The 222,924-nt window shown below is 65.4% G+C and carries 217 protein-coding genes and 2 pseudogenes (2 of these 219 running past the window's edge); 110 read left to right on the top strand and 109 right to left on the bottom strand.

The window, feature by feature from the left end; all coding sequences use genetic code 11:
* The 3 genes in view from phhA to FHT02_RS07320 are tightly spaced (at most 54 nt apart) and all read right to left on the bottom strand, a layout consistent with a single transcriptional unit that may run on beyond the window.
* A protein-coding gene (phhA, locus tag FHT02_RS07330; protein ID WP_184086024.1) for a phenylalanine 4-monooxygenase crosses the window boundary here: on the bottom strand, positions 1 to 402 show its 5' end (the start). 471 nt of this gene lie to the left of the window's left edge; the window shows 402 of its 873 coding nt (coding positions 1-402); it begins with the start codon at positions 400 to 402; its stop codon lies off the left edge, out of view.
* A gap of 54 nt (positions 403 to 456) precedes the next feature.
* On the bottom strand, positions 457 to 738 hold the full coding sequence (locus tag FHT02_RS07325; protein ID WP_184086022.1) for a hypothetical protein: 282 nt from the start codon (positions 736 to 738) through the stop codon (positions 457 to 459).
* 11 nt (positions 739 to 749) lie between these two features.
* Positions 750 to 1,784, bottom strand: a complete 1,035-nt coding sequence (locus FHT02_RS07320; protein ID WP_246352258.1) for a glycerophosphodiester phosphodiesterase — start codon at positions 1,782 to 1,784, stop codon at positions 750 to 752.
* An 83-nt stretch (positions 1,785 to 1,867) separates the two neighbouring features.
* Here FHT02_RS07320 and FHT02_RS07315 point away from each other — a divergent pair, with 83 nt between their 5' ends.
* Both FHT02_RS07315 and FHT02_RS07310 read left to right on the top strand, forming a co-directional pair.
* Positions 1,868 to 2,782, top strand: a complete 915-nt coding sequence (locus FHT02_RS07315) for an XdhC family protein (protein WP_184086020.1) — start codon at positions 1,868 to 1,870, stop codon at positions 2,780 to 2,782.
* Positions 2,769 to 3,356, top strand: coding sequence for a nucleotidyltransferase family protein (locus tag FHT02_RS07310; RefSeq protein ID WP_184086018.1), 588 nt, complete (start codon positions 2,769 to 2,771; stop codon positions 3,354 to 3,356). The genes FHT02_RS07315 and FHT02_RS07310 overlap by 14 nt, the downstream gene beginning before the upstream one ends.
* Positions 3,357 to 3,542: 186 nt before the next feature.
* Here FHT02_RS07310 and FHT02_RS07305 read toward each other — a convergent pair whose 3' ends face one another.
* The 4 genes from FHT02_RS07305 to FHT02_RS07290 all read right to left on the bottom strand — a co-directional run bounded on the left by FHT02_RS07305 (position 3,543) and on the right by FHT02_RS07290 (position 8,518).
* Positions 3,543 to 4,748 (bottom strand): ABC transporter permease, encoded by a 1,206-nt coding sequence (locus tag FHT02_RS07305; protein ID WP_184086016.1) that lies wholly within the window; start codon positions 4,746 to 4,748, stop codon positions 3,543 to 3,545.
* Between the two features lie 174 nt (positions 4,749 to 4,922).
* Complete coding sequence (locus FHT02_RS07300; RefSeq protein ID WP_184086014.1) at positions 4,923 to 5,639, bottom strand: ATP-binding cassette domain-containing protein; 717 nt, start codon at positions 5,637 to 5,639, stop codon at positions 4,923 to 4,925.
* A complete protein-coding gene (locus FHT02_RS07295) occupies positions 5,629 to 7,053 on the bottom strand; it encodes an efflux RND transporter periplasmic adaptor subunit (RefSeq protein WP_184086012.1) in 1,425 nt (474 codons plus the stop codon). Before FHT02_RS07295 ends, FHT02_RS07300 begins: the two co-directional genes overlap by 11 nt.
* Positions 7,043 to 8,518: an efflux transporter outer membrane subunit gene (locus FHT02_RS07290; protein WP_184086010.1), complete on the bottom strand. Its 1,476-nt coding sequence runs from the start codon at positions 8,516 to 8,518 to the stop codon at positions 7,043 to 7,045. The genes FHT02_RS07295 and FHT02_RS07290 overlap by 11 nt, the downstream gene beginning before the upstream one ends.
* A 124-nt stretch (positions 8,519 to 8,642) precedes the next feature.
* Between FHT02_RS07290 and FHT02_RS07285 the strand changes: the two genes are divergently transcribed.
* From FHT02_RS07285 to FHT02_RS07270, 4 genes are all read left to right on the top strand, one after another.
* Positions 8,643 to 9,044 (top strand): hypothetical protein, encoded by a 402-nt coding sequence (locus tag FHT02_RS07285; RefSeq protein WP_184086009.1) that lies wholly within the window; start codon positions 8,643 to 8,645, stop codon positions 9,042 to 9,044.
* Positions 9,045 to 9,106: 62 nt separating this feature from the next.
* Positions 9,107 to 11,047 (top strand): acetate--CoA ligase, encoded by a 1,941-nt coding sequence (acs, locus tag FHT02_RS07280; RefSeq protein ID WP_184086007.1) that lies wholly within the window; start codon positions 9,107 to 9,109, stop codon positions 11,045 to 11,047.
* A gap of 111 nt (positions 11,048 to 11,158) precedes the next feature.
* Positions 11,159 to 13,201, top strand: a complete 2,043-nt coding sequence (locus FHT02_RS07275; protein WP_184086005.1) for a M13-type metalloendopeptidase — start codon at positions 11,159 to 11,161, stop codon at positions 13,199 to 13,201.
* Positions 13,202 to 13,429: 228 nt separating this feature from the next.
* Positions 13,430 to 15,271, top strand: coding sequence for a HAMP domain-containing methyl-accepting chemotaxis protein (locus FHT02_RS07270; protein WP_343056857.1), 1,842 nt, complete (start codon positions 13,430 to 13,432; stop codon positions 15,269 to 15,271).
* 62 nt (positions 15,272 to 15,333) lie between these two features.
* On the opposite strand, the gene FHT02_RS07265 is transcribed toward FHT02_RS07270, so the two are convergent.
* Entirely contained in the window at positions 15,334 to 16,953 is a 1,620-nt protein-coding gene (locus tag FHT02_RS07265; protein WP_184086001.1) for a cation acetate symporter, read from the bottom strand.
* Positions 16,950 to 17,264 carry a DUF485 domain-containing protein gene (locus FHT02_RS07260; RefSeq protein WP_184085999.1) on the bottom strand — a complete coding sequence of 105 codons (315 nt, stop codon included), beginning with the start codon at positions 17,262 to 17,264 and terminating at the stop codon, positions 16,950 to 16,952. Before FHT02_RS07260 ends, FHT02_RS07265 begins: the two co-directional genes overlap by 4 nt.
* A 253-nt stretch (positions 17,265 to 17,517) precedes the next feature.
* Here FHT02_RS07260 and FHT02_RS07255 point away from each other — a divergent pair, with 253 nt between their 5' ends.
* The gene (locus FHT02_RS07255) at positions 17,518 to 20,421 is read left to right on the top strand and encodes a TonB-dependent receptor domain-containing protein (protein ID WP_184085997.1); all 2,904 of its coding nucleotides are present in this window, start codon (positions 17,518 to 17,520) and stop codon (positions 20,419 to 20,421) included.
* A 306-nt stretch (positions 20,422 to 20,727) separates the two neighbouring features.
* On the top strand, positions 20,728 to 20,862 hold the full coding sequence (locus FHT02_RS21875; RefSeq protein ID WP_281393060.1) for a hypothetical protein: 135 nt from the start codon (positions 20,728 to 20,730) through the stop codon (positions 20,860 to 20,862).
* An 87-nt stretch (positions 20,863 to 20,949) separates the two neighbouring features.
* Here the strand turns inward: FHT02_RS21875 and FHT02_RS07250 are convergent, their stop codons facing one another.
* Positions 20,950 to 22,740 carry a peptide MFS transporter gene (locus FHT02_RS07250; protein ID WP_184085995.1) on the bottom strand — a complete coding sequence of 597 codons (1,791 nt, stop codon included), beginning with the start codon at positions 22,738 to 22,740 and terminating at the stop codon, positions 20,950 to 20,952.
* A 195-nt stretch (positions 22,741 to 22,935) separates the two neighbouring features.
* Here FHT02_RS07250 and FHT02_RS07245 point away from each other — a divergent pair, with 195 nt between their 5' ends.
* From FHT02_RS07245 to FHT02_RS07230, 4 genes are all read left to right on the top strand, one after another.
* Positions 22,936 to 23,313, top strand: coding sequence for a MerC domain-containing protein (locus tag FHT02_RS07245; RefSeq protein ID WP_184085993.1), 378 nt, complete (start codon positions 22,936 to 22,938; stop codon positions 23,311 to 23,313).
* 39 nt (positions 23,314 to 23,352) lie between these two features.
* Entirely contained in the window at positions 23,353 to 23,949 is a 597-nt protein-coding gene (locus FHT02_RS07240) for a nitroreductase family protein (protein ID WP_184085991.1), read from the top strand.
* 18 nt (positions 23,950 to 23,967) lie between these two features.
* Positions 23,968 to 24,324 carry a GntR family transcriptional regulator gene (locus FHT02_RS07235; RefSeq protein ID WP_184085989.1) on the top strand — a complete coding sequence of 119 codons (357 nt, stop codon included), beginning with the start codon at positions 23,968 to 23,970 and terminating at the stop codon, positions 24,322 to 24,324.
* 242 nt (positions 24,325 to 24,566) lie between these two features.
* On the top strand, positions 24,567 to 25,217 hold the full coding sequence (locus FHT02_RS07230; RefSeq protein ID WP_184085987.1) for a hypothetical protein: 651 nt from the start codon (positions 24,567 to 24,569) through the stop codon (positions 25,215 to 25,217).
* Positions 25,218 to 25,431: 214 nt separating this feature from the next.
* Here FHT02_RS07230 and FHT02_RS07225 read toward each other — a convergent pair whose 3' ends face one another.
* Complete coding sequence (locus tag FHT02_RS07225) at positions 25,432 to 27,117, bottom strand: acyl-CoA dehydrogenase family protein (RefSeq protein ID WP_184085985.1); 1,686 nt, start codon at positions 27,115 to 27,117, stop codon at positions 25,432 to 25,434.
* 54 nt (positions 27,118 to 27,171) lie between these two features.
* Here FHT02_RS07225 and FHT02_RS07220 point away from each other — a divergent pair, with 54 nt between their 5' ends.
* Entirely contained in the window at positions 27,172 to 28,101 is a 930-nt protein-coding gene (locus FHT02_RS07220; protein ID WP_184085984.1) for an L-threonylcarbamoyladenylate synthase, read from the top strand.
* A gap of 155 nt (positions 28,102 to 28,256) precedes the next feature.
* On the opposite strand, the gene msrA is transcribed toward FHT02_RS07220, so the two are convergent.
* Positions 28,257 to 28,802, bottom strand: coding sequence for a peptide-methionine (S)-S-oxide reductase MsrA (gene msrA, locus FHT02_RS07215; RefSeq protein WP_184085983.1), 546 nt, complete (start codon positions 28,800 to 28,802; stop codon positions 28,257 to 28,259).
* A gap of 69 nt (positions 28,803 to 28,871) precedes the next feature.
* On the opposite strand from msrA, the gene galE reads away from it, so the two are divergent.
* Positions 28,872 to 29,867 (top strand): UDP-glucose 4-epimerase GalE, encoded by a 996-nt coding sequence (gene galE / locus FHT02_RS07210; protein WP_184085980.1) that lies wholly within the window; start codon positions 28,872 to 28,874, stop codon positions 29,865 to 29,867.
* 3 nt (positions 29,868 to 29,870) lie between these two features.
* On the opposite strand, the gene FHT02_RS07205 is transcribed toward galE, so the two are convergent.
* Together FHT02_RS07205 and FHT02_RS07200 are read right to left on the bottom strand one after the other, a co-directional pair.
* Positions 29,871 to 30,602 carry a phosphatase PAP2 family protein gene (locus FHT02_RS07205; RefSeq protein WP_184085979.1) on the bottom strand — a complete coding sequence of 244 codons (732 nt, stop codon included), beginning with the start codon at positions 30,600 to 30,602 and terminating at the stop codon, positions 29,871 to 29,873.
* A 105-nt stretch (positions 30,603 to 30,707) separates the two neighbouring features.
* Positions 30,708 to 32,819 carry a TonB-dependent receptor gene (locus FHT02_RS07200; RefSeq protein WP_184085977.1) on the bottom strand — a complete coding sequence of 704 codons (2,112 nt, stop codon included), beginning with the start codon at positions 32,817 to 32,819 and terminating at the stop codon, positions 30,708 to 30,710.
* A gap of 284 nt (positions 32,820 to 33,103) precedes the next feature.
* Here FHT02_RS07200 and FHT02_RS07195 point away from each other — a divergent pair, with 284 nt between their 5' ends.
* The 3 genes from FHT02_RS07195 (at position 33,104) to FHT02_RS07185 (ending at position 38,407) form a co-directional block, all read left to right on the top strand.
* Positions 33,104 to 33,775 carry a DUF6445 family protein gene (locus tag FHT02_RS07195; protein ID WP_184085975.1) on the top strand — a complete coding sequence of 224 codons (672 nt, stop codon included), beginning with the start codon at positions 33,104 to 33,106 and terminating at the stop codon, positions 33,773 to 33,775.
* 165 nt (positions 33,776 to 33,940) lie between these two features.
* Entirely contained in the window at positions 33,941 to 36,856 is a 2,916-nt protein-coding gene (locus FHT02_RS07190; RefSeq protein WP_184085973.1) for a TonB-dependent receptor, read from the top strand.
* Between the two features lie 51 nt (positions 36,857 to 36,907).
* Complete coding sequence (locus FHT02_RS07185) at positions 36,908 to 38,407, top strand: tryptophan halogenase family protein (RefSeq protein ID WP_184085972.1); 1,500 nt, start codon at positions 36,908 to 36,910, stop codon at positions 38,405 to 38,407.
* Here FHT02_RS07185 and FHT02_RS07180 read toward each other — a convergent pair.
* The gene (locus FHT02_RS07180; RefSeq protein ID WP_184085970.1) at positions 38,404 to 39,456 is read right to left on the bottom strand and encodes a LacI family DNA-binding transcriptional regulator; all 1,053 of its coding nucleotides are present in this window, start codon (positions 39,454 to 39,456) and stop codon (positions 38,404 to 38,406) included. The genes FHT02_RS07185 and FHT02_RS07180 overlap by 4 nt on opposite strands.
* 144 nt (positions 39,457 to 39,600) lie before the next feature.
* Between FHT02_RS07180 and FHT02_RS07175 the strand changes: the two genes are divergently transcribed.
* The 6 genes and pseudogenes from FHT02_RS07175 (at position 39,601) to FHT02_RS07155 (ending at position 45,752) form a co-directional block, all read left to right on the top strand.
* Entirely contained in the window at positions 39,601 to 41,406 is a 1,806-nt protein-coding gene (locus FHT02_RS07175; RefSeq protein ID WP_184085968.1) for an alpha-amylase family glycosyl hydrolase, read from the top strand.
* Positions 41,403 to 43,022: an alpha-glucosidase gene (locus FHT02_RS07170; RefSeq protein WP_184085966.1), complete on the top strand. Its 1,620-nt coding sequence runs from the start codon at positions 41,403 to 41,405 to the stop codon at positions 43,020 to 43,022. Before FHT02_RS07175 ends, FHT02_RS07170 begins: the two co-directional genes overlap by 4 nt.
* Positions 43,019 to 43,237 (top strand): annotated as a pseudogene (locus tag FHT02_RS21505) (glycoside hydrolase family 97 N-terminal domain-containing protein); the annotation flags it as partial. The gene FHT02_RS07170 and the pseudogene FHT02_RS21505, both read left to right, overlap by 4 nt.
* A gap of 9 nt (positions 43,238 to 43,246) precedes the next feature.
* Positions 43,247 to 43,642, top strand: a pseudogene (locus tag FHT02_RS21500) (glycoside hydrolase family 97 catalytic domain-containing protein); the annotation flags it as partial.
* Positions 43,639 to 45,144, top strand: coding sequence for an MFS transporter (locus FHT02_RS07160; RefSeq protein ID WP_184085962.1), 1,506 nt, complete (start codon positions 43,639 to 43,641; stop codon positions 45,142 to 45,144). The pseudogene FHT02_RS21500 and the gene FHT02_RS07160, both read left to right, overlap by 4 nt.
* Positions 45,145 to 45,332: 188 nt before the next feature.
* Positions 45,333 to 45,752 (top strand): GNAT family N-acetyltransferase, encoded by a 420-nt coding sequence (locus FHT02_RS07155; RefSeq protein WP_184085960.1) that lies wholly within the window; start codon positions 45,333 to 45,335, stop codon positions 45,750 to 45,752.
* A gap of 29 nt (positions 45,753 to 45,781) precedes the next feature.
* Here FHT02_RS07155 and FHT02_RS07150 read toward each other — a convergent pair whose 3' ends face one another.
* From FHT02_RS07150 to FHT02_RS07140, 3 genes are all read right to left on the bottom strand, one after another.
* Positions 45,782 to 48,103 carry a glycoside hydrolase family 127 protein gene (locus FHT02_RS07150; protein ID WP_184085958.1) on the bottom strand — a complete coding sequence of 774 codons (2,322 nt, stop codon included), beginning with the start codon at positions 48,101 to 48,103 and terminating at the stop codon, positions 45,782 to 45,784.
* 199 nt (positions 48,104 to 48,302) lie between these two features.
* A complete protein-coding gene (locus FHT02_RS07145; RefSeq protein ID WP_184085956.1) occupies positions 48,303 to 50,099 on the bottom strand; it encodes an IlvD/Edd family dehydratase in 1,797 nt (598 codons plus the stop codon).
* A 10-nt stretch (positions 50,100 to 50,109) separates the two neighbouring features.
* On the bottom strand, positions 50,110 to 51,249 hold the full coding sequence (locus FHT02_RS07140) for an aldose epimerase family protein (protein ID WP_425506417.1): 1,140 nt from the start codon (positions 51,247 to 51,249) through the stop codon (positions 50,110 to 50,112).
* A gap of 142 nt (positions 51,250 to 51,391) precedes the next feature.
* On the opposite strand from FHT02_RS07140, the gene FHT02_RS07135 reads away from it, so the two are divergent.
* Positions 51,392 to 52,696: a sugar MFS transporter gene (locus tag FHT02_RS07135; protein WP_184085954.1), complete on the top strand. Its 1,305-nt coding sequence runs from the start codon at positions 51,392 to 51,394 to the stop codon at positions 52,694 to 52,696.
* A gap of 97 nt (positions 52,697 to 52,793) precedes the next feature.
* Here FHT02_RS07135 and FHT02_RS07130 read toward each other — a convergent pair whose 3' ends face one another.
* Positions 52,794 to 53,534, bottom strand: a complete 741-nt coding sequence (locus FHT02_RS07130) for a FadR/GntR family transcriptional regulator (protein WP_184086291.1) — start codon at positions 53,532 to 53,534, stop codon at positions 52,794 to 52,796.
* A 288-nt stretch (positions 53,535 to 53,822) separates the two neighbouring features.
* Here FHT02_RS07130 and araD1 point away from each other — a divergent pair, with 288 nt between their 5' ends.
* The 6 genes from araD1 (at position 53,823) to FHT02_RS07100 (ending at position 60,436) form a co-directional block, all read left to right on the top strand.
* Entirely contained in the window at positions 53,823 to 54,815 is a 993-nt protein-coding gene (gene araD1 / locus FHT02_RS07125) for an AraD1 family protein (RefSeq protein ID WP_184085952.1), read from the top strand.
* Positions 54,815 to 55,741 carry a Gfo/Idh/MocA family protein gene (locus FHT02_RS07120; RefSeq protein WP_184085950.1) on the top strand — a complete coding sequence of 309 codons (927 nt, stop codon included), beginning with the start codon at positions 54,815 to 54,817 and terminating at the stop codon, positions 55,739 to 55,741. Before araD1 ends, FHT02_RS07120 begins: the two co-directional genes overlap by 1 nt.
* Before the next feature lie 82 nt (positions 55,742 to 55,823).
* Positions 55,824 to 57,407 (top strand): alpha-N-arabinofuranosidase, encoded by a 1,584-nt coding sequence (locus tag FHT02_RS07115; RefSeq protein ID WP_184085948.1) that lies wholly within the window; start codon positions 55,824 to 55,826, stop codon positions 57,405 to 57,407.
* 67 nt (positions 57,408 to 57,474) lie between these two features.
* On the top strand, positions 57,475 to 58,503 hold the full coding sequence (locus FHT02_RS07110) for an arabinan endo-1,5-alpha-L-arabinosidase (protein WP_184085946.1): 1,029 nt from the start codon (positions 57,475 to 57,477) through the stop codon (positions 58,501 to 58,503).
* Positions 58,504 to 58,511: 8 nt separating this feature from the next.
* Positions 58,512 to 59,951, top strand: a complete 1,440-nt coding sequence (locus tag FHT02_RS07105) for a glycoside hydrolase family 43 protein (protein WP_184085945.1) — start codon at positions 58,512 to 58,514, stop codon at positions 59,949 to 59,951.
* Between the two features lie 80 nt (positions 59,952 to 60,031).
* Positions 60,032 to 60,436 carry a hypothetical protein gene (locus tag FHT02_RS07100; RefSeq protein WP_184085943.1) on the top strand — a complete coding sequence of 135 codons (405 nt, stop codon included), beginning with the start codon at positions 60,032 to 60,034 and terminating at the stop codon, positions 60,434 to 60,436.
* Positions 60,437 to 60,452: 16 nt separating this feature from the next.
* Here FHT02_RS07100 and FHT02_RS07095 read toward each other — a convergent pair whose 3' ends face one another.
* Both FHT02_RS07095 and FHT02_RS07090 read right to left on the bottom strand, forming a co-directional pair.
* Positions 60,453 to 61,817, bottom strand: a complete 1,365-nt coding sequence (locus tag FHT02_RS07095; protein ID WP_184085942.1) for a cation:proton antiporter — start codon at positions 61,815 to 61,817, stop codon at positions 60,453 to 60,455.
* A 111-nt stretch (positions 61,818 to 61,928) separates the two neighbouring features.
* Positions 61,929 to 64,043, bottom strand: a complete 2,115-nt coding sequence (locus tag FHT02_RS07090) for a TonB-dependent siderophore receptor (RefSeq protein ID WP_184085940.1) — start codon at positions 64,041 to 64,043, stop codon at positions 61,929 to 61,931.
* Positions 64,044 to 64,152: 109 nt separating this feature from the next.
* Between FHT02_RS07090 and FHT02_RS07085 the strand changes: the two genes are divergently transcribed.
* The 4 genes from FHT02_RS07085 to FHT02_RS07070 are packed head-to-tail and all read left to right on the top strand — an operon-like array spanning position 64,153 to position 69,465.
* Positions 64,153 to 64,899, top strand: coding sequence for an ABC transporter ATP-binding protein (locus FHT02_RS07085; RefSeq protein ID WP_343056856.1), 747 nt, complete (start codon positions 64,153 to 64,155; stop codon positions 64,897 to 64,899).
* Between the two features lie 2 nt (positions 64,900 to 64,901).
* Positions 64,902 to 66,317, top strand: a complete 1,416-nt coding sequence (locus FHT02_RS07080; RefSeq protein ID WP_184086287.1) for an ABC transporter permease — start codon at positions 64,902 to 64,904, stop codon at positions 66,315 to 66,317.
* Positions 66,314 to 67,678, top strand: a complete 1,365-nt coding sequence (locus FHT02_RS07075; protein WP_184085938.1) for a DUF3526 domain-containing protein — start codon at positions 66,314 to 66,316, stop codon at positions 67,676 to 67,678. The genes FHT02_RS07080 and FHT02_RS07075 overlap by 4 nt, the downstream gene beginning before the upstream one ends.
* 14 nt (positions 67,679 to 67,692) lie before the next feature.
* A complete protein-coding gene (locus FHT02_RS07070) occupies positions 67,693 to 69,465 on the top strand; it encodes a M14 family metallopeptidase (RefSeq protein WP_343056855.1) in 1,773 nt (590 codons plus the stop codon).
* On the opposite strand, the gene FHT02_RS07065 is transcribed toward FHT02_RS07070, so the two are convergent.
* The 3 genes from FHT02_RS07065 to radA form a co-directional block, all read right to left on the bottom strand.
* Positions 69,439 to 70,173, bottom strand: a complete 735-nt coding sequence (locus FHT02_RS07065; RefSeq protein ID WP_184085936.1) for a glutathione S-transferase — start codon at positions 70,171 to 70,173, stop codon at positions 69,439 to 69,441. The genes FHT02_RS07070 and FHT02_RS07065 overlap by 27 nt on opposite strands.
* Positions 70,157 to 71,134, bottom strand: a complete 978-nt coding sequence (trhO, locus tag FHT02_RS07060; RefSeq protein ID WP_184086283.1) for an oxygen-dependent tRNA uridine(34) hydroxylase TrhO — start codon at positions 71,132 to 71,134, stop codon at positions 70,157 to 70,159. The genes FHT02_RS07065 and trhO overlap by 17 nt, the downstream gene beginning before the upstream one ends.
* Positions 71,135 to 71,264: 130 nt before the next feature.
* Complete coding sequence (radA, locus tag FHT02_RS07055) at positions 71,265 to 72,632, bottom strand: DNA repair protein RadA (RefSeq protein WP_184085934.1); 1,368 nt, start codon at positions 72,630 to 72,632, stop codon at positions 71,265 to 71,267.
* Between the two features lie 285 nt (positions 72,633 to 72,917).
* Between radA and FHT02_RS07050 the strand changes: the two genes are divergently transcribed.
* Together FHT02_RS07050 and FHT02_RS07045 are read left to right on the top strand one after the other, a co-directional pair.
* A complete protein-coding gene (locus tag FHT02_RS07050) occupies positions 72,918 to 74,087 on the top strand; it encodes a glycosyltransferase family 4 protein (protein ID WP_184085932.1) in 1,170 nt (389 codons plus the stop codon).
* A 191-nt stretch (positions 74,088 to 74,278) separates the two neighbouring features.
* Positions 74,279 to 75,538, top strand: a complete 1,260-nt coding sequence (locus tag FHT02_RS07045) for an MFS transporter (RefSeq protein ID WP_425506416.1) — start codon at positions 74,279 to 74,281, stop codon at positions 75,536 to 75,538.
* Positions 75,539 to 75,547: 9 nt separating this feature from the next.
* On the opposite strand, the gene FHT02_RS07040 is transcribed toward FHT02_RS07045, so the two are convergent.
* A complete protein-coding gene (locus FHT02_RS07040; protein WP_184085930.1) occupies positions 75,548 to 77,014 on the bottom strand; it encodes a ShlB/FhaC/HecB family hemolysin secretion/activation protein in 1,467 nt (488 codons plus the stop codon).
* A 306-nt stretch (positions 77,015 to 77,320) separates the two neighbouring features.
* On the opposite strand from FHT02_RS07040, the gene FHT02_RS07035 reads away from it, so the two are divergent.
* Positions 77,321 to 79,297, top strand: coding sequence for a FecR domain-containing protein (locus FHT02_RS07035; protein WP_184085928.1), 1,977 nt, complete (start codon positions 77,321 to 77,323; stop codon positions 79,295 to 79,297).
* A gap of 111 nt (positions 79,298 to 79,408) precedes the next feature.
* Entirely contained in the window at positions 79,409 to 81,661 is a 2,253-nt protein-coding gene (locus FHT02_RS07030; RefSeq protein WP_184085926.1) for a GGDEF domain-containing phosphodiesterase, read from the top strand.
* A gap of 205 nt (positions 81,662 to 81,866) precedes the next feature.
* On the opposite strand, the gene FHT02_RS07025 is transcribed toward FHT02_RS07030, so the two are convergent.
* Both FHT02_RS07025 and FHT02_RS07020 read right to left on the bottom strand, forming a co-directional pair.
* Positions 81,867 to 82,100 carry a KTSC domain-containing protein gene (locus FHT02_RS07025; RefSeq protein WP_221239340.1) on the bottom strand — a complete coding sequence of 78 codons (234 nt, stop codon included), beginning with the start codon at positions 82,098 to 82,100 and terminating at the stop codon, positions 81,867 to 81,869.
* A 116-nt stretch (positions 82,101 to 82,216) separates the two neighbouring features.
* A complete protein-coding gene (locus FHT02_RS07020) occupies positions 82,217 to 83,443 on the bottom strand; it encodes a threonine synthase (RefSeq protein WP_184085924.1) in 1,227 nt (408 codons plus the stop codon).
* A gap of 146 nt (positions 83,444 to 83,589) precedes the next feature.
* Here FHT02_RS07020 and hslV point away from each other — a divergent pair, with 146 nt between their 5' ends.
* Together hslV and hslU are read left to right on the top strand one after the other, a co-directional pair.
* On the top strand, positions 83,590 to 84,144 hold the full coding sequence (hslV, locus tag FHT02_RS07015; protein WP_184085922.1) for an ATP-dependent protease subunit HslV: 555 nt from the start codon (positions 83,590 to 83,592) through the stop codon (positions 84,142 to 84,144).
* Positions 84,145 to 84,213: 69 nt separating this feature from the next.
* Positions 84,214 to 85,506 (top strand): ATP-dependent protease ATPase subunit HslU, encoded by a 1,293-nt coding sequence (gene hslU / locus FHT02_RS07010; RefSeq protein ID WP_184085920.1) that lies wholly within the window; start codon positions 84,214 to 84,216, stop codon positions 85,504 to 85,506.
* Positions 85,507 to 85,548: 42 nt separating this feature from the next.
* Here the strand turns inward: hslU and FHT02_RS07005 are convergent, their stop codons facing one another.
* The 5 genes from FHT02_RS07005 to FHT02_RS06985 all read right to left on the bottom strand — a co-directional run bounded on the left by FHT02_RS07005 (position 85,549) and on the right by FHT02_RS06985 (position 88,194).
* Complete coding sequence (locus FHT02_RS07005; protein WP_184085918.1) at positions 85,549 to 85,731, bottom strand: hypothetical protein; 183 nt, start codon at positions 85,729 to 85,731, stop codon at positions 85,549 to 85,551.
* On the bottom strand, positions 85,724 to 86,275 hold the full coding sequence (locus FHT02_RS07000; RefSeq protein ID WP_184085916.1) for a hypothetical protein: 552 nt from the start codon (positions 86,273 to 86,275) through the stop codon (positions 85,724 to 85,726). The genes FHT02_RS07005 and FHT02_RS07000 overlap by 8 nt, the downstream gene beginning before the upstream one ends.
* Positions 86,276 to 86,364: 89 nt before the next feature.
* Complete coding sequence (locus tag FHT02_RS06995; protein ID WP_184085914.1) at positions 86,365 to 86,556, bottom strand: hypothetical protein; 192 nt, start codon at positions 86,554 to 86,556, stop codon at positions 86,365 to 86,367.
* Positions 86,557 to 86,567: 11 nt separating this feature from the next.
* Entirely contained in the window at positions 86,568 to 87,794 is a 1,227-nt protein-coding gene (locus FHT02_RS06990; protein WP_184085912.1) for a glycosyltransferase, read from the bottom strand.
* 58 nt (positions 87,795 to 87,852) lie between these two features.
* Positions 87,853 to 88,194, bottom strand: coding sequence for a glycine zipper 2TM domain-containing protein (locus FHT02_RS06985; protein ID WP_184085910.1), 342 nt, complete (start codon positions 88,192 to 88,194; stop codon positions 87,853 to 87,855).
* A gap of 107 nt (positions 88,195 to 88,301) precedes the next feature.
* Here FHT02_RS06985 and FHT02_RS06980 point away from each other — a divergent pair, with 107 nt between their 5' ends.
* A complete protein-coding gene (locus FHT02_RS06980; RefSeq protein ID WP_184085908.1) occupies positions 88,302 to 88,751 on the top strand; it encodes a cupin domain-containing protein in 450 nt (149 codons plus the stop codon).
* Here FHT02_RS06980 and FHT02_RS06975 read toward each other — a convergent pair.
* From FHT02_RS06975 to FHT02_RS06935, 9 genes are all read right to left on the bottom strand, one after another.
* The gene (locus FHT02_RS06975) at positions 88,736 to 89,164 is read right to left on the bottom strand and encodes an OsmC family protein (RefSeq protein ID WP_184085906.1); all 429 of its coding nucleotides are present in this window, start codon (positions 89,162 to 89,164) and stop codon (positions 88,736 to 88,738) included. The genes FHT02_RS06980 and FHT02_RS06975 overlap by 16 nt on opposite strands.
* 20 nt (positions 89,165 to 89,184) lie before the next feature.
* On the bottom strand, positions 89,185 to 89,655 hold the full coding sequence (locus FHT02_RS06970) for a hypothetical protein (RefSeq protein WP_184085904.1): 471 nt from the start codon (positions 89,653 to 89,655) through the stop codon (positions 89,185 to 89,187).
* 3 nt (positions 89,656 to 89,658) lie between these two features.
* Positions 89,659 to 90,123, bottom strand: a complete 465-nt coding sequence (locus tag FHT02_RS06965) for a DUF3597 domain-containing protein (RefSeq protein WP_184085902.1) — start codon at positions 90,121 to 90,123, stop codon at positions 89,659 to 89,661.
* Between the two features lie 17 nt (positions 90,124 to 90,140).
* The gene (locus tag FHT02_RS06960; protein ID WP_184085900.1) at positions 90,141 to 90,641 is read right to left on the bottom strand and encodes a hypothetical protein; all 501 of its coding nucleotides are present in this window, start codon (positions 90,639 to 90,641) and stop codon (positions 90,141 to 90,143) included.
* Positions 90,642 to 90,775: 134 nt separating this feature from the next.
* Positions 90,776 to 91,003, bottom strand: coding sequence for a hypothetical protein (locus FHT02_RS06955; protein WP_184085898.1), 228 nt, complete (start codon positions 91,001 to 91,003; stop codon positions 90,776 to 90,778).
* Between the two features lie 221 nt (positions 91,004 to 91,224).
* The gene (locus FHT02_RS06950) at positions 91,225 to 91,413 is read right to left on the bottom strand and encodes a hypothetical protein (protein WP_184085896.1); all 189 of its coding nucleotides are present in this window, start codon (positions 91,411 to 91,413) and stop codon (positions 91,225 to 91,227) included.
* Between the two features lie 71 nt (positions 91,414 to 91,484).
* Positions 91,485 to 91,700, bottom strand: a complete 216-nt coding sequence (locus tag FHT02_RS06945; RefSeq protein WP_184085895.1) for a cold-shock protein — start codon at positions 91,698 to 91,700, stop codon at positions 91,485 to 91,487.
* Positions 91,701 to 92,086: 386 nt separating this feature from the next.
* Positions 92,087 to 93,232 (bottom strand): hypothetical protein, encoded by a 1,146-nt coding sequence (locus tag FHT02_RS06940; RefSeq protein WP_184085893.1) that lies wholly within the window; start codon positions 93,230 to 93,232, stop codon positions 92,087 to 92,089.
* A gap of 388 nt (positions 93,233 to 93,620) precedes the next feature.
* Entirely contained in the window at positions 93,621 to 94,016 is a 396-nt protein-coding gene (locus FHT02_RS06935; protein ID WP_184085891.1) for a cupin, read from the bottom strand.
* A 130-nt stretch (positions 94,017 to 94,146) separates the two neighbouring features.
* On the opposite strand from FHT02_RS06935, the gene FHT02_RS06930 reads away from it, so the two are divergent.
* Positions 94,147 to 95,085 (top strand): toll/interleukin-1 receptor domain-containing protein, encoded by a 939-nt coding sequence (locus FHT02_RS06930; RefSeq protein WP_184085889.1) that lies wholly within the window; start codon positions 94,147 to 94,149, stop codon positions 95,083 to 95,085.
* 477 nt (positions 95,086 to 95,562) lie between these two features.
* Positions 95,563 to 95,844, top strand: a complete 282-nt coding sequence (locus FHT02_RS06925; protein WP_184085887.1) for a hypothetical protein — start codon at positions 95,563 to 95,565, stop codon at positions 95,842 to 95,844.
* Between the two features lie 91 nt (positions 95,845 to 95,935).
* On the opposite strand, the gene FHT02_RS06920 is transcribed toward FHT02_RS06925, so the two are convergent.
* Together FHT02_RS06920 and uvrA are read right to left on the bottom strand one after the other, a co-directional pair.
* Positions 95,936 to 96,271 carry a hypothetical protein gene (locus FHT02_RS06920; protein WP_184085885.1) on the bottom strand — a complete coding sequence of 112 codons (336 nt, stop codon included), beginning with the start codon at positions 96,269 to 96,271 and terminating at the stop codon, positions 95,936 to 95,938.
* Between the two features lie 64 nt (positions 96,272 to 96,335).
* A complete protein-coding gene (gene uvrA, locus FHT02_RS06915) occupies positions 96,336 to 99,266 on the bottom strand; it encodes an excinuclease ABC subunit UvrA (RefSeq protein WP_184085883.1) in 2,931 nt (976 codons plus the stop codon).
* Between the two features lie 81 nt (positions 99,267 to 99,347).
* Between uvrA and FHT02_RS06910 the strand changes: the two genes are divergently transcribed.
* The 3 genes from FHT02_RS06910 to FHT02_RS06900 all read left to right on the top strand — a co-directional run bounded on the left by FHT02_RS06910 (position 99,348) and on the right by FHT02_RS06900 (position 102,105).
* Positions 99,348 to 99,905, top strand: coding sequence for a hypothetical protein (locus tag FHT02_RS06910; protein WP_184085881.1), 558 nt, complete (start codon positions 99,348 to 99,350; stop codon positions 99,903 to 99,905).
* A gap of 71 nt (positions 99,906 to 99,976) precedes the next feature.
* Entirely contained in the window at positions 99,977 to 100,675 is a 699-nt protein-coding gene (locus FHT02_RS06905) for an SDR family NAD(P)-dependent oxidoreductase (RefSeq protein WP_184085879.1), read from the top strand.
* Between the two features lie 773 nt (positions 100,676 to 101,448).
* Positions 101,449 to 102,105 (top strand): hypothetical protein, encoded by a 657-nt coding sequence (locus tag FHT02_RS06900; RefSeq protein WP_184085877.1) that lies wholly within the window; start codon positions 101,449 to 101,451, stop codon positions 102,103 to 102,105.
* Between the two features lie 138 nt (positions 102,106 to 102,243).
* Here the strand turns inward: FHT02_RS06900 and FHT02_RS06895 are convergent, their stop codons facing one another.
* From FHT02_RS06895 to FHT02_RS06880, 4 genes are all read right to left on the bottom strand, one after another.
* Positions 102,244 to 102,948, bottom strand: coding sequence for an NTP transferase domain-containing protein (locus FHT02_RS06895; protein WP_184085875.1), 705 nt, complete (start codon positions 102,946 to 102,948; stop codon positions 102,244 to 102,246).
* Position 102,949: 1 nt separating this feature from the next.
* The gene (locus FHT02_RS06890; protein ID WP_184085873.1) at positions 102,950 to 104,041 is read right to left on the bottom strand and encodes an inositol-3-phosphate synthase; all 1,092 of its coding nucleotides are present in this window, start codon (positions 104,039 to 104,041) and stop codon (positions 102,950 to 102,952) included.
* Positions 104,042 to 104,048: 7 nt separating this feature from the next.
* On the bottom strand, positions 104,049 to 104,915 hold the full coding sequence (locus tag FHT02_RS06885; RefSeq protein WP_184085871.1) for a CDP-alcohol phosphatidyltransferase family protein: 867 nt from the start codon (positions 104,913 to 104,915) through the stop codon (positions 104,049 to 104,051).
* Positions 104,916 to 105,113: 198 nt separating this feature from the next.
* Positions 105,114 to 106,661 (bottom strand): alginate export family protein, encoded by a 1,548-nt coding sequence (locus FHT02_RS06880; protein ID WP_246352233.1) that lies wholly within the window; start codon positions 106,659 to 106,661, stop codon positions 105,114 to 105,116.
* A 264-nt stretch (positions 106,662 to 106,925) separates the two neighbouring features.
* On the opposite strand from FHT02_RS06880, the gene FHT02_RS06875 reads away from it, so the two are divergent.
* Both FHT02_RS06875 and FHT02_RS21870 read left to right on the top strand, forming a co-directional pair.
* Positions 106,926 to 107,345, top strand: a complete 420-nt coding sequence (locus FHT02_RS06875; protein WP_184085869.1) for a cupin domain-containing protein — start codon at positions 106,926 to 106,928, stop codon at positions 107,343 to 107,345.
* Positions 107,346 to 107,414: 69 nt separating this feature from the next.
* Entirely contained in the window at positions 107,415 to 107,549 is a 135-nt protein-coding gene (locus FHT02_RS21870) for a hypothetical protein (RefSeq protein ID WP_281393057.1), read from the top strand.
* A 64-nt stretch (positions 107,550 to 107,613) separates the two neighbouring features.
* Here FHT02_RS21870 and FHT02_RS06865 read toward each other — a convergent pair whose 3' ends face one another.
* Both FHT02_RS06865 and FHT02_RS06860 read right to left on the bottom strand, forming a co-directional pair.
* Entirely contained in the window at positions 107,614 to 108,075 is a 462-nt protein-coding gene (locus tag FHT02_RS06865) for a vgr related protein (protein WP_184085865.1), read from the bottom strand.
* 53 nt (positions 108,076 to 108,128) lie between these two features.
* Positions 108,129 to 109,190, bottom strand: a complete 1,062-nt coding sequence (locus FHT02_RS06860; RefSeq protein ID WP_184085863.1) for an SDR family oxidoreductase — start codon at positions 109,188 to 109,190, stop codon at positions 108,129 to 108,131.
* Between the two features lie 102 nt (positions 109,191 to 109,292).
* Here FHT02_RS06860 and FHT02_RS06855 point away from each other — a divergent pair, with 102 nt between their 5' ends.
* From FHT02_RS06855 to FHT02_RS21495, 3 genes are all read left to right on the top strand, one after another.
* A complete protein-coding gene (locus FHT02_RS06855; RefSeq protein WP_184085861.1) occupies positions 109,293 to 109,673 on the top strand; it encodes a winged helix-turn-helix transcriptional regulator in 381 nt (126 codons plus the stop codon).
* A 74-nt stretch (positions 109,674 to 109,747) separates the two neighbouring features.
* Positions 109,748 to 109,903, top strand: a complete 156-nt coding sequence (locus FHT02_RS06850) for a hypothetical protein (protein ID WP_184085859.1) — start codon at positions 109,748 to 109,750, stop codon at positions 109,901 to 109,903.
* Positions 109,904 to 110,046: 143 nt separating this feature from the next.
* Entirely contained in the window at positions 110,047 to 110,295 is a 249-nt protein-coding gene (locus FHT02_RS21495) for a hypothetical protein (RefSeq protein WP_184085857.1), read from the top strand.
* Between the two features lie 6 nt (positions 110,296 to 110,301).
* Here the strand turns inward: FHT02_RS21495 and FHT02_RS06840 are convergent, their stop codons facing one another.
* Positions 110,302 to 110,739 carry a copper chaperone PCu(A)C gene (locus FHT02_RS06840; protein WP_184085855.1) on the bottom strand — a complete coding sequence of 146 codons (438 nt, stop codon included), beginning with the start codon at positions 110,737 to 110,739 and terminating at the stop codon, positions 110,302 to 110,304.
* Positions 110,740 to 110,904: 165 nt separating this feature from the next.
* On the opposite strand from FHT02_RS06840, the gene dnaK reads away from it, so the two are divergent.
* From dnaK to FHT02_RS06825, 3 genes are all read left to right on the top strand, one after another.
* Positions 110,905 to 112,815: a molecular chaperone DnaK gene (gene dnaK / locus FHT02_RS06835; protein WP_184085853.1), complete on the top strand. Its 1,911-nt coding sequence runs from the start codon at positions 110,905 to 110,907 to the stop codon at positions 112,813 to 112,815.
* A 133-nt stretch (positions 112,816 to 112,948) separates the two neighbouring features.
* Positions 112,949 to 114,070: a molecular chaperone DnaJ gene (gene dnaJ, locus FHT02_RS06830; protein WP_184085851.1), complete on the top strand. Its 1,122-nt coding sequence runs from the start codon at positions 112,949 to 112,951 to the stop codon at positions 114,068 to 114,070.
* A gap of 148 nt (positions 114,071 to 114,218) precedes the next feature.
* Positions 114,219 to 114,740 (top strand): hypothetical protein, encoded by a 522-nt coding sequence (locus tag FHT02_RS06825; protein ID WP_184085849.1) that lies wholly within the window; start codon positions 114,219 to 114,221, stop codon positions 114,738 to 114,740.
* Between the two features lie 55 nt (positions 114,741 to 114,795).
* Here the strand turns inward: FHT02_RS06825 and FHT02_RS06820 are convergent, their stop codons facing one another.
* From FHT02_RS06820 to purB, 5 genes are all read right to left on the bottom strand, one after another.
* Positions 114,796 to 115,251, bottom strand: coding sequence for a hypothetical protein (locus FHT02_RS06820; RefSeq protein WP_184085847.1), 456 nt, complete (start codon positions 115,249 to 115,251; stop codon positions 114,796 to 114,798).
* The gene (locus FHT02_RS06815; protein ID WP_184085845.1) at positions 115,164 to 115,598 is read right to left on the bottom strand and encodes a peptidoglycan-binding domain-containing protein; all 435 of its coding nucleotides are present in this window, start codon (positions 115,596 to 115,598) and stop codon (positions 115,164 to 115,166) included. Before FHT02_RS06815 ends, FHT02_RS06820 begins: the two co-directional genes overlap by 88 nt.
* A gap of 63 nt (positions 115,599 to 115,661) precedes the next feature.
* Positions 115,662 to 118,241 (bottom strand): HWE histidine kinase domain-containing protein, encoded by a 2,580-nt coding sequence (locus tag FHT02_RS06810; RefSeq protein ID WP_184085843.1) that lies wholly within the window; start codon positions 118,239 to 118,241, stop codon positions 115,662 to 115,664.
* Positions 118,242 to 118,243: 2 nt separating this feature from the next.
* Entirely contained in the window at positions 118,244 to 118,801 is a 558-nt protein-coding gene (locus tag FHT02_RS06805) for a biliverdin-producing heme oxygenase (protein ID WP_184085841.1), read from the bottom strand.
* The gene (purB, locus tag FHT02_RS06800) at positions 118,798 to 120,108 is read right to left on the bottom strand and encodes an adenylosuccinate lyase (protein ID WP_184085839.1); all 1,311 of its coding nucleotides are present in this window, start codon (positions 120,106 to 120,108) and stop codon (positions 118,798 to 118,800) included. The genes FHT02_RS06805 and purB overlap by 4 nt, the downstream gene beginning before the upstream one ends.
* Positions 120,109 to 120,294: 186 nt before the next feature.
* Here purB and FHT02_RS06795 point away from each other — a divergent pair, with 186 nt between their 5' ends.
* Positions 120,295 to 120,615, top strand: a complete 321-nt coding sequence (locus tag FHT02_RS06795) for a hypothetical protein (RefSeq protein WP_184085837.1) — start codon at positions 120,295 to 120,297, stop codon at positions 120,613 to 120,615.
* 174 nt (positions 120,616 to 120,789) lie between these two features.
* Here the strand turns inward: FHT02_RS06795 and radC are convergent, their stop codons facing one another.
* Positions 120,790 to 121,515 (bottom strand): RadC family protein, encoded by a 726-nt coding sequence (gene radC / locus FHT02_RS06790; RefSeq protein ID WP_343056853.1) that lies wholly within the window; start codon positions 121,513 to 121,515, stop codon positions 120,790 to 120,792.
* Between the two features lie 28 nt (positions 121,516 to 121,543).
* On the bottom strand, positions 121,544 to 122,308 hold the full coding sequence (locus FHT02_RS06785; protein ID WP_184085834.1) for a hypothetical protein: 765 nt from the start codon (positions 122,306 to 122,308) through the stop codon (positions 121,544 to 121,546).
* Positions 122,309 to 122,608: 300 nt separating this feature from the next.
* Between FHT02_RS06785 and FHT02_RS06780 the strand changes: the two genes are divergently transcribed.
* The 13 genes from FHT02_RS06780 to FHT02_RS06720 all read left to right on the top strand — a co-directional run bounded on the left by FHT02_RS06780 (position 122,609) and on the right by FHT02_RS06720 (position 133,120).
* Positions 122,609 to 122,926, top strand: a complete 318-nt coding sequence (locus FHT02_RS06780; RefSeq protein WP_184085832.1) for an AtpZ/AtpI family protein — start codon at positions 122,609 to 122,611, stop codon at positions 122,924 to 122,926.
* 45 nt (positions 122,927 to 122,971) lie between these two features.
* On the top strand, positions 122,972 to 123,763 hold the full coding sequence (locus FHT02_RS06775; RefSeq protein WP_484592914.1) for a F0F1 ATP synthase subunit A: 792 nt from the start codon (positions 122,972 to 122,974) through the stop codon (positions 123,761 to 123,763).
* 45 nt (positions 123,764 to 123,808) lie between these two features.
* Positions 123,809 to 124,036: a F0F1 ATP synthase subunit C gene (locus tag FHT02_RS06770; RefSeq protein WP_033922931.1), complete on the top strand. Its 228-nt coding sequence runs from the start codon at positions 123,809 to 123,811 to the stop codon at positions 124,034 to 124,036.
* A gap of 50 nt (positions 124,037 to 124,086) precedes the next feature.
* Positions 124,087 to 124,578 carry a F0F1 ATP synthase subunit B family protein gene (locus tag FHT02_RS06765; RefSeq protein WP_184085828.1) on the top strand — a complete coding sequence of 164 codons (492 nt, stop codon included), beginning with the start codon at positions 124,087 to 124,089 and terminating at the stop codon, positions 124,576 to 124,578.
* Complete coding sequence (locus FHT02_RS06760) at positions 124,571 to 125,212, top strand: F0F1 ATP synthase subunit B family protein (protein WP_246352232.1); 642 nt, start codon at positions 124,571 to 124,573, stop codon at positions 125,210 to 125,212. Before FHT02_RS06765 ends, FHT02_RS06760 begins: the two co-directional genes overlap by 8 nt.
* A gap of 96 nt (positions 125,213 to 125,308) precedes the next feature.
* Positions 125,309 to 125,512, top strand: coding sequence for a hypothetical protein (locus tag FHT02_RS06755; RefSeq protein ID WP_184085826.1), 204 nt, complete (start codon positions 125,309 to 125,311; stop codon positions 125,510 to 125,512).
* Positions 125,513 to 125,546: 34 nt separating this feature from the next.
* A complete protein-coding gene (gene uvrC, locus FHT02_RS06750) occupies positions 125,547 to 127,469 on the top strand; it encodes an excinuclease ABC subunit UvrC (protein ID WP_184085824.1) in 1,923 nt (640 codons plus the stop codon).
* A 161-nt stretch (positions 127,470 to 127,630) separates the two neighbouring features.
* On the top strand, positions 127,631 to 128,212 hold the full coding sequence (locus tag FHT02_RS06745) for a DUF4760 domain-containing protein (protein WP_184085822.1): 582 nt from the start codon (positions 127,631 to 127,633) through the stop codon (positions 128,210 to 128,212).
* A 67-nt stretch (positions 128,213 to 128,279) separates the two neighbouring features.
* Complete coding sequence (locus tag FHT02_RS06740) at positions 128,280 to 129,236, top strand: polysaccharide deacetylase family protein (RefSeq protein WP_184085820.1); 957 nt, start codon at positions 128,280 to 128,282, stop codon at positions 129,234 to 129,236.
* 5 nt (positions 129,237 to 129,241) lie between these two features.
* Positions 129,242 to 130,180 carry a GNAT family N-acetyltransferase gene (locus tag FHT02_RS06735; RefSeq protein WP_184086273.1) on the top strand — a complete coding sequence of 313 codons (939 nt, stop codon included), beginning with the start codon at positions 129,242 to 129,244 and terminating at the stop codon, positions 130,178 to 130,180.
* Between the two features lie 9 nt (positions 130,181 to 130,189).
* Complete coding sequence (gene recO / locus FHT02_RS06730; protein WP_184085818.1) at positions 130,190 to 130,921, top strand: DNA repair protein RecO; 732 nt, start codon at positions 130,190 to 130,192, stop codon at positions 130,919 to 130,921.
* Between the two features lie 46 nt (positions 130,922 to 130,967).
* Complete coding sequence (leuB, locus tag FHT02_RS06725; RefSeq protein ID WP_184085816.1) at positions 130,968 to 132,020, top strand: 3-isopropylmalate dehydrogenase; 1,053 nt, start codon at positions 130,968 to 130,970, stop codon at positions 132,018 to 132,020.
* On the top strand, positions 132,017 to 133,120 hold the full coding sequence (locus tag FHT02_RS06720; protein WP_184085814.1) for a glycosyltransferase: 1,104 nt from the start codon (positions 132,017 to 132,019) through the stop codon (positions 133,118 to 133,120). Before leuB ends, FHT02_RS06720 begins: the two co-directional genes overlap by 4 nt.
* Before the next feature lie 3 nt (positions 133,121 to 133,123).
* Here FHT02_RS06720 and FHT02_RS06715 read toward each other — a convergent pair whose 3' ends face one another.
* Positions 133,124 to 134,422 (bottom strand): phospholipid carrier-dependent glycosyltransferase, encoded by a 1,299-nt coding sequence (locus FHT02_RS06715; protein WP_184085812.1) that lies wholly within the window; start codon positions 134,420 to 134,422, stop codon positions 133,124 to 133,126.
* Positions 134,423 to 134,504: 82 nt separating this feature from the next.
* Between FHT02_RS06715 and FHT02_RS06710 the strand changes: the two genes are divergently transcribed.
* Genes FHT02_RS06710 through FHT02_RS06700 form a run of 3 tightly spaced genes read left to right on the top strand, consistent with a single transcriptional unit; the run spans position 134,505 to position 136,899 of the window.
* Entirely contained in the window at positions 134,505 to 135,713 is a 1,209-nt protein-coding gene (locus FHT02_RS06710) for a trans-sulfuration enzyme family protein (RefSeq protein WP_184085810.1), read from the top strand.
* Positions 135,713 to 136,111 (top strand): Co2+/Mg2+ efflux protein ApaG, encoded by a 399-nt coding sequence (gene apaG / locus FHT02_RS06705; RefSeq protein WP_184086271.1) that lies wholly within the window; start codon positions 135,713 to 135,715, stop codon positions 136,109 to 136,111. The genes FHT02_RS06710 and apaG overlap by 1 nt, the downstream gene beginning before the upstream one ends.
* Positions 136,108 to 136,899, top strand: coding sequence for a LysR family transcriptional regulator (locus tag FHT02_RS06700; protein ID WP_184085808.1), 792 nt, complete (start codon positions 136,108 to 136,110; stop codon positions 136,897 to 136,899). Before apaG ends, FHT02_RS06700 begins: the two co-directional genes overlap by 4 nt.
* Positions 136,900 to 137,207: 308 nt before the next feature.
* Here the strand turns inward: FHT02_RS06700 and FHT02_RS06695 are convergent, their stop codons facing one another.
* Complete coding sequence (locus FHT02_RS06695; protein WP_184085806.1) at positions 137,208 to 138,188, bottom strand: hypothetical protein; 981 nt, start codon at positions 138,186 to 138,188, stop codon at positions 137,208 to 137,210.
* Between the two features lie 64 nt (positions 138,189 to 138,252).
* Positions 138,253 to 140,232, bottom strand: a complete 1,980-nt coding sequence (gene parE, locus FHT02_RS06690) for a DNA topoisomerase IV subunit B (RefSeq protein ID WP_184085805.1) — start codon at positions 140,230 to 140,232, stop codon at positions 138,253 to 138,255.
* 220 nt (positions 140,233 to 140,452) lie between these two features.
* Between parE and FHT02_RS06685 the strand changes: the two genes are divergently transcribed.
* Positions 140,453 to 141,280, top strand: coding sequence for an outer membrane protein (locus tag FHT02_RS06685; RefSeq protein ID WP_184085803.1), 828 nt, complete (start codon positions 140,453 to 140,455; stop codon positions 141,278 to 141,280).
* A 67-nt stretch (positions 141,281 to 141,347) separates the two neighbouring features.
* On the opposite strand, the gene FHT02_RS06680 is transcribed toward FHT02_RS06685, so the two are convergent.
* Positions 141,348 to 142,070, bottom strand: coding sequence for a GcrA family cell cycle regulator (locus FHT02_RS06680; RefSeq protein ID WP_184085801.1), 723 nt, complete (start codon positions 142,068 to 142,070; stop codon positions 141,348 to 141,350).
* Positions 142,071 to 142,134: 64 nt separating this feature from the next.
* Here FHT02_RS06680 and FHT02_RS06675 point away from each other — a divergent pair, with 64 nt between their 5' ends.
* The 7 genes from FHT02_RS06675 (at position 142,135) to queE (ending at position 148,281) form a co-directional block, all read left to right on the top strand.
* Positions 142,135 to 142,977 carry an ABC transporter permease gene (locus FHT02_RS06675; RefSeq protein ID WP_184085799.1) on the top strand — a complete coding sequence of 281 codons (843 nt, stop codon included), beginning with the start codon at positions 142,135 to 142,137 and terminating at the stop codon, positions 142,975 to 142,977.
* Positions 142,978 to 143,130: 153 nt separating this feature from the next.
* On the top strand, positions 143,131 to 144,327 hold the full coding sequence (locus FHT02_RS06670; RefSeq protein ID WP_184085797.1) for an aspartate aminotransferase family protein: 1,197 nt from the start codon (positions 143,131 to 143,133) through the stop codon (positions 144,325 to 144,327).
* A gap of 150 nt (positions 144,328 to 144,477) precedes the next feature.
* Complete coding sequence (gene argF, locus FHT02_RS06665; protein WP_184085795.1) at positions 144,478 to 145,395, top strand: ornithine carbamoyltransferase; 918 nt, start codon at positions 144,478 to 144,480, stop codon at positions 145,393 to 145,395.
* Between the two features lie 118 nt (positions 145,396 to 145,513).
* Entirely contained in the window at positions 145,514 to 146,434 is a 921-nt protein-coding gene (gene hslO, locus FHT02_RS06660) for an Hsp33 family molecular chaperone HslO (protein ID WP_184085793.1), read from the top strand.
* 63 nt (positions 146,435 to 146,497) lie between these two features.
* Positions 146,498 to 146,902, top strand: a complete 405-nt coding sequence (locus FHT02_RS06655) for a hypothetical protein (protein WP_184085791.1) — start codon at positions 146,498 to 146,500, stop codon at positions 146,900 to 146,902.
* A 52-nt stretch (positions 146,903 to 146,954) separates the two neighbouring features.
* On the top strand, positions 146,955 to 147,638 hold the full coding sequence (gene queC, locus FHT02_RS06650) for a 7-cyano-7-deazaguanine synthase QueC (RefSeq protein WP_184085789.1): 684 nt from the start codon (positions 146,955 to 146,957) through the stop codon (positions 147,636 to 147,638).
* Positions 147,639 to 147,648: 10 nt separating this feature from the next.
* Entirely contained in the window at positions 147,649 to 148,281 is a 633-nt protein-coding gene (gene queE / locus FHT02_RS06645; protein ID WP_184085787.1) for a 7-carboxy-7-deazaguanine synthase, read from the top strand.
* A 183-nt stretch (positions 148,282 to 148,464) separates the two neighbouring features.
* Here the strand turns inward: queE and FHT02_RS06640 are convergent, their stop codons facing one another.
* From FHT02_RS06640 to lipB, 3 genes are all read right to left on the bottom strand, one after another.
* Positions 148,465 to 149,151 carry a hypothetical protein gene (locus FHT02_RS06640; protein WP_184085785.1) on the bottom strand — a complete coding sequence of 229 codons (687 nt, stop codon included), beginning with the start codon at positions 149,149 to 149,151 and terminating at the stop codon, positions 148,465 to 148,467.
* 172 nt (positions 149,152 to 149,323) lie between these two features.
* The gene (locus FHT02_RS06635) at positions 149,324 to 149,599 is read right to left on the bottom strand and encodes a hypothetical protein (protein ID WP_184085783.1); all 276 of its coding nucleotides are present in this window, start codon (positions 149,597 to 149,599) and stop codon (positions 149,324 to 149,326) included.
* A 110-nt stretch (positions 149,600 to 149,709) separates the two neighbouring features.
* The gene (gene lipB, locus FHT02_RS06630) at positions 149,710 to 150,348 is read right to left on the bottom strand and encodes a lipoyl(octanoyl) transferase LipB (protein WP_184085781.1); all 639 of its coding nucleotides are present in this window, start codon (positions 150,346 to 150,348) and stop codon (positions 149,710 to 149,712) included.
* Between the two features lie 104 nt (positions 150,349 to 150,452).
* Between lipB and FHT02_RS06625 the strand changes: the two genes are divergently transcribed.
* Positions 150,453 to 151,283 (top strand): hypothetical protein, encoded by an 831-nt coding sequence (locus tag FHT02_RS06625; protein WP_184085779.1) that lies wholly within the window; start codon positions 150,453 to 150,455, stop codon positions 151,281 to 151,283.
* Positions 151,280 to 152,011 carry a hypothetical protein gene (locus FHT02_RS06620; protein WP_184085777.1) on the top strand — a complete coding sequence of 244 codons (732 nt, stop codon included), beginning with the start codon at positions 151,280 to 151,282 and terminating at the stop codon, positions 152,009 to 152,011. Before FHT02_RS06625 ends, FHT02_RS06620 begins: the two co-directional genes overlap by 4 nt.
* Here FHT02_RS06620 and FHT02_RS06615 read toward each other — a convergent pair.
* From FHT02_RS06615 to FHT02_RS06605, 3 genes are read right to left on the bottom strand one after another with little or no spacing between them, the layout of a single operon-like run.
* On the bottom strand, positions 151,975 to 152,574 hold the full coding sequence (locus FHT02_RS06615; protein ID WP_184085775.1) for a GNAT family N-acetyltransferase: 600 nt from the start codon (positions 152,572 to 152,574) through the stop codon (positions 151,975 to 151,977). The genes FHT02_RS06620 and FHT02_RS06615 overlap by 37 nt on opposite strands.
* Positions 152,565 to 153,407, bottom strand: a complete 843-nt coding sequence (gene hemF / locus FHT02_RS06610) for an oxygen-dependent coproporphyrinogen oxidase (protein WP_184085773.1) — start codon at positions 153,405 to 153,407, stop codon at positions 152,565 to 152,567. The genes FHT02_RS06615 and hemF overlap by 10 nt, the downstream gene beginning before the upstream one ends.
* On the bottom strand, positions 153,404 to 153,853 hold the full coding sequence (locus FHT02_RS06605; RefSeq protein WP_184085771.1) for a tRNA (cytidine(34)-2'-O)-methyltransferase: 450 nt from the start codon (positions 153,851 to 153,853) through the stop codon (positions 153,404 to 153,406). Before FHT02_RS06605 ends, hemF begins: the two co-directional genes overlap by 4 nt.
* Positions 153,854 to 154,115: 262 nt before the next feature.
* Between FHT02_RS06605 and petA the strand changes: the two genes are divergently transcribed.
* The 5 genes from petA to FHT02_RS06580 all read left to right on the top strand — a co-directional run bounded on the left by petA (position 154,116) and on the right by FHT02_RS06580 (position 158,395).
* A complete protein-coding gene (petA, locus tag FHT02_RS06600) occupies positions 154,116 to 154,700 on the top strand; it encodes a ubiquinol-cytochrome c reductase iron-sulfur subunit (RefSeq protein WP_184085769.1) in 585 nt (194 codons plus the stop codon).
* A gap of 12 nt (positions 154,701 to 154,712) precedes the next feature.
* The gene (locus FHT02_RS06595; RefSeq protein WP_184085767.1) at positions 154,713 to 156,002 is read left to right on the top strand and encodes a cytochrome b; all 1,290 of its coding nucleotides are present in this window, start codon (positions 154,713 to 154,715) and stop codon (positions 156,000 to 156,002) included.
* A 14-nt stretch (positions 156,003 to 156,016) separates the two neighbouring features.
* Positions 156,017 to 156,847 (top strand): cytochrome c1, encoded by an 831-nt coding sequence (locus FHT02_RS06590; protein ID WP_184085765.1) that lies wholly within the window; start codon positions 156,017 to 156,019, stop codon positions 156,845 to 156,847.
* An 80-nt stretch (positions 156,848 to 156,927) separates the two neighbouring features.
* Positions 156,928 to 157,467: an adenine phosphoribosyltransferase gene (locus FHT02_RS06585; RefSeq protein ID WP_184085763.1), complete on the top strand. Its 540-nt coding sequence runs from the start codon at positions 156,928 to 156,930 to the stop codon at positions 157,465 to 157,467.
* A gap of 124 nt (positions 157,468 to 157,591) precedes the next feature.
* On the top strand, positions 157,592 to 158,395 hold the full coding sequence (locus tag FHT02_RS06580) for a hypothetical protein (protein WP_184085761.1): 804 nt from the start codon (positions 157,592 to 157,594) through the stop codon (positions 158,393 to 158,395).
* Positions 158,396 to 158,476: 81 nt separating this feature from the next.
* On the opposite strand, the gene FHT02_RS06575 is transcribed toward FHT02_RS06580, so the two are convergent.
* The 4 genes from FHT02_RS06575 to FHT02_RS06560 are packed head-to-tail and all read right to left on the bottom strand — an operon-like array spanning position 158,477 to position 162,409.
* Entirely contained in the window at positions 158,477 to 158,926 is a 450-nt protein-coding gene (locus FHT02_RS06575) for a MaoC family dehydratase (RefSeq protein WP_184085759.1), read from the bottom strand.
* A 41-nt stretch (positions 158,927 to 158,967) separates the two neighbouring features.
* Positions 158,968 to 160,233 (bottom strand): alkaline phosphatase family protein, encoded by a 1,266-nt coding sequence (locus tag FHT02_RS06570; RefSeq protein WP_184085757.1) that lies wholly within the window; start codon positions 160,231 to 160,233, stop codon positions 158,968 to 158,970.
* Between the two features lie 38 nt (positions 160,234 to 160,271).
* The gene (locus tag FHT02_RS06565) at positions 160,272 to 161,654 is read right to left on the bottom strand and encodes a hypothetical protein (RefSeq protein WP_246352231.1); all 1,383 of its coding nucleotides are present in this window, start codon (positions 161,652 to 161,654) and stop codon (positions 160,272 to 160,274) included.
* The gene (locus tag FHT02_RS06560) at positions 161,654 to 162,409 is read right to left on the bottom strand and encodes a MauE/DoxX family redox-associated membrane protein (protein WP_184085755.1); all 756 of its coding nucleotides are present in this window, start codon (positions 162,407 to 162,409) and stop codon (positions 161,654 to 161,656) included. Before FHT02_RS06560 ends, FHT02_RS06565 begins: the two co-directional genes overlap by 1 nt.
* Before the next feature lie 44 nt (positions 162,410 to 162,453).
* On the opposite strand from FHT02_RS06560, the gene FHT02_RS06555 reads away from it, so the two are divergent.
* Entirely contained in the window at positions 162,454 to 162,846 is a 393-nt protein-coding gene (locus FHT02_RS06555) for a MerR family transcriptional regulator (RefSeq protein ID WP_184085753.1), read from the top strand.
* Positions 162,847 to 162,929: 83 nt separating this feature from the next.
* Positions 162,930 to 163,406 (top strand): GAF domain-containing protein, encoded by a 477-nt coding sequence (locus FHT02_RS06550; protein ID WP_343056852.1) that lies wholly within the window; start codon positions 162,930 to 162,932, stop codon positions 163,404 to 163,406.
* Between the two features lie 217 nt (positions 163,407 to 163,623).
* On the opposite strand, the gene ychF is transcribed toward FHT02_RS06550, so the two are convergent.
* Positions 163,624 to 164,721 carry a redox-regulated ATPase YchF gene (gene ychF / locus FHT02_RS06545; RefSeq protein WP_184085751.1) on the bottom strand — a complete coding sequence of 366 codons (1,098 nt, stop codon included), beginning with the start codon at positions 164,719 to 164,721 and terminating at the stop codon, positions 163,624 to 163,626.
* Between ychF and FHT02_RS21315 the strand changes: the two genes are divergently transcribed.
* From FHT02_RS21315 to FHT02_RS06535, 3 genes are read left to right on the top strand one after another with little or no spacing between them, the layout of a single operon-like run.
* Positions 164,720 to 164,992: a hypothetical protein gene (locus tag FHT02_RS21315; protein ID WP_221239339.1), complete on the top strand. Its 273-nt coding sequence runs from the start codon at positions 164,720 to 164,722 to the stop codon at positions 164,990 to 164,992. The two genes, ychF and FHT02_RS21315, sit on opposite strands and share 2 nt — an antisense overlap.
* Positions 164,989 to 165,384 carry an oxygenase MpaB family protein gene (locus tag FHT02_RS22210; protein WP_221239338.1) on the top strand — a complete coding sequence of 132 codons (396 nt, stop codon included), beginning with the start codon at positions 164,989 to 164,991 and terminating at the stop codon, positions 165,382 to 165,384. Before FHT02_RS21315 ends, FHT02_RS22210 begins: the two co-directional genes overlap by 4 nt.
* Complete coding sequence (locus FHT02_RS06535) at positions 165,311 to 166,324, top strand: transferrin-binding protein-like solute binding protein (protein ID WP_184085749.1); 1,014 nt, start codon at positions 165,311 to 165,313, stop codon at positions 166,322 to 166,324. The genes FHT02_RS22210 and FHT02_RS06535 overlap by 74 nt, the downstream gene beginning before the upstream one ends.
* Positions 166,325 to 166,384: 60 nt before the next feature.
* Here FHT02_RS06535 and pth read toward each other — a convergent pair whose 3' ends face one another.
* The 3 genes from pth to FHT02_RS06520 all read right to left on the bottom strand — a co-directional run bounded on the left by pth (position 166,385) and on the right by FHT02_RS06520 (position 168,637).
* Positions 166,385 to 166,954: an aminoacyl-tRNA hydrolase gene (gene pth, locus FHT02_RS06530; RefSeq protein ID WP_184085747.1), complete on the bottom strand. Its 570-nt coding sequence runs from the start codon at positions 166,952 to 166,954 to the stop codon at positions 166,385 to 166,387.
* Between the two features lie 77 nt (positions 166,955 to 167,031).
* Positions 167,032 to 167,634 (bottom strand): 50S ribosomal protein L25/general stress protein Ctc, encoded by a 603-nt coding sequence (locus tag FHT02_RS06525; RefSeq protein ID WP_184085745.1) that lies wholly within the window; start codon positions 167,632 to 167,634, stop codon positions 167,032 to 167,034.
* A 124-nt stretch (positions 167,635 to 167,758) separates the two neighbouring features.
* Entirely contained in the window at positions 167,759 to 168,637 is an 879-nt protein-coding gene (locus tag FHT02_RS06520; RefSeq protein WP_184085743.1) for a TraB/GumN family protein, read from the bottom strand.
* Between the two features lie 67 nt (positions 168,638 to 168,704).
* Between FHT02_RS06520 and FHT02_RS06515 the strand changes: the two genes are divergently transcribed.
* From FHT02_RS06515 to ppdK, 3 genes are all read left to right on the top strand, one after another.
* A complete protein-coding gene (locus tag FHT02_RS06515; RefSeq protein WP_184085741.1) occupies positions 168,705 to 169,598 on the top strand; it encodes a glycine--tRNA ligase subunit alpha in 894 nt (297 codons plus the stop codon).
* A gap of 235 nt (positions 169,599 to 169,833) precedes the next feature.
* Complete coding sequence (glyS, locus tag FHT02_RS06510) at positions 169,834 to 172,068, top strand: glycine--tRNA ligase subunit beta (protein WP_184085739.1); 2,235 nt, start codon at positions 169,834 to 169,836, stop codon at positions 172,066 to 172,068.
* 159 nt (positions 172,069 to 172,227) lie between these two features.
* On the top strand, positions 172,228 to 174,876 hold the full coding sequence (ppdK, locus tag FHT02_RS06505) for a pyruvate, phosphate dikinase (protein ID WP_184085737.1): 2,649 nt from the start codon (positions 172,228 to 172,230) through the stop codon (positions 174,874 to 174,876).
* Positions 174,877 to 174,909: 33 nt separating this feature from the next.
* On the opposite strand, the gene FHT02_RS06500 is transcribed toward ppdK, so the two are convergent.
* The 8 genes from FHT02_RS06500 to FHT02_RS06465 form a co-directional block, all read right to left on the bottom strand.
* Positions 174,910 to 175,455 (bottom strand): hypothetical protein, encoded by a 546-nt coding sequence (locus tag FHT02_RS06500; RefSeq protein ID WP_184085735.1) that lies wholly within the window; start codon positions 175,453 to 175,455, stop codon positions 174,910 to 174,912.
* Between the two features lie 79 nt (positions 175,456 to 175,534).
* Entirely contained in the window at positions 175,535 to 176,527 is a 993-nt protein-coding gene (locus tag FHT02_RS06495) for a type II secretion system F family protein (protein WP_184085733.1), read from the bottom strand.
* Between the two features lie 4 nt (positions 176,528 to 176,531).
* Positions 176,532 to 177,506, bottom strand: coding sequence for a type II secretion system F family protein (locus FHT02_RS06490; protein ID WP_184085731.1), 975 nt, complete (start codon positions 177,504 to 177,506; stop codon positions 176,532 to 176,534).
* Positions 177,507 to 177,558: 52 nt separating this feature from the next.
* The gene (locus FHT02_RS06485; RefSeq protein WP_184085729.1) at positions 177,559 to 178,833 is read right to left on the bottom strand and encodes a CpaE/TadZ family protein; all 1,275 of its coding nucleotides are present in this window, start codon (positions 178,831 to 178,833) and stop codon (positions 177,559 to 177,561) included.
* Complete coding sequence (locus FHT02_RS06480; protein ID WP_184085727.1) at positions 178,830 to 179,462, bottom strand: CpaD family pilus assembly lipoprotein; 633 nt, start codon at positions 179,460 to 179,462, stop codon at positions 178,830 to 178,832. The genes FHT02_RS06485 and FHT02_RS06480 overlap by 4 nt, the downstream gene beginning before the upstream one ends.
* Positions 179,463 to 179,480: 18 nt before the next feature.
* A complete protein-coding gene (locus tag FHT02_RS06475) occupies positions 179,481 to 181,076 on the bottom strand; it encodes a type II and III secretion system protein family protein (RefSeq protein ID WP_246352230.1) in 1,596 nt (531 codons plus the stop codon).
* A 44-nt stretch (positions 181,077 to 181,120) separates the two neighbouring features.
* Complete coding sequence (gene cpaB / locus FHT02_RS06470; protein WP_184085723.1) at positions 181,121 to 182,179, bottom strand: Flp pilus assembly protein CpaB; 1,059 nt, start codon at positions 182,177 to 182,179, stop codon at positions 181,121 to 181,123.
* Between the two features lie 53 nt (positions 182,180 to 182,232).
* Complete coding sequence (locus FHT02_RS06465; RefSeq protein ID WP_184085721.1) at positions 182,233 to 182,706, bottom strand: A24 family peptidase; 474 nt, start codon at positions 182,704 to 182,706, stop codon at positions 182,233 to 182,235.
* A gap of 49 nt (positions 182,707 to 182,755) precedes the next feature.
* Between FHT02_RS06465 and FHT02_RS06460 the strand changes: the two genes are divergently transcribed.
* The 5 genes from FHT02_RS06460 (at position 182,756) to FHT02_RS06440 (ending at position 189,372) form a co-directional block, all read left to right on the top strand.
* Positions 182,756 to 183,703: an alpha/beta fold hydrolase gene (locus tag FHT02_RS06460; protein ID WP_184085719.1), complete on the top strand. Its 948-nt coding sequence runs from the start codon at positions 182,756 to 182,758 to the stop codon at positions 183,701 to 183,703.
* Positions 183,700 to 184,785: an FAD-dependent oxidoreductase gene (locus FHT02_RS06455; RefSeq protein ID WP_184085717.1), complete on the top strand. Its 1,086-nt coding sequence runs from the start codon at positions 183,700 to 183,702 to the stop codon at positions 184,783 to 184,785. The genes FHT02_RS06460 and FHT02_RS06455 overlap by 4 nt, the downstream gene beginning before the upstream one ends.
* 87 nt (positions 184,786 to 184,872) lie before the next feature.
* Entirely contained in the window at positions 184,873 to 185,280 is a 408-nt protein-coding gene (locus tag FHT02_RS06450; protein ID WP_184085715.1) for an acyl-CoA thioesterase, read from the top strand.
* A 175-nt stretch (positions 185,281 to 185,455) separates the two neighbouring features.
* Positions 185,456 to 187,915 (top strand): PAS domain-containing methyl-accepting chemotaxis protein, encoded by a 2,460-nt coding sequence (locus FHT02_RS06445; protein WP_221239336.1) that lies wholly within the window; start codon positions 185,456 to 185,458, stop codon positions 187,913 to 187,915.
* Positions 187,912 to 189,372, top strand: coding sequence for a chemotaxis protein CheW (locus tag FHT02_RS06440; protein ID WP_184085713.1), 1,461 nt, complete (start codon positions 187,912 to 187,914; stop codon positions 189,370 to 189,372). The genes FHT02_RS06445 and FHT02_RS06440 overlap by 4 nt, the downstream gene beginning before the upstream one ends.
* Positions 189,373 to 189,463: 91 nt before the next feature.
* Here the strand turns inward: FHT02_RS06440 and FHT02_RS06435 are convergent, their stop codons facing one another.
* A complete protein-coding gene (locus tag FHT02_RS06435) occupies positions 189,464 to 190,432 on the bottom strand; it encodes a bile acid:sodium symporter family protein (protein ID WP_184085711.1) in 969 nt (322 codons plus the stop codon).
* A 66-nt stretch (positions 190,433 to 190,498) separates the two neighbouring features.
* Positions 190,499 to 192,400 (bottom strand): ribonucleoside-diphosphate reductase subunit alpha, encoded by a 1,902-nt coding sequence (locus FHT02_RS06430; protein ID WP_184085709.1) that lies wholly within the window; start codon positions 192,398 to 192,400, stop codon positions 190,499 to 190,501.
* Between the two features lie 468 nt (positions 192,401 to 192,868).
* Between FHT02_RS06430 and FHT02_RS06425 the strand changes: the two genes are divergently transcribed.
* The 3 genes from FHT02_RS06425 to FHT02_RS06415 are packed head-to-tail and all read left to right on the top strand — an operon-like array spanning position 192,869 to position 197,034.
* Entirely contained in the window at positions 192,869 to 194,530 is a 1,662-nt protein-coding gene (locus FHT02_RS06425; protein ID WP_184085707.1) for an MFS transporter, read from the top strand.
* Entirely contained in the window at positions 194,531 to 195,673 is a 1,143-nt protein-coding gene (locus FHT02_RS06420) for an HlyD family secretion protein (protein WP_184085705.1), read from the top strand.
* Complete coding sequence (locus tag FHT02_RS06415; protein ID WP_246352229.1) at positions 195,670 to 197,034, top strand: efflux transporter outer membrane subunit; 1,365 nt, start codon at positions 195,670 to 195,672, stop codon at positions 197,032 to 197,034. The genes FHT02_RS06420 and FHT02_RS06415 overlap by 4 nt, the downstream gene beginning before the upstream one ends.
* Here the strand turns inward: FHT02_RS06415 and FHT02_RS06410 are convergent, their stop codons facing one another.
* A complete protein-coding gene (locus FHT02_RS06410; RefSeq protein WP_184085703.1) occupies positions 197,035 to 197,397 on the bottom strand; it encodes a DUF4345 domain-containing protein in 363 nt (120 codons plus the stop codon).
* 35 nt (positions 197,398 to 197,432) lie between these two features.
* Positions 197,433 to 197,891, bottom strand: coding sequence for a DUF2721 domain-containing protein (locus FHT02_RS06405; RefSeq protein WP_184085701.1), 459 nt, complete (start codon positions 197,889 to 197,891; stop codon positions 197,433 to 197,435).
* A 64-nt stretch (positions 197,892 to 197,955) separates the two neighbouring features.
* Here FHT02_RS06405 and FHT02_RS06400 point away from each other — a divergent pair, with 64 nt between their 5' ends.
* From FHT02_RS06400 to FHT02_RS06390, 3 genes are all read left to right on the top strand, one after another.
* Positions 197,956 to 199,065 (top strand): GNAT family N-acetyltransferase, encoded by a 1,110-nt coding sequence (locus FHT02_RS06400; RefSeq protein WP_246352228.1) that lies wholly within the window; start codon positions 197,956 to 197,958, stop codon positions 199,063 to 199,065.
* 135 nt (positions 199,066 to 199,200) lie between these two features.
* Positions 199,201 to 199,971 carry an exodeoxyribonuclease III gene (xth, locus tag FHT02_RS06395; protein ID WP_184085699.1) on the top strand — a complete coding sequence of 257 codons (771 nt, stop codon included), beginning with the start codon at positions 199,201 to 199,203 and terminating at the stop codon, positions 199,969 to 199,971.
* Positions 199,972 to 200,127: 156 nt separating this feature from the next.
* Positions 200,128 to 201,585 carry a M48 family metalloprotease gene (locus tag FHT02_RS06390; RefSeq protein ID WP_184085697.1) on the top strand — a complete coding sequence of 486 codons (1,458 nt, stop codon included), beginning with the start codon at positions 200,128 to 200,130 and terminating at the stop codon, positions 201,583 to 201,585.
* A 15-nt stretch (positions 201,586 to 201,600) separates the two neighbouring features.
* On the opposite strand, the gene trmB is transcribed toward FHT02_RS06390, so the two are convergent.
* Both trmB and FHT02_RS06380 read right to left on the bottom strand, forming a co-directional pair.
* A complete protein-coding gene (gene trmB / locus FHT02_RS06385) occupies positions 201,601 to 202,281 on the bottom strand; it encodes a class I SAM-dependent methyltransferase (RefSeq protein ID WP_184085695.1) in 681 nt (226 codons plus the stop codon).
* Between the two features lie 35 nt (positions 202,282 to 202,316).
* A complete protein-coding gene (locus FHT02_RS06380) occupies positions 202,317 to 203,144 on the bottom strand; it encodes an EAL domain-containing protein (RefSeq protein ID WP_184085693.1) in 828 nt (275 codons plus the stop codon).
* 186 nt (positions 203,145 to 203,330) lie between these two features.
* On the opposite strand from FHT02_RS06380, the gene FHT02_RS06375 reads away from it, so the two are divergent.
* Positions 203,331 to 203,954 (top strand): phosphatase PAP2 family protein, encoded by a 624-nt coding sequence (locus tag FHT02_RS06375; RefSeq protein ID WP_184085691.1) that lies wholly within the window; start codon positions 203,331 to 203,333, stop codon positions 203,952 to 203,954.
* A 10-nt stretch (positions 203,955 to 203,964) separates the two neighbouring features.
* Here the strand turns inward: FHT02_RS06375 and FHT02_RS06370 are convergent, their stop codons facing one another.
* The 4 genes from FHT02_RS06370 to lnt form a co-directional block, all read right to left on the bottom strand.
* Entirely contained in the window at positions 203,965 to 204,681 is a 717-nt protein-coding gene (locus tag FHT02_RS06370) for an EAL domain-containing protein (RefSeq protein ID WP_184085689.1), read from the bottom strand.
* A 50-nt stretch (positions 204,682 to 204,731) separates the two neighbouring features.
* Positions 204,732 to 204,968: a hypothetical protein gene (locus FHT02_RS06365; protein WP_184085687.1), complete on the bottom strand. Its 237-nt coding sequence runs from the start codon at positions 204,966 to 204,968 to the stop codon at positions 204,732 to 204,734.
* An 89-nt stretch (positions 204,969 to 205,057) separates the two neighbouring features.
* Complete coding sequence (gene metK / locus FHT02_RS06360; protein ID WP_184085685.1) at positions 205,058 to 206,263, bottom strand: methionine adenosyltransferase; 1,206 nt, start codon at positions 206,261 to 206,263, stop codon at positions 205,058 to 205,060.
* A 72-nt stretch (positions 206,264 to 206,335) separates the two neighbouring features.
* Positions 206,336 to 207,877, bottom strand: a complete 1,542-nt coding sequence (gene lnt, locus FHT02_RS06355) for an apolipoprotein N-acyltransferase (protein WP_184085683.1) — start codon at positions 207,875 to 207,877, stop codon at positions 206,336 to 206,338.
* A 74-nt stretch (positions 207,878 to 207,951) separates the two neighbouring features.
* Between lnt and FHT02_RS06350 the strand changes: the two genes are divergently transcribed.
* From FHT02_RS06350 to FHT02_RS06340, 3 genes are read left to right on the top strand one after another with little or no spacing between them, the layout of a single operon-like run.
* Positions 207,952 to 208,428 carry a hypothetical protein gene (locus FHT02_RS06350; RefSeq protein WP_184085681.1) on the top strand — a complete coding sequence of 159 codons (477 nt, stop codon included), beginning with the start codon at positions 207,952 to 207,954 and terminating at the stop codon, positions 208,426 to 208,428.
* 47 nt (positions 208,429 to 208,475) lie between these two features.
* Positions 208,476 to 208,895 (top strand): VOC family protein, encoded by a 420-nt coding sequence (locus FHT02_RS06345; RefSeq protein WP_184085678.1) that lies wholly within the window; start codon positions 208,476 to 208,478, stop codon positions 208,893 to 208,895.
* 8 nt (positions 208,896 to 208,903) lie between these two features.
* The gene (locus tag FHT02_RS06340) at positions 208,904 to 209,206 is read left to right on the top strand and encodes a polyhydroxyalkanoic acid system family protein (RefSeq protein ID WP_184085676.1); all 303 of its coding nucleotides are present in this window, start codon (positions 208,904 to 208,906) and stop codon (positions 209,204 to 209,206) included.
* A 41-nt stretch (positions 209,207 to 209,247) separates the two neighbouring features.
* On the opposite strand, the gene FHT02_RS06335 is transcribed toward FHT02_RS06340, so the two are convergent.
* The 16 genes from FHT02_RS06335 to FHT02_RS06260 form a co-directional block, all read right to left on the bottom strand.
* Complete coding sequence (locus FHT02_RS06335; protein WP_221239335.1) at positions 209,248 to 209,568, bottom strand: DUF1801 domain-containing protein; 321 nt, start codon at positions 209,566 to 209,568, stop codon at positions 209,248 to 209,250.
* A gap of 77 nt (positions 209,569 to 209,645) precedes the next feature.
* Positions 209,646 to 211,037 carry a PQQ-dependent sugar dehydrogenase gene (locus tag FHT02_RS06330; RefSeq protein ID WP_184085674.1) on the bottom strand — a complete coding sequence of 464 codons (1,392 nt, stop codon included), beginning with the start codon at positions 211,035 to 211,037 and terminating at the stop codon, positions 209,646 to 209,648.
* A complete protein-coding gene (locus tag FHT02_RS06325) occupies positions 211,034 to 211,966 on the bottom strand; it encodes a hemolysin family protein (RefSeq protein WP_184085672.1) in 933 nt (310 codons plus the stop codon). The genes FHT02_RS06330 and FHT02_RS06325 overlap by 4 nt, the downstream gene beginning before the upstream one ends.
* An 8-nt stretch (positions 211,967 to 211,974) precedes the next feature.
* On the bottom strand, positions 211,975 to 212,484 hold the full coding sequence (gene ybeY / locus FHT02_RS06320; RefSeq protein ID WP_184085670.1) for an rRNA maturation RNase YbeY: 510 nt from the start codon (positions 212,482 to 212,484) through the stop codon (positions 211,975 to 211,977).
* The gene (locus tag FHT02_RS06315; RefSeq protein WP_184085668.1) at positions 212,477 to 213,484 is read right to left on the bottom strand and encodes a PhoH family protein; all 1,008 of its coding nucleotides are present in this window, start codon (positions 213,482 to 213,484) and stop codon (positions 212,477 to 212,479) included. Before FHT02_RS06315 ends, ybeY begins: the two co-directional genes overlap by 8 nt.
* Positions 213,481 to 213,627, bottom strand: a complete 147-nt coding sequence (locus FHT02_RS06310; protein ID WP_184085666.1) for a hypothetical protein — start codon at positions 213,625 to 213,627, stop codon at positions 213,481 to 213,483. The genes FHT02_RS06315 and FHT02_RS06310 overlap by 4 nt, the downstream gene beginning before the upstream one ends.
* An 81-nt stretch (positions 213,628 to 213,708) precedes the next feature.
* Positions 213,709 to 214,773 carry an NAD(P)-dependent alcohol dehydrogenase gene (locus FHT02_RS06305; protein WP_184085664.1) on the bottom strand — a complete coding sequence of 355 codons (1,065 nt, stop codon included), beginning with the start codon at positions 214,771 to 214,773 and terminating at the stop codon, positions 213,709 to 213,711.
* 194 nt (positions 214,774 to 214,967) lie between these two features.
* On the bottom strand, positions 214,968 to 215,177 hold the full coding sequence (locus tag FHT02_RS06300) for a hypothetical protein (protein ID WP_246352227.1): 210 nt from the start codon (positions 215,175 to 215,177) through the stop codon (positions 214,968 to 214,970).
* A 121-nt stretch (positions 215,178 to 215,298) separates the two neighbouring features.
* Complete coding sequence (gene miaB, locus FHT02_RS06295) at positions 215,299 to 216,609, bottom strand: tRNA (N6-isopentenyl adenosine(37)-C2)-methylthiotransferase MiaB (protein ID WP_184085662.1); 1,311 nt, start codon at positions 216,607 to 216,609, stop codon at positions 215,299 to 215,301.
* 7 nt (positions 216,610 to 216,616) lie between these two features.
* Positions 216,617 to 217,504, bottom strand: coding sequence for a lysophospholipid acyltransferase family protein (locus FHT02_RS06290; RefSeq protein ID WP_184085660.1), 888 nt, complete (start codon positions 217,502 to 217,504; stop codon positions 216,617 to 216,619).
* Complete coding sequence (locus FHT02_RS06285; protein ID WP_184085658.1) at positions 217,476 to 217,898, bottom strand: Fur family transcriptional regulator; 423 nt, start codon at positions 217,896 to 217,898, stop codon at positions 217,476 to 217,478. Before FHT02_RS06285 ends, FHT02_RS06290 begins: the two co-directional genes overlap by 29 nt.
* 103 nt (positions 217,899 to 218,001) lie before the next feature.
* Positions 218,002 to 218,418, bottom strand: coding sequence for a Ros/MucR family transcriptional regulator (locus tag FHT02_RS06280; RefSeq protein WP_184085656.1), 417 nt, complete (start codon positions 218,416 to 218,418; stop codon positions 218,002 to 218,004).
* A gap of 106 nt (positions 218,419 to 218,524) precedes the next feature.
* Complete coding sequence (locus FHT02_RS06275; protein WP_184085654.1) at positions 218,525 to 218,995, bottom strand: GNAT family N-acetyltransferase; 471 nt, start codon at positions 218,993 to 218,995, stop codon at positions 218,525 to 218,527.
* Complete coding sequence (gene tsaB, locus FHT02_RS06270) at positions 218,992 to 219,624, bottom strand: tRNA (adenosine(37)-N6)-threonylcarbamoyltransferase complex dimerization subunit type 1 TsaB (protein WP_343056847.1); 633 nt, start codon at positions 219,622 to 219,624, stop codon at positions 218,992 to 218,994. Before tsaB ends, FHT02_RS06275 begins: the two co-directional genes overlap by 4 nt.
* Positions 219,625 to 219,628: 4 nt before the next feature.
* Positions 219,629 to 220,219, bottom strand: coding sequence for a malonic semialdehyde reductase (locus FHT02_RS06265; protein ID WP_184085650.1), 591 nt, complete (start codon positions 220,217 to 220,219; stop codon positions 219,629 to 219,631).
* A gap of 35 nt (positions 220,220 to 220,254) precedes the next feature.
* Complete coding sequence (locus FHT02_RS06260; protein ID WP_184085648.1) at positions 220,255 to 220,833, bottom strand: NifU family protein; 579 nt, start codon at positions 220,831 to 220,833, stop codon at positions 220,255 to 220,257.
* A 156-nt stretch (positions 220,834 to 220,989) separates the two neighbouring features.
* Here FHT02_RS06260 and FHT02_RS06255 point away from each other — a divergent pair, with 156 nt between their 5' ends.
* A protein-coding gene (locus tag FHT02_RS06255) for a M16 family metallopeptidase (RefSeq protein WP_184085646.1) crosses the window boundary here: on the top strand, positions 220,990 to 222,924 show its 5' portion. The gene runs 927 nt beyond the window's last position; the window shows 1,935 of its 2,862 coding nt (coding positions 1-1,935); its start codon is at positions 220,990 to 220,992; the stop codon falls past the right edge of the window.

Genomic DNA, 222,924 nt, shown 5'->3' with positions numbered 1-222,924 from the left:
GCCGAACACGTCATGGAAGACGTCGGGTTCCTGAATATAGTCGAGCTGATCCGGTCGCCGGATGAAGTTGCCCGCGACGAAGCGGCGATTCGCCATGTGGTCGAAAAACACGTCATCTGGGACCAGACCGGGCACCGCGACGACCTGCCAGCCGGTCAGCTTCATCAGCCGTTCGGACAGCTCCTCAAAATTGGGAATGCCCGACTCGGAAAGCTTCAGCGCTTCCAGCCCTTTCAGATACGCCTTGGACGCGCGGCCGGGCAGCAGCTTGACCTGACGCTCGAACAGCGTGTCCCAAGTGGCATGTTCCTCAGGCGTGTAGGCGCCCCAGTTCTGCGGAATTGTCCAGTCGTGTGACGCGCCCTCGGGAGGGCGGTCCAGCACATGCGTTTCTTCTGCCATTGCCGCAGCATAGCATGAGGTGCGGCGGCGGTGGAAGCGCGCCGCGCTGGTCGCTCAGTCCGGCGTGGCGGCGCGATAGCCGTCATAATCCTCGCAACGATCCGGATTCTTGCGACATTCCTTTTCGTGCTTGCGGCGCTCCTTGCCTTCGCGTGCTTCCTTCTCGCGCATCTTGCGGCCGTAGTTTCGATCCGACTCTTCCTGGCTGGTGGTGCTCCAATCGACCACCTGGCTGCCCGCCTTCACCGGCAGGGTGGCGACGTCCCATGCAGTCTTGGCGATGCAGCCCGACAGCAGCGGCAATGCGACGAGGGCGGGCAGGATCATCTTACGCATGGGACACACCTTCAGGATGGGCGTGCAGCTTTTGCCGAACTGCGCGCGGAAACGCCTAGTGCCGGATAATCGGTGAAAAAGCCGTCGACGCCAAGCCCGATGAAGTACTGGATCATCGCGTCGAGATTGCCATGCGCCGCAGGCGTGCCTTGGGAACGATAGGGAGGGGGGAGGAAATAGTTTTCGGCGCGGAAGGTCCAGGGGTGGATTTTGAGGCCTGCGGCATGGGCGTCGGCGATCAATGTCGAGTATCTGGTCGACGCGGAAACGACCATGGTGAGTTCGGGGCCGATGCCATGGGCATAGGCGGCGATCGCGCTCAGCCCCTGCGCGGTGGACATGCTGGCATAGCTTGGGCCGCCATCGGCGGGGGTGCCGGCGGGGGCCATCAGCTGGATCAGGCGAACCGGGGTCATTCCCTTGAGTTGTTGGAGGTTTTTGACTTCGAATGATTGGATGAAGACCGGCGCGTCGGCGCGGTTCCAGCCGGCCTGCTCCAGCCCGGCCACCAGCCGCGCTTCCAACGGGAGACCGATCGACGCGAAGTAGCTGGGGTGCTTGGTCTCGGGATAGATGCCGATGGTGCGCCCGGTGCGGCGCGTGCCTTGCTTGGCAATGGCGATCACTTCGGCGAGCGTCAGGATCTGCGCCTGGCCGTCATAGCGCTGGTTGCCGGGCCGCAGCTGGGGCAGCCGCTCCTTGGCGCGCAGCGTCTTCAACTCGGCGAGCGTGAAATCCTCGGTGAACCAGCCGGTGACCTGCTGTCCGTCGATGGTCTTGGTCGTCTTGCGGGCGGCGAATTCGGGATGCGCGGCGACATCGGTGGTGTCGGCGATGTTGTTCTCATGCCGGGCGACCAGCACGCCATCCTTGGTCGGAACCAGATCGGGCTCGATGAAGTCGGCACCCTGATCGATCGCCAGTTCGTAGGACAGGCTGGTATGTTCGGGCCGTTCACCGCTGGCGCCGCGATGAGCGATGACGATGGGCTGCGTGGTCGCGGTCATGGGCCGATCCTGCGCGGCCGCGGGGGATTGCGCCAGCATCGATACGACCATCAGGAACAATCTCGCCACGGAACTCCCCTTTCGGTAGGGCGCTATGCCGCGGATGTTACGGGAGCGAGGCAGTGGCGGATAACGACAGTGTGTTGGCGGCCGCGCATGCCTGGAGCGGCGCCAAGATGGCGCTGGCGACCGTGGTATCCACCTGGGGATCGGCGCCCCGGCCGCGCGGCAGCCACATGCTGATCCACGAAGACGGACGGTTCGAAGGATCGGTGTCGGGCGGTTGCGTGGAGACCGACATCCTGGCCACGGCCGCGGACGTAATCGCGGGCGCGCCGGCGGTGGTGAAGCGCTATGGTGTCGCCGACGACGCCGCATGGGAAGTGGGACTGCCCTGTGGCGGCGAGATCGCGGTGCTGGTGCAGCCGGTGTCCGAAAGCGGTTTCCCGCCCGCGCTGTTCGACACCGTCGAGGCCGCGCGCGCCGGCGGAGCGCCCATCGACGTGGCGACCGACTATGCCAGCGGGCACAGCGCGCCCGGGGCCGTGGGCGACTTCGTCAACCGGTACGATCCGCCGCGCCGGCTGATCATCGTGGGAGCGGTGCAGATCGCGCAGACCCTGGTCGGATTGGCGCGCGAACTGGGCATCGCGACCACGGTGATCGATCCGCGCGCCCGCTTTCTGACCGAGGAACGCTTTGGCGGCGTCGCCCGCGACGACCGCTGGCCCGATGAGGCGATCGCGGCGCTGAAGCCTGACGCGGCAAGCGCAGTGGTGACGCTGAGCCACGATCCCAAGATCGACGATGCCGCGCTGACCGCCGCGCTTCGGCATCCGACGGGATATGTCGCAGCGCTCGGTTCACGCCGCAGCCATGCCGCGCGGCTGGAGCGGCTGTCGGCTGCCGGGTTCGGGCCGGCCGATCTCGACCGGATCGAGGGTCCCGCGGGACTCGCCATCGGCGCGGTCGGCCCTGCCGAGATTGCGCTGTCAATCGCCGCGGCGATGGTGCAGCGCTTCCATGCCAAGGCCTGAGCGCACGGCGCTGGTCCTGCTGGCCGCCGGGCGTTCGCAACGCTTCGGGGCGGCGGACAAGCTGGCTGCGCCGCTAGCGGGCAAGCCGCTCGCCCTGCATGCGGTTGCCGCGCTGGAGAGCATCCCGTTCCTGATCCGGGTGGCGGTGGTGTCGGGCACGAGCCTGGACTTCGCCAGTGTCGGGTATCGAACCGTCCGCAATCCCGATCCGGCGCGTGGCCAGTCGCGCTCGCTGGCGCAGGGCGTCGCGGCAGCCCAGGATGCGGGCGCCGAGGCGGTGCTGGTCGCGCTGGCCGACATGCCCGGCGTCACCGCGGCGCATGTGCTGCGGCTGTTCGATGCGGTTGAGGGGGGCGACGCGATCGTCGCGTCGAGCGACGGCGACAAGCCATCTCCGCCGGCATTGTTCGGGCAGGCGTGGTTCCCCGCGCTCATGGCGTCGGAAGGCGATCAGGGTGCGCGTGCGCTGATCCGGCGCGGGGGGCAGATCGTCGCGCCCGTGTCTGAGCTGGTGGATGTTGATACGCCGGAGGATCTGGAGCGGTTGCGGGCCGCGTTGGATCCTCGCCTCTAAGGAAGGGCACGCGCCGTCGCTGCAATGAACCTGTTCCCCGGCGAGGCAGGGGCCCGTCGCGATGTTGCCCGCGAGGTGTGTCTCCGCTCGCCGATTGTGTGGCAGCTGGGCCCCGGCCTTCGCCGGGGAACAGAGTGTTTGCACCTCGACGCACCAGCTAGGAGCAGTGACCCCGCTCCGTCAGCCCTACTCGTGGCGGAGCGCGTCGATGGGGTTGAGGCTGGCGGCGCGGCGGGCGGGAAAATAGCCGAACACGATGCCGATCAGCGCCGAGATCAGGAAGGCGATGACGTTAATCTGCGGCACGAACAGGAACGGGACCTGCATCAGCGGGGCGAGGCCCAGCACCACAAGTTGCGCGACGGCCAGTCCGACCAGCCCGCCGAGGCAGGAGAGCACCACCGCCTCCATCAGGAACTGCATCAGCACTTCGCTGGCCACCGCGCCGATCGCCAGGCGGATGCCGATTTCGCGGGTGCGCTCGGTGACCGACACCAGCATGATGTTCATGATGCCGATGCCGCCGACCACCAGGCTGATCGCCGCGACCGCCGTGACGATCTGGGTAAGCAGGGTGGTGATGCCGGTCAGCGTCGCGCTGATCTGGGCGGTGTCGAAGATGTTGAAATCATCCTCCTTGCCGCCAGTGATGCTGCGGCGTTCGCGCAGCACCTGGCTGATCGAGGCCTGGACCTGCTGCCCGTCATAGGCGGGATCGACGCCGACCAGCATCAGGCGGATGTCGCGATTGCCGGTGAAACGGCGCTGGACCTGCTTGATCGGCATGATGACGACATCGTCCTGGTCGCCGAAGCCGCCCTGGCCGCGCGTGGAGAGTACGCCGATGATGTCGCAGGAGATGCCGTTGACGCGCATCCGTTCGCCCACGGCCTCACCGCCGCGGAAGAGGTTGGTGCGGATGGTGTTGCCGATGATGCACACGGCCTTGCCGGCCTGTTCCTCCTGCCGGTTGAAGACGCGGCCCGAGACCAGTGGCCAGGGCTGGACCTGGAAGAAGGCGTTGGTGGTGCCGTTGATCGTCGTCGACCAATTGGCGCCCTGATAGATCACGGTGCCGGTGGATTGCGCCTGGGGCGCGACGGCGGTGACGCCGGCGACCTGCTCCGCGATCGCGTCGACATCCTCCTGCTTGAAGTCGGGCGGGCGCGGGCCGCCGCCGCCGCGGCCGAAACCCTGGCCCGGGCGGATCTGGAGGATGTTGGTGCCCAGGCTGGCGACCTGTGCCTGCGCGGCCTTGGTGGTGGCCTGGCCCAGCGTGACCATCGCGACCACCGCGGCAACGCCGATGATGATGCCGAGCGTGGTCAGGAACGAGCGCAGCTTGTGGCGGAAGATCGAGCGGACCGCGAGGAGGAAGGTGGTGCCGAACATCTTACCGCTCCCCTCCTTGTAAGGGAGCGGCCGGGAGTGAGTACAGGGTCAGGCAGGGCTCGATGCCCCGGCTGACGCTCTGATGCGGGCCGGTTGAGTCCTTTGGGCGCGCAGACGCGCGCACCCACCCCCGGCCCCTCCCTTGCGGGGAGGGGAGCATAGTGCATCGGAAGGTCACGCGACCGCCTCCCCTTGATGGTGCGCGCGTTCGATGCGTTCGACCAGGCCGTCCTTGAAGTGGATCACGGTGCGCGCGAAGGCCGCCATGTCGGGTTCGTGGGTGACCATCAGCACGGTGATGCCGCTGTCGCGGTTGAGGCTGGTGAGCAGCTGCATGATCTCCACCGAGCGTTCGGAGTCGAGGTTGCCGGTGGGTTCGTCGGCGAGCAGCACGTCGGGGCTGGTGACGATGGCGCGGGCGATCGCGACGCGCTGCTGCTGGCCGCCCGACAGCTCGGCGGGGGTGTGATCCCACCATTGCTTGAGCCCGACCTTGTCGAGCGCGGCGAGCGCGGCTTCGCGGCGTTCCTTTTTCGGGTCGCCGCGATAGAGCAGGGGCAGCTCGACATTCTCAAGCGCGGTGGTGCGCGCGAGCAGATTGAAGCCCTGAAACACGAAGCCGAGATATTTGCGGCGAAGCAGCGCGCGCTGGTCGCGGCCCAGCGTTTCGACATGCACGCCGCGGAAGCGGAATTCCCCGCCCGAGGGCACGTCGAGGCAGCCCAGGATGTTCATCGTCGTCGACTTGCCCGAGCCCGAGGGCCCCATCACCGCGACGAAGTCCCCCGCGGCGATGTCGAGGTCGACGCCTTTCAGCGCCTGGAACGCCGTAGGGCCGTCGCCATAGACTTTGGTGACGCGGCGCAGCTGGATGATCGGATCACCCGCCACGCTGTGCGCCTCCGCCGGCGCCGGCTCCCTGGCGGCGCTGGCCGCTACCGCCCTGGCTGCGCGCACCGGTGCTGCCGCTGGCGAGTTGGCCGGTGATGACCTTCATGCCCGGCTTGAGGCCGCCGCCGGTGATCTCGGTCACCGAACCATTGGTGTCGCCGATCGTGACCTGCACCGGCTGAGGCTGGTTCTCGGCACCCAGGATATACACGGTCTGTCCCGAGCTGCGCGTGACCGGTCCGGCCTTGGACGCGTCGTTGCCGCGGCGGGGGCGGCGCGGCGTGAGCGCGCCGGCGATGCCCCCTTGGCCCCCGCTCGCGGCCTGCCCCTGGGCGGCGGCGGCGGGCGTGAAGCGCAGCGCGGCGTTCGGCACGAGCAGCACATTGGGCTTGGCGCGCGTGACGATCTCCGCCGTCGCGGTCATGCCCGGGCGCAGCTGCTGGTCGGCATTAGCGACGCTGAGGGTGGCGGCATAGGACACCACCTGACCCGTGGTGGTGCTGGTGCTCGACGTCGTGCTGGAGCTCGATGCCGCCTGGGCCGACAGGTTGGAGCCGAGATCGACGCGCGTGATCGTCGCCGGGAAGGTCTTGCCCGGGAACGCGTCGACGGTGAAGCTGGCGATCTGGCCTTGCTTGACCGAGCCGACATCGGCTTCGTCGATCGCGACCTGCAATTCCATGGCCGACAGGTCCTCGGCGATCACGAACAGCGTCGGCGTGTTGAACGAGGCCGCCACCGTCTGCCCGGCATCGATCTGGCGCGCGAGCACGACGCCGTTCACGGGGGAGCGAATGACAGCCTTGTAGCGGCGAGTCTCGGTCGAGGAGAGCGCTGCCCTGGCGGAGACGACCTGGGCTTGCGCCGCCTTCAACGTCGCGACGGCGCGCTGCACGGCGGCGCGTGCCTGTTCCATCTCGACCTTGGCGGGGACGCGGCCGCCCGACAGGCGGCTGACTTCCTGGAGGCGCGACAACTGGGCCTGGCTCTCGGCCACGGTGGCCTGGGCCTGCTCGACCTGTGCCTGATTGGCGCCGAGCTGGGCGCGGCCCTGCGTGATCTCATCATCAAGCTGCGAGGTGTCGAGCACCGCCAGCGGCTGGCCCTTCACCACGCGGTCGTTGACGTCGACGCTGACCGTTTCGATCAGGCCGGAGAGTTCGGAGCCGACCTGGACCTGGTTGGTCGGGGCGAGCTTGCCCGTGGCGGAGACCGTGACCGTCAGATTGCCGCGTTCGGCCTCTTCGGTCGAATATTGGGTTTCGGCCGTCCCGCCGAACACGCAGCGCGTGAGCAGCAGGCCAAGGCCGACCACCACCAGCGCGATGACGATCCACTTCAGCCAGCGCCGCCACCACGGACGGGCCGGGGTGCCCAGGAAATCGTCGAGGTTCGGGTTGGGATCAGTTGCCATTGGCGGTGCTGCCTGTGGTGGGTGCCTGGGGCGTGGTGGTGCTGTCCCAGCCGCCGCCGAGCGACAGGTAGAGCTGGATCAGGGCGGTGGACTGGTCGGACCGGGCCTGAGTGAGCCCGTTCTGGGCGGACAGCAGCTGGTTCTCGGCCTGGTTAAGGGTCGTGAAGTCGGTAAGACCCGCGCGGTACTGAGTGCGCGCGAGGATCGCCTGGTTGTTGGATGCGTCGAGCGCTTCGCGGAAGTCGGCCACGCGCCGCTGTGCCGATTGGAGCGCGACGGCCGCATTCTCGATATCCTCGAGCGAGGTGAGCACGGTCTGCTTGTAGGTGAGGAACGCGCTGTCGGCAGCAGCCTGCGCGCTGCGGACCTGGCTGCGGGTGCGGCCCGCATCGAAGATGGTCTGGGCGACATTGGCGAACAGCCGCCCGGTCAGTACGTCGAACAGCGAGCTGAGCGCGGACGAGCCGGCATCGATGCTGCCGCCGATGGCGAATGAGGGGTAAAGCTGGGCCTGGGTGACGCCGATCTGAGCGGTGGCCGAGGCGAGGTTGCGCTCCGCCGCGCGGATGTCGGGGCGCTGGCGCAGGGCGTCGGCGGGAATGCCGGTGGCGACGGAGACCGGGCCGGTGGGGATCGGCTTCACGGCCTCCAGCTCGGCCTTGAGCGCACCGGGTGCCTGCCCGGTGAGCACGCCCAGGCGCGAGACGAAGCCGTTGTAATTGGCCTCCAGCGTGGGGATGGTCGCGGCGGTCTGCGCGCGCTGGGCACGCGCCTGTTCCTGGTCCAGCGTGGAGACGAGGCCGGCCTGTACCCGCCACTGCGCGATCTGGAGATTGTCCTCCTGAAGCGCGAGCGTCGCGCGGGCATTGGCGAGCTGCGCCTGGGCCGCGCGGGCGAGGACATAGTTGCGTGCGGTTTCGGCCTCGACCGAGATCAGCACCGAGGCATAGTCATAGCCCGCCGCTTCATAGCCGGCGCGCGAGGATTCCACCCCGCGCCGGACGCCGCCGAACAAGTCGAGCTGGTAGTTGGCGTCCAGGCCGAGCGAAAAGCTGTTGCTCGCGCCCTGCGAAAAGGACGTGACGGTGCCGTCGGGCAGCGTGACGGTGGTGCTGGCGCCGCGCAGCGGCTGGCTGCGCGAATAGCCGCCCGAGGTGCTGAGGCTGGGAAGCAGCGCGGCACGGGACTGGACCAGCGACTCGCGCGCCTGGCGAAGGCGCGTGACGGCCTGGGCGATGTCGAGATTGGCGGCCTGGGCACGCTCCACCAGCGCGGCGAGCTGGGGATCGTCGAACTTGCGCCACCATTGCGTCAGGTCTTCGCGCGCGCGCTGGTCTGCCGGCACTGAATAACGCTGCGGCACGCCGAGCTCGGCCGCGCTGCTGGGGCGATAATCGGGGCCGACCGAACAGGCGGCGAGCGGAAGCGCGGCGGCCAGAAACAGGAGGGAGGGGCGATGAGCCATAGCGCCGTACATGGTTTCGCCAGCGATTCAGTTCCACCGAATTAATGTCGCAGAATGTCGCAACGCCGCCGATTGATCGGGCGCGCGAAGTGCGGCAGCCTTGCCGGCGGAGGGGAGAGCGGGCATGTGGGTGGAGTTGGCATTGCTGATGGGCGCGGCGTTGCAGGCAGCGGCGCCGCCGCCGATCGAACCGCCGCCTGCCGGCAAGGCGCGGCTGGTGTTCTACCGCTCGGGATCCTTCTTCTTCGGCGCGCGCGGCTGTTCGGCCTATCTGGAGCAGGATAATCGCGCAGTGCGGATGGCGAAGCTGGGGCGCAGCGAGTTCGCGGTGCAGGATGTCGATCCGGGCGAGCGGGTTCTGTCGGGATCGAAGAGCCTGAAGCGGCCGCTGGTCATCGAGGCGAAGGCGGGCGACACCCGATACTTCCGGTGTGAGATCACCGGGATGAGCGGCGGTTCCCGGCTGGTGCAGGCGCACCGCGTGGAATTCGCGCGGTATCGGCCCCGGCTCGACGCGGCGCGTTGAACCCCGGGTTGCGAAGATCGCGTTCCTCGACCTAGAACCCGCGCCCGCAAGGAGAGTGAACGATGGCCGAGCTGTATCCCGTATCCGAAGAATGGGCGCGCCGCGCCCGCGTCGATTCGGCGGGGTATGACCGGCTTTATGGCCGCAGCATCGCCGATCCGGGCAGCTTCTGGCTGGAGCAGGCGAAGCGGCTGGACTGGATCAAGCGGCCCGAGATCGCCGGCGACTGGTCGTTCGACGAAGAGGACTTCCACATCCGCTGGTTCGGCGACGGCAAGCTGAACGTCGCGGCCAATTGCATCGACCGCCACCTGACCAAGCGCGGCAACGAGACCGCGATCATCTGGGAGCCCGACGAACCCTCGGAAGAAGCGCGGCGCTACACCTATCGGGAGTTGCACGCCGAAGTATGCCGCTTCGCCAATGTGCTGAAGGCGCAGGGCGTGGCGAAGGGCGACCGCGTCACGATCTATCTGCCGATGATCCCAGAAGCGGCGTTCGCGCTGCTGGCATGCGCGCGGATCGGTGCGGTGCATTCGGTGGTGTTCGGCGGCTTTTCACCCGAAGCGCTATCCGGCCGCATCACCGATTGCGACAGCAAGGTCGTCATCACCGCCGACGAAGGGCGGCGCGGGGGCAAGCGCGTGCCGCTAAAGGCCAATGTCGACGCCGCGGCCGCGCATGCGCCGGCGATGGAAACCGTGATCGTCGTCAAGGCGACCGGCGGCGACGTGACCATGCAGGCCGGGCGCGACGTCTGGTACCATGAGGCGGCGGCCCAGGTGCCCGCCGAGTGCCCGCCCGAGCCGATGGGCGCGGAAGACCCGCTGTTCATCCTCTACACTTCGGGTTCGACCGGAAAGCCCAAGGGCGTGCTGCACACCAGCGGGGGTTATCTGCTCTGGGCGAGCCTGACCCACGAGCTGGTGTTCGATTACCGGCCAGGACAGGTCTATTGGTGTGCCGCCGATATCGGCTGGGTCACCGGGCACAGCTACATCGTTTATGGTCCGCTGGCGAACGGGGCGACGACGGTGATGTTCGAAGGCGTGCCGACCTGGCCCGACGCCTCGCGCATCTGGCAGGTGGTCGACCGGCACCAGGTCGAGATTCTCTACACCGCGCCGACGGCGCTGCGCGCGCTGATGCGCGAAGGCGACCAGTATGTCACCGCCACGTCGCGCACGTCGCTGAAGCTGCTGGGCACGGTAGGCGAGCCGATCAATCCGGAGGCGTGGCGCTGGTACCATGACGTGGTGGGCGGCGGGCGGTGCCCGATCGTCGACACCTGGTGGCAGACCGAGACCGGCGGCCATCTGATCACGCCGCTGCCGGGCGCCACGGCGCTGAAGCCCGGATCGGCGACACTGCCGTTCCCGGGCGTCGATCCGCAGATCGTCGACGCCGAAGGACAGGTGCTGCACGGCGCGGCCGAGGGAAACCTGGTCATCGCGCGCAGCTGGCCCGGGCAGATGCGCAGCGTGTGGGGCGACCATGAGCGGTTCTTCCAGACCTATTTCACCACCTATCGCGGCAAATATTTCACCGGCGATGGCTGCCGCCGCGACGAGGATGGCTATTACTGGATCACCGGGCGCGTGGACGATGTGATCAACGTGTCGGGTCACCGCATGGGCACCGCCGAGGTGGAGTCCGCGCTGGTGCTGCATCCCAAGGTCGCCGAGGCGGCGGTGGTGGGCATGCCGCACGACGTGAAGGGGCAGGGCATCTATGCCTATGTGACGCTGAACGCGGGGGTGGAGCCTTCCGACGACCTGCGCAACGCGCTGCGCGACTGGGTGCGGCGCGAGATCGGGCCGATCGCGACGCCCGACGCGTTGCAGTTCGCGCCCGGGCTGCCCAAGACGCGGTCGGGCAAGATCATGCGGCGCATCCTGCGCAAGATCGCCGAGGGCGATGTGAGCAATCTGGGCGACATCAGCACGCTGGCGGATCCAGGGGTGGTCCAGCATCTGGTCGACACCCGCGAGGGGCGTGGCTGAAGCGCGCGTGAAGCCTGCAAGCCGTTGAAAGACGCAAGGACGTTTGCGATTGCGGAGCGCATTCCCCGCTGTTAGCCTTTGCTAATACACTTTGGTGGGGGATGCTGTACCGTGACTGTTAAGCGCTTGATTCTGCTGGCCGGAAGCGGCCTGTTCGCACTGGCCGCACCTGCCCTGGCACAGACCGCGGACGCCCCCAAGGCGCCGCGATACGGCAGCTTCGGCGTCGACCTGTCGGCGCAGAAGGCGCAAGTGAAGCCGGGTGACGATTTCTGGACGTTCGCCAACGGTGGCTGGGCCGAGCGCGTCCAGATCGCGCCCGACCGCGCTTCGGCCGGTTTCGGCACGCAGCTGTCGATCGAAGCCGAGCAGAATGTTCGCGGCATCCTGGACGACATGGCCAAGAACCCCGGCACCTATGGCGCGACCGGGCGCCAGGTCGGCGACTTCTATGCCAGCTGGATGGACGAGGCCGGGATCGAGGCCAAGGGCACCGCGCCGCTCAAGCCCTATCTCGCCCGCATCAATGGCGTGAAGAATCTTCAGGACCTTCAGGTGCTGTTCGCGAGCGTCGGCTATGCCTCGCCGGTCGAGCTCGGCATCCTGCCCGACCTTGCCGACCCGACCCGCTATACGGCGATGACCGGTCAGGGCAGCCTGGGCATGCCCCGCGATTATTATCTGGAAACGGCCAAGAAGTTCGCCGACTTCCGCACCGCCTATCGCGCCTATGTCCAGCGCGTCCAGGAACTCGCGGGTATCCCCAACGCCAGCGCCAAGGCCGACGCGATCGTCGCGCTGGAGACCACGCTGGCCAAGTCGCAATGGTCACCGGCGGAAAGCCGCGACATTGCCAAGCTGAACGATCCGCAGTCGGTTGCGGGGCTTGAAACCAAGGCGCCCCAATTCGATTGGGCGCTGATGCTCAAGACCGCCGGCATCGAAAAGGCGCCGACGATCATCATGGGCCAGAACACCGCCGTGGCCGCGGCGGGCAAGATCCTGACCGCGACGCCGCTCGCGACGTGGAAGGACTATCTGGCGTACCGGTTCGTCAGCGACCATGCGCAATATCTGCCCAAGGCGTTCGACGACACGCGGTTCGACTTTTATTCCAAGACGCTGGGCGGCGTGCAGGTGAAGCGCGATCGTTGGAAGCGCGGCGTGCAGATGGTCAATGGATCGCTGGGCGAGGCGGTCGGCCAGATCTATGTCGCCAAATATTTCCCGCCCGCCTCCGAACAGCAGATGGGCGAACTGATCGAGAATCTTCGTGCCGCCTATCAGGAGCGCATCCAGGGTTCGAGCTGGATGGACCCGGCGACCAAGACCGCGGCGCTGGCCAAGCTGGCGGCGTTCGAGCCGCGCATCGGCCACCCGGTGAAGTATATCGATTATTCGCCGATGAAGGTCGTGCGCGGCGACGCGCTGGGCAATGCAGTGCGCGCAAGCGAGTTCGAGCATCAGCTCCAGCTTCAGCGGTTCCCCAAGCCCGTCGACCGTACGCTGTGGGAGATGAACCCGCAGGAAGTGAACGCCTATTACAACCCGCTGTCGAACCAGATCACGTTCCCGGCGGCGATCCTGCAAGCGCCGTTCTTCGACCCCAATGCCGATGCCGCAGTGAATTACGGTGCGATCGGCGCGGTGATTGGCCACGAAATGGGTCATGGCTTTGACGACCAGGGCAGCCAGTTCGGCCCCACGGGCAAGTTCGAGAATTGGTGGACCGACGCGGCGAAGAAGGCGTTCGCCGAGCGCACGGCGGCACTGTCGACGCAATATGACGCTTATGAGCCGATCCCGGGCACGCGCATCCAGGGCAAGCTGACCCTGGGCGAGAATATCGGCGACCTGGGCGGCGTGGAAGCGGCGTATGGCGCGTACCAGAAGTACCAGGCCGAACACGGCAAGGCGCCGGTGATCGGCGGGCTTACCGGCGACCAGCGCTTCTTCCTGGCTTATGCCCAGGCGTGGCAGACCAAGCTGCGCGAGAACAGCCTGCTCCAGGCGCTGCGCACCGACCCGCATTCCCCGGCGATGTTCCGCGTGAACGGCATCGTCCGCAACGTCGACGCGTGGTACACGGCGTTCAACGTGAAGCCGGGCGACGCGCTGTACCTGGCGCCCGAGAAGCGCGTGCATATCTGGTAAGCGCTCGCGCGCCAGCCTGACCGAATGCGCCCCGGCAGCGATGCCGGGGCGTTTTCGTTGGGGCGTGCCTTTGTCGAACGACGGCGGTGCGGGCCCCCGTTCGCCCGCAGACGCCCAGCCCGGATTCGCAGGGAGTGCAGCATATTGGCGTCCGGTCCCCGCCCTTGTGCACCGGTCATTCTATAATGCGCCTGATGCCGCATGCGCGCGGATCGACTGGAGCATCGCGTGAATTTTTCCGACCTGCGTATCCCCACCAAGCTCAAACTGGGCTTTGGTATCGTTATTCTGATCTCGTTGATCGTCAGCACGATGGTGTTCCTGAACGCGCGCAGCATCGATGATGCGAGCTTCAAGAACGTGCGCGCCAACCGGCTGAACGCGACCGGCCAGAAGGCGATGGGCGATCTTGCCACCGCGCGCGCCGAGCTGGCGACCTTTGTGGTCAACCGCGACCCGGGTTCGCGCTCGCGCTTCGAAACCGCGACAAGCTCGTTCCAGGCCAAGATGGCCGAATATGAGAAGACCACCAGCGTGGAAGCGCAGCGCGAGCGGACCAAGAAGCTCCAGACGCTGGGCCGCGACTATACCAGCCGGGCCGAGGCGCTGTTCGCCATTGCCGCGAACCCCGCGCGCCAAAGCGAGGCGATCTCCACGCTGAAGACCGCCAATGACACGGGCGATATCGAATCGCTGGGCACCGAGCTGCTGCAAGTGGCGCAGGAGCGGATCGACGTTCGCACGGGGGAGCAGAACGCCGCTTATGACTGGACGGTGCAGCTGTTGATCTTTGGCGGTATCGCGGGACTGATCAGCTCGATGGGCATGGCCTGGCTGATGTCGAACCAGATCGGTGCGCCGGTGGCGGGCATCACCGCGGCAATGCGCCGCCTGGCCGAGGGCGACAACGAAGTGCCGGTCGAGGGTGCCGCGCGCAAGGACGAGATCGGGGCGATGGCTTCCGCGCTGCTGGTGTTCCGCGACCAGGCCGTGGCCAAGGTGAAAGCCGAGCGCCTGAAGGCCGATGCCGATGCCGAGCAGAACAGGCTGGTCACGTCGCTGTCCGACGGGCTGGACCGCCTGTCCAAGGGCGACCTGACCGCGCAGATCGAAGGCAATTTTTCGGCCGGGTACGACACCGTCCGCGCGAACTTCAACGAAGCGCTGACGAGCCTGCGCGCGCTGATCGGCGCCGTGAGCGAGAGCGCCGCCGCGATCCGCACCGGATCGGGCGAGATCGCCCAGGCGTCCGAAGATCTGGCGCGCCGTACCGAGGCGAATGCCGCTAGCCTGGAAGAAACCTCCGCCGCGATCACCCAGATGGATGGCAGGCTGAAGGCGACCGCACAGGCCGCCAACCGTACCGCGGTGCGCGCCGATGACGCCATCTCGACCGTGCGCGGCGGGCGCGAGATTGCGGACGAAGCCTTGCAGGCGATGACGCGCGTGAACGACAGCGCCAAGGGCATCGACAGCGTCATCGAGGGGCTGGACAAGATTGCGTTCCAGACTCGCGTTCTGGCGATGAACGCGGCGGTGGAAGCCGGACGCGCCGGGGAAGCCGGCCGGGGCTTTGCCGTCGTGGCCGACCTGGTGTCGGCGCTGGCGATGCGCGCCGAAGAGGAAGCGGGCCGGGCACGCGACCAGCTGACCGCGACGCAGACCGACATCGTCTCGGCGGTGGAAATGGTGCGGAAGGTGGACGGCGCGTTGGCCGACATCACCGGCGGCGTCGGCGAGGTGCACAGCCTGGTCAGCCAGATCGCGACCGACAACCAGTCGCAGTCGACCGCGGTCAGCCAGATCAGCGTCGCGATCGGAACGATGGACCAGTCCACGCAGCAGAATGCCGCGATGGTCGAGCAGACATCCGCCGCCGCGCGCAACCTGTCGAGCGAAGTGTCGGCGCTGGCCGAGCAGGCCGCCAAGTTCGATGTCGGCGCACAGCCCGCGCGCAAGCCGGCGCGGTCCGCGCCTGCCAAGGCGGCGTCGAGCTATGTCTCGCCGGTGAGGTCGCTGCCCGCGTCGATTTCCGCCCATGCCGGCGGGGATGACTGGGCGAGCTTCTGATCCAGCCGACGCGACGAGTCACGAAAGGCGGTGCCGGGAAGCCGGCGCCGCCTTTCGCCGTTTCAGTGCGCGCTGGCGCCGGCCGCGCCGATGCCGGTTTCAGAGCGGATGCGCTGCGCCGGATAGCCAGCCCGGTCGACTGCGGCGCGGCCGCTTGTGTCGAGGCGCGACACCAGCCAGATCGTGAAGAAGGCCGCGGGCATCGAGAAGATCGCCGGAGAGCCATAGGGGAAGATGGCCTGGGCGTTGCCCAGCACCGACACCCATACCGCCGGCGACAGGATGGTCAGGCCGAGCGCCAGCGACAGGCCGACCGCCCCGCCGGCTACGACACCGCGGGTGGTGCAGCCGGGCCATAGCAGCGACAGGATCAGCACCGGGAAGTTGGCCGAGGCGGCGAGCGCGAAGGCAAGCGAGACCATGAACGCGACATTTTGTTGTTCGAACAGGATGCCCAGGGCGATGGCGACGAGCGCGAGGACGAGCACGGTGACGCGCGACACGCGGAGTTCCGCCGCCTGATCGGCGCGGCCGCGGCGCAGGACGCTGGCGTAGAGATCGTGGCTGACGGCGGAGGCGCCTGACAAGGTGAGGCCCGCCACCACCGCAAGGATCGTCGCAAAGGCGACCGCCGAGACGAAGCCGAGGAACAGGTCGCCGCCGACCGCATGGCTGAGATGCATCGCCGCCATGTTGCCGCCGCCGCGCAACGCGCCTCCTGGCGTGAGGTAGGACGGGTCGGTCGCGACCAGCACGATTGCGCCGAAGCCGATCACGAAGGTCAGAATGTAGAAATAGCCGATCCATCCGGTGGCCCACAGCACCGAGCTGCGTGCCGCCTTGGCGTTGGGCACGGTGAAGAAGCGCATCAGGATGTGCGGCAGCCCGGCGGTGCCGAACATGAGCGCGAGGCCGAGCGAGAGCGCCGATACCGGATCCTTGATGAAGCCGCCTGGACCCATGATGGCGCGGCCGGCGGCCTGTGCCTCAATGGGCGTGGCGCCGGCGGCACTCGCGGCGGCAGTCTTCACTTCGATTGCGCGGGCGAACAGCGCCTCGGGCGAGAAGCCGAAGCGCCACAGCACAGCGGCGGCGATGAAGCTGGCAGCGCCGAGCAGCAGCACCGCCTTGACGATCTGCACCCAGGTGGTGGCGATCATGCCGCCGAACAGGACGTAGAGCGTCATCATCACGCCAACAATCGCGACGGCGTACGGATAAGGGAGGCCGAACAGCAGCCGAATGAGCTGCCCCGCGCCGACCATTTGGGCGATGAGGTAGAACAGCACCACGAGCAGCGTCGACACCGCGGCGAAGCAGCGCACTGGCGTCTGTGCGAAGCGGAACGACGCCACGTCGGCAAAGGTGTAGCGGCCAAGGTTGCGCAGGCGCTCGGCAATCAGGAACAGAACGATCGGCCAGCCGACCAGGAAGCCGATCGAATAGATCAGGCCGTCATAGCCATCCGCATAGATCTGCGCCGAGATGCCGAGAAAGGACGCCGCCGACATGAAGTCGCCGGCGATCGCCAGCCCGTTCTGGAAGCCGGTGATGCCGCCGCCGGCGGCGTAGAAGTCGGCAGCCGTGCGGGTACGGCGTGCCGCCCAGCGCGTGATTCCCAGCGTAATCGCGACAAAGGCCGCGAACATGGCGATGGCGGGCCAGTTGGTCGTGCCGTTCATGGGCGATGTTCCCCGGCAAGCGCGTCGACATCGTGGTCGAACTCAGCGTTCGCGCGGCGGACATAGAAGCCGGTCAGTGCGATCGCGACGGCGATGACGCCGAGCCCGAGCGGAATGCCAAGCGTCGTGGCGCCGCCCGCGATCGGCTGCGCCAGCAGCGGCTTGGCGAAGGCGACCAACAGGATGAAGCCGAGATAGGTGACGAGCATCAGCGCTGTGAGTAGCCAGCTTAGCCGGCCCCTGCGCCGTACCAGCCGCTGATAGCGCGGGTCGTGCGCCAGCCCCTCGATGCCGGGCTCTGTTGATGCCACCTGCCGTTCCCCTGCGCTGTTCTTGCGCCATTACGGCAGCCATGCCGATCGAAGGCAAGGGAATGTTTGGGACGGCGAGCAGGTGAAAGCCCCGCGATCTTGCGAGTGCGATATGTGTCCGCCAAGACACATGACCGATAATTATGCGGCGTTTGCGAGGGCTTTGGCGACTTCATGTTGCTGAAGTGGCGGGTCAGGCGCAGCATGATGTCGTTTATCGGTGCAGTGCAGCACCATTCAAATGGGGAAATTGATGAAGCGATCGTCCGTCACCGCGCGTGCCAGTGTCCTGGCCCTTGCCATCTCCGCCCTGGCGCTTCCGCTTGCCGCGCACGCGCAGGCAGCACCGGAGGAAACACCGCAGGAAGCAGCGGCCGAGACGGGTGAAGATGTGGTCATTACCGGTTCGCGCATTCGCCGCGATCCGTTGGACAACCCGTCGCCGGTAACGGTGGTGGACGATGCGGCAATCGCCAAGACGGGCCTGTCGTCGATCGCCGACGTGCTTCAGCGCATCCCGGCATCATCGGGCGGTCTCAATTCGAAGTTCAACAATTCGGGCAATTTCGGCAATCCGCCCGACGGCGGCGGCGTCGGCGCCGGTTCGGCGGCGATCGACCTGCGCTATCTGGGTGCCAAGCGCACGCTCGTGCTGGTCGACGGTCTGCGCTACGTCAACGGCGCCAGCGCCAGCGGTATTCCGGGCACGGTCGACCTGAACTCGATCCCCGATGTCATGATCGAGCGGATCGAGGTGCTGCAATCGGCAGCCTCGGCGCTCTATGGCTCGGACGCGATCGGCGGAGTGGTCAACATCATCACCAAGTCAGGGCAGAAGGGCTTCCGCGCCACCGCGCAATATGGCCAGTATCTGGGCGACAATGACGGCGACACCCAGAACTACCAACTGAGCTGGGGCGGCGGGAACGATCGGGTGACGCTGAACCTGGGCGGCTTCTACACCAAGCAGGATCCGGTCCGCGCGAGCGACCGTGAGATCTCGCAATTCGTCAATCCAGGCCAGACCAGCTGCACCGATCCGATCGGTGGATGCTCTGGCGCGGCAGTCAATGGCCGCATCCTGTTCAATCCGGGCAACCCGTCGCTGCCGGCAGGTGGCGTCATCACCGTGCGCAATGCGCCGCTGAACGGGCGTGGCGTGTATGACCCGACGCTGGTCGGCGGCGATTTCCGCGCATTCACCAATGCCGACCGGTTCAACTTCGCGCCGTACAATTACTTCCTCACGCCGAACGAGCGCTATGGCGGCTTCATGAATGCGCGGGCGGAGTTCTCCGACGCGTTCAACGTCCGGCTGAAGGCAACCTGGGCGCACCGCGAATCGCAGAACCAGGCCGCGTTCCTGCCGCTCAACATCGGCCCGGACGCGGGCAACGGCAATCTGCTCGACACGATCTCGGTCGACGCGACCAACCCGTTCAACCCGTTCGGTATCACGCTGAACTCGGGCGCGAACGGCCAGCCCGCGACCTACTCGCTGATCGGGCGTCGCCTGGTCGAGGCAGGGCAGCGCACCTACAATCAGAGCGTCGACACGCTGAGCGTGACCGGTACGATCGACGGCAAGTTCGACCTGTTCGGACGCAACTGGTATTATGACGCCAACGCGGTGTTCGGCTTCAACGACGCGCACCAGCTGTTCACCGGCAACCTCAACACCGCCCGGCTGGCGCAGGCGCTCGGCCCGGTCGACCAGTGCACCGGCGCCTGCGTGCCGTTCAACATTTTCGGCGGGCAGGGATCGATCACCCCGGCGATGCTGGCATTCGTGGCGTTCGACGAAAAGTCGCGCAGCTCGCAGGAGCTGCAGGACTATACCTTCAACGTCTCGGGCGAACTGTTCGACCTGCCTGGCGGGCCCGTGGGCGTCGCGTTCGGATATGAGCATCGCTACCAGCAGGGCAGCTTCACGCCGGATCCGATCATTCAGGCGGGCCTGGGCGCCGACATCCCCGCGCAGGCGGCCCGCGGATCGTTCGACGTCGACGAAGTGTATGGCGAGCTTCGCCTGCCATTGATCCGTGACGTGCCCTTCCTGCAACTGCTCGAGCTGAACGGCGCGGTGCGCCATTCGGACTTCTCCACCGCGGGCGGCAACACGACGCTGTCGGGCGGTGCGCTGTGGAAGCCGGTCAGCGACCTGCTGCTGCGTGCACAATATGCCGAAAGCTTCCGCGCACCCTCTATCGGTGAACTGTTCGGCGCGCAGTCGCGCTTCGACCAGACGCTGGACGACCCGTGCACCAGCGCGGCGGGCGGACTGTTCCAGAGCAACGCCACGGTGCGTGCCAACTGCATTGCGAATGGGGTGCCGGCGAGCGGCAGCTATGTCGAGCCGCAGGGCGGCCAGATCAGCGTGCTGACGGGCGGCAACGTCAATGTGAAGCCCGAAACTGCCGAGACCTGGGTCTTCGGCGGCGTGTACAGCCCGGCCTGGGCCCGCAACGGCTTTGCCAGCGCGCTGAGCCTGGAGGTGAATTACTACGACATCAAGGTGGATGGGGCGATCCAGTCGATCCCGGCAGAAGTGCTGCTGGGCCGTTGTGCGCAGGATGGCGATGCGCTGTCGTGCGCGGCGGTGCAGCGTACCCCGGCCGGTTTCATCTCGGCGATCAATGGCGTGCTGCTCAACACCGGCGGCGTCCGCACCCGCGGCGTGGACGCGACCTTCAACCTGCGCACGCGCCAGACCGGCGCGGGAACCTTCGGGCTGTCGGTCAGCGGCAATTACCTGCTGAAGTATGAGGAAACCGTGCCGGCGACCGAGGGGTTCACCAGCATCGATTACACCGGCACCGAGCGCGGCAGCCCCGACCAGGCCTATCCGCACTTCAAGGGCCAGGCGACGATCGATTGGGATATCGGCCCGGTCGCGATGGCGTTCACCGGGCGCTATATCGACAATGTCATCGAGAACCAGGGCGACAACACACTGGATAGCCGCTTCTATGCCGATGTGCAGGCGACGTTCCGGCCGAGCTGGATGGGTGAGCGCTTCGGGCTGAGCCTGGGCGTGAACAACCTGTTCGACAAGGATCCGCCGGCCTGCTTCTCGTGCAGCCTGAACAACTATGATCCGACGACCTACGATATCCCGGGCCGGTTCGGGTATGCCCGGCTGAGCTACGGGTTCTGATTGACTGAGGGGCAGGTGGTGGAAGCTGCCTGTCCCTTCATCCTTCCCTTGCAGGGGAGGTGGCGCGCGTAGCGCGTCGGAGGGGTGTCACCGTCTGCGGCGGTGTACTCCCTCGCGAGTAGCGAAACCCTCCGTCAGCCGTGCGGGCTGCCACCTCCCCTTGCAGGGGATTTCAGGCAAGGACAGACAACGGTGTCATTCCTGCAATCGGTTCGCGCGATGATTGCAATTGCAACACCTGCCTCCTCTCGCCAGATGTATCTATGATGTTGCGGTGCAACAATGATGCTGCGTACGAGGTTTGTGATGTTCTCTCTTCTGTCGATCTATCTTCAGTATCGCCGTCAGGTCGCGGCTGAGCGTCAGGCGCGTGCGACCGTGGCTGCGTTGCCGGTGCGTGCTGCCGCCGTGGCAAAGGCAGAGCTTCCGCTCGCTGCGTGAGGCCGTACGCCGCCGCATCTGCGGGAATGAAAAAGGGGGAGCGTTGCCGCTCCCCCTTTTCTTTTGTCCAGGCCCGGGGGCCGGGGCTTACTTCACCCCGTGCATCCAGTGCTTGAGCGGCCAGCTGAGCAGGAACAGCACCACGCCGAGCGCGATCGCCCAGAGTGAGATGGTGGTGAACACCCCCGTATAGGTATCCAGGCTGACCTTGAGGTTGGTGACCTGTCCGCCGACCGTTTCCACGCTGGCGAACTGGGCGATGATGCCCGCGACATATTGCGCGACCGAGATCGACAGGAACCACAGGCCCATCATCATGCCGACAATCCGCGCGATCGAGAGCTTGGTGATCATGCTGAGACCCACCGGCGAGATGCACAATTCGGCGAAGGAATGGACGAAATAGAGGCCGGCGAGCCACCACAAGGTGACCTTGAAGTTGGAGTCCGCGAACCCCGCGCCCCAGACCAGGACCAGGAAGCCGACGCCGACGCCGACCAGCGCGATCGAGAACTTGACCGGGATCGACGGCTCCAGACCACGGCGGGAAAGTGCACCCCACAACATGCTCATCAGCGGCGCGAGCAGGATGATGAAGGCCGCGTTGAAGAACTGAGTCTGGCCCGCGTTGATGCTGAACCAGCCGAACACCGACAGATCGGTGTTGCGGTCGGCGAACAGGGTGAGCGAGGAGCCGGCCTGTTCGAACAGCGTCCAGAACACGACGTTGAAGACGATCATCACCATGGCGGCGAGCATCATCTGGAACTCGCGCCGATCGCCCGAGACGAAGGACCAGACGAGGATCGCGGGCACGGCGACCAGGAAGGTGCCGAACAGGAGCTTGCCCATCACCGGGAGCGAGGCGATGTAGCCCAGGAAGCCCGAACCGGCGGCGGGCGCTTCCGAGTGCATCAGGTTGACGTAGAGGAAGTAGAAGACCGGCACGAAGGCGATCGCGCCGAGATAGATCCACAGCGGCGACTTGCCTACGGCATCGGCCGGGGTTTCGCCGAAGCCGGCGAGCTTGCCGCCATCGAACTGGATCAGCGCCCAGGACAGCAGCATGCCAATCGCGGCGAGGCCGAAGCCCGCCCACCAGCCGACCGCCTCGGCAAGCCAGGGGCACAGCAGCTGGGACAGGAACGACCCCATGTTGATGCCCATGTAGAAGATGGTGAAGCCGGTGTCGCGGCGGCGGTCTCCCTGGCGGTAGAGCTCGCCGACCATGGTGGAGATGTTGGGCTTGAAGAAGCCGTTGCCGACCGAGACGGCCGAAAGGGCGATCAGCAGCAGCGCGACGTAGAAGGGGTTGCGTTCGGCGTCCGACTGGAAGCCGCCCTTGGCGATCGTGCGGACAGGCGCGCCGTTTTCGAGCAGGGAGACGGTGCCGTCGTCATTGCCCTTGATCTGCTGGCGGCGCTCGCCATCGAGGAGGTAGCGGGTCTCGACGCCGTCCACCTGTTCGACCGCGACTTCGTAGCGCTGGCCGTCGATGGTCGCGAAGGGCTGCGACACCGGACCGCCGAAGCAGAGCGTGAAATAGCCGAGCGACATCAGGATCGCGCCGAACTTCACGGCGCGCTTGGAGCCGAGATAACGGTCGGCCAGATAGCCGCCGACCAGCGGGGTCAGGTACACAAGGGCAGTGAAGCCGCCATAGATGCCGGTCGCTTCGCGGTCGCCGAACACGAAATGCTTGGTGAGGTACAGCGTCAGCAGCGCGCGCATGCCGTAATAGCCGAAGCGTTCCCACATTTCGGTGGTGAACAGGCGGGCGAGCTGGCGGGGGTGGCCGAACCAGGTTTCTTCGGCGGCGGGATTGATATGGGTGATGTCCGGCTCTGCGCGAGAGTCGGCGGTTGGGGTGTCCACCATGCGGGGAGGTGCTCCGATACTGGGGTTCCGGGCGAACGCCCGGCGCATGGCGCGGCAAACTAGAGCGATTGTCGCGGGTGTAAAGCCGGCGATGTGCAGGGAAGCCCTTGAAGGGCAACGAGTGATACAACATATCACAGCGCTCTTTCCCGCACCGTGCCGCTTGGCCGCTGGTGCCGTTCAAGGATGACTGTGTTGCAAAGACAGACCTGGCTCGACGGGGCAGCGGCGAGCGTGTCGCTGCTGTGCCTGGTGCACTGCCTGGCATTGCCGCTGCTGATTGCCGCCTTGCCGGCGCTGAGCCAGGTGCTGGCGGTGCCCGAGGGGTTTCATCGCGGCGTGGCGCTGATCGCGCTGCCGGCGAGCAGCGTGGCGTTGCTGTCGGGTTTTCGGCGGCATCGCAGTGCACGGGCGCTTGCGCTGGCGGTGCTCGGGCTGGGCGCGATCGGCTGGGGGGCGTTCGGCGCGCAAAGCGCGAGCGCGGAACTGGTGGCAACGGTCATCGGCAGCGTGTTGGTGAGCGCGGCGCATGTGGTGAACTGGGCGCTGGCCCAGGCCAGGGCGCGGCACTGATGCTTGGCCTCCGGCGGCGCGGGGCCTAGGGAGGTGGGCATGTTCAACGATCGCTCGACGCCGCTTACGCTTCTCCAGACCCGCCGATCGGGCAAGCCGCGCGACATGGGCGCGCCGGGCCCGAGCCCCGAGCAGATCGAGGCGATAGTGCGGATCGCGGCGCGGACCCCCGATCATGGCAAGCTGGCGCCCTGGCGCTTCGTGATCGTGCCCGACGACCAGCGCCCGGCGCTGGCGCTCAAGCTGGTGGAGATCCTGCGCGCCGAAAAGCCCGATGCGACTGCGCGTGACGAAGAAGCCGCGGTTCAGTTCGTGACGCAGGCGCCGGGGCTGGTGGTGGTGCTGTCGGCACCGGTGATCGGACACAAGGTGCCGGTGTGGGAACAGGAGTTGTCGGCAGGGGCGGCGTGCATGAACCTGTTGCACGCCGCGCATGCATTGGGGTTCGTCGCCGGTTGGCTGACCGGCTGGGCGGCCTATTCGGACGCAGTGCGCAACCTGTTCGGAGAAGCGCCACAGCGTATCGCCGGGTTCATCTTCCTGGGATCGCCGCAGCGCGAATTGGAGGAGCGGCCACGTGGGGATCTGTCGCGGATCGTGCACCACTGGCGGGCCGGGGGTGGACCTGCCGCCTGAGTGCTGTATTATGCGGGCATGACAGCCCTGGAACATGAAGACTTGCCCGTGTACCTGAAGCTGCGGGCGATCATTTCCGCCGCCATCCTGCGCGGGCAATTTCGCGCCGGAGACCAGCTGCCTTCGGTGCGCGCGCTCGCCGCCGAGCATGGCGCCAACCCGCTGACGGTGGCCAAGGCGTATCAAAGCTTTCAGGACGACGGCTATGTCGAAGTGCGGCGCGGGGTGGGCATGTTCGTGCTCGCTGGCGCGGTGGAACGGCTGCGCGCCGCGGAGCGCGAGCGGTTTCTGACCGGCATGTGGCCGCGGGTGCGGGACCATATCGCGCTGCTGGGATTGGACGTGAACGAGCTCCTGGACCGCGAGACCGCCTGAGCGGGCACGCGGGCGCGCTGGGTTTCAGCAAAAGACAAGGGTTCGCGCCAAAGCCCGGAGAGAAGAAGGTAGGCGCAATGCCGCGGTAGCGGCTCTCCTCGATCTCGCGCAGGTTCGTGCGCTTGAGATGTCTCCCGAACGCGCCGCCAGGCGGGTCTCCGGGCCTCGGCGTGAACCGTTCTCTTCTCCAACTACGCATAAATCGATCTTGCCGGGTCCCTGCCGCCGCTTATGATCGCGCCATGCGGACGAGCGGGGATTTCGAGCGGGACGGCTATGCACTGGTCGAGGGGCTGGTGCCGGTGGAGGTGTGCCGCGCGTTTCTGCACCAGCTGAAGAGCGATGTGGAGCGCGGCGGAGGCAGCCTGAATCAGCTCACGCGTGGATCGAACCTGCTGAAGCGCGACGCGATCGAGCTGTATGGCTATCATTATCCACCGATGCTGGGGCTGCTCTGGGGGCTCACGCCAGTGGTGTCGCAGCTGATCGGGCGCGATTTGCTGCCGAGCTATGACTATTTCCGTATCTATCGCGAAGGCGATGTGTGCCGGGTCCATAGCGACCGCTATTCGTGCGAGGTGAGCATGTCGCTGACGCTGGATTATAGCGATGGCGTGGCCTGGGACCTGGAGATTGGCAGCGAGCCTGCCGAGCCCGGGCCGGCGGTGGAGGATAGCTGGGGCGCGGTGCCGTACCGGTCGGTCGCCATGCGGCCGGGCGACGCCATGTTGTACCAGGGCGTGACGCGGCGCCATGGGCGGACCACGCCCAACCCGAATTACTGGTCGGCGCACTTGTTCCTGCACTGGGTGACGCGTGACGGACCCTATGCGGCGAGCGCGTTCGACGGGAACGCCGCGAGCGTGCAGCCGGTGAACTTCAGCTTTCGGTGAGTTTCGGGCGCGCGAAGGCGCGAGACTTGGAAGAAGCCAGGAGTTCGCGCAGAGGCGCGGAGGCGCAGAGAAATGCCAAGCGGGGGTTCGGGAGACATCTCAAGCACCCGAACCACGCACAAGCTGGCTGAAAGCCGCTATTGCGCCATCGCTCTAACCTTCTTCTCTGGGCCTTCGCCTCTGCGCGAACTCCTGCTTCTTTCTTCGTGGACGATTAAAAGGCGGCGGCGTCCAGCGCATAGAGAATGTCGGCCTTCGCGGTGGCCGCGGCTTTGAGACCCAGCGCTTCGGGGACGATCTGTTCGACGTAGAAGCGCGCCGAGACCTGCTTCATTTTGAGGAAAGCGGGGTCGCCTTCGCTGCTCGCGGCGATGCGGCCGCTTTGCTCCATCAGCCAGCCGCAGACCGCGACGGAGAGCATGGTCAGGAACGGGTAGCTCGCGGCCAAACGGTCGTCCATGTCGGCGGCGAGCAGGCGGCCGGTGATGTCGGCGCAGGCGTCGATCAGGGCGTGCAGGCCAGCGTCTTGAGCCTCGCCGCGCATCCGGTCGAGCAGGCTAAGCACCGTGGCGCCGCCGTCCATGTTGAGCTTGCGGCCGACCAGATCGGCGGCCTGGACGCCGTTGGTGCCTTCATAGATCGGCGTGATGCGGGCGTCGCGGAAATGCTGCGCGGCGCCGGTCTCCTCGATATAGCCCATGCCGCCATGGACCTGGAGCCCCAGGCTGGCGACTTCGTTGCCGAGGTCGGTGGCGTGCGCCTTGGCAAGCGGGGTGAGCAGCTCGACCAGCGCCTTTGCCTGTGCGTCGCCGGCATGGCCGCGATCGAGCTGGCCGAAGGCGTAATAGACGAGCGCGCGCGCGGCCTGGGTCTGCGCCTTCATGCGCAGCAGCATGCGGCGCACATCGGGATGCTCGATGATCGCCGCGGCAGCACCGGCACGGGCGCCCTGGATGCGGTCGCGGGCATAGGTGGCGGCGCGCTGGGTCGCGCGCTCCGCCACCTGCACGCCCTGGAGGCCGACATTGAGCCGGGCGTTGTTCATCATCGTGAACATCGCGCGGATGCCGCCAAATTCCGGGCCGATCAGTTCGCCGATGCAGTCGTCATGATCGCCGAAGCTCAGCACGCAGGTGGGCGAGGCGTGGAGGCCCATCTTGTGCTCGATGGAAACGACGCGCACGTCGTTTGGGGTGCCCGGCGTGCCGTCGGTGTTGAGGCGAAATTTGGGGACGAGGAATAGCGAAAGCCCCTTGGTCCCGGCGGGCGCGCCGGGGGTGCGGGCAAGGACCAGATGGACGATGTTCTCCGCCATGTCGTGGTCGCCGAACGAGATGAAGATCTTGACGCCCTTGATGCGATAGGTGCCGTCGCCAACCGGATCGGCCTTGGTCTTGAGCGCGCCGACATCGGTGCCGGCCTGCGGCTCGGTGAGATTCATCGTGCCGGTCCACTCGCCGGTCGAGAGTTTGGGCAGATAGAGCGCCTGCTGCTCGGGCGAGCCGTGATGGACCAGCGCCTCGATCGCGCCGACGGTGAGGGTGGGGGCGAGCCCGAAGCCCATATTGGCGGTGCCCAGCGTCTCGAGCACGGCCGCGGCAAGGCTGACCGGCAGGCCTTGGCCGCCATGGTCGGCGGGCGAGCCGATCGTGCCCCAGCCGTTCGCGACATAGGCCTGGTACGCCGCGGGATAGCCTTCAGGCATCTTCACCCCGTCTTCGCTCCACTTGGCACCGACGGTGTCGCCGATGCGCTCGAGCGGCGCCCATTCTCCCGCCGCGAATTCGCCCGCGCCATCGAGCACGGCGTCGAGCAGGTCGGTGGATTCGGGGCTGATCTCGGCCAGGCGGACGAGGTGATCGAGCACGAAGCGCTGCTCGGCGGGGATGGGGGTGAACATTGCTGTCCTCTCTTTTTCTTGTACGGCTTTGCGGGGCGCTATAGCGCGCTCTGCGTGAGCCCGACAAATCCGCGCATCTTACCCTACGGCGAGGCCGCGATCGCCGAGGCCGCGCAGGTGATTCGCGCCGGTGGCTGCGCCGCGGTACCGACGGAAACCGTGTACGGGCTCGCCGCTGATGCCACCGATTCGCGTGCCGTAGCGGGCATTTACGAAGCCAAGGGGCGGCCGAGCTTCAACCCGCTGATCGTGCATGTGCCTGACCTGGAGGCCGCCGAGCTGATCGCGGTGTTCGATGACGATGCCCGCGTGCTGGCACGGCGGTTCTGGCCTGGGCCGCTGACGTTGGTGCTGCCGCTGCGGGCGGAGGCGGGGATCTCGCCGCTGGTCACGGCCGGGCTGGACACGATCGCGCTGCGGGTGCCCGACCATCGCGCGATGCAGGCGCTGCTCGACGCAAGCGGGCTGCCGCTGGCCGCGCCTTCGGCCAATGCCAGCGGGGGCATTTCGCCGACCCGCGCCGAGCATGTCGCGACGAGCCTGGCGGGACGGATACCGCTGGTGATCGATGACGGGGCGACGCCGGCGGGGCTGGAATCGACAATCGTGCAGGGACGGAGCGTGTTGCGGCCTGGGCCGCTGAGCCTGCGCGACCTGTTCCCCGATGGGCGGGCGCAGATCGGGGGCAACGGGACCATCGTCGCGCCCGGACAATTGGAGAGCCATTATGCGCCGGGCAAGCCGCTGCGGTTGAACGCGCACGAGCGCGAGGCCGGCGAGTGGCTGATCGGGTTCGGTGCGGTGTTGGGCGACGACACGCTGTCGCTGCGCGGCGACCTGACCGAGGCGGCGGCTAACCTGTTCGCGGCGCTGCACCGGGCGGATGCGCGCGCAGATGGCGGGATCGCCGTGGCGCCAGTGCCGGAGCTTGGGATCGGCGTAGCGATCAACGATCGGTTGCGGCGGGCGGCGGCGCCGCGGTGATCCGCTCCCCTCCCTGCAAGGGAAGGGCCGGGGGTGGGTGCGAGCGTCAGCCAGTTCCTATCGGTTGGACAAAAGAAAGGCCGAGGCATCGGGCCTCGACCTTCCCTATACCCGCCTCTTGATCCCCTCCCTTGCAGAGAGTGGAAGATACAAGGTCAGGCGGCAGCGCCTTCCTTGACGCGCGCCGCGAAGCTTTTGCGCAATTTGCGCAGCTTGGGCGGGATCACCGACAGGCAGTAGGGGTTACGCTGACCTTCGCCCTGCCAATATTCCTGATGATAGTCCTCGGCCGGATACCAGTCCGACAGCGGCTCGATCGTGGTGACGATCGGGGCAGGCCAGTCGGCGCTGGCGCGCTCCATCGCGGCCTTCACTTCGGCTTCCTGCTCAGGGGAGTGCGGGAAGACGGCAGAGCGATATTGCGTGCCGACATCGTTGCCCTGGCGGTTGAGCTGGGTCGGGTCGTGCGTGGCGAAGAAGATGTCGAGGATCTCGCCATAGCTGACCTGATCGGTGTCGAAGGTGACCCGGATCGCTTCGGCATGGCCGGTATTGCCGCCGCACACTTCCTTGTAGGTCGGGTTCGCCTTGCTGCCGCCGATATAGCCGCTTTCCACGGTCTCGACGCCGATGACGTCCTTGAACACCGCTTCGGTGCACCAGAAGCAGCCGCCGGCCAGCGTTGCAATTTCCTTCGCCATTCTGATCTCCTTTGTTTGGAATGTAGGTGCCGTGCGGCTATGCCGCAACGCGACATGAAGGAGACGGTGATGCGCGACGGTACGGTGCTGGTGACGGGCGGGGCGGGCTATATCGGCAGCCATGCGGTGCTGGCGTTGCTCGACGCCGGCTGGAAGGTCGTGGTGGTCGACAATCTGGTGACCGGGTTCGACTGGGCCGTCGACAAGCGCGCCAAGCTGGTCGTGGCCAGCATCGAGGATGAGGCCGTCGTGCGCCAGACGATGCGCGACGAAGGCGTGATCGCCGTGATGCACTTCGCCGGATCGGTAGTGGTGCCGGAATCGGTAAGCGATCCGCTGAAATACTATCGCAACAACACGGTGGCGAGCCGGTCGCTGATCGAGAGCGCGGTGGCCGAGGGGGTGAAGCATTTCATCTTCTCCTCGACCGCGGCGACCTATGGCATTCCCGAGCAGGTGCCGATTTCGGAGGATTCGCCGAAATCGCCGATCAACCCCTATGGCATGTCGAAGCTGATGACCGAGTTCATGCTGCGCGACGTCGCGGCGGCGCACCCGATCAATTACTGCGCGCTGCGCTACTTCAACGTCGCGGGGGCCGATCCGCAGGGGCGTTCCGGACAGTCGACCGCGGGCGCGACGCATCTGATCAAGATCGCTGCCGAAGCGGCGACCGGCAAGCGCGCGGCGGTGAGCGTGTTCGGCACCGACTTCGCCACCGACGACGGCACCGGCGTGCGCGATTATATCCACGTCACCGATCTGGCCGCGGCGCATGTCGACGCGCTCGACCTGCTGATCGCGCGGCCGCAGGAAAGCCACACGATGAACTGCGGCTATGGCCGGGGTTTCTCGGTTATGCAGGTGCTCGACGCCGTGGATCGCGTGACCAACCGGACGATCGAACGGCGGATGGAAGGCCGGCGCGCGGGCGATCCCGATGCGCTGGTGGCCGACAATTCCAAGATCCTGGCGACGCTGCCCTGGCGGCCCAAGCATGACGATCTGGAAGGGATCGTGAAGGATGCGCTGGCCTGGGAACGGGCGCTCGCCGAGCGGGGCTGACGTCTAACCTTCCCCGCTGCGCGGGGGAGGACCGGACTTGCGGAACAGAGTCAGTTCAAGGCGCCACCAGAGCATCGCCCAGGCGCTGCCGAACGCCCAGCCTGCCGCGACATCGCTTGGCCAGTGGACGCCCAAGTACAGCCGGCTGATCCCGATCGCCGCAACCAGCGCGAGTGCGACGGTGAGGAGATAGGCGCGCGTCCGCCAGCCGCTGACCACCGGGAAGAGCAGCGTGGCCAGCGTCAGATAGACGATCGCGCTGTTGGCGGCGTGACCGCTGGGAAAGCTGTTCGAGGTCTCGACCATCAGCCGATCGATCAGGTCGGGCCGGGCGCGGCTGACCAGCGCCTTGATCAGCGTGATCACCCAGGCGCCAAGCGTCGTGGCGCCGACCACCAGCGCGGCGCTGCGGAAGCGGCGCTGGAGCAGCAGGAAAACCGCCGTCAGAGTCACCACCAGCGTGAGCACGATGGTGCTGCCAAGCGCGGTGATGTCGCGCACCGCCGAGGGGAGCCAGGCCGGGCCGATCGGCTGAGCCGGGTTTCCCGGTACGCGCATCGCCAGCATGATCGTCCGGTCGAGCGACCCTGGACCCTGCGCCAAGTGACGGCCCAGCCAGAGCAAGGCGAGCAGCAAGAGCGCAAAGCCCGCGGCAGCGACGATCGGCCAGGGGACACGGCGTGAGGCTGCCGCTTCGGGGCGGAGGGTTCCGGATGGTGGCGCGGGCGGAGTCATCGTTGCGCCAACGGACCGAAGGCGCTGGAGTTGCGTCCCCGCCCTCTCCCACATGGGGGAGAGGGTAGTCGAACCAACCCCGCCCCGCGGGGTGGGCAGTATGCCCTAGATCTGCACCCGCAGCGTCGCGCGGAGGTCGCGTCCGGCTAGCGGCGCATAGTCCTTGAGGACGCTGGTGTGGCGGCGGGCTTCAACGTCGAACAGGTTGTTCGCCGACAGGAGCAGGCTGGTGTTCGAGGCGGCACCCCAAGGCTTCCACGCGACCGAGGCATTGACCAGCGTGAAGCCGTTGGTCTCCGTTTCGAACGCGGCGACGCGGTCCTGCTTGAAGTTGCGCTCGACTTCGATGCGCGCGTTGAACAGGTCCGATTGCGCTTCCAGTCCGCCCATCACGCGCAGCGGCGGAATGCGCGGCACCGGGCCGCTATCGACCACCTCGGCATGGACATAATCGGCAAGCGCGTCGGCGTTGACGCGGAAGCCACCGATCTGGCCGAGCCGCACCGATCCTTCCGCTTCAAAGCCGTAATAGCGTGCGTCCGCCTGGACGTACTGGAACACCGGCAAGTCGTCTTCGGTCTCGCCGGTCGGCGTGTCGAAGATATAGTCGGAGAACCAGTTATAATATGCCGCGGTGGAGAAGCTCCAGCCATCGCCTGAGCCCTTCAGCGTGGCTTCGAGGCCCCAGGCCTTTTCGGTGGTGAAATCGGGATTGCCGATCTCGAACGCCTGGGTGCCGGCGTGGGGCCCATTGGCGAACAGTTCCTCCGGCGTGGGCGCGCGTTCGCTGCGCGAGCCGTTAAGCCCCAATCGGATGCCCGGCGCGAGCGCATAGCTGGCGCCCAGCGAGCCCGAGAGCGTGTCGAAGCTGCGGCGGTACGCCGGATTGCCGATATCGGCATCCGCCTGCGCGGTGAGCTGGTTGTGCTCGTAGCGGAGCGCCCCTTCGGCCTTGAGCGCGCCGAAGTCGAGCGACTGGAGCGTGAACGCGCCGAACTGCTGGGCTTCGTTCCGGGGCAGGAACTTCTCCTCGCCCACCACGTGCAAGTTGCGGATCGAGAACTGCCCGCCGATCAGGCCGTCCCACCTATCGGTGGCGCGCTGCACGAGTTCGAGGCGGCCTTCCAGACCCTGGTTGTAGAAGGTGGTGCCGACTTCGCCGGTGTCCTCGATTTCCTGGTGCTGATAGTCGGCGATAGCGGCGCGCAGGCGAATCTGGCGGAGAAAGCCATCGCCGGTATCGACTTCGCCGCGCAGGTCGAAGCGGTCCTGCTTGACGTGGAGGCGCACATTCTCCGCCTCCACTGCGGGATCGAGCGAATAGCGCACGGGAACGCCGTACAGGCTGTCGAAATGGCTGACCGAGAAGCCGAGATTGCCGCGGTCGTCGACGATCGCCGCGCCACCGGCGACTTCCCACGTTTCAGCGGCGGTGTTGGGGACCGTGCCCTTCAGGTCGGCGAGTTCCTGGATTTCCGGTTCGGCGCTGGCGGCCGCCTGGCGGCGGAGATCGCGGCTTAGCACATAGCCGCCGGTATTCTGGTCGTTGGTCTTGGTATAGCTGCCATCGGCGTGGAGGACGATCTTGCCCGCGGCGGGCAGGTCGATCGCGGCCGAGACCGAACGCTCATCGGCTGCGCTGCCATAGCTGGCGATGCCGTCGGCGTGCACCGCTTCCTCGGGCATGTGGCGCGGAATGCGGCTGTCGATGACGTTGACCACGCCGCCGACTGCCGAGGGGCCGAAGATCAGCGCGGTGGGGCCGCGCAACACTTCGATGCGGTCGGCGGTGAGCGGGTTGATGACCGGGGCATGATCGGCCGATGTGTTCGACACGTCGATGCTGCCGATGCCGTCGATCAGCAGCGGCGCACGCGCACCGACAAAGCCGCGCAGCACGGGCCGCGATGCGTTGGGGCCGAACGATGTGGCCGACACGCCGGGCTGGCGTGCAAGGGTTTCGCCGATGGTCGGGCGCAGCTGACGGGTCAGTTCCTGGCCGGAAAGCACCGTGACTCCACCCAGCACATCGGCGGTCGCGCGCGGGCGCGAGCCGGTGACGACGACTTCCTGCGTCGGCTGCTGGTGATCCTGCCCGGCAGGCGCTGCGGCGGCGGGCACAACGGGCGCGTCGGCGTCGGTGCGGGCCGGCACTTCGTTGGCAAAAGCGGGGGAGGCGATCAAAGCGACAGAGGCGAGCAACAGGCGACGCAACATTCAAAGTCCTAACCGGCGAATATTTCTGTCAGCAATAATTGCGATGTTATATGATATCAAGAACTTTTGATGGCTCGAGGCGTCGGGCGTCTCGCGTGCTCGCCTGCAAGCGCGCCGCCATTCTCGCATGATTCTCGGCACCCTTACCCGATGCGCTCGGCATCGGCGCATGCGTGCAACGCGCACGGCTGGCGTGAAGCAAGGGCCAGGCGTGTGGATGGAAGGGTATGGCGCACTCGCGTTGGACGTTGACGGCGCCAGGGCTGCGGGGGATAGGATCGGCCATGCCCTGGCAAGTATCCGTGCATCATCAGGGGAATGAGCGTCATCCGGTGGTGGTGATCGACGAGTTCGCTGATGCTGAGCGTTTCCGTGAGGATGCCAGTTTCCTCTCCTTCTCTGCCGTTGGGCCACATTACCCCGGTGTGCGCGCGCCCGTTGCGCATCGCATGCTTGCGCCGCTGCTCGATCAGCTGGAGCCGATCGTGCGCGACGTGTTCGGCCCGGGACAGTTGCAGATCGTCGATGCCTTCTACTCGCTTGTGACGACGCCACCCGAAAGGCTCGCGGCGATCCAGCGCCTGCCGCATTTCGATGAGGTGTCGCTCAGCCGCCTCGCGCTGCTCCACTTTCTATCGCCTGACGAAACATCGGGAACCGGCTTTTACCGCCACAGGGCGACGGGAATGGAGGCGGTCGAGTCCAATCGGCTTGCAGCTTATCGCGAGGCGCTCGACGCGGATTTGCGGCGGCATGGATTGCCAGGGCCCGGATATATTGCGGGCGACACGCCGATCTTCGAACAAGTGGCCCTGCACCAGGGCCGGTTCAATCGCGCGCTGCTGTATCGCTCCAGCACCCTGCACTGCGCCCACATTCCCGACGGAATTCCACTTGCCGCCGACCCGTTGCGGGGCCGCCTGACCGTCAACACCTTCCTCGATCTGCGCCCCTAGCCACAGCTGTTGCGCAGAGAGCACGCCGCTGCGCCACCTGCGTGAATACGTATGTGGCCAACTTGGCACGGCTTCGCTCCCGGGTCCAAGAACGCCCCAAGCAGTCAGCTGATCATCCGCGATGGAAGCGGGTGGGGGCATGACGCAGACAGGGGAGGATCATCGATGTCCCACGACAACCATTTCTCGCGCCGCGCCCGCGTCGCGCTGCGCTCCAGCTCCGTTGCGATCGGCAGCGTGCTCCTGGTGACCGGCGGCGCAGCATTCGCGCAGGAAACGCCGAACCCTAATTCGCCGACCGCCAATCCTCCAGCCGCGGCCACCGTCCAGGCGCCGCCGCCTTCGGCCGATCCGACGCCCAACCAGGAAGCGGCGCAGGAGCAGACTAGTGAGAACGCAGTTGATCAGGGTGATGAAGTCGTCGTCACTGGCATCCGAGCCTCGCTCGCCAACTCGGCCCGGATCAAGCGCGATGCCACGCTGATCGTCGACTCCGTCAGTGCCGAGGATGTCGGCAAGCTGCCCGACGTTTCGATCGCGGATTCGCTCGCGCGCCTGCCCGGCGTCACTGCCCAGCGCCTCGAAGGGCGCGACCAGCGCCTGTCGATCCGCGGCCTGGGGCCCGACTTTTCGACCACGCTGCTCAACGGGCGCGAACAGGTCACCGTCGGCGACAATCGCGGCGTGGAATATGATCAATATCCCTCCGAATTCTTCCGCAACGTCAATGTCTACAAGTCCGCCGACGCCTCGCTGATCGCCGCCGGCATTTCGGGCACGGTCGACTTGCGCATGCTGCGCCCGCTCGATCAGAAGGACCGCGTCTTCGCGATCAACGCGCGCGGCCAGATGAACGGCATCAAGAACCTCAACCCGGATTCGTCGCGCTACGGCTATCGCGCTTCGGCGACGTATATCGATAAGTTCGCGGGCGACACGCTCGGCATCGCCATCGGCGTCTCGGCGACTTCCACCCCGTCGCAGGACGAGCGCTACAATGCCTGGGGCTATTCGGGCGCCGGCACTGCCGCCTCGCCCTATGTCCTTGGCGGCGCCAAGCCCTATGTCCAGTCCAACGAGCTAAAGCGCTATGGTGCGGTCGGCACGGTGGAATGGGAGCCTTCGGACTCGTTCCACTCGACCTTTGACGCGCTCTATTCGAACTTCGAAGAGACGCAGCGCCTGCGCGGCATCGAATTCCCGCTCGGCTTCTCCGATCCGCTGCAAAGCAACCTGACCGTCGAGGACAATTTCGCCACCGCGACCACCTTCACCAACGTCTTTGCCGTCCAGCGCAACGATTATAACCAGCGCAAGGCGGAGAACCTGTCGCTCGGCTGGAACAACGACTTCCGTATCGCCGACAATGTCCATTTCAACGTCGATGCCAGCTGGTCACGCGCCGACCGCACCGACTTCCTGCTCGAAACCAACACCGGCAGCGGTTTCGCGCGCGGCGGGCTTCCCGACACGGTGCGCGTCACCCAGAACGGCAACGGCACCTACAAGATCGTACCGACACTCGACTATACCGACACCAGCATCTTTCGCCTGACCGACCCGCAGGGCTGGGGCAATAACGGTACCCAGCAGGTCGTGCAGTCGGGCTTCCTCAACCGTCCGAGCTTCAAGGACGATCTGAAGTCGCTGCGCGCCAGCCTGAATGGCGAGTTCGAGAACAGCGCGATCAAGAGCTGGGAGGTCGGCGCCAATTACAGCCGGCGTGAGAAGACCAGCGAATACACTTCTTACTTCCTGTGCCCGCGCGGCCCGGGCACCGGCTGCACCGTCGCCAGCGGCACGCCGACCACCCTGGCGGTGCCGTCCGAAGCGATCCTGGGTGAGAACATCCCGCTCGACTATCTCGGCATTCCCGCGATGCTGACGCTGGACCCGCTTTACCTCTATGATAATGCGCTCAATTCGGCGTTCGACAATCGCCCCTCGGCGCTGGTCCGCGACAATGTCGTGCTCGAGAATGTCTATACCGGCTATGCCAAGATCGGCATCGATGGCGAAGTCGGCGGCAAGCCGCTCCGCGGCTCGGTCGGCGTCCAGGTGATCCACACCGAACAGCGTTCGACCGGCCAGATCGCCAGTGTCGTGGGCGGCGTCGTGACTATCGCGCCTGCCGACCAGACCGAGAAATACACCAACTTCCTGCCCAGCGCGACGATGTCGGTCGAGTTGATCGACGGCGGCTTCGTCAAGCTCGGCGCCTCGCAGACCATGGTGCGTCCGCGCCTTGATCAGGAGCGCGTAACCCAGGATGTGAGCATCAACTTGGCCAACATCCAGGTCAACAACACCAATGCCGGGCTGAATCCGGTGTTCACCTCGACCGGCGGCAACGTGGCGCTGCGGCCCTACCAATCGACTAATATCGACGTGTCGCTGGAGAAGTATTTCACCGATGGCGGCTATGTCGCCCTGTCGGGCTACTTCAAGCACCTCACCGACTTCGTCGATCCCAACAACAGCTACGCGTACGATTTCAGCAGCCTGTTGGGGGCGCTCACCCCTGCGCAGCAGGCGATTGTCACCGCCAATGGTCTCGCGATCGGCAACGTGTCGGCGCCTGCCAATACCGGCGATGGCGAAGTGCTCGGCGTCGAGGCCACGCTGTCGCTGCCGTTCAAGGCGGTCACTGGCGCGCTCGACGGCTTTGGCGTGTTCGTGAGCGGCAACTACACCGAATCGACGATCAAGTTCGACAGCAACCCGACCGATCCGATCACGCTGCCGGGCCTGTCCAAATGGACCGCGAGCGGCACGCTGTACTTCGAGAAATGGGGCTTCCAGGCGCGCGCGAACTATCGCTACCGCTCGTCCTTCCTTGCCGAAGTCGCCGGCCTGTCCGCCAACCCGACCTACCGCACGGCCCGCGCCGAGGGCATTCTCGATGCGCAGATCGGTTATGAGTTCCAGAGCGGCCCGCTCCAGGGCTTCTCGATCCTCGCCCAGGCCAAGAACCTCACCGATCGTCCGTTCGTCACCTATCAGAATGACGACCGGCGCCAGGTGATCGATTATCAGCGCTATGGCCGCGATTATTATATCGGCCTGACCTACAAGTTCTGATCGGCGCCGGGCCTGCCCTTCGCGGCAGGCCCGGTCCTTCTGGGGAGGCCCATGGACGCGCAACCCTATACGATCGTGATCGCCGGCGGCGGCACCGCGGGCTGGATGACCGCGGCGGCGCTGGGCCAGTTCCTCGAGCGCGGCTTCCGCATCCGCCTGGTCGAGTCCGAGGAGATCGGCACGGTCGGCGTGGGCGAGGCGACCATTCCACAGATCCGTCTCTACTTGCGCGCGCTCGGGCTGGACGAGGATGCGTTCCTTCGCGCGACCGGAGGCACGCTCAAGCTCGGGATCGAGTTTGACGGGTGGCGTGAGTCGGGTCACCGCTACATGCACGCGTTCGGCGACATCGGCCGCGATGTCGGCATGAGCCCCTTCCAGCACCTCTGGCTGCGCGCCAGGGCCGGTGGCTTCGCCAAGCCGCTTGCCGCCTACTCGCTCAATGAAATCGCGGCGCGGGCAGGACGAGTGCATCGCGGCGACCCGATCACTGCGCCGACCATCCCGCCTGTCCCTTACGCCTATCATTTCGACGCGAGCCTGTTCGCCCGCTACTTGCGCCGCTTCGCTGAGAATCGCGGCGTCGATCGGATCGAGGGCCGCATCCTCAAGGCCGAGCAGGACGGCGACACCGGCGACGTCACCGCGCTGCTGCTCGAAGGTGAGCGCCGGGTCGAGGGCGACCTGTTCATCGACTGCACCGGCTTTCGCGGCCTGCTGATCGAGGGCGCACTCGCCACAGGCTATGAAAGCTGGACGCACTGGCTCCCCTGCGACCGTGCGCTGGCCGTGCCCACCGCGACAGCCGGCGCGGCGCTCCCTTATACCCGCGCCATCGCCCGCGCTGCGGGGTGGCAGTGGCGTATCCCACTACAACACCGCGTCGGCAACGGCCTGGTCTATAGCAGCGCCTTTCTCAGTGATGACGAAGCCGAAACGACCCTGCTCGAGAATGTTGATTTTCCGCGTCGACAAGATGTTAGACAGCTGCATTTCACCACCGGCCGCCGCCGCAAATGTTGGAACCGAAACGTCATCGCCATCGGCCTGGCGAGCGGCTTTCTCGAACCCCTCGAATCCACCAGCATCCACTTGATCCAGTCGGCGATCTCGCGGTTGCTCAAACTGCTGCCCGGGCGCCCCATCGCCGAAGCCGAGCGCCGCGAATATAACCGCCAGGCCGATTTCGAGATCAAGCGCATCCGCGACTTCCTGATACTCCACTACCATGCCAACCAGCGGCAGGAGCCCTTCTGGCAGGCCTGCCGCGACATGGCCTTGCCAGACACGCTTCAGGCCAAGCTCGACCTATGGCGTGCGCGCGGCCAGATCGTGCGCGAGCATGAGGAGCTGTTCACCGAAGCGGGCTGGTTTCAGGTACTGGCAGGGCAGGGCGTGGAAGCATCGGGCTGGCACCCGCTAGCCGACCAGATTGAACAGGGCGAACTCGCCGAGTTCCTCGACACGATCGAGCAACTCTACACCCGCGAAGCCAGCCGCTACACGCCCCACGACGCCTTTATCGCCCAGCACTGCGCCGCGCGCGGCTAGCTCGACGCCCGCACGATCAGCCGCGGCGATAGCAGCGCCGTGTCCGCGGGCTCGTTGCCGATCTGGCGAATCAGCGCATCCACCAGCATCTCGCCCGCGCGGCGATAGTCCTGCGCCACCGTGGTGAGCGCCGGCTGGATCATGCTTGCTGAAGGAATGTCGTCGAACCCGACCATCGCCACATCCTGCGGCACGCGCAGCCCGGCCTCGGCCAGCGCGCGCATCGTCCCTAGCGCGATCAGGTCCGACGCCGCAAAGATTGCGTCGAAGGGGACCCCGCGCCCAAGCAGCCGCTGCGCGGCGTCATAGCCCGATTGCTCGATCGACAGCGCGTCGACATGCAGCCCGGGATCGACCGGCAGCCCGGCCTCTCGCAAAACTTCAGCGAGCCCGCGATAGCGATCGCGGAACTCGGGATAATGGTCTGACGCCTCACCGATGAACGCAATGCGCCGCCGCCCGCGTTCGATCAGATGCGCGCCAGCGTCGCGCCCGCCCAGCCGGTTGTCGCACCCGATCGTGGTGCCCAGCTTGGCCGGATCCACCGCTCCCCAGCGCACGAAATGCGTGCCCTGCCGCACCAACTGCGCCAGCCGCGCCTTGTACAACTCGTAATCGCCATAGCCGAGCAGGATGATCCCGTCAGCCTTGCGGCTGTCCTCGTAATCGACATGCCAGTCGGCCGAGAGCTGCTGGAACGACGTCAGCAGATCATAGCCACGCGCCGCGCAGGTGCGCAGGATCGATCCCAGCATCGACAGAAAGAACGGATTGATCAGGTTGCCGTCATCCAGCGGATCTTCGAAGAACAGCAGCGCCAGCGTCATGCTCTGCCCGCGCCGCAGCGAGGACGCGTTCTTGTCGACCTTGTAGTTTAGTTGCTGCGCGATCGCCTCGATCCGCATCCGAGTGGCGCCGCTTACCGTGCGATCGCCCCGCAGCGCCCGGCTCACCGTCGGCTGCGACACGCCCGCCAGTGCCGCGATGTCGAACGACGTCGGTTTGTCGCCCGCAGCGGCCCTGCCGCGGCCTGTACCTCTCCCAGCCATGGCCCAAGCCTACAGGAGCGGCACGCCCCGCGATAGCGGGCCTGAATACGTATGCCCTCCCCTTGGCTTGCGTCCACGCCGCCCGCACAACGGCGCTAGACGCAGTCGGCAACGGATCGGCTGCGCGAGGACGGAAGGGGAAGCATGCTGAGGCTCGCGACAGCGCTGGCGCTGATGATCGGCACTCCCGCGCTTGCCCAGGCGTATAAGGAACGCCTGCCGCAGGACGAAGTAATCTACTTCCTCCTTCCCGACCGTTTCGAGAATGGCGACACTGCGAACGATCGCGGTGGGCTGAAAGGCGGCGCGCTCCGAACCGGCTTTGATCCCACTGCCAAGGGCTTCTATCATGGCGGCGACCTCAAGGGGCTGACACGCCGGCTCGACTATATCCAGGCGCTCGGCGCCACGGCAATCTGGGTCGGCCCGGTGTTCAAGAACAAGGCGGTTCAGGGTGGCCCGGGCCACCAATCCGCCGGCTATCACGGCTATTGGATCACTGACTTCACGCAGGTCGATCCGCATCTCGGCAGCAACGCCGACTTCAAGGCGCTGGTCGACCAGGCCCATGCCAAGGGCATGAAGGTCTATATGGACATCATCGTCAACCACACCGCGGACGTGATTCAGTATCGCGAGTGCGGCGGGGTGGTGGACTGCACCTACCGCAGCCGCGCCGATTATCCCTATCAGCGCCGCGGCGGGGTGAACGGCGCCGCGATCAACCCGGGCTTCGAGGGCGATCAGGTGCAGACCACGGAGAACTTCGCGCGCCTGACTGACCCTAGCTACGCCTACACTCCCTTCGTGCCCCCGGCCGAGCGCAATGTGAAGGTGCCCGCCTGGCTCAACGACCCGCTATTCTATCACAATCGCGGAAACACCACCTTCGTCGACGAAAGCAGCACTACCGGCGACTTCGTCGGCCTCGACGATCTGATGACCGAAAACCCCAGGGTCGTGCAGGGCATGATCGACATCTTCGGCGACTGGATCGATCGCTACGGCGTCGACGGCTTCCGCATCGATACGGCGCGCCACGTCAATCCCGAATTCTGGCAGGCCTTCGTCCCGGCAATGCGCGCCCGCGCGCAGGCCAGGGGTATTCCCAACTTCCACATCTTCGGCGAGGTGGCGTATGAGAGCCTGGACGTCGGCATGCTGGCCAAGCACACGGTTGTTGACAAGCTGCCCGGCGTGCTCGACTTCGCCACCCGCCAAGCGATCCTCCAAGCCGTCACCGCCAAGCAGGAACCGATGGCCTGGGACAAGCTGACGCTCGGCGACAGCCTTTATGCCGGGGGCTATGCCACCGCGATCCAGCTTCCCACGTTTGTCAGCAACCACGACGCCGGCCGCCTTGCTTTCTATGTTCGCAAGGCGTTGCCCCAGGCGAGCGACGACGAAGTGCTCGCCCGGGTGAAGCTGGCACACGCCATGCTGCTGACGCTGCGTGGCGTGCCGACGCTCTATTCGGGCGACGAGCAGGGTTTCGTCGGCGACGGCAACGACCAGGATTCGCGCGAGGACATGTTCGCCAGCAAGGTCGCGGTCTACAACGACAACCGCCTGCTCGGCACGGCCAAGACCACGGCCACCGCCAGCTTTGGCCGCGACCATCCGCTGTTCCGCGAGATTGCCGAGCTGTCGCGCCTGCGCACCCGCACGCCTGCGCTCACCCGCGGCACGCAGACCTTGCGCGCCCGCAGCGATGCGCCGGGCCTACTCGCGCTCTCCCGCTTTGATCCCGACACCGGGGCCGAGGTCCTACTCGCGTTCAACAGTTCAACCCAGCCGATCACGCGTCAGGTTGAGATCGGCACGGGCGCCACGACCGCCGCCACCCTCGTCGGCAAAGGCTGCGCCGCCCGCGTCTCCGCCCCCGGCAGCATCACCGTCACGCTCCCTGCGCTCGGCTATGCCGTCTGCGCGTTGAAGGTTCCTCGATGACTTTTCACACTTCGCCCGACCGCCCCTGGTGGCACGGCGCGACCATCTACCAGATCTACCCGCGCAGTTTCGCGGACTCGAACGGCGACGGCGTCGGCGACCTGCCCGGGATCACCCGCCATCTCGACCATGTCGCCAGCCTTGGCGTCGAGGCGGTGTGGCTGTCGCCCTTCTTCCGCTCGCCGATGGCCGATTTCGGCTATGACGTGTCGGACTATTGCGACGTCGACCCGATCTTCGGCACGCTTGCCGATTTCGACGCGCTGGTCGCCCGCGCACATGCCCTTGGCCTCAAGGTCATCGTCGACCAGGTCTGGGCGCACACCTCCGACCAGCATCCATGGTTCGCCGAAAGCCGGTCCAGCCATGCAAACCCCAAGGCCGACTGGTATGTCTGGCGCAACGCCAAGCCCGATGGTTCGCCGCCTAACAACTGGCAGTCGGTGTTCGGCGGCCCAGCCTGGACCTGGGACGCGCGCCGCGGCCAATATTACATGCACAACTTCCTGAAGGAGCAGCCGCAGGTCAACGGCCACCATCCAGACGTGCAGCAGGCGTTCCTCGATGTTGCCCGCTTCTGGCTGGAGCGCGGCGTCGATGGCTTCCGCATCGACGCGATCAACTTCATGATGTTTGATCCGCAGTTCCGCGATAATCCGCCCGCGCCCGACGATGGCACCCCGCGCACGCGCCCTTTCGATTTCCAGCGCCACACCTTCAACCAGAGCCACGACGCAATTCCCGGCTTTCTGGAGCGCATCCGGGCGCTCTTCGACAGCTATGATGCGCGCTTCACCGTGGCTGAGGTCGGCGGCCCGGACAGCGAACGCGAGATGAAGCTGTTCACTGCCCAAGGCCGCCGCCTGCACAGCGCCTATGGCTTCGACTTCCTCTACGCGCCCGCACTGACTCCAGCCGCCGTGGCGCAGGCCGTGACCAAATGGCCCGAACAGGACGGCGTCGGCTGGCCGAGCTGGGCGTTCGAGAATCACGATGCGCCGCGCGCGATCTCGCGCTGGGCCGCCCCAGACCAGCGCGACGCCTTTGCCCGGATGAAGATGCTGTTGCTCGCCTCGTTGCGCGGCAACCTCTTCCTCTATTATGGCGAGGAGCTGGGTCTGACCCAGGTCGACCTCCCGCTGGAGGCGCTCCAAGACCCTGAGGCGATCGCCAACTGGCCGCTCACCTTGTCGCGCGACGGCGCGCGCACGCCGATGGCGTGGTCATCGCAAGCCTCCAATCTCGGCTTCTCCGACGCCGCTGCGACGTGGCTCCCCACCGGCGACGATCACGCCGCGCTCGCCGTCGATCGGCAAGAGGCAGACCCGTACTCGCTCCTCCATTGGACCCGCCAAACGCTGGCGCTGCGCAAGCGCCATCCCGCGCTGCTCACCGGCGACATCCGCGTTGTGGAAGCAAGCGACACGATGCTCGCGCTCGAACGCACTGCGCCGGGCGAGACGATGCTCTGCGTCTTCAACCTCTCGCCCCATCCGCAACGCTGGGTCCCTGCCGATTTCGAGCATTGGAATCCCGTTGCCACTCACGCCAGCCAGGGCTGGCACTTCGACGCTTATGGCGCTCTACTCGCGAAGAATATCGGAGACGCAGCATGACCAAGGCGCTTCTCGGCGGCGCGCTGGCACTGCTCGCCACTTCGAGTGCTTATGCGCAGATCGCTCCGGTTGTGCAGGCAACGGGCACTTCGCCCGACAAGCCGATCCAGGTGGCGATCACGCTCGATGACGACGGTCGCCCAACCTACGCCGTCACCCGCCGCGGCACGGCGGTCGTCGCCCCCAGCCGTCTGGGCGTGATGTTCACTGACGCGCCCAAGATCGAGCACAAGGTAGGCATCGACAGTCACGAGCCGATCAAGGACACAGGGCTCCGCCGGACCTATCCCAACTGGCTGGCGCGGGAAGGCGGCCGCGGCATGGAATACAACGCCTGGCCGGGCAAGAACCCGCCCGAGCACGAAGCTAACATGTTCTTCACTCAATGGCTCGGCGGGCCAATGGACTTCGCCCCCCGCGTGCTCAGTCTCGAAGGGTCCGAAGGCAGCCCGCTCCAGTCGACCGAGGCCAAGCAGCTTGCGCTCAATGTCGTGATCTACTCGATCGTAATCGAAAGGCGCCAGGTGCGCCGCGGCGATACGCGGACGGTGGCGCTCGCGCCAGGCCGCGGACAGGCGATCCGCTTCGTCGCTGCCGGCGGCAAGGCGCGCCGGCTGTGAGCACCGTCTCGGCCACCCGCCCTCGCCAAAGCTGGGCAGGGCTGTGGAACATCTCGTTCGGCTTCTTCGGGATTCAGATCGGCTTCGCGCTCCAGAACGCGAACATGAGCCGCATCTTCCAGTCGCTCGGGACCAGCCTCGACGATCTTCCTGCGCTGTGGGTGGCCGCGCCGCTGACCGGGCTGCTCGTTCAGCCGGTGATCGGGCATCTGAGCGACCGCACCTGGCTGGGCCGGCTCGGTCGTCGCCGACCCTATTTCCTGCTTGGCTCGATCCTGGCGGCGCTGGCGCTGATCCTGATGCCAGAGAGCCCCGGCTTGCTCATGGCCGCGCTGCTGCTCTGGCTGCTCGACGCGTCGCTCAACATCTCGATGGAGCCGTTCCGCGCATTCGTCGGCGACCAGCTCGACAAGGATCAGCACGCCGCCGGCTATGCGGTGCAGACCGCGTTCATCGGGGCAGGGGCCGTGTTCGGCTCGATCTTCCCTTGGCTGCTCGAGCATTTCGGCGTTTCCAACCAGGCACCCGGGGGCGGCATCCCCGACACGGTGCGCGTCGCCTTCTGGTTCGGCGGCGCGGCCTTGTTCCTTTCCGTGCTCTGGACCGTGCTCACCACCCGCGAATACTCGCCCGCCGAAATGGCGGCGTTCCACGGTGACGATGCTGCGGACGACAGCCACACCACCCGCGTGCTGGCCGCGCGCGGCCACGGCACGAGCCTCTTGTGGATCGCCGCCGGTGCGATGGTCGCCGGGGCGGTGGCGCTGTGGGGCCTGGAGAAGGAAGTCTATCTGCTCGGTGCGCTGCTCGCCGGCTACGGTCTTGCGAGCATCATCGCAGTTTCGCGCGCCAAGGCGGGGCGGCCGATCTCGATGCTCGGCCATATCGTCGGCGATTTCGCCGGCATGCCGGTGCTCATGCGCCGTTTGGCAGTGGCGCAGTTCTTTAGCTGGTCGGCTTTGTTCATCATGTGGATCAACACCACGCCGATCGTCACCAGCGCCTTCTACGGCGCCCCCGATGCGCAGAGCCCCGCTTATCAGCAGGGCGCAAATTGGGTCGACGTGCTGTTTGCCACCTATAACGGCGTCGCCGCGGTCGCTGCATTGACGCTCTTACCCTGGCTTTCGCGTCGTTTTGGCCAGGTTCGCACGCACATTGTCGGCCTTCTGTGTGGCGCGGCGGGGTTTGCGAGCTTCTTTTGGGTGAGTGATCCGCAGCTGCTGCTGGCGAGTGAGGTCGGCATCGGCATTGCCTGGGCGTCGATCCTTGCAATGCCCTATGCGATCCTCGCCTCCAGCCTGCCGCAGCGCAAGCTTGGCATTTACATGGGTCTTTTCAACGTGTTCGTCGTGGTCCCGCAGCTCCTGGTGGCAACAGTGATGGGCTCGATCACCAAGCATTTTTTCCCGACCGAACCCATCTGGACCATGGCCTTCGCCGCCGCCACGCTGCTCCTTGCGGCGCTAGCGATGATGAGGGTTCCCGTGGAAGTTCGGTGATGCAACGTTTCCGCTTGTTTGCTTACGATTACAGCACGTTGGCGGAGCTTGTCCTCTGCACCCGACAGTGCGTTAGGCCCGCTGTTTTAGGCTGGCGGCTTCCGCTTCTAAGCGCGTCTGCCGCGCGCGGGTGGATACAGGCTCGTTACACGGCTTGCACGCAGCGAAGGCGTCGCTACGCTTGAGGCATGACTCTTCGCATCACCCAGCCGGAACGGCCCGATGAGGCCGATCGGGACGCCGTGCTTGCACCGCTTCGCGCGTTCAACATCGCGCAAACTGGCGACCCCAAGGTAACGCCGCTTGCGTTGCTGTTGACCGACGAAGATGGTGCCGCCGTCGGCGGGCTGTGGGGAAAAACCGGCTATGACTGGCTGTTCGTAGAGTATCTCGTGGTTCCCGAAGCGTATCGTCGGCAGGCCCTGGGGAATGCGCTGATGCGGGAGGCGGAGAGTGTGGCGCGTGCCCGCGGGTGCGTTGGAATGTGGCTCGACACTTTCGATTTCCAGGCGCGCGGTTTTTACGAAAAGCTAGGTTTCGAAGTGTTTGGGACGCTGGAAGATCATCCGGTGGGGCACCGGCGTTTCTTCCTGCGCAAGCGGTTCTGAGGACTCGCCTTGTCGGTCGTGGATCGGCTTCAGGGGCGTAGCGTGCGCGCCTCATAGACCAGCGTTTCGCCCTTCTCAGCGTGGAAGGCGATCTCGGCCGCAGTGCCGCCTGCGGGTAGCGGATAGTCCACCGTGACGAAGCCTGGCGCTGCGGGGCCGGTGCGGCGTTCGGTAGCTACGGGTTCGCCATCGGCTTGAATCTTAGCGACGCGATCGATGTCCGCGCCCCAATAGGTGATGCGTAGGATCGTCGCGGCGGGATCGCGGGCCAAGCGGAAGCGCATCGACTGGCCCGCCAGGAGCTTGCGGCCGCTGCGGCCGTTGAGCTGGACGGCTTCGCTTTTGGACGAAGCGAAGGCGTGGTCGCGCTCGGGTTGCATTTCCCCAAGATAGAAGATGTCGATCGTCCGCCGGGCCAGTTCGGCCCGGGCGGTTGCATCGGCGACATAGGCGTCGCGAGCGTCGGCCCAACGCTCCTGGGTGAAGTGCTTGAGGTAGACGGCGGTACGGCGATCATAAAGCGGGAAGAACGGCTTGAGCGTGGTCTCGCCGCCAAGCGGGTTGGCGATGCTGTAATGGTGCTGCGCGCCCACGATCGGTCGAGCGGCGCGCACGGGGGCGCCGGCAGCAACCAGTGCGGGACCGACTCCTTCAAACGGACGGTCGGCGGGGCCGAGATCGGCGGCGAGCACCAGCGGACCGCTGAGAAAAGCAAGGGTACTCGCGTCGCCTGGAATGGCTTCGGTGCGGAGCTGCATCGGCAGCGTCAGGGTGAGGTGTTCGCCGGCTTTCCAGCGACGTTTGAGACGGGCATAGCCTTGAACCGGCACGACCGGCAGCGACTTGCCGTCGAGGTCGAGCGTTGCGCCATCGGCCCATGCCGGAATGCGCAGCGCGAGCTCCGACGATCTGCGCGGTGCCTTTTCTACGGTCAGGGCGATCTGCCCTTCCATCGGATAGCGGGTGTCGAGCGCGAGCTTCCAGCCAAGGTCGGGCAGGTCGAGTTGCGAGGGAATGTAGAGGTTGACGTAGAGCGTGTCCGCCGACTGCCAGTAGATCGAGTCCGCATGCTTGGCGTGGCTCTCCATGCCCGAGCCGACGCAGCACCAGAAGCTCTCCTCGGGCGTCGAATAGGAGCGGCGTCCGCCCGCCGCCATGGGCATGAAATAGACGAACATGCCGGTGTCCGGGCGCTGGTGCGCGAGCATGTGGTTGAGCTGGACGCGCTCATAATAGTCGAACAGCGACGCGTCGGGCTGCCAGCCGTACAGGTGCCGGGTCAGCTTGAGCATGTTATAGCTGTTGCATGCCTCGCACGTGGTCTCGGCGAGAGCATTGGCGAGCTGGTCTGGTTGCCCAAAATGCTCGCGGTCGCTGTTGCCGCCGATCGCGTAGCTGTGATGCTGAGTGACAGTGGTGTGGAAGAAGCGCGCGGCGGTGGCGTGGGCCGCATCGCCGGTCAGCTCGTGCAGGCGGGCGAGGCCGATGACCTTGGGGATCTGGGTGTTGGCGTGGAGGCCGGCGAGCTTATCCTGTTGCTCGGTCAGCGGGTCGAGCACCGCTTTGTGGCGGAGGCGCTCGGCCAGGCGCAGCCAGCGCGGATCGCCGGTGATGGCGAATGTGTCGGCATAGGCTTCGTTGATGCCGCCATGTTCGGCGCGGAGGATCTGTTGGACTTGATCGTCCGCCAGCCCCTCGACAATTCCGCCGAAATAGCCGGCGAGGCCGACAAGGATCGGCTGCGCCCGCGCATTGCCCGCCAGGCCGTGGGCGTCGATCAGGCCGGCATGGACCTTGTGCCACGTGTAGACGGGCACCCAGCCGCCGTTGAGGTCGAAGCCGCCGGTGCGGATGTCGCCGCGGCGGACCTCTTCGAATACGATTTTGCCGTCGACGATCTTGCCGTCGCGCTCGACGGTGGTGCCGCCGAGATAGCCGTCGCCGTGCGCGGCCTGGATCCGCGCCATCTCGGCCAAGGCGTGATCGAGCTTGGCGGCAATCTCACGATCGCCGGTGTCGGCGATCACCAGCGAGCAAGCCGAGAGCCAATGGCCGAGCGAGTGCCCGGCGATGCCAGCGGCTTCCCAGCCGCCATAGATCGGAGCAGGTGCGGGAAGGCCGGCCGAACGATAGAAGTTATGGAGCAGGCGCTCGGGATCGAGCGAGAGCAGGTAACGGCGGTTCGCGGCGGCGGCATCGGCGAAGGGCGATGGCTTGAGTGTCACGTGGCGTGCGGCAACGGGCTCGACGCGGGTGATGCGATCGGCGACCGTTCGGGCGGCCGCCGGGCCGGCAAGGGCGAGGGCACTGGCGCCGGCGAGGAAGTGGCGGCGAGTGGGGGTGAGAGTCATCGATCCAATCCTGGCAAGCCGTGTCCTGTCCCGGTTCTTGCGACCGGCTGGTTCATGTGTCGCTGGACGCATGCCGAGGCAGGCCAAGCGAGAAGCGAGGCGCAGACACCGGCCTGCGCGGCGCGATGGATCGATGTAGCCGGTTGGCGCCACCTTCCGAGAGCAACGCCCGGCCTCTTGTGGAGGCCGGGCGCACGCATCAGTGGTTGTCGCGCGGGAGACCCGCGGTCTGGGCAATCTTCTGGTACTTTTCGGCGCCTTCGAGGATCGCGCCGGTGTTCATCTGGCCGACCACCGCGCGCTGGATCTCCTGCCACGGAGTCTGCGACGCCGGGAACTTGAAGCCGCCTTCGCCCACGAGCTTCTGGCGGCGCGCGTCGAGTTCTTCGTCGGAGATGAGGACGTCGGCCGTGCCCTTGTTCAAGTCGATGCGGACGCGGTCGCCGGTCTGGATCAGCGCCAGGCCGCCCATCGCCGCGGCTTCGGGGCTGGCGTTGAGGATCGACGGGCTGCCACTGGTGCCCGACTGGCGGCCGTCACCAATACAGGGGAGCGCGTGCACGCCCTCGCGGATCAGATAGGCCGGCGGCCGCATGTTCACGACCTCGGCAGCGCCCGGATAGCCGATCGGCCCTGCGCCGCGCATGAAAAGCAGCGTCTGATCGGTGATGCCGACCGAGGGATCGTCGATGCGGTGGTGATAGTCCTCCGGACCATCGAACACGACCGCGGGACCCTCGAACGCCTCGGGATCATTGGGGTTTGACAGATAGCGCTCGCGGAACTCGGGCGAGATCACGCTGGTCTTCATGATCGCCGCGTCGAACAGATTGCCCTTGAGGACGATGAAACCGGCGTCCTCCAGCAGCGGCTGGCCGAACGGACGGATGACCTTTTCGTCCTCGATCGTCGCATTGCGGCAATTGTCGCCCATCGACTTGCCATTCACGGTGAGAGCGCCCTCGTGAATCAAGCCCTGCTGCATCAACTGGGCCGTGACCGCGGGCACGCCACCAGCGCGGTAATAATCCTCGCCGAGATACTCGCCGGCCGGTTGGAGATTCACCAGCAGCGGGACCTTGTGGCCCTTTTCCTGCCAGGTCTCGATCGGCAGATCGACGCCGATGTGGCGGGCGATCGCGGCCAAGTGGATCGGCGCATTGGTCGAGCCGCCGATCGCCGAATTGACGACGATCGCGTTCTCGAACGCCTCACGGGTGAGGATGTCGGAAGGCTTGAGATCCTCGGCCACCATTTCGACAATGCGCTTGCCGGTGATGTAGGAGACTTCCTGGCGGTCGCGATACGGCGCGGGAATCGCCGCCGAGCCGGGCAGCGACATGCCGAGCGCCTCGCACAGCGAGTTCATCGTCGTGGCGGTGCCCATGGTGTTGCAATAGCCGGTCGACGGAGCGGACGAGGCGACGAGCTTGATGAACTCCTTGTCGTCGATCTCGCCGGCAGCAAGCATCTGGCGCGCCTTCCACACGATGGTGCCAGATCCGGTACGCTCGCCCTTGTGCCAGCCGTTCAGCATCGGACCGACCGAGAGGGCGATCGCCGGGATGTTCACGGTCGCGGCGGCCATCAGGCAGGCCGGCGTGGTCTTGTCGCAGCCGATCGTCAGCACGACGCCATCGAGCGGATAGCCGTACAGCAACTCGACCAGGCCCATATAAGCCAGGTTGCGGTCGAGGCCGGCTGTCGGGCGCTTGCCGGTTTCCTGAATCGGATGCACCGGGAACTCGATCGCGATGCCGCCTGCCTCACGGATGCCCTCACGCACGCGCTCGGCGAGCACCAGGTGGTGGCGGTTGCATGGGGAAAGGTCGCTGCCAGTCTGGGCGATGCCGATGATCGGCTTGCCCGACTGGAGTTCTTCCAGGCTGAGTCCGAAGTTCAGATAACGCTCGAGATAGAGCGCCGTCATGTCGATATTGTCGGGATTGTCGAACCAGGCGCGCGAACGAAGCTTTTGCGGATTTTGGGCGGTCATGACAGGTCCGTTACTGGGAAACCGAGAGGCGGTAGATCATGACATGCCTATACGGCTTGCCGGGATCAACACGAGCAGAAACGAATCCCGACTGATTTGGTGCATCGGGAAACTTCTGGGGTTCCAGCGCTATGCCGTCGCCCATGCGATAGAGATGGCCGGCCTTACCGTAATAGGTGCCGTCCAGGAAGTTGCCGGTGTAGAACTGGATGCCGGGTTCGGTGCTGAGCACTTCGAGCACACGGCCCGAGGCGGGGTCTTCCAGTCGGGCGGCGAGTTCGGGCTTCGCGGTTAGGCCCTTGTCGAGCGTGAAATTGTGATCATAGCCCTGGCCGTAGCGGATCTGCTGATCGGTGCCGTCGCGCAGGCCCTCGGCAATGATGCGCGGCTTGCGGAAGTCGAACACGCTGCCGGAGACCGGGCGAAGCTCACCGGTGGGAATCAGCGCAGCATTGACCGGGGTATAGGCTGTTGCAGGGACGGTGAGCAGATGGCCCATCGCGCCCATCGGCGAGCCTTCCCCAGCCAGGTTGAAGATCGCATGATTGGTCATGTTGATGACCGTCGGCTTTGTCGTAGCCGCGTCATAGGCGATCTGGAGCGCGCCCGTATCATCGAGCGAATAAGTGACCTTCACCTCCAGCGCACCCGGATAGCCCGAGTCGCCCTCGGGGCTCGTCAGGCCGAACACCACGCGCGCAGTGGGGCCGTTGTCGACGGAGACGATGCGCCAGACCTTCTTATCGAAGCCCTGTCCGCCGCCGTGCAGTGAGTTGGTCTTGTCGTTGAGCGGGAGCTGGTAGGTCTTGCCGTTCAGCGTGAACTTGCCGCCGGCGATGCGGTTAGCATAGCGGCCGACGGTGACGCCGAAATAATTGGGATGATCGACGTAAGAGGTGAGATCGTCATAGCCGAGCACGACGTCGGCGATCTTGCCCGACTTGTCCGGCCCCTTGAACGATTGCAGCGTGGCGCCGTAGCTCAGGATGCGTGCCGACACGCCGTTCGCGTTGGACAGCGTGACCGCTTCCACCGCGGTGCCGTCCTTCAGCGTGCCCGCCGCTTCACGCTTGGCTTCTGCTGCAGCGGCCGATTGTCCCGCCACCACCGTCCAGATCGCTGCGGCCACCGCGAATTTCGCTTTGTCCATCGCTTGCATCTCCTCTCCAGCACGGGCAGCGTTGACGCGCCCCTGGGCACCCATATAGTCAGACAAAAATCGTAATGGAAGCTGGCTGGGAATCCTTGGATAGACCCGCTACGCCGGACTTTCCAAGGAGAGAAGGATCGCGATGCCCGCACCCATCACCACAGCCTCCACGGCAGGAGGGCAGCAGCCCACTGTCGGCGGCTACCGTTCCGCACTGACGCTGCTCGCCAGCCTGTTTTTCATGTGGGGCTTCATCACCGTCATCAACGGCACGCTGCTGCCCCACCTGCGCAGCGTGTTCGAACTCACCTATTTCCAGGCATCGCTGATCGAGAGCGTCTGGTTCATCGCCTATTTCTTCGCGTCGATTCCGTCGGCCAAGTTCATCGAGCGCTTCGGTTATCAGACCTCGATGGTCACCGGCCTGTTGATCATGGCGGCCGGTGCGGCGGGCATGACGCTGGCGGCGAGCCTGCCATCCTATGGCGTCACGCTGGTGATGCTGTTCGTGATCGCCAGTGGCATCACGCTGCTCCAGGTCGCCGCTAACCCCTATGTCGCGGTGATCGGCGCACCCGAGACCGCGTCGTCGCGCCTCAATCTGGTGCAGGCGATGAACTCGGCTGGCACCATGCTGGCGCCGCTGTTCGGTGCATATCTGATCCTTGGCCGCTCCAAGGGCGGCACTGCGGAAACCGGCACGGTGCTGTCGCAGGCCGAGCGGCTGGCCGACGCGCAGTCGGTGATCCTGCCTTATGCGCTGGTGGCGGTGGTGCTGGTGGTGCTGGCGGTGGTGATCGCCCGCTTCCCGCTACCAGCGATCGGCCTAGCGACCAATCGTGTCGCCAAGGACGAGCGCAAGAAGCATTCGCTGTTCAAGCATCGCAACCTGATGTTCGGCATGGGCGCGATCTTCATCTACCTGATCGCCGAGATCGGCGTGGGCAACCTCTTCGTGAACTTCGTCAGCCGCCCCGACATCGGCAACATGACCACCGAGCAGGCTGGACGCTATCTGACCCTGCTGTGGGGCGGCATGATGATCGGCCGCTTTGCCGGATCGGCGATCATGCAGCGCGTCGCCGCCGAGACAGTGCTCGCGGTTTTCTCGGTCCTGGCCTTTCTGGTCATGATCATCACCGTATTCACCACCGGTGAAGTCGCGATGTGGTCGCTGATCGCGGTGGGGCTGTTCCACTCGATCATGTTCCCGACGATTTTCACGCTCGGCATCAAGGGCCTGGGTCCGCTGACCGAGGAAGGATCGGGCCTGCTGATCATGTCGATCGCCGGCGGAGCGCTGGTGTTCGTACAAGGCTGGCTTGCTGACGAATATGGCTTGCAGCAGTCGTTCCTGCTGACCGCAATCTGCGAGTTGTATATCCTGTTCTATGCGCTTTGGGGATCCAAGACGACCAACGCGCTGCCGGATCAGCGGCCGGTTTGATGAAGGTAGGCCGCGCTTCGGCGCGGTCTGCCCCTGAATGTGGAGGCGGGGATGGCGGGCCATCCCCGCTTTTCCCGTATCTGAAGCAGGCGGCGGTTTACGCCTGCATCGCGCTGCGGGTGTCCTCTAGCGCCAGATCGACGAGGGTGCGCATTGCCTCGGCAGCCGCCCCGGCGTTTCCGGCTGCGATTGCGTCATACACGCGGACATGGTCGGGGATCGGGTTGCGGGGCAGCGCGCGGGCGCGTTGCTTGAACTGAGTGGTCCAGCTGACCGCCGCGCCGATGCTGGCGCTAAGCGCCACTACCGCTTCGTTGCGAGTCGCCTGAAGCAGCGCGTTGTGAAAGTCGCGGTCGGCCGCACGCCCAGTCTCGGTTGCCAGGGAATATTTGCGCATCGCGGCCAGGGCAGTTTTCATGACGGCCAAATCGTCACGGTCGCGGCGCTGCGCCGCTAGGCTGGCGGCGGCGGGTTCGACGATCTGACGCAATTCGAACAGATCGCGGATGAAGTCGATATGTGGCTCCCCGGTGAACGCCCAGGCGAGTACGTCCGGATCGAGGAGGTTCCAGCGGTTGCGCGGCAATACGCGCGTGCCCGCCTTGGTACGGCTTTCCACCAGCCCCTTTGCGACCAACACCTGCACCGCTTCACGATAGGCGCTGCGGGACACGTTGAGCGTTTCGGAGAACGCGACCTCGCCTTCCAGCCGATCGCCCGGCGCGTATCTTCCAGAGACGATGGCCGAACCTAGTTTCTGCGCGATCGCGCCGTGCAGGCGCCGGCCGGTGCCACGCTTGGGGCGTGCCTCCGCCTGATCCGCTTCCCCCGCTTGCATGGGCACCAGGGCCTCTCCGGCTTCTTCCATTCGACCCCGTTCTTCATCGCGGCGCGTATTCGTAAAGAGAACTGTATCAGCCGATTGGCGCGAACGAAAGATTGCCAATGATCGGCAACAGGAATATGTCCGACAAAAAGGAGAGGTGATGCCGATTGGCGGTTCTGTTTGGCACATGTCGCGCCCTGCGAGCGCCGCGACGAGCGCTGTCTCTCCCTTTGCAATCAGCACGCCGCGCGCCGATGCGCGCGCCGCGCGTCCGCAACATCTGGAACTGAGGAACGAACGATGAGCTTACGCCTGTTGCAGCATCGGGGCGCCGACGGCACCCTGTCCGTAGTCGCAGCTCAGGGTGAGCGCGCCGCAGTGGTTCCTGGCGCAACAAGTGTGCGGGCGCTGGCGCTTGCCGCAATCGAAGCAGGGCAGAGACTGGCGCAGGCGGTGGAAGCCGCGGGTGAGGGAGCGGCGATCGACTTGCAGGCGGAATTCGCCGCGGGCCGCTTCGTTTCGCCGATCAGCCATGAAGATCCCGCGCATCTGGTGATGACCGGCACCGGCCTGACACATCTCGGCTCAGCCGAGGGCCGCGACAAGATGCACCGCGAGGCGGCGTCTGCTGAGACGCAGACCGACTCGATGCGGATGTTCCTGGAAGGGGTGGAGGGCGGTAAGCCCGCTGCCGGAAAGGCAGGGCAGCAGCCCGAATGGTTCTACAAGGGCGACGGAACGCAGCTGGTTGGTCCGGGAGAGCCGCTGGCGATGCCGGCCTTCGCGCAGGACGGTGGTGAGGAGCCCGAACTTGCGGGCATCTATCTGATCGGCCCTGACGGCACCCCGCACCGGCTGGGGCTGTGCTTGGCCAACGAGTTCAGCGACCATGTCACCGAGCGGCACAATTATCTGTGGCTCGCGCATTCCAAGCTGCGCCAGGCGGCGCTGGGGCCCGAGTTGCTGGTCGGCGAGGCGCCCCGCGACGTGCGTGGGGCAAGCCGGATCGTGCGGAACGGCGAAACGCTTTGGGAAAAGCCGTTCCTCTCAGGCGAAGACAACATGTCGCACAGCTTGGCGAACTTGGAGTACCACCACTTCAAATACGCGCTGTTCCGGCGCCCGGGCGACATTCATGTCCACTTCTTCGGCACAGCGACGCTGTCGTTCAGCGACGGAATCCGCACGCAGGAAGGCGACGTGTTCGAGATCGAGGCAGCGCCTTTTACGCTGCCGCTGCGCAACCCGTTGGCGCGTGAAGCCGCGCAGGCCGTTACAGTGGGGGTGCTCTGATGGCCGCGCCGATCCGGGTCGCGATCGTCGGCATGGGCAAGATCGCCCATGACCAGCATCTTCCCTCGATCGCCGGCAATGGCGACTTTGAACTGGCTGCCACGGTCAGCTCGCGCGGCGAAGCGGTCAATGACCTGCCGCACTTCCGCACGCTGGGCGAACTGCTCGAGGCTGGGGTAGATGTCGACGCGGTGGCGCTCTGCACCCCGCCCCAGGTCCGCTACGACCTGGCAGCCCAGGCGATCGCCGCGGGCAAGCATGTGTTCCTCGAAAAGCCGCCCGGCGCGACTTTGGCCGAAGTGGCGCTGCTCGATGCGCAGGCCGCGGCGGCGGGCGTGACCCTGTTCGCCAGCTGGCACTCGCGTTACGCCGCGGGCGTCGAGCCGGCGCGCCAATGGCTGCGCGGGCGCAAGATCACCGCCGCATCGATCGTGTGGCGCGAGGATGTGCGGGTCTGGCATCCGGGACAGGACTGGATCTGGGAGCCGGGCGGCCTTGGCGTATTCGATCCGGGCATCAATGCGCTGTCGATCGCGACGCATATCCTCCCGCCCTTCTTCCTGCTGGAAGGGCGATTGTCGCTGCCGTCCAACCGCGCGGCGCCGATCGCCGCCGACCTGCACTTCCGGACCAGCGACGGCGCGCCGGTGCATATGGACCTCGACTGGCGCCAGACCGGTCCGCAGAGCTGGGACATCACGGTGGAAACCGATGGCGGCACGCTGAAGCTGGAAAAAGGCGGCGCGGTGCTGACCACGCCGGAAGGCACGCAGGCGACCGACGATCGGGAATATCCCGGCCTGTATGCCCGCTTCGCCGAACTGGTCCATGCCGGCACGCGCGATGTCGACACCGCGCCGCTGCGGCTGGTGGCCGACGCGTTCCTGCGGGGCCATCGTCTGACGGTGGAAGAATTCCACGATTGATCGAGAACGATCCGGTCGTCCCAAAGACGGCCGGCTTCTTGGCAAAACGATGCCGGGTACGCCGGCGAATTGGGAGAGACAGATGATCCGCACGCTACGCCGCACGGCGCTTGCCCTGCTGCTGTCGAGCACGCCGCTCGCAGCCACTGCCCAGACCGGGCCTGCCCCAGCGGCGGCGCCGGCGGTCGGCACCGCCACGATCGAAGTGAAGGCCGATCCGGCTGCTCCTACGTACGACCGGCGCATCTTCACCCAGTTCGCCGAGCATCTGGGCACCGGCATCTATGGCGGGCTGTGGGTCGGCAAGAATTCCAAGATCCCGAACACCAACGGCTTCCGCAACGATGTCGTATCGGCGCTGAAGAACCTGGCGGTGCCGGTGATCCGCTGGCCCGGCGGCTGCTTCGCCGACGAATATCACTGGCGCGAAGGCATCGGCCCGCAAAAGCAGCGCCCGGTGAAGATCAACACCCATTGGGGCGGTGTGACCGAGCCCAACACGGTGGGCACGCATGAGTTCTTCGAGCTGCTGCGCCAGGTGAATGCCGAGGCCTATGTCGCCGGCAATGTCGGCAACGGCACCCCGCGCGAGATGGCCGAGTGGGTCGAATACATGACCTCGCCGGCGGGCACGTTGGCCGACGAGCGCGCGAAGAACGGCCACAAGGAACCGTGGAAAGTGCCTTATTTCGGTGTCGGCAACGAGCTGTGGGGCTGTGGCGGCAACATGCGCCCGGAGTTCGCCGCAGATGAGACTCGGCGCTACGCGACCTTCATCAAGGCGCCGGCCGGAACCCGCATCATGAAGATTGCCGCCGGCGCCAATGTCGACGATTATCGCTGGACCGAGACGATGATGCGCGAGGCTGCCGGTCAGCTCGATGCGCTGTCGCTCCACTATTACACGCTGCCCCAGGGCGGCTGGCCGCCCAAGGCCGATCCAATCAATTTCGACGAAAGCGGCTGGGCCGATGCGCTGGCCGGCGCATGGCGCATGGACGAGCTGGTGACCAAGCACAGCGCGATCATGGACAAGTACGATCCGCAAAAGCGCGTCTTCCTGGCGGTGGACGAATGGGGCACCTGGTACGCCCAGGATCCGGGCACGCATCCCGGCTTCTTGCGCCAGCAGAACACGCTGCGCGACGCGCTGGTTGCCTCGATCCATCTCGACATCTTCGCCAAGCATGCCGACCGCGTCCGCATGAGCGCGATCGCGCAGATGGTGAACGTGCTGCAGGCGATGATCCTGACCGACGGCAGCAAGATGGTGCTGACGCCGACCTACCATGTGTTCGAGATGTACAAGCCGTGGCAGGACGCCAAGGTGCTGCCGATCACGATCAACGCGCCCTGGTACAACAAGAACCAGTTCACGATGCCGGCGGTGAGTGGATCGGCGGTGCGCGGCAAGGATGGCCGGGTGCATATCGGCCTGTCCAACCTTGACCCGAACCGTCCCAACACGGTGAGCGTCAAGCTGAGCGGCGTGACCGCCGGCAGCGTATCGGGCCGGGTGCTGACCGCGCCAGCGATCAACACGCACAACACGTTCGACGCGCCCGAAGCCGTCAAGCCGGCACCGTTCAACGACGCGCAGGTGAGCGGCGACACGCTGACCGTCACGCTACCGGCCAAGTCGGTGGTGGTGCTCGACCTGCAATAAGGAAAGGCGGCGCCCAGGCGAATGCGCCGGGCGCCGCTTGTCCGTCTCAACGTTCCGGAGAGGTCCGATGAAGTTGCTTGGCCTATTGTCCGCCGCCGCCGCACTGGCGCTGAGCGGCGCCGCTCCCGCGCAACAGGCTGCGCCTGGAGGCACGACGCTGAACGCGCGGCTCACGGGCGATCTGGCACCCACGCACGATCCGGTGATCGCGCGCGACGGCGACACCTATTACATCTTCTCGACCGGGCATGGCCAGCGTCTGGTAGAGACCAAGAGCTCCAAGGACCTGGTGCATTGGACCGCGGGTGCGCCGGTATTCACCAAGATGCCCGACTGGGCGCCCAAGGCGGTGCCGGGCACGGGCGGGATGTGGGCACCCGACATCAGCTTCGTAAACGGGCGCTGGCGGCTCTATTACTCGGTGTCGACCTTTGGATCGAACCGTTCGGCGATCGGCATGGCGACCAACGCCACGCTTGATCCCAAATCGCCCAACTTCGCCTGGCGCGACGAGGGGCTCGTCGTGCAGTCGATGCCCTCCGACGACTTCAACGCGATCGACCCGAACTTCGTGGTAGACGCACAGGGGCGGCATTGGCTGTCGCTGGGAAGCTTTTGGACGGGAATCAAGCTGTTCGAGCTCGATCGCAAGACGGGCAAGCCGCTGAAGCCCGACGCCAAGCCCTATTCGATCGCGCAGCGCCCGGCACCCGCGGGCGGACCCGCCCCGGTGGAAGCGCCGTTCATCGTGCCGCATGGTGGCTTCTACTATCTGCTCGTCTCCTATGACTATTGCTGCAAGGGCGCGAACAGCACCTATTACACCGTGGTTGGCCGATCGAAGGCGATCACCGGGCCGTATCTGGGCAAGGATGGCAGCCCGCTGATGCGGGGCGGCGGCACCATCTTCCTGCGCGCCGACCTGCAGGAGCAGCAGCGCTTCCGTGGGCCCGGCCACCCCGGCTGGCTGCACGACAAGGATGGCCGCGATTACGTGGTCTATCACGCATATGACAAGGAAGCGCGGGGCGCGCCGACGCTGCGCATCGCGCCGGTGCGCTGGGGCGCCGACGGCTGGCCCGTCGCGGAATATTGAGGAGAGCCATGATGATCGACGTGAACCGCCGCCTGTTCCTGGCCGGCGCCGCCGGCACTGCCGTCGCCACGCAGGCGCAGGCCGTCGGGATGGCGGCGCCTGCCGCTCCCGGCACCGCGCCCGTTCCAGTCAACCCGGTGGTGCGCAACCGCGCCGATGCGCAGGTCTTCCGCCACACCGATGGCTGGTATTATCTTACCGGGTCGGTGCCGGAGTATGACCGGTTGGTGCTGCGCCGCTCGCGCACCATTGCTGGGCTCGCGACCGCGCCCGAGCGGGTACTGTGGCGCCACCAGGCGAGCGGGCCGATGTCGGGCTTCCTATGGGCGCCCGAACTCCATCTCTTCCAGGGCAAGTGGATCATGTACTTTGCGGCCGGCCCGAGCGGCGGGGGCGAGGATGTGTTCCGCATTCGCACCTATGCGGTCGTGTGCGACGGTCCCGATCCGATGAAGGGCAAGTGGAGCGTGTTGGGCAAGTTCGAGTCGCCCTTTGACGGCTTCAACCTCGACTCCACGATCTTCAAGCATCGCGGCGTCTCCTATTTCTGCTGGGCGGAGCGCGAGCCGGGGATCGACACCAATTCCAACCTGTATCTCGCGCCGCTCGAGACACCGCTGACACTGGGTGCCAAGGCGGTTCGCCTGACCGTGCCGACGCTCGACTGGGAAGTCCGCGGCTTCAAGGTGGCCGAGGCGCCAGCGGTGCTGGCGCGCAACGGGCGGCTGTTCATGACCTACTCGGCGAGCGCCACCGACGATCGCTATTCGCTGGGCATGCTGACCGCGCGCGACAATGCCGACATTATGAACCCAGCCAATTGGGTGAAGTCGCCGCAGCCGGTGTTCGTCAGCTCGGAGGTGACCAAGGTCTACGGGCCCGGGCACAACAGCTTCACCGTGGACGAACAGGGCCGCGACGTGCTGGTTTACCACGGCCGTGATTACAAGGCGATCAAGGGCGACCCGCTGTTCGACCCGAATCGCCACACCCGTGTGCAGCGCATCTATTATCGCGAAGACGGCACGCCCGACTTCGGCATTCCCGTAGGCAATGGCCCGGTGCCCGACCGGCTGAGCCCGGTGGCAGCCCCCGATAGCTACTTGATGCATGACGGCGACCGGGTGACGGTGGGGAAGGGGCTGATCCCCGCCTCCCAGTTTCGCGCGGTGCCCAGCGCGGGCGGTGCGGTGATGCTGGTGCCGGTGGACGCGCCCGACAAGTGCCTCGTCGTCGGGGCGGACGGTATGGTGCGCCTCGCGCCGATCACTCAGGACCGCCAGTTCGCGCTGCGCAGCGGCTTTTTGCGCCAGAGCGTCAGCAAGGACGAGGTCCGCTTCGCGCTCGCCGGGCGGCCGGGTCAGTATCTGCTGCACCGGGGCGGCGAGGTGCTGGTTGGCGCGCAAGATCGCGCCTGGCCGCCCAGCACCAATTTCCGTGTGAGTTGAGTCATGGAGCCGGGCGGCTGCCCTGGGCAGCTGAGCGACGGTCAGCCGCCATTCAGGCCGAGAGGAGCAGGGTGCCGCACATGCCTACCATCCTCCGCTCGCTGATCCTCGGCGCCGCCATGCTGGCGACGCCGGCCCTTGCTACGTCGCGCGACACGCCGGAGATGCGCTTGGAAAAGATGCTCGCTGGTCGTGTCGCGGGTAAGCCGGTCGACTGCATCGATCTCAGTTCAGCTAGTTCGTCGACAATCATTGACGGTAAGGCGATCGTCTATCGCGTCGGGAGTACGTTGTACGTGAACACCCCGCGCTCTTATCCGCAGTCCCTGCGCAGCGACGACGTCCTGATCACCCGCACCTTTGGTTCGCAGCTGTGCAGCACCGACGTGGTCCATACGGCGGACCGGCTCTCGGGCTTCCCGCGCAGCCCGGTTTTCCTGGGCAAGTTCGTGCCTTATACCAAGCCGAAGGCGCCCGCGCGTTAAGGCGCCGCCAAGGCGGTCAGGCCGCAGCCATGCGCTGATCGATCTGGCCAAGCTCTCCGCTCTCACGCGCCTTTTTTCCGTACACGGCTTCGAACAACGGCGTGGCCATCACGGTCGTGATGATCGCCATCAGCACCAGCATTGAGAACAACGTCGGACCGATAATGCCTTTTTGCAGACCGATATTGATGATGATCAGTTCCATCAGCCCGCGCGAGTTCATCAGCGCGCCGATGCCGAGCGCAGTGCGGTTGTCTTCGCCTGAAAGCCGCGCGGCGGCGTAGCAGGCACCGAACTTAGCGAGGACGGACACGGCGAGGATGCCAAGTGCAATCAGCAACAGCGGCACCGAGTTCACCATGTCCATGCGCGTGTTCAGCCCCGAATAAGTGAAGAACATCGGCAGCAGTAGCACCACGGCCATCGGCTCGACCTTGCGCTTCAGTTCCTCGACGAACAGCCCGCGCGGCATGCACACGCCGATCAGGAAGCCGCCGAAGATCGCGTGTATGCCGACCGCGTCCATCAGGAACGCCGACAGGCAGAACAGCAATAGAGTGATGGCGAGCACCTGCGTGCTCATTTCTCCACGTGCCTCCACGGCGCGCCCGAGTGGGGCGAGCAGCCGCCGGCCCCACAGAATCATGAAGGTCGTGTAGAGCACGGCGCCGGCAATCGCGATGACGGCAACGCCGGCGCCAGCGCCGAAGGTGGCGAGCACCACGGCCAGCACGCACCACGAAGCGGCGTCGTCGAAGGCGCCGGCGGTGAGGGTGAGCGTACCGAGCGAAGAGTCTGCAAGCCCGCGTTCATTGATGATGCGCGCCAGCATGGGGAAGGCAGTAAGTGCAATGCATGCGCCCATGAACAGCGTGGCATTGGCCTGGGTGATGCCGGGTGTAAACAGGCCGGGCACGCGCAGCAGGAAAGGCGTGATGAGCGCAGCGAGTAAAAAGGGCGCGGCAATACCTGCGGCGGATACGGCGGCTGCGCTTTTCGCTTTTGTCTGGAAATGGTCCAGCCGAAGCGTCAGCCCGACCATGAACATGTAGAGGCCGACACCCAGTTGGGCGCCGACATACAGGACATTGCGGGTTTCCTTGGGAAACACTGCGAGCTGAAGGTCGGGGAAGAACAATCCCGCCAACGAGGGGCCCAGGATCACGCCGGCGATCATTTCACCGACTACTTGCGGCTGTCCGAACAACCGTTGTCCTGCCCAGCCGACGACGCGACACACCAGGATGATGATCGCGAGTTGCAGGAAGAAGTGGATGCTGTAGTCGGAAGGCGCGTAGCTCTTGACCGCATTCACGGCAGGGCCGTGCGGGTTTAACACGTCGCCCAACGCTTCGCATGCCTCACGCATCAGATCCGTCATTCATCCCCCCAAAACTGCCGCGGCATCTTCGTGCCTTCGCCGAGTGGATCAAGCCTCGATTCCAGACGCGGTGCAACTGGAATCATGCTCGTGGGGAAGCGTCGCCGTAGCTCACAGTCGAAGCCGCAACGAGACCCGTACGGTGCGCGGCGCGCCTGGATAGATCCACAAGGGGCTATAGGAACTCTGGGCGTAGTGTTCGTCAAACAGATTGTCGACTTCGGCCCTGAGGGTAAGCGCCTCGCCCAGCGGGGCGTCGATCGCCGCCTTGACCTTCAAATAGTCGGGGAGAGTCAGCCCGCTGGCGTCCACCGCGCCTGCGCGATCCCCCACATAGGCCAATCCGCCGCTCAGCTGCCATTCGCGCCCGCGGACAGGCAGACGATGCACGACCAGCAGGGTGCCGGCATGTTCGGGCACGTTGAGCACTGCAGGGGTGGCGAAGGCGGCATCGTCAGCCTTGGCATCGACCCAGCTGTAGTTCGCCACCACTTGCCAGCGGCGCGTCAGCTTCCACGAGGCATCGAGTTCCACACCTCGGCTGGTGAGTTGGCCAACAGGCGCGAGGAATCCCGCATCAACTGGATCGTTGGTTAGAATGCCGCGCTTCTGGATGTCGAACCAGGTGATACCCAGGTCCATTCCGTCCCAGCGCCCGGCTGCGCCAATTTCATACCCCTTGCCCTGTTCGGGGGCAAAGGCGGCGCCGTCGCGCCCGCTCCCCGAGTTGAGCAGGAAGGATTCGCCCCAATTGGCATGTACCGCGACATGATCGTCGACCACGTAGCGCGCGCCCACGCGGAACTTCACAGGTTCATCGGATGTCATGCTCCGCGCGCCTGTCAGGTTTTTTTGCAGCTGTTGCCGATAGGTGTCGAACCGAAGGCCTCCAACCAGCGTAAGCCGGTCAGTCACGTCCCACATATCCTGCGCATAGAGCGTGAGCACCCGCCGCGTCTCGCGCTGATCGATCGAGGGCAGCAGAGGCAAGGGCCGGGCAATCCCATAGACAGGCGCGAACACGTCGACGGCGTAGGGGTTGGCGGCGGTAGGATTGCGGCGGTTCAGCAGCTCCAGATAATCGAGCGTATAGCCCTTGATGCCAAAACTCGGATGATGGGTTCCAAGCGCCTCGAAATGCCCCCGCAGTTCCAGTCGCGCGGACAGATCCTCTACCTCATAACCACGCTCGCGATATTGCCGCCACAGCGCGCTACCTACGAGACGCGACTGATCCGCAGAGAAGCCCCGCAATGTGCCGGTGCGGTAGGCGATGCCGCCATTCAGCGACCAGCGTTCGCTCAGCCTGAGTTCGCCGGTAAGCTGGTGGCGGGTGTCACGCGCGCGGGTATTGCCGTTCGAAGGCTCGCCGAGAAAGCGGGAAGCGGGCAGGGCAAGCGGGTTGCCATCGATTGCCGGGACCCCGCGATCGAACGGCGCGTCGAAGATCATGTGCTGCGCGACATATGTGAGGCGGAGATCGTTGCTTGGTTGCCAGGTGAGCGATGGCGACACCACCCGCCGCCGAAGACCAGCGAAGTCGCGATAGCCGTCGCTGTTCTCCGCAGCGACAACCATGCGAGCAGCCAGCGTGTCGGTAATCGGGCCGGTGACATCGAGTTCGCCACGGCGCGTGTCAAACGATCCATAGGTCAGCGTCGCCGAAGCGCCAGGTGTGAAGCGCGGCGTCTTGGTGACGATGTTGACGCGGCCACCCGGATCGATCTCGCCGAATAATGCGCCAGCGGGCCCCTTGAGCACTTCGATGCGTTCCACCGTCGCAGGGTCGCGCGGCGGCGCCATGCCGCGGTTGGCCAGGAAGCCGTCGACATAATATTCCGCGCCGCCATCGGGTGTACCAAGAAAGCCGCGGATCGCGAAGTTGTCGAGAAAGCCGCCGCGGTTGTTCTGCTGGCTGATGCCGCTGACCAGCTCCAGCGCGTCGCTGAGGCGGTACGTGCCTGCAGCGTCTAGGATGTCCCGTTCGAGCGAGCGGCTGGACTGTGACATCCGCTCGGTAACACGGTCGGATGACAGCGTGGCGTCTCGCGCCGTGCGAGTGCCGAGCACGACGATTTCACCATGCTGTTCGGTTTCGTCTTCTTGCCCGCGCCGCTCCTCCGCTTCCTGCGCGACAGCCGGCGCTGAAATGGTGAAGAACGCCGCGCTCGCGAGGGCGGCGAGTGACAGCCGCCGCGACGCGCGACGGTTTTCCAGCAGTTCCATCTGTTTCCCCAAAACCGCGCAACATTCCCGAAACCATTCAGGTCTTGCGCCATGTTACATCATCACATAACCGGACCTCGCCGCAGCGCAACAGGAAAAAGGAAGACCGGTGCCGCACAGCTCAGCGATAGCCCCCGCGATCGAGATTCGCGGCCTGCATCACCGCTACGGCGCGCGGGAAGTTTTGCGCGGGATTGATCTGCAAGTGGCGCCGGGGCAGATCTATGCGCTGCTCGGAGGTAACGGCGCGGGTAAGTCGACGACCTTGAACGCCCTGCTGGGGTTCCTGGCACCGGCATCGGGAACCGTGCGGGTGTGCGGCATCGATCCCGCGGCCGCACCGGCAGAGGCGCGCGCGCGTCTAGCCTATGTGCCCGAAAGCGTGGCGCTGTATGACCATCTGAGCGCGCGCGAGAATATCGACTATTTCCTTGCGCTGGCGGGCGCCGAACGTGGCAGAAGTTCGGTGATCGATCCTGCCTTGGAGGCGGTGGGCCTGCCGGGGCACGCCTGGGACAAGCGCGTGGGTGGATTTTCGAAGGGCATGCGCCAGAAGGTTGCAATCGCGTTGGCCCTGGCGCGGCATGTGCCGGTGCTACTGCTGGACGAGCCCACCTCCGGGCTTGATCCCAAGGCGACGCTGGAGTTCAACGCATTGCTCGCCACGGCGCGTGCGCGCGATGTCGCGATCCTGATGGTGACGCACGACCTGTTGAGCGCCGTTGATATCGCCGATCGGATCGGTTTCCTGGCGGAAGGCCGCATCGAGGAAGAGCGAACCGCCGGTCCGACCGGTGAGCGGTTCGACCTGAACGCACTCCACGCGCGCTATGCCAATCCGGGTGTGGCGGCGTGAGCATGGTGATCCGCATCGCTCAGGAAGAATGGCGAACGCTGCTGCGCAACCGCGCCGGCGTGATCGCCACGATGCTGTTGGTCGCGTTGGTGCTGGTAGCGGCGTTCGTCAGCCTGGAGCGGCGCACGCGGATCGAAGCCGACCGCGCGGGCTATCAGGCAAGCGTTGACGCGGACTTCGATAAACAGCCCGCCCGGCACCCGCACCGAATGGTGCATTACGGACAGTTCGTGTTCCGCCCGCTCGCGCCGCTGGCGTTTTTCGACACCGGAGTCGACAGCTACACGGGCAATACCATCTTTCTGGAAGGGCACCGCCAGAACAGCGCCAACTTCGCCGAGGCGCGCCAATCCTCGTTGCTGCTGCGCTTCGGCCAGCTGACGCCTGCATTCGTGCTGCAGACACTGGCGCCGCTGCTGCTGATCTTCCTGGCATTCACCAGCGTCGCACGTGAACGGGAGCGTGGAACCTTACGCCTGTTGCGTGCACAGGGGGTGGATGGTCCCCGGCTCGTCGCAGGCAAGTTGATGGGACATGGTGCGATCGCGCTGGCGATCGGTTTGCCCGCCTTTCTGGTGCTGATCGGCTTTGCCGCCATGGGCATGGCGGACTGGGCGCCCATCGCATTGCTGATCCTGGGTTATGCCGTTTGGCTGCTGATTTGGGCAATGCTGGCGGTGGTGATATCCTGCTTCGCCAGCCGGTCGCGCGACGCGCTGGCTGCATTGGTCGCACTATGGATGGTCGGAGTGATCCTGTTGCCGCGCGCGCTTCCCGAGGTCGCGGCGGTCGAGACGATCCTGCCGACCCGCATCGAGACAGAGGTGGCGCTGCACCGCGACCTGGCAAGAATCGGTGACAGCCACGATCCCGAGGATCCGTATTTCAACGCTTTCAAGCAGCGGACACTGGCACGCTACGGCGTGTCGCGGGTCGAGGACCTGCCGGTGCAATATGCCGGGTTGGTCGGGATGGAGGGGGAGCGGCTCAGCACCGATCTATATGCACGCGCTACCAACGAGGTGTCGGCGCGTGAAGCGTCGCAGAATGCACGCGTGCATGGCTTCGCCGTGCTCAGTCCACTGATCGCCATCCGGCAATTGTCGATGGCGTTGACGGCGAGCGACGTGACCGCGCACCAGGATTTTCTCGATCAGGCGGAGGCGTTCCGATACCGCTTTGTCCAGACGCTGAACCGCATGCAGGCGGTGCTGATTCCCCATATAGGCGGCGAGGATCCGCGGGTTTCCGCTGAGAATTGGAAGCGGGTGCCACGCTTCGCCTATCAGCCCTACGATCCGCTACGCAGCAACGCCGCGTCGATCGGCGGGAACCTGATGGTTCTGCTCGGCTGGCTGGTTGGGCTGAGCGTGCTTGCGACACTGGCGGCGCGGCGCATCGGAGGGATCGTACGATGAGCCGCTGGTTCGCGGAGCTGCGCCTGATCCGGCGCTCCTACCTGTCGTTATGGTCCTTGGCGCTGCTGTTCGCCTTGTCGGCGCTGGCGGTTGTGTCGGGCCTCCAGCACGTGGCGCGGCAGCATGCCACGATTGAGCGCGTCGCCAAGGCACAGGCGCAAGATTTCGCTGCCGTCGCTGCCACTCATGGCAAGCCTGACGGCGATGCCGGCGACGCGGCCTATTACAGCTTCCTGCTGACTCGCGATGCGCCGCCGCCACTCGCCTTTGCGGCGATCGGGCAGCGCGACATCCAGCCTTATGTGCTCCGCGTCCGCGCATTGGGACTGCAGCAGCAGCTCTATGACGCGGAGGCGATCAACGCCGAATTGGCGCTGCCCGGCGTTTTCGACTGGGCGTTCGTGCTGGTCTATCTCGCCCCGCTGATCGTGATCGCGCTCGCCCATGATCTCGTCACCGGGGAGCGTGAAGGAGGCAGGCTGCGGCTGTTGCTCTCCATGCCAGGGCATGGCTTGTGGTGGCGCCGGATCGGCTTGCGCTACGCGCTGGTAATGATGGCGCTCGGCCTGCCCTTGGTCGCCGGCACCGTCCTCAGCACTGCACCTTTGGCCGGGACGGGAGCCATGCTGCTTGCAGCAGCCTTGTATCTGGGCTTCTGGTTCGGTGTGGCACTGCTGGTCGGAAGCGCCGTGCAGGCTTCAGCGACTGCGGCGGCGGGACTGATCGGCTGTTGGATCTTGCTCACGCTGGTGTTGCCGACGCTCGCCAATGCGGCGATTACGCGCGCCATTCCCGCCGCAAAGGGCGTCGACTTGACCCTGGCGCAGCGCGAGGCCGTTCACCGTGGCTGGGACATAGCCAAGGGCGATACGTTCGAACGTTTCTTCCTCAACCATCCCGAATGGCGCGGCCGCGAAGCGTTCGAAGGGCGCTTTCACTGGAAATGGTATTACGCCATTCACCAGGTGGGCGACGAAACAGTGGCGACCGATGTCGCAGCCTATCGCACCAGCCTGCTTGCGCGGGAGCAGTGGAGCGCGCGTGCCGGTTATCTGCTCCCTGGCGTGGCTGCACAGAGCGTGCTGCACCGGATCGCCGATACCGATCAAGCCGCCCAGCTGCATTATCAGGACAGCGTCGCCACGTTCCACACGACGCTGCGGCGCTTCTTCTATCCTTATCTGTTCGCGGACCGGCCATTCACGCGTGCCGACTTCGAGCGGATCCCGGCCTATGTGCCACGTGCGCCGACCGGCTCACTGCCGCTCGCGCCGTTGCTGGCCCTGCTTGCGACCGCGGCGTTGCTGCTGGCGATTGGCGGGTACCGCATCGCGCGCGTCAGCGGCGCCGGGCGCGCCTGATCCAAGGAGGTTCCGTGAATCCGTTCCGTCTGGCTCCGTTCGTGCTCGCGCTCGGCACGCCCCTGGCCGCGTCTGCGCAGCAGCGGGCCGTCCTGCCGCCGGTGCTGCCCTGGTCTGGTGCGAGCGAAGGGTGGATTGCCGCGCCAAACGACCCTTGGATCACGCCCGCCGAGCGAGATGGCTTCGCCGAGACGCCAAGCTATGCCGAGACGCGTGCCTGGCTCGAACGGTTGGCGGCGGCATCGCCATTGCTGACGCTGGAGACGTTCGGCCGCACCGGTGAGGGGCGCGACTTGTATTTCGTTCGGGCAAGCAAGGGCGGCGCGCCGAAGCCGGTGGTGCTGATCCAGGCGGGTATCCATTCGGGCGAGATCGACGGCAAGGACGCCGGGCTGATGCTGCTGCGCGACATCGCGCTGCGCGGGAAGGCGGATCTGCTAGAGGAAATCGATCTGGTGTTCGTGCCGATCTACAATGCCGACGGGCATGAGCGGACCAGTCCTTATAACCGGCCCAACCAACGTGGACCAGGCAATCCGGGCATCCGCTCGACTCCGCAGAACATCAACCTCAACCGCGACTATGCCAAGGCCGACGCACCCGAGACGCAGGCGATGTTGCGCCTGTTGAATCGCCTTGACCCGATCCTGTACGTCGACATGCACGTTTCGGACGGGTTCGATCACGGCTATGACGTGACCTACACCTTTGCTGGCTGGGGCCGGCACGTACAGTCAAGGGCGATCACTGGCTGGCTGAACGGATCATTCAAGACGGGCGTCGATGCCTTCATCCGCGAAAGCGGGCACAATCCCCATTTCTATCCCAGTGCCATTGATGAGCGCGACCTGAGCCGCGGATTACGCGTGGCCGCCGAGGGGCCCCGCTACTCCACGGGCTATGGCGATTTCGCGCGCGTGCCCACGGTGCTGGTCGAAATGCACTGCCTCAAGCCGTATCGCCAGCGTGTGCTTGGCGCTTACGCGATGATGGAGGGCGCGCTGCGCCAGGCGGCCCGAGATCGGGCGACCCTACGTGCGGCGATCGATGCCGATCGGGCCGAGCGCCCGAAGACGTTGGCCGTCCGCTGGGAGCGCGACGAAACTCCGCTGGATTGGGTGACCTTCGCTGGCGTGGCGCTGGAGCGCTATCGCTCGCCGGCGTCGGGCGAGGAGGAAGTGCGCTACCTCGCCCGCACCGAACCGCAGCGCGTGCCGGTGATCGGTCAGCGTCCCGTTGCGCATGTGACCCTCCCCAAGGCGTGGTGGATTCCCAGCGACTCTACCGACATCATCGAGCGGCTCGACCTGCATGGCATCCGCTATGAACGGGTCGATACGCCGCAAGCTTTGGAGCTGGATTTCGTGCGGCTGGCGGAGCCGGCGCTTGGTCCCGTCAGTGAGCGGCGCGTGATGGTGTCGGCCAAGATGCGGCATGAGCGCCGTCGTGCGACAATGCGCGCCGGATCGTTGCGGGTGCCCTACGATCAGCCCAAGGGCTTGCTTGCCGCTGCCTTGCTTGAAGCTGAAGCGCCCGACTCCTTTCTGGCCTGGGGCTTCTTTCCCGGCATGCTGCAACGTGCAGGAGGCATGGAGCGCTATGCGGGCGCCCCGCTGGCAGAGGCGATGCTGGCCCGCTCGCCGGGGTTGCGTGCGGCATTCGAGGCAAAGCTCGCCAGCGACGCCGCCTTCGCGAAGGATGGCGAGGCGCGGCTTGCCTGGATACTCGACCACTCGCCGTATCGCGACGATGGCTATCTTCTATATCCAATCGGCCGGGAGCTTTGACGCCGTTTCAAGGATGAGAGCGGCGGATCGCGGCCTTGCTCCAACAGGTCCGCTCCCTTGTGTCGCTGGCCTCCCCATTGGCAAGAACGTCGGCACGTCGCCTGGGGACCAGGGTCGCATGCGCACCATGATCGTGTTGAACAGGTCGGATGTGAGATGATCGCTCAGCCAGGCGTGAAGACGCGGCAGCGGCAATGTGTCGAACCACGCCTGGTCCACCGCCGCGAATTGCCGTACGAACGGGATTATCGCGGCATCCGCCAACCCACGCGCCCGCCCGCAAAGCTGACCTCCCGCCTCCAGTCGCGCGTCGATCTCGCGGAGGAACGCCACGCCTCCTTCACGGTAATCGTGCGGGTCGACGGCGTAGCGCTCCGGATATTTGTAGCGGTCCAGGTCCGGTTTGAAGCGCGTTTCGGTAAGGGCGATCAACGCGGCATCGTCGCGTGCCAGCCATTGTTCCGGATCCCGCGCCGCCAGTGCCCAGCGCATGATGTCCAAACTCTCGTCGATCACTGCGCCGTCGGGCAGGACCAGCACGGGAACGGTCCCCTTTGGCGATGCGGCCAGCATCGCCCCCGGTTTAGACCTAAGTGCGACTTCGCGCAGTTCGCAGCGTGTGCCGCTGATTGCCATCGCGAGCCTCGCCCGCATCGCATAAGGACAGCGGCGGAAGCTGTAGAGGATGGGATCAGGAGGCGCAGTCATCGTCCTCACCGGCCTGCACCGCGCCGATATGCGATCGGCCTCGCGATGCGGCGAGCGTCTCCTGACGGTGGCGCTCGCGTGCGGAGGCACGCTGTGCCTCGGTCCGCTCTCCGTGGCACGCCGCACAACTTACGCCGGCTTCGTACAGCGGCGACGTTCGGTCTTGTTCGTTGAGCGGACGGCGACAAGCGTGGCAAAGTGTGTGGCTGCCCTGAGCAAGGCCATGGCCGATCGCAACACGCTGGTCGAACACGAAGCATTCGCCGCGCCACAGGCTCGCGTCCTGCGGCACCGTTTCCAGATACTTCAGGATGCCGCCTTGCAGGTGGAAGACATTCTCCACGCCTTCCTGCTTCAGAAAGGCAGTCGACTTCTCGCAGCGAATGCCACCAGTGCAGAACATCGCGACCTTTGGCTGTTTACCAGCAACCAGCAGCCGTTCGCGCTCGCTGCGGAACCAGGCGGGGAAGTCGCGGAAGGTCGCCGTCTTCGGATCGATCGCCCCTTGAAAGGTGCCGATAGCGACTTCATAGTCATTGCGGGTGTCGATGAGGATGGTTTCCGGATCGGCGATGAGCGCGTTCCATTCCTGTGGCGCGACATAGGTCCCGGCACTGCCGCGCGGCTCGATGTCCGGTTCGCCCATCGTGACGATCTCGCGCTTCAGGCGCACCTTCATTCGATGAAATGGCATGGCGGACGCGCTGGACAGCTTGACGTCCAGCTCCGCGCAGCCGGGCAGGCTGCGGATATGCGCCAGAACGGCGCTTATCCCGTCTGCAGGCCCGGCAATGGTGCCGTTGATCCCCTCATGCGCAAGCAGAAGCGTTCCGCGTACACCCTGCTCACGGCATAGGCGCTCAAGTGGCCCTTGGATGCTCGCACAGTCGTCAAACGGCGTGAACCGATACAAAGCAGCCACGCTCAGCGGCGAAGGCGATGCGGAAACTGAGTTGTCCATACCCACCGCGCCATAACCGCCGCGGCAACCCAATGCCATGCCCACGCCGCGGCGGCGGGATGATCCTGCTGGAACGATCATGCGTGCTTCAGGCAAGCTGGCATTGCGCTGCCGCTACCCACTGGACCGTTTACCGGCCGAGCAGATGTTCCACCAGCGCACCCAAATTGCGGAAGCCGGCAACCTTCAATCCGCCCGCCTCGGGCTGAGACGAAGGCGCCAAGGCTCGCCCGAAGCCCAGTTTGGCGGCTTCGCGGCAGCGCAGTGCGCCATGCGCCACCGGGCGTACCTCTCCGGACAGCGCGACCTCGCCGAACAGCACTGCGTCCACCGGCACCGGGCGCTCAGACAGTGCGGACACCAACGCAGCTGCCACGGCAAGATCGGCCGCGGGATCCTGCACCCGATATCCCCCGGCGATGTTCAGATAGACTTCGCATGCCGAAAAGCTGAGGCCACACCGCGCCTCCAGCACGGCCAGGATCATCGCCAGCCGTCCACTGTCCCAACCGACCACCGCCCGCCTTGGCGTCGCCCCGCTGGCCAGCCGCACCACCAAGGCCTGGATCTCGACCAGCACCGGCCGCGTACCCTCCAAAGCCGGAAACACCACGGTGCCCGTCACGGTCTCGTCCCGCTGCGTCAGGAACAAGGAGGATGGGTTCGACACTTCCTCCAGCCCTTCGGACTGCATCGCGAACACGCCGATTTCGTCGGTTCCGCCGAAGCGGTTCTTCACCGCGCGCAGGATGCGGTACTGGTGGCTGCGCTCGCCTTCGAAGGCCAAGACCGTGTCGACCATATGCTCGAGCACGCGCGGTCCGGCGATCGACCCGTCCTTGGTTACATGCCCGACCAGCACCAGCGCGGTGCCGCGCTCCTTCGCGAAACGGATCAACTCGCCCGAACTCGCCCGCACCTGGCTGACCGTGCCCGGCGCGCCTTCGATCAGGTCTGAATGCATCGTCTGGATCGAATCGATGATCAGCAGATCCGGCGCCGTGCCGTGCCCCAGCGTTGTCAGGATGTCGCGTACCGATGTCGCCGCCGCGAGCTGCACTGGCGCGTCGCCCAATCCCAGCCGCCGCGCGCGCAGCCGAACCTGGTCGGAGGCCTCTTCGCCTGAAACATAGGCGACCTGCCGGCCCGCCTTCGCCAATTTGGCCGCCGCCTGGAGCAGCAAAGTCGATTTACCGATACCCGGATCGCCGCCGATCAACGTGGCGCTCGCTTCGACGAACCCGCCACCAAGCGCGCGGTCCAGCTCGGCGATGCCCGTCGCCATCCGGTCCGGCAGCGCGATAGCGGTGTTGAGCCCGGTCAGCTGGATAGCCCGCCCGCCCGATTGCAGGTTGTGCCGTGCCTGAAACGGCGTCACCACGCCGCCGGCATCTTCCAGCAAGGTGTTCCATTCCGAGCAATCCCCGCATTGCCCGGCCCATTGCGAGGTCACCGATCCACAGGATTGGCAGACATAACGTTTCTTCGGCTTGGCCATATGTCGGCACTAACACGGGAACAGGAAGAGAACAATTGTCTCGCCCGGTCCAGCGTTCAGCTTGGCCCTACAGCCCTCAACATCGGGCACGCCCGGCCGAAGCCCGCCTCGTTATCATTTGCCGGCACCCCGGTAACGTCATTCAATACGCCCTCCCAGGCGCTCCAGTCGGTCATGTCCATTCCGCACCCCCCGGCGCCTCGTTGATCCCTCTATCCTCATTGTAGAATAGGGCACCGTCGTGGCAAACTTGCCCGCTCCCGGCCCCGCCGCTAAGCCGCCGCGATGCAGCCCACCGACCTTCGCGTCGCGCTCTTCAGCGGCAATTACAATTATGTCCGCGACGGCGCGAACCAGGCGCTGAACTTCCTCGCCGGCCACCTGCTGTCGCAGGGCGTTAGGCTGCGGGTCTATTCTCCCACCACAGACAAGCCCGCCTTTGCTCCCACCGGCGAATTGGTCAGCGTGCCGGCCTTGCCCGTTCCAGGCGGGCGCAGCGAGTACCGCTTCGCTTGGCGCCTGCCTGCCGCCACTAAGCGCGACCTGGAAGCCTTTGCCCCCGATATCGTTCATGTCTCCGCGCCCGAAGTGCTCGGGCACCGCGCGGTCAGCTGGGCGCGCGAGCGCGGCATCCCCAGCATCGCCTCGCTTCACACCCGGTTCGAAACCTATCCCCAATATTACGGCATCGGTTTTGTTGCGCCGTTGATGATCAAGGCGCTGACTCGCTTCTATAACCGTGTCGATCAGGTGGTGACCCCGGGCCGGTCTACTGCCGATCTGCTGCGCAAGTGGGGCGTCAGCACTCCGATCCGCACCTGGTCGCGCGGAGTCGATCACGATCGGTTCAATCCCGAACGCCGCGACCTTGCCTGGCGCCGGTCGCTTGGCATCGCGGACGATGAATTCGCAGTCGGCTTTCTCGGCCGCTTGGTGCTCGAAAAAGGCCTCGATATCTTTGCCGATGTCTGCCGCTCGCTTCGTGCCCGCGGCGTGCCGCACAAGGTGCTGGTAATCGGTGACGGGCCCGCGCGCGACTGGTTCGCCGAGCGCGTGCCCGACGCCGCCTTTGCGGGCTTCCAACGCGGCGATGATCTCGGCCGCGCGGTGGCGTCGATGGACGTGCTGTTCAACCCGTCGATAACGGAGACCTTCGGTAACGTCACGCTGGAGGCGATGGCGGCTGGCGTCCCCGTGGTCGCCGCCCGAGCGACCGGCGCAGTGGATCTGATTGATGAAGGCGTCACAGGCTTCCTTGTGCCCCCGCGCGAGGTCGAAGCCTATGTTCAGGCCATTGCCCGCTTGGCGCAGGAGCCCGCGCTGCACCGCGCCCAGGCACAGGCGGGGCATGCCAAGGCGCAGGCATATCGCTGGGAGGTCATCAACCAGGTCGTGCTCGACACTTATCTGGAGATGCTGGAAGGCAGGGAGCCTTCCTCCGCCTCGCTTCGTTGACCGGCAAGAAGCCGGAGAAACGCGATGACCTACGATCCCCAGGATGAGCCCGCTACCGACGACCGGTCCGAAGAGATGGAGCGGGTGCAGGAAGAAGCCGCCGAGGAACGCGAGGAAAACGGCGGCTATCAATAACGTGCAATCAGTGCGCCCGGGTTGACGCTGCATTGCAGCATCGCCACCTGCGGCGCATGCCCGACCTGACCAGCGCCCGCGATTCCAGCACCCTTGCCGCTCCACCGGCAAGCCGGCATCCCGGCCTGGTTCACTTCGCGCTGGCGATGGGCGGCTTTGCGATCGGCACCACCGAATTCGCGACCATGAGCCTGTTGCCCTATTTCGCGTCGGGCCTCAGCATCGACGAGCCGACCGCAGGGCACGTCATCAGTGCCTATGCCCTGGGCGTGGTGGTCGGCGCCCCGGTGCTCGCGGTGCTTTCGGCGAAACTAGCCCGTCGAACCCTGCTGATCCTGCTAATGGCGATGTTCGGGGTGTTCAACGGCCTGAGCGCACTCGCTTCCAATTACGAATGGATGCTGCTGTTCCGCTTTCTCAGCGGCCTGCCGCACGGCGCCTATTTCGGTATCGCCTCGCTGGTGGCGGCCTCGCTGGTCCCCACCGACAAGCGTTCTCAAGCGGTCGGCAGGGTACTGCTCGGCCTTACGGTTGCGACCGTGATCGGCGTGCCGATGGCGAACTGGATGGGTCAGGCGATCGGCTGGCGCTGGGGGTTCGGGCTCGTGGCGGTGCTTGCGCTGCTCACCATGGTGCTGGTCTATTTCCTCGCTCCTGCCGACAAGCCGGACCGCTCCGGCAGCCCGCTGCGTGAGCTCGGCGCGCTCGGCAATGGGCAGGTCTGGTTGACGCTCGGCATCGGCGCGATTGGCTTTGGCGGCATGTTCTGCGTCTACACATACGTCGCCTCGACCCTGCTCGAAGTAACTCGCGTTTCTGCCGGCATGATCCCGATCGCGCTCGGCGTCTTCGGAGCCGGCATGACTGCCGGTAACATCATCGCCCCGCGCTATGCCGACCGCGCGCTGATGCCGACCGCAGCCGTGCTGCTGATCGGCAGCGCCATCGCTTTGGCGCTTTACCCGCTCTCGGCCGGCAATTTCTGGCTGCTGTGCCTAGACATTTTCGCGATCGGCTTTGGCGGCGCGCTGGGGCCCGTACTCCAGACCCGGCTGATGGACGTGGCCGGCGAAGCCCAGGCCCTTGCCGCCGCGCTCAATCACTCGGCCTTCAACACCGCCAATGCGCTCGGCCCCTGGCTCGGGGGCTTGGCGATCGCGGCAGGCTGGGGCTGGACCTCGACGGGCTATGTCGGATCGGGGCTGGCCCTTGGCGGCCTGCTCGTCTGGGCCTTGGCCCTGCTCAGCGCCCGCCGCCTGAACCGGCGCCAGGATGGCACGAGTCAGCGCAAGACCGATCTCCTGCGAACTTCATAGATAATGACTCTAGAATGATCGGATCAGCCGGAGATTGAGCTTCGGCGTTTCATCGTCGGTATCGTACCGCGCGCCGGTGAGTGGAACTGCAACTTCAAGGTTCGCGCCCATGTTGGCGGTAAAGTCAGTGCGTACGCCTCCTCCGGTTGATGCGAGCTCGCCGCTGCCGAAGCCATTGGCCAAGTTGCCGACCTGTCCCCCATCCAGGAAGACGTAGAGCTGCGCTCGGCGGAACATTCCGAACGGCTGGTTCCAAAGGTAACGCAGTTCGGCAAGCCCCATCACACCCTGGTCGCCGCTGCGCTCGCTCCAATCATAACCCCGCAGAAACCCTGTGCCGCCTAGCCCGGTTTCCTCGGTAATCAACAGCGGCTGCGACGCTAGCTGACTCTGGGCTGCCAAACGGAGGCTGAATTGCCCGCCGAGTTCGGTGCTCCACTCGCTCCACGCGCTAAGCGCCGTGAATGTCGCATCGGCATCGTATCGTGAGGCGAGCGGATCCGCGAGCCTGGTGGCCCCGAAGATGCCGAACCCCTGAGACAATGTTGTGCTGACCCGGAGCCGACCGCCCGCAAGGTCACTATAGCCGTACAGCGATACGCGCGCAGTCGCGATCCGGTCGTGCCGGATGCGCACGGACCTGCGCCATTGCTGCAAGTCGCGTACGCCCAGTTCGGCCTGCAGCCACAGACTGGCATCGCGGCGGCGCCATAGCGGGTGCAGCAGTTCGGCACCCACAAACCAGCTGCGGCTCTCCAGATCTAGCGGCTCTAGATAAGCACCCGGCTTAGCAGCCGAGCCCGACGCCACCAGCGCAACTTCAGTGCCGTCCGCACTTACCCGGTTGGCGTAGCGTAGCCGACCATATTGAAGCTCGCTGGGTTCCGCGGGTGTCGTCGAATAGGTGACGGTGAAGGCGTCGTCCGAGGAGAACAGCGCGTTCATGTCTACGTCGAGACGAAGCTGCTCGGGGCCGATCGGCTTGGTGCCTTCGTTGGACAAGGCAACGCGCGCAGCGAGCTTGTCCTGTGTCACCCGCACCAGCAGGACGCCCTTGCCATGCTCCCGCAGGAACTGCGTCTTGCGGATGCGCACGCCGTCCACGTCGCCAGCGATAAGCAGCCTGCGCTCGACATCGCCCAGACGAGCAGGCTTGCCGTTGATCAGCGCTGCAAGTGCGCGGCGCACGGCCGGCTGTTCGGGCCCGTCGAAGCGTATCGCATCCACCCGGCCCTCATCGATGCTGACGGTGAGAACGCCGTTGGAGAGCCGCTGCGGTCCGATCCATGCAGATGCGAACGCGTATCCGCGCGAACGTGCTCGATCGGCGATGGAACTGGCGAGCGACGCGAGTTGGTCCGTCGCCAGCGTCTTGCCGATCTGCTCGGCGATGAGGTCCGCGAAATCGGCGGGCGAAAGCGCCTGAAGGCCTGCGATGCTGATCGCGCCAGCAAAGATCGCGGCGCCGCTGGCCACCCTGCTGCTGGGCGCTGCCACATCGATCGCAACGCGCGGCTTGGGCGCTGTCAGCTCTGGCTCCTCGGAGGGGCGCAACGTGGCAGGTGCTACGCGATCCAGTGCGGTTTGAGCATGCGCGGCTCCACAGAGCATGGCTCCGCCCATTGAAAGTGCCGCAACTGTACCGGTGGTCCGCATCACTCGTGGGGAGCTAAAGCTAAGCTATTACGAAATCGTCAAATAGCGCCCATGTTAACTACGCGTGCAAACGCGGTTGAAAGGCATCGCGGATAGTTTCCATCCTCCACATTTGGGGGTTTGCCAGTGTCACGGCTTCTGAAGCTGCTTGCCGCAGCACTGCTGTTCGCGTCCTCGCCGATTGCATATGCACAGTCGGCGAACTGGACCGTCAGCGAAGTCGCGGGCAGGGTCACCGTTCGCGACGCTGCAGGCGATCACGCGGTAGGACGAGGCGGAGTGGTCGCGGCAGGTGCGACGCTTTCCACCGGACCTGGCGGGCGCGCAGTGGTGGTTCGCGGCAAGGACTTCATCACCGTCTCCGCCAACAGCCGGATCCGCATTCCCCTGCCGGCCCAGAAGCGCGGTATGTTCGAAGTGCTCCAGGAGTGGGGAAACGCCATCTTCCAGATCGAGAAGAAGCCGAACCCGCATTTCGGCGTGCAGACGCCCTATCTGGCGGCCGTAGTGAAGGGCACGACCTTCTCGATTACGGTCTCTAGCGAAGGCGCGTCGTTGCAGGTGCTTGAAGGGGCGGTGGAGACCTCCACGATCGATGGCGGCGCGCGCGAGTTGATCCGGCCAGGCATTCTGGCGACCATCACCGCCGCCGATCGATATCGGCTGACGGTGCAAGGGCAAGGCACGCGCACCATCGATTCCCCGCACCGGAGCATGCCTCCGGCTGCGACGGAAGCTCCTTCGCCATCGTCCGGCCCGGCTGGTGACGGTGAGGCGCCCGACGCGGCCCCAGCCGAGGCCGCAGCGCCAGAGGGTGCTTCGTCCACTCCCACCGGCATGACGGATGCGGAGTTGTTCACCACGCAAATGATCACCCAGGCAATTACGGCCAAGCCCGTCGACCTCGGCAGGATGACCGACGGCCTGGTGAGCGGCGCCAGCGACATCCAGGTGGCGAGCGTGAACGCTGCTGTGGTTCGCGCCGACTTGGGCCGCGGAAGCGGAGTCACGGGAGAAGCGGTGGGCGTTGATCCGATCAAGCCTAGCAACGAAGTGGGTCTTGGGTCCGGAACTGGTGATCCCGCCACATCGGCTGGCCCTGGGGCGGGTAACGGAAACGGCTCCGACGCTCCGTCCGCTCCGTCCAAGCCAACTCCTGATGCGAAACCACCTGTTGAAAAGCCCGGCACCGGCGCGGGTAACGACAATCCCGGCAATGGGAACGGCAACGGCGCGGGCAGTGACAATCCCGGCAATGGGAACGGCAACGGCGCTGGCAACGACAATCCCGGCAATGGGAATGGCAACGGCACGGGCAACGACAATCCCGGCAATGGGAACGGCAACGGTGCTGGCAACGACAATCCCGGCAATGGGAATGGCAACGGCGCTGGCAACGACAATCCCGGCAATGGGAACGGCAACGGCGCGGGCAGCGACAATCCCGGCAATGGGAACGGCAACGGCACGGGCAGCGACAATCCCGGCAATGGGAACGGCAACGGTGCTGGCAACGACAATCCCGGCAACGGGAACGGCAACGGTGCTGGCAACGACCACCCCGGCGATGGGAACGGCAACGGCGCTGGCAACGACAATCCCGGCAATGGGAATGGCAACGGCGCGGGCAGCGACAATCCCGGCAATGGGAACGGCAACGGCGCTGGCAACGACAATCCCGGCAATGGGAACGGCAACGGCGCGGGCAGTGACAATCCCGGCAATGGGAACGGCAACGGCGCTGGCAACGACAATCCTGGCAATGGGAACGGCAACGGCGCGGGCAGCGACAATCCCGGCAATGGGAACGGCAACGGCACGGGCAACGACAATCCCGGCAATGGGAACGGCAACGGCGCGGGCAGTGACAATCCCGGCAATGGGAATGGCAACGGTGCTGGCAACGACAATCCTGGCAATGGGAACGGCAACGGCGCGGGCAGCGACAATCCCGGCAATGGGAACGGCAACGGCGCGGGCAGCGACAATCCCGGCAATGGGAATGGCAACGGCACGGGTAACGACAATCCCGGTAACGGGAACGGCAACGGCACGGGCAACGACAAGCCGGGCAACGGCAACGGTAAGGCGGCCAAGGACTGACATTCTGGCCGTTGACCTGCTGTTAGGCTCCTGCAGCTAAAGATCAGGCGCGATCGGGGGCGCTAAATGACTTTTCTCGCGCGTTGGCGGCTTGCCGCTTTGTCCATCAGCATGCTTCTGGCGATAGCGATTGGCGCTTCAGGTTCCGGAGCCGGGGTCGACCGCGCCTTGCGCGGGCTCGACTTCGCGCTCCGCATGCATCCGGCAAGCGGGCAATTGCACATCGTCGAGATTGATGCCCGCAGCATCGCCGCAATCGATCGCTGGCCGTGGCCCCGCAGCAACTATGCACAGATAGTCGACCGGCTTCGTGAAGCCGGCGCGGCCTCTATCGCCTTCGACGTCGATTTGTCCGCGCGTTCCGCGCCTGAAGAGGACGTGGCACTTGCACGGGCGCTGCAACGGGCAGGGGGCAAGGTCATCCTGCCGACGTTCGGCCAGGCAGCAGGCGGCGGCAAGGATGGGTGGACAGACTCTCTGCCGATCCCCGTATTGCGCGCCCATGCCAATCTTGCCGCGGTCAACATCCGGGCGGATTTCGATGGCCAAGTCCGGCGCGCGCCAGTCGGCATCGTGACCGAAGGCGTACCCCGGCCTTCCGTGGCTGCCATGGTCGCCGGCGTGCAAGGCACTGCGGGTGGCGATTTCGAAATCGACTATGCGATCGATCCTGACACCATTCCCCGCCACAGCTTTCTCGAGATCCGTGATGGCAGGTTCGATCCAACGGTGTTTGCCGGCAAGGACGTGCTGATTGGCGCGACCGCCGTCGAATTGGGCGACCGTTATGCCGTCCCTGGCCATGGCGTCCTGCCCGGGGTGGTAATCCAAGCCCTCGCCGCGGAGACCTTGGCGCAAGGTCTTCCGGTGGATGCCGGCTGGGTGTTGCCGCTATTGCTGGCCCTTCTCCTCGCTTGGCCTATCCTCATAGCGAGCAGCCGTGCCGGGCTGCTGGCGGCCAGCGTCGCGGCACCGCTCAGCCTGTTTACGGCGGCCGTAGCGGCGGATGCTGTTGTCCACTGGCTGTTTCTGTTGAGCCCGGCGCTTAGCTGCCTTGCGCTCGTAACCACCACAGCGTTCGCCATGCGGTGGCTTGATGCGGCGCGGCGCAAGCGCGCGTTGGACAGCCAGACAGGGCTCCCCAACCGAGTGGCCCTACGCCAGGCGATGCGCCGAGATCATGCAGCCGGCGTCGTGGCGGCAAGAATCGCTGAATTCGAAAAACTGGCGGCGGGTCTCGGCGAAACCGCGACCGCCGAGCTGATCCGGCGGGTGCGCGACCGTGTCGCGCTGGCCTGTGGGGGTGTCGCTGTTTTCCGCATCGAGGATCGAGTGTTCGCCTGGCGGATCGCGAATGATGATGCACTCGACCCACAGCTAATCAGCCTCCGCGCTCTGATGCTCAGCCCCGTCGAGGTCGCTGGGCGCCGGGTCGACGTTTCGCTCGCATTTGGTTACGCCGTGGAGCGTGTTGGTGAAGGCGGCGAACGTGCCGTAGCGCAGGCGGCGCTGGCGGCTGCCCGCGCGCTCGCGGAAGGGCGCGCCTGGCATGTGCACCAGTTAGAGGAAGAAGACACAGTCGACCGCGAGTTGTCGCTTCTCGGCGAATTGGACGAAGCACTCGGCAAGGGCGAGATCCAGGTGCTGTACCAGCCCAAGCTGGATCTGAAGACCGGCCACATCTCGAGCGTTGAGGCACTGGTACGCTGGAATCATGGCACGCGCGGATTTCTGCGCCCCGACCTGTTCATACCGCTAGCCGAGCGCAACGACCGGATTGCCGGATTGACGTTGCATGTCGTCGGGCAGACAATCACAGACTTGCTGAACTGGCAATCCTCCGGCCGGCAGCTCACCGGCGCCGTGAACATCTCAGCCAAGCTGCTCAATTCGGCACCCTTCATCGCCGATCTGCGCGAAGTGGTGGAAAATAGTGGGATCTCACCCGCTTTGCTCACCTTTGAAGTGACGGAGTCCGCCGCGATGGGTGATCCTGCAGGCGCGTCTGCCGCGCTTCAGTCGTTCCGGAATCTGGGCATCGGCATATCGATGGACGATTATGGCACCGGCCAGTCCACCTTGAGCTACCTGAAGCAACTGCCGCTCAACGAATTGAAGATTGACCGAAGCTTCGTTCAATTCGCACACCAGAATCGCGGCGACGGCGCGTTGGTGCGGTCAACTATCGATCTTGCGCACGAGCTGGGGCTGAAGGTCGTAGCGGAGGGCGTGGAAGAACAGGCCTGTCTAGACTTCCTGCGCGCGATCGGCTGCGATTTGGCCCAAGGTTACCTGATCAGCAAACCAGTCTCGGCCATGGAGCTGCAACCTTTGCTCGGCAGGACGTATCCACTTGCCGCCTAGGAGGGCGCAAGCGGGTCTGGCGGTAAACTCGGCGCCGGGCGCTAGGTAATATCGCGGCGCGAACGAGCCTGAGCTGTTGCACCGTACCACGCGAGTTTAGGTCTTGACCGCTTTTCGCGCGAGGCTTCTCGCTCCACGGCGAGTACGGGGCAAGACGACCGTATCGCTGCATGCCTGCGAAAGGGATGCCGGTCTCGGCCCAGCGCTACCCGCCCGGGCGATGCCGCCGCCGTTCGGGCCGGCAGGGAAACTGGCCCTTGATGCACTGGTTGAAGTACGTGCCGGCAGAGGCCGCCTTTCCGAGCGCATCGTAAATGGCCCGGGGTACGCCCGAATACAGGTAGCGGCCCGACTGCTTGAACGAGATCAGCAACGTCTGCGCGTCGTCGTCGAAGACTACGCGGTCGATGATCGAAGAGTTGAGGCGCTTGGGACGCATGTTGGGCTGAGCGGGCGGGGGACTCAGGTGTTCCAAGGGCTGCGCCGGTGCGAGTCGATCCCGGGGCGAGGCGAGTCGTGCCTTGTCCTCCCTTTGCGAGGGAGAATCTAGAAGCCTTACAGCTCACCCCAGTCAATCGGCTGGTGGCGGTCGAGATACTTGGACTGGTCGCTCAGCGGGTATTTAAGGCCGGTTGCGCAGTTGAACAGCACCACGCGTTCCTCGGCGTCGACCAGCCCGCCGGCCAGTGCGTCGCGGTACGCCGCCAGGGTCGCGCCGCCTTCCGGACACATCAGCAGCCCGTCCTTGCGCGCGGCGTCGTCCACTGCCTTGACCAGGGCCGCGTCGCTGACGGCCAGCGCCTTGCCGCCGCTCGCCCGCACGGCGTCGAGGATCAGGAAGTCGCCCACCGCCTGGGGCACGCGTATGCCGGCGGCAACGGTGTGTGCATCCTCCCAGCGGGTGGCGTGGCGCTCGCCCGCTTCAAAGGCGCGGACGATGGGGGCGCAGCCCTCCGCCTGCACCGCGTACATGCGCGGGCGCTTGGCGCCGATCCAGCCAAGCGCCTCCATCTCGTCGAACGCCTTCCACATGCCGATCAGGCCAGTGCCGCCGCCAGTGGGGTAGAAGATCGCGTCGGGCAGTTCCCAGCCGAATTGCTCAGCGAGCTCCAGTCCCATCGTCTTCTTGCCTTCGATCCTATATGGTTCCTTCAAGGTTGACAGATCGAACCACCCGCGCGTGTCCTTGCTTTGACCGACGATCTTGCCGCAATCGTCGATCAGGCCGTTGACGCGGTAGACGCGCGCGCCCTGTGCCGCGATCTCGCGCACGTTGATGTCGGGCGTGTCGGCGGGGCAGAAGATCACCGCCTCGATGCCCGCGCGTGCGGCATAGGCTGCAGCGGCGGCGCCGGCGTTGCCGTTGGTCGGCATGGCGATGGTGGTGACGCCGAGTTCCTTGGCCATCGCGACCGCCATCACCAGCCCGCGCGCCTTGAACGATCCCGTGGGCAGCCGACCCTCGTCCTTGACCCAGACATTGCCGGTTTCCTTCTCCAGCGGAACGATGGGCGTGGCAGTCTCGCCCAAGCTGACGATGTTCGTTGTCTGGCGGACCGGCAATAGCTCGCGATAGCGCCACAGGTCGGCGGGACGCTGCGCCAGCGCTTCCGGCGTAAGCGCCGCCTTCACGCCTTCCAGATCGTAGCGTACCAGCAGCGGGCGCCCGGCGCGCGACAGGCCGTGCAGCTGGTCGGCCTCGTAGCGCTCGCCGGTCATCGAGCATTCCAGATGCGTGACGAAGGTCGGCCGGTCAGTGGTGAGATTGGCGTCGTGGCGCATGGTGGCTCCGCAGCAAGGATCGCTCCAGCCATACCGCCCAGTGGGCTGCTGGCGCGAGGTTTTTCCTTGACTGTGCAATAGCCTGACCTTTGCCGCGGGCATGCCCGTTTGCGCGACTGGGATACGCTCCCCATATGCGCCGGCCTATGAGCGACAAGAACAACGCATGGCACGGCACGACCATTCTCTCCGTGCGCAAATCGGGCAAGGTAGTGATTGCGGGCGATGGCCAGGTCTCGGCGGGCAACACCGTCATGAAGCCCAATGCGCGAAAGGTGCGGCCGCTGGGCGATGGCAAAGTCATCGCCGGTTTCGCAGGCGCGACGGCGGATGCATTCACGCTGTTCGAGCGGTTGGAAAGCAAGCTCGAGCGGCACCAGGGGCAGCTGCTGCGTGCGGCGGTGGAACTCGCCAAGGATTGGCGGACCGATAAGTATCTGCGCAATCTGGAGGCGATGCTGATCGTCGCCGACAAGGACGTAACGCTGGTGGTCACCGGCAATGGCGATGTGCTGGAGCCCGAAGGCGGCGTCGCCGCGATTGGATCGGGTGGCAACTTCGCGCTCGCCGCGGCCCGGGCACTGGTCGACTATGAAAGCGACGCTGAAAAGATCGCGCGCCAGGCGATGAAGATCGCCGGCGAGCTGTGTGTCTATACCAACGACCGGTTGACCGTGGAGACGCTCGACAGCGCGAACTAAGCGGGTCCAGCGAAAACGACAACTTTCTCAACTTCACCTGCCGGGACCACCGGCTGTTCAAGAGAATCCATGAACCAGAACCTCACCCCCAAGACGATCGTCGCCGCCCTCGACAGCCACATCATCGGCCAGCGTGATGCCAAAAAGGCAGTGGCGGTTGCACTGCGCAACCGCTGGCGCCGTCAGCAGCTTTCCGCCGATCTGCGCGATGAGGTCACGCCCAAGAACATCCTGATGATTGGGCCGACCGGCTGCGGAAAGACCGAGATCAGCCGGCGTCTCGCCAAACTGGCCGACGCGCCGTTCGTGAAAGTGGAAGCCACCAAGTTCACGGAGGTCGGCTATGTCGGCCGCGACGTCGAGCAGATCGCCCGCGACCTGGTCGAGGAAGCGATCCGGCTGGAAAAGGAGCGCCGCCGCTCCGCGGTGAAGGACAAGGCCGAGGAGGCGGCGATGAACCGCCTGCTCGACGCGCTGACCGGCAAGGATGCGAGCACCGCGACGCGCGAGGCGTTCAAGCAGCGCTTCCATGACGGCGTCCTCGACAATACCGAGATCGAGATTGAAGTCGAGCAAGCGCCGACCATGCCGTTCGATGTGCCCGGTGGCGCGCCGCAGATGATCAACCTGAGCGAGATGATGAAGGGGCTGGCGGGTACCCCGCTCAAGCGCCGCAAGCTCAATGTGCGCAGCGCATGGGACAAGCTGGTGGAGGAAGAAGCCGACAAGCGGCTCGATCAGGACGAGGTCAGCCGAGTCGCGCTGGCGGACGCCGAGGCAAACGGGATCGTCTTCCTAGACGAGATCGACAAGATCGCGGTGTCGGACGTGCGCGGCGGATCGGTGAGCCGCGAAGGCGTGCAGCGCGACTTGCTTCCGCTGATCGAGGGCACGACCGTTGCAACCAAGTACGGGCCGATGAAGACCGATCATATCCTCTTCATTGCCAGCGGCGCGTTCCACGTCGCCAAGCCGTCGGATCTGTTGCCCGAGCTCCAGGGCCGCTTGCCCATTCGCGTCGAGCTGAAGGCGCTGACCGAGGAGGATTTCGTCGCGATCCTCTCTGACACCAAGGCGAGCCTGGTGCAGCAATATGCCGCGCTGCTGGGGACCGAGGGCGTCAGCATCGACTTCACTCAGGACGGCATCCGCGCGGTCGCCAAGATCGCTGCCGAAGTGAATGGCGAGGTGGAGAATATCGGCGCGCGCCGCTTGTCGACAGTGATGGAAAAGCTGCTGGAGGAAGTCAGCTTCGATGCCGAGGATCGCTCGGGCCAAACGCTGCTGATCGACGCGGCCTATGTTGACAAGCAGCTGTCCAGTGTGGCGCGCAACACCGATCTCAGCCGCTACGTGCTTTGATGCGGCAAGGGCTTCCCGAGCGGATCGGGAAGCCCTTGGGCGTCAGTCGGTAGGGTTGCCGCTGGGCTTGGCTTTGCCGACATCGCCAGCGGGATCATAATCCTTGGCCCAGTGAGCCTCGTCATTCTCGCTGTCCATCGTGTCCTTTGGCCGCATCGCGTCGCCGGATTTCTGGTGCTCGGTGGACAGGTTGTGCGGATCGGTGCCGCCGGGTGTATCAGGCATCGTCGGTCTCCTGGGGAGCGGCGGGTTTGGACGTCGGACGCCGCGCCGCGCGCGGCTTCGCCGCGGTGCTCGGTTCCGCCTTGCGGCGCCGTACGGGCGGCGTTGATGTGTTCGCCGGTACGGGGTTGGGGGCGGCAGGCGCCGCCGCTTCCCCGTTGTCGGCGGGTACAGTCGCCGCCTCAGTTGCGGCGGTGCGAATTCGCTTCACCACGGGAGCGACCACAGCGGTTGCGATGTTGGCCGCGAGGTGCGCCATATCTTGGCCGGTGCCTGCGCCGGCATCGAGCGCCTTGCTTACTGCCTTGGACGCGCCTTCCTTCACCTTGGGTTCGTTCTTGAGGCGCGCCGCGAGCGCGACCAGCCCGGCGGCGATCAGATCGGCGACCACAGGATGCTTCGCCAGGTCGGTCAGCTTTTCACGAACGTCCTTTGGCAGCTTCGCGCCATTTATGCTCTTCGGCAGCACGCCCTTGGTCTTCTCTGGCTTGGCGCCCTTCGCCGGTTTGGCTGTGCGTTCCTCGGCCTTTTTCTTTTTACTCGCCATGCAATCCTCCATGCCGCTCGACGGCATCCTGACCGCCAGCATCTTCCCTGATCAACGTCGACAGGGGGGGCGTCAGTTCCGTCGCCGGTTCAATGGCCGGCATGTGCGTCCTCTTCGGCTTCGAACACGATGTCTAATCCGCCCGGAGCATCCTCCGGCTTCGTGCCCGACACGTTTCCGCCTGCATCCGGCGTGGTCGTCTGGTTCAGCTGCTCGGCGAGTGCATCGGCATCCCTGCCGCGCGTTGTCTCGCCATGCTGAGGCCGCGTATCGTCTTCCATCGCCGTCTCCATCAGCCCCCGCTGATCGAACGGGGGAGCGGCGCGAGCGTTCCGTCAGCGGTGGCGCGCTGGTGCCCGTCGACCAGAGCCTGGAGGAAGTCGCGCAGGTTCTGGCTGTTGGCCTCCCAACTGAAGGGCTCCACCGTTGCGCGCACTGCTTCGGCATGTGGCGGTGCTGCGATCAAGGATTGTATCGCCTCGGCGAAATCCGCAGCGGTGCGGGCGACGATCCTCCCGGCGGTGGGCGTGCGAACAATCTGGCGCGCGCCCCCGACATCGGGAACGACGATGGGCGTGCCGCTGGCGAGTGCCTCGGTCCACGCATTGGCCAAGCCCTCACGCTCGGAGGCGAGGGCCATAACATCAGCGGCGGCAAGCAGATCGGCAACGGTGTCGTGCGGCACCGATCCGAGTAGCCGAACGCGATCGCCCACGCCCAGCCTGGCGATGCGTCGTTCAAGCTGCGGCCGATGCGGGCCTTCGCCGGCGATCCACAGCGGGGTGCCGGGCAGCGTGGCAACGGCGTCAATGACGATCTCATGCCCTTTAAGCGGGATCAGCGCGCCAGCCGAGAGGACCAGCGGACCTTGTATGCCGAGTGCCGACTTGGCGGCGCTGCGGTCGGCCGGTGCGAACCGGGAGAGATCTACGCCCGTGACGATGCAGCGGATTCGCTCGCGCGGCATACCCAAGCCAGCCATGTCGTCGCGAAGTGCTTCAGACACGGCAATCATGCCGTTCGCGGCGCAGCCCGCTGCTACAATCTGGCGACGAATGGTAGGTTTTCGAGTCCAGCGGTGAATGTCGGATCCGCGCGCTTTTATCGATACCGGCACGCGGTAGCGCTTGCCAAGTGCGACTGCTGCCACCCCGTCTGGGAAGAAAAATTCGGCGGCGATCACATCGAATGGAAACTCGTCTCGGATCCGATCGAGCGTCGGCGTCACGCCGCGCACCATTTCAGCAGCGTGCCAACGGCCACCGGTTCCTGGGAGATTCATGAAGACGGGGCGGTAAAGCTGCAGGCCGTTCCAGCGCTCTTTGGCCGGGAGCGCGGCAAGCGGCGCGTAGCGGGGAAGGCGGGAGAGCGGCCAGGGCGGAATGCCTCTGGGGGCGACCACGCGAACGTCGACATCGCCGTGCCCAGCAAGCGCCTGCGTCTGACGTTCGACGAATATGCCGAAATTGGGTCGGGACGCGTCAGGAAAGAGTGTGGAGAGGACCAGCACGCGGAGCATGGCGGCGTTTATAAGCGCCCAAGCGTTAACTCCATGCTCCGCGCGAGATCAGCAGCCTTTAGCGGCAGCGGCGACGGTTGTTGCTGTTGGCGCGGTCGATCTCACGGCCAGCCAGCGCGCCGGCGACTGCACCCAGAACGGTGCCGCCAGTGCGGTCGCCACGCGTGTCGATCGTGCGGCCGACCAGCGCACCGCCGATGCCACCGACGACCAGTCCGGTGGTGCCGTTGGACTTCTTGCAGTAGGTCCGGCCATCGCGGCCGCGCCATTCACGATAGCGCGAGCGGCGCTGATCATCCTTGTAGCTGTACGACTTGGCTTCTGCCTTTGCAGTCGGCAGCGCCATCGAAACGGGGGCCAGCAGCGACAATGCGCCAGCAGCGAGCATGAAATTACGCATTTAATGTACTCCCTTGATATTCACTTTTCGGAACCGGTAACGAAACGTCCCGCCTCTACCGCGGGTTTCATGAACCCAGAACTACAACATGGTCAGCGGAGGTTAGGGTGAGCGAAGCACGAGCCATCATCGACCAACTCGGGCTGGCGCCGCACCCGGAGGGAGGGTGGTACCGGGAGACCTGGCGGGCCGAAGCAGCTGAGCGCGAGCGGTCCGCGGGCACCGCGATCCATTTCCTGTTGGAGGCAGGACAGCGGTCGCACTGGCACCGCGTGGATGCCGACGAACTTTGGCTTTGGCATGCCGGTACCCCTTTGACGCTGGAGATCGCCGAAGGTGAAGCAGCCGATATTCAGACGATCGTTCTGGGCGGCGACGTCCTGGCGGAGCAAGTGCCCCAGGCCCGCGTGCCAGCAGGGGCGTGGCAGGCGGCCACGGCCGGAGCCGGGTGGGCGCTGGTTAGTTGCGTCGTGGTCCCGGGCTTCGATTTCGCCGGGTTCGAACTAGCCGCTCCGGGCTGGAGCCCGGGCGCGGATGACGATCAGGCAAGTGTGTAGTCCAAATTGATCTCGGCGTTCATCAGCTTGGATACCGGGCAATTCTGTTCGGCACCGCGTGCGAGCGCCTCGAATTGCTCTTCGGAGATACCAGGAACGCTGGCGGCCAACGTCAGGTCGGACCGAGTGATCTTGAAGCCGCCAGCGCCATCCTGCTCCAATTTCACCGCCGCCTTGGTTTCCAGCGAGCCGCCGTTGAACCCAGCCTGTGCCAGCGCGAAGCTGAGCGCCATGGTGAAGCATCCGGCATGCGCGGCAGCGATCAGCTCTTCAGGATTGGTGCCCTTCTCATCGCCGAAGCGGGTGTTGAAGCTGTACGGCGTTGCTTCAAGCACGCCAGATGGGCTGGTCAGCTGGCCCTTGCCTTCTTTGCCGAACCCTTCGTAGCGGGCGATGGCGGTGCGGGTAGTCATGTGGTTCTCCTCGCGTTTGGTTAGCCGACGACCGGGGCAACGCCCCTGGCGGTGTGCGCAGGCTCGGCAGAGGTGGCGCGGCCGGACCCGGCGCGGGGAAGCGCAAGTTCGGCGCCCGCGGTCTCCTCGGCATCGGGCACTTGCTTCAGCCCGCGAGCCACCAGCACATCGGCAATCGTAGCGCCGACCACGAAGCCGATCGCGCCCCAGACCCAAGGATTGCGCGGCGAGTTGCGCGCGGCGAGTGCGAGCGCGCCGAGATCCAGGGCGTCACCGGCGACGCGCGAGCCCACGCGCTCGGCATGGGCAGGTGCGCCGAGAATGGCGAGCCCGGCGGCGATTTCGCGCGCGCCGAATGCCTTTACCAAGGTTTCATGCCCCTGCGCATCGAGCGCCTGGGTGATCTTACGCGGTGCAAGCAGTTCGGCGGCGCCAAGCGCGAGCGAAAACCAGCCAAGCCCCTTGGAGAGTTGCTTGTAGTCGGCGCGCATCCCTCAATCCTTCAGCGAAGCGGGAACCTTGCCGCCGCTCTTTTCGAGCTGCTGCATCACTGCCTTGTGCAGCCAGATGTTCATTTCCGCCGAGCCGTTCTTCTCGCGGGTATAGCCAAGCTCGGTGGCGAGTTCCTTGCGGTTGTCGAGGCTCGAATCCAGGTCGAGCAGCTTCATCAGATCGACGATCGACGTGCGCCAGTTGAGGTCCGGACTGCCCTTGCTCGAGGCGATGCCGCTCAGCACCTGTTCGACATCAACAGGCTGTTGTGCGGGCGTGGGTGCCGCGGGCTGTTGTGCCTGGGGTCCGGCAGGCGTCTGCGCCGCCGGGACAGTTGGCGCGGGCTGCGCCGAAGGTGTCGGGCTGGGCGTGTCGCGGCGATTGTTGCTGTGGCCGAGATAATTGTCACCGAACGGGCCGCCGCCCTTGCCGAAGATTGCGTCCTTGATCTTGCCGAAGATGCTCATTGCTTCGTCTCCCAATCTCAGGACGGCATTGCGTTGAGGCGCTGGTTGTCCTGCGCCTGGCCGGCGACCAGCGTAGGCGCCTGCGATCCGGCGAGCGCGGGACGGAAGGCGTCGCGTTCGCCGTCTGGAATGGGTGCGGTCGGATCAGGGCGGAAGGCGTCGACTGCGCGGTCTTCGAAGCCGGGATGCTTGTCGCTCATCAGATCGGTGGGGACATGCTCGGCCGAGCCGGGGGTCTGCGCCGTCTGCGCCGCGGCGGGGCCCTCAGCAGGCGTCGGTGCGGGATCGGGCTGGGCGCCGGGAGCGAGGGGCTGGCCGTCGGTGTAGCTGCGCTTGCCGAGCTTGCTCGCGCCGAACAGCGCGGCGACGACGGCGCCGATCAAGGCGCCAGCCGACAGCGTGCCGATGGCGAGCGAGCGGCCGCTGGGCCTGGTCGCCGAAGCCTGCTCGGCCTTGGGTGGTGTGGTGGAAGTGGCGCCGTCATTGGACGCGCGCTTGCGGGGGGTCTTGGCTGCCATGTTGCAATCCCGTGATGATTGGGGGTTGCTGGCTTAACGGGCGGGGTGGGGTGGTGTTCCCGACCCGGAAATCGTGCCGGAGCGCGGGCGGTTCGGTGGCTTTGAAAAGCGCGTCGAAGCGCCCGCCTAGGGCTTTAGCCGAGTATTTCGCGGACCGCGGCGCGCGCGACTTCGCGCGGGCAGGGTTCAATCGGGAAGAGGCGGCGGTGAACCGGCACAAAGGCCGAGAACGAGTGGTTGTTGCTACGCGTGATCTGCATTTGTTCGATATTGGTAAAGAAGTTCATTGGTGTCCTGTGTTGGGTTTGACGAAAGCGCCACGGCCCGAAGGCTGGCGACGGTTTTCCGATCGGCGAACGCACCAGCGGAACAGCCTTATCGGCCGCGCGCCTGTGCAAGCATCGGAAGTGACGAAGGGCGCGAAAGGTTCCAAAAGGAACGCGCCGAATACGGCCGGCGCCCTGAAGTCATTATAGGATGCGCGCAAGCCGTCTGCAAGCATGTGCAGGATTTATCGGCGCGCAGCCGGGGGCGAAGCGCCCCCGAAAAACGGTAAGAGGGAGGGGAGCCGGCGTTGCGCCGCTCAGGCGAGCTCGGCCTGGGTTGCTTCACGATCGCGGCGCGACGCGCTGACGCGGTCCTGACGCACGGCCATTTCGAGCCAAGCGGCCTCTGCACGCAGATTGCGGTCGCGGACATTGTCGAGCGTGGAAGCATCGGCGTCGGCGCGGCACTTGGCGGCCTGACCGCGATAATCGGGTTGGTTACCCATGAGCGAAGCTCCCGTCGATGAGGATAGAATGGCGCGCCCCGCGAACAAAGCGCGCCGGTAAGAGGGAAGGATTATTCAGCGGAATCGATGTTCACGGCCGATGCGCGGCCGCGCTTGTCGTTCTCAAGGTCGTAGCTGACGCGCTGGTTCTGGTTCAGCGTGCCCATGCCCGAACGCTCGACGGCGCTGATGTGCACGAATGCGTCCTGGCCGCCATTGTCGGGGGCGATGAAGCCATAACCCTTGGTGGCGTCGAAGAACTTAACGGTGCCGATGTTGCTGCTCATGGGAAATATTCCTTCTGTGGTCGGCGCGCCCGAGTTTGGACGAACCTCGTGCTGCAAGGCAGAGAGAAGGAAGAAGGGCCGCAAAGCGCCGAAGACCGTCAATTGCGACTGAAGCAAACCGGATATGGACCTATGGTGTTGAACTTACAAGGGCGCGGGTGGCTTTGGGGACATCGCGCGAGGACGGGTTCGGCGATTTTCGCGGGATTTGGGACAAGGCGTCTTTTTTCGCGGCTGAGCTGTGCGGTGATTTTTGGCACGCGAAGGTGCGAAGAAGGTTGGAGCTCGCGCGGAGGCGCGAAGACGGGTGCCGGCGGCAAGCGCGTGCCAGCCCGGCCGGCGGAGCATGGGGCTCCCGGCGTTGCGCGAAGGCGAGGCGCGCTGGCTCAGCCGGAGTCCAACACGCGGTCCATCTCGGCGATGAACTGCTCGAACTCGGCGAGGCCGTCATCGTCCTGCGCGGAGCCGGGAGGCGGCAGGGCCAAGGCTGGCGCCGCGGGTTCGGCGCCGGCGCCCGCGGGTGCCGGCTCTTCCTGGATGAAGCCGAAATACAGGTCGCGCTGGCGGGCGTCGGCCTCGCGTTCTTCTTCCGGGGCGCCTTCCTCCATCGCGCGGTGGGCCTTCAGCTCCTCTTCAGTGAGCGAGCGGGAATAATCGGGGCTGCCGAACACGCCGTCCTCGAACCCCCAATAATCTTCGGGCGGCGGGAAGTTGGTGCGCCATTCGCCACCATCCCAGAATACGCGCGGCTCGGGGCCCCAATCGTCCTCTTCTTCCTCGCCCGCATCGTCGTGAAGTTGAGGAAGTTGCGATCCTGTCGCGGTTTCGTCCGCGGGCTTGCGGCCGAGCACGAGCAGCCCGGCGGCTTCGGCGCGCTGCCATCGCTCGGCGGTCCATTGCGCGCGGTCGACGATGTCGAGATCGGTGGTGTCGACCTCGCCCGCCAGCGCCACGCCGGTGCGGCAATAGCGGTCGGCGCGCGCCAGGCTGACGATCGGCGCGAGATCGGCGTCGCTGGCGGCGCGGGTGCCAAGGAACAGCCCGGTGCGCGCCGGCCCCTCGTTGCGTTCGAGCACGTCGAGGAACGCGTCGAACTCCTGCGCGACCAGCCGCGCGGCTTCGAGCGCGGCGCCGCATTCGGGCGCCTCGGCCTGGCGATCGAGCCGGGCGAGCATGGTTGCCGCGAGGCGATTGTCATATTTGTGGCGGGCGATGGTGCTGCCATCGGGACGGGTGAGCGTTTCCACCTGGCCCTCCACCGCGCGGGCGAACAGCATTGCCGCCAGCCGCTCACGCGCCAGCAGGTTCGCGCCGGACCAGCCGACCGCAAAGGTCGTCGCGGGCGCGCGGCGGCGAAAGGCGTAGGCCGAGGCGGCAGACATGCCGACCAGCCGCGCGGCGGCATCGACCGTCTGACCCTCGGCAATGGCTTCGAGGAAGAAGCGCTGGCGATCGGGGGTCCAGCCATCGTGCCGCTGCGCCCGCTGGCGCGCGGCGGCGGTATGCTCGGGAAGGTTGGCAGGCGCGTTCATCGCGGCGCTCCTGCATGCGTGGCGCGGATCGGCGGCGTGAGACGGTTCCCCATGAGTCGGTTGCTCCCCCTGTTCGGTTGCAATGCGACTCTTCCCCTATGCCGGTTCGTGGGCGGTAGGAAAGCGAAAGTTCATGATATGTTCTTTCTTCGGGGCGAGTTGAAGAGAAGGGTTCGCGCAGAGGCGCAGAGGCGCAGAGAGGACGCGGAGAAGCGGGGTGTGCACGCGAAGGCGCGAAGGCGCGGAGAGTGGGTCAAGCCGCGCAGCGGCAGAATAAGCGGCACGCGTTCTTTCCTGCCGCCCGAGCGGCGGCGGCGCTTGCGGCAGGCCATCTCCTCCTCTGCGCCTCCGCGCCTCTGCGCGAACCGCTTTCTTCTTGAAGCCCGGATCAGCGCCGGCGATGGGTGGTGCCTTCGCCGGGCGTGATGAAGATCGCGGTGGCGGTGGTGCCCGGGGGCACATCGGCGGTGTGCCAGGTGCCGGGCGGGTTGATGGCATAGTCGTTGGCGTGGAGGATGATGGTGTGGGTGCTGCCGTCGGGATGCTCCTGGTGGAGCGTCAGCGTGCCGGCGGTGCAGATCACCAGTTCACCGCCGTGCGGGTGGACCTCCCACGAGTCCCAGCTTTGATCGAAGCTGTATTGCGAGACGAGCCGGCCCTCGATCCCGTCGGCGGCGTGGCGCGCCGAGTAGGCGGCGTACCAGCTTTCGTCGGTGAACTCTGGCTCGACCGATGCGGTGGCGCCGAGGCCGAGATGGGCGGGGTTGGTGGGGAGGTGGGGCATGACGCGCGAACGCTAGGATGCAGCCAACGTTAAATCCAGCGCCGCATACAAGCTAAAAGGGGCTGGCGGATGCTATTCGTTGCGGACGCGACGAACCGTGCTTACGATGGCCGGATCATAGGGATTTGAAATGGCGCTGAATAAGAGCACAGCCAAGAAGTCGACCACTAGGAACGAGAACGATCCGACTGTCCGGTTCGAGTCAGCCAAGGTCGAGAGCTTGTTTCCCGTACTGGACGCTGTCGCGTGGATGGACGAGGCTTCTACGGCCCAGATCGCGCAGTTTGCAGGTATAGATCCGAGGACGGCTGGTAAACTTCTAAAGAACGCAAATCATTTAGGCATCGTCGACAGGCGGGGTACGGGATATATATTGCTGACATCTTATCCTTACCAAGGCACTGGTGATCAGAAGAGAGATGTCGTCAGAGAGGCGCTGGTTCGTCTGCCAATACTGGTTAGCGCTCGGCAGTTCATGAGCCTGGGAGATCCACTGGACGCCGCGATGAGAAAAGCAGCGACCGTTAACCGAATCGTCCCTTTTAACATTGCCGATTACGCGCCGATGTTAGCGTGGGCAGAGGCGCTAAACGCCTTAAAACCGGGACTGGTTCAAGAGGATCTTGTAGACTCTGCTGCGGCAGCAAAGGTGGAGCGTCACGGAGCAAATAAAGATAGCCGAGTTGCGTTCCTTTCTCATAGTTCAAGCGACAAGCCATTCGTAAGGCAATTGGCGGCCGACCTAAAGGCGGCTGGAATAGATGTTTGGCTTGATGAGCAGCGAATTCGCGTTGGGGAGTCTATCCCAGAGCGGATAAGCCAAGGATTAGCAGAGTCTGATTTTTTTCTCTTGGCAGTGAGTAAAGCATCCGTTGATAGCGAATGGGTGAAAAAAGAGCTTAACGGTGCGCTAATCAACGAAGTTCAACGACGGGCGGTTCATATCCTCCCCCTTAAACTCGACGATACCAAGATGCCGGCGCCCATTTCTGATAAAAAATATGCCGATTTTTCTTTATCTTACAAGGCTGGCTTAGCTGATCTCGTTTCTGCGATGAAGGGCAACTAACAATGGCAGACAGTGCAACTGGAACGAAGCGGCAGCCACCGAAGGGCAGCCCACCGAAAGGCGGCACTCGATTTCCGCGTTACGGCTTAAAAGAGGCCGTCGAATGGGCGAGAAAGCTAGTCGCTAAAACTCATAATGGCCCACAGTCGGCTGAGATTATTTATGCTAGCGTGGTCGAATCCAAGGGGCCTAGAGGCAAAATAAAGGCGTCGGCGTTGAAACAGTTCAATTTGATGGATGGTTCGAAAGACGCATATTTCGCTACACGACTTGCAAAAGATATTGTAGTCGCCCCCCCCCCGTGAAGAACTGGATCAACTGTTATCTAAAGCTGCCTTAGCGCCTGTTCTATTTAAATCTTTATTTGACACGTTCCACGGGGACACTGTTACAGCCGCAAAGCTAAAACAGCGGGCGGCAGAACTGAATGTTCATCCAGACAATCTAGAAGCTGCCATAAGCGTTTATGTGTCCTCGTTGACAGTAGGAGGGCTGCTGTTCGTAGACGGAGATAAAATATCACATAAGACTGCAGCAAGCGCCGGCGCTCTTCTTTCAGGCGATGAACAGGACGCCAATGAGGAATCAACCGAAGAGCGAAATAGTGAAGACGGAGATTCACTAACCGATATGCGTGAAGCCGCGGAGAAACGCTCTTCGAAGGCGATTTTTCATGTCAATGTCAACTTAGATGCGAGTTTGGATAGTGATAAACTCGAAAAACATCTGGCGTTGTTGAAGAGATACGGAGCAATATAGGGATTAACTTTGCGACCGTGGCTTCGGTCTCCGCCGTGTCGTCGAGGATATAGAGGGTCTGGCCGGTGGTGCGGCGGGCGAGTTGTTTGCGTTATCCTAAACAGAAGAACCCGAGCGACAACGCGACCGCCAACACTGCCGCAGCACACACGATCCAGCCGCGATGAACATGGCCACTCGCCATGCGGAAGCGACCGCGTTTCCAGGCGAGGCCGGTGACGGTCAGCAGCGGCAGCGAAACGATTGCCCAGACGAACAGTCGCCAACTTCCCTCGCCGATGTTCAGGCCGGAAAGCAGTGGGCCGAGTGCTATCAGCAGCACCACCACCGCCATGCCGGCATAGCCGGCGATCTGGACGCGGAGGCGGGTGTCCTCGGCTTCGAACTGGGCTTGCAGTTCCTGCTCTGTGTCCGGTGAGTCGGTCATGCCCCTCTCCCTCCCATCGCTGCGCGACGGGTCCCTCCCTCTCCCCCGCGGGGAGAGGGCAAGGTTACTCGGCGGCGGCGTGCTGTTCGGCTACCTTCCGCGGCTTGAGCAGCGGCGCGAGGTACTTTCCCGTAAAGCTGCGCGGTTCCTTCGCCACCGCCTCCGGCGTGCCCTGGGCGACGATCTCGCCGCCCTTGACGCCGCCTTCCGGCCCCAGGTCGAGGACCCAGTCGGCGGTCTTGATGACGTCAAGATTGTGCTCGATCACCACCACGGTGTTGCCCTGTTCGACCAGGGCGTGAAGGACTTCCAGCAATTTGCGAACATCCTCGAAATGGAGGCCGGTGGTGGGCTCGTCGAGGATGTAGAGGGTCTGGCCAGTGGCACGGCGGGCGAGTTCCTTGGCGAGCTTGACGCGCTGGGCCTCGCCGCCCGAGAGGGTGGTGGCCTGTTGCCCGACCTTGACATAGCCCAGGCCCACTTCGGCGAGCATCGCCATGCGGTCGCGGATCGGGGGAACGGCCTTGAAGAATTCGTGCGCGTCCTCGACCGTCATGTCGAGCACGTCGGCGATGCTGTGCCCCTTGAACTTCACTTCCAGCGTTTCGCGGTTGTAGCGCGCGCCGTGGCACACGTCGCACTCGACATAGACGTCGGGGAGGAAGTGCATCTCGATCTTGAGCACGCCGTCGCCCTGGCACGCCTCGCACCGGCCGCCCTTGACGTTGAACGAGAAGCGGCCGGGCTTGTAGCCGCGCGCCTGTGACTCCGGGAGCCCGGCGAACCAGTCGCGGATCTGGGTGAAGGCGCCGGTGTACGTCGCCGGGTTCGAGCGCGGGGTGCGGCCGATCGGCGACTGATCGATGTCGATCACCTTGTCGCAATGCTCGAGCCCGGTGATCTTGTCGTGCTTGCCGGCCAGCACGCGGGCGCCGTTGAGGGTGCGCGCGGCGGAGGCATAGAGCGTGTCGATGGTGAAGCTCGACTTGCCCGATCCCGAGACGCCGGTGATGCACGTGAAGGTGCCGAGCGGGATGGAGGCGGTGACGCCGCGGAGGTTGTTGGCGGTGGCGTTGTGGACGGTGAGCTTCTTGCCATTGCCCTTGCGGCGCTTGGCCGGGAGCGGGACTTCGCGGGTGCCGTTGAGATAGTCGGCGGTGACCGAGCCCTGGGTGGCGAGGACCTGTTCGAGCGTGCCTTGCGCCACGACTTCGCCGCCATGCACCCCCGCGCCGGGCCCCATGTCGATCACATAATCGGCGGTGCGGATCGCGTCCTCGTCATGCTCGACGACGATCACGGTGTTGCCGAGATCGCGCAGGCGGCGAAGGGTCTTCAAGAGCATGTCGTTGTCGCGCTGGTGGAGGCCGATCGACGGCTCATCGAGGACGTAGAGCACGCCGGAGAGGCCGCTGCCGATCTGGCTGGCGAGGCGGATGCGCTGGCTCTCGCCGCCCGACAGCGTGCCCGAGGTGCGGTCGAGGTTGAGGTAATCGAGGCCGACATTGTTGAGGAAGCCGAGGCGCTCGTCGATCTCCTTAAGGATCGCGCGGGCGATTTCGCGCTGCTGCGGCGTGAGCGTGTCGGGGAGCTTGGCGAACCAGGCGAGCGCGTCGACCACGGAGAGGTGGGTGGCGTGGCTGATGTCCTCGCCGGCGATCTTGACCGCGCGTGCCTCTGGCTTGAGGCGGGCGCCGCCGCAGGTCTCGCACGGGTGCGCGGCCTGATATTTGGCCAGCTCCTCGCGCATGAACGCGCTCTCGGTCTGGAGCATGCGGCGGTTGAGATTGCCGATCACGCCCTCGAACGGCTTCTTGACGTCGTACGACTTCTTGCCGTCGACAAAGGTGAGGGTGACCGCCTTGCCGCGGGTGCCGTGGAGGATGGCGTAGCGATGCTCCTCGGGGAGGTCGCTCCATTTCGTGTCGAGGCTGAAGCCGAACTCGCGGGCGAGGGAGCCCAGGACCTGCATGTAATAGGGGCTGGGCGGGTTGGACTTGGCCCAGGGCACGATCGCGCCCTTTTTGATCGTCAGCTCGTGGTTGGGGACGACGAGATCCTCGTCGAATTCGAGCTTTTCGCCCAGGCCGTCGCAGGCGGGGCAGGCGCCCTGGGGCGCGTTGAACGAGAACAAGCGCGGCTCGATCTCTGGAATCGTGAAGCCCGAGACCGGGCAGGCGAACTTTTCGGAGAAGACGATGCGGTTGGCGGGGATGCCGGCGCCCTTCATCGCGCCCGCGTCGGCCGCTTCGTTCTCGCGGCCGGGGACGACGCCGTCGGTCAGGTCGACATAGGCCAGGCCCTCGGCGAGCTTGAGCGCGGTTTCGAAGCTTTCGGCCAGGCGCGTGGCGATGTCGTCGCGGACCACTAGGCGGTCGACCACCACTTCGATGTCATGCTTGTACTTCTTGTCGAGCGCGGGGGCTTCCTCGATCAGGTACATCTCGCCGTCGATGCGGACGCGCTGGAAGCCGGCGCGCTGCCATTCGGCGAGTTCCTTGCGATACTCGCCCTTGCGGCCGCGCACGACGGGGGCGAGCAGGAGCAGGCGGGTGCCCTCGGGCAGGGCCAGGACGCGGTCGACCATCTGCGACACGGTCTGCGCGCTGATCGGCAGGCCGGTGGCGGGCGAATAGGGCACGCCGACGCGCGCCCATAGGAGCCGCATGTAATCGTAGATCTCGGTAACCGTCGCGACCGTGGAGCGCGGGTTGCGGCTGGTGGTCTTCTGCTCGATCGAGATTGCGGGGGAGAGGCCCTCGATATGCTCGACATTGGGCTTCTGCATCATCTCGAGGAACTGGCGCGCGTACGCGCTCAGGCTTTCGACATAGCGGCGCTGCCCCTCGGCATAGATGGTGTCGAAGGCGAGGCTAGACTTGCCCGAGCCCGACAGGCCGGTGATCACCGTCAGCGTGTCGCGCGGGATGTCGATGTCCACGCCCTTGAGATTGTGCTCACGCGCGCCGCGCACCGAAATCGTGGTAAGTGCCATAGAGTGATCTGTTCCAGATTTGTTCGCTGGTTTCAAGCGCGCCCGGCCTTACATGGGGCGCAGCGAGGCAGGAGCAAGACTTTGGCAACCGACACCCCGGAAACGATCGACGCGGCGGTGCTGGCGTTCTGCGCCACGGTGGCGCCGGGCGTGCCCCAATATGTCGAGGTGGTGCCGGGCGAGGCGGCGCGCGTCGCCTATTGCTTCGACAATGCCGCGGCGGCGGTGGCACGCGGCGGGGGCGAAGTGGCGCATGGCTGGGCGATCTGGCGCTGGGCGGGGCGCTATTTCGAGGCGGAGCATCATGGCATCTGGCGGCGGCCCGACGGCACGCTGATCGACGTGACGCCGATGTTCTACGGCCAGACGCGCACGCTGTTCCTGAGCGATCCGCAAGCGGTGTTCGATCCCGCGCGGTTTCGGGCGAACATCCTGGGTGCGGAAGCGGGGAACGCCGTAGCCGAGGAGTATGTCGCGCTGGCCCGCGAGCGGGCGGCGATCCTGAACGCCTATGGCGAGCCGGGGGTGGCGCATGCGATCACGCCCGAGGACCAGGCGCGGCTGGATGCGATCACGCCGCGCTGGGTGGAACTGTACGCGGCGCTGGAGCGCGGCGAGGGGATGCTGCAAGGCGCTTGAAAGCGGGCGGCTCGCCTGCCTGAGGGGTGGGGCGCCTACCCACAAGGGCGATAGCCGCGTATGCGCGCGGGATGGATAGCTCAGCAGTCATCATCGGCGCTTCCGGCGGCATCGGCGGCGCACTCGAAACGGCATTGGTGGAAGAAGGCGTTTTCGCCGCGGTGCACGGCTTTGCCCGGTCGCGCAGTGGGGCACAGCATCTCGACCTGACGGACGAGGCGAGCATCGCCGCGGCGGCGGCGCAGGTCGCCAAGGGGCCGGCGCCGGGGCTGGTGATCGTCGCGACGGGGGTGCTGCACGCCGGTGGCAGCGAGCCGGAAAAGGCGATGCGCGATCTGGACCCGGCCTGGCTGGCGCAGGTCCATGCCGTCAACGCGATCGGCCCGGCGCTGGTGGCGAAGCATTTCCTGCCGCTGATGCCCAAGAGCGGGCGCACGGTGTTTGCGGCGCTGTCGGCACGGGTGGGGTCGATCAGCGACAATGTGATGGGCGGCTGGCATGGCTATCGCGCGTCCAAGGCGGCGCTCAACATGCTGGTCCGCACGCTGGCGATCGAGGAACGGCGGCGCAACAGCAGTTCCATCGTCGTGACGCTGCACCCGGGCACGGTGGACACGGCCTTGTCGAAGCCGTTCCAGGGCAATGTCCAGCCGGGGTGGCTGTTCACCCCCGACCGCGCGGCGATGCAGCTGCTCGACGTGATCGAGGAACTGCGGGCGCGGGATAGCGGGAAGCTGTTTGATTTTGAGGGGAAGGAAGTGGGGTTTTAGGAAGGGCGTTGCTGCTGTGACGACCCGATTTCGATCAGAATGTGCCAAAGCCACCGCTTACCCGTCGACGTGACCTCGCCTATCGTCGCGCACCCGCTGACGAAAAGGCGGGACGTGCCATAGAGTTGCTCCCGATCTGCTTGAGAGTTCCGCATGCTTGAGGTGCTGTCGGAGTTCACGGTTACAAGCGCGCGGAGACTGGCCGTTCGTCCCTGAGCGGAATTATGCGTTGAGAAAGTAACGAGGTGCAACGTTTGTTATTGCATGATAGCATCCCACCTCCTTGGGGGAGGAAATTCACGATGAATGGGGTTAAGTCTGCTCTGCACATCCGGAGCATTGTGATGTCCTTGTTGGTGACAGCGACAGTGTCAGGATGCGCTACGGCCAGTTTCGCACCGCCAGAAGTACAGGTCGATCGGAAAATCACCGCTGGACGGATGTTTAGCTGCAACCAGATAGATCGTGGTACAGACGATGAGATAAACAAGGATCTTTATGGGTCCATAGATCTGATAAACAACTATATACGCGCGTACCGATGCGCCTCTCATGAAGCCGCCGACGGGAGGCAAGTTTTCGAAGTTCCATCGATGTTGGCCCTCGTAGCGGCTGGCGTCGGACCGGCGCTGGGGCTTAACGCAAACGGCGCGCTGGTCGCCGCCACCGGAGCTGCGGTCTATGGACGCGCAAACAGCTATTAAGCGCCGAAGGAAAAAGCGGCTGTAGTTGATACCGCGCTGGACGCGGTGCTGTGCGTCAAGGCCGGCGCCGTGGGGTTCGACTCGTTCGACACCACAGCTGGCCTCCGCGCGACTCCAGCGGAGATTCAGACGGCTGAAAACGACGTGCAGAAAGCCACGAGCTCGCTGATCCAGGTGCAGGGGGAGGTTTCGCGGCTCACGGAGGCCTTGTCGCGTGTTCAGCAGCAGCAGGAAGTGTCGCCTGCTCAAAGGAACGGCCTGTCCGTATTGCTGGGGCAGCGCCTCGGCAGCGGCCGGGCGGCGCCGAACAAGGCCAATCTTCAGGCCGGGCTGAACAAGGCTAGGCAGGACTTGGTGTCGGCGCAGGACCAGAAGGAAGCGGCACAACAGCAACTCGCCGCGCTTCGCAGCAGCTTCGACCTGCCGCGCATCCACTATGAGATTGTTTCCACCGCTTTGTTCTCGATTGAACGTGTCCTGGCACAGCGGCTGAGCAATATCGGCAGTTTCGACTCGGCAGGCATCGCCGCCGAATTTGAGAAATTGAGCGGGCAGGAAGAAGACGCGAAGGACGAAAAGAGGGCCATAGATGCGGGTAAGGCGCCAGGCGGCGGCAACAAGACGCTCACGCCAGGGACCGACGAGTTCCGCCAGGCGAAGACGTCGAACGAAGTAGAAATGTTGCAAGTTAAGCTGCAGAAGTGCGTCGTGCGGGCGAAGGTTTGAGGTAGATCGGCCAGGAATATTCTGGCGGGCCTCATGCGCGAGGGAGGATCTCCACTCAACGCCGGTCTGTCGTGCATCGCGTGGCCGCTAAGCCTGGGTCTGCGTCTGAACAAACTGGCTACCGAGACGCCGCGCGGATCAGGCGCGTGCGCTTATGCTCCGCCAGCGCTCGGCCTTATCCAGCGCCCATTGGTCGTCGACGTCGATCCAGTCGAGGTCGCTGCAGTCGGTGAGGTAGGCCTGGCCCGTGGCGGCGAGGATGCGCATGCCTTCGGTCAGCGAGGGGGCTTCGAGCTGGCGCAGCGCGGCGAAGAGCGCCGGGCCGGTGGCGAAGACGCCGGTGTCGAAGCAGTCATAGGGCTCCAGCCCCTTGCCGATCGCGACGATGCGCTCGCCATCGGACTGCACGCGGGTGACGTCGTCGAGGTCGACCCAGTCGCTGCCGATGCGGCGGTCTATGCCCAGGCGGGTGCCGCCGCCCGCGCCGACCTGCGCCATGCGGCGGTACAGGCTCGGATCGACGAGGTGGTCGCACATCGCCAGCAGCGCTTCGCCGGGCACGCGCGGCGCGGCGGCGAGCACCGAGCTGCCATTGGGCAGGCGGTGGTCGGTGCGCACCGTCTCCACCACGAGCGGCCATTGGCGGGCGGCCAGGTGCGCCTCGATCTCCGAGGCGCCATAGCCCAGCACGATCACTGCTCGCGTGAGCCCCGCTTGCGCCAGTCCGTACAGGGCGTGGGCGAGCAGAGTGTGCCCGCCGACCCGGCACAAAGGCTTGAACGGCGCGGCGGAGCGAAGGCGGCTGCCTTCCCCCGCCGCGAGCAGGATCGCGGTGTCGATCACCTTATGCGGCGGCGATGAAGTCTTCGACCGCGAGCTGGGCGAGATCGTCGGTCATCTGTGTGCGCGGGTGCTTGCAGAAATAGGCCGAGGCGGCGTCGATCGGGCCGGCAAGCCCGCGATCCTTGGCAAGCTTGGCGCAGCGGATCATGTCGATCGCGACGCCGGCGGAGTTCGGGCTGTCCTCAACCGAGAGACGCAGTTCGAGGTTCATCGGCACGCCGCCGAACATCGAGCCTTCCATGCGCAGGAAGCACACCTTGTTGTCGTTCTGCCACGGCACATAATCGGACGGGCCGATATGGACGTTCTCGTCATCCAGGCGCTCGGCCGCGACCGACTGAACGGCCTCGGTCTTCGAGATCTTCTTGGACGCCAGGCGGCGGTGGTTCGACATGTTGAGGAAGTCGGTGTTGCCGCCGGTGTTGAGCTGGTAGGTGCGCTCCAGCTTCACGCCGCGCTTGGCGAACAGATCGGTCAGCACGCGGTGAACGATGGTCGCGCCGAGCTGGGCCTTGATGTCATCGCCGATGATCGGCACGCCGGCATCAACGAAGCGCTGTGCCCATTCAGGGTTGCTGGCGATGAACACGGGGATGTTGTTGACGAAGGCGACCCCGGCTTCGAGCGCGCATTCGGCGTAGAATTCGGACGCCGCCTGCGAGCCGACCGGCAGATAGTTCATCAGCACGTCGGTCTTGGTCTCACGCAGCAGGGCGACGACCTCTTCCTTGGTCGGCTCCTTTTCCTGCGCAACGACGAAGGTGCGGTCGTCATTATATTCCGACATGTGCTCGGCGACGCCGTCGAGGATCTTGCCCATGCGGACGGTGGCGCCGGTCGGCTCGATCGCAGAGCAGAAGATGGCGGTGTTGTTCGGCTTGGCGAAGATCGCCTCGGCGACGTCCTTGCCGACCTTGCGCTTGTCCACGTCCCACGCGGCGACGACCTGGATGTCGCTGGGGCGGTAGCCGCCCAGCTCCCAGTGCATCAGGCCGACCGTGTCGTTCGCGCCTTCGCGATAGTAAGAAAGGCCCTGAACGAGGGAACTGGCGCAATTGCCGATGCCGACTACGGCGATGTTGATGCTCGACATTACTACTTCACGTCCTTTGCGTGGGTGATTGGTCAGAATTCATGGGCGGCACGGCGGCGAGGCTGCGGATGAGCCGAGCCTCCACGACGCGGTGCCAGATGAGGCCGATGACGAGGACTGCGGTCAGCGGTGCCAGCTCAAACCACCAGAACAGCCGCGGATTGCCGGCGAGGCAGGCGAGGAAGATCGCGACGACGCGGACATTGGCGGTGAGCAGGCTCAGCAGCCGCATCGGCGCGGTGGCCTGCGCGCCATAGGCGCCGGCGAGACGGGCCGAGTCGCTCTGGCGCCGCAGGGCGTCGTCAAAGGGATAAGCGAAGCGGTCCAGCATGCCGGCCGCGGAGTCGTAGAGGCGGACTAGCGGGTTGCGGCTGGGCGCCGGGGGCGGGGCGAGCGCGATGCCCTTGCACCGGCGGTGGAAGCGGGCGCGTTCGCTTTCGTAGAGGTTGGACTGCACCGCGTGGGCGGCGCCGGCGGCCCAGGCGAGTACCCAGCCCTCGACCGCGCCGACCGAGATCGCCAGCACGGTGTAGATCAGCGCGAACACGCCGTGGTCGCACAGCCCGTCGAGCGCGCGGCCGAGTGGGCTGGCGGTGCCGGTGGCGCGGGCGATCATCCCGTCAAGCCCGTCGGCGATCAGCCAGCCGACCGAAAACAGCAGCCCGAGCAGCGCGAACGGCCAGGCATGCCATTGGCTGTAGGCGAGCGCGGCGCAAGTGCCCAGCGCGAGTCCGCCGAACGACACCGCGTTTGCCGAAATCCCGCGCGCCAGGAACCCCGGCAGGAGCGCACGCCCTGCGGGATGAATGATCCAGAGATTGGTCGGATCCTCGATCCGGCGATCCCTTGACCGGTCCGGCGGAGGAACTGTCATCGGACTGTCACCTACAGCGCGCGACGGCCACTCAGCAAGTCATTTGCGGTGCCCGACGAACGCCGGCGCATAGCGGTTCGTGTTCGTTACGCGGTGGCAACTTCCTGGCAGTCCCGCGTTTGGCGATGCCGGCGCGGTCGGGCGCAAGGCGGCGTTGACGCTGTAAGGCCCTCCCGTGCGGGGAGGGCCCTTGCGAGCTTAGAAGCGCCAGTTCGTCCAGAGCGCGAGATAGTCATAGTCGGTATAGCCGGCGCGCTCGAACACTTCGCCGGTGAACATATGCTCGTAGCGGCCGGTGAAGGACAAGCGGCGGGTGGGCGTCCACACGACCTGAAGGCGGGCGAGCTGGGCGACGTCGCGGCCCTCGACATTGGCGGTGCGGGCATAGGCCGTGGCGTTGCCGCGATAGACCGGCTCCGACAAATTGTCGCGCATCGCCCAGCTATACTCGGTCGAGACCTTGATGGTCTTGGTCGGTGAAAAGGCAAAGGTGGGGGCGATCATCCGGAGATTGGTCGGCCCGATCGCAGTGGTATAGGCAAAGTAGATCGTGTTGCCGAACGGCGCTGCCGCGGTACCGAGCGTGCCGGTGCCCTGGCTGTTGTCGCCGGTGCCATAATCGAAGTGGAAGCCCAGCCGCGGCTTGAGTGCCGATTTCGACAGCAGCACGTTCTGGCCCATGAAGATCTGAGTCGCGTCGATATTGCGCGTGCCGAACTCGCCGGTCTGATGCGTCACGGTCCAGTCGATCGTGTAGTCGCCGGCGCTGCCCCAGAGCCGCGCGCCCAGATAATTTCGCACTTCGGTTGCGGTGGTGACGCCCCAGCGCTGGCCGCTGCTGCGGAAGCGCCAGATGAAGGGATCGAAGTAGAGCTTGGACTTGCCGAACAGCGTCTTGGGCAGGGCATAGCCGAACGTGACGCCTGAGAAGCGGTGGCCGTCATCGATCTTGTCGTCGCGCAGGCCGTGAGAGCCCAGCGTCGTGAACTTGAGGTCGAAGACGTCGGCGCGAAGGTTGGACGTGCGGGCCCAGCCGCGAATGCCGTTCAGCACGAAGGCGAGGCTGTTGTTGTCGCGCTGCGATACCAGCTGCGCCGCGCCGTCGGCAAATTCCTGGCGGCCATAGCGCACGCCGACCGCCGCAGGGCCGATATCGGCTGTGGCTTCGGCGAAATATTGCTGCGCGAACAGGTCGTTGTGCAGGTTGTTTGCCGGCACGCCGATATTTTCGCCGGTGATCTGACCGCTGGCGAGCTCGCCGAACAGGCGGAAATGCTTGCCGATGTGGAGGTCGGCGCCGCCGACAAGGCGCAGCAGCTCCTGGTCCTGGGCAGGACCGCGCGTCAGGCCGGGATTGGTCACGTGATTGAAACGGGCTCGGACCTCGCCGCTGAGCGTGAGGTACACATCCCCGTCGGCGGCGAGCGGCAGGTACTTCAGGCGATCGAAGATGTCGTCGCGCTTGGCGGGATCCTTGTAGCTGCGCCAATCCTCGACCCAGCGGTGCGCGTTGAAGCCTTCGGTGGTGGTGCCTTCGCCGGCCGCTTCGGTCGGGTAGGCAAAGGGCGTGCGCACGGCAGGCTTGGCGGCGGCGCTTTCCGGGAAGTTCTGCGCGGCCTTGTCGCCTTCCTTGGCGGCTTCGCCTTCCTTGGCCACGTCGCCGTCCTTGCGGACCTCCGCTGCCGACGCAGTCATGGCACAAAGAAGCATCGGGGCAGTCAGCGCGGTGGAGAGAAGAAAACGCATGCCGAGTTCCAATTCAGGGGAGCGCCCCTGGCGACCTTGAAAGGTCTTTGAGGATTGCCCCCGACGCCCCGAGTTCGTCCGCCTGTTGCGGATCTGTGCCCATTATAGAGGGAGCGCGTGCTGCTTGGCCGGAATGCGTGCCTGCTGCGTAGTTCTACGGAAGCACCGGCAACGGCGGGCGATAAACCCGCGCCAACAGCGGGCGATGGAACCGTGACCAACGGCACCGGTTCTGGAAGCGCCTAGGATGGGAGCAAGCGCGACATGGCCGTATTCAACAAGGACCTGCTGGAAGCCGCGGGCAAGAACAACTTCTTCCAGAAGGAAGTGTATCTCGACGACAATATCCAGATCGTGCTGATGCATCTTCAACCAGGCGAAGAGATCGGCGAAGAAACGCATCCCGCCGATCAGACGACGTTCTTCGTCTCGGGCGAGGGCCAGGCCGTGGTCGACGGCAGCCGCACCAAGGTGGTGGCCAACCGGCTGATCGTGATCCCCAAAGGTGCCAAGCACAATATCATCAACAAGGGCAGCGAGCCGCTCAAGCTGTTCTCCATCTATGCGCCGCCTGCCGAGCCCGCTGGCGTAGCCTTCAAGACCAAGGAAAAGGCCGAGGCTGCCGAGGAAGGCGTGATCCACAAGATGGTGGACAAGGCGAAGAAGCTGGTCGGGTCTGAGTAAGCGACGGTTTGCCGGAACGGGTCGCCGCTTCCCCCGGTTCTTCCCGCATCACGAGTGCAGGAGAGCGACATGGCTGAAAAAGGTGATCATGACGGCAAGAGCGGCCGCGAAACGCAAGGTGGCAGCGAAAAGCAGCACGAGAAGGATGCCGACAACAGCCGAACAGCGTCAAAGCAGAATGCGGGCGGCGGCGGGCATAAGTAACGGATGAAGATGCAGCGCCCCGTTCGGCCTAGCGGCCGGGCGGGCGTTGCTGCGCCGATAACGATCAGGCGGGCCTGAAGGGTAGCAGGGTCTCATATTGCGCAAGCGGCGGTGCGCCGGGGATGACCGCGCGGTGACGCAGCAGGAAGGCGTGGCGAACGATCTCCGCCTGCTGCTCCAGCCCATAGCGGGCGAAGGCTTGGCCTGGCTTCATCGCATAGGTGTAACGGCAGAATGGATGGCGCTTCAGCGGCAGGAAGATGCCCTGCTGATGCTGCCATATATGCACCATCTCATGGACGAACAGCCCCTGCACCCCAAGCGGCGCAAGGCTGAAATCCTCATGATACATACCGCTTTTCGGGTGAAAGTGGATCGTGCCGCGGGGCGCCATGGTGGTGTTGCGCGGTTGAAAGAATGCCCATTTGGTGTTTGCCACGCGCGCTCTGGCATAATCGACGGCCTCACCAAGGACCGATGCGGCGAGGCGGGTCTCCCCGGGGGTGAGCGGGCGCGATGCGGACATCGCGGTGTCATGGCCGACGGCGATGGGTTTGTCACCGCCGTCGGTCCCGATGCTCAGGGGATCAAGCGATCGGCGCGCAGCCGCTCGAACAGCTGGAAGAACGCGTCGTCGGTCGGCTGGTAGCCGGTGAACCCCAGGCGGCGGCTCTTGGACATGTCGGTCACCACTTCCAGCGGCCGGCCAAGATCGGCGTCGGTATGCCAGGCTGAGGCCAGCCGGCTGAGATCGGCCTCTGCCAAACCCTCGCGTTCGGCGATCCGCCGCCATAGATCGGCATCGTTCGCCATCTGCTGCTCGAGCGGGCGAACGGTACCGTCAAAGGGCGCGGGCTTGATCCCGAACCAGTTGGCGATGCGGCTCCACATCCACTGCCAGCGGAAGACGTCGCCATTGACGATGTTGAAGTCCTCGTTGTGCGCCGCTTCGGTTTCGGCCGCCCAAAGGAGCTGGCGGGCGAGCTGGCGAGCATCGGTCATGTCGGTGAGTCCGCTCCACTGCGCCGCGGAGCCGGGAAAGGTGAAGGGGCGCCCGGTCTCCCGGCACAGCGTCGCATAAGCCGCGAGCGTCGTACCCATATTCATGGCGTTGCCCACGGCCTTACCGATCACAGTGTGCGGGCGATGGACGCTCCAGGTGAAGCCGTCGCGTGCCGCCGCGGCGAATACTTCGTCCTCCTGGGCATAATAGAAATTCTCGACGTCGAGCCGGCCCTGCTCCTCGCGGAACGGAGTCTGGGGCAGCACGCCTTTACCGTAAGCTTCGAACGGCCCGAGATAGTGTTTGAGGCCGGTCACCAGCGCGACGTGGCGCCTCCCGGTTGGCTTGGGCAGGCTATCAAGCAAATTGCGCACCATGGCGGCGTTGACGCGGATATTCTCTGCCTCACTATCCTGGCGCAGCCAGGTGGTGATGAACACCGCATCGGGGTGGATGCCCTGTAACGCCTGCGCTGTGGCAGCGGCATTCTGCAGGTCGGCGGCTACCGGCTGCACGCCGTTCTGGGCGGCCGGGCGGCGCGCGAGGCCGTGGACACCCCACCCCTGTTCGATCAGCAATGTCGCCGTCGCGCTGCCGACGATGCCACTCGCCCCGACGACCAATGCAGTCTTCGCCATGTTCTTCATCCCATATCCATTGATGGCGAAAAGCTAGGCAATGCGAGGGAAGGCTTCTAGACGGCACCAAACAGGAACCTAGGCACCAGGAGGTACCCAGCGATGCAGCCGGGCTCGGCCGACGAGGAATGGCGGGAGGATTGTGCGCCACGGCGCGTGCTGGCGCTGTTCGCGACCAAATGGACCAGCATGGTGCTGCACACGCTGCATGCCCGCCACGGCGGCACAGCGCGAACCGGTGTGCTGCATCGCAGCCTGCCGGGCATCTCCAAGAAAATGCTCACCCAGACGCTGCGCGAAATGGAGGAGGTCGGCCTCCTCACCCGCCATGTGCAAAGCGCGGTTCCCCCGGCGGTCGAGTATCGACTGAGCGCGCTTGGCATGCGCCTCGTCGAGCCGGTGGAGATGCTTTACGCTTGGGCGCGCGATAATGCCGATGCGCTCGACCAGCTCGGCAGCCGTCCGACCGCGCGCCGGACCTGAACATTTGATCGGGCGCGGCCGCACCGAAAGCGGTTCTGGCGCGTTTTCGCAGCCCCCGACGTTCCGGAGCCATCATGCCCAAACCTGACAAGCAGCTTTCTTCAAAGAAACCGGCGACGGCACTCGCCACGTACATCCTGATTGCCTTCATCGTGGCGGTGCTGGTGCTGTTCTTCGCCACTCGAAAGCATGAGAGCGGCCAGACGACGGCAATCGAGCAGACCAAATAAGCCGCAGCGCGACGCACAAAATGCAGCCGGCATGCAGCCGCCGCGCCGCAGATACGTTCAGGTCATGAAGAACCAAGAAGGTGGAGCATAGGATGTCGGGGAATGATCGCAGACGCAGAATCGGCAGCGGCGCGTGGATCGGCGTGGCCGCGGTGGCGGGCGGCGCATTCCTGCTGGGGCGCTACCTGCGGCGGGTGGAAGACGAGGAAGAAGTGATTCCTGCGGCCTTTGCGCAGCCGGCCGGTGTGAAGGGCGGCTTCGATCAGACGCGCGATGCGGGACCCGAACATATGCGCGACCATGACGACGACGACGTGTGGGATGAAGTCGATGAAGGCGTGGACGAGTCTTTTCCGGCAAGCGACCCGCCGTCGCACAACCGGTTCGACTGAGAACGATTAAGGCTGGGGGTCGCCGGCGCCGACGAGCTGGGCCTGGGTTTCGAGCTTCTTGCCGCTGGCGAGCGTCAGCACCAGCGGGATGCGGTGGCCCGGCTTGAGGCTTGGCGACAGGCCGAACAGCATGACGTGCCTGCCGCCGGGCGCGAAGTCGACTTTCTTGTCGACGTCGACTGCGACGTCGCGCAGCGGCTGCATGGCACTCATCTGGCCGTGGTGCATCGTCTCGTGCAGCTCGGCCCGGCTGGTGGCGGAGGAGGCGATGGCGACCAGCTTGTCCTGCTGGGATCCGCCCTTCAGCGTGAAATAGGCCGCGCCCGGGTTTCCGGAGACCGCGGGGAGGCGTGCCCACGCCTTTTCGATCGTCGGCTCCGCGGGCTGCTGGTGACAGGCGGATACGAGCAGCGCCCCCGCAACAATCCCTGAAATCCCTCGCATCCGCCGTCCTCCCAATTCGGGAAGCGTCGTAGAATCTTGTCCTTCTTGCGGCAAGCGCAGGGCCACCTATATCCCTGCCCGGAAACGGTTCCCCGCAGTGCCTAATAAAGGGCTGCGGAGAGCCATCGCGCTTAATCTTTTTGAACTGGGGGCCACTGAGGGACCATGGCTAAAGTAATCGGTATTGATCTGGGGACGACCAACAGCTGCGTAGCTGTGATGGAGGGCGGCAAGCCCAAGGTTATCGAGAATGCGGAGGGTGCGCGCACTACCCCGTCGATCGTCGCCTTCGCCAAGGACGGCGAGCGGCTGATCGGCCAGCCGGCCAAGCGCCAGGCAGTGACGAACGGCGACAATACCATCTTTGCAGTGAAGCGCCTGATCGGCCGCCGCTTCGACGATCCCGTGACCAAGAAGGACACCGAGCTGGTGCCCTATGCGATCGCGCGCGGCCCGAACGGCGACGCCTGGGTGAAAGCCGGTGGCGAAGAGTACAGCCCCTCGCAGATCTCTGCCTTCATCCTGCAGAAGATGAAGGAAACCGCCGAGAGCTATCTGGGCGAGACGGTCAGCCAGGCGGTTATCACCGTCCCGGCCTATTTCAACGACGCCCAGCGCCAGGCGACCAAGGACGCCGGCAAGATCGCAGGGCTCGAAGTGCTGCGCATCATCAACGAGCCGACCGCAGCGGCGCTGGCCTATGGCCTGGACAAGGACAGCAACAAGACCATCGCGGTCTATGACCTTGGCGGCGGCACGTTCGACATCTCGGTGCTGGAAATCGGCGACGGCGTGTTCGAAGTGAAGGCGACCAACGGCGACACCTTCCTGGGCGGCGAGGACTTCGACTCCAAGATCGTCCAGTATCTGGCCGACGAGTTCCGCAAGGCGGAAGGCATTGACCTCACCAAGGACAAGCTGGCGCTTCAGCGGCTGAAGGAAGCCGCCGAAAAGGCCAAGATCGAGCTTTCCTCGGCGCAGACCACCGAAGTCAATCTGCCCTTCATCACCGCCGACGCCAATGGGCCGAAGCACCTGGTGAAGTCGATCAGCCGCGCCGAGCTGGAGCGTCTGGTCGACGACCTGATCCAGCGCACGCTGGAGCCATGCCGCAAGGCACTGGCCGATGCGGGCCTGAAGGCCGATGCGATCGATGAAGTGGTGCTGGTGGGCGGCATGACCCGCATGCCCAAAGTGCGCGACATCGTGAAGTCGTTCTTCGGCAAGGAGCCGCACACTGGCGTGAACCCCGACGAAGTCGTGGCGATCGGTGCCGCGATCCAGGCCGGCGTGCTCCAGGGCGACGTCAAGGACGTGCTGCTGCTCGACGTGACTCCGCTGTCGCTGGGCATCGAGACGCTGGGTGGCGTGTTCACCCGCATGATCGACCGCAACACCACGATCCCGACCAAGAAGTCGCAGGTCTACTCCACCGCTGACGACAATCAGCAGGCAGTGACCATCCGCGTCTTCCAGGGCGAGCGCGAAATGGCGGCCGACAACAAGATGCTGGGCCAGTTCGACCTGATCGGCATCCCGCCCGCGCCGCGCGGCGTGCCGCAGATCGAAGTGACCTTCGACATCGACGCCAACGGCCTGGTCAATGTGTCGGCCAAGGACAAGGGCACCGGCAAGGAGCAGCAGATCCGCATCCAGGCCTCGGGCGGTCTTTCGGACAGCGACATCGACCAGATGGTCCGCGACGCCGAGAGCTTTGCCGAAGAGGACAAGAAGCGCCGCGCCGCAGCCGAAGCCAAGAACAACGCAGAAAGCCTGGTGCACACCACCGAGCGCCAGCTGCAGGAAAATGGCGACAAGGTCGATGCTTCGCTGAAGGGCGAGATCGAGGCCGCGATCGCCGAGACCAAGACTGCGATCGAAGGCGGCGACGCCGACGAGATGCAGGCCAAGGCACAGAACCTCGCCCAGGTGGCGATGAAGCTGGGCCAGGCGATCTACGAAAAGCAGTCGGCCGAGAATGCATCGCCGAATGCGGGTGCGGCTGCGGGGAACGAGGCTGGCGGCGAAGAAGTCGTCGACGCCGAATTCTCCGAGGTGGACGACAACAAGGCGTAACTCGAACTTCCCTCCCTCTCCTCCGCGTGGGGAGAGGGCCGGGGAGGGGATTGCGGGAGGGCACACGGGTTCGCTTCGTCAGCGGCCCGCCTCCTCGTGGCCCTCTTCCCGCGAGCGGGGAGAGGGCTTTTAGATGACCACCGAAGTCGATTATTACGAACTGCTCGAATGCGAGCGCACCGCGGATGCGGGGACGATCAAGTCGTCCTATCGCAAGCTCGCGATGAAATATCACCCCGACAAGAACCAGGGGTGCACCGATTCCGAGGCCAAGTTCAAGGCGATCAGCGAGGCCTATGACTGCCTGAAAGATCCCCAGAAGCGCGCGGCCTATGACCGCTTCGGCCATGCCGCGTTCAAGCAGGGCGGCGGTGGCGGCGGTCATGGCGCGCAGGACTTCAGCGGCTTCAGCGACATCTTTGAAAGCGTGTTCGGCGAGTTCATGGGCGGGCGCGGCGGCGGCGGCGGCCGCGCGAACCTGCGCGGCGCGGATTTGCGCTACGACATGGACATCAGCCTGGAAGAAGCGTTCCATGGCAAGAACACGGAAATCACAGTCGACGTGTCCGCCATATGCGACACCTGCACGGGATCGGGGGCAACCCCGGGCACCGCGGCCAAGACCTGCCAGCAATGCGCCGGGCACGGCAAGGTGCGCGCGCAGCAGGGCTTCTTCATGGTCGAGCGGACCTGCCCGGTCTGCCACGGGGCAGGCCAGGTGATCGCCGATCCGTGCCGCGACTGCCGCGGCGAAGGCCGCACCGACAAGACCAAGACGCTGAGCATCAACGTGCCGCCCGGTGTCGACGAAGGCACGCGCATCCGCTTGACCGGCGAAGGCGAGGCGGGTGCGCGCGGGGCGCCGGCGGGCGACCTGTACATCTTCCTCCACGTCAAGAAGCACGCGATCTTCGAGCGCGAGGGCACCACGCTCTATGCGCGCGCGCCGATCAGCTTCACCACCGCAGCATTGGGCGGCGAGATCACGCTGCCGGGCCTTGATGGCGAGAGCCACGTCGTGAAGATCCTGCCGGGCACCCAGTCAGGCCGCGAAGTGCGCCAGCGCGGCGTGGGCATGCCGGTGCTCCAAGGCCGCGGGCGCGGTGACCTGGTGGTTCAGCTGACCGTGGAGATGCCGACGAAGCTGACGCCGCGGCAGCGCGAGCTGCTGGAAGAGTTCCGCTCCACCGAGACCGGGGACGAGTGCCCGGAGTCCACTGGTTTCTTTGCCAAGCTGAAGGCCGCTCTGGGCTGAGCATCGCTGGCGGTGCGGCTGAGCGCCGCGCCGCCAGGCTTTGCCGTGAACATGCCCGTGATGTTCGGTTGGAGGGGAACGAACGACCCGCCCCAAGCTTTGTTGATCCCGCAGGCCACCGGGGAGTGGCCGAAGCAGAGGATCACCCATGGTACACGCATCGGCAATTTTCGATTCTCACGCAGAAGCAGAGCGCGCAGTTTCCGAGCTCCGCACCCTGGGCGTGCAGGACACCGACCTTTCGATCATCGCCCATCATGGCGGCACCACCACGGCGACGTCCGGCGAAGGTGAAATCACCGACGAGCATCACCGCAACGTGCTGCGCGGCATCCTGGGCGGCGGCGCACTGGGCGCTGGATTGGGCGTCGCAGCGCTCGCCATCCCGGGCGTCGGGCCGTTGGCTGCTGCTGGCGCCATCGCGGCGTCGGCACTGCCCGAAGCAATGGCGATCGGCGCGGGCATCGGCGCACTGACCGGCACGTTCAACGAAGTGCTGACGAAGCACGGCGTGAGCCATGAAGATGCGGACTATTATGGCGGCCGCATGAAGGACGGCGGCGTGGTCGTGACGGTGCAGGGCGCCGGCATCGACGGCGAGCGCGCTCGCGAAGTGCTGTACCGCAACGGCGGCCACAACTCGACCCAGGCACGCGCAACCGCGTACTAAGACTGACAAGGCCGGGGCGGCAAGCCCCGGCCTGTCGATTGTTCCGGACCGCCGCTCAGCGTCCCGTGTCGCTCCAGTGCGGTGGGTCCGAGAGCAGCTTGATCACGCCGTAGCTGGCACCCACCGCGTGCAATTCGCGGTTGGCGTCGCCCGAGCGCGGCGTGGTGATGCTGTGGCGAGCGCCCGTTTTGTCACGGATGCGCAGGGTGCCGGCCCAGGTGATCGTCATATCAATAGCGCGACCCTCGATATGCAGCGAGGCCAGTGAGGGCTCGTAGGCGATGTCGAACAGGTCGACCATCTCCTGTGCCGCCGCGCGGGAGCGGGCGGCGGTAGCGTGGCGCCACGCGATCGCAACGCCCGGGATGGCCGGGGCCGCCTCGGCAGCGAGGTCACCCCGCGCGATGCGCCAACTGACCGACATCAGCTGCGCGCGGCGGGCGTCGCGCCGCGTCGAGGATATGGCGGTCCGTGCGCCCGCTTCCTTGAGCGCCGCGAGGAACGCATCCACCTTTGCACGGAATGCCGGAGCCAGATCGGCAAGGCGCTGTTGGGGTATTTGCCCTGATGGGCGCGCCACCATGCAGCGCCGCTGCGCAACGCTGGGGGCGGGGACCAGCTCGACAGCGCGTCCCAGGTGCGGCCGTCCGGATCGATGCGTCCGTCGGGACGCGCGCTTTGCAGCACCCGGCGTTGGAACGCCGCGATCGCCGCCAAGGTGCGCGCGCCCGCATCGCCATCGGCCTGCAGTATCGCTTCGCCGTGCGTCTTGAGCCAATCGTTCAGCAGATGCTGGACGACCAGGACATCGGCCAGTTCGTTGACGCCGTCCCTCCCGACCGATGCGCCGATCGCCATAGCCTGCTCTCCTTGTGATTCGTGGCGAAGCTAGGCCGGCAAATCCACAAGGCAAGCCGGCGGTCAGCCGTTCGGGCGCAGCGTCCGTGCGATCGCATTGCCCAGGCTGGCGAACGTGTAGGGCTTCTGGATAACGGTCGCGCCTTCATGCTCATCGGGCAGGCGGAGCTGCTCGCCATAGCCTGTGGCGAAGATATAGGGCGTGCCACGGTCGCGCAGCATCTGGGCGATCGGCAGGCTGGTCTCCGAACCCAGATTGACGTCGAGCACCGCCAGCTCGAAGGCGTCCGCCTCCAGCTCGCGCCGGGCCTGGGCTAGCGTGGCGGCGGTCACGACGCGGGTGGCGCCCAGACGAGTGAGGATGTCCTCTGCGTCCATGGCGATGATCAGGCTGTCTTCGACCAACAACACCACGCCCGCAATCGGCTTCACCCCCGGCGCGACTTCTCCGGAGGCGACGAGGGCCATGGCCGCGCTGGAGGTGGACGTGGAGGCGCGGCTCGGCTCCTCGCGCGAGATGTGGCCTGCCGGGATGCAGAAATCAGCTTCCAGCCCGGTCAGCACGTAGCGCACATCCGCGGTGCCGCCCAGATCATAGGGGATCGAGCGCTGGATGATGGTGGTGCCGAAGCCCTGGCGCTTGGGCGGCTTCACCGCCGGCCCGCCGCGTTCGCGCCAGCTGATGCGCAGATCGCCATCGTCGGTGATGCGCCAGGTCACCTGCACGGTGCCATTGTCCGACAGTGCGCCATATTTGGCGGAATTGGTCATCAGCTCGTGAAAGACCAACGCCAAGGTGGAGAAGGCATTGGGATCGAGCAGCACCGGCACGCCTTCGCAGGACAGGCGCTGGCTCTTGCTGGCGAGAAAGGCGGCGGCTTCGGTTGCGATCAGCTGGCCGAGCGGGGCGGCGCTCCAATTATCCTGGGTGATCTGGTCGTGCGCGCGCGCCAGGCTTTCGATGCGGCCTTCGAGCAGGGCGATGGTGTTGCGGGTGTCGGCTTCGGGGTCGAGCGACTGGCGAACCAGGCCGCGGATGAGGCTGAGGATGTTGCGGACGCGGTGATTGAGCTCCGCGATCAGCAGTTCCTGCCGCTCGGACGAGCGCTTGCGCTCTTCCTGCGCTTCGTCCGACAGGCGCAGCACGATCTCGATCAGCGAAACACGCAGCATTTCGGCAACGCGGACTTCCACGGCGGTGAACGGCTCGGAGCGGCCGCGCACCTCCTGGCTCCAAAGCGCGAAGCTTTGGCGGGGCGTGAGGCGCGCGCCGTTGGGGCCGAGCTGCGCGGGCTTGTGCGGATCGCCTGCCCAGCGAACTGTGCGGACCCGCTCCTGGCGAAACAGCATCACATAATCGCGCGGGCTGCGCGAAATGGGAATGGCGAGCACCCCGGCCGCAACATCCTGATAGTCGGCCGCGGAGGACAGCGTGTCGACGAGATGGTCGGTGGCGAAGATGCGGCCCGCTGCCATCGCGTTGAGGCGGCGCACCAGAGCCGGCAGCGCGCCGGGCGGCGGCGTGAGGCCGGTGTGCGAGCATTTGCCGTTGATCCAGATGGCAATGCCGTCGCACGGCACCGTCTCGCGCAGCATCGCGGCGAGCCATTCGGGATTGTCGAGCAGCGTAGCGTCGCCCGCGACCGCTGCGAGCAGGCGGTCGCTGCTGGCGCGGGCCGCAGTCTCGAACTTGGCGAGGTCGCGGCGTTCGCGGCTTTCAAGTTTGAGCGCGAACATCTGGCCGAACAGCTCGGCGATCGAGCGGCGCTCAAAGGCCGGGCGGCGATGGCTGTAATGGTGGCAGGCGAACAGGCCCCAGAGCTTGCCCTCGACGATGATCGAGATGGACAAGGAGGCGCCCACCCCCATGTTCTTGAGATACTCGATGTGGATCGGCGACACCGAGCGAAGCACCGAAAGCGACAGATCGATCGGTGCGCCGGTTTCGTCCAGGCGCGGCAGGATCGGCACCGGCGTGGCATTGACGTCGGCGATGATCCGGAAGGGCGTGCGAATGTAAAGCTGCCGCGCCTGCTTGGGAATGTCCGACGCCGGATAGCGCAGGTCCAGAAAGCTGCCGATGCCCGCACGCGCGGCTTCGGCGACGACGACGCCCGCGCCGTCGGGCTCGAAGCGATAGACCATGACGCGGTCGAAGCCGGTCAGCGCGCGGACCTGGCGTGCGCCTTCGCGGTAGAAAGCGGACGTGTCCGGCGTATCGTCGAGCCGGGCCATCATCGCGCGGATCGCCGATCCGGCGTCGGTGCTGCTTTCCTCGTTGGTCGGTTCGCCTTCGACAATGATGGTGTCGCCGACCATCTGCAGTGCGAAGTCGAAGCGGCGTTTATCGGCGAGCTTTACCGCGAATAGCCGCTCCACCGCATCCGGGCCGCGCAGCATGGCGAGCCGGTTGCGGATCATGTGGACGGCGTGCTCGCCGAACAGGTCGATGGCCGGCATGCCGAGCAGATCCTCGGCGGCGGTGCCGAAGAAGTCGCCGATATTGGCCGACGCGCGGCGCACCATCCAGTCGGTGGAAAGCGCCAGCAGAAACCCAAATGGCTGAATTGCGCCGAGTTCGTGGATCGGCTCGCGGTCACAATTTGTGAGGTCGACTTCGAATTCGGGTTCCTGATCCGCCACTCTCAGTCCTTGACTTGCACCCAACGCACCGCCGAACGCTCAAAGGCTGCAAAGGCGAGATGCGCGGCAGCAAGGGCGGACTGCAATCGAGCAGGCTCGTACAGGATCGCGTCTATGCGATCCAGCAGATTGCGCCATTTTTCAGCCGGTTGATCTGGAGCAAGGTAGGCGCGCGGGAAGCTCAGGGGCAATTGCCGGGCGAGGAACTTGCCGCCAAGCCGCGACCCTTCGAGCACATACAGAGCGCCTGCGGCTGCCTCGAGCGTGTCGAGCCGCCATGCTTCGGGTGCGGCGGGCGGCGCGTGCCGCCCGGCGTCGCGCAAGAAGGCGAGGTCCTCGCCGATCAATCCGCCGCGCTTGCGCATGGGCCAGTCCGGCGTGACCTGCTCCGCACCGGCTGCATCCAGCGCGGCTTCGAGCGGCAATAGCACCTCGGCATGCGCGCGGAGGAACGCGGCATACTCGTTCCGCTGCGTCAGGTCGAAAGCGGCAAAGGCCCCGTCGACGCGCTCGTGCGCTTCGCGGGTGTTGTCGCGTAGCGCCTTGTGGCTGGGGTTCACCCGAACACGCGTTCGAAGATCGTGTCGACCTGTGCGAAGTGATAGCCCAGGTCGAACTTGTCCTCAAGTTCCTCCGCCGACAGTGCGGCGGTGACTTCGGGATCGGCCTTGAGCAGTTCGAGCAGCGAGAGTTCGCCGTCGCTCTCCCACACCTTCATCGCGTTGCGCTGGACGAGGCGATAGCTGTCCTCGCGGCTTACGCCGGCCTGGGTGAGGGCGAGCAGCACGCGCTGCGAGTGGACGAGGCCGCCCATGCGGTCCAGATTCTTCTGCATGCGCGCCGGATAGACGAGCAGCTTGTCCATCACGCCGTTCAAGCGCGCGAGGGCGAAGTCGAGGGTGATCGTCGCGTCGGGACCGATATAGCGCTCGACCGAGGAGTGGCTGATGTCGCGCTCATGCCACAGCGCGACATTCTCCATCGCGGGGACGGTGGCGCTGCGCACCATGCGGGCGAGGCCGGTCAGGTTCTCGGTCAGCACAGGATTGCGCTTGTGCGGCATCGCCGACGAGCCCTTCTGGCCGGGCGAGAAATACTCCTCGGCCTCGAGCACTTCGGTGCGCTGCAAGTGACGGACTTCGGTCGCGAGCCGCTCGATGGAGGAGGCGATGACGCCCAAGGTGGCGAAGAACATCGCGTGGCGGTCGCGCGGGATCACCTGGGTCGAGACCGGCTCGATGGAGAGGCCGAGCTTATTCGCGACATGCGCTTCGACGCGCGGATCGATATTGGCGAAGGTGCCGACCGCGCCCGAGATGGCGCACGTGGCGATGTCGGCACGCGCGGCGACCAGGCGCTCGCGGTTGCGCTTGAACTCGGCATAGGCCTGGGCGAGCTTGAGGCCGAACGTGACCGGCTCGGCATGGATGCCGTGGCTGCGCCCGATGGTCGGGGTAAGCTTGTGCTCGATCGCGCGGCGCTTGAGTGTTTCGAGCAGCTGGTCGAGATCGGCGAGCAGGATGTCGCTGGCACGGGCGAGCTGGACCGACAGGCAGGTGTCGAGCACGTCCGAGCTGGTCATGCCCTGGTGCATGAAGCGGGCTTCGTCGCCGACCTGCTCGGCGACCCAGGTGAGGAAGGCGATGACGTCATGCTTGGTGACGGCTTCGATCGCGTCGATAGCCGCAACGTCGATGGTCGGATTGGTCGCCCACCAGTCCCACAGCGCCTTGGCCGCCGATTTGGGCACCACGCCCAGTTCGCCCAGCGCCTCGGTCGCATGCGCCTCGATCTCGAACCAGATGGCGAAGCGTGCTTCGGGGGACCAGATCGCCGTCATCTCGGCGCGGGCATAACGGGGGACCATGGCTTTCCTCTTGGCTCGGGCGTCGGGCGCACCGCTCGACGGAATGGATCGGCGGGCCTCTAGCAGGGAGGGGAAGGGGCCGCAAACCGGGCGGCGGAACCCGGCGCGACGCGGTGCATTCCTTCCTTTGCAGGTATCTCCGGCAGCGCCTGACGCGGTGCGGAGTGCAAAAGAGGAGAGCAGATGATGCTGAAGGCATTGCTCCTATCCGGATCGCTGACGCTGGCGTTTCCCGCAGCGGCGCAGCAGACGCCAACCCCGCAGACCGCGCATCCGGAAACCCAGCCGCAAACGCCGCCACAGCCCAGCCAGCCCCAGGCAGACCCGGCGGCGATGACCGACGATGCGCCTCCCGGAGATCCAGCCGAGGCCGCGCGAGTGCCTACGCCAAGCCCCACGCCGCCGCCCGCGACCGAGGCTGCGCAGCCGACGCCCGGGCCCTTGCCGGCTGCCACGCCGGCGCCGGGGACGACGCGCAAGAAGGACAGGAACCGCCCGAAGGAGTGACGTGCCTGCGGGCAGGTAAGGCAGCTGTGTTCCCGGCGGAAGCCGGGGCCAGTTGCGGGCGGATCGGGGGGCAGGACGCCCTACCGGACATCCCGAAGCTGGGCCCCGGCCTTCGCCGGGGAACTGTGGAGGGTTGCATGGCAGCTGCCCGGAGGACGCCGGAGGGCTACGGAGTCAGATCAGCCCCTTGGCGCGCAGGCTGGTATGGCCTTCCGCACCGATGATGACATGATCGTGGACGACGATGTTCAGCCGCTTGCCCGCTTCCGCCACCGCCCGGGTGATCTCGATATCGGCGCGGGAGGGGGAGGGATCTCCGGACGGGTGGTTGTGCACCAGGATGATCGCAGCCGAGCCCGGGTCGATCGCGCGGCGGATGACTTCGCGGACGTAGACCGGGGCTTCGTCGATTGAGCCCTCGTTCATCAGCTCGTCGCGGATCAGCATGTTCTTGGAATTGAGGTGCAGGACCCGGACGCGCTCGATCGTGTGGTGCGCCATGTCGGCGCGCAGATAATCGAGCAACGCCTGCCAGTTGGCGAGCACCGGGCGTTCCGCCACTTGCGCGCGCAGCAGCCGCAAAGCGGCGGCTTGGGGAACCTTGATGGCGGCGGTGCTGATCTCGCCCATCCCCGGAAAGCGAGCGATCGCCTCCGCATCCGCGGTGAACAGGCCGGCGATGCCGCCGAACTCGAGCAGCAGCGCCTTGGCGAGCGGCTTGGTATCGCGCCGTGGGATGGCGAGTGCTAAAAGATACTCGACCAGCTCGTGGTCGAGCAGCGCGTCCGGGCCGCCTTCGAATAAACGCTTTCGAAGGCGGCCGCGGTGACCACTGTTGTCCGGCGGGCTAGTGTCACCCTCTAAGGGAGTGGTGCTGTCATCCCGCGGATCTTCGGCCACCATCCGGCTCCTGCTGCGCGCTAGGGGATTAGGAGTTCGACACCATGACCGCAGTGATGCGGTCGGCCTGGTCCGTCGGCAGCTTTGCCAAGGCCTTGCTCAGCGTAACACCGGTCTTGCACTTCTCGGCCTCGGTCAGGCCGGTGCCGCCCCTCAGGAACGCGCTCATCTGCTGTTCGGACAGGCCCTGTGCTTTCATCTGCGCAACCAACGCCTGGGCATCCTTCTGCTGGGGCGCGTCGGTAGGCCGCTTGGCGGGCGTCTTCTGCCCCGCGGCGATCGCGCGGAACTGCACCGCACCGAACTCTGCCAGCGCCTTCTGTCCGGCCGGTGAGGGTTGGTCGGTAGGGGACAGCGTGGCGAAGGTGAAGCGCGCACACATGCTCTGCGATTCCTGGGCAAGCTGATCGATCAATGCCGCCTGGCTCTTGCGGAAGGCTGCCAATTCGGTCGAGGGTGCCTGGGCAAGGTCGCGAAGGTGGCTGCTGCGGAAGGCGGCCAGGCGCTGGAAACCAAGTTGGGTCAGCATCTGGTTGCTCGCGCCCGCGCGGTGCTGCGTCGCCATCTCCGTTTTCAGCGCGGCGTAGTCGGCGGGGAAATACTGTTGCATCGCCTGGAACATCGGGCCGACAGTGGCATCGTTCTGCACCGCCTGCTCGAACTCCGCTTCGACCGCGCCGGGTCGATTGTTGAAGGCGTACATTCCGAACTTCGCGGCAAAGAGGCCGATAAAGACACTGATGAAAATCAGGACGATATTGCGAACCGGCCGCTTCTTGGACGAGACTGCCACTTTGATTCCTTGTTGTTACGGTCGCGGCCCAATTAGGAGGAGGGTGATGGATCTGTGAAGATACCATCCCCCTCATGACGGCGCTTTGTTAATCCTGCGAGGTCTCGCTTTGGATAAACCCAGGCGATAGGGTCAGGCGTTCGCGACTTTTTCGGGCGTCGCCGCGGATGAACGAGGCCTTACCGAATTGTTGCAAAGGTTGACTCGCCGGAGAGCCCTTCCTAAAGCGCCCTTGCCTTGGCGGGCTCGCCCTCGGCACATCGCGCCTGGCCTCCGGAAACGGTATAAAGGAGAGGCGAGATGGCAGAGGAAGAGCCCGGGCTTAAACCCCTTCAGGAGGATGCACGCATCACGTCGCTCGATGAGCGGCTCAAGCGGGCGAAATCGGAAGAGGCGGTCAGAAACGGCGCACCGACAGGCGAGGCAGATGCCAATTATCGCCTGGGCAATCGGGTGCTGGCCGAACTGATCGGCGGCATGATCGGCGGGGCAGTGATCGGCTATACGCTCGATTGGCTGCTCGGCACGACACCCTGGCTCCTGTTGACGCTGCTGTTCCTCGGAATAGCCAGTGCTTTCAGGAACATCATACGGATTTCGAATCAGCGCTCGAAGTGAGAACCTTCGGGCGCTTTGGCTAACTGGGCTTGAGGGTAAACGAGCGTGGCGGCAGGCGGCGGAAAGATCGATCCAATGCACCAGTTCGAGGTGCAGACCATCTGGGACGGCTTCAACCTGGCCGGTCACCAGATCGCCTTCACGAACTCGGCATTGTGGATGTGCGTGGCGGCCGTGGCGCTGTGGGTATTCATGCTGGGCGGCATGAAGCGCGCGATCGTGCCGGGCCGCTGGCAGATGATGGTGGAGACCTTCACCAACTTCATCGACAATCTGCTCAAGGCGAATATCGGCAAGGAAGGGCGCAAGTTCACGCCCTACGTGTTCTCGCTGTTCATGTTCATCCTGTTCGCCAACGTGCTCGGCCTGCTGCCGTTCGGCATTGTCGGCGTGCACCCCTTCACCGTCACCAGCCACTTCACCGTCACCGGCGTGCTGGCGATCCTGAGCTTTGCGATCGTGCTGGTCGTCGGCTTCGCGAAGCATGGCTTCCGCTTCTTTTCGCTGTTCGCGCCCAAGGGGACGCCGATCCCCGTGCTGCTGCTCGTGGCCCCGATCGAGTTCGTCTCGTTCATGGTGCGCCCGTTCAGCCTGGCGCTGCGGTTGTTCGTGGCGATGACCGCGGGGCACATCCTGCTAAAGGTGCTGGCCGGCTTCATCATCAACGCGGGCAACACCAGCGCAGGGCTGGGCATCCTGGTCGGCGTGCCGAGCTTCGCGCTGATGGCCGGTGTGTCGGCGCTCGAAATGCTGGTGGCAGGCGTGCAGGCCTATGTCTTCGCGCTGCTCACTTCGCTCTACATCAACGATGCCGTGCACCTGCACGACCATCATTGATCCGCTTTTCCTGACCAACTTCGAATTTTCTAGGGAGTATCTCAAATGGACGCAGACTCGATCAAGCTCCTCGGCGCCGGCCTTGCAGCAATCGGCGCCGGCCTGGCCGCGCTGGGCGTGGGCAACGTCTTCTCGGCATATCTCCAGGGCGCGCTGCGCAACCCGGGTGCCGCTGCCAGCCAGCAGGGCAACATGTTCATCGGCTTCGCGGCTGCCGAGCTTCTCGGCCTGCTCGCGTTCGTCGTTGCAGTGCTGCTGATCTTCGTCGCCTAACGGTTCCGGGCCGGCCTTAAGCGCCGGCCCGTTTTCGGCATGGGATTGCAATGCCTCAGATAGAACAGATCGCCGATACCTACGCGTCCCAGATCTTCTGGACGTTGCTGGCGTTCGGCTTCGTCTTCTTCGTGGTGGGCCTGGGCATGTTGCCCCGGGTGCTTTCCACCGTCGACCAGCGCGACCAGGCCGTGACAAGCGACCTGGCGGAGGCGGAAGCCGCACGCACGGCTGCCGACACGGCGGAAGCGCAGTGGCGGACACGCGAGAACGCGGCACGCGAAGCGGCGACCGCGCGCGTTGCGGAAGCACGTGCGCAGGGTGCTGCGGCTGCGGAAGCACGGCTCAAGGCGGCTGGTGCCGCCCAGGATGCGGAGATCGCCGCGGCCGAAGCCCGCATCGCCAGCGCAACCGTTGCCGCTAATGCGGAAATCGAGGCAGTGGCCGCCGACGCCGCGCGCGACATCGTCGCACGCCTGTCGGGCGCCGAAGTTTCGGCCATCGAGGCCGAGCATGCAGTGAAGGCGGTGCTCCATGGCTGAGGCACAGGATGGCGGCGTCGCTGCCGACAATAACCTGACCGCCGCGCGTCACGGCGAGGGCATGCCGCTGCGTGACACCGGCGAGCATGCACTCTCGACCGAAGAGGGCGGCATCGGCCCGACCGGTACGCACCATCCCGATCCGTCGGTGTTCGGCCTGGATGCGACCGTCTGGGTATCTATCGCCATGGCGGTGTTCCTGGCCGTGCTGGTGTTCAAGCGCGTGCCGGCTGCGATCGCCCGCGGGCTGGACGGCCAGATCGCGGCGATCCGATCGCGCCTGGACGAGGCCAAGCAGCTTCGCGCCGAGGCCGAAGCGCTGCGTGACGAATATGCGCGCAAGATCGCAGCGATCGAGACCGAGGCACAGGCGATGATCGCCCATGCCGACGAGGAGGCCAAGGCCGTGCTCGCCAAGGCCGAGGCGGATGCAATCGAGCTGACTGCCCGCCGCGCCAAGATGGCCGAGGACAAGATCGCTGCGGCCGAACGCGCCGCCGTGGACGCGATCCGCGCCAAGGCTGCCGACGCCGCGACTCAGGCGGCTGCCGCGATCATCGCGCAGAAGCACGACGCTGCGGCTGACCGCCCGCTGGTCGACCGGACGATTTCGGGGCTTGGCCGGCTCAACTGAGTTCGACTGTCCCGCAAGGTTCAGATGCCGCTCTCCGGGATGCTGGAGGGCGGCATTTTTCATGACGAGGCCGGGAAGCGCGGCTAAGGCAGTCGCATGGCCCCGAACTCCCGCTATCGCTGGCTCCAGATCGCCGGCATCGTCACGCTCGTGCTGGCAGCGGCCGTGCTCGTCCTGGCGCTGCGCCATCAGGCGAAGGAAAAGCGGGAGCGCGAGGATATCGGCCTGCGCGCGCAGGAGATGATGAACCAGATCGAGGCCGAGGCGCAGCGCATGGAGAAAGCGGCGGCGCAGAAGTAGCGCGGAGGCCCACGACTCCCTAGATCGGCTGGCAATGTCGGACCCGAATTCCCCCAATCGATTCAACGAGGAAACCGCGACCTATACGGTTCGCGGTGCCGAGACGCCCGACCTGGAAGCGGGGGTCGCGGCGATCCGCAACGTGTTGCAGACGCTGCCGATTCGCCCGGGCGTGTACCGCATGCAGGATGCGCGCGGCGACGTGCTGTATGTCGGCAAGGCGCGGGCGCTGAAGAACCGCGTCACCAACTATACCCAGGTCACCCGCCTGTCGAAGCGGCTTCAGCGGATGGTGGCGCAGACCCGGTCGATGACGATCGTCACCACCAACAACGAGGCAGAGGCGCTGCTGCTCGAGGCGCAGCTGATCAAACGCTATCGCCCGCCGTACAACGTGCTGCTGCGCGACGATAAGTCGTTCCCGTTCATCCTGCTGCGCCACGATCACGACTTCGCCCGCGTCCAGCTCCATCGCGGCGCGCGGCGCTACAAGGGCGATTATTTCGGGCCGTTCGCCGGGGCGGGGCAGGTGCGCCAGACGCTCAACGCGCTGCAAAAGCTGTTCCTGCTGCGATCGTGCACCGACAGCTTCTTCGCGACGCGCGACCGGCCGTGCCTGCTCTACCAGATCCGCCGCTGCTCGGCGCCGTGCGTGGGGCGGATCGACACCGAAGGCTATGCGGAGCTGGTGTCGGACGCGCGCAATTTCCTGCAGGGCAAGAAGACGCAGGTCCAGGCCAAGCTGGGCGAGCAGATGCAAGCCGCCGCGGAAGGGCTCGACTTCGAGCTGGCGGCGATTCTGCGCGACCGGCTCAAGGCGCTGACCTTTATCCAGGGCAGCCAGGCGATCAACGCGGAAGGGGTCGGCGACGTCGACATCTTTGCGCTTGCCTGCAAGTCGGGCACGATGGGCATCCAGGCGTTCTTCATCCGCGGCGGGCAGAATTGGGGGCATCGCAGCTTCTTCCCCGCGCACACCAACGAAGTCCCCGAAGACGAAGTGCTCACCCAGTTCCTCATGCAATTCTATGAGGAAGTGCCGCCACCCAAGACGATCTTCGTCGACCGCAATCTGGAAGAGGCCAAGCTGCTGTCGGAAGCACTGGCCGAGCGATCGGGGCACAAGGTCGCGATCGGCGTGCCGCAGCGCGGGCCGCGCCGGCGCCTGCTCGAACAGGCGCAGCGCAATGCAGTCGAGGCGCTCGACCGGCGTCTGGCGGAGAGCACCACGCAGGCCAAGCTGCTGTCCGAAGTGGCCGACCTGTTCGAATTGCCCGAGCCGCCCAACCGCATCGAGGTCTATGACAACAGCCACATCCAGGGCACCAATGCGCTGGGGGCGATGGTCGTGGCGGGGCCGGAGGGCTTCCGCAAGAACCAGTATCGCAAGTTCAACATCAAGCGTCCCGAGACGATCGCCGGCGACGATTACGGGATGATGCGCGAGGTGTTCGGCCGCCGCTTCGCGCGCGCGCAGGCTGAGGATCCGGACCGGACTCAGGGCGACTGGCCCGATCTGGTGCTGATCGATGGCGGTCGCGGGCAGTTGAACGCGGTCAAGGGCGTGCTCGAAGATCTGGGCATCGAGGATGTGTGTCTGGTCGGCGTGGCCAAGGGTCCGCATCATGGCCGGGACGGGCGCGAAGTGTTCCACCTGATGGATGGGCGCGAACTGACGCTGCCGGTCAACTCGCCGGTGCTGTTCTACCTCCAGCGGCTGCGCGACGAGGTTCACCGCTTCGCCATCGGCGCGCATCGCGACAAGCGCGCCAAGGCGATCGGCGCCTCGCCGCTCGACGAGGTGCCGGGCATCGGCCCGGCGCGCAAAAAGGCGCTGCTGATGCATTTCGGCACCGGCCGCGCGGTGCGCAATGCGAGCCTGGAGGATCTGCAAAAGGCGCCGGGGGTTTCGGCGGGTGTCGCGCAACAGGTCTACGACTTCTACCACGCACGGTGATGGGTCCGGCCGGCCGTTCATTGACTTTTCGCACTTTGGCGCCATGTTGGCTGCATCAGGAGTTCGAATGATGCGGTACGAAGGCGTTCGCGACTAAATCCTTGAGCGGTTCGCTCAAATCCCTGCCAGGGATCGTCCTGCGCTGTGCGGCATAGCCGGTGATGGGCTGGCAGTTTTATATCACCCCCGCGGTCGCGGTGGTGTCCGCACTGGTGGCGTTGCGCGCTCTATTCAGCGCGCGGGAGCTTGCCCGCAAGAAGTCGACCATCGACTTGATCGAGAAGACCGAGTCTACCCCGAATTACCGCGACCTAAACGCCGCCTTTTCCGAGGTGCGCCGCAGCGGCGCGGGTTTTGCCGGGCTCCTGGACGATCCGCCATCCGATACCCGGCGCCGGCAGATCAACGACTACCTCAATCATTACGAGCTGATCGCGCTAGGCATTCGCCGCGGCGTGCTGGACGAGAGCTTCTATCGCGCCTGGATGGGCAAGTCATTCGTCCGCGACTGGAACGAAGCGGCGCCCTGGATCGAGCAGGAGCGCTGGCGCAAACAGCCCGACGGCAGTTGGAAATACCATCCCAGCGTGTTCGAGCATTATGAACGCATGGCGTGCCGTTGGTCCCGCGAGGCAATCCGCCTGCGCGACCGCCCGCGCGTGCCCCCAGCCGAGGCCCAGCCGATCACCGCGGGCGACGACCCGCTGCCGGCATTGAGGCGGGGAGACCCCGGGGCCCCTTGAACCCTTCAGGCAAGGCGGACAGTTAACCCGTTACGCAATCTTCACTGCGCGTCCTTACACTCAGCCCATGCCGACCCGCGTCTTCATCACGATCGACACCGAACTGATGTGGCGCCATCATGTCGCCGGGCACGACATCGCCACTATTGCCGAGCGTTCGCTGGAGCCGGCAGGCGTGGGGGTCGGGTGGCAGCTGGCGCAATTGAACCGCCATGGTTTGAAGGCGTGCTTCTTCGTCGATCCGATGCCGGCGTTGGTCTATGGCCTCGATCCCGTGAAGCGCGTGGTCGAGCGCATCCTGCACGCCGGCCAGGAAGTGCAACTGCACCTGCACCCAAACTGGACCGGCGCCCGCGCCGGTGACAAGGGCGCGAGCTATGGCCTGTTCGAGCTGATAGACTATGGGCTGGATGGCCAGCGCGCGTTGATCGACCAGGCCGCCGAGTTGCTGACGCAGGCAGGCGCCGGGGCGCTCACCGCGTTCCGGTCTGGCTCCTATTCTGCCAATGACGATACGCTCCGCGCGCTTGCCGCGCTCGGCTTCCGCTACGATTCCAGCCACAATGGCTCGGAGCATCCCTGGCCCAGCGCAATCGGCCTGCCCACGCGCCAGATCGCCCCGATCGAGCGGAACGGCATCATCGAAGTGCCGGTGACGTGTATCGAGGATCGCCCGGGGCACCTTCGCCACTTCCAGATCTGCGCGCTGTCCGCTGCCGAGATGCGTGCCGCGCTTGTCCACGCGGCCAGGGAACGGCACGTCGCAGTGACGATCGTCGGACATGGCTTCGAGCTTGCCAACCGGGCCGGCACGCGCCCAAACGCAGTGCATGTCCGCCGGTTCGAATCATTGTGCCGCATGCTGGCGGAGCGGCGAGGAACTTTGGTGACGACACATTTCCGCGACGGCCCGGCGCTGCCGCTCGACGCGCAGGATCAGCTTCTGGGCCCCAGCCTTCTTCGTACTCGGCTGCGCCAGGCTGAGCAGCTCTGGTCCAACTGGGTCGAAGAGCGCGCGGCGTGAACGCGATGAGCGAAGTGCGCGCCGATCCCTCCCGTGCACGCAAAACCCAGCTGAAATTCGAGATCGGCGCCCGCACGCTGATAACGGTGGATCGCACGTTGGTGCGCGTGCCGCTGAGCCTGGCGGACGCCCGCACCGCACGGTTACCCGCGCTGCCGCCGCTGGACCGCGAGGCGCATGGCTATGCCGTGACTTCGCTGCCCGAGGGACTGGTCGGTCCGCTGCTCAAGGCGTCGGGGGACATGCTGCCGTTCGTGCGTCAGCGCTACACCCGCTATTATCTCGATCTCACCCTCAGCTTCGAGCGATGGTTCGCCAGCCTGTCGTCCAACACCCGCCAGAGCCTGCGCCGTAAGGCCAAGAAAGTGGCGACAGCCTCGGGCGGAGAACTCGACATCCGCGCCTTTTCCGGACCCTCGGAAATGGAAGCGTTCTACGATGCCGCGCGCTGCATCTCACTGCGCACCTATCAGGAGCGGCTGCTCGGCTCCGGTCTGCCCGACAATCCCGATTTCGTGCGCAGCATGCATGCCTCGGCAGCGGTTGGCCGCGTGCGGGCCTGGCTGCTCTATATCGCCGGCGAGCCTGCGGCCTATCTGTATTGCCCGATCGTCGGTGACACGGTCATCTACGCCTATGTCGGGCACGATCCGGCGTTCAACGAGTTGTCGCCCGGCGCGGTGCTCCAGCTTCAGGCGGTGCACGACCTGTTCGACGAGGGCGCGTTCGCCACGTTCGACTTCACCGAAGGCGAGGGGCAGCACAAGCGCCAGTTCGCCACCGGCGGCATCTCCTGCGTCGACCTGCTGCTGCTGCGCCCGTCTTTCGCCAACCGCATGACCATGACAGCGTTGGCCGGTTTCGACCGCAGCGTCGCCGCCGCCAAGCGCCTGGTGCAGGCCGCGGGCTTGGGCAATCTCGCCAAAAGAGTGCGGCGCGGGTAGCACCGCAGCATGCACCTGCGCGCCGAAGCCATTCTCCTGAGCGTGCGCGGGCATGGCGAGCATGGCGCGGTCGCCCGCGCGCTGACCGAGCAGGACGGACTTCAGCCCGGCTATGTCCGCGGGGGGCGTTCACGGGCGCTGCGGCCGGTGCTTCAGCCTGCCAACCTGATCCTGGGGGAATGGCGTTCCCGCACCGAGGAGCAACTGGCGGGCCTGACGGTGGAGCTTATCCACAGCCGTGCGCCGCTGTTCGGCGAGCCGCTGCCGGCGATCGCGCTGCAATGGGCCACGGCGCTTACCGCATCGACGCTGCCCGAGGCGCAGCCTTATCCGCGCCTCTACGCCGCACTCGACGGGGTGCTCGCGGCGATCGAGGCGGCGCCGGCGGCGCGGGGATGGGCGACGGCGATGGTGCGCTATGAGCTGTTGCTGCTCGCCGAGCTTGGCTTCGGGCTCGACCTGGAACGCTGCGCCGCGACCGGCTCCATGCAGGATCTCGGCTATGTCAGCCCCAAGTCCGGCATTGCCGTCAGCCGGGCGGGTGCCAGCGGCTATGAGGACCGGTTGCTCCGCTTGCCGGAGTTCCTGACGGAGGGCGGGGCGGCGGAATGGAGCGACATTCTCGACGGCCTGCGCCTTACCGGACATTTCCTGGAGCGCGACCTGCTGATCGGGCGTGGCGCCGACCTGCTCTCCACTCGGGTGCGGCTGGTCGACCGGCTCAAGCGGGCGGTTGCGTAAGCGCGGCCCGGTCGGCAAAGCGGGCAAGTTTCGAAAAGGAGCACGGATGCCGCTGATTGCTGTTCTGCCCGGTGATGGTATCGGGCCCGAAGTTACCACCCAAGCGCGCCGCGTGCTCGAAGCGCTCGATCTGGGGCTCTCGTTCGAAGAAGCGCCCGTTGGCGGTGCCGCCTATCTCCAGTCCGGCCGCCCGCTCCCGCCCGAAACGGTAGCGCTCGCCAAGCGTGCCGATGCGGTGCTGTTTGGCGCGATTGGCGATCCCCGCTTCGAAGCGCTGGAACGCCGGCTGCGTCCGGAAGCGGCACTGCTCGGCATCCGCCGCGAACTCGGCCTGTTCGCCAATATCCGTCCGGCTAAGCTGTTCCCGGGCCTTGAAGACGCGTCGCCGCTCAAGGCCGAAGTGGTCGCCGGGCTTGACCTGGTCATCGTCCGCGAACTCACCGGCGACGTGTATTTCGGTGAAAAGGGCCGCCGCACCAACCAGGAAGGCCTGCGCCAGGGCTATGACTGGATGGGCTATGACGAGGGCGAAGTGGAGCGGATCGCGCGGATCGGGTTCGAGACCGCCCGCAAGCGCCGGCGCAAGCTGTGCTCGGTCGACAAAGCCAATGTGCTGGAAACCTCGCAGCTGTGGCGTGACGTCGTCAACGAGCTGAGCACCGAATATCCCGACGTCCACCTGACCCACATGTATGTCGACAATGCCGCGATGCAGTTGGTCCGCCGCCCGGCCGAGTTCGACGTGATCGTGACGGGCAACCTGTTCGGCGACATCCTGTCGGACCAGGCGAGCATGTGCGCGGGCTCGATCGGCATGCTGCCCTCCGCTTCGCTCAGCGGCGGAAGCGGGGCCAACGGCATGTACGAGCCGATCCATGGCAGCGCACCCGACATCGCCGGGCAGGGCAAGGCCAATCCGTGCGCGGCGATCCTGTCCGCGGCGATGCTGCTGCGCCACTCGCTGGAGAACGAAGCTTCGGCCCAGCGGATCGAGGCGGCGGTGGCGCAGGCGCTGGTCGGCGGCGCGCGTACGCCCGATCTGGGCGGCACGCATACCACCCAGCAGATGGGCGACGCCGTGGTTCAGGCGCTGCGGTGACATTGGCGCTGCTCGAACTTGCGGTCATCATCCCGACCTTCAACGAACGGGCGAATGTCCCGACGCTGATCGCCAAGCTCGACCAGGCACTTCAAGGGCGCAATTGGGAAGCGATCTTCGTCGACGATGACAGCCCCGACGGTACGGCTGATGCGGCGCGCGAACTGGCGCGAGTCGATCCCCGGGTTCGCGTGATCCAGCGCATTGGCCGGCGCGGGCTGTCCTCGGCGTGCATCGAAGGAATGTGCGCCACCGCCGCGCCGGTGGTGGCGGTGATCGACGGCGACCTTCAGCATGACGAACAGTTGCTCCCGCGCATGCTGGAAGCGCTCGCCGCCGATGCTTCGCTCGATGTGGTCGTCGGCTCGCGGTTCGTCGAAGGCGGGGGCACCGGCGAATGGGACCGTGACCGTGTGGCTAAATCCGCCTTCGCTACCAGGCTGTCGCGCCGGGTACTCAAGGCCGAGCTCAGCGATCCGATGAGCGGCTTCTTCATGATCCGGGCCGAGATCGTGCGCAGCCTCGTGCCGACGCTTTCCGCTATCGGCTTCAAGATCCTTCTCGACATCATGACGGCATCGCCGCGGCCGTTGAAATTCGTCGAGCTTCCCTATGTCTTCCGCACCCGCACCCAGGGCGAGAGCAAACTCGATCACGTTGTGGCGATGGAATATCTCATCGCTCTGTATGACCGGATGTTCGGCAAGGTGGTGCCGGTCCGCTTCGCCATGTTTTCGGCGATCGGAGCGTTGGGAGCAGGCGTCCACCTTGTGGTGCTGGAGCTGCTGTTCCGATGGGCCGCTGCCCCGTTCGTCACCGCAACGATCGCCGCCGTGCTGGTGGCGATGACGTTCAACTTCTTCCTCAACAATGCGCTTACCTATCGCGAGCAGCGGCTGAAGGGGGCGCGCGAGTTGCTGGGTGGCTGGGTCAGCTTTTGTGTGGTTTGCGCAGTCGGCGCAGTAGCGAATGTCGGCGTGGCCGCCTTCCTCCACAACGTGCAGCATGGCGACTGGCGGCTCTCGGCGCTGGCCGGGATCGTGGTCGCGGCGGTGTGGAACTTCGTGCTGTCCTCTCGCTTCACCTGGGGGCGGTATTAGGGTTCACCGCCAGTTGGGAAACCACATCCAGTGCTGGAACCCCTGCGCATCCTTCAGCGGAGACGCGGCAAGAATCGGGTAGAAATAAGCGAATCCCACCACGGCGGCGGCGAGGAACCATTCCTCCCAGCCACGTCCGCGGCCACGATCGAAGTGCAGGAATGCCACCGGGATCGCGACGCACAGGAAGATGCCCGACAGGTGGTAATAATAATAGAAACCCAGTGACTTGGGGATAAGGGCATAGATCGTGAGTGATGCGCTCCATAACAGCGCCACCCCCAGCGCCGTGCTGGAGCGCTCGCGAACGCCGGCCCAGAAGCACGCCAGCACTGCCGCAAGCCCGCCCCACATCACCACTGGATTGCCGATCAGCAGCACGCCGCGTTGCGCGCCGCGGTCCCACTCATAGAAATACCAGATCGGCCGCAGCATCAACGGCCAACTCCACCAGTCGGACTGGTAGTTATGTGACGGCAGCACCTGCGTCTGTAGTGCGTACATCTGTCGTTGCAGCGGGATCAGCCCGCTCAAGGTAAGCGGTTCCACCGTATAGAAAAAGGCGGGCAGGAAGGTCAGGAAGTAGATCCCGACGCTCACCAGACCCAGCACCAGCAAGCCGGGAAGAGTTGCGATTCCCGGCCAGTGCGGCTGGTCGTTGCCTGCCAAGACCCAGGCGAGCGAGCGCCGAGCCTGCCGCGCGTCGAGGATGCGGATTGTGACGAACGCCACTCCGATCAACGCGATGTAGGGCACCGCCGACCATTTCACTCCGGTCGCGAGGCCAAGCAGTACCGCTGCGGCAATCCATCGCGCCCACGCCTGCCGTGGCGTGCCGCGCATCGCCCAGAGCAGCAGCACCAGTGCCCAGAGCAGGAACGTGCCGAGGAATATGTCCAGCATGCCTGTGCGCGCCTGGACGAACAGCGTTTGATTGACCGCCGCCAGTACGGCGCCGACCAGCGCCGCCCGCATCGACACGGTCAGCAGCCAAAGCATCGCGAACACCGCCAGCACCGAAGCGGTGCCGGCGACGCTCGGGAGCGAACGCCAGCCAAATGGATTGTCACCGAAGACCGCAATGCCGGCGGCGATCAACTCCTTGCCGACCAGCGGGTGCTCGATGTTGCGGGGACCGGATAACTCAAGCAGCGCCTGCGCGGCGGGCACATAATGCACCTCGTCGAACATGATCCGGCTCGGCTGGTCGAGATGCACCGTGAACAGCAGCTGCGCGGCGATGCCGACCAGCAGAGCGACGAGAAACGGACGGCTCCTGAGGGCCTTGAGGCGGTCCAGCATGCGGCGGCACTAAACGATCATTTCACCGCCGTCATGCCGGACTTGGTTGACGTACCCGCGCGGCACCCGGCAAAGCAGCAACATGAAGCGCCGTACCGGACAAGACCCGAGCATCACCCGCAACTGGAAGCCCGCGACTCAGGCGGTCCGCGGCGGCACTGCCCGTAGCGAATTCGGCGAAACCAGCGAAGCGCTGTTCCTCACCTCAGGCTATGCCTATGACTGTGCCGCCGACGCTGCGGCGCGTTTCGCCGGCGAGCAGCAGGGCATGACCTATTCCCGGCTTCAGAACCCGACGGTCGAGATGCTCGAACAGCGCATCGCCTTGCTCGAAGGGGCCGAGGCGTGCCGTTCGATGGCAACGGGCATGGCGGCGATGACGGCCGCACTGCTGTGCCAGCTCGAACAGGGCGATCACATCGTCGCCGGTCGCGCGGCGTTCGGCTCTTGCCGCTGGCTGACCGACACGCTGCTGCCCAAGTTCGGCATTCAGGCTACCATCGTCGATGCGCGTGATCCGCAGCAGTTCCAGGACGCGGTTCAGGACAATACCAAGCTGTTTTTCTTCGAAACCCCTGCCAATCCCACGATGGACGTGGTCGACCTTGAAGCGGTGTGCGGCATTGCCCGCGCGCGCGGCATCAAGACGGTAGTCGACAACGCCTTCGCCACGCCGGCGCTGCAGCGGCCGATGGAATGGGGTGCCGACATCGTCGCCTATTCGGCGACCAAGATGATGGACGGGCAGGGCCGCGTGCTCGCTGGTGCGGTCGCGGGAACCGAGGACTTTATCACGAACACGCTGCTCCCCTTCCATCGCAACACCGGTCCTACGCTAAGCGCGTTCAACGCATGGGTGGTGCTCAAAGGGCTGGAAACGCTCGACCTGCGCATCCGCCGACAGAGCGAGAATGCGCTCAAGGTCGGCGCCTTCCTGGAAGGGCGCGTGCCGAAGGTGAATTTTCCTGCCTTGCCCAGTCATCCCCAGCATGCGCTGTTCATGCGCCAGATGGCCGCGGCAGGCCCGATCTTCTCGTTCGAGGTCGATGGTGGCCGCGGTCAGGCGCACGGCCTGCTCGACGCGCTGGAACTGATCGACATCTCAAACAATATCGGGGACTCGCGGTCGCTGATGACGCATCCGTCCTCGACGACCCATTCGGGCGTAAGCGAAGAGAAGCGGCTCGAAATGGGGGTTACCGAAAACCTGCTGCGCCTGAATGTTGGGCTGGAGGATGCGGACGACCTGGTCGCCGATCTCGATCAAGCACTGCGACACGTCGGGTTATGATGAAGGCACTGTTCACGGAGGAGGCGGAAACCCGCGGCATCGTGGTGCGGGTTTCGGCTTCGTATCTGGCGGAACAGTCGGAGCCCGCACAAGGGCGGTGGTTCTGGGCGTATCACATCCGTATCGAGAACGAGGGCATGACGCCGGTCCAGCTGCTCACGCGACACTGGATCATCACGGATGGGCGTGGCATCCGCCACACCGTCGAGGGCGAGGGCGTTGTCGGCGAACAGCCGGTGATCGATCCGGGCGCCAGCTTCGACTATGTCTCTGGATGCCCGCTCTCTACGCCGACGGGCAACATGCAGGGCAATTACCACATGATCGCCGCCGATGGGGCCGCGTTCGATGTCGCCATTCCCAGATTCGCGTTGATCGCACCGGCGGTGGCGGGATGAAGCGCACGCATCTTCCTCTCAACGGTCTCCGCGTGCTGGACGCGGCGGCGCGCCATCTGTCCTTCACTCGCGCGGCCGACGAACTGGCGGTCACGCCGGCGGCCGTTGGCCAGCAGATTCGCGCGCTGGAGGATACGCTGGGGGTCGTGCTGTTCCGCCGCACGACCAAGGGGCTGGAACTGACGCCGGAGGCCGAGGCCGGACTGGTGGCGCTGCGCGCCGGGTTTCTTCAGTTCGAGGAATCGGTGCGCGCGATGCAGGCGGGGCAGTCCTCCAAGTCGCTGACCATCGCCGCGCCGCGCGACCTGACCGCCAAATGGCTGATGCCCAAACTGTCCGAGGTCGCTCGGCGGGATCCGGATCTGCGCTTCATGCTGGTGCCTGCCGATGAAGCGCTGGACTTCACCGAGGCCAATCTGGACCTGGCGATCCGTTGGGGTGAAGGGCCGGGCGAGCATGAGGGAGAGGCGATCGAGAGCGACGGCATGGTGACGGTGCAGCGCCCCGGGGGGGGCATCGACACTGCCATCGCATGGGCCGGCTGCCTGGCCGAGGACGAGTCGTCACTGGTGCGGGTCGCCGATGCGGGCTTGGCGATCGAGGCGGCATTGCAGGGACTGGGCAGGGCGACGGTGCCCGAACTGCTGGCGCGCGCCGATATTGCCGCGGGGCGGCTGGAGACGATCGGCGAGCCGAAGGCGGCGCGGTTCGGCTTCTGGTTCGTGGCGCCGCTGCCGCAATGGCGGCAGAAGAAGGTTCGGTCCCTGGTCGAGGCGCTGGCAAGCTAGGCAACTATCTGGTCGACGCGGAAAATGCTGCGGCAAAGCGTGGCTGGTATAGGCTAAGTACCTCAAAGGAATAGTAAAATGGCGTTCAGGGCACTGGCCAGCTCTCGTCGGGCGGGCGTGCGATGATCGGGCTTAGCTGGTTGCCGGATCCACCGTCATGTCGAGCGAGGTGATCCGGCCATGATAGTTGCGGCCGGATATACGGCTACCGGTTTTTTGTTCTAAATCATGGATATAGGAGAAGCGCTCCACGCGCCGCGGACCCTCTGATCCGGGCGGCAGCGCAAGCTGCACATAGCGCCGCTTTGCTATCGAAGCCGCCACCAGCCTGGGCCAGGCGCGCGAGATGTTGCCGGAGTTGCGCAGTATCTGCACGTCCCGCACCGCGCCTCTGCTGTGATCCTGAACTGGATGTCTATCCATTCGGGAGCGCCATTGTCGGTGGAGGTCAGCGGCGCGTCACCGAAAGGAAGGGTGGCCTGATCCTCCAAGATAGCCGGCGCATAGACCAGAAGTGGCTTGTCGGGTGAACGCGGCGGAATAGCGGCGATGGCCTGATCGAGTGCGGCAGGATCTTTGTCCAGCGAGGCGAGGCGGACACGCACCAATTTTGCGGCCTCCCTGAACTCCGCTAGCTCCGGCTCAGGGCTGTTCTCGATCCTGGCAAGTTTCTGTCGCGCCGTATGCTGATAGGCTGGGTCAACGCTGGCGATGATCCCGTGCACGAGCGCGTCGCGCAACATCGCGTAGCCGGCGACCTGCAACCGTCCGGCTTTCCGGGCCTGGCGTTCCACCTTACGATAGACGCTCTCGGCGGCTTTCACCCTACCCGCGTTCGCGAACTCATCGCCGACCAGAAGGCGCTGCATCAATACGCGTGAGTCGCCGTGATCCAGGCCGGCTTTCAACGCCTCCAAAGACTCAATCTGCGATAATCTTCCTGGACCCACACGCCCGTCGAGATTGGTGAGGCGCCCCCGAGCGCGCAGAAGATCCGACACTTGGGTCGGGAACATGGCTGCATATTGCCTGTTGCGCCCACGAGCTTTGTCGAGCGTTCTGCGCCCACCCGCATAGTCTCCGGCGACAAGCTGATTTTCCGCATGGGCAAGCGAGGCGTCGATGTCCTCCTTTGGCGGGCATTTCCTGGCAATGCATTCAGCGAGCCGCGCTGCAGTGTCCTTGAGCGGCGTACCCGTTATTACGACGGTTTGCGTTTCGCTGGTTATATCCTGCGCGAGAGCAGGTGCGGCTAGGCTTGTTGACAGCAGTAACAGCAGCGCGCGCATCGGAGATCTCCGATCTACTTCATAGCTAAAAGATCAGAAGTTTCTCGAGTCTGCAAGCCGAAGATCAGGCGTCAATGACTTCCTCGTCCAGCCGCGCGGCGTTTTCTTGAATGAAGGCGAAGCGGTGGGCCGGATTGTTGCCCATCAGGCGGTCGACCAGGTCCCTTACGCCTGCGCGCTCCTCATATTCCTGCGGCAGGGTGACGCGCAGCAGGCCGCGCGTCTTGGGGTCCATGGTGGTTTCCTTGAGCTGGCTTGGGTTCATCTCACCCAGGCCCTTGAAGCGGCTGACTTCGACCTTCTTGCCCTTGAACGCGGTCTTTTCGATCTGGATGCGGTGGGCGTCGTCGCGGGCGTAGAGCGACTTGGAGCCGACGGTCAGGCGATAAAGCGGCGGCTGTGCCAGATAGAGGTGCCCCCGCCGCACCAGATCGGGCATTTCCTGAAAGAAGAAGGTCATCAGCAGTGTGGCGATGTGGGCGCCGTCGACGTCGGCGTCGGTCATGATGATGACCCGCTCGTAGCGAAGCTGGCTGGTGTCGCAGTCTTTCCGGGTGCCGCAGCCGAGTGCCAAGGTAAGGTCGGCGATCTCCTGATTGGCGCCGATCTTGGCGCTGGTCGCACTCGCCACGTTGAGGATCTTGCCGCGGATCGGGAGGATTGCCTGGGTCTTGCGGTCGCGCGCCTGCTTGGCGCTGCCGCCGGCCGAATCACCCTCGACGATGAACATCTCGGTGCCCTGTGGGCTGTCGATCGCGCAGTCGGTGAGCTTGCCGGGCAGGCGGAGCTTGCGGCCCGAGGTCGCGGTCTTGCGCTTGACCTCGCGCTCCTGCTTGCGGCGAAGACGGTCGTCCATCCGCTCAAGCACATAAGCGAGCAACGCCTTGCCGCGCTCCATCTTGTCGGTGAGGAAATGGTCGAAATGGTCGCGCACCGCCTTTTCGACGAGTGCAGTGGCGTCGGGTGAGGTCAGCCGGTCCTTGGTCTGCGACTGGAATTGCGGTTCGCGGATGAACAGCGAGAGCATCAGTTCGGAGCCGACCATCACGTCGTCGGCGGTGATGTCCTTGGCCTTTTTCTGGCCGACCAGGTCGCCGAAGCCGCGCATGCTGCGCACCAGTGCCTGGCGCAGGCCCTGTTCATGGGTGCCGCCATCGGGGGTGGGGATGGTGTTGCAATACCAGCTATAGCTGCCGTCGCTCCACAGCGGCCAGGCGACCGCCCATTCGACGCGGCCCTGGCCGTCGGGAAAATCCTGCTGGCCTGAGAAGAATTCGGACGACGCGCATTCGCGGCTGCCGATCTGCTCCTTGAGATGATCCGCCAAGCCGCCGGGGAATTGGAACACGGCCTCCGCCGGCGTATCATCGGTGATCAGCGACGGGTCGCAGCGCCAGCGGATCTCGACTCCGGCGAACAGATAGGCCTTGGAGCGCGCGAGCTTGTAGAGGCGCGCGGGCTTGAAGATCATGTCCGGCCCGAAGATCTCGGCGTCGGGGCTGAAGGCGACGCTGGTGCCGCGGCGATTCGGGGTGCCGCCGAGATGCTCGAGCGGGCCGAGCGTCTGGCCGCGGCTGAAGCGCTGACGATAGAGTTGGCGGTCGCGCGCGACTTCGATGACGGTGTCGGTGGAGAGCGCGTTGACCACGCTGATGCCGACGCCGTGGAGGCCGCCCGAGGTCGCGTATGCCTTGCCGCTGAACTTGCCGCCCGAATGGAGCATCGACAGGATGACTTCGAGTGCCGACTTGTCGGGAAATTTGGGGTGCGGATCGATCGGCATGCCGCGGCCATTGTCGACGATGGTCAGGCGGTTGCCGACTTCCAGCTGGATTTCGATGCGGTTGGCATGGCCGGCGACGGCTTCGTCCATCGCATTGTCGAGCACTTCGGCGGCGAGATGGTGAAGCGCGCGCTCGTCGGTGCCGCCGATATACATGCCCGGACGGCGCCGGACGGGCTCCAGGCCTTCGAGTACTTCGATGGAGGAGGCGTCGTAGGTGCCCGAGGGCACGCCGGGTGCGGCAAACAGGTCTTCGGCCATGGAACAACCATAGTACACCGGAAGCCGGGGCGCAAAGTGTTGGCGGCGCGTCAGCCTCCTTCGCGAAGCGGAGGAGGGCGCTCCGTCCTTGGCGCGCGTCGAGCGCCGCTGCCGCGACCGAGTCGGCGCTGCTGAGGTATTACATTATGTGTCCAACGGAGACGCCAGAAAACCGGCGCGTTGCGCCTTCCTGATCCATGTAATTTCAGGACTTTCGTTCATGCGCAGCTTTATCCCCCTGTTTCTCGGCGCCTCCACACTCGTGCTGGCTGGCCCGGCTTTCGCGCAGGAGCGTGACTGGACCGGCCCCTATGTCGGGATCAGCGCCGGACTGGACCTTCAGGGCAGTGACCGGGATGCGCCGATCGCGTTCGACACCAACCGGGACGGCTCGTTCGGGGACACGGTGCGCACGAGGCCTGGCCTGGATGCGTTCGGTCCTGGATTTTGCGGTGGCCGCGCGGTGAGCGCCACGTCAACCGGCTGCAAGCAGGACAGCGACCGGCTCGGCTATGCCGGGCATGTCGGCTATGACGTGCAGCTTGGCAACATCGTAATCGGCGCGGTGGGCGAGTTCGGCAAGTCGAACATCTCCGATGCGGCCAGCGCGTACAGCGTCACGCCCGCGCGCTATGCCTTCACGCGCCAAATGGATTGGAACGCGGCGGGCCGCCTGCGTGCCGGCTATGCGACGGGCAACACGCTGCCGTACATCACGGGCGGTGCGGCACTGGTTCGCGTGAACCGCGGCTTCGAGACCAGCAACGCGGCCAACAGCTTCACGCTGGACGATGCCAAGCGCAATGCCTGGGGCTATACCGCAGGCGGCGGCGTCGAGCAGCGCGTGGCGGACAATTTCTCGATCGGCGTGCTCTACACCTACACCAACGTCAAAGACGAGAGCCCGACGGTAGCGGTCGGCCCCGGCAGCGCGCCGCTGACCACCAATCCGTTCCTGCTGGTCAACCCCGCCGGCACCGACATGCGCCGCACCGACAACCGGTTCGACTGGCACAGCGCGCGCGTGACGGCGAGCCTGCGCTTCTGATCGCGCGCAAGTAAAAGGGGCCGCCGGCTACGCGCCGACGGCCCCTTTTTTCGTGCTGCCTCCGTTCTTAGCGGCGGGCGGCGCCGCCAAAGGGAAGCGGCGGTGCCGGACGGCGGTCGCGTCGGGGCAGTTGAGCCTGATAGGCGTGGCCGCAATGCGCGACGCAATAGGGGAAGCCTGGATTCACCTTGTCGCCGCAGAAGTGAAAATCGGGCTCGCCGGGATGGCCAAGCGGCCATTTGCAGATGCGGTCGTTCAGGTCGAGCAGGCTGGTCTTGCCGGCGATCGCCTCGCTGGGCTTTGCCGGTACCAGGCGGCGCGGAGGGGCGGGGGTGCTGGGCGGCGCCTGATCGCCGGGATTCTGGCGGACGAAGCCGCCCGGGCCGACCGAGCGAAGCACCGGGCCGTCGCTTGCCGGGCGCGGTCCGAGCGCCGGGGCAGGCGCGGCGGCCACGGGCGCGTCCTGCGGGGCGGGTTCCGCCTCAACGACGGGCGCGGGCGCTGGCGCAGGCTTGGGCGCGGGCGGCGGCGCTGGCGGTGCGGCTTCCTCTGGCACGGGTGCCGGCTCGGGCGTCGCGGCGGCGGCGGCGGTGAGCGCGACAAGCGCGGCTGCGGCCTTGGCCTCGTTCTGCTTCACCGGGCTGGGGCGCGATTGCAGCCCCAGGCGATGCGCCTTGCCGATCACCGCGTTGCGGCTGACGCCGCCCAGCTCTTCGGCGATCTGGGTAGCGGTGAGACCCTTGTCCCACATCTTCTTCAGCGTATCGATACGCTCGTCGGTCCAGCTCATCGTCTTCCTTACTCGTGAGTCGGCAGCTTGCAGGCGGCGGCGGCAGCAGTTACGCGAACGCGCCATGACCAGCCAGCCCCCAAGCGGCCAAACGCTTCCCGAGCCGGGTGTCCCGGTTATCCGAAACATCAACTGGGGAGGCTTGCGTACTCTCTATGTGAAGGAGGTGCGCCGTTTCTTCAAGGTGCAGCTCCAGACGATCTGGGCGCCGGCGGTGACCACGCTGATGTTTTTGGTGATCTTCACCGTCGCCTTGGGCGGCGGCGGGCGGATGGTATCGCTGCAGGGGCACGAGATCCACTTCGCCGATTTCATCGCCCCCGGGCTGATCGTGATGGGGATGCTCAACAACGCGTTCGCCAATGCCAGCTTCTCGCTGCTGGTCGGCAAGATCCAGGGCAATATCGTCGATTATTTGATGCCGCCGCTGTCGACCTCCGAAGTGCTGGCGGCGCTGGTCGGCGGCGCGGTGACGCGGGCGTTCTGCGTGGGCGGCGCGGTGTGGCTGGCAATGGCGCTGTGGCCCGGCGTCCATGTCGCCCCGGCGCATCTGTGGGCGATCCTGTGGTTCGGGCTGCTGGGATCGGTGTTCCTGGCGCTGATGGGGGTGCTGACGTCGATCTGGGCGGAGAAGTTCGACCATGCCGCGGCGGTGACCAATTTCGTGGTGTCGCCGCTGACCCTGCTGTCGGGCACCTTCTATTCGGTCGACCGGCTGGCGCCGACCTTCGAGGCGATCAGCCATGCCAACCCGTTTTTCTACATCATCTCGGGCTTCCGCTACGGATTTCTGGGCGTGGCGGATTCGCCGGTGGTGCTGGGCACGGCGGTGATCCTGGGGCTGGACGTTTTGCTGGCGGTGCTGTGCTACACGCTGATCCGTAAGGGCTGGAAGCTCAAGAGCTGAGCGTGCCCTGATCCTCCCCCTGGCGGGGAGGATTGATGGTTGTTGACGCGCCCGGCTTCCCCCTCGTAAACACTCGTTCCGGGCGGTCCGGTTGGCCGCCCTTTTGCGTTTCTGGAGCTTTCCCCCAGCCTTTCCTGCAAGGAGTGCCGTACCATGCCGATTACCCCGCTCATGCCCGTTTACCCGCGGTGCGGTGTGCGGCCGGTGCGAGGCGAGGGCGTGTACCTCTATGGCGAGCGAGGGGAGCAGTATCTCGACTTCGCCGCCGGCATCGCGGTCAACGCGCTGGGCCATGGCCATCCGCATCTGGTGAAGGCGATCGCCGATCAGGCCGCGACGCTGATGCATGTGTCGAACCTGTATGGCTCACCCCAGGGCGAGGCGCTGGCGCAGCGGATCATCGATGTCAGCTTCGCCGACACGGTGTTTTTCACCAATTCGGGCGTCGAGGCGATCGAATGCGCGATCAAGACGGCGCGGCGCTATCACTATGCCAATGGCAACCCGCAGCGGACCAAGCTGATCACCTTCAAGAACGCCTTCCATGGCCGTTCTCTCGGGGCGATCTCGGCGACCGATCAGGCCAAGATGCGCGACGGGTTCGAGCCGCTGCTGCCCGGCTTCGACTATGTCCGCTTCAACGACCTGGAAGGGGCGCTGGCGGCGATCGACGACGAGACCGCGGGCTTCCTGGTGGAGACGGTGCAGGGCGAGGGCGGAATGACCGCTGGTACGCCCGAGTTCATCACCGGGCTGCGCAAGGCATGCGATGAGCAGGGCCTGCTGCTGATTTTGGACGAGATCCAGTGCGGTTATGGCCGGACCGGCAAGATGTGGGCGTATGAGCATTACGGCATCGAGCCCGACATCATGACCGTGGCCAAGGGCATCGGCGCGGGCTTTCCGCTCGGCGCCTGCCTGGCGACCGAGGAAGCCGCCAAGGGCATGGTGATCGGCACCCACGGCTCGACCTATGGCGGCAATCCGCTTGCGATGGCGGCGGGGCAGGCGGTGCTCGACGTGATGCTCGAGCCCGACTTCCTGCCGAACGTCGAGCGGATGGGTGAGCGGCTGCGCCAGGCTTTCGAGCAACTGATCCCGAACCATGATCACTTGTTCGAGGAGATCCGCGGGCGCGGATTGATGCTGGGCATCAAGATGAAGGAGCCGGCGGTGTCGCGCGACTTCGTAGCGCATCTGCGCGACAATCACGGACTGCTGACCGTGGCGGCGGGCGAGAATGTGTTCCGCATGCTGCCGCCGCTGGTGATCGACGAAAGCCACATCGCGGAGTGCGTTGAACGGCTCAGCGAAGGTGCGCGGACCTTTGCGGGGCCGAGCGATGATTGAATGCAATGGCCTTCCCGAGCTGTGCTCGGGGAGGGGGACCATGCGCAGCATGGTGGAGGGGGCTCTTCGCGAGCTGGTGGCTTGGGGCGCTCCCCCTCCACCATTCGCTGCGCGAATGCTCCCCCTCCCCGTGCCGGGGAGGATCTTTTGATGCGGCACTTTCTGGACCTGAGCGACGCCGGGGGTGACGGCGTCGCGGCGATGCTGGCGGATGCGTTGCAGCGCAAGGAGGCGCGCGCGGGCTTCCCCAAGGGCAAGGCCGACGCCGACGCGCCGCTGGCCGGGCACGTGTTGGCGATGATCTTCGAGAAGAACTCGACGCGCACGCGCGTGTCGTTCGACATGGCAATCCGGCAGCTGGGCGGCACGTCGATCGTGATGGACGCCGGATCGATGCAGATCGGGCGCGGCGAGAGCATCGCGGACACCGCGCGGGTGCTGTCGGGCTATGTCGACGCGATCATGATCCGTACCGACGATCACCAGAAGCTGGTCGACATGGCGAAGTATGCCAGCGTGCCGGTGATCAACGGGCTGACCGATGCGTCGCATCCGTGCCAGATCATGGCCGACCTGCTGACGATCATCGAGAGCGGCAAGCCGCTGCCCGGGCTCAAGGTCGCGTGGCTGGGCGATGGCAACAACGTGCTCGCTTCGATCATGGAAGCCGGCGGGCTGATGCAGTTCGACGTTGTCGCCGCGTGCCCGCAGGGATTCCAGCCGAGCGATGCCGATGTTGCGCGGGGCAGGGGTCGTGCCCGGGTGGTGGGCAGCGCCCGCGAGGCAGTGGAAGGGGCGGACATCATCGTCACCGACACCTGGATCTCGATGGGCCAGGATCATGCCGAGACCAAGCTCAAGGCGATGATGCCGTTCCAGGTGGACGAAGCGCTGATGGCGCAGGCCAAGCCCGACGCCAGGTTCCTCCACTGCCTGCCCGCGCATCGCGGTGAGGAAGTGGTCGACGCAGTGATCGACGGACCGCAGTCGCTGATCTGGAGCGAGGCGGAGAACCGGCTGCATGCGCAGAAGTCGGTGCTGCGCTGGGTGTTCGGCCAGATCGGCTGAGGCTCGGCTGAGTTGAAGTCGGGCGTGCGCGCCCTATCTTTGCTCAGACCCCAACATATCCGTTCGACTGGACCGCGCATGGCCGTGCCATGTGGGCCGCGGACGGCGGAGACGTTCGATGACTACCGCACCCGTCCATGACACCGACCGCGTGATCGGCTTCACCCTGCCCGACAGCCATGCGCGCGGGCGCATGGTGCGGCTGGGATCGGCGCTGGAGCAGATCCTCTCGGCGCACAATTACCCCGCGCCGATCGAGGCGATCCTGACCGAGGCGGTGACGCTGGCGGCGCTGCTCGGCTCGACGCTGAAGAACGGCGAGGGGCAGCTGACCATCCAGGCGCAGACGCAGCGCGGCGTGATCAAGCTGCTGGTATGCGACTACAAGAATGGCGCGCTGCGCGGCTATGTGCAGTACAATGCCGAGCGGCTGAGCCGCCTGGGCAAGAAGCCTTCGATGAAGTCGCTGTTCAACGAAGGCTATCTGGCGGTGACCTTCGACCAGACGACCAGCGGCGAGCGGTACCAGGGCATCGTGCCGCTGGACGGCGACAGCCTGGCGGAAGCGGCGCAGAGCTACTTCTTCCAGTCCGAGCAGATCCCCAGCCTCATTCGATTGCAGCACCGCCGCGGGGCGGACGGCAAGCTGGTGGCGGGTGGACTGTTCCTCCAGCATCTGCCGGAGGGCGAGGTCGGCCGCGAGCGGCTGCATGTGCGCCTGGATCACCCGGAATGGAGCGGCGTGGAGGCGCTGGCGAGCACCATGGGCAACGACGAGCTGGGCGACGCGTCGATCCCGCTCGAGAATTTGGTGTGGCGCCTGTTCAACGAGGAGCGAGAGGTGCGCGTGCTGAGCGGCGTCGACCTGACGCGCGGATGCCGGTGCAGCGCCGACTATTATCGCGGCGTGCTCACCAAGTTCCCGGCGGAGGACCGTGCCGAGATGGCGGACGAGCAGGGCATGATCAGCGTCGACTGTGCGTTTTGCTCCAAGGTCTTCCCCTTGGCGCTGGACGAATTCGCCACGCCGACATTGTAAAATGTACCGAGCGGTACTATTTGCCCGACCGGTGCCGATCCTGGCGCCGGTCGGGATTTGGTGATGATGATTCGGCGTAGGTGGTTGGCGGCGGCTGCTGGTGTGCTGGTCATCGCGGCCGGCAGTGGCGGTGCGGTTGCACGGCAGTCGGCCCTTGGCTCGCTGGGCGGTGTCGAGCGCGGTCAATGGCAGCTGCGGGATGGCGAGGGTGCCGTGCGCAAGATTTGCCTGCGCAATCCCTCAGCGCTGCTCCAGCTGCGCCATTGGGGCGCGCAGTGCCAGCATGTCGTGCTCGAGAATGACGGCACTTCCGCGACGATCCGCTATAGCTGCGCCGGGCGCGGCCATGGCCGCACCAGCATCACCGTGGAGACCGCACACAGCGTTGTTATCGACACGTCGGGCATCGTCGATGGCGCGCCGTTCGCCGAGCAATATGAGGCACGGCGCGTCGGCGCGTGCCAATAAGGGCCGCGTGGCCCATGTTTTCCTGACGCCCGAAAGCGGCTAGCGGACCTCCATGACTGACAGTGTTGCAATTGTACTGGTTTCCGGTGGGCTTGATTCGATGGTGTCCGCCGCGCGGGCGCGCGAGGACGGCCACCGCGTGTTTGCGCTCTCCTTCGACTATGGGCAGCGCCACCAAGTGGAGCTGGAAGCGGCCAAGCGCGTCGCCAAGATGGTCGGCGCCGAGCGCCACGTCGTGATCCCGCTCGATCTGCGTGCGTTCGGCGGATCGGCGCTGACCGACGATATCGAGGTGCCGAAGGACGGGGTCGGCGACACCATCCCGGTCACCTATGTGCCAGCGCGCAACACGATCTTCCTGAGCCTGGCGCTCGGTTGGGCCGAGGCGGCGGGTGCGCGCGACATCTATATCGGCGTCAACGCACTCGATTATTCGGGTTATCCCGATTGCCGGCCCGAGTTCATCGCCGCGTTCGAGCATCTTGCCGAGCTCGCCACCAAGGCCGGGGTCGAGGGCAAGCCCTTCCGCATCCAGGCGCCGCTTCAGAACATGAGGAAGGCCGATATCGCCCGCGAAGCCGAGCGGCTGGGGCTCGACGCCGGGCAGAGCTGGTCCTGCTACGATCCGACGCCGGAGGGACTGCATTGCGGGCTGTGCGACAGCTGTCGGCTGCGGTCCAAGGGGTATCAGGAAGCGGGACTCCCCGATCCGACCGCCTACGCGACGGCTCCATAAGGTTTTTGGCATGAGCTACGCGGTCAAGGAAATGTTCCTCACGCTCCAGGGTGAGGGCGTGAATGCCGGCGCGCGGGCGGTGTTCGTGCGCTTTGCCGGGTGCAATCTGTGGTCGGGGCGCGAACAGGACCGGGCCACTGCCGTATGCCGATTTTGCGACACGGATTTCGTCGGCGTGGATGGGCTGGGCGGGGGCAAGTTTGCCGATGCCGAAGCGCTGGTCGATGCGGTTCTGGGGCATTGGGGCCCGGGACGGGCCGGGCGCTTCGTGGTGCTGACCGGCGGCGAGCCGATGCTTCAGGTCGACGGTGCGCTGGTCGAGGCGCTGCATGCGCGTGGTTTCCGCATCGCGATCGAAAGCAACGGAACGATTGCCGCGCATCCCGACATCGACTGGGTGTGCGTCAGCCCCAAGGCGGGCAGTACCGTCGTGCAGCAATCGGGCGATGAACTGAAGCTGGTGTGGCCGCAGGCGGGCATCGATCCCGAGGCGATGGAAGGATGGGGCTTTGCTCACTTCCTGGTTCAGCCGATGGATGATCCGCAGGCGGCGCAGAATCAGGACGCCGCGATCGCATTGGCCATGGCGCGCCCCCGTTGGCGGTTGTCGTTGCAGACCCACAAGCTGTTGGGGCTGCGCTGAAGGGAAGGCTAGAGGCCTCTCTCAGAAGCGCGGCGGGCTAGAGAAGGAATGGCGGGATTCCGGGGACTCTTGTCTTTGTCACCCCAGCCTCAAGCCGGGGGCCCGCTGCCTTTGACCGGCAGAAGAAGAAAAAGCGAGATCCCGGCTCAAGGCCGGGATGACGCAAGAGTCCGAGGCGCGCGGTTAGCGGCTGGCGACGTTGACCGGGCCGCACCGCTTGGTCTGGTAGCTACCCTTCTTCCAGCATTTGGCGTTGCCGAACACCGGGAGCGGGCCATGGACGGGGTAGCGGAAGGACACCCCGCCACCCACCAGCGGGTCACCCCATGCGGTCAGGCTGGCCCGTAGTTCGCGCATGCGATCGTGGGCGAGGTCGCCGAAAGCACCGCGCTTGGTGAACAGCGCCTCATGGCCGATTGCGGCAGCGGTCTGGCAGAACGAAAGCTGGCCTGACACCGCAGAGAAGCTGGAATAGACGCGCGTGCCGAAACGGTCGAGTTCTGTTTGTCCGGCTTTGGCGCTCTTTGCCGTTTTAACAAAATATTTCTCAAGCGTTCCATAGGAAGTACGCAGTTCTTCTGCGTGATCCTTGATAAGCGCATTGTAGTTGGGAAGCGTGAGAAGCGTAGGCTCGAACTGGCACTGCAACGCCGCGACGTTCAACGCCGCACGCAGATTCCACACCAGTGCTGCGCGCAACTCGGTGGGGCTGGCGTCGGCCAGCGTCGAGGCGACGATGCCCGGCTCCGCACCGGTCACACGGCCAGTGGGAAGCGTGGGTGCCTTGAGATAGAATTGCGCCGAGGCGGGTGCCGCAGCGAACAGACCGGCAGCGCCGGCGACAATGATTGCGATACGCGGAACGAGCATTGCGCCCTCTTTAACCTTATGCCTTCACACGGTTACGGGCTTTCGAGTCCGCGCCCAAGCCTTTTTTGCAGCCCCTGGAAATTACCGGAGTTCGGCGGGCCGCAGCCATGGAAAAGGGCCGCCCGGTCGCCCGGACGGCCCTTGTTCATTTCAACACGCTTGCGCGGGTTGATTACATTGCGTTGCCGGTGGTGCCGGTCATGTCGCCCGACATGTTGCCGGTCATGTCGCCCGACATGTTGGTGTCGGTCATCATGCCGTTGTCCATCGGAGCGGCGGTGTCGATGTTGGTGACCATCGTGTCGGTGGCGCCGACGTTCTCGGTCGGAACGACTTCGGTGGTGTTGGTCACGTTGGTGGTCGAGTCGTTGCTGGTGCACGCCGAGGCCAGGAGGGCCGCACCGGCGATCATCGAACCCGCAACGATCTTGGAAATGACTGCACGCATGTAAAAGCTCCCTAGATGATGGATTTGGACGACGCAGGCGCCGCTAATACCCAAACCGAACTGTACATTAGACGGTTCGGGGCACGCTCTCAAGACACGATTTTTCGTCCTCAAGGATTAAGAAGCTCCAAAAAGGGCATAAATGTGGCTGAGAGCGCTTGATCAAACGCTTCCGGCGCGATGTTCTTGCCCAGCGCCGCGGCGCTGGTGACTGGAAATTCGGCAATGCCGCATGGCACAATGCCTGTGAAGTCGCTCAATGTCGGCGACAGGTTGACGGCGAAGCCGTGCAGCGTGACCCATTGCCGGATGCGTACGCCGATCGCGCCAATCTTGGCCTCCGCGCCGCCATCCAGAGTCCAGATGCCGATCCGTCCCGGCGCGCGGAACGCCTCGATCCCCAGCTCGCCCAGGGCAGCGATCACCCAGCCTTCCAGCGCGTGCACATAATTGCGCACGTCGCGCCGCCGATCGCGCAGATCGAGGACCACGTAGCCGATGCGCTGCCCCGGGCCGTGATAGGTGTAGCGCCCGCCGCGCCCGGTGCGGTGCACCGGAAAGCGTGCGTCGAGTAGTTCGGTGGGATCCGCGCTGGTGCCGGCAGTGTAGACCGGCGGATGTTCCAGCAGCCAGACGAGTTCGGCGGCGGTGCGCGCCGTCACGCCCGCGGCCCGGGCCTCCATCTGTGCGAGCGCTTCACCATAGTCGACCCGGCCGGGTTCGACGCGCCATTCTATCGGGGATGCCATGGGTGGCGATTGCGCTCCCGCGCACGGTTTCGCAAGCATTGGCAACGCTCCGGGCGCCAGCTAACACGCCGCTTGCGCGACTGGGGATTGAACACATGGTCAAAATGGGCACCGTCTGGGATCGGACTGCCGAGTTTGTCGGCGACAATGTCGCGGCCATTCTTCCGGTGGCGTTGATGGCTTTCTTTGTGCCCGCTTCGGTCGAAGGCAGCCTGGCGGCGATCCCGCCGCGCGAGGGCACGATGCTGCCCATGCTGCTTGCGCTGTTGCAACTGGTCTTTGCGCTTCTGTCGTTCTGGGGCACGCTGGCCATCACGGCAATGGGACTGGACCTGGTGTCGGACCGCAGCGCGGGCAGGGTGGCGCTGAGCCGCTTGCCGGTCACTTTGTTGGTCACGCTGTTGCTGGTGGTGGCCATCCTGGTCCTGGCCAGTCCGGTACCAGTCGTGCTCGCGGTGAGCGGCTATGATCTGGTGGCAATGTCGCGGGGCGGATCGTTCGATGTCGGCCCCGGCATCGCGGCGTTCGCGGCGCTCTATCTGCTGCTGCTGACGGGCGCGGTGCTGTGGTGCAGTGCGCGGCTGGCGATCCTGACCCCGACGATCGTCCGGGAGCGGCGTGGGATGACTTCGATCGCCCGCAGCTGGCAGCTGACACGCGGGCATGCCTTGCGCATTCTGGGCGTGCTCATCCTGTATGCGGTGGTGAGCTGGGTGGCGCAGCTTGCCGCGAAAACGGTGTTCGGCAGCATCTTCGAACTGGTTGCCGGCGGCGGCGAAGGGGAGGGGCTGACGCTGGCGGATATTCTCACGTCGATCGTCGTCGCGGCGGTGCAGTCCGGCTTCCTGGTGTTGTTCGCCGCCTTCACGGCCAAGCTGTACCTAGCGCTGGCCTCGCAGTCGGAATTGCGCAGAGATCCGGCGGCCTTCGCATGACCTGGAGCTTCAGCGGCGTCCTTGCCGATGTACGTGCGATATGGCGGGGGGAGCGCGATCTGCTGGTTCGCGTCGCCTCGGTGTTCTTTTTCCTGCCGACGCTTGCCGCGCGGCTGTTCCTGCCGATGCCGAACCTGGAAGGCGCGACGCGCGAGGACCTGCCGCGCGTGTTGAGCGAATGGCTGGCCGGGCAGGGCGGGTGGATCGCGCTGCAACTGGTGGTGCTAACCTTTGGAAGCGGGCTGATCCTGGTGCTGCTGCTTGATCGGGCACGGCCGACCCTGGGGCAGGCCATGATACGCACGCTCAAGCTGCTGCCCTTGTTGCTGATCGCCTGGACCTGCGTGCTGTTCGCGATGGCATTGGGATCGATGCTGTTGTTCGTGGTCGCGCTGTATCTGGGCGGGCGCGGGTTTCTGAGCGCCGCGGCGGTGGTGATGCGGCCCGAGCGCGGGCCCTTTGCCGCGGTGGTCGACAGCGTCCGGCTGACCGCACGGCGCGGTTGGATGGTAGCGGCGCTGGCGGCGATGGTGTTCGTGGCGAGTTACCTTGCCGCCCTGATCTTCGGCATCTTCGCGGAAGCGATCGTGCAGGGCGGCGGATCGCCGATGCTCCAGGCGCCGCTGGAGATCCTGACCGCCGCCGCCTCCGCCGCGGGGTCGCTGGCGATGGTGCTGCTTCAGGCCGCGATCTATCGCGCGGCGACGGTGCCCAGCAGCGGAATGTGAGGCGCGGCATCGGCGGCCAGGATGCCGGCGAGCCGCGGATCGGCAAATGTCTCCACCGTGCGGCGCACCGGCACGAAGCCGTGATGACGATAGAAGCCGAGCGCGCGGGGATGATCGAGCGTGCAGGTGTGGACACGCACGCGCTCGACGCCGTTGCGCCAGGCGAGTTGCAGCGCCTGCGCCATCAGCCAGCCGCCATGCCCCTGGCCGACCATCTCCGGCACCAGCGCCAGATAGGAAAGTTCGCATCCCGCCTCCATGCGGAAGTCGAGTTCCAGCATGCCGAGTTCTATGCCGGCGCGGTGAGTCGCGGCGTAGATCTCGACTCGCGCGTCATCCAGAATGCCGCGCAGTGCCTCGTCGGGCAGCACCAGGCGGGAGAACCACAGCCAGGGTTCGCCGACGCGGCGAAAGAGCGTGCGGTATTTGTCGTTCGTCGGGGATCGCCAGCGCGCCAGGCGCAGCGGCGAAGGCGGCAGCGGGCGGGGCCTGGGCTTTTCGCGCATCTCCAACGACGTGACCACCGTGGCGATCTGGCCGTCGGCGACCGGGATCAGCCCCATGTCGCGACGGGCGGCAGGCTCATCAGGATCGCGTCGATATTGCCCCCGGTCTTCAGCCCGAACAGCGTACCACGATCATAGATCAGGTTGAACTCGGCATAGCGGCCGCGCCATTCGAGCTGGCGCGCCTTGTCTGCGTCGGTGAAGGGCGTGTGCATCCGGCGCCGCACCAGCTGGGGAAAGATGTCCAGGAACGCGCGGCCGACATCTTGCGTGAAGGCGAAATCGGCTTCCCAGTCGTTTTCGAGATGGTCGTAGAAGATCCCGCCGACGCCGCGGTGCACCTTGCGATGAGGAATGTAGAAATAGGTGTCGGCCCATTCCTTGAAGCGGGGATAATGCGCGGGATCATGGCCGTCGCAGGCTTGCTTCAGCCGCGCATGAAACGCCTCGCTATCCTCAGAGTAGGGGATGGGCGGGTTGAGGTCAGCGCCGCCGCCGAACCAGCGCTTGGTGGTGGTCAGGAAGCGCGTGTTCATGTGCACCGCGGGCACGTGCGGGTTGGCCATGTGCGCGACCAGGCTGATGCCGGTGGCGAAGAAGCTGGGATCCTCGGCGGCGCCGTGGATGCTCTTGGCGAACTCGCCTTCAAAGGCGCCGCCGACGGTGGAGACGTTGACGCCCACCTTTTCGAACACGCGCCCCTTCATGACGCCGCGCACGCCGCCGCCGCCCGGCGTGCCATGCGCGTCGAGGCGGTCCCAGGGGGTGTATTCGAATCGGGCATCGGAGCTCATTTCGGCTTCGATCGCCTCGAACGCGGTGCAGATCGAGTCGCGCAGGCTCTCGAACCAGGTGCGGGCACGCTGTTGCTGGTCGTCGAGTTCGATCATGCGGCAAATCCTTGTGTCTGGCGAAGCGCCTCGGCAAGCCCGATGCCAGCCGCCACCGCCAGGTTCAACGACCGCGTGCCCGGCTGAAGCGGGATGCGCACTGCCAGATCGGCGCGAGCATGGACGAATGGGGGCGCACCCGCGCTTTCCGATCCGAACAGCAGCGTGTCGCCAGATTCGAAGCGGGCCTGGGGCAGCGTGACGCCGCCGCGGGTGGTAAACAGCACCACGCGGCCGAGGACCGTAGCGGCAAAAGCGTCCCAGTCGGCATGGCGGCGGACCTCGACCTGGTCGGCATAGTCCATCGCCGCGCGCTTGCGGCTGCGGTCGCTCCACGGAAAGCCCAATGGCTCGATCAAGTCCACGGCCGCGCCGAAGCACGCGCCGACCCGCAGGATGGTGCCGACATTGCCGGCGATTTCGGGTTGGAACAGGGCGATGCGCATTTTCGGGCGACTAGCGCGGCGAAATTACCGCGTCACCCCCGGGCGGCTTCGCGCTTTTAATCGCGCGCTCAAAGCTTTGTCGCGCCGCAACAAGGACAAGCCGACTGGGCGCCAAGGCAAAAACCCTGTTGGCAAAGTTACACAGGGCCGTCTATCACCCCTGCCTGCCGCCGGGGGCACCGGGGGTTTTGGACGTTTGTTCGTCCGTGTCCCGTTTCCGCGCGTCCGTCGCGGGGTTGTTTCGAAGTGCAAGGGCTGATGCATGGCGACGCTTGAAGACGGTGTTTCACCCAACCAGACGGTGGTTCCTCCGGGCGATGTGATCGAAGACGCGCGCCGCCGCGATTATCTCAAGATCGCTGCGGTCTCCGTTGCGGGCGTCGGCGCGGGCGTGGCGGTGCTGCCGCTGATCAATTCGATGAACCCGTCCGCCGACGTGCTGGCGCTGTCCACCACCGAGCTGGACCTCTCGGCCATCGAGCCGGGGATGGCGATCAAGGCAAGCTTCCGCAAGCAGCCGCTGTTCGTGCGCAACTTGACCCCGGCGGAAATCGCCGAGGCGGACAAGGTTCCGGTGTCGAGCCTGCGCGACCCGCAGACGCTGGAAGACCGGACCAAGGAAGGCAAGACGAACTGGCTGATCACGCTGGGCGTGTGCACCCATCTCGGCTGCGTGCCGCTGGGCGCGGGCGAAGGCGAGAATCGCGGACCGTTCGGGGGCTATTTCTGCCCGTGCCATGGCTCAGCCTATGACACCGCAGGCCGCATCCGCCAGGGGCCGGCGCCGACAAACCTCCAGGTTCCGGATTATGCATTCACGTCCGACACTGTCGTCGTGGTCGGTTGAGGATAGACGCTGATGAGCTTTCCCTGGGCACGCCATTACGAACCCAAGAACCCGGTCATGCAGTGGGTGGACAGCCGCCTGCCGCTGCCGCGCTTCGTTTATAACGCGATCGGCGCCGGCTATCCGGTGCCGCGCAACCTCAATTATTTCTGGAATTTCGGCGTGCTCGCCGGGCTGGCGCTGGTGGTACAGATCGTCACCGGCATCGTGCTGGCGATGCACTTCCATTCCTCGGCCGCCGGCGCGTTCGAGTCGATCAACGGTACGATCATGCGCGACGTGAACGCCGGCTGGTTCCTGCGCTTCGCGCACGCCAACGGCGCCAGCATGTTCCTGCTGGTGATCTATATCCACATCTTCCGCGGCCTGTATTACGGATCGTACAAGGCGCCGCGAGAGATGGTGTGGCTGATCGGCGTGGTCATCTTCCTGCTGGTGATGGCGACTGCTTTCATGGGCTATGTGCTGCCCTGGGGCCAGATGAGCTTTTGGGGCGCGCAGGTGATTACCGGCTTCTTCTCGGCGATCCCCGTGGTCGGCGAATGGATCCGGGTGTGGCTGCTGGGCGGCTATGCGCCTGACGATGCCGCACTCAACCGCTTCTTCTCGCTCCATTATCTGCTGCCCTTCGTGATCGCAGGCGCCGTGATCCTGCACATCTGGGCGCTGCACATTCCGGGGTCGGGCAACCCGACCGGCGTGGAAGTGAAGGGGGAACAGGACACCGTGCCGTTCCACCCCTATTACACGGCCAAGGACGGCTTCGGCGTCGGCATCTTCATGATCCTGTTCTCGACGCTGATCTTCTTTTACCCCGATCTGCTGGGCCACCCGGACAATTACATTCCGGCCAACCCGCTCTCGACGCCCGCGCACATCGTGCCGGAATGGTATTTCTGGCCATTCTACGCGATCCTGCGCGCGTTCACCGCGGACTTCATCATCCCGGCAAAGCTGTGGGGCGTGGTGGCGATGTTCGGCTCGATCATCCTGCTGTTCTTCCTGCCCTGGCTCGACAAGTCGCCGGTGCGTTCGGCGAACTTCCGCCCCGGATACCGGATCGCTTTCTGGATCCTGGTGCTCGACGTGCTCGTGCTCGGCTATTGCGGTGGCTCGGCGGCGACGCCCGCCGTCGTCATTGTCAGCCAGATCTGCGCCGCTTATTATTTCGCGCACTTCCTGATCGTCGTTCCGATCATCTCGCGCCTGGAACGTCCCAAGCCGCTGCCCAACTCGATCACCGAGGCAGTGCTGGGCGACCATGGCGGTTCGCGGATGACCGAAACCGCGCTGCGCGCGTAAGGGGAAACGACCACATGCTTCCGCTGTTCACGCGCTCCATCAAGTTCATCATCGGTGCCGGCTTCATCTTCGTGCTGTTGCTGGCGCTGATCGGGACTGTCACGACCCTGATCAAGGAACCCGCCCAGCCTACGGCCGAGGAAGAGTTCCACAAGCATCCCAAGGAGCTCGACCTCGCTTCGAACGGGCCGCTCGGCAAGTTTGACAACGCGCAGCTTCAGCGCGGCTTCCTGGTGTATGAAAAGGTCTGCGCCAGCTGCCATTCGCTGAACCTGGTGTCGTTCCGCGATCTGCAGCAGCTCGGTTACAACGAAGCCGAGGTGAAGAAGATCGCCAAGGATTGGCCGATCAAGCAGCCGGTTCAGGATCCCAAGGCTGGCACCTGGGGCGAGCGCGACAACCTGGCCTCGGACCGCTTTCCGAAGGTCTATTACCCCGGCACCGGCAGCCCGCCGGACCTGAGCCTCATCGCCAAGGCGCGGCATGACGGCGCGGCCTATGTCCATTCGCTGCTGACCGGCTATCAAAATCAGCCCGCGGAACTGCTCAAAAAGTTCCCGACCGCGAAGACGCCGGACGGGTCCTATTACAACCCGTACTTCGCGAACCTGAACATCGCGATGCCGCCGCCGCTGACCAGCGAGAATCAGGTCACCTATTCGGATGGCACCCGCGCGACGGTGGACCAGATGGCCAAGGACGTTTCGGCGTTCCTGGTGTGGACCGCCGAACCCACGCTCCAGACGCGTCACCGTGCAGGCGTGGCAGTGGTGTTGTTCCTGCTGTTCGCCACCGCCTTGGCGTACGGCGCCTATCTGACGGTGTGGCGCGGCGTGAAGCACTAAGCTTCGCCACCACTGCCGGATTAGAAGAAGTCCCGCCGCGAGCCTTGCTCCGGCGGGATTTCTGTTTGGAAGGAAACGCTATGACCGCCGACAATGACGATATCCGCGCCCGCATCCGCACCATCCCGGATTTCCCCAAGCCCGGAATCCAGTTCCGCGACATCACCACGCTGCTGCTGGATGCCGAGGGCCTGCGCCTGACAGTCGAGCGCATGGCGGAGCAGGTGCGCGGGCCGATCGATCTGGTGGCGGGGATCGAGGCGCGCGGATTCCTGTTCGGTGCGGCACTGGCGGTCAAGCTGGGCACTGGCGTGCTGCTGATCCGTAAGGACGGCAAGCTGCCCGGCGCGACCATCGCCGAAGACTATGCGCTGGAATATGGCACCGACCGGATCGCCATCCACGCTGATGCGTGCACGCCCGGTGCACGCGTGCTGCTGATCGACGACCTGATCGCCACCGGTGGCACGGCGCGGGCTGCGGTGCGGCTCCTGCGCAAGGCTGGTGCCGAAGTGGTGCAGGCCAGCTTCGTCATCGACCTGCCCGAATTGGGCGGCGCAGACGCGCTGCGCGGCGATGGCGTGGCAGTAACTTCGCTGACTGCGTTCGACGGCCATTGACGGGGCGCCGCCCGCGACGGGCGTCAGCGCAGGTTCAGACTGGCTGGCCTAAAAAGGGACGGTTGCGGACGCGACGGCGGTACGCTGGCAGATTGCGGAACATCGTTTTCACCACCACGTTCTCGTGATTGCATTCACCGCCGCGCATATTCCCCCGCGGCTCGAAAGGTTCGCCATGGGACTTCGTTCTGTTTTCGCCGCCGGGCTGCTCGGCGTGCTGGGTCTGTCCACTGGCGGCTGTGCCGAGGACGGCTATGGCTATTCGGGCGTTTCGGTGGGCTATGGGGTCGCGGATTATGGCGGCTATGGCTATGACGGCCTGGGCTATGACGGCTTTGGCTATGGCTCGGGGCTGGGCAGCTATTTCGGCTGGTATGGCGATTATTATTATCCGGGCTCGGGCGTCTATGTGTACGACCAGTATCGGCGCCCTTTCCGCTGGAATCAGGGGCAGCGCCGCTATTGGGAAAATCGTGGACGGAACTGGCGCGGTGACCGCAACCCGAACTGGGGCCAGTGGGGCAACCGTCCCGGTGGGCCCGGCCGTCCGGGCTGGAACGATGGCCGTCCAGGCCGCCCCGGCTGGAATGGCAACGGCCCGCGTCCTGGCCGTCCGGAATGGAACGGCAACGGCCCGCGTCCTGGCCGCCCGGAATGGAATGGCAACGGCCCGCGTCCAGGCCGTCCGGAATGGAATGGCAACGGCCCGCGTCCTGGTCGCCCGGACTGGAACGGCAACGGACCGCGCCCAGGTCGCCCGGACTGGAATGGATCTCGCCCGCCGCGGCCCGATGCAGGCGCCCCGCGTCCGAACGCCGGCACCTGGCGGGATCGCCAGCATGTGCCGCCCGGCGCCTCGACTTATCGCGGCCCCCGCAGCGGTGGCGGATGGCAGGGCAGGCAGCGGACCCCGCAGCCCAACCAGTGACAGAAAACCGGCGGCGGGTCCGTCGCCGGTGCATGCGTTGGCACCAAGCGGCTTCCCGGATATCGGGAAGCCGTTCGCGTTTCAGGCCTGCGGCCGCCGGCGCATCAGCACAATGGCGACATATTGCGCAACGGGCTCATTCTTCTGATTGAACGCCGTCATCTGGCTGCGCAGGCTGCCCATCTCCGGCCGGCTTTGCGATGGCCGCACCTCCAGTATCTCTGTCTCACAGCGTAGTATGTCGCCGGGATGCACCGGCCTTATCCAGCGAAGCTGATCTATCCCGACCGCGCCGAGGCTTGCTTGCGGATGCGCCTTCATGTGCTCGACCAGCATCGCCATGATCATGGAGCAGGTGTGCCAGCCGCTTGCCGCGAGCCGCCCGAAATGCGTTTCCGCCGCCGCTTCGTCAGAAAGGTGGAAGGGCTGGGGGTCGTATTTGCGGGCGAAGTCGAGCACTTCTTCACGTGTGACTTCGTAGCGGCCGAAGCTTGCCCGGTCGCCGACGGAAAAATCATCCAGATACTGCATGGGCGGGAGCTTCGACCGGAACGCTCCCCCGTGCAAGCGGCTCAGCGGGCGCGCACCGCCTTAAACGGCGTGTCGTTACCATCGACTCCGGCCTTTGCCGGCAATCCGATCAGGTCGCGCAGCAGCGGATACACGTCGACATTGTCGAACGCCGGAAGCTTGGCCGGTCGGAACGCAGGACCATGGGCAATGAACAGCGCCGCCATCTCCGGCGCTGCGTTGTCATAGCCGTGCGCGCCGCCGGTGAACGGCTCCTTGGGCGCCCTGTCGCCGATCTGCCAGCCCGTTTCGGCGAGGCAGAGGATTGCCGGGACGCGCGGATTGCGGCCATAATGGAGGCGCGCCGGGATCTCGCCCTTGCGCCAGCATTCGAAATGCGGATGCCGGCCCAGCAGCGCCTTTTCGACCACCGCTTCCTTGCCTGGCAGTGGCGTCAACGCGGCATAAGGGCCCGCCTCAACCAGATGGTAGCTGTCTGCCGGCAGGTTCAGTAGCGCCATGCGCGTGTCGCTGGTCTGCGCCATGCCGTGGTCTGCGACGATCACCAGGTTCGCCGGCTGGCCGAGTGCTGCCAGCCCGTCGACCAACTGGCCGATCATCTTGTCGACCTGCGCCACGGCGTTGCTGGTCCGCTGGTCGTCAGGGCCATAGGCGTGGCCGGCACTGTCCACCGTGTCGAAGTAGAGCGTCAGGAGTTGCGGCCGGATCGCGGCGGGACGGCGCAGCCAGTCGAGCACGCCATTCACGCGCTGCTCGCCGGTCACCGCCTGGTTGAACTGTTGCCAGTCGCTGGGGCGGGTGCCGCCTGTAACTTTGCCATGGCCACCTTTCTCGACCGTACCGCCGAACGGCACGTTGGAGCCCGGCCAAAACATCGTCGCGGTACGAATGCCTGCCTTTTCGGCGTCCACCCAGATCGGCGCGGCCTCGTCCCACCAGAACGGATCGTCGGTGGCCATGGTGAAGACCTCGTTCGGCCGCGCGGCGTCTTCCATCCTGTTGGCGACGATGCCGTTGCGGTCGGGACGCAGCCCGGTGACGAGCGTCCAATGATTGGGAAAGGTCTTGGACGGAAAGCTCGGGCGCATCGGCGCCTGCACGCCCTGCGCCGCCAGCCGTGACAGCACAGGCGTAACGCCGCGGTTCAGATAATCGGGCCGAAAGCCATCGATGGACACCAGGATCGCGACCGGCGCCCGCGCTTCGGCCGGCGCCGCCGCAACATGAGGGGCGGCGACGGGTGCGGTGGTACAAGCCTGGAGCAGCGCGGCCAGGGCTGCGGCGGCGAGTTTGAAGGAGAAACGCATGGCGCGGCGTTGCCAGCGAATTGTTGCGGCAAAAAGTCCTATTGCCCGACGGCGAATCGCGCAAACAGCGTGTAGCTGAGCGGGCGATCGCCATAGGCCGCGTCCAGCGCCGCAGGCTTGGCATAAGCCGCAAGCGATCCGCCAAGCGCCAGTTCGGCACGCCCTAGGGGGATGCGGTAGGCATAACCGCCCTCGAACCGAGTCACGCGGAACTTGGTGTCGTGCAGCGGATCGTCATGGTCCGGGAACAGCTCGTCATTGCCGACATTCTCCACCCGCCCGAACAGGCTATGATGGCGGTCGAGGTTCCAGTTGGCCTCGCCCAGCCAGGCGGTGAGCACCTGTCCCGGCACGCGGTCCTTGGCCGAGAACGCCGCCATCGCCGAGAAGCCGCCTTTAGCATAATGCGCGCTGGCGGTGGTGCGCCGCTCGTCTTCGCCCGCGTGCATCGCTTCGGGCTGTTCCAGGCGCCCGTAGCTGACTTGGAAGGCCCAATTGGGCGAGGGCGTGAAGCTCGCGCGCACGCTCCAGCTGTCGAGCTTGGGCGTGTCGAACCCCCAGCGCTCCTCGTCGGGTTCGCGGCCCTTGAAGGCCGATGCCTCAAGCTGGACGCCGCGCGCGGCGAGCCCGGCGGTGACGACACCGAAGGTGACGTGCGTGCTGTCGAACCAATGATGGCTGATCGGCGACAGCGGCAGGTAACGCGCGGAGCGGCGGTGCACGAATGCCGAGGGCCCGAGCGCGGGCTCGGCGACCGGACCACCATAAAGGAAGCCGGTCACGCCGCCGCCCAGCGGCACGTCGGCACGTGCGGACAGCTCCATCCAGAAGTCGTGCGGGTGTTGCCGGTCGACCAAAGGAGCACCATGCGCGGTCTCGCCGGTCGCGAACAGATTGGGATAGCCGCGCTGGCCGTTGATCGGATCGAGGCTCCACATGCCGGTGAAGCGCAGCCGCGCGCCGCTGGCATAGTCGCGCTGCGCCATCAGCATCGCCATCGACCCGGAATATACCGCATCGTCGCCGCGCGGGCCGCCCTGGTCGGTATAGGCGAGCATCACGTCGCCATGCGCCATCACCATCCAGTCGCCGCCGTGCGTGAGGTGCACGCCGCGCATGCCGCCTTCGGCGCCCGGCAGCAGCGAGGTGCCGGTGCCTGGCGTCACGCGCGGCACCATCCCGCCACCTGCCATGGTTCCGTCCTGTTTCATCGCGCCATGGTCCATTGAACCGTGGCCCACGGTGCTGTGATCCGTCGTACCGCCATCTATGGTGTGCGGGGGCGTCGCCCCGTGATCCATGCCGCCATGGTCCACCGGCGGCGCTTCCGCTTCGGGGGCGGGCGATGCATGGCCGCCATGCTCCTGGGCCAGCGCAGGCAGCGGCGTGAGCAGCGCAAGCGCGATCAGACTGGCACGCATCAGAATACTCCCATCGGGCGCAGCAGCATCCAAAGCGCCATGCCGACCATGAACAGATTTTCGGTGAGCGACACGAAGCCGAGCGGCACGTTGCTTGATCCCCCGACGCACGCGCATTTCAGCGTGCGCTGATCGATATAGACCGCCTGGAACACCGACACGGCGCCGATCCCGCCGATGATCAGCGCCACCGGCACCGACAGCCAAGGCAGCACGCCGGCCGTCATCAGCACGCCGGCCAGTCCTTCGGCAAAGGGATAGACATAGCCGTACGGTACCCAGCGCCGCGCGAGCAGGTCGTAATTGAGGAACATCGACGAGAAACGCTCGACGTCTTGCAGCTTGAGCAGCGCCAGCACGCACATGCTGAAGCTCACGAACCACTCCGCCGCGCGTCCCGTAAAGGGCGTGCCTTCCACCGCCACGGTCGCCGCCAGCGCCATGCACGCCGTCATCGCGAACAGCGCGATTACGGGCTTGTAGCTGGTCGCGCCCTTGTCCGCGACGGACTTGCCGAAGAAACGGCGCAGATCGTCGTGCCCGCCGACGCGTTCGCCTGCGATGAACGTCTGCGGCGTGGTCGCGACGCCCTGTTCGGCCTTGAACGCGTCGACCTGGTCACGCGTCGTCAGCGGACGGTCGTCCACGGCATAGCCATGCCGTTCCAGCAGCCATTTCGACTTCAGCCCGAACGGACAGACATGCCCGGGCAGGACCATGCGATAGAGCGTCGCGCGCTTTGCATTACTCGCCATGGGCGGGCATATAGCGCCTGTACCATGGTACGGAGTCAAGCGGCATGACAATGACGATCGGCAAGCTTGCCGAGGCCGGCGGGGTGGGGGTCGAGACGGTGCGCTATTACCAGCGCCGCGGTCTGCTGGCCGAACCTGAGCGGGCAGGGGGATATGGCGGCGTCCGCCGCTATGACGATTCGGACCTGCGCCGGCTGCGCTTCGTCCGCTCGGCCCAGGCTGCCGGCTTCACGCTCGACCAGATCGCGGAGCTGCTCGACCTCGACGCGCGGAACGACCGCCCGCGCGCCCGCGAACTGGCGCGCGAACGGCTCGACGCGCTCGACGCCAAGATCACGGAGCTGACGCAAGCGCGCAACGCGCTGCGCAAGCTGGCGCATGAATGCGGCAAGGGCGGGGAAGGGCCGTGCCCGATCCTGGCGGCCTTCGACAGCTGACACGCGCCGCGCAGGCGCGCCGTTCCCCGCTGTTTCTTGCCAATTCGCTCGCCTTTGCCGATGAAGGCTGCATGGCAGACCTAGTGCACGAAGAAGCGATGCTGCTCGCCCGCGACGAAAACGTGCGGCAGATCCTGGAAGAGGTGTGTCGGCTGACCGGCATGGGGTTCGCCGCAGTCGCTCGAGTCACCGAAGACCGCTGGATCGCCTGTCAGGTCATAGATCAGATTCAGTTCGGGATGAATCCAGGTGACGAACTGGGCGTGGCGACCACTATTTGCGACGATATCCGCAAGACATCGCAGCTAGTGGTTATCAATGATGCGACGGAGGAAACCGAATGGCGGTCGCACCCAACCCCGACGCTCTACGGGTTCAAAAGCTATATCTCGGTGCCGATCATCCTGTCGGATGCCAGCTTCTTTGGCACCTTGTGTGCCATCGATCCTGAACGGCGCGACCTGCGGGGTAGCCGCATCGTACCGATCATGGAGAACTTCTCGTCCCGCATTGCCCAGATCATCGAACGCCATCTCGCGGTCTTAGCCCACACCCTCTGAAACGCACGACGCTCCGATCCGGCGTTGCAATGTAGGATTTCGTCTGCTGATCTATGCACGTCGCCGTGCGGCCGCTCTTTCGACCGTGGATTCGAACCGGTCTCAACTTCACGCCGTGTGAGGACGAGAACTTCCTCAACTTCACTCGCGCGCAGACCGCAACTTCCTCAACTTAACGCCGCACCCGCCCACAAAGGCTAGGTGCGGCGAGTGTCGCTCAGCTGTGCAGGAAGTGCATGACGTCGCCGTCCTGGACGACATAGGCCTTGCCTTCGGCGCGTAGCTTGCCAGCTTCGCGCGCCTTGGATTCACCACCCAGCGCGACGAAGTCGTCATAGGCGATTGTCTCGGCGCGGATGAAGCCCTTCTCGAAATCGCTATGGATCTCGCCGGCGGCGTTCGGCGCCGTGGCGCCCTGGTGCACCGTCCAGGCGCGGGCTTCCTTGGGACCGACGGTGAAGAAGGTCAGCAGGTGGAGCAGCTTATACCCAGCGCGGATCACGCGGGCGAGGCCGGTCTCCTCCAGGCCCAGCTCGGCGAGGAAGTCGGCGCGTTCCTCGAGCGGCATCGTTGCGATGTCGGCTTCGATCGCGGCGGAGACCACCACGGCCTCCGCACCCTCGGCCTTGGCCTTCTCGAACACCTGGGCAGACAGCGCGTTACCGTTGGCGGCGTCTTCCTCGTTGACGTTGCAGACATACAGGACGGGCTTGCCGGTCAGCAGCTGCGCCTGGGCGAATACCCTGGCTTCTTCCTCGTCCTTGGGCACGGTCAGCCGCGCAGGCTTGCCCTCACGCAGCAGTTCAAGCGCCTGGCCGAGCACGCTGGCGCCGATCTTGGACTCCTTGTCGCCCTGAGCGCCCTTCTTGACGAGATTGGGGACGCGCTTCTCCAGGCTTTCCAGGTCGGACAGCATCAGCTCGGTCTCGACCGTTTCGGCGTCGGCGATCGGATCGACCTTGTTGTCGACATGCTGGATGTCGTCATTCTCGAAGCAACGCAGCACATGGACGATCGCGTCGACTTCGCGGATATTGCCCAGGAACTGGTTGCCCAGGCCTTCGCCCTTGCTCGCGCCGCGCACCAGCCCGGCAATGTCGACAAAGCCGAGCTGGGTGGCGATAATCTTCTGCGAACCGGCGATGGCGGCGAGCTTGTCCAGCCGTGGATCCGGGACCGCTACGTTGCCGACGTTCGGCTCGATCGTGCAGAACGGATAATTCGCCGCCTGCGCCGCGGCGGTTTCGGTGAGCGCGTTGAAAAGCGTGGACTTGCCGACGTTGGGCAGGCCGACAATGCCGCAGCGGAAACCCATGGGAACCGTGATCCTGTATTGCTGGTGCCGGAAATACCGGCTGGTTGGGCCGCTCGATAGGCGCAAAGCGCGCGCGTTTCCAGCGGCTCGCGCGCAGATGGGGAGCCAGGCGGCGTGCAGCAGCGTTGTGCCTGCAATAATGCGCAGCTTTCTCGACCGTCTCGCTGCCCAGGTGCTCGCGCCGCAGGGTGTCGATTTCACGCGTCCCGTCGGCGAGCCGGCGATGACCGCGCCGAACTCGGTATCCTGGACGTCTATGCCAATCCCGTGACGCTCTATATCGGCGGCGTTGCGGCGGTGTTGCTCGAACGGGCAGAACCGCGTGTGCGTCATGGCGTCTGGGATGATTCCAGCTTCAAGTGCGACCCGGGCGGGCGGCTGCGGCGCACTGGAATGGCCGCGACCATCACCGTTTACGGCGCCCGAAGTATGTTCGAAGCGACAGCGGCCCGGGTCAACCGGATGCACGCGCATGTCCGCGGCACCACGCCAGAAGGCCCTTGGTCGCTTGACGCCCCCCCGTTCATCTGGAGTACAGGGGCCGCGAGCCTTTGTCGGGTATGTATTCGTTTTGTTGAAGGAGTGGGGAATGATTCGCCGTCATATGATCATGGGCGCCGCGTTTGCGACGCTGGCGCTTGCGAGCTGCAGCGGCAGCGATGACGACGACGCGTCGCCAACGCCGACGCCGACCACTTCGCCGACCCCGACACCCACCGCATCGCCGACCTACACCGCATTCCCGCTGGCGGCGGCGGCGGAGTTCTCGACCATCAACGCCACCACCAGCTACACCGGCAATCCGGACGCCGGCGCCGTGACGCTGGGCGTTGCGGGCACCGAAACGATTTCCACCCGCGTGCGGCTGGCCACCAGCAACGCGATCACGGTCGACAGCACCGAATATGTGATCCGCGAGAACACCGAGGAATCGCGCTTCAAGCGTGCGAACCTGACCATCCCGCCTGCGCCCACGAACCCTGAATTCGTGTTCCGCACCACCGACACCGCGACGCTGGGCAAGTTCTCGCAGCTCGAGTTCCTGAACAACACCATTCCACCCGCCACAACCGGCGGCGCGGCCGTGATCACCAGCGACGCCGGCCTTCAGTTCACCCAGATGAGCTACGCCAACTGGTGGCGCGGTGACTCGGCGGCGGGCGCCAAGCGTATTGCGTACACCGTGTTCGGCTATCCCACCGTGCTGACCGACATGCCGACCACCGGGACGCAGGCATATAATTCGCGCGTCAACGCCCGCCTGGTCAGTGTTGCAGGCGGTGCTACCACGATCAGCCGTGTTGGCGGCACCGCGACGGTAAGCGTCAACTTCGCGACCGGCCTGGTCACCGTCACGATGAACCTGACGACCACCACTGGCACCACAACTACCCCGTACGGCACCTTCACCGCGCAGGGCGCGATCGGTGTCGGCAACAATCAGTTCACCGGCAGCTTCCGCACCGGCAGCCGGCTCGACGGCACGATCGCCGGCGGCTTCTTCGGCTCGCAGGCCAAGGAAATCGGCATTACCTTTGCCGGCACGGGCATTGTTAACGGCGCGGACCAGCGCCTGGTCGGCGAAGTCGTCGGCAAGAAGTAAGCGGCCGGACAGGCTAGCAGAGGAGGGGCTCCGGGTGACCGGGGCCCCTTTTTGTCGGCATCAGTCCTGAAGCCGCGAGGCCACGTCGCTCATGAAGCGTGCATCGTCGCCCCTGGCCAGCCATTCGGCTTCGGCGGCGATGGCACCCAGCATGTCAGTCAGCGGCTCGATCTCGCTCTTGGCATAGTTGCCCAGCACATAGCCGGTAACGCGGTCCTTGTGCCCAGGGTGGCCGATACCGATCCGGATGCGGCGGAAGTCCGGGCCGATATGGGCGTCGGTCGAACGCAGGCCGTTATGCCCGGCGGTGCCCCCGCCGGTCTTTACCTTTACCTTCATCGGCACCAGGTCGAGCTCGTCGTGGAACAGCGTCACATCGCCGGGCGTCAGCTTGTAGAAGTCCATCGCCGCGCGCACGGCGCGCCCGCTTTCGTTCATGAAGGTCGCGGGCTTGAGCAGGATGATCTTCTCCGGCCCGATCCGGCCTTCCTGGGTCCAGCCCTGGAACTGCTTCTTGGGCGTGGAAAAGCCATGCACCTCGGCGATGGCATCCAGCGCCATGAACCCGACATTGTGCCGGTGCATCGCATATTGCGGCCCCGGATTGCCCAGGCCGACCCAGAGCTGCATGCCAACACTCCCAAACGAAAATCGCCCCCGCACCTAGGGTGCGGAGGCGATCTTTTGAACCGCGAAGTTCGCGGGCGTTATGCGCCGGCGGCTTCGGTCTCGGCTTCGCCTTCGCTCGACTTGAGCGCCGACGGGGCAACCACGGTCGCGATCGTGTAGTCACGGTCGGTGATCGCCGAGGTCGCACCCTGGGGCAGGGTGACGGCGGAGATGTGCAGCGAGTCGCCGACTTCCAGACCCTTGACCGAGATCTCGATCTGGTCGGGGATGTCAGCCGCGTCGACCACCAGCTCCAGCTCGTGACGGACGATGTTGAGCACGCCGCCGCGCTTCAGGCCGGGAGCCTCGTCTTCGTCGACGAACACGATCGGCACCTGGACGGTGACGGTCGCGTGCTCGGAGATGCGCAGGAAATCGACATGGAGCGGACGGTCCGTCACGACGTCGAACGCCACGTCCTTAGGCAGCGTGCGCTCGCCATTGACCATCACGACCGAGTTGAAGAAGTGCCCGGTGTTGAGCAGCTTCTGGAGCTCGCGCTCGTTCAGGTGGATGCTGACGGGATCTGCCTTGTTGCCATAGATCACGGCGGGGACGCGGCCTTCACGACGAAGCAAACGGGAGGCTCCCTTGCCAACCTGTTCGCGCGTCTCGGCCGACAGCGTAAGCGTTTCGCTCATGTGTCGATTCCAATGTGCTAAAGTGTTTCATTCCCGGCCAGGCCTCCAGGGATGACCCTGGCACGGAAGCGCCGGCCTGTAGCGGAAATGGCGGGCTTCCGCAATCCTCCCCGGCCGGCGAGGATCAGTAGTTCGCCCGTTCCGCCTTCAGCCCCTTCGCCGCAAGCATCGCCTGCACGCTGTGCGCGCCCGCCAGATGCCCGGCACCCACTGCGACGAAGACGGTACCCGGCTGCTGCATCCGCCGGGTGATCCAGCCCGCCCAATTGCGGTTGCGCGTTTCCAGCAGCGCCTTGGCAAGTTCGGGCGAGCGGGCAAGATCCTCGTTCATGATCCCTGCCAGCCCGTCGGCATCGCCCTTGCTCCACGCGGCCACCATCTTGTCGACGGTGGCGCCGGTGTTCGGCAGCTCCTGGAGCGTGTCGAGCAGCAACGCGCGCTGGGCCGGAAGCGGCAGCGCATCGAAATAGCCCAGCTGTTCGCGCGCGGTCTCCAGCCCCGACACGCGCTTGCCCGCTGTTTTGGCCGCGGCGGTCAGCACCTGTTCAGCCCCATCCTTCTCGTCATAACCGAGCTCGCGCAGTGGCATCGACGACAGCATCGTCGCGGCCAGCCATGGCTCGGCGCGGTCTAGCGTCTCGGCGGGATAGCCTGCTTTCGTAAGCGTCTCATGCATCTTCTCCACCGCGTCCGCCGGCAGTTGATCGGGCAGGGCGGGGCCCGACGCGGTCATGCCGAGCTCGCTCACCAAGGCCTGCATCTCGCCTTCGGGCGGCATCACCACTTCCATCACCAGTTCGCCACTTTCGTCGAACGCTTTGCGAACACCATCGTCGAACCAGCTCAAGCCGGGCTTGAGCATGTGCACCGTGCCGAACAGATAGATTGTCGTGTCGGCGTCCTTCACCACCCACAAAGCGGGATCGGCGTCGTGGGCGGCGTGCTTGGACCCGCAGCCGCCGACAGCCAGCAGCGCGAGCCCGAGGAGGAGGGCGCGGAACATGGGCTTAGCCTAGAGAGCCGCCACTGCCGCCTTGTCAACGCGGGGCCGGCACGCCAAAGCACCGGACATGTCGGAACCCCTCAGCTTCCAGGCCATGATCCTCAAGCTCCATGACTATTGGAGCACGCGCGGCTGCCTGATCCTACAACCTTATGACATGCGCATGGGCGCGGGCACCTTCCACACCGCGACGACGTTGCGCGCGCTCGGACCCGAGCCGTGGAACGCAGCCTTTGTCCAGCCGTGCCGCCGTCCGACCGACGGGCGCTATGGCGAGAACCCGAACCGCCTCCAGCATTATTACCAATATCAGGTCATCCTGAAGCCCAGCCCGCCGGACCTGCAGGAACTGTATCTCGGCAGCCTCGCAGCGATCGGCATCGACTTCACCAAGCACGACATCCGCTTCGTCGAGGACGACTGGGAGTCGCCGACGCTCGGCGCCTGGGGGCTGGGCTGGGAAGTCTGGTGCGACGGCATGGAAGTCACCCAGTTCACCTATTTCCAGCAGATGGGCGGATTCGACTGCAAGCCGGTGGCGGGTGAGCTCACTTACGGGCTGGAGCGGCTGGCGATGTACATCCAGAATGTCGACAGCGTGTACGACCTGGCGTTCAACGACGCGGGCGTGACCTATGGCGATGTGTTTCTCGAAAACGAGAAGCAGATGTCGACCTGGAACTTCGAAGTCGCCGACACCGACACGCTGTTCGACGCGTTCCGCAAGGCAGCGGCCGAGTGCGAGAACTGCCTGGAGGCCAAGCTGCCGATCCCGGCGTACGAGCAGGCGATCGAAGCCAGCCACCTTTTTAACCTGCTCCAGGCGCGCGGCGTGATCTCGGTCGCCGAACGCCAGGCCTATATGGGCCGGGTGCGCGACCTGGCTAAGGGCGCTTGCGCGGCGTGGATCGAGAAGAACACGCCGGACTGGCAGGCCAAGTATCCGGGATGGGTGGCGTGATTGGTTCCACGCGAAGGCGCGAAGGCGCGGAGAAGAAGAGGTTCGCGCAGAGGCGCAGAGGCGCAGAGATGCGTGCTTGCCGCGCCAGCGGCCCTCGACTCGTACCGCTTGCCAAGCCTCTTGCCAATGTAGGGGCGGCTGACGCCGCCGGGTTGCGTGCCTCTGCGCCTCTGCGCCTCTGCGCGAACCTCCTAACTTCCTCTCTTGGCGCCTTCGCGCCTTCGCGTGGGCTGAAATGACCGACTTCCTCCTCGAACTTCGCTCCGAAGAGATTCCCGCCCGCATGCAGGAGCGCGCGCGGGAGGACCTGGCAAGGCTGTTCGCCGCCGAGCTCGACAAGGCCGGGCTGAAGGCCGCCGAGACCGTCACCTATGCCACGCCGCGCCGGCTAGCGCTGATCGCGCGCGGACTGCCCGAGCAGACGGCGGCCGTGTCGGAGGAGAGCAAGGGGCCGCGCACCTCCGCGCCACCCCAGGCGCTGGAAGGGTTTCTCCGCAAGACCGGCCTTACCCAGGACCAACTCGTCGAGCGGGACGGCGTCTACTTTGCGGTCGTGAACAAGCCCGGCCGCGCTACTGCCGACGTGATCGCGGAAGCGGTCCCGGCCGTGATCCGCGCCTTTGCCTGGCCCAAGTCGATGCGCTGGGGCGCCGCGTCGCAATCGACCGAGAGCCCGCGCTGGGTCCGCCCACTCCAAGGCATCGTCGCGATCCTGGGCGAGGATGTGGTGCCGTTCGAGATTGCCGGCGTGCAGAGTGGCGCCGCGACGGTCGGCCACCGCTTCCATCACCCGGGCGTGATCACGATTGGCAGCGCCGACGATTATGTCGAAAAGCTGCGCATGTGCCACGTCGTGGTCGACGGCGCCGAACGCCGCAACATCATCGCGCTGGGCGCCAAGATGGCGGCGAAGAAGGCCGGCCTCACGTTGATCGAAGACGAGGGGCTGCTGTTCGAGAATGCCGGTCTAACCGAATGGCCGGTGCCGCTGCTCGGCCGCTTCGACGAGAGCTTCTTGGAGGTGCCGCCCGAGGTGATCCAGCTCACCGCGCGCGTGAACCAGAAATATTTCGTCTGCGCCGACGCGAGCGGCAAGCTTGCCAACGCCTTTGTCTGCACCGCCAATATCGACGCGAGCGACGATGGCGCGCGCATCGTCGAGGGCAACCAGAAGGTGCTCGCCGCGCGGCTGAGCGACGCCAAATTCTTCTACGACACCGATCTCAAGACGCGACTGGAGGATCTAAGCCCCAAGCTCGCGAAGATCGTGTTCCACGACAAGCTGGGCACGGTCGCCGACAAGGTCGAACGCGTCGCCAAGCTGGCGCGCTGGCTGGTGGAGGAGGGGATTGTCCAGGGCGCCAACGCCGATCTCGCCGAGCGCGCGGCGCGCCTCGCAAAGGCGGATCTCGTCACTGGCATGGTCGGCGAGTTCCCCGAGCTCCAGGGGCTGATTGGCGGCTATTACGCCGCAGCGCAGGGCGAGCACCCGGCGGTCGCCGAGGCGGTGCGCGACCATTACAAGCCGGTCGGACAGGGGGATGAGGTGCCTGCCGCGCCGGTGACGGTGGCGGTGAGCCTGGCGGACAAGCTGGATACACTGCGCGGCTTTTTCCTGATTGACGAGCCGCCGACGGGGTCGAAAGACCCGTTCGCGCTGCGGCGCGCGGCGCTGGGCGTGATCCGGCTCATCACCGCCAACGGGCTGCGCGGCGAACTGGGCAAGTGCCTGACCAAAGCGGTCGACCTGCATCTGGAGACCTGCCTGCGCGCGCTTGGCAGGCCGGTGCCGGTCGAGCCGATGTACCTGGAGGTTAGCGGTGACACCAAACGGCTGATGGCCGACGGTGCCGAGGTTCTGGCACTTCCGGTCGCGGCCGACGCGCCCTTCTATGCCGGCGTGGGTTCTTCCGGGCTGCATCCGGCGCCATCAATCGACTTCTTCGCCGACCGCCTCAAGGTCCAGCAGCGCGAGGCCGGCGTCCGCCACGACCTGATTGACGCGGTGTTCGGACTGGGCGGCGAGGACGATCTCGTCCGCCTGCTCGCGCGTGTCCACGCGCTTCAGGCCTTCGTCACCACCGAAGACGGTACCAATCTCCTTGCCGGCTACAAGCGTGCTGCCAACATCCTCAAAAAGGAGGGCTATGACGTCTCCGCCGCGGCTCGAGGCCACGATGGTGGTGAAAGCGGGGCTCTCGCGCTCGGATACCAGCCATTACCCGAGGAGGTCGACCTGATCGCCGCGCTCGATGCTGCTGAGCCGGTGGCCGCCGTGGCGATCCAGCGCGAGGACTTTGCCGGTGCGATGGCCGCGCTGGCGAGCCTGCGCGCGCCGATCGACGCGTTCTTTGACAAGGTGACGGTGAATGACGCCGATCCTGCCAAGCGCGAGGCGCGGCTCGCGCTGCTCGCTCGTATGCGGGGTGCAGTGCACAATGTCGCAGATTTTGCACGGATCGACGGCTAAGATTTATCGGACAATTCAGCCTTTCTGCTCAAGGACTTCGCTGACACCGCAATCATCTTCCTCTACTTGGAACCTGACAACGCGGTCAGCGCTTCCTTCCTGTTCGCAGGTGCGATAGCGAAACGATCACCCAGGTGACGCTTCGGCAAAGGGATGTTGATGACTCAGTATGTGTACCGTTTCGGCGGTGGGGTTTCCGACGGCGGCGCGGGCGACAAGAACCTTCTGGGAGGCAAGGGTGCCAACCTAGCGGAAATGGCGTCGATCGGCCTGCCGGTGCCCCCGGGCTTCACCATTTCGACCGAAATGTGCACCCGCTATTATGAGGAAGGCGAGACCTTCCCCGACAGCGTGAAGGCCGAAGTCGCGAACGGCATCGCCCATATCGAGGGGATCACCGGCAAGCGTTTCGGCGACGCGGCCGATCCGCTGCTGGTCTCGGTCCGCTCGGGCGCCCGCGTGTCGATGCCTGGCATGATGGACACGGTGCTCAACCTGGGCCTGAACGACCAGACGGTGCAGGGCCTCGCCGCCACCTCGGGCGACGACCGCTTCGCCTGGGACAGCTATCGCCGCTTCATCCAGATGTATGCCGATGTGGTGCTGGAGCTCGATCACGGCCGGTTCGAGGAAGCGCTGGAGATCGCCAAGGAAGATCGCGGCTTCGCGCTTGACACCGAACTTTCCGCTAAGGACCTTCAGGGCCTCGTCGCCGAGTACAAGGCGCTGGTCGAGGAACTGTGGGGCAAGCCGTTCCCGCAGGACGTGCACGACCAGCTCTGGGGTGCGGTGGGCGCGGTGTTCGGATCGTGGCAGTCGGAGCGCGCCAAGGTCTATCGCCGGCTGAACGACATTCCGGGCGGCTGGGGCACGGCCGTGAACGTCCAGGCGATGGTGTTCGGCAACATGGGCGAGACTTCAGCCACCGGGGTCGCTTTCACGCGCGATCCGTCCACTGGCGAGCGCGCTTATTATGGCGAGTTCCTGATCAATGCGCAGGGCGAAGACGTGGTGGCGGGCATCCGTACCCCGCAATATCTGACCCTCGCCGCGCGCGAACGGGCAGGGGCCAAGCCGGCGTCGATGGAAGAAGCCATGCCGGAGGTTTATTCCCAGCTGGCGGGCGTGTTCGACACCCTTGAAACGCATTATCGCGACATGCAGGACATCGAGTTCACGGTGGAGCGGGCCAAGCTGTGGATGCTTCAGACGCGGTCGGGCAAGCGCACCGCCAAGGCGGCGCTCAAAATCGCGGTCGACATGGCCAATGAAGGGCTTATCTCGACCGAGGAAGCGATCCTGCGCGTCGATCCACAGGCGCTCGACCAGCTGCTTCACCCCACGCTCGACCCTGACGCGCCGCGCGACGTGTTGACCAAGGGGCTGCCAGCGTCACCCGGCGCGGCGTCGGGCAAGGCGGTGTTCGACAGCGACACCGCCGAGAAGCGCGCGGCGGCAGGCGAGGCGGTGATCCTGATCCGCATCGAAACCTCGCCTGAAGATATTCACGGCATGCACGCGGCCAAGGGCATCCTGACCGCGCGCGGCGGGATGACCAGCCACGCCGCGGTGGTGGCGCGCGGCATGGGACGCCCCTGCGTCTCCGGTGCGGGCACGCTGGCGATCAATGCGCGCGAGAAGATGCTGCGCGTGGGGAGCCGCGAAGTGCGGGAGGGCGATATCGTCACGATCGACGGCACGACCGGTGAAGTGATGTTCGGCGAAGTGCCCACGGTGCAGCCCGAACTGTCGGGTGATTTCGGTACGCTCATGGAATGGGCCGATGCCAAGCGCCGGCTGAAGGTGCGCACCAATGCCGAAACCCCGCTGGATTGCCGCACTGCGCGCGACTTCGGTGCCGAGGGCATTGGGCTGTGCCGGACCGAGCACATGTTTTTCGAAGGTGCGCGGATCACCGCCGTGCGCCAGATGATCTTGGCCGAGGACGAAGCGGGCCGCCGCGCGGCGCTCGAAAAGCTGCTGCCCGAGCAGCGCAGCGACTTTGCCGAGATCTTCAGAGTGATGGCTGGGCTGCCGGTCACCATCCGCTTGCTCGATCCGCCGCTGCACGAGTTCCTGCCGCATGAAGAGGCCGAGTTCGCCGAAGTGGCGCAGGCCGCGTCGGTTGATGTCGAGGTGCTCAAGCGACGGGCGGCCGAGCTGCACGAGTTCAACCCGATGCTGGGGCATCGCGGCTGCCGGCTGGGCGTGACCTATCCCGAGATTTACGAGATGCAGGCGCGCGCGATCTTCGAGGCGGCGGTCAGCCTGGATGAAGCGCCCGTGCCTGAGATCATGATCCCGCTGGTCGCGACGAAGCGCGAGCTGGAGCTGATGAAGGCTGTGGTCGACAAGGCGGCCGAGGCGGTATTCGCCGAGACGGGCAAGCGCGTCGACTATCTGGTCGGCACGATGATAGAGCTGCCGCGCGCGGCACTGAAGGCTGGCGAGATCGCCGAGGTGGGCGCGTTCTTCTCGTTCGGCACCAACGACCTGACTCAAACGACTCTGGGCGTTAGCCGTGATGATGCGGCACGGTTCCTGACCAGCTATGTCGAGAAGGGCATCTACGCCAAGGACCCGTTCGTCAGCCTGGACGTCGAAGGCGTGGGCGAACTGATCGCGCTCGCCGCCGAGCGGGGACGCAAGACGCGCGGCGACATCAAGCTGGGCATCTGCGGCGAGCATGGTGGCGATCCGGCGAGCATTGCGTTCTGCGAGGCGACGGGCCTCGATTACGTGTCGGCTTCACCGTACCGCGTGCCGATTGCCCGACTTGCGGCAGCGCAGGCGGCCTTGCGGAAGTAAGGCGATCCTCCCCAAAAAGGGGAGGATCGGGCCTTATCCGTAGCGCTTGGCGTGTTCCTCGTGGCGGCCGGTGCGCAGCAGGCTGGCCTGTTCGCGCCAGCCGGCCGCGGCGATGGCGCCAGGGCCCATGCCCAGCTTCTGCTCGGCGGTGAGCGCCTGGTCGAGGCGCATGTCCTCAAGGTCGGCGAAGCTCTTGAAGCCGAGCTTGTGGAGCTGCTTGGCGCGCGTCTCGTCGATGCCGCGAATGCGGGTGAGATCGTCGCCGCCGCGCCCGAACCAACCACTGGATCCGGTCGCCGCGACCGCCGCGGCGCCGGCTGGTAGTGCAACGCCGCCCTTGTCCAGCGTTTCGCGCAGACGAAGGTTTTCCTCTTCGAGCGCACGCACGCGGGTGTTGCGCTCCTTCAGCTCGGTCTCGGCGCGGGTGCGGAAGCTGCTGTGCGCAAGTTCCTCGCCATGATAGCGGTCGCGCCACTTGCGGTGCCGCGGCGCCAGCGCGAGCCCAAGCAGCAGCCCGGCGATCAGCGCGACCGCGAGCGCCGCCCATTGCGTAGGCGTTTGAAACGGCAAATCCTGCATGGAACGACCTCCCTTGTTGCTGGGGGGAGGCGGTGCCTGCCCCAAACCGCCAACGCGTGCGCGGCGATTCGGGTTCAGTTCACTTGATGAGCGCGTCGCTGATCGAGCAGGCGGCCGGACCCAGGATGACGATGAACAGCACCGGCAGGATGAACAGGATCAGCGGCACGGTCATGATCGCGGGCAGGCGCGCGGCCTTTTCCTCGGCGCGCATCATGCGCTCGTTGCGGAACTCGGCAGAAAGCACGCGTAGCGCCGAGGCGAGCGGAGTGCCGTATTTCTCGGTCTGGATCATGGTGGTGACCACGCCGCGCACCGCCTCCAGGTCTATGCGCTTGGCAAGATTATCGAACGCCTGGCGCCGATCGGTCAGGAAGCCCAGCTCAATTGCGGTGAGCGAGCATTCTTCGCCCAACTCGGGATAGGCTTTGCCCAGCTCGCGCGAAACCCGAGCGAAGGCAGCATCGACGGTGAGGCCCGCTTCGGCGCAGATCACCAGCAGATCGAGCGCGTCGGGGAGGCCCTTGCGGATCGCATGGCTGCGCTTCTGGATCGCGTTCTTGAGGTAGATGTCGGGCGCCTTGTAGCCCAGGATCAGCGAGCCTGCGACGATGAGGTAGCGCTTGATCGGCGACCATTCGGCGAAGCTGTTGGTGCCATAGACCAGGAAGCCCATGATGCCGCCGAGCACGATCGGCAGCACCAGCCGTCCAAAAATAACGCCGACAGCCCATTCCTTGCGGCGAATACCGGCCTGGAGCAGCTTGACTTGGGCGACCTTGAGCTGCTCGTCCTGGAGCACCTTCATGCCAGAAAGTAGCGAGCGAATGCGGTCCGAGGCTTCGCTCTTCTGCACCAGCTTCGCACGCCGCTTGCTGGTGGACGCAGTGATGCCGGCCTTTAGCTGCTCGCGGCGGTCATTCAGCGCCTTGACGCGCTTTGCCATCGGGTCGCGCACGGAAAGCGCAGTGTAAATCGCGAAGACCACCGCGGCGGCGCAAACGGCGGCGAGCAGCGTGGCGACCCACAGCACATCGACGCCCAGCAAAGTCGGTCCGTTGGGTGTGGTCATCGCATCAAATCTCGAAATTGACCATCTTGGCCATGATGAAGGCGCCCAGGCTCATCCAGACCAGTCCGCCGGCCCCGGCGACCATCAGCCGCTCATCCTTGAAGAAGTTCATCATGTAATCGTTGTTAATGAACCAAACGAGCCCGAATACGATGAAGGGTAGCGAGCCGACGATCAGCGCCGAAGCCTTCGACTCCGAGGACATCGCCTTGATCTTCAGCTTCATCTGGCTGCGCTTGCGGAGCACCTCGGCCAAATTGGCGAGCGTCTCGGCCAAATTGCCGCCGGTTTCCCGCTGGATGGCGATGGTGATGGTGAAGAACTGAAATTCAGGTGTGCCGAGGCGGTCGGCGGTTTCCTGAAGCGCGACATCCAGCGTCCGGCCAATCTTCATCTTGTCGGACACGGCGCGGAACTCCTCGCCCACCGGACCGCTGACTTCGGAACCGACCACGGTCATGGTTTCGGTGATCGGGAGACCCGAGCGCAGACCGCGCACCAGCAATTCGATCGCGTCTGGGAACTTGGCGGTGAATTTTCCCACGCGGCGCTTGATGAAGAAGCTGACGACGAAATGCGGCAGGCCCATGCCGAGCGCCAGGCTGAGGAACAGCGCCAGCCAGATCGGTGCGCCCTTCAGCAGCAGCAGCAGCGTGGGCACCATGATCAGGCCAAGCGTCACCAGACCATATTGTCCCACCGTCCATGGCTTGCCCGTCATGGCCAGCCGCTTCTGAAGCTCCGCCGGGTTGGGGAGCAGGCGCAGGGCGGCAGTGTCCATGCCTGACTGCGACGCGCTCGCCCGACGGATCTGCGTTTCCACTGCCGCAGGTCCGACGACGCCGGCATGCCGATCGCGCAGAGTGTTGAGCCGGCGCGATCCCGCACGCGCCGTCGACGGGCCCGAAAAGGCCGCGATCAGCATCGCCAGCACCAGAAAGACGGCGCCGCCGAGCATCAAGATTGGCAGCATGTCCACGCCCGATCGTCTCCAGCTTCATGCATCCGGGCGGTCCTGCACCCGGAATAGTTTACTTCTTTGCCTTGCTCACGCTGGTCTTCAGCTTGTCGAGCAGCGACGATCCACGCTTGCCGTTGGATGCCGGTCCCGTCCCGGCGTCCAGTTCGATCTCGGTTATCGCGGTGGTGCGCCGGGCCAACTCGACGAGCGGCTGCATCGTCTTCACAGTTTTGCCGACTTCGGCCAGCGGCTTGCCGAGCTTCGCGGCCTGGCTGGCTAGCTTCGCGTCGAACGGCACGAGGAAGTCGATCTTGCGTTCGATCGATGTTTCGAAATCTTTGCGGCTGATCTCGAGGACCGCCGCTGGCTGCACCTTGTTTGCTACCAAGATGACCTGAGTCTGCGGCGCATTCGATTTGAACCAACTGAGGATGCGGATCGTGTCGCGCGCCGCAGCCAGCGTGAGATCGGTGACCAGCACGGCGACCTGCACGTCGGTGATCAAGTGTGGATGATTGACCAGCATGCCGCGCGGGAGATCGATCACCGTGCACTCGAACGCGCTGCGCATTTCTTCCTGCAACTGATAGAATGCGGCGCCGTCGCTCATCAGTGGCGAGTTTATCGGTGCTTCGGCCGAAAGCACGGCCAGCCGCTCTGACGCGCGCACCATCGCGCGCTCGATGAACAGCCCGTCGATACGGCTGGGATTTTCGATCGCGTCGGTAAGACCGCGACCGGGTTCCAAATCGAGCGCCAGCGCGCCCGTGCCGAAGTGCACGTCCAGATCGAGCAGCGCGGTTGAACGGGCGTGCTTGTCGCTCAGTAACCAGGCTAGTGACGTACCGATGGTGGAAGCCCCTGCGCCACCGCGCGTGCCGATCACCACGACCGCACAATGCGGGCGCTCATTCACTGGATCGCTGTGTTTGGGCGCGTTGAGCGCGCTCTGCGCCTGGGCGAATACATCGCGCAGCGCGTCCGGATTGAGCGGCTTAAGCAAATAGTCGTGGATACCGCTGGCGAGCAGATCGCGGTACAACCGCACATCGTTGACCTGGCCCGACGCGATCACGATCGTACCGGGCTCGCACACTTCGGCGAGCGCGTTGATGTCGTTGAGCGGGTCGCCGGACTCGGACAAGTCAACGAACAGGATGTTCGGGCTCGCCGAGACCGACAAGGTCTGAACCGCGTTGCGCAGCCCGCCCTTGTTGACCTTTTCGGGCGACCAGCCGAGTTCGATGGCGATCGGCCGCAGCGCCTCCGCAGTCGGTTCGTCGCAGACAAAGGCGACAAAGGGGTCCCGGTGCGCCGTGCGCGACGAGTTAAACGGCGCGTTCATCGGCCACCTCCGGCAGATTCCGACCGGACCGCGGTGCCGCCCGCGCCCGAAGGCGGCGCGTTGCGCAACGCGTTGATGGCCTTGTTCGCGCGGCGGGGATCGGCGGTCGGCGAGCCAGGCGCACCCTTCACCAAATCGCCCGGGTCGGCGACCATTGCGGCTAGATTGCCGTTGGTCGCGCAGCCGAAATTGGAAGTGGTGCTTGCGGAGAAGTCAGGTTGATATTGGCGCGAGAAGTCGGGGCAGCCCGGCACGGTGGCCTGCATGCGGGTAACGACCACACGGACGGTGCCCGGTTCGATCTGGCCAATCGTGACCGGCGCTTTTTCGTTCAGCAGCAAGCCATAGCGCCCCGCTTCCGCAGCGATTTCCTCACGGCCCGCGTTTCCGGCACCGCCATCGTCCACCGCGACCTGATCGCCGTAGCGCAGGCCCATGGATCCCAACCAGCCCGACAGCCGATCGCCCTCGCCAGGCGCCAACGCATAGCCGGCCGTTTGCAGGTCGAGCACGTAGAAGTTTCGTTGAACGACCGGCTGGTACACCGTTTCAAGGCCGCCATTATACGTTCCGCAAGCGCCGAGCATAAGCGCAGGCGCAAGGAGCAGGGGAGTGAAGCGCGACATCATTACGTGTCTCCTCGCGGATCAGAAGCCGAAGCCGGGGGCTGCGGAGCCGCCCTTCTTCTTCTTGTTTGAAGGCGCCGGAGCCGGGCTTGGCCTCGCTCCCTGTGGCGCGCTGCGGTCGGGAGCCTGGGCCGCGGGCGCCACAGGCAGCGGCGCCATGGCGCCGACCGTCGGCATTGCGCTTTGCGGCGCCATGCTGGGCTTGGGCCGGTCGCCGCCGCCAATGCCGCTCAGCTGACCGCCAATGATCCGTTGCAGATCACCCGGCGCTTGATAGCCATCAGTTGGCAGCACGATCTGGCTCGCATTGACCGGCTTCACCAGATAAGGCGTGATGACGATCATCAGCTCGGTTTCGTTGCGCTGAAACGCGTTGGAACGGAACAACGCGCCCAGGATCGGGATATCGGCGGCGCCCGGCGTCTTGGTGAAGCTGTTATTATGGGTGTTCTGCATCAGGCCGCCGATTACCATGCTTTCCCCCGAGCCGAGTTCGACCGTCGTCTCGCTGCGCCGGGTCGTGAGGGCGGGAATGGAGACGCCGTTGAGAGTGACTGCGCCCGAGGACGAGAGCTGCGACACTTCGGGGCGGACGCGCAGCGAAATGCGACCGTCGGCCAGCACGGTGGGCGTAAACGCCAGGCTGACGCCGTATTGCTTGTATTCGACCGAAACGGTGCCGAGTGCCTGCGCGATCGGTATCGGAATTTCGCCGCCCGCGAGGAAATTGGCGGTTTCGCCCGAGATCGCTGTTAGGTTCGGCGTCGCAAGCGTGGTTACCTGGCCGATCGTCTCGCCCAGGTCGAGCGACGCCAGCAGGTCGGTGCCTAGGAAGCGTCCGGCCGCGCCGAGCAGCGTGTTGCTGCCGCTCTGAGCGGGGAAGGTGACCAGTGAGCCGCCAGGCCTGACGCCCTGCGGCGTTGTTGTCGTCCCGTTGTTGTATGTGAAGGAGCCTTGGCGGCCCTGAGCGATGCCGAAAAGGAAGCCGCCGCTGTCGCGGTTGGTGATGTTCACGCCGACATTCTTGACGAAACTGCGGCTCACTTCGGCGAAGCGCACCTGAAGGTTTACCTGGAGCGGGGTCGCAGTCTTCAGCCGGTTGATCACCGCCATCTTGAGGGCGACGTTGGTGTCGCTGGTGTTCACGCCGGGATTGAGCGCGGCGATCACCAGCCGTTCGGCCTGCTGCGAATCATCGGGCGATGCGACAGTGCCGGTCAGCACCGCAAGCTGTCCCGCAGTGGTCACGCGGATCGACGCTTCGGGCATGGCGATCTTCAGCATGCGGTCCAGCGCCGTGATGTTCTGGTTCACCCGCACCCGAGTCGAATACACCACGGTGCCGCTGGCGCTGGTGGCGAAGATTGTGGCTTCGCCATCGGCCTTGCCGAACAGGTTGATCTGGCGCGGATTGGTCACATAGACATCGGCGACGCCTGGGTTGGACACCCACACATTCGCCACGCTCTGCGGCAATGAGATCAGCTCGCCTTCGCCAACCGAGAGCAGTACTTCCGAAGTCGGGCGCTGCGATCCAGCCGGCATCTCACCGACGCGGGCGCGCTGGCGCCCCTGCGCCATTACCTGGGCGGGCATGGCGGCAAACAGGGCGGTCATGGCCGTGGCGGCAAGCGCGCGGGCCACAAGAGTCTTCGCTTTCATCACTTGAAACCCCCGACCTGAACTTCGGTCTCGGCATTGCCACGTACGACAGTGACCACCGGGCCGCGGCGCACCGGCGCCGACGCGCCGGGGAAGCTGCCTGCCGCAGGTGCGGGTGCGGGTGCGGGCGCCGGACCGCTGCTGTTGTTGCTGGCGCCTTCGCCCCCCTTGCCGGGCACCGTGCTGCGCTGGAAACGCGACACGTCAGCGCCGGTGGCGAAGGTCGACCCGCCTTCCATCGGCCGGGCGGCGAGGCGCGCCAGCATGGCCTTTTCCTTTTTCGGATCGCCGTCGGCAGGCACTTCCACTTCGCCGCTGGCGATCGCTTGGTCCAGCTCGCTTTGATTGTCGGCGATCGAGCGCAGTGAAAGTGACAGGTCACCCACTGTCTGCGCGACCGCGATCTTCTCAGCGATCTTGGGCGTCGCCTCCAGCGTTACGTTGGAGAAGGTGCTGACGACCGTGTTGCCCTTTTCGTCGGCCTGCTTGTCGGTGCGCTGATCGGTGGCGAGCACGCGCAGGTTGCGCAGGATCGTCTCGGACGCCTTGAGCGGAGGGCCATCGCCGCCGCCGGAAACCGATTGGGTGAGCACCAGATCGACTCGGTCGCCTGGGAACACGAAGCCTGCGACCGAGCTCTGCGCTGAAACAGGTACGGTGACCGCGCGCATGCCGGGTCCGAGAGCCGCCGCCAGGAAGCCGCGGTCGCCGGGCTTCACCAGTGCACCCTGAGTAATCGGCTGGCCAGCGGGAATCGCGAAGCGCACGACCGTGCCTTGCAGCTTGCCGGGCTCGCTTTCGCCCTTCACGAAGTAAGCGCCTTCGACCAGTTCCTTGGGCCAGGCGACGAACTTCACCGCTTCGGCGTCGAGAATGGTGCCGACGGGCAGCGCCCGAGTCGCGACCATCACTTCGGTGGTGTTCTCAGGCGCTGCCGTGTTCAGCGCCGCTGCCGCTTGTGGGGCAGGCGCTCCGATCACCAGGCTGCGCGCCATGAAGGCAGTGACGGCAGCCACCACCAACGCGCCGACCAGCAGGAAGAGCTTGCGTGCATCCATTCGCTTCGAGCCTTTTCAAGAACGCCACCGACTGGTTGCGCCAGCGTTAAACATCACAGAAACTGGTTAAAAATCGGTTCGTTAAGAGTCAGGAGCCCGGCAAGAGCGATCGCCACGCCATAGGGAACCTCGATCTGGCCGCGCTCCGTGCGCCGGAACCAGTGATCGGCGAGCAGGAGCAGCGTCAGCGCTCCGCCGAGCAGCGACATGACGACCAGCATCCACAGCAGCGGCTGCGGTGGCAGCCACAGCGCGAGCGCGCCGATCAGCTTCACGTCTCCGCCGCCCATCTGCCCCAGGCAGAAGGCCGCGAAGAAAAAGGCGAAGACCAGCAGCGCGACACCGATCTGGACCACCATGTCTGGCCACACGCCCATGCCGTTGAACCACCACCAAGCCGGGGCGAGCAGTGCGAGAATCGCATTCTTCCAATTGGCGATTTCACGCGTGCGCACGTCCTCGACACCGGCAGACACCAGCAGCAGCGCGAACGCGCCGATCAGAAAGAGTGCGAACGGGTCCCCCATCACGGTTAATCCCTAGACGGGACGGCTTATCAAAACGTAACCACTTACCATGGCAACTTCCCTGATAGACCGTCGCGCACTGCCGCCTGGTGCGCGGGTCAGCCGCTGGGCCGCGCCGGATGGATGGGACATGCGGGTGCTGGACTGGCCAGCCCAGGCCGACACGCCGCGCGGGTCAATCCTGTTCCAGGGCGGGCGCGGCGACGTGGCCGAAAAGTATCTCGAGTCGCTGGCGCATTGGCACGCCCAGGGCTGGCACGTGGCGTCGTTCGACTGGCGCGGGCAGGGCGGATCGGGCCGCTGCACCGATGCCGGCAATTGCGGCCATATCGACGACTATGGCCGCTATGTCGGCGATCTGCGCGCCTTTCACGCGGACTGGCATGCGTCAACGCCCGGTCCGCATGTGGTGATGGGGCATTCAATGGGCGGGCATCTGGTCCTGCGCGCGCTGGCGGAGGGAGTGATCCGGCCCGATGCGGCGGTGCTGGTCGCGCCGATGCTCGGCTTCCGGCGGGGGGTGTTCGGACCCTTTGCCGAGCGCGCCGCGCAGTTGCTGGGCGGCCTGGGCGACACTGCGCGGCCGGCCTGGAAGGGCAATGAGAAGCCTTACACCACGACCACGCGCAACACGCTGCTGACGCACGACGCCGCACGCTATTCCGACGAGATCTGGTGGCAGATGCACCAGCCGGCGCTGATGACCGGGCCGCCGAGCTGGCGCTGGGTGATCGAGGGGTTCAAGTCGATGCGCGCGCTTGCCGCCGATCCGCGGCTGGGAAACATCGTGGCGCCCGTGCTGATGCTGGTCGCGACTCGCGACGGCCTGGTCGATCCGCGTGCCGCGCTTCGCCTGGCGCCGCGCATCCGCGACTGCCGCGTCGTTACCTTCGGCCGGGAAAGCGCGCACGAGATCCTGCGCGAAGTCGACGCCGTGCGCGACCGTGCTCTAAGTGAAATCGACGCGTTTCTGACCGAGCGAGTGCCGCGCCCGTGACGCGGTATGACATCGCAATTGTCGGCGCGGGCATCGCCGGGGCAAGTCTTGCCGCCGAGCTTGCGCCGCATGCGCGGGTGCTGTTGCTCGAAGCCGAGGAACGCCCGGGCTATCATGCCACCGGACGTTCGGCGGCGTTCTGGTCTGAAACCTATGGCGGGCCGGCCATCCAGCCGCTCACGACGGCGTCGGGCGCGTTCCTGCGTGACGGCGGCTTCCTTGATCCGCTTGGCGCGCTTCATATCGGGCGCGGCGAAGAGGCTGAAGCGGTCGACGCGCTGTTGCGGGTGTTCGCCGGAACCAGCGTCGAACTGCAGCCGACTGACCCGCGTGCGCATCTGCCGGGATTGCGTCCGGGATGGATACTCGGCGTGCTGGAGCCGAGCTGCGCCTATATCGATGTGGCCGCGCTGCATGCGCATTACCTGGCCGCCGCGCGTTGCGCCGGAGTGGCGATCGTTACTGCCGCCGCGCTCGAATCCGCGCATCGTGATGGTCAGTGGCAGCTGCGGACTGGGGCGGGCCAGTTTGCTGCCGACATCCTGGTGAACGCCGCGGGTGCGTGGGCGGACTCCGTCGCCCGCGCGGCGGGCGCCCGCCCCCTGAACATCCAGCCTTATCGACGCACCATGCTCCAGTTGGCCACCGACCCGGCGCCGCCCGCGGGCTGCCCGCATATCCTGCACGTCGGCGGCAGCTTCTACTTCAAGCCGGAGGCGGGGGGACGGCTCTGGCTGAGCCCGCATGACGAGACTGCGAGCGAACCTTGCGACGCCGCGCCTGAGGAACTGGACATCGCTCTCGCGATCCATCGGTTCGAGCATGTCGTCGATTGGCGCGTGGACAGGCTCGAACATAAATGGGCAGGTCTGCGGAGCTTCGCGCCGGACCGTCTGCCAGTCTATGGCTTCGATCCCGCGGTGCCTGGCTTCTTCTGGTGCGCCGGGCAGGGCGGCTTCGGCATTCAGACCGCGCCCGCCGCCGCGCGGCTCTCAGCCTCGCTGCTGCTGGGCCGTGTGCCCGATGTGAGCGACCGGGGGGTCGATCCGCCCGGCTATTCACCGGCGCGCTTCGCTACTTGACGGCGCAAAGCTTTCCAAACGGCAAGGATATCAAAGCTTTTGGCGGAACGACTCGCGCGCCGCCCGCGCATCGGCTAAGATCGACTCATGGTCGCTTCAGCACTTCCCCATGAATTCCCCGTCGACGTGGCGCAGGACGATATCGACTTCATGGGGCATGTGAACAATGCCAGCTACCTGAAATGGGTTCAGGCGGCGGTGATCGACCATTGGCAGCGTTTCGCCCCGACCGACGTTGTCGGCCAGCATCTGTGGGTCGCGCTGAAGCATGAGATCACCTATCGCCGCCCGGCGTTCCTTGACGACGAAGTCGTGGCGACGGTGCTGCTGGAAAAGGTGCATGGCGCCCGCGCCTTTTACGAAACGGTGATCAAGCGCGGCTCCGAAGTGCTCGCCGAAGTGAAGTCGAGCTGGTGCTGCCTGGACGCCGAGACGCTGAAGCCGGCGCGCCTAGCGCAGAACGTCATCGACCGATTCTTCGTCAAGGAAGCCTGACCCTCGGTGCCAAGAAGACCTGGCGCGGCAGCAGGAGCAGCAGCCGCTAAGTAGTTATACTAATCGAACATTTCTGTTCCTGTCCGCTCTATAATGTTGAGGCTGGCCAAAGGTTCAAGCGCCCCGCTGGGCGCCCGATCCGCGCCCGGCGAGGCACAGGTTCTGGAAGGCTCGCATGACCGCTCACACTCGTCAGCTCGACACGTCCGCGGCGCATGACGCCGACGCCATGCTGCGGCAACTCGGCCTGATGCTCGACCAGTCCCAAGCCGTTATCGAGTTTGCTCCCGACGCCACCGTGCTTCGCGCCAATGCGCTGTTTCTGAACCTGATGGGCTATGCGCCCGAGGAAGTGATCGGCCAACACCACCGCATCTTCTGCGACACCGGCTTTGCCAACAGTTCGGAATATGAGCTTTTCTGGCTCGGCCTGCGTAGCGGCAATGCCAAGGATGGCGAGTTCAAGCGCGTGGCGCGAGACGGGCGTGAAGTCTGGATCCGAGCCAAATATTATCCGGTGCTCGAAGGCGACACTGTGGTCCGCATCGTGAAGATCGCAATGGACGTCACAGACACGCGGCAGGAGAGCATCCTGCACGAAGGACTGCTGTCCGCGATCAGCCGCGCCCAAGCCATCATCGAGTTCGACTTGAGCGGCAAAGTGCTCACCGCGAACGAGAATTTTCTGGCCGTTACGGGTTATACGCTGAACGAGATCGAGGGGCAGCATCATCGCATGTTCTGTACACCAGAATATGCACGATCTGCCGACTACGCGCGGTTGTGGGAGAAGCTTGGCCGAGGCGAATTTGAGTCCGGTGCATTCAAGCGGCTCGCGAAGGGCGGCAAGGAGATTTGGATCCAGGCCACGTACAATCCGATTTTCGACCTGCGCGGACGGCCGATCAAGATCGTCAAATATGCCATGGACGTGACCGCCCAGCGTCTGGCCGCCGCGGAAGCAGAGGGCAAGGTAGAAGCGGTCGGCCGCCAGCATGCGGTCGCCGAATATGATCTGTCGGGCAAGCTGCTGCACGCCAATGACATGTTCTGTGCAATGCTGGGCTATCGCCGCGAGGAACTCGTCGGCTTGCCGCACGAGGCAACCTCGCATCCCGGCTGCCATATCCACAACGACTATCGCCAGTTCTGGTACAAGATGGCGCGCGGCGAGCATGAAGCCAGCGAGTTCCGCCGACAGGCCAAGGACGGCCGCGAGGTTTGGGTCTATGCCAGCTTTAACCCGATCCTCGACTTGGATGGCAAGCCCTGGAAGGTGGTCGAATACGCCACCGACATGACCGAGGCCAAGCGCCGCCACCTGGAATTTCAGGGCAAGGTCGATGCGATCAGCCGCGCGTCGTGCGTCATCGAAACCTCGCTTGACGGCACCGTGCTGTACGCCAACGAGAATTACCTCGACATGATCGGGTATTCGATCGAGGAGATCCGGGGCAAGGACCAGCGCATGATGGTCGAGCCGTCGCTCGCGCAAAGCGAAGCTTATCGGCAGCGCGCCGAAGGGCTTTCGCAGGGAGAGTTCCTTTCCGGCGAATTCAAGCGCATCGCCAAGGGCGGGCGCGAGGTTTGGACGCGTGCCACGGTGAACCCGATCCTGGACACCTGTGGCAAGCCGTACAAGCTGGTCACCTATGCTTTGGATATCACTGAGGCGAAGCTTCAGTCGATCGAAGTGCAGAACCGGCTGGAGGCCATCGAGCGCAGCCAAGCGAGCATCGAGTTCGACATGGACGGGAATGTTCTTACCGCGAACGGCAATTTCCTGGCGGTGATGGGCTATTCGCTGCGCGAGATCGTCGGCCAGCATCACAGCATGTTCTGCATGCCCGATTATCTCAAATCAAAGGAGTATGGCGAGTTCTGGCGTCGTCTGAATTCCGGCGATACGCATTCCGGCCGCTTCCATCGCGTCGGGAAATACGGCCGCGATGTGCATATCCAAGCGAGCTACAGCCCGGTTTATGATCTCTCCGGACGGCCGGTCCGGGTGATCAAGCACGCCTATGACATCTCGGCGCAGGTCGAGCTTGAGCACAAGATCGCGACCAAGAGCCAAGACATGCAGGACATGGTCACCGAGTTGACCAAGGCTATCACCAGCATCTCCGAAGGCGCACGCGGCGCGACGGCGCTGGCAGAAGAGACCGACGGCGCCGCGACCCAAGGCAGCGCAGCGATCAACAACGCGATCGAATCGATCGAACTGATCAGCCGCTCCTCGGGGCAAATCGCGAAGATCGTCAGCGTCATCGGTGAACTCGCCAGCCAGACCAATTTGCTGGCGTTCAACGCCGCGATCGAAGCGGCGCGCGCGGGCGAACATGGGGTCGGTTTCTCGGTCGTCGCCGAAGAGGTGCGCAAGCTGGCCGAGCGCAGCGCCGAGGCCGCGACCGAGATTTCGCGCCTCATTGAGGAATCGAGCGAGCGCGTGGCGCATGGCACCGAGCGTTCGCAGTCTGCACGCGCCGCCTTTGAAGGCATCGTCAAAAGCGTGGAGAAGACCGCCCGCTCGATTACTCAGATCGCTGACTCGGCCGGCACGCAACAAGACCTGACCTTCAAGGTCGTCAGTTTGATCGGTGACCTCGCGTCTTCGACTCAGGCGCACGGGTGAACGCGCCTGCCGCGTTTTCCGCAGCCGACGCGGCGGCGGTGCTGGAAGACGCCGAGGTCAGCCTGCTCGACGTCGGACTAATGCAGCTGTGCGGGCGCCAGCTTGCGGTGCCTGCGGCCAATGTTCGCGAAGTGGTGCCGTTGCCGGACAAGCTGCAGCCCAGCTTTTCCCAAACGGAGGCATCGGCCGGCTCCATCGTGATCCGCGGGCGCGTCGTCCCGGTGCTCGACGCCGCGCCGTTGCTGGGCTTCGGCCCCCGTGGCGACAGCGAAAGCGGCGTGGTGCTGATCCTGCGGCATGATGCCGCGCTGATCGGGATCATCATGGACTCGGTGTCCGGGCTCGCCCGGATCGCGCGCGACTCGATCCAGCCCTTCACGGTATCCGGAGTGGAGGATCACCGCATCGTATCCAGCAGCTTCCCATATGCGGACGCGCTGGTCGGCCTGCTTGATCCCGCCGCTGTGCTTGCGCTTCCGGGCGTACCCCATGCGCGCGAGGCGAGCGGCGGCGGCGAAGCTAGCAGTGCGAGCAACCGCAGCGCCGCGGTGCTGGTGAGCGTGGCAGGCGCCAATCTGGCGCTCGACGCCCGGCTGGTGGTCGCCACGGTGCCCAGCGCGCTGCTGCGCCCGAGCCCCGCGCCTTCCAGCAAATGGATCGGCGTGGTGCCGTATCTGGGCCAGGAAGTACCGGTGGTAGATGATCTGGCGCTGTTCGGCCTATCCGGCCGCGCGGAAGACAAGTCGACGGGCGCCGTCATCATCCTGCGTATCGACGACAAGCAGTTGCTTGGTGTGAAGATCGACCGGGTGCAGCGTATCCTGCCGATCGGCGAGCGCTCGATCCGGCCATTGCCGGAGGCGCTGGCCGGACGGCTGACGCTGTTCCGCGGGGCAATCGTCGATCATGAAGGGCGGCAGAACCTGTTGCTAGACGGTGACGCGCTGATACGCAGCGATGCGCTTCGCATGATCGGCGCGCTCAGCCGCGCCCAGGCTGTGCCGGCGCGCAATGCCCTTGCCGGTCCGGCTGTCGCCGAGGATCGCCAGCCCTTCCTGGTGTTTGTCGCTGGCGAACGGCGACGGGCGGCGGCGCTTTCCTCGGTGAAGCAGATCATTCCGTTTCCGCAGGAGCGCACAGGCCTCAACCGGTCGGGCTCGGCGCTGCAAGGTATCGCCAGCTATCATGACGCACCCTTGCCGCTGCTCGATCTAGGCAATGGGGAGCCAGGCGGCGAGGCCCGGCCGGATGCAGTTGTGCTGGTGGTGGAAAAAGATGGCCGCTTCAACGGGCTCGTCGTCGACAAGCTCGAAACCATCGCGCGTTCCGCGTTGCACCGCCGCCCCGGCAAAGGCGGGAGCGGCGCCGAAAGCTTCTTCATCGACGCCCAGATCGGCGATCAATCCGAAGCCATCACGCTGTGCGATCTGGCCGAAGAGGCGGTGCGGCTCGCCTGACCATCGCCTCCGTTAGCGGGGCGGCGGTCCGCCGGGGGTAATGCGGGCCGTCGGTCCCGACCGGGTCGAATCGCCGTCCTGAACGCCGGTGCTAGTCGGCAGCTTGCGTCGCATAGCGCCGCGCGATCACGGCGCAGGCGATTAGCTGAATCTGGTGGAACAGCATCACCGGTAGCAGCACTGCCCCAACCTGCGCGGCCGGGAACAGCACACCCGCCATGGGCACGCCCGAGGCGAGGCTCTTCTTCGATCCGCAGAACAGCAGCACCACCGCATCCTCGCGCGGGAAGCCGAACCAGCGGCCCATCAGCCAGGTGAGCAGCAGCACGGTACCCAGCAGCAGGCAGCACGACAGCAGCACCAGCGTAAGCTCTTCGCCCGATACCTGCCGCCACAGCCCCTCGACGACCGCCGCGCTGAAGGCGGCATAAACCACCAGCAGGATCGAGCCGCGGTCGACCAGCGACACCAGCTGCTTGTGACGTCCGACAAAGCTGCCGATCCACGGGCGCGCTGCGTGCCCCAGCACGAACGGCAGCAGCAGCTGCAACGCGATCGTTTCGATGGACTCGGCCGAAATGCCGGTCTGTCCGCCCGGAAGGACCATGAGCAGCGCGACCAGCATTGGCGTTACGACGATGCCGATCAGGTTGGAAAAGGAGGCGCTGCACACCGCAGCGGCCACGTTCCCCCGGGCGATTGCCGTGAAGGCAATCGAGGACTGTACGGTCGAAGGCAGTAGCGTGAGGAACAGCAGCCCCGCCGCCATCGCCGGATCAAGCAGCGGCAGCGCCGCGAACCCCAGCCCGAGCAGAGGGAATAAGAGGAAGGTGGTCGCTAGCACCACCAGGTGCAGCCGCCAGTTGCGCGCGCCCTCCCAGATCGCTTCGCGCGACAGTTTGGCGCCGTGCAGGAAGAACAGCAGCACGATGCCCGCGGTGGTGAGCGCATCGAACCACGGGACCGCCGCGCCCCGCACTGGCAGGATGCTGGCGAGCGCCACTGTTCCCAGCAGCGCAAGCACGAAGGGTTCGAACAGGCCGAGGATGCGTGACCACATGGCGCGGGTCTGAGAATCGGATGCAGTCAGCGCGCGATCAGCGCGCCGGCCGCAATCCGTTGGTCCCTACTGACACGCCAGGCACTCGTCGTAATCGGTGCTTTCGCCCAAGTTGAACTGCGGCTTCTCGATCGTGTTGTCCGCTTCCACCCCGCCGGCAAAGCCCGCGCGCTGCACCGACTTGGAGCGCAGATAGTAAAGCGATTTGATGCCCAGCTCCCAAGCGCGGAAGTGGAGCATCAGCAAATCCCACTTCTCGACATCGGCCGGGATGAACAGGTTCAGTGACTGCGCCTGATCGATATAAGGCGCACGGTCGCCGGCCAACTCCAGGATCCAGCGCTGATCAATCTCGAAGCTGGTCTTGTAGCAGTCCTTTTCCTCTGGGTTGAGGAAGTCGAGATGCTGGATCGACCCGCCCATCTCCAGGATCGAATTCCACACCGCTTCGGAATTCTTGCTCTTCTCGATCAGCAGCTTCTCCAGATACGGATTGCGCACCACGAACGAGCCGCTGAGCGTCTTGTGCGTATAGATGTTGGCGGGGATCGGCTCAATGCACGCGCTGGTGCCGCCGCAGATGATCGAGATCGACGCGGTCGGCGCGATCGCCATCTTGCACGAGAAGCGCTCCATCACGCCCATGTCGGCGGCGTCGGGGCAGGGGCCGCGCTCGATCGCGAGTTGCATCGAAGCTTCGTCTACCTGCGCCTTGATCTGCTTGAACATGCGCAGGTTCCACGACTTCGCCATGGCGCCCTCGAACGGGATCCCGCGCGCTTGCAGGAACGAGTGGAAGCCCATCACGCCCAGCCCAACCGAACGCTCGCGCGCGGCGGAATAAGCGGCCTTCTCCATCCCCGGCTCGGCCCGCTCGATAAAGTCCTGCAGGACGTTGTCGAGGAAGCGCATCACGTCCTCGACGAAACCCTTCTCGTCCTTCCACTGGTCCCAGGTCTCGAGGTTCATCGACGACAGGCAGCACACCGCGGTGCGCTCGTTCCCGAGGTGATCCTTGCCGGTCGGCAGCGTGATCTCGCTGCACAGATTCGACGTCGAAACCTTGAGCCCCAGATCGCGGTGATGCTTGGGCATGGTCGAATTCACATGGTCGGCGAACACGATGTACGGCTCGCCGGTCGCCAGCCGGGTCTCGACCAGCTTCTGGAACAGCGCGCGCGCGTCCACTGTGGCGCGGACGCTGCCGTCCTTGGGAGACTTGAGCGCCCATTCGGCGCCATCGCGCACCGCTTCCATGAACGCGTCGGGGATCAGCACGCCGTGGTGCAGATTGAGCGCCTTGCGGTTGAAATCGCCCGACGGCTTGCGGATCTCGAGGAACTCCTCGATCTCGGGATGCGACACGTCGAGATAGCACGCCGCCGACCCGCGGCGCAGCGAGCCCTGGCTGATCGCCAGCGTCAGCGAATCCATCACTCGGACGAACGGGATGATGCCGCTGGTCTTACCGTTGAGGCCCACCGGCTCGCCGATGCCCCGCACGCTGCCCCAATAGGTCCCGATGCCGCCACCGCGCGAGGCCAGCCACACATTCTCGTTCCAGGTGTCAACGATGCCGTTCAGGCTGTCAGGCACCGAGTTGAGGAAGCAGGAGATCGGCAGGCCGCGCCCCGTGCCGCCATTCGACAGCACCGGCGTCGCGGGCATGAACCACAGCTTGGAGATGTAATCGTATAGGCGCTGGGCATGGGCGCCATCGTCGGCATAGGCAGAGGCCACGCGCACGAACAGGTCCTGGAAGGTTTCGCCGGGCAACAGATACCGGTCCTTCAGCGTCTCCTTGCCGAATTCGGTCAGCAGCGCGTCGCGGCTATGATCGACTTCGACCGGATAGGGACGTGGATTGATGGCGCGGCTGTCCCGCTCCTTGGGCGCAGCCTTGGGGGCGGCGGTTTCGGTTTCGGCGACGATCTCGTTCACGCTGGTTCCCGTGTCCCTGAATTCCATAACTTAGCCCTCGATCACGCGTTCACCGGCTCCGCGCACCGGCGGAATGCATGCGACTCAAGGGGCTTGGCCGGGAGCCTAGGCGCGAGAACAAAGCAAGTCCATCGTGCTTGGGCCGAACCCGCTGACGCCCTCCTGGCATATGGTGACCCAGTCGGCGCATCACCAGCGCTAGAGGCTGCTCCTTGGTGCAACCACTAGAAATTGTGCCAAAGCGCCGACTGGTACAAGTCCTAAATCTGCAGTGCGGTTGCGTCGGACCATTGTAGCCAGGCGCGAAGGCGCCGCGACGCATGGTCAATCCTGACCTTTGCGAAAGGCAAGAGAACACAGGCGGAACCAAAAAAATTTGGCGTGGACCACCCGGGCGTGCCGCTGGCGCTTGTTTCGTTTTCTAAATGCATCGCTTGCAACCGCTAACTTGCATCAGGCACTGGATCGAACGTTCCGTTGCCGCTTTATGCGCCCATGGCGACGACTTTGGCAGCAACGGGTGACCAGGAAGAATGGCAGCCCGCGCCGCACGAACGCTCGCCGATCCCGGGCTCTCCACCTACACCCTGGCACCCGCCCTCGCGCCGCATTGCCTATGCGGCGGTCGCGGTGCTGGTGCTGATGGCCGGCTCCCTCGGCAACGCCATCGTTGCCGCCAATCTCACCACGCTGCAAGGATCGCTGGGCCTCTACCAGGCCGAGATTCAGTGGCTGCCCACCGTCTATGTAATGACCAACGTGTCGGCGAACCTGGTGCTGATCAAGTTCCGCCAGCAATTCGGCATCCGTCTGTTCACGCAGATATTCCTGATCCTATTCGCGCTCGCCACCGCGGCGCACCTCGTCACCCATGATTTCGCCACCGCCGTAGCTGTTCGCGCGGTCAGCGGTATCGCGGCGGCGGCGTGCAGCACGGTGGGCTTCCTCTACATGGTGCAGGTGCCGACCCCGGCGCACCGGCTGAAGGGCATCGTGTTCGCGATCACGCTGCCGCAAACCGCGATCCCGCTCGCCCGCTTGTTCCCTAGCGAAGCGTTTGAGCCCGACCGTTGGCAGACCATGTATCTGTTCGAGCTGGGGCTCGCGCTCGCCTCGCTTGCGGCGGTGCGCCTGCTCGCGCTGCCGCCGGTGCAGCGTATCAAGACGTTCGAGAAGATGGACTTCGTCACCTTTCCCTTCTTCGCTGGTGGCATGGCCCTGCTCTGCGCGGTGCTGGGCATGGGGCGTACCTTGTGGTGGTTCGAATCGCCGTGGATCGCGCCTGCCCTCGTAGGGGCGGCGATCCTGCTGCCGATCGCCTTCTTCATCGAGCACAACCGACGCAATCCGCTGCTCAATACGCGCTGGTTGGCCAGCGGCGATATCCTGCGCTTTGCGCTCGTCTCGATCCTCGTGCGCGTGGTGCTGTCCGAACAAAGCATCGGCGCGTCGGGCCTGCTCTCGGTCGTCGGCATGGGTGCCGACCAGATCCGCATGCTCTATCTGGTGGTGCTGCTCGCCACGCTGGGCGGCGCGGTCGTCAGCGCCTGGACCATGGACCCGCTCTTCCTGGGGCGGCCGATTCTGATCGCGCTGGCCCTGATCTGCATCGGCGCGCTGCTCGACTCGCACTCGACGAACCTCACTCGGCCGCACGACATGTACGTCAGCCAGGCCTTCCTGGGTTTCGCCACCGCCTTGTTCATCGGTCCCGCCATGATGATCGGCCTCACGCGCGCGCTGGCGCAGGGGCCGACCCATTTCGTCAGCTTCTTCGCGCTCTTCAGCATCACCCAGAGCGTCGGCAGCCTGTTCGGATCGGCGCTGCTCGGCACGTTCCAGGTCATGCGCGAACGAGTCCACAGTGCCGATATCGTCGCCAATCTTGTCGCCGCCGATCCCCAGATCGTCCAGCGCGTGCAGCAGAATGCCGGCGCCTATGGCAGGGTGCTGGTCGATCCCGCGCTGCGTCAGGCCGAGGGCGCGGCAATATTGGCGCAACAAGCAAGTCGTGAAGCGAACATCCTGGCCTATAACGATGTTTTCCTCCTGATCGCGGCGATCGCGGCGGGAACGATCATTTGGGCCTCGGTCCACATCATGCGGATCCGGCGGGACAATCTCGCCAAAGCCGCGGCACAGGCAGGAGCGAAGTGAATGGCTGAACGGGCCTCTGCGTCCGCCGCAGCGGAAACGGATCAGGCGACCGCGGCGGCAACCGAGGGGGGCGATCCGCCGCCGGCGCCGGCGGCGCGCCGCTGGAACCCGCCGCGCCCGACCATGGGCTCGCTGCTCATTGCCGCCGTGATCTTCGTCGCCGCGTTGGTCGCCATCCTGATGACCTTCCGCGTCGGACCCTTCGCTACGGACAAGCAATCGACCGAAAACGCCTATGTCCGCGGCCAGGTGACGATCATCAGCCCGCAGGTCAGCGGCTATGTCACGCAAGTGCCGGTGCAGGACTTTGCGCAGGTGCGGGCAGGGGCTGTGCTCGCCCGGATCGATGACCGCATCTATCGGCAGCGCGTCGACCAGGCGCAGGCCACGCTCGCCAATCAGCTCGCCCAGCTTGCCAATTCAGCCCAAGCCGCCGCCTCGCGCGCGGCCAGCGTCGGTTCGCAGGAAGCGGCGGTCGAAAACGCCCGCGCCCAGCTGATGCGCGCCCAGGCCGACATGGGCCGCGTCAACGATCTCGTCCGCGACGGTTCGGTGTCGTTGCGCGAACGCGACCAGACGCTCGCCTCGCTCCGCCAGGCGCAGGCCGCCGTGAACCAGGCCGCTGCCGCGCGCATCATCGCCCAGCAGGAAGTGCGCACCGTGCAGGTCAGCCGCGGCGGGCTGGAGGCAGGGGTACAGGGTGCGCAGGCCGCGCTTCGCCTTGCTCAGATCGACTTGGCCAACACCGTGATCCGCGCCCCGGTCGACGGCCAGCTCGGCGAGATCGGCGCGCGGCAGGGGCAATATGTCACCGCCGGCACCCAGCTGATGGCCGTGGTGCCGCGCATGCTCTGGGTCACCGCGAACTTCAAGGAAGCCCAGACCGGCAAGATGCGACCGGGCCAGCGCGCCAGCTTCACCGTCGACGCATTGGACGGCGCCCGCCTGACTGGCCGCGTCGAACAGCTCGCGCCTGCCGCCGGCTCTGAGTTCGCGGTCATCCGCCCTGATAACGCCACCGGCAATTTCGTGAAGATCCCGCAGCGTATCGCCGTCCGCATCCGCATCGATCCCAACCAGCCGCTTTCCGAGCGCCTGCGCCCGGGCATGTCGGTGCGGGCGCGGGTGGAGGGCCTCCATTGAAGCGCGCGCTGGTCCTTGCCCTGTTGCTGGTAAGCTGTGCCGGGCCTGGTCCGCGCACCGCGCCGCCCGCCGGCCCCCAGGTGCCGCAAACGTGGCGTGAAGCCGGTACGTCTGGCGGGACGGTTCAGCCGGAATGGTGGAACGCGTTCGGCGACCCGGTGCTAGGCCGCCTTGTGCGCCAGGCATTGGCCAACAATCCGGACATTGCGCTCGCCGCCTCCCGCATACAGGAAGCGCGCGCCCAGGAACGGCTCGCTCGCGCCGTGCTGTCGCCCGATATCAGCGCCGGTGCGTCGGCTGCGCGGTCCCGCTCTGTCGGAGCGCTCGGCACTCCACTCGAACAGACCCAGGCGTCGCCGGCGCTCACCGTCGCCTATGAACTCGACGTGTTCGGCCGCAATCGCCCGGCGCGGGAGGCGGCGCGGCTGGGCACGATCGCGGCCCAAGCCGCGCGCGATGCCACTGCTCTGACGATCGCCGCTACGACAGCCTCCAATTATCTGGCTCTGCGCGCTCTCGACGCGCGCCTTCAGGTTGCCCGCGATACGCTTGCCGCGCGCAGCGAGGCGCTCCGCGTTGCGCGCCGCCGCGCCGACACGGGCTACACCTCGCGCCTTGAACTCAATCAGGCCGAGGCCGAATATCGCGCCACGGCGCAGGTGGTGCCTCAAACCGAACTTGCCATCCGCCGTTCCGAAAACGCGCTTGGCGTGCTCCTCGGCATAGCGCCGACTTCAATCCCCCGTGGGCGGGCCTTTGCCGATCTGGTGCTGCCGGCGGTGCCCGGCGGGCTGCCTTCCGACCTGCTGCGCCGCCGTCCTGACATTTTCGCAGCCGAAGCGCGCATTGCCGCCAGCGACGCGCGGCTTGAGTCGGCGCGCGCTCAGTTCCTGCCGCGCATCAGCCTAACCGGCAGTGCTGGCGTGGCACTGTCCTCCGTGCTCGCCGATCCAATCACGTTGTTTTCGCTGGGGAGCAGTGTCCTGGCACCGATCTTCGACAGCGGGCGGCTGCGTGCTGGCGTTGAAACCGCGGCTTCGCAGCGCGATCAGGCGGCGATACAATACCGCACGTCAGTTCTTACTGCCTTGCGCGAAGTCGAGGACGGCTTGGCCGCAGTCGAGCGTCAGGCTCGGGTGGAAGCCGAAGTCAGAGCACAGCGTGCCGCGCTTGCCGAGGCGCTGGTGCACGCCAGCAGCCGGTACCGGGCCGGCTACGCGTCCTATATCGAGCAACTGGACGCGCAGCGCGGTCTCTTGTCCGCCGATTTGACATTGATCCAGGCGAGATTGGACCGTCTGACTGCCCTTACCGATCTGTACCGCGCCTTTGGCGGCGGCTGGACGGGGGTACACGACTGATCAGCTGCCAAATCGCCGCGAAATCCTGCTCTGCCACAACAACAACAGCTGCAGCTCGACCAGTTCGATTCCCAGCCCGACCTGATGCCCGATCGAAGGCACGCCCACGCTTACCAGCGACCATAGCCGTGCAACACCACCCAGCACCACCACGGCTCCCAGCATCCGCAGCCGCGCACCCTTGTGCTCAACGCGCGGAATACAGCTCGCAAACAGCAGCAGCATGCCCAGGAACACTCCGGACATGTAGCGGAAGTGGCTGTCCAGATCCGTCGGCACCAGCGGCGGGCGGCCTAGAAACCCGGGACCGGAAATCACGCCAGACAGCGCGGCGCTCAACGGCAGCAACAGCGTGATTGCCATCGCCGCTTGCAGCAGCCGCTTCTCCGCAAACGGCGTCACCGTTTCTCAAGTTCCAGCAATTCCTCACGCACGTGAATCGCGCCGAGCGACATGCGGACTTCAAACAGGAAGTAGATCAGGCACGCCATCAGCAGCACCATCGAGACAACGAACGTAGCGGCAATGATCCCGCCGACATGCAGCGAGAACAACCCCGACACGAACATCAACGCCACCACCAGGCAAGTCGCCAGCGCACTGGATACGCACAGGAAGATTGCCGTGTTGATCACGGAAATACGCCGGTTGATCAGCCGTAATTCCCACACGTGCCGGTCGTGCTCGGGCCCGGTCGAGCTGGGGTGAAGCTGCTCGAGCTTGCGTGCCCGGTCGACGATGCGGGCAAGGCGGCCCACCATGACGTTCAGGATGGCGCCCAATCCGGCCAGCAGGAACACCGGCGCGATGGCGGTTTGGATCGTGGTGGCGACGGTTGAGAGATACGGGCTTTCCATGTCTCTGACATATGACGATGCCGAGCGCTCCGCGTCAAACCTGTTGGTAACCCGCAGTGGCTAAATGTCGGCCATGACCAAGCCGATACCGCTCGCCAGCTTCACGCGCTTGTCGCCAGCGCTGGCGGTGGAGTGGGTGGACGGCCTTTCCAGCGCCATTGATGAAGTCGCGGCGGCTGCGGCACCGACCCACCGCTTTCTTCGCAAGGCGTGGTTCGCCGCCGCGCTCGACGCATATGGTGGAGAGGCCGACACACTGATGGTCACGCGCGAAGGCGAACGGATCATCACCATGCCGGTCGTGCCCGTTGGCCCGAGCCGCTTGGGTCTCAAATCCGTTCCGGGCTGCTACTGGCCCTTTCGAAGCTTCCCGGTCAGCGTCCACGCAGGCGGCGATGAAGCTGCCGCATTGCTGAGCGGCCTGGCGCAGCACGCCACGGGCCTAAGGCTGGGACCCATCTATGATGGTGATCCAGCCCTGCAGTTGCTCAAGGCGGCGGCACATGCCGGCGGGTGGGCGGTGCTCGACCGCTTCGTTGCCGACAGCTTCCTGCTCGACATCGCGGCGTTGCGCTCCGACGGTCCTTGGCCGCGCAACTCGACGCTGCGCAAGAACCGCTTTCACGAGAAACACCTGGGCAGTCACGGCCCATTGGCGTGGAACTTCGTTACCGGCGCTGGCTGGTGTGACGCTGTTTTCGATGATCTTGCCACAATCGAGCAAAAGAGCTGGATCGCCGCGCGCACCGACGGATCCGACGCCAAGTTCACGCGAGAAGGGCACGGGACCTTCTGGCGTGCGGCCGCGAAGGACCCGGTGCTGGCGGAGATGATGTGGGCGGCAACGCTGCACGTAGGAGGCGCGCCTGCCGCCTTTTCATTCGACGTGAATGCCGGGTCGCTGAAATACGCGATCGCGAATAGCTATGATCCTGCATTCGCAAAACATTCTCCAGGCAAGCTGCTCTATTATCGTAACTTGGTGCAGGGAGCCGATGAAGGCATCAGCGCCGTTGATTGGGGAGCCGGTGACGGCGGCTACAAGCAGGTGATCGGTGCACTGCGCGGCCCGGCAATCCGCGATTGGCTCTTCATCCGCCCAGGGTTGCCCGCGCTGGCCGCCACGCTGCTCAAGGGACTGTGGCGGCGTAGCGGGCGGCCAGAGACCCGATGAGCATCGGCCGCGCAGGCGCACATCCTCCACCCTGACCGCGAGTGCCGCGGCGGCAAGGCAGTTTGAGTCACCATCAAATATAGGCCTGCATCAAGCACCCGCGGAACCGAACCGGGCCCAAAGGCATGAGCCTGAGTGCGGATCGCAACCTACAACGTCAACGGCGTCAACGGACGCCTGCCTGTCCTGCTGCGCTGGCTTGAGGAAACCCAGCCGGATGTCGTCTGCCTCCAGGAACTGAAAGCGCCAGACGAGAAGTTTCCTGAGCGCGCCATACGCGAGGCCGGCTATGGCGCCGTCTGGCAGGGGCAGAAGAGCTGGAACGGTGTGGCGATCTTGGCGCGGGGAAGCGACCCGCTGGAGACGCGTCGTGGGCTGCCCGGCGAGGCCGACGACACGCATAGTCGCTACATTGAGGCGGCGGTGAACGGTGTGCTGGTGGCTGGGCTGTACCTGCCCAACGGTAATCCGAAGCCCGGGCCGAAATTCGATTACAAGCTCCGCTGGTTCGAGCGGCTGATCGCGCACGCGCAAACGCTGGTCGGCATGGATGCGCCGGTTGTGCTGGCGGGCGACTATAATGTGATGCCCACCGATCTGGACGTGTACAAGCCCGAACGCTGGACCGAAGACGCGTTGTTTGCGCCGGAGGTGCGGGCTGCCTATGCACGGCTGCTTGACCAGGGCTGGACCGATGCGCTGCGTGCGCTGCATCCGGAAGAGCGCATCTACACCTTCTGGGATTATTTCCGGAACGCGTGGGCACGCGACGCCGGGCTGCGCATCGATCATCTGTTGCTCAATGGGCCAGCCGCGAAGCGCTTGAGAACGGCGGCGGTGGACCGCTTCGTGCGCGGCTGGGAGAAGACCAGCGATCATGCGCCGGTCTGGATCGAGCTGACTTGACTCTGCACCATTGAACGCACCGCGGGTTCGGCCGTTCGTCAGCCGGTTTTTAGGAGACGCCATGTTCTTTCTCTTCTCGCGTAGGCTGGGTTGCGCCGGATCGCTGATCGTATCGCTCGGCGCGACGCTGCTCCTGCTTTGGCTCCTGGGTTGGCTGTGACGCGGCGACGTGTCGCCTTGGCGGCGCTGCCGGTTGCGTGCTTCCTTGCCGCGTGCGGCAGTGCGGAGCAGGCGCGGCAAGGCCCCGCGATCTCGCAGGAAGACAGCGAATATGGCGCCGAGCACCACCCCCAATTGCTTGCGGAGTTCGGTGGCGCCTATTCGGGACCGCAGGCGAGTTATCTTCGTGCGGTTGGTGAGCGCGTAGCGGAGGGCGCCAATCTGGGCGACGCATGCACCTTCACTCTCGTCAACAGCGACGTGGTGAATGCGTTCGCCGTGCCCGGATGCTATATCTACGTGACTCGCGGCTTGGTCGCGGTGGTCACCAGCGAGGCGGAGCTCGCTTCGGTTCTGGGCCATGAGATCGGCCACATCGTCGCCCGGCATTCGCAGCGCCAGGAACAGCGTTCGGTGTGGCGCAAGCTTGGAGTGATCGCGGTCAGCCTCACCGGCTCCGAGCGCTTGACGCAATTGGCTGGTCAGGCCGCCCAGTATTTCGGCCTGCGCTACTCGCGCAATCAGGAGTATCAGGCCGACGATCTGGGCGTCGGATATCTGCGCAACGCGGGCTATGACGTATATGCCGCGGCCGAGATGCTTGCCGATTTGCAGCGGCAGGAACAGTTCATGCAGGCCACCAGCAGCCGCGATGCGGCGCGAAGCGTGCCGGAATGGGCGCTAAGCCATCCCCTGACCGAGCATCGCATCGAACGGGCGCGGAACACCGCCCGCAAAACCGGGCTGAAGGATGACGCCTTTCCCGAGGACGCCGAGGGCTTCCTAACGAAGGTGGATGGCTTGCTCTACGGGGACGATCCCGAGCAGGGCTTCGTGATCGGGCGGCGCTTTGCCCATCCCGGGATGCGTGTCTCGTTCGAGGCGCCGAGTGGATTTACCCTCACCAACACCCCGCGGGCGGTTGGACTTAACGGTCCGGAGGGCGTGTCTGGTGAATTCGGTGGTGGCCGGATGCCACCGGAAGGCCTGAAAGGCTATGCAGAGGCGTTGGCCAGCCAACTCATTGGCGACACCTCCGCGCAAGTGGAGCGCGCGACGGCGACCACGATCAACGGACTGCCAGGCCTCCTGCTGCAAATCCGCGTTGCGGTGCGAAACGGAAGCGTTCCACTATCCATTGCCGCTTATGATGGCGGCGGCGGCGAAGCGTACCACTTCATCGTCATGGCGCCGCCGGGTGATGTGCATGCCGGTTCGGTAGACGCGCTGTTTCAATCCTTCCGCCGGCTTTCGGCACAAGAGGCAGCGGCGCTTAAGCCGCGTTTCGTCCGAGCCGTTCGCGTCTCGGCGGGCGATACGCAGGACTCTTTGGTCGGCCGCATGGCCGATCCTGCGCCGCGTGCCTTGTTCGAGCTCCTGAACGGCCGGTCGACAGACCGCTCCATCACACCCGGCGCGTTGGTGAAGATCGTAACCTATCGAGACCAGCGCTGATCAAGCTCGCCCCGCTCAGGTCCGCAAGTAGCGGAAATACCAGACCTCATGTCCCTGACGGCGGGCTTTGCGCTCGTAGCGGGTTTCTGGCCAGTCCGTGGGGCGAACGAGAAAATCTTCGGCGCTTTGCGCCTGCCATACGAAGTCCCGGCGCTGGTTCATCACCATCATCGACCACCGGCAATAGGTCGGATCGTCGGTCCCCAGCCTGAATTCACAGCCGGGCTTCAGCTTCCGGGCGATCAGGTCCAGAGGGCCATGGTTCATCATCCGGCGCTTGGCGTGCCGCGCCTTGCGCCAGGGGTCGGGATGTAGCAGGTAGACGCGGGTCAGGCTCGCGTCCGGCAGACGCTCCAGCACTTCAAGCGCGTCGCCCATATGCAAGCGAACATTGGCGAGCCCATCGTCGCGAATGTGATTGAGCGCCCCAACCACGCCGTTCAAGAACGGTTCGCAGCCAATCAAACCATGGTCCGGCCGCATCGCGGCTTGCCCGGCAAGATGCTCGCCGCCGCCGAAGCCGATTTCGAATTCTAGCGGGCGATCATCCCCGAACAAGGTGACACTGTCGATCGAACCGCTTTCGGCCACGCTGACCCGGGGCAGCAGTTCTTCGACAAGGGCGGATTGGCCGGCGCGCAGTTTATGACCTTGGCGACGGCCGTACAGACGGCGAATGGAGACGGGATCTGACACGCGAGCCTGTTAGCGCGCCAGCCAACAGGTGCAAGCTAGACTGCGATGGCGAAATCGGGCTGCGCCTGCCGGTGGTGCATTGGCGATCCGGCGCGCTGGTGATGGGCAAGCCGGCGATGGGCAGGTTGCATGTAACGCGCCTCGCGCCGTGGCATTTCGGGCTTGGCCAGCACCAGCGGCCGTTCGGCCTGGACATGGCGCACGCCGATCGCTGCGAGCACGTGACACTCGCCTGCGCTTTCAGCGCCGCGTGCCACCACCGTCACGCCCATGCTGCGAGCCAGGCGCATTACGCCTTCGGCGATCAGTCGGCGGGAGAGACTTGCGTCGATGTTGCGAACCAGCGCGGGGTCCAGCTTCACATAGCGCGGCGTGAAGCTGCCCAGCAGCTTGAGGGCGATAGGACCGGCCGCGAAGCCGTCGAATGCGATGGCGAGCCCGCGCCCCGAGCACACCCGAGCCAAAGCAGCGGCACTTTGCAGGTCACCACGCTCATCGGCATTGATCTCCACCACAATGCGCTCCAGCGGGAAGCGGTAGGCGAGCGCCGTGCGAAACAGGTGGGACAGAAGCGGCTCGGCCATGCCTGCCGCAGCACCAACCGGGATCGCCAGAAGGGCGTCGTTTTCGCGGAGCCCGGCTGCCACTGCGGCTTCCAGAACCAGCGCAATGCCGCTCGCTTCCAGCGCAGGCCGCTGGTCCAGCGGAAGCATTGCAAGGGCCGCGGCGAAGCTTCGGCCGCCTTGTGCCCGTGCCGTAGCGGCGTACGCGAAGGGCTGGCTAACGCCGGTTGCGGTCATCGGCTGGAACGAGATGGAGAGGGCAAGGCGCGGGTCGATGGCGGAAACAGTGCGGGCAGTCATTCGATTCCCCTTTCGACGCCTCAACTATTCGTTAACCAAACCCGAGAATACTCCGTGCGTCGCCGCATTGGGTTCCCCCCAGTAGGGATTCCCCCGAGTTCTACCCACCCGCATTGCGAGTGCGCCTCGGCAATAGTTTATAACGCGCCGATGCGAACCTTCACCTAGCCGGAAGGTTGTGACGGCATGGGTAAGAACGAGTCGAAGGGATCGCAGTTCGCGGCGCGTGCCAGCAAGGTGGAGCGGCTCGACGCTGCGCTTGCCACCGTGGCGCTACGTCATCGCGGAAATCCGGCAGTGAAGGCAGTGGGGCTGCTGAGCGAGGCGTCTGACCAACCGCCTTTGCTCGCCGCATCGGCGGCAACGCTGGCGGCCGGGCTGGTGTTGCGTCAGCCGCGACTTGCGCGAGCCGGGCTGCGCATGCTGGCCAGCGAACTGGTTGCGACAGGCATCAAGGCCGGAATTAAGCGCTATGTTGCACGCACCCGCCCGCACAAGATGCTGGAGGATGGGCGATACCTGCTGCACCCCGACAAGAATGCAGAGAAGAATGAAGGGCCGTGGAACAGCTTCCCCTCCGGTCATACTGCTGGCGCGGTAGCGGTCGGACGGGCGCTCAGCCGCGAATACCCTCAGGCATCGAGCGCAGCAGCGGCAGCTGCCGCCGCGGTAGGCTTGGTCCAGCTGCCGCAGGGCAATCACTTCGCAAGCGATGTGGTGGTCGGCGCGATGGTGGGATGGGTGGCCGAAGCGGCTGTCAACGCGGCCGTGAACGCAGGCAGCGCTGCGGTTCGCAAGCGCGGGGACTAGCAGCGGCGAGTCAGGCGGCGCGGCGCAGCTGTGGTACCGGAAGCGTGCCGGCTTCGGGCTTTGCGATCGCCTCTCCCTGCACCAGATGCAGGCCAAAGCCGCTTAGCCGTTCCAGCACGGTTGGGCAGTCCACGCCGGTGGCAACAGCCTTGAGCCCCAGGCTGCGTAACCTGGGGGTAAGGTCCTCCAGGACGATCCGCCGCGACCAGCTGGAAGCGATGCCGCAGATAAGCTCGGGTTCCAGCTTCACGAGATCGGGCTTGTACCGGCCGCACGTACCCAGCCCTGACTGCCCTCCGCCGAGGCCGACGAACGCGGTCTGGCAGCCAAGCTTGCCATATACATGGACGATCTCAGCCAGTTCCGGCCCGCTGACCGCCTGATAGTCATGGATGGCGAAGATCAGCCGTTCGGGGATCAAGCCGCAGGTGCGCGCGGCCTGAAGTGCGGGGATTAGATGCTCGTTGGGCGCGGTTATAGCGTCGGCGAAGGTCGGAATGCACAGGCGCGCACCGCTTGTGCCCAATCCCGCCGCTATCGCCCAGCGGATCGCCGCGACAGTGCAGCGGCGATCGAAGTTCACGCGCGCTTCGGCCTTCATCGGCGTACGGATATCCTGCATGCTCGCGCCATCGGCGCCACGCAGTACGGCCTCATAGGCATAGACTCGGCCTGCGCCGGTGTCTGCGATCGGCTGAAACGCTATTGTCGTTGCATTCTCAACCATATGTCGGGGCTGCCCCTGCGACTCCATCGTCCGCTCCTTTTCAGCCTCTGTTATGAAGAAATGGGGTTACCGAAGCGTTTACGTGATTTCCCGCGAAGGCCGCTGGGCAGATGGTCGAAACGCGGCTCAAAAGGCGGATAGATCATCGTCGCGCCACGCGTCCCTGACTTCATGGTACCCGCCAGGGGACGTCTTTTCAGCGCAAGTGCTGGATACAAATTCAGCACGCGTCGGCGATCTCCGATCGCCATCTTCAAATTCTCAAACAGACAGTCGGATCGCTCCACGCCATTCACCCGGCGGCATCGCTGCCGAGCTGGCAAACAAAAGGGCCGGAGGATCGCGCCTCCGGCCCATTTCGTTTAAGCTTATCGACTTAGGCGAGCGCCGCCTTGAGATCTTCGACCAGGTCGGTCTTTTCCCAAGGGAAGTAATCGCCTTCTGCCTGGCGGCCGAAATGGCCATAGGCAGCGGTGCGTTCGTAGATCGGCTTGTTCAGGCCCAGATGCGTGCGGATGCCGCGCGGGGTGAGGCCGCCCAGCTTCTCGATGCCCTGGATCGCTTGCTCGATCTTGTCGTCGCCCACCGTGCCGGTGCCGTGCGTGTCGACATAGAGCGACAGCGGCTTGGAAACGCCGATCGCATAAGCCAGTTGGATCGTGACACGCTGGGCGAGGCCCGCGGCGACGATGTTTTTTGCCAGATAGCGCGTGATGTACGCTGCCGAGCGATCGACCTTGGTCGGGTCCTTGCCCGAGAACGCGCCGCCGCCGTGCGGGGCTGCGCCGCCATAGGTGTCGACGATGATCTTGCGGCCGGTAAGGCCGGCATCACCGTCAGGGCCACCGATCTCGAAGCTCCCGGTCGGGTTGATGTGGTAGACGGTATCGCTGAGCAGTTCCGCAGGAAGAATGTCGGCGACGACCTTCCTCACATAAGCGTGGAGTTCCGCTTCCTTGTCGCCCTCGTCATAGCCCTTGCCGTGCTGAGTCGAGACGACGATCGCGGTAGCCGCGACGGGCTTGCTGCCTTCGTAGCGTAGCGTGACTTGGCTCTTGGCGTCCGGCTCGAGAAACGGTGCCGCGCCCGAATGGCGATCGGCCGCCATCCGTTCGAGGATCTTGTGACTGTAATAAAGCGTCGCGGGCATCAGATCCGGCGTATCGTCGGCGGCATAGCCGAACATGATGCCCTGGTCGCCGGCGCCTTCGTCCTTGTTTCCGCTCGCGTCCACGCCCTGCGCGATGTGTGCCGACTGGCCGTGCAGGTTGTTCTCGAAGCGGAAGGTCTCCCAGTGAAATCCGTCCTGCTCATAGCCGATCCGCTTCACCGTGTTGCGGACGGTGCGCTCGATCTCTTCCTGGGCGCCTTCGGCCCAGGCGCCATTCTCGTACACGCCCTTGCACCGGATCTCACCGGCAAGCACGACCAATTGGGTGGTGGTCAGCGTTTCGCAGGCGATGCGCGCTTCGGGATCCTTGGACAGGAATAGGTCAACGATGGCATCGGAAATCTGGTCGGCAACCTTGTCTGGATGGCCTTCCGAGACCGACTCGGACGTGAAAAGATAATTGGAACGCATGATTTTCCTCGAGCGGTGGGAAGGAAAGCAGGCCGTTGCCATGCCATATAAAGCTTTCCTTATATGTCCGCCCTAGCTGGCGCGGCGGCGTATGGCAACGGCCAACAACAACAGCACTCCAGCGACCAGCAACACCATCCAGTTGCCAACGCGGGAGAATAGCGTTGGTGGTAGCGGGCGGGGCAGGGGCATCTCGATCGCACCCTGCTGGCTTGCCGGGACGCTGCCCAGCACCTTTCCGCGCGCGTCGATCACCGCCGAGATGCCGGTCGGCGTCGAGCGGAGCACGGGCAATCCTTCCTCGATTGCGCGCAGCCGCGCCTGCGCCAGATGCTCGGGCGGGCCCCAGGTGCCGAACCAGGCGTCGTTGGATGGGTTGAACAGCAGGTCAGGGCGATTCTTCCGGTCCACCACTTGGCCGGAGAAGACGATCTCATAGCAGACCTGCACGCCGACCTTGCCAAAGCCGGGGACGTTCAGCGTCGCTGCTCCCGGACCCGGTACGAAGTCGACATCGCCCATCACCAGTCGCGACAAACCCAACGGTTCGAGCAGTCCGCGCATGGGCAGATACTCGCCATAAGGCACCAGATGCGCCTTATCGTAGCGCTGGCCGAGCATGCCCGACGGCTCCAGCGGCCAGACGGAATTGCCCGCACCCGTCAGCTTGCCGGTCGAATCAAAGAACAGCGCGTTGCCGCTGATCAGCGCAACGTCGCGCGGGCCGAGGATCGCCGCAATCTTGCCCCGCACCCAGCGTGGATCGCCGCGGCGGTAGAAGCGGGGATCGGGATAATCATCCTCGACATAATGGTTCACCATCCCCTCGGGCCAGACCACCAGCCGCGGCACCGCGCCAGGCTGTCCGCTGCCCTGCATCAACTGCTCGATGGCACGTTCCGGATAGTCGGGATCATCGACATTCTCCTGGCCGAGATTCGGCTGTACGACCCGGACATGGGGTGCGCCGGCGGCGGGCCGGGGTGCGCTGGCGGGCAGGAGGAAGCACGCGACGAACGCCGCCGCCGTGACTGTGAGCGGGACGAAACGGCGTGTCGCCCCCAGCAGCAACGTTCCCGCGGCCAGCACCGCGATGCCCGAAAGGGCATAGGTGCCGATCCACGCCGCCGTCTGCGCCACCGGCGTCGGCAGCCACAGCACTGCAAGCGGGTTCCACGGGTAGCCGGTGAACAGCGTGCCCCGCAGCCATTCGCTGACGATCCACGCCGCGGCGGCGGCGAGCACAAAGCCCAGGTCCGGACGTCCGTCCCCGGGCGCGACGCTGCGGCTGAACCGCCAGGCCAGCCCCATCGCCAGCGCCGGGTAGACCGCCAGGTACAGCGCCAGTGCCAGCACCGCAAAATAGCCGAGTACCGGCGGCATCCGGTCTTGATAGTCGAAGGCGTGCTGTATCCAGTTGTTGCCGATCGTGAAGTGCCCGATGCCGAACACCCAGCCGCGCAGCAGTGCGGATTTGAGCGTCGGCGCTTCGTGCACCAGCCATAGCAGCACCGCGAGGCACGCGAGCGTCACGAACCACAGGTTCAGCGGCGCAAAGCCCGTGGGGGAAAGAAGGCCAAGAGCCAGGGCGGCGAGCAGCGGGCGGCGAAGCATGCCCGCCCCCTATCAAATCGCTGCGGCAAGCGGGAGGGCGAGAAACGCGCTTCAGCTATGAGCGGGTGCGCCGCATGTATCCCGAAGCCGCGGCACGGATTCGCCTCTTCCACGGCGATCTGCCCTCCTATGTCCGTCACGAGATGCTGACGAACACGCAAAGTCGCTACATCGTCCATCACGACGGCGCACACGACTTCAATCAGGTCGTCAAAGACATGGCCTCGCTTTCGTTCGTTAAAGACAAGATCGAGGCGATCATCGCTCAGGACACGCATCTGCGCGGCACGATCGAGCACATGAACTTCGTCGACATGGCATTGTTCGCGGTCTCCGGCATGGATTTGAAGTTCGCGCCGATCGGAGAAGTCTACCCCGAGAGTCCGATGACGCAGCCCAACGTGTATCAGGGCAACTATTTCATGCCCAATGCGGCAGAGGGTGTCGTCCTGCCGATGGCCGCGAACACCTTCCGATATCCCCACCCGATGCTGCCAATGAATGACTTTCTGCCACCAGCGATCGAGGCGGCGCCCGCTTCAGCCGATTGAGCTGGATCGCGCTTCGCTTGGAACCCATGATCGAGTAGAAGTGGCTCATGTCGCTGCGCCCGTTCCATCTCGCCTTTCCGGTCCATGATCTGGCCGCGGCACGTAGCTTTTACGGCGGCGTGCTGGCCTGTCCCGAAGGACGCTCGTCCGACCACTGGATCGACTTCGACTTGTTCGGGCATCAGATCGTCGCGCATCTCGATGCGGCCGCCAAGCCGGTGACCGCCGCAAGCGCGGTCGATGGCCATGATGTTCCAGTGCCGCATTTCGGAGTGGTGCTCACCATGTCCGACTGGGAAGCGCTTGCGGCTCGGGTCGAAGCGGCGGGCATACCCTTCGGCATCGCGCCCCATGTGCGCTTCCAAGGGCAGGTCGGCGAGCAGGCGACGATGTTCTTTCGCGATCCCAGCGGCAACGCGCTCGAGTTCAAGGCGTTTGCCGATGACGCTCTTCTCTTTGCACGCTGAGGTACTCCGTGGCTGATCCGATCACACTCGACATCCCCCACAAGCTGGGCCGTGACGCCGCAAAGGCGCGGATCGGCGGTGGCATAGGCAAGCTGGCCGACATGTTCCCCGGCGGCGGCAATGTCGATCAGCGGTGGGAGGGCGACACGATGCATTTCACCGTCAGCGCCATGGGCCAGAAGGTCGCCAGCCGACTGGAAGTGTCCGAGGACAAGGTGCACGCAGTGGTCGACTTGCCGCCCATGCTCGCGCTGTTCGCCTCCAAGATCCGGGAGAAGCTTGCCCGGGAAGCACCCAAGCTGCTGAGGTGATTGTTCGGGTGGGGAGCTACAGGCGCTCGCCGGGCAATTCGCTAGCCTGCCGGATCCACCGCGAGATCTGCTCCTGGCGGGACGGGATCAAGTGCCGCGCCTTGGAAAAACGTGACTTTCACATAGCGGTTGAAGCAGTGAAAGGCGGCAAACCACCCATCATGTGCGATCCCATAAAAGGGGGTGTTCCGCTTCAACGCCTTCCTGACACCAGGGACGGTCTGCTCGATGATCGTGTCGAGCCTGGCGCCAACGTGCCGCTTCCACCCCGGCATCGCAGCGATATAGGCCTGAACCGGTGCGTCGCCTTCTCCCTTGGGAATTTGCGGATTTCCGCCAGAAAGCAGCTTGGTTTCCGTCACGTCAGACCTCTGGTCGCCGCAGGGCGACCAGAGTAGCCTGATTTACGACCTCCAGCCACGGGCGGCTGCAGCCTAGCTCAGCGCGTTGCGCTCACCCGCCAAATCATGTTGCCGACATCGTCCGCCACCAACAGCGCACCCGTGGCGTCGGTGATCACGCCGACCGGGCGACCCTTCACGGTCTTGCCATCGGGGTTGATGAAGCCGGTGAGTACGTCGACCGGCTTGGCGTCGCGCACCGGGAAGCCATTGCCGGCGAAGGGAACATAGACGACCTTGTAGCCCGAGGGCGGCTCGCGGTTCCACGAGCCATGCAGGCCGACGAACGCGCCGTTGCCCCAGCTTCCGCCGAGCTTGGCGTCAGTGGCGAAGCTCAGGCCGAGAGGGGCGGTATGGGCCCCCAGCGCGAAGTCGGGACGCTTGGTATATTCGCGCAGGTCGGGCCGCTCCGGCGTGACACGCCTGTCGACATAGCCGCCCCAGAAATTCCATGGCCAGCCATAGAAGGCGCCGAAATCCACCTGAGTCAGGTAGTCTGGCGGCATGTCCGATCCGAGCATGTCGCGCTCGTTCACGACGGCCCAAAGCGCGCCGGTATGGGGCTCGAAGCCCATCCCGTTCACGTTGCGCAGGCCCCAGGCGAACAGGCGCAGTTTCTTGGTGTCGGGGAACACCTGGACGATCATCGCACGACCGGCCTTGCTGCTGGCCCGCGCCATCTCGGCCGGGCTTTCAGCCGTGTAGGCGGCGCCTTCCGCCTCGAGCCCGTTCTCGGCAATGTTGGAGGCCGATCCGATGCTCACGTAGAGCGACTTGCCATCGGGTGCGGCGATCACGTTGCGCGCCCAGTGATTGCCCCCACCGGGAAGATCGACGATCTTCTCAGGGCTGGCGGTGATCTTGGTCTGGCCGGGGGTGAAGGGAAAGCGGACCAGCGCGTCGGTGTTGGCGACGTAGAGCCAGTCGCCCGCCAGGGCCATGCCATAAGGCGAGTTGAGCCCGGTCAGCAGGACGGAACGCTGATCGGCAACGCCATCGCCATTGGTATCGCGCAGTAGGGTGATGCGGTTTGCCGAGGGGACGCCAGCGCCGGCGCGGCCCATGAACACGCGCATGAAGAAGCCGGTGACGCCGCCGCCCTTGCGCGGTGGCGAGTTGGTCTCCGCCACCAGCACGTCGCCGTTCGGCAGACGGTACAGCCAGCGGGGGTGCTCCAGCTTGTCAGCGAATGCCGCCACCTGAAGGCCGGCGGCTGCCGTCGGCTTGCCGCCGTTCCAGCCGACCGGCTTTGCAATCCCGACTGTGGGCAGCGTCTGGGTACGGGTAGTGCTAAGCTGCGGCACGCGGCCGGTCACCGCCTGCTCGCTCAGCTGCGCCTTGTCGGGCCGCGAAAGGTAGAACAGCACCCCACCACCCACGATCAGGATAGCCACGAGTGCGATCAGGAGGCGCTTCACCCACTTCTTCATTCTTCGTCCTCGACAGGCGGTACGGGCGGGTGCAGGCGCAGGCGGTTCACCTTGCGGCCATCGGCATCGATGACTTCCAGCTTCCAGCCGCTGGCATGTTCCAGGCAGTCGCCGGGCTTCGGTACATGCCCGGCGAGCACGAAGGCCAGTCCGCCTATGGTGTCGACATCCTCTTCGACTTCGGCAAGGCGAGAGTCGATCAGTTCGGCGATGTCTTCCAGTTCGGCGCGGGCGTCGGCCTCCCAGGCGCCGCCGTCGATCGGCACGAGCAGCGCAGTGGGCGCGTCGTCATGCTCGTCCTCGATCTCGCCGACGATCTCCTCGACCAGGTCCTCGATGGTGATGAGGCCTTCGGTGCCGGAATATTCGTCGAGCACAATCGCCAAATGCGTGCGGCTCAGCTGCATCTGCGCGAGCAGGTCGATCGCGCCCATCGACTGGGGCACATAAAGCGGCTGGCGGATCAGCCCGGCGATGCTCTCGGGATGCGGCGCCCCGGTCGCCAGGATCGCGAACACGTCCTTGATGTGGACCATGCCAATGATGGTATCGAGCTGGTCGCGATAGACCGGCAGGCGACTGTGCCCGGCTTCGGCGAACAGCGCGACCAGCCCGGCGAAGCTGGTGCCTTCCTCGACCGCGATGATGTCGGCGCGAGGCACGCCCATGTCGCCGGCGTCGCATTCGCCGAAATGGAGAAGGTTGCGCAGCATCTGGCGCTCGATCGGCGCCAGATCGCCTACCGGCGTCTTGCCCCCTTCCTCATCGGCTTCGTCGATCGCCTCTTCCAGGCGGTCGCGCAGCGTTTCTTCCTGTTCGTCCCCGAACAGCAAGGTTCGAATGCTGCGCCATATGCCGCCGCCCTCGCTAGAGTCCTGGGTAGTGGTAGCGTGACCGGATGTGGTGCCGGTACTGGGGCCCTCGGGCATGTTCGTGGTCAATCCTCGCGAACGGTATAGGGGTCGTGCAGGCCGAGCTTGGCAAGCGCGGCGCGCTCCATCTCCTCCATCGCCTCGGCCTGGGCATCGTCCATATGGTCATACCCTAACAGATGGAGCACGCCGTGGACAATCAGGTGGGTGGCGTGATCCTGCGTCGAGATGCCGCGCTCGACCGCCTCGGCGACGCAGACATCATGCGCCAGGATGATGTCACCCAGGATGACTTCGCCGTCGTCGCTGTTCTGCGTCACCGCGTCCAGCAGGTCGGGCTGGATCATCGGAAAGGACAGGACGTTGGTCGGCTTGTCCTTCTGCCGATAATCGCGGTTAAGGACGCGCACTTCCTCATCGCCCGTCAGCCGTACCGCGACTTCGATCGCGCTGGGCCAGCCGAGCCATTCGGCATAGGGCGTTTCGCGGATCGCCGCCTCGGCAGCGCGATTGGCTAGCGCATCCCAGTCGGCATCGGGCCACGGGGCTTCGGGAAGAGCGGCAACGTCAAGCATCCGGGCCTTCATAGGCATAGACGATGCGTCCGACCAGCGGGTGCCGGACCACGTCGGCCGCGGTGAAGCGGCTGATGGCGATACCCTCCAGCCCTTCCAGGCGGCGGACGGCGTCGTTTAGGCCCGACGCGTTCGAGCCGCCGGGAAGATCGGTCTGGTTCGGATCGCCGCACACCACCATCCGGCTGTTCGCGCCGAAACGGGTGAGGAACATCTTCATCTGCGACGGGGTGGTGTTCTGCGCCTCGTCCAGGATCACGAACGCGTCTGCGAGCGTGCGGCCGCGCATGAAGGCGATCGGCGCGATCTCGATCTCGCCCGAGGCGATGCGCCGCTCGACCTGCTCGGCAGGCAGGCAGTCGTACAGCGCGTCGTAGATCGGACGGAGATAGGGATCGACCTTCTCCTTCATGTCGCCGGGCAGGAAGCCCAGCCGCTCGCCCGCCTCGACCGCCGGGCGCGACAGGATCAGCCGCTGGACATTGCCGGTGATCAGCTGCGCCACCGCCTGCGCCACTGCCAGATAGGTCTTGCCGGTACCCGCCGGCCCGAGCGCAAAGATCAGGTCGTTCGAGATCAGGTCCTGCATGTAATGCGTCTGCGCGACCGAACGCGGCACGATCGTCTTCTTGCGCGTGCGGATCATGACGGAGGGCGGCGGGCCGCTGCCTTCGGGATCGGCGCGCATGATGCCAGCGAAGGTTGGCTCGTCGGACATCGCGATCACCGCCTCGATCAGCCCGGTGTCGATCGCTTCGCCGCGGATCACGCGCGTCTGGAGTTCGGTCAGCACCTCGCGGGCATGCGCCACCGCTTCGGCCGAACCCTCGATCACCACGCGCTGGCCGCGGGCGTGGATGTAGACGCCCAGCCGCTCCTCAAGCGCGAGGATGTTCGAATCATATTCCCCGAACAGCTGGGGCAGGAGCTGCGGCTTGTCGAACGTCACCTCGACCCGGGAGCGCTCGCCGGACTGGGCGGGGACTGGCTTGCGGCTCATGCGGCTCCTTGAAAACAAAAGGATAAATCGGTGAAGTTGAGAAAGTTGCGGTCCTGACGCAGGTCTCGCAACGTCATCGGCAAAGGGGCTGCGCGGCCATCAAGGCCGTAACCGGGAACAGGAGCGGAGGTTCCGTTGCGCATGATCGCAGGAGAGGATGACAGAGCAAATCCTACAAGAACAGGGGGAAGATGCATCGATCCTCCCCCTGCCATGCAATTGCGTCAGCCCTGCTTCAGCGACGCCATGTCGATGACGAAGCGATACTTCACGTCGCTCTTCACCATCCGCTCGTACGCCGTGTCGATGTCCTGGATGTCGATCATTTCGACGTCCGAGACGATGTTGTTGTCGCGGCAGAAGTCGAGCATCTCCTGCGTCTCTGCAATGCCGCCGATCAGAGAGCCGGCGAGCGAGCGGCGCCCGAACACCAGGGTGCCGACGTTGAGCGCCGGGTGCGGTTCCTCGGGCACGCCGACCAGCGTCATGGTGCCGTCGCGCTTGAGCAGCGCAAGGAACGGGTTGAGGTCGTGGCTGGCCGCCACCGTGTTCAGGATGAAGTCGAAGCTGCCGGCATGCGCCGCCATCGCATCGGCGTCCTTGGACACGATCAGGTCGGTCGCGCCCAAGCGCTTGGCGTCCTCGCGCTTGCTGGGCGAAGTCGAGAAGACATGGACCTCGGCTCCCATCGCCGCGGCGATCTTCACGCCCATGTGACCCAGGCCACCCAGGCCGACAATGCCGACCTTCTGGCCCGGCCCGACCTTCCAATGCTTGAGCGGCGAATAGGTGGTGATCCCGGCGCAGAGCAGCGGCGCCACTGCGGCAAGATCCTTCTCGTCATGCCCGACCTTCAGCACGAAGCCGCGGTCGACGACGATATGGTCCGAATAGCCGCCGAACGTGTGGCCGCCGAGATGCTTGTCCGGGCCGTTATAGGTGCCGACGAAGCCGGTCTTTTCGCAATATTGCTCTTCGCCGGCGTTGCACGAGGGGCAGTCCTGGCAACTGTCGACCATGCAACCGACGCCGGCAATGTCGCCCACCGCCAGATCGCTCACTTCGCTGCCCACGGCGGTCACGCGGCCGACGATCTCATGGCCCGGGACGCACGGATAGAGCGTGCCGCCCCATTCGCCGCGCGCGGTGTGCAGGTCCGAATGACACACCCCGCAGAACAGGATGTCGATCGCGACGTCGCGCGGACCGGGGTCGCGGCGCTGGAAGTCGAGCGGCGCGAAGGATGATTCCGCATCGTGCGCGGCATAGGCTTTGGCTGGGGTCGGCATGGGGCTTCCCTGAATCTGGCTTGAGGTGCGCGCGAACGACGCCTCGTGTAGATAGGAACGATCAGGCGCGTGTCAGGGGGCGGGGCTAATTTTGCCGGCAACTATTTGCCATTGGCGCCGCTTCTGCCCGGTTGCCGCGACCGGGCAGAAGCTTTCGCGTGCCATGGGGCCGGGCGGATCGCCCGGCCGGTTCGTCAGGCCCAACTGCGTCCGTCGGCAGCCGCGCATCCATAGGGCGGCAGCGCACCCGGAAAGCGCTCCTGCATCTTGTGGCATCCCCAGCTGCGTAGCGGGCCGGGCATGTAGCCGTTCAGCGTGATGCCGACTTCGTCATAGGGCGTGTCCGACTGCGTCACATAGCGGTGCCACCGCATCCCGACCATGACCGTCACGCCGATCAGCACGACGCACAAAACCTACACGACCTTCTTCATTCAAACTCCCTTGGATGTGGGGCGTCCACCGCCGTGAAGCGCGTGGACTAGCGGTTGGACGCAAGTTCCGCACAGGGCGGAACGGCTGCGCTCACGCCGCTATCTTGACCCGCTCCACGCCCGCAAGCGAATTGGGGTCGGCGCGGACGATATCGACTTCGACCAGGTCGCCGATCTGCGCGTTGGTGGTCAGGTGGACCGATTGCAGCCAAGGCGATTTGCCGAGCATCTGCCCGGGCAGCTTGCCCTTGCGCTCGATCAGCACGGTGCAGCTTTTGCCCAGTGTCGCGGCGTTGAACGCGGCCTGGTCGCGGTTGAGCGCGCCCTGAAGGCGCTGGAGACGCTCGTCCATGACCTCCGGCGCGATCTGGTCGGCCATGTCAGCCGCCGGGGTGCCCGCGCGCGGGCTGTATTTGAACGAGAAGCACTGGGCGTAGCCGACCGCGTCGACCAGGCTCAGCGTTTCGGCGAAGTCCGCCTCGGTCTCGCCGGGGAAGCCGACGATGAAGTCGCCCGACAGCGCGATATCGGTCCGCGCCGCGCGCACGCGCTCGAGCAGGCGGAGATAACTGTCACGCGTGTGCGAGCGGTTCATCGCCTTGAGGATGCGGTCGCTACCGGCCTGCACCGGCAAATGGAGGAAGGGCATCAGCTTTTCCACTTCGGCATGTGCGCGGATCAGGCCGTCGCGCATGTCGTTGGGATGGCTGGTGGTGTAACGGATGCGGTGCAGCCCATCGATCCGGTCGAGCGCACGGATCAGGCCGTGCAGCCCGGTGGCGGCATCGTCGTCCCAGGCGTTGACGTTCTGGCCGAGCAAGGTGATCTCGCGCGCGCCAGCATCGACCAGCGCCTTTGCCTCATCGACGATCGCATCGAAGGGGCGGCTGATCTCGGCACCGCGAGTATAGGGCACCACGCAATAGGTGCAGAACTTGTCGCACCCTTCCTGCACGGTCAGGAACGCGCCGGGGCTCACCTTGCGGCGGGCGGGCAGCGCGCCGAATTTGCTCAGCGCAGGCATGTCGGTGTCGAGCGCGGCAGTACCCGCGGCGGCGTCGCGCACCAGATCGGGCAGGTTGTGATAGGCCTGCGGGCCGACCACCACGTCCACCTTGGCGCGGCGGACGATCTCCTCGCCCTCGGCCTGCGCGACGCAGCCGGCGACCGCGATCATCGGGGTGCGGCCATGTTTGCGCAGGCGCCCGATGTCCGAATAGACCTTCTCGGTCGCTTTTTCGCGAATGTGGCAGGTGTTGAGCACGACCAGATCGGCGGCATTGGCATCGTCGGTGGCGGTCATGCCCTGCGCGGCCATCAACTCGCCCATGCGCTCGCCGTCATAGACGTTCATTTGGCAGCCGAACGACTTGACGTGAAAGGTCTTGGGAGTCGGTTTCATGGCGGCCCTATACGCAATCTGCCGCCGCAGGGGGAGGGGTGCGATACCCGATCGGTTCGTCGGCATAGGCAAAGGGGCGGGGCGGGTGGCCCAGCGCCTGAGTCAGTGCCGCATCGATCCGCCGCCGCGCTTCCGCGGCGATCGCCTTGCGGCCCGGAAATTGGGCAGGATCGAAGGGGTCGAGGAAGTGCACGCGCAATGGAAAGCTGCCCTTGCGCGCCAGGACGCGCCGGGCATTGTTCAGCCCGCTTTCCTGGCCGATCCACCCGATCTCCTCACCGGCTGCGCCATAGTCCAGCATCACCGGCTGCACCAGGATGCCGGGCGGTGGCGGCTCCAGCACGCGCAGCATCGGCGTCTTGAACGGCAACAGTGACTTGCCGTCGGTGGTGGTGCCTTCGGGGAAGATCGTGATTGCGCAATGATCGCCCAGCGCCTGGCGGACCTGGTTGATCTGACCGGCCACGCCCATGCGGTTCTCGCGCTTGATATAAACGGTGCGGTTCAGCCCGGCGAGCCAGCCGACCACGGCCGCCTCGCCGATCTCCGATTTCGCGACGAACGCCGTTCCGCTGGCGCCGCCCAGCGCAAGGATGTCGATCCAGTTCACGTGATTGGAAAGATGGAAGGCGTCGTGCCGCCGCGGCGTACCGATCCTGGTCACGCGCGCTCCGGCGATCCGCGCAACCAGCCCAAGAAAGCGCTGCGGCCAGGGGGAGCGCAGGCGGAACAGTCGCCAAAGCCCGTGCAGGGGCACATGCGTAAGCACCGCCAGCAGCAACAGGGCGACACGCGCCCACATCCGCGCCAGTTCGGCGGCGGTCAGACGCGTGACATGACCTTCGGCCGCCTGCGCGCGCCGCGGGTCAATTCTTGCGGTCGAGCGCGACTCCATAAAGCTCCATCCGGTGATCGACCAGCCGGAAGCCCAGCCGCTCGGCGATCTGCTTTTGCAGAAGCTCGAGTTCGGGATCGACGAATTCGATCACGCGGCCGCTCTCGACGTCGATCAAATGATCGTGATGCGCCTCGGGAGCGGGCTCGTACCGGGCGCGGCCGTCGCCGAAATCGTGGCGGTCGAGAATGCCAGCCTCCTCGAACAGGCGCACGGTACGGTACACCGTCGCGATCGAGATGCCCGGATCGATCGCCGAGGCGCGCTCATACACCTTTTCGACATCGGGATGGTCTTCCGCGTCGGAGAGTACGCGGGCGATCACCTTGCGTTGTTCGGTGATTCGCAGGCCCTTTTCTTGGCACAGGGCTTCCAGGTCGATCTTGCGCGGCATGGCGCCGATGTAGCGGCTAAGCCGCCATGGGGAAAGGGGAACCCGGCAGCAAAACGCCGGCCGCGGCGATTGCCGGGCCGGCGTGTGCGCGAAACGGTTTGGCTTAGCGCGTCTTGCGGCGCTTGGTGCCCAGGCCGATCTTCTTGGCCAGGGTGCGGCGCTGCTCGGCATAGTTGGGAGCAACCATCGGATAGTCCGCAGGCAGGTTCCACTTGGCGCGGTACTGCTCCGGCGTCATCTGATAATGCGTCATCAGGTGGCGCTTCAGCATCTTCAGCTTCTTACCGTCTTCCAGGCAGACGATGTAATCGGGCTTTACCGACGCGCGAACCGACACGGCGGGCTCCTGCTTCACTTCAGGCTCAACCGGTGCGGTGCCAAGTCCGGTCAGCGCGCCGTGAACATTCTGGATAAGCTGCGGAAGATCGGAAACCGCCACGCTGTTGTTGCTGACATGCGCAGCGACGATGTCCGCGGTCAGCGAAATCAGCGTTTCCTGAATTTCCAACGAAGAGTCCATGATATTCCTTTCGACCCGAACGGGTGACTATTACTGTCCCTCTTCGGCTCCTATCGGACCATTTTGCACAAGGTGCAACCCGATTAACCCTTAGTTCTGCGAATTTTTACCGCAAGACACGGGCGAAGGTTTGGGCGTTGAACAATTCACCGGTCCGGCCTTTGTAATAGTCTTTGCGTTCGCCGACTTTTGCAAAGCCTGCGCTACAGTATAGCCGCACGGCATCATTACCGGCACGTACCTCAAGATGAAGTTGCTCAGCACCGCGGGCGTGCGCTTCGGCGATTACTGCGCGGACCAATGTCGCGCCGATGCCGCGCCGCTGAGTCGCCTTGCGCGTCGCAAGCAGCAACAACTCGGCGTCCCCGGCCACTTCGCGGGCCAAAGCAAAACCGGCATCCACGCCATCGCTGTTTGCGATAGTCAGCCAGACGCCGGGCAGGGAAAGCATGCCCATGCACTGCGGCTTGGTCCAGGCTTCGCCGTATTGCGGGTCAAATGCATCCTGCATGATCTGGTTTACGGAGGTGAGGTCTTGCGCGCCGCCCTCTCGCAATTCGACCAGGTTCACGCTCATGCCAGACCCCGTTCGGCCAGCGTCTTCGCGTCCGGCGCGCGGCCATAGATGGGGCGTGGCGGCAATGCTGCGAATTCGGCCGGGAGCAGCGCGGCATCGGCCGCATCGGGCAGCGCGTCGTGCAAGTCCATATCGGGGGCGAGCGCCGACAGGCGCTGCACACCGCTGCCGAATGCGCGGCGCGTACCCAGTGCCGCAAGCGCCGCGGGCGGCGCAAGCGAAAGCAGCTGGCTTTCTTCCCGGAACGGGGGAGACGTGAATGCCTGCATGAAGACCTCGCCATGTCCGCCTTCGAGTGTGACGGCCAGCGTAGCGAGATCGGGATCGGCGTGGAAGCGGGCGGCGGCGATCAGCGCCATCGAGGAATATCCGAATACGGGTATGCTCCAGCCGATCGCCAAGCCCCGCGCTGCGGCCAGCCCGACGCGCACCCCAGTGAAGCTGCCCGGCCCGACATCGACCAGGATGCGGTCGGCGCGGCCCTGACCCGGCAGCTCGGCGATCATCGGCACCAGCCGCTCGGCATGGCCGCGCCCCACCACGTCATGTCCCCGCGCGATCACCGCGCCGCCTTCCAGCAGCGCGACCGAACAGGCGGCGGTGGCGGTTTCGATGACGAGGGTTCTCACGCCCTCAGACGACGCGATTGAACCGTTCGAATTCGGGCCGGGGGAGCCGGTCGTGGATGGTGGAAGGATCGCCATGGCCTAGGGTGCAGATGAAGTTGGACTTCACCCCCGGCTGGTCGCTGAAGAACGCTTCGTCAACCTTGGCATTGTCGAACCCCGACATGGGGCCGGTGTCGAACCCCAGCGCGCGCGCGGCGACGATAAGAAAAGCGCCTTGGAGCGAGGAATTGCGCAGCGCGTGATCGCGGCGGCTCTCTTCGGGGAACCAGTCGCGTGCGCCGGGCGCATGTGGAAACAGCCAGTCGAGATGCTCGTGGAAACCCAGGTCCATGCCGATGATGACAGTGGCGGGTGCCTTGCGGATCTTGTCCGGATTGCTGCCGCTGGCGAGCGACGCCAGCGTTTCCTTCGCTTCGGGCGTGGTGCACCACACGAAGCGGGCGGACTGCTGGTTCACCGAAGTCGGTGCCAGCTTGGTCAGTTCGTAGATGCGCCGGATATCATCCTGCGTGACCGGCGCGTCCGTGTAGCCGTTATAGCTGCGGGCGGTGCGGAAGATCGTATCGAGTCCGGCGTCGTCCAAGGGGCGGCCCATGTTCGTATATCCTTAAGTCGCTGGAAACCGGCTGCTCAGACGGCCCGTACTTCGGTTACTTCCGGGACGTAGTGCTTGAGCAGCTGCTCGATGCCATTCTTGAGCGTGGCGCTGGACGAGGGGCAGCCTGAACAGGCGCCCTGCATCTGGAGATAGACCTTGCCCGCGTCGAACCCGCGATAGACGATGTCGCCGCCGTCATTGGCCACGGCCGGGCGGACGCGGGTGTCGATCAGCTCGCGGATCTGCGCGACGATGTCGGCGTCCTCGGGATTGTCGCCGCCGAAGTCGGCGGCTTCGGGCGGCACGCTGAAGCCCGCGGCGCTGCCCTGGCGGAACAGCGGCATGTTGGCGGAGAAGTGATCGAGCAGGATACCGAGCACATCGGGCTTCAAGCCGTTCCACTCGACACCCGGCGCCGCGGTGACCGAAATGAAGTCGCGGCCGAAGAACACGCCGGTCACGTCACCCAGTCCGAACAGCGCGTCGGCAAGCGGCGAGGCTTCGGCCTCTTCGGGCGTGGCAAAGTCGCGGGTGCCGGCGTCCATAACCGGGCGGCCCGGCAGGAACTTGAGCGTCGCGGGGTTCGGCGTCGGTTCGGTCTCGATCAGCATGGCGCCCATGTGGCCTCGTGCGCAGGCACGATCAAGCCGGGGAGGCGGAAACAGTTGGTTTCCCGGCCCATGTGACGGAAATCGCGGCCCAACTCGTACACCTCCGCGAAAGCTTGGTGCTGGCATGGGCGGGCCGTCCCCATTAGATGAGGCCGCATGCTTCGTTCCTTGCGCACCGCGCTTCTCGCTTCTTTTGCTGTTCTTTCGCTCAACCCGGTTCTGCCGGTCGTGGCGCAGACCGCTCCTCGCCAGGTCCAGATCGCGGACGATCCGTGGCTCTACAAGGGCAGCGACCTGGTTCATGACGCGGAGTGGAAATTCGGCCGGCTCTCGAACGGTGTGCGCTACGCGGTGCGCAAGAACGGCGTCCCGCCGGGCCAGGTCGCGGTTCGCGTGCGGATCGATGCCGGCTCGCTGATGGAGCAGGAGAGCGAGCGCGGCTTCGCCCACTTGCTCGAACATCTCTCTTTCCGTGGATCGGTGCACGTGCCCGATGGCGACTCTAAGCGCATCTGGCAGCGTCTGGGCGTGACCTTCGGGTCGGACAGCAACGCCAGCACCACCTTCACCCAGACCGTGTACAAGCTTGACCTGCCCATGGCGACGCCCGCCGGGCTGGACGAAAGCATGAAGATCCTGGCCGGCATGATGACGGGGCCGATCATCAACGCGACCTCGCTCAATGCCGAACGCCCGGTGGTGATGGCCGAAGGGCGCGAGCAGCCCGGGCCGCAGAAGCGCCTGCAGGACCAGATGCTGGACCTGATGTTCGCCGGCCAGCTGCTGTCTGACCGCGAGCCGATCGGCACGCCCGAAACGCTGACTGCCGCGACCCCCGCCAGCGTGCAGTCGTTCCACGACCGCTGGTACCGGCCGGAACGCGCGACCGTGATCATCTCGGGCGATGTGGATCCCGCGGTGCTCGAAGCGATGGTCGTCAAGCATTTCAGCGCGTGGAAAGGCGTCGGCCCCGCGCCCAAGAGCCCCGATTTCGGCAAACCCGAAACCGGCCATCCCATCGCCGCCAGCCTGGTGGAACCCGCGTTGCAGCCCGTGGCGATGATGGCGATCGTGCGTCCCTGGACGGTGTTCTCCGACACGGTGATCTTCAACCAGAAGCGCATGGTCGACATGGTCGCGATCCGCATCATCAACCGGCGGCTGGAATCGCGTGCGCGCTCGGGCGGGCCGTTCATCGCCGCCGGCGCCGACTTGAGCGACATCGCGCGCTCGGCCAACATCACCACCGTGCAGGTGCTGCCTTCGGGCGACGATTGGGAGGGCTCGCTGCGCGAAGTGCGTGGCATGATCGCCGATGCCGCCGCGACGCCGCCGACCCAGGCCGAGATCGACCGCGAACTCGCCGAGATCGGCGCGTCGATGCAGCAGCGCATCAACACCGCCCCGGTCGAGGCGGGCGCAAAACTGGCGGACGATCTGGTCGAAGCGGTCGACATCAACGAAACGGTCACCACGCCCCAGGCAAGCTACGACATTCTGAAGCAGGCGATCGCCGCCAAGATGTTCACCCCCGCCACCGTGCAGACCGCGTCGAAGCGCGTGTTCGAAGGCACGGCGGTGCGCGCGCTGGTCAACACCCGCACCCCCGATCCGCAGGCCGTGACCAAGGTCACCGCCGCGCTTCAGGCCAACGTCACCGGCGTGGGCAAGCGCAAGGCGATCGGCACCGTTAACATCAACCAGCTGCCCAAGCTCGGCAAGCCGGCGACCGTGACCAGCCGCGAACCGCTGCTTCAGGGCGTCGACATCGAAAAGGTGGTGCTGTCCAACGGCGTGCGGCTGCTGATGCGGCCCGACGCGTCGGAAACGGGCAAAGTCTATGTCAATGTCCGCTTCGGCCGCGGCCTGAACGCGGTGCCGGCCGACCGTGCGACGCCGCTCTGGGCCGGCGAGCCCGCGCTGATGGCCAGCGGCATCGGCAAGCTTGGCCAGGAAGAGCTCGACGCGCTCACTGGCAATCGCCAGATCGGCCTCAACTTCGACATTTCCGAGGACGCGTTTGCCTTCACCGGGCAAACCAACAAGGCCGATCTTGCCGATCAGCTTCGCCTGTTCGCGACCAAGCTGGCC

The sequence above is a fragment of the Sphingomonas xinjiangensis genome, from assembly GCF_014199255.1.
Classification (GTDB): Bacteria; Pseudomonadota; Alphaproteobacteria; order Sphingomonadales; family Sphingomonadaceae; genus Sphingomonas; species Sphingomonas xinjiangensis.
Note: the sequence above shows the minus strand (reverse complement) of the source record. Positions and strands in the feature narration are given on the sequence as shown.

Excerpts from the sequence above, each read along its gene's own strand:
- FHT02_RS07325 (WP_184086022.1), bottom strand. The coding sequence starts at position 738 with ATGCGTAAGATGATCCTGCCCGCCCTCGTCGCATTGCCGCTGCTGTCG.
- FHT02_RS07320 (WP_246352258.1), bottom strand. The coding sequence starts at position 1,784 with ATGCTGGCGCAATCCCCCGCGGCCGCGCAGGATCGGCCCATGACCGCG.
- FHT02_RS07310 (WP_184086018.1), top strand. The coding sequence starts at position 2,769 with ATGCCAAGGCCTGAGCGCACGGCGCTGGTCCTGCTGGCCGCCGGGCGT.
- FHT02_RS07305 (WP_184086016.1), bottom strand. The coding sequence starts at position 4,748 with ATGTTCGGCACCACCTTCCTCCTCGCGGTCCGCTCGATCTTCCGCCAC.
- FHT02_RS07295 (WP_184086012.1), bottom strand. The coding sequence starts at position 7,053 with ATGGCAACTGATCCCAACCCGAACCTCGACGATTTCCTGGGCACCCCG.
- FHT02_RS07290 (WP_184086010.1), bottom strand. The coding sequence starts at position 8,518 with ATGGCTCATCGCCCCTCCCTCCTGTTTCTGGCCGCCGCGCTTCCGCTC.
- FHT02_RS07285 (WP_184086009.1), top strand. The coding sequence starts at position 8,643 with ATGTGGGTGGAGTTGGCATTGCTGATGGGCGCGGCGTTGCAGGCAGCG.
- acs (WP_184086007.1), top strand. The coding sequence starts at position 9,107 with ATGGCCGAGCTGTATCCCGTATCCGAAGAATGGGCGCGCCGCGCCCGC.
- FHT02_RS07265 (WP_184086001.1), bottom strand. The coding sequence starts at position 16,953 with ATGAACGGCACGACCAACTGGCCCGCCATCGCCATGTTCGCGGCCTTT.
- FHT02_RS07255 (WP_184085997.1), top strand. The coding sequence starts at position 17,518 with ATGAAGCGATCGTCCGTCACCGCGCGTGCCAGTGTCCTGGCCCTTGCC.
- FHT02_RS21875 (WP_281393060.1), top strand. The coding sequence starts at position 20,728 with ATGTTCTCTCTTCTGTCGATCTATCTTCAGTATCGCCGTCAGGTCGCG.
- FHT02_RS07250 (WP_184085995.1), bottom strand. The coding sequence starts at position 22,740 with ATGGTGGACACCCCAACCGCCGACTCTCGCGCAGAGCCGGACATCACC.
- FHT02_RS07240 (WP_184085991.1), top strand. The coding sequence starts at position 23,353 with ATGTTCAACGATCGCTCGACGCCGCTTACGCTTCTCCAGACCCGCCGA.
- FHT02_RS07235 (WP_184085989.1), top strand. The coding sequence starts at position 23,968 with ATGACAGCCCTGGAACATGAAGACTTGCCCGTGTACCTGAAGCTGCGG.
- FHT02_RS07230 (WP_184085987.1), top strand. The coding sequence starts at position 24,567 with ATGCGGACGAGCGGGGATTTCGAGCGGGACGGCTATGCACTGGTCGAG.
- FHT02_RS07225 (WP_184085985.1), bottom strand. The coding sequence starts at position 27,117 with ATGTTCACCCCCATCCCCGCCGAGCAGCGCTTCGTGCTCGATCACCTC.
- msrA (WP_184085983.1), bottom strand. The coding sequence starts at position 28,802 with ATGGCGAAGGAAATTGCAACGCTGGCCGGCGGCTGCTTCTGGTGCACC.
- galE (WP_184085980.1), top strand. The coding sequence starts at position 28,872 with ATGCGCGACGGTACGGTGCTGGTGACGGGCGGGGCGGGCTATATCGGC.
- FHT02_RS07205 (WP_184085979.1), bottom strand. The coding sequence starts at position 30,602 with ATGACTCCGCCCGCGCCACCATCCGGAACCCTCCGCCCCGAAGCGGCA.
- FHT02_RS07200 (WP_184085977.1), bottom strand. The coding sequence starts at position 32,819 with ATGTTGCGTCGCCTGTTGCTCGCCTCTGTCGCTTTGATCGCCTCCCCC.
- FHT02_RS07195 (WP_184085975.1), top strand. The coding sequence starts at position 33,104 with ATGCCCTGGCAAGTATCCGTGCATCATCAGGGGAATGAGCGTCATCCG.
- FHT02_RS07190 (WP_184085973.1), top strand. The coding sequence starts at position 33,941 with ATGTCCCACGACAACCATTTCTCGCGCCGCGCCCGCGTCGCGCTGCGC.
- FHT02_RS07185 (WP_184085972.1), top strand. The coding sequence starts at position 36,908 with ATGGACGCGCAACCCTATACGATCGTGATCGCCGGCGGCGGCACCGCG.
- FHT02_RS07180 (WP_184085970.1), bottom strand. The coding sequence starts at position 39,456 with ATGGCTGGGAGAGGTACAGGCCGCGGCAGGGCCGCTGCGGGCGACAAA.
- FHT02_RS07175 (WP_184085968.1), top strand. The coding sequence starts at position 39,601 with ATGCTGAGGCTCGCGACAGCGCTGGCGCTGATGATCGGCACTCCCGCG.
- FHT02_RS07170 (WP_184085966.1), top strand. The coding sequence starts at position 41,403 with ATGACTTTTCACACTTCGCCCGACCGCCCCTGGTGGCACGGCGCGACC.
- FHT02_RS07155 (WP_184085960.1), top strand. The coding sequence starts at position 45,333 with ATGACTCTTCGCATCACCCAGCCGGAACGGCCCGATGAGGCCGATCGG.
- FHT02_RS07150 (WP_184085958.1), bottom strand. The coding sequence starts at position 48,103 with ATGACTCTCACCCCCACTCGCCGCCACTTCCTCGCCGGCGCCAGTGCC.
- FHT02_RS07145 (WP_184085956.1), bottom strand. The coding sequence starts at position 50,099 with ATGACCGCCCAAAATCCGCAAAAGCTTCGTTCGCGCGCCTGGTTCGAC.
- FHT02_RS07140 (WP_425506417.1), bottom strand. The coding sequence starts at position 51,249 with ATGGACAAAGCGAAATTCGCGGTGGCCGCAGCGATCTGGACGGTGGTG.
- FHT02_RS07135 (WP_184085954.1), top strand. The coding sequence starts at position 51,392 with ATGCCCGCACCCATCACCACAGCCTCCACGGCAGGAGGGCAGCAGCCC.
- FHT02_RS07130 (WP_184086291.1), bottom strand. The coding sequence starts at position 53,534 with ATGCAAGCGGGGGAAGCGGATCAGGCGGAGGCACGCCCCAAGCGTGGC.
- araD1 (WP_184085952.1), top strand. The coding sequence starts at position 53,823 with ATGAGCTTACGCCTGTTGCAGCATCGGGGCGCCGACGGCACCCTGTCC.
- FHT02_RS07120 (WP_184085950.1), top strand. The coding sequence starts at position 54,815 with ATGGCCGCGCCGATCCGGGTCGCGATCGTCGGCATGGGCAAGATCGCC.
- FHT02_RS07115 (WP_184085948.1), top strand. The coding sequence starts at position 55,824 with ATGATCCGCACGCTACGCCGCACGGCGCTTGCCCTGCTGCTGTCGAGC.
- FHT02_RS07110 (WP_184085946.1), top strand. The coding sequence starts at position 57,475 with ATGAAGTTGCTTGGCCTATTGTCCGCCGCCGCCGCACTGGCGCTGAGC.
- FHT02_RS07105 (WP_184085945.1), top strand. The coding sequence starts at position 58,512 with ATGATGATCGACGTGAACCGCCGCCTGTTCCTGGCCGGCGCCGCCGGC.
- FHT02_RS07100 (WP_184085943.1), top strand. The coding sequence starts at position 60,032 with ATGCCTACCATCCTCCGCTCGCTGATCCTCGGCGCCGCCATGCTGGCG.
- FHT02_RS07095 (WP_184085942.1), bottom strand. The coding sequence starts at position 61,817 with ATGACGGATCTGATGCGTGAGGCATGCGAAGCGTTGGGCGACGTGTTA.
- FHT02_RS07090 (WP_184085940.1), bottom strand. The coding sequence starts at position 64,043 with ATGGAACTGCTGGAAAACCGTCGCGCGTCGCGGCGGCTGTCACTCGCC.
- FHT02_RS07080 (WP_184086287.1), top strand. The coding sequence starts at position 64,902 with ATGGTGATCCGCATCGCTCAGGAAGAATGGCGAACGCTGCTGCGCAAC.
- FHT02_RS07075 (WP_184085938.1), top strand. The coding sequence starts at position 66,314 with ATGAGCCGCTGGTTCGCGGAGCTGCGCCTGATCCGGCGCTCCTACCTG.
- FHT02_RS07065 (WP_184085936.1), bottom strand. The coding sequence starts at position 70,173 with ATGACTGCGCCTCCTGATCCCATCCTCTACAGCTTCCGCCGCTGTCCT.
- trhO (WP_184086283.1), bottom strand. The coding sequence starts at position 71,134 with ATGGACAACTCAGTTTCCGCATCGCCTTCGCCGCTGAGCGTGGCTGCT.
- radA (WP_184085934.1), bottom strand. The coding sequence starts at position 72,632 with ATGGCCAAGCCGAAGAAACGTTATGTCTGCCAATCCTGTGGATCGGTG.
- FHT02_RS07050 (WP_184085932.1), top strand. The coding sequence starts at position 72,918 with ATGCAGCCCACCGACCTTCGCGTCGCGCTCTTCAGCGGCAATTACAAT.
- FHT02_RS07045 (WP_425506416.1), top strand. The coding sequence starts at position 74,279 with ATGCCCGACCTGACCAGCGCCCGCGATTCCAGCACCCTTGCCGCTCCA.
- FHT02_RS07030 (WP_184085926.1), top strand. The coding sequence starts at position 79,409 with ATGCTTCTGGCGATAGCGATTGGCGCTTCAGGTTCCGGAGCCGGGGTC.
- FHT02_RS07025 (WP_221239340.1), bottom strand. The coding sequence starts at position 82,100 with ATGCGTCCCAAGCGCCTCAACTCTTCGATCATCGACCGCGTAGTCTTC.
- FHT02_RS07020 (WP_184085924.1), bottom strand. The coding sequence starts at position 83,443 with ATGCGCCACGACGCCAATCTCACCACTGACCGGCCGACCTTCGTCACG.
- hslV (WP_184085922.1), top strand. The coding sequence starts at position 83,590 with ATGAGCGACAAGAACAACGCATGGCACGGCACGACCATTCTCTCCGTG.
- hslU (WP_184085920.1), top strand. The coding sequence starts at position 84,214 with ATGAACCAGAACCTCACCCCCAAGACGATCGTCGCCGCCCTCGACAGC.
- FHT02_RS07005 (WP_184085918.1), bottom strand. The coding sequence starts at position 85,731 with ATGCCTGATACACCCGGCGGCACCGATCCGCACAACCTGTCCACCGAG.
- FHT02_RS07000 (WP_184085916.1), bottom strand. The coding sequence starts at position 86,275 with ATGGCGAGTAAAAAGAAAAAGGCCGAGGAACGCACAGCCAAACCGGCG.
- FHT02_RS06995 (WP_184085914.1), bottom strand. The coding sequence starts at position 86,556 with ATGGAAGACGATACGCGGCCTCAGCATGGCGAGACAACGCGCGGCAGG.
- FHT02_RS06990 (WP_184085912.1), bottom strand. The coding sequence starts at position 87,794 with ATGCTCCGCGTGCTGGTCCTCTCCACACTCTTTCCTGACGCGTCCCGA.
- FHT02_RS06985 (WP_184085910.1), bottom strand. The coding sequence starts at position 88,194 with ATGCGTAATTTCATGCTCGCTGCTGGCGCATTGTCGCTGCTGGCCCCC.
- FHT02_RS06975 (WP_184085906.1), bottom strand. The coding sequence starts at position 89,164 with ATGACTACCCGCACCGCCATCGCCCGCTACGAAGGGTTCGGCAAAGAA.
- FHT02_RS06970 (WP_184085904.1), bottom strand. The coding sequence starts at position 89,655 with ATGCGCGCCGACTACAAGCAACTCTCCAAGGGGCTTGGCTGGTTTTCG.
- FHT02_RS06965 (WP_184085902.1), bottom strand. The coding sequence starts at position 90,123 with ATGAGCATCTTCGGCAAGATCAAGGACGCAATCTTCGGCAAGGGCGGC.
- FHT02_RS06960 (WP_184085900.1), bottom strand. The coding sequence starts at position 90,641 with ATGGCAGCCAAGACCCCCCGCAAGCGCGCGTCCAATGACGGCGCCACT.
- FHT02_RS06950 (WP_184085896.1), bottom strand. The coding sequence starts at position 91,413 with ATGGGTAACCAACCCGATTATCGCGGTCAGGCCGCCAAGTGCCGCGCC.
- FHT02_RS06945 (WP_184085895.1), bottom strand. The coding sequence starts at position 91,700 with ATGAGCAGCAACATCGGCACCGTTAAGTTCTTCGACGCCACCAAGGGT.
- FHT02_RS06940 (WP_184085893.1), bottom strand. The coding sequence starts at position 93,232 with ATGAACGCGCCTGCCAACCTTCCCGAGCATACCGCCGCCGCGCGCCAG.
- FHT02_RS06935 (WP_184085891.1), bottom strand. The coding sequence starts at position 94,016 with ATGCCCCACCTCCCCACCAACCCCGCCCATCTCGGCCTCGGCGCCACC.
- FHT02_RS06930 (WP_184085889.1), top strand. The coding sequence starts at position 94,147 with ATGGCGCTGAATAAGAGCACAGCCAAGAAGTCGACCACTAGGAACGAG.
- FHT02_RS06920 (WP_184085885.1), bottom strand. The coding sequence starts at position 96,271 with ATGACCGACTCACCGGACACAGAGCAGGAACTGCAAGCCCAGTTCGAA.
- uvrA (WP_184085883.1), bottom strand. The coding sequence starts at position 99,266 with ATGGCACTTACCACGATTTCGGTGCGCGGCGCGCGTGAGCACAATCTC.
- FHT02_RS06905 (WP_184085879.1), top strand. The coding sequence starts at position 99,977 with ATGGATAGCTCAGCAGTCATCATCGGCGCTTCCGGCGGCATCGGCGGC.
- FHT02_RS06890 (WP_184085873.1), bottom strand. The coding sequence starts at position 104,041 with ATGTCGAGCATCAACATCGCCGTAGTCGGCATCGGCAATTGCGCCAGT.
- FHT02_RS06885 (WP_184085871.1), bottom strand. The coding sequence starts at position 104,915 with ATGACAGTTCCTCCGCCGGACCGGTCAAGGGATCGCCGGATCGAGGAT.
- FHT02_RS06880 (WP_246352233.1), bottom strand. The coding sequence starts at position 106,661 with ATGCGTTTTCTTCTCTCCACCGCGCTGACTGCCCCGATGCTTCTTTGT.
- FHT02_RS06875 (WP_184085869.1), top strand. The coding sequence starts at position 106,926 with ATGGCCGTATTCAACAAGGACCTGCTGGAAGCCGCGGGCAAGAACAAC.
- FHT02_RS21870 (WP_281393057.1), top strand. The coding sequence starts at position 107,415 with ATGGCTGAAAAAGGTGATCATGACGGCAAGAGCGGCCGCGAAACGCAA.
- FHT02_RS06865 (WP_184085865.1), bottom strand. The coding sequence starts at position 108,075 with ATGTCCGCATCGCGCCCGCTCACCCCCGGGGAGACCCGCCTCGCCGCA.
- FHT02_RS06860 (WP_184085863.1), bottom strand. The coding sequence starts at position 109,190 with ATGGCGAAGACTGCATTGGTCGTCGGGGCGAGTGGCATCGTCGGCAGC.
- FHT02_RS06855 (WP_184085861.1), top strand. The coding sequence starts at position 109,293 with ATGCAGCCGGGCTCGGCCGACGAGGAATGGCGGGAGGATTGTGCGCCA.
- FHT02_RS06850 (WP_184085859.1), top strand. The coding sequence starts at position 109,748 with ATGCCCAAACCTGACAAGCAGCTTTCTTCAAAGAAACCGGCGACGGCA.
- FHT02_RS06840 (WP_184085855.1), bottom strand. The coding sequence starts at position 110,739 with ATGCGAGGGATTTCAGGGATTGTTGCGGGGGCGCTGCTCGTATCCGCC.
- dnaK (WP_184085853.1), top strand. The coding sequence starts at position 110,905 with ATGGCTAAAGTAATCGGTATTGATCTGGGGACGACCAACAGCTGCGTA.
- dnaJ (WP_184085851.1), top strand. The coding sequence starts at position 112,949 with ATGACCACCGAAGTCGATTATTACGAACTGCTCGAATGCGAGCGCACC.
- FHT02_RS06825 (WP_184085849.1), top strand. The coding sequence starts at position 114,219 with ATGGTACACGCATCGGCAATTTTCGATTCTCACGCAGAAGCAGAGCGC.
- FHT02_RS06815 (WP_184085845.1), bottom strand. The coding sequence starts at position 115,598 with ATGGCGATCGGCGCATCGGTCGGGAGGGACGGCGTCAACGAACTGGCC.
- purB (WP_184085839.1), bottom strand. The coding sequence starts at position 120,108 with ATGGTCCCCCGTTATGCCCGCGCCGAGATGACGGCGATCTGGTCCCCC.
- FHT02_RS06795 (WP_184085837.1), top strand. The coding sequence starts at position 120,295 with ATGCTGAAGGCATTGCTCCTATCCGGATCGCTGACGCTGGCGTTTCCC.
- FHT02_RS06780 (WP_184085832.1), top strand. The coding sequence starts at position 122,609 with ATGGCAGAGGAAGAGCCCGGGCTTAAACCCCTTCAGGAGGATGCACGC.
- FHT02_RS06770 (WP_033922931.1), top strand. The coding sequence starts at position 123,809 with ATGGACGCAGACTCGATCAAGCTCCTCGGCGCCGGCCTTGCAGCAATC.
- FHT02_RS06765 (WP_184085828.1), top strand. The coding sequence starts at position 124,087 with ATGCCTCAGATAGAACAGATCGCCGATACCTACGCGTCCCAGATCTTC.
- FHT02_RS06760 (WP_246352232.1), top strand. The coding sequence starts at position 124,571 with ATGGCTGAGGCACAGGATGGCGGCGTCGCTGCCGACAATAACCTGACC.
- FHT02_RS06755 (WP_184085826.1), top strand. The coding sequence starts at position 125,309 with ATGGCCCCGAACTCCCGCTATCGCTGGCTCCAGATCGCCGGCATCGTC.
- uvrC (WP_184085824.1), top strand. The coding sequence starts at position 125,547 with ATGTCGGACCCGAATTCCCCCAATCGATTCAACGAGGAAACCGCGACC.
- FHT02_RS06745 (WP_184085822.1), top strand. The coding sequence starts at position 127,631 with ATGGGCTGGCAGTTTTATATCACCCCCGCGGTCGCGGTGGTGTCCGCA.
- FHT02_RS06740 (WP_184085820.1), top strand. The coding sequence starts at position 128,280 with ATGCCGACCCGCGTCTTCATCACGATCGACACCGAACTGATGTGGCGC.
- FHT02_RS06735 (WP_184086273.1), top strand. The coding sequence starts at position 129,242 with ATGAGCGAAGTGCGCGCCGATCCCTCCCGTGCACGCAAAACCCAGCTG.
- recO (WP_184085818.1), top strand. The coding sequence starts at position 130,190 with ATGCACCTGCGCGCCGAAGCCATTCTCCTGAGCGTGCGCGGGCATGGC.
- leuB (WP_184085816.1), top strand. The coding sequence starts at position 130,968 with ATGCCGCTGATTGCTGTTCTGCCCGGTGATGGTATCGGGCCCGAAGTT.
- FHT02_RS06715 (WP_184085812.1), bottom strand. The coding sequence starts at position 134,422 with ATGCTGGACCGCCTCAAGGCCCTCAGGAGCCGTCCGTTTCTCGTCGCT.
- FHT02_RS06710 (WP_184085810.1), top strand. The coding sequence starts at position 134,505 with ATGAAGCGCCGTACCGGACAAGACCCGAGCATCACCCGCAACTGGAAG.
- apaG (WP_184086271.1), top strand. The coding sequence starts at position 135,713 with ATGAAGGCACTGTTCACGGAGGAGGCGGAAACCCGCGGCATCGTGGTG.
- FHT02_RS06700 (WP_184085808.1), top strand. The coding sequence starts at position 136,108 with ATGAAGCGCACGCATCTTCCTCTCAACGGTCTCCGCGTGCTGGACGCG.
- FHT02_RS06695 (WP_184085806.1), bottom strand. The coding sequence starts at position 138,188 with ATGCGCGCGCTGCTGTTACTGCTGTCAACAAGCCTAGCCGCACCTGCT.
- parE (WP_184085805.1), bottom strand. The coding sequence starts at position 140,232 with ATGGCCGAAGACCTGTTTGCCGCACCCGGCGTGCCCTCGGGCACCTAC.
- FHT02_RS06685 (WP_184085803.1), top strand. The coding sequence starts at position 140,453 with ATGCGCAGCTTTATCCCCCTGTTTCTCGGCGCCTCCACACTCGTGCTG.
- FHT02_RS06680 (WP_184085801.1), bottom strand. The coding sequence starts at position 142,070 with ATGAGCTGGACCGACGAGCGTATCGATACGCTGAAGAAGATGTGGGAC.
- FHT02_RS06675 (WP_184085799.1), top strand. The coding sequence starts at position 142,135 with ATGACCAGCCAGCCCCCAAGCGGCCAAACGCTTCCCGAGCCGGGTGTC.
- FHT02_RS06670 (WP_184085797.1), top strand. The coding sequence starts at position 143,131 with ATGCCGATTACCCCGCTCATGCCCGTTTACCCGCGGTGCGGTGTGCGG.
- argF (WP_184085795.1), top strand. The coding sequence starts at position 144,478 with ATGCGGCACTTTCTGGACCTGAGCGACGCCGGGGGTGACGGCGTCGCG.
- hslO (WP_184085793.1), top strand. The coding sequence starts at position 145,514 with ATGACTACCGCACCCGTCCATGACACCGACCGCGTGATCGGCTTCACC.
- FHT02_RS06655 (WP_184085791.1), top strand. The coding sequence starts at position 146,498 with ATGATGATTCGGCGTAGGTGGTTGGCGGCGGCTGCTGGTGTGCTGGTC.
- queC (WP_184085789.1), top strand. The coding sequence starts at position 146,955 with ATGACTGACAGTGTTGCAATTGTACTGGTTTCCGGTGGGCTTGATTCG.
- queE (WP_184085787.1), top strand. The coding sequence starts at position 147,649 with ATGAGCTACGCGGTCAAGGAAATGTTCCTCACGCTCCAGGGTGAGGGC.
- FHT02_RS06640 (WP_184085785.1), bottom strand. The coding sequence starts at position 149,151 with ATGCTCGTTCCGCGTATCGCAATCATTGTCGCCGGCGCTGCCGGTCTG.
- FHT02_RS06635 (WP_184085783.1), bottom strand. The coding sequence starts at position 149,599 with ATGCGTGCAGTCATTTCCAAGATCGTTGCGGGTTCGATGATCGCCGGT.
- lipB (WP_184085781.1), bottom strand. The coding sequence starts at position 150,348 with ATGGCATCCCCGATAGAATGGCGCGTCGAACCCGGCCGGGTCGACTAT.
- FHT02_RS06625 (WP_184085779.1), top strand. The coding sequence starts at position 150,453 with ATGGGCACCGTCTGGGATCGGACTGCCGAGTTTGTCGGCGACAATGTC.
- FHT02_RS06620 (WP_184085777.1), top strand. The coding sequence starts at position 151,280 with ATGACCTGGAGCTTCAGCGGCGTCCTTGCCGATGTACGTGCGATATGG.
- FHT02_RS06615 (WP_184085775.1), bottom strand. The coding sequence starts at position 152,574 with ATGGGGCTGATCCCGGTCGCCGACGGCCAGATCGCCACGGTGGTCACG.
- hemF (WP_184085773.1), bottom strand. The coding sequence starts at position 153,407 with ATGATCGAACTCGACGACCAGCAACAGCGTGCCCGCACCTGGTTCGAG.
- FHT02_RS06605 (WP_184085771.1), bottom strand. The coding sequence starts at position 153,853 with ATGCGCATCGCCCTGTTCCAACCCGAAATCGCCGGCAATGTCGGCACC.
- petA (WP_184085769.1), top strand. The coding sequence starts at position 154,116 with ATGGCGACGCTTGAAGACGGTGTTTCACCCAACCAGACGGTGGTTCCT.
- FHT02_RS06595 (WP_184085767.1), top strand. The coding sequence starts at position 154,713 with ATGAGCTTTCCCTGGGCACGCCATTACGAACCCAAGAACCCGGTCATG.
- FHT02_RS06590 (WP_184085765.1), top strand. The coding sequence starts at position 156,017 with ATGCTTCCGCTGTTCACGCGCTCCATCAAGTTCATCATCGGTGCCGGC.
- FHT02_RS06585 (WP_184085763.1), top strand. The coding sequence starts at position 156,928 with ATGACCGCCGACAATGACGATATCCGCGCCCGCATCCGCACCATCCCG.
- FHT02_RS06575 (WP_184085759.1), bottom strand. The coding sequence starts at position 158,926 with ATGCAGTATCTGGATGATTTTTCCGTCGGCGACCGGGCAAGCTTCGGC.
- FHT02_RS06570 (WP_184085757.1), bottom strand. The coding sequence starts at position 160,233 with ATGCGTTTCTCCTTCAAACTCGCCGCCGCAGCCCTGGCCGCGCTGCTC.
- FHT02_RS06565 (WP_246352231.1), bottom strand. The coding sequence starts at position 161,654 with ATGCGTGCCAGTCTGATCGCGCTTGCGCTGCTCACGCCGCTGCCTGCG.
- FHT02_RS06560 (WP_184085755.1), bottom strand. The coding sequence starts at position 162,409 with ATGGCGAGTAATGCAAAGCGCGCGACGCTCTATCGCATGGTCCTGCCC.
- FHT02_RS06555 (WP_184085753.1), top strand. The coding sequence starts at position 162,454 with ATGACAATGACGATCGGCAAGCTTGCCGAGGCCGGCGGGGTGGGGGTC.
- FHT02_RS21315 (WP_221239339.1), top strand. The coding sequence starts at position 164,720 with ATGGGAACCGTGATCCTGTATTGCTGGTGCCGGAAATACCGGCTGGTT.
- ychF (WP_184085751.1), bottom strand. The coding sequence starts at position 164,721 with ATGGGTTTCCGCTGCGGCATTGTCGGCCTGCCCAACGTCGGCAAGTCC.
- FHT02_RS06535 (WP_184085749.1), top strand. The coding sequence starts at position 165,311 with ATGATTCGCCGTCATATGATCATGGGCGCCGCGTTTGCGACGCTGGCG.
- pth (WP_184085747.1), bottom strand. The coding sequence starts at position 166,954 with ATGCAGCTCTGGGTCGGCCTGGGCAATCCGGGGCCGCAATATGCGATG.
- FHT02_RS06525 (WP_184085745.1), bottom strand. The coding sequence starts at position 167,634 with ATGAGCGAAACGCTTACGCTGTCGGCCGAGACGCGCGAACAGGTTGGC.
- FHT02_RS06520 (WP_184085743.1), bottom strand. The coding sequence starts at position 168,637 with ATGTTCCGCGCCCTCCTCCTCGGGCTCGCGCTGCTGGCTGTCGGCGGC.
- FHT02_RS06515 (WP_184085741.1), top strand. The coding sequence starts at position 168,705 with ATGTCGGAACCCCTCAGCTTCCAGGCCATGATCCTCAAGCTCCATGAC.
- glyS (WP_184085739.1), top strand. The coding sequence starts at position 169,834 with ATGACCGACTTCCTCCTCGAACTTCGCTCCGAAGAGATTCCCGCCCGC.
- ppdK (WP_184085737.1), top strand. The coding sequence starts at position 172,228 with ATGACTCAGTATGTGTACCGTTTCGGCGGTGGGGTTTCCGACGGCGGC.
- FHT02_RS06500 (WP_184085735.1), bottom strand. The coding sequence starts at position 175,455 with ATGCAGGATTTGCCGTTTCAAACGCCTACGCAATGGGCGGCGCTCGCG.
- FHT02_RS06495 (WP_184085733.1), bottom strand. The coding sequence starts at position 176,527 with ATGACCACACCCAACGGACCGACTTTGCTGGGCGTCGATGTGCTGTGG.
- FHT02_RS06485 (WP_184085729.1), bottom strand. The coding sequence starts at position 178,833 with ATGAACGCGCCGTTTAACTCGTCGCGCACGGCGCACCGGGACCCCTTT.
- FHT02_RS06480 (WP_184085727.1), bottom strand. The coding sequence starts at position 179,462 with ATGATGTCGCGCTTCACTCCCCTGCTCCTTGCGCCTGCGCTTATGCTC.
- FHT02_RS06475 (WP_246352230.1), bottom strand. The coding sequence starts at position 181,076 with ATGACCGCCCTGTTTGCCGCCATGCCCGCCCAGGTAATGGCGCAGGGG.
- cpaB (WP_184085723.1), bottom strand. The coding sequence starts at position 182,179 with ATGGATGCACGCAAGCTCTTCCTGCTGGTCGGCGCGTTGGTGGTGGCT.
- FHT02_RS06465 (WP_184085721.1), bottom strand. The coding sequence starts at position 182,706 with ATGGGGGACCCGTTCGCACTCTTTCTGATCGGCGCGTTCGCGCTGCTG.
- FHT02_RS06460 (WP_184085719.1), top strand. The coding sequence starts at position 182,756 with ATGGCAACTTCCCTGATAGACCGTCGCGCACTGCCGCCTGGTGCGCGG.
- FHT02_RS06450 (WP_184085715.1), top strand. The coding sequence starts at position 184,873 with ATGGTCGCTTCAGCACTTCCCCATGAATTCCCCGTCGACGTGGCGCAG.
- FHT02_RS06445 (WP_221239336.1), top strand. The coding sequence starts at position 185,456 with ATGACCGCTCACACTCGTCAGCTCGACACGTCCGCGGCGCATGACGCC.
- FHT02_RS06435 (WP_184085711.1), bottom strand. The coding sequence starts at position 190,432 with ATGTGGTCACGCATCCTCGGCCTGTTCGAACCCTTCGTGCTTGCGCTG.
- FHT02_RS06430 (WP_184085709.1), bottom strand. The coding sequence starts at position 192,400 with ATGGAATTCAGGGACACGGGAACCAGCGTGAACGAGATCGTCGCCGAA.
- FHT02_RS06425 (WP_184085707.1), top strand. The coding sequence starts at position 192,869 with ATGGCGACGACTTTGGCAGCAACGGGTGACCAGGAAGAATGGCAGCCC.
- FHT02_RS06420 (WP_184085705.1), top strand. The coding sequence starts at position 194,531 with ATGGCTGAACGGGCCTCTGCGTCCGCCGCAGCGGAAACGGATCAGGCG.
- FHT02_RS06410 (WP_184085703.1), bottom strand. The coding sequence starts at position 197,397 with ATGGCAATCACGCTGTTGCTGCCGTTGAGCGCCGCGCTGTCTGGCGTG.
- FHT02_RS06405 (WP_184085701.1), bottom strand. The coding sequence starts at position 197,891 with ATGGAAAGCCCGTATCTCTCAACCGTCGCCACCACGATCCAAACCGCC.
- FHT02_RS06400 (WP_246352228.1), top strand. The coding sequence starts at position 197,956 with ATGTCGGCCATGACCAAGCCGATACCGCTCGCCAGCTTCACGCGCTTG.
- FHT02_RS06380 (WP_184085693.1), bottom strand. The coding sequence starts at position 203,144 with ATGACTGCCCGCACTGTTTCCGCCATCGACCCGCGCCTTGCCCTCTCC.
- FHT02_RS06375 (WP_184085691.1), top strand. The coding sequence starts at position 203,331 with ATGGGTAAGAACGAGTCGAAGGGATCGCAGTTCGCGGCGCGTGCCAGC.
- FHT02_RS06370 (WP_184085689.1), bottom strand. The coding sequence starts at position 204,681 with ATGGTTGAGAATGCAACGACAATAGCGTTTCAGCCGATCGCAGACACC.
- metK (WP_184085685.1), bottom strand. The coding sequence starts at position 206,263 with ATGCGTTCCAATTATCTTTTCACGTCCGAGTCGGTCTCGGAAGGCCAT.
- lnt (WP_184085683.1), bottom strand. The coding sequence starts at position 207,877 with ATGCTTCGCCGCCCGCTGCTCGCCGCCCTGGCTCTTGGCCTTCTTTCC.
- FHT02_RS06350 (WP_184085681.1), top strand. The coding sequence starts at position 207,952 with ATGTATCCCGAAGCCGCGGCACGGATTCGCCTCTTCCACGGCGATCTG.
- FHT02_RS06345 (WP_184085678.1), top strand. The coding sequence starts at position 208,476 with ATGTCGCTGCGCCCGTTCCATCTCGCCTTTCCGGTCCATGATCTGGCC.
- FHT02_RS06330 (WP_184085674.1), bottom strand. The coding sequence starts at position 211,037 with ATGAAGAAGTGGGTGAAGCGCCTCCTGATCGCACTCGTGGCTATCCTG.
- FHT02_RS06325 (WP_184085672.1), bottom strand. The coding sequence starts at position 211,966 with ATGCCCGAGGGCCCCAGTACCGGCACCACATCCGGTCACGCTACCACT.
- ybeY (WP_184085670.1), bottom strand. The coding sequence starts at position 212,484 with ATGCTTGACGTTGCCGCTCTTCCCGAAGCCCCGTGGCCCGATGCCGAC.
- FHT02_RS06315 (WP_184085668.1), bottom strand. The coding sequence starts at position 213,484 with ATGAGCCGCAAGCCAGTCCCCGCCCAGTCCGGCGAGCGCTCCCGGGTC.
- FHT02_RS06310 (WP_184085666.1), bottom strand. The coding sequence starts at position 213,627 with ATGCGCAACGGAACCTCCGCTCCTGTTCCCGGTTACGGCCTTGATGGC.
- FHT02_RS06305 (WP_184085664.1), bottom strand. The coding sequence starts at position 214,773 with ATGCCGACCCCAGCCAAAGCCTATGCCGCGCACGATGCGGAATCATCC.
- miaB (WP_184085662.1), bottom strand. The coding sequence starts at position 216,609 with ATGAAACCGACTCCCAAGACCTTTCACGTCAAGTCGTTCGGCTGCCAA.
- FHT02_RS06290 (WP_184085660.1), bottom strand. The coding sequence starts at position 217,504 with ATGGAGTCGCGCTCGACCGCAAGAATTGACCCGCGGCGCGCGCAGGCG.
- FHT02_RS06285 (WP_184085658.1), bottom strand. The coding sequence starts at position 217,898 with ATGCCGCGCAAGATCGACCTGGAAGCCCTGTGCCAAGAAAAGGGCCTG.
- FHT02_RS06280 (WP_184085656.1), bottom strand. The coding sequence starts at position 218,418 with ATGGACTCTTCGTTGGAAATTCAGGAAACGCTGATTTCGCTGACCGCG.
- FHT02_RS06275 (WP_184085654.1), bottom strand. The coding sequence starts at position 218,995 with ATGAGCGTGAACCTGGTCGAATTGCGAGAGGGCGGCGCGCAAGACCTC.
- FHT02_RS06265 (WP_184085650.1), bottom strand. The coding sequence starts at position 220,219 with ATGGGCCGCCCCTTGGACGACGCCGGACTCGATACGATCTTCCGCACC.
- FHT02_RS06260 (WP_184085648.1), bottom strand. The coding sequence starts at position 220,833 with ATGCTGATCGAGACCGAACCGACGCCGAACCCCGCGACGCTCAAGTTC.